This is a genomic window from Pseudoduganella umbonata (assembly GCF_014192225.1).
GTDB lineage: Bacteria > Pseudomonadota > Gammaproteobacteria > Burkholderiales > Burkholderiaceae_D > Rugamonas > Rugamonas umbonata.
Window position 1 is genome coordinate 288,357 of record NZ_JACHXS010000003.1, and the last position, 230,686, is coordinate 519,042.

Annotated in this window: 184 protein-coding genes, 2 tRNA genes, 4 pseudogenes and 3 riboswitches (2 of these 193 only partly in view); of the genes and pseudogenes, 62 read left to right on the forward strand and 128 right to left on the reverse strand. The window is 65.8% G+C overall.

The window, feature by feature from the left end:
* The 5 genes from FHS02_RS09980 to FHS02_RS10000 all read left to right on the forward strand — a co-directional run.
* Positions 1–601 carry the 3' portion of an RNA polymerase sigma factor gene (locus tag FHS02_RS09980; protein ID WP_175424758.1) on the forward strand. The gene continues 113 nt to the left of window position 1, outside the view, so only the last 601 of its 714 coding nucleotides appear in the window; the start codon falls outside the window, past its left edge; its stop codon occupies positions 599–601.
* Between the two features lie 21 nt (positions 602–622).
* Entirely contained in the window at positions 623–1,018 is a 396-nt protein-coding gene (locus FHS02_RS09985) for a DoxX family protein (RefSeq protein ID WP_137313291.1), read from the forward strand.
* A gap of 143 nt (positions 1,019–1,161) precedes the next feature.
* Positions 1,162–2,004 carry a FecR family protein gene (locus tag FHS02_RS09990; RefSeq protein WP_137313292.1) on the forward strand — a complete coding sequence of 281 codons (843 nt, stop codon included), beginning with the start codon at positions 1,162–1,164 and terminating at the stop codon, positions 2,002–2,004.
* 1 nt (position 2,005) lies between these two features.
* A complete protein-coding gene (locus FHS02_RS09995; protein WP_229422568.1) occupies positions 2,006–2,887 on the forward strand; it encodes a Tll0287-like domain-containing protein in 882 nt (293 codons plus the stop codon).
* Positions 2,880–4,310, forward strand: a complete 1,431-nt coding sequence (locus tag FHS02_RS10000; protein ID WP_137313293.1) for a serine/threonine-protein kinase — start codon at positions 2,880–2,882, stop codon at positions 4,308–4,310. The genes FHS02_RS09995 and FHS02_RS10000 overlap by 8 nt, the downstream gene beginning before the upstream one ends.
* A 2-nt stretch (positions 4,311–4,312) precedes the next feature.
* Here FHS02_RS10000 and tssM read toward each other — a convergent pair whose 3' ends face one another.
* From tssM to FHS02_RS10120, 24 genes are all read right to left on the reverse strand, one after another.
* Positions 4,313–7,744, reverse strand: a complete 3,432-nt coding sequence (gene tssM, locus FHS02_RS10005) for a type VI secretion system membrane subunit TssM (protein WP_137313294.1) — start codon at positions 7,742–7,744, stop codon at positions 4,313–4,315.
* Positions 7,745–7,768: 24 nt separating this feature from the next.
* On the reverse strand, positions 7,769–9,121 hold the full coding sequence (gene icmH, locus FHS02_RS10010; protein ID WP_137313295.1) for a type IVB secretion system protein IcmH/DotU: 1,353 nt from the start codon (positions 9,119–9,121) through the stop codon (positions 7,769–7,771).
* A 1-nt stretch (position 9,122) separates the two neighbouring features.
* Positions 9,123–10,463: a type VI secretion system baseplate subunit TssK gene (gene tssK, locus FHS02_RS10015; protein WP_137313296.1), complete on the reverse strand. Its 1,341-nt coding sequence runs from the start codon at positions 10,461–10,463 to the stop codon at positions 9,123–9,125.
* On the reverse strand, positions 10,450–11,889 hold the full coding sequence (gene tagH / locus FHS02_RS10020; RefSeq protein WP_217496917.1) for a type VI secretion system-associated FHA domain protein TagH: 1,440 nt from the start codon (positions 11,887–11,889) through the stop codon (positions 10,450–10,452). Before tagH ends, tssK begins: the two co-directional genes overlap by 14 nt.
* A 61-nt stretch (positions 11,890–11,950) precedes the next feature.
* Positions 11,951–13,915, reverse strand: coding sequence for a type VI secretion system Vgr family protein (locus tag FHS02_RS10025; protein WP_137313297.1), 1,965 nt, complete (start codon positions 13,913–13,915; stop codon positions 11,951–11,953).
* 50 nt (positions 13,916–13,965) lie between these two features.
* Positions 13,966–16,653, reverse strand: coding sequence for a type VI secretion system ATPase TssH (gene tssH / locus FHS02_RS10030; RefSeq protein WP_137313298.1), 2,688 nt, complete (start codon positions 16,651–16,653; stop codon positions 13,966–13,968).
* Positions 16,646–17,695, reverse strand: coding sequence for a type VI secretion system baseplate subunit TssG (gene tssG, locus FHS02_RS10035; RefSeq protein WP_217496918.1), 1,050 nt, complete (start codon positions 17,693–17,695; stop codon positions 16,646–16,648). The genes tssH and tssG overlap by 8 nt, the downstream gene beginning before the upstream one ends.
* A complete protein-coding gene (tssF, locus tag FHS02_RS10040; RefSeq protein ID WP_137313299.1) occupies positions 17,680–19,551 on the reverse strand; it encodes a type VI secretion system baseplate subunit TssF in 1,872 nt (623 codons plus the stop codon). The genes tssG and tssF overlap by 16 nt, the downstream gene beginning before the upstream one ends.
* Complete coding sequence (gene tssE / locus FHS02_RS10045) at positions 19,548–20,066, reverse strand: type VI secretion system baseplate subunit TssE (protein WP_137313300.1); 519 nt, start codon at positions 20,064–20,066, stop codon at positions 19,548–19,550. Before tssE ends, tssF begins: the two co-directional genes overlap by 4 nt.
* Before the next feature lie 51 nt (positions 20,067–20,117).
* A complete protein-coding gene (locus tag FHS02_RS10050; protein WP_137313301.1) occupies positions 20,118–20,597 on the reverse strand; it encodes an Hcp family type VI secretion system effector in 480 nt (159 codons plus the stop codon).
* A 46-nt stretch (positions 20,598–20,643) separates the two neighbouring features.
* Positions 20,644–22,134, reverse strand: a complete 1,491-nt coding sequence (tssC, locus tag FHS02_RS10055) for a type VI secretion system contractile sheath large subunit (protein ID WP_229422569.1) — start codon at positions 22,132–22,134, stop codon at positions 20,644–20,646.
* 3 nt (positions 22,135–22,137) lie between these two features.
* Complete coding sequence (tssB, locus tag FHS02_RS10060) at positions 22,138–22,674, reverse strand: type VI secretion system contractile sheath small subunit (protein WP_137313302.1); 537 nt, start codon at positions 22,672–22,674, stop codon at positions 22,138–22,140.
* 107 nt (positions 22,675–22,781) lie between these two features.
* The gene (gene tssA, locus FHS02_RS10065) at positions 22,782–23,825 is read right to left on the reverse strand and encodes a type VI secretion system protein TssA (RefSeq protein WP_137313303.1); all 1,044 of its coding nucleotides are present in this window, start codon (positions 23,823–23,825) and stop codon (positions 22,782–22,784) included.
* 68 nt (positions 23,826–23,893) lie between these two features.
* Complete coding sequence (locus tag FHS02_RS10070) at positions 23,894–24,853, reverse strand: PP2C family protein-serine/threonine phosphatase (RefSeq protein WP_217496919.1); 960 nt, start codon at positions 24,851–24,853, stop codon at positions 23,894–23,896.
* Between the two features lie 7 nt (positions 24,854–24,860).
* Complete coding sequence (locus FHS02_RS10075) at positions 24,861–25,571, reverse strand: C80 family cysteine peptidase (RefSeq protein WP_175424759.1); 711 nt, start codon at positions 25,569–25,571, stop codon at positions 24,861–24,863.
* 11 nt (positions 25,572–25,582) lie between these two features.
* Positions 25,583–25,870, reverse strand: a complete 288-nt coding sequence (locus tag FHS02_RS32060; protein WP_175424760.1) for a hypothetical protein — start codon at positions 25,868–25,870, stop codon at positions 25,583–25,585.
* A 280-nt stretch (positions 25,871–26,150) separates the two neighbouring features.
* Positions 26,151–27,200, reverse strand: coding sequence for a glycine betaine/L-proline ABC transporter substrate-binding protein ProX (gene proX / locus FHS02_RS10085; RefSeq protein WP_137313305.1), 1,050 nt, complete (start codon positions 27,198–27,200; stop codon positions 26,151–26,153).
* A 46-nt stretch (positions 27,201–27,246) separates the two neighbouring features.
* Positions 27,247–28,350 carry a glycine betaine/L-proline ABC transporter permease ProW gene (gene proW, locus FHS02_RS10090; RefSeq protein WP_137313306.1) on the reverse strand — a complete coding sequence of 368 codons (1,104 nt, stop codon included), beginning with the start codon at positions 28,348–28,350 and terminating at the stop codon, positions 27,247–27,249.
* 178 nt (positions 28,351–28,528) lie between these two features.
* A complete protein-coding gene (gene proV / locus FHS02_RS10095) occupies positions 28,529–29,758 on the reverse strand; it encodes a glycine betaine/L-proline ABC transporter ATP-binding protein ProV (RefSeq protein ID WP_137313307.1) in 1,230 nt (409 codons plus the stop codon).
* 480 nt (positions 29,759–30,238) lie between these two features.
* Positions 30,239–31,495, reverse strand: a complete 1,257-nt coding sequence (locus FHS02_RS10100) for a maltoporin (protein WP_175424761.1) — start codon at positions 31,493–31,495, stop codon at positions 30,239–30,241.
* Positions 31,496–31,701: 206 nt separating this feature from the next.
* Positions 31,702–32,613 carry a carbohydrate kinase family protein gene (locus FHS02_RS10105; RefSeq protein ID WP_137313309.1) on the reverse strand — a complete coding sequence of 304 codons (912 nt, stop codon included), beginning with the start codon at positions 32,611–32,613 and terminating at the stop codon, positions 31,702–31,704.
* Positions 32,614–32,653: 40 nt separating this feature from the next.
* Complete coding sequence (locus FHS02_RS10110; RefSeq protein WP_217496920.1) at positions 32,654–33,742, reverse strand: ABC transporter permease subunit; 1,089 nt, start codon at positions 33,740–33,742, stop codon at positions 32,654–32,656.
* Positions 33,743–33,751: 9 nt separating this feature from the next.
* Positions 33,752–35,260, reverse strand: a complete 1,509-nt coding sequence (locus tag FHS02_RS10115; RefSeq protein WP_137313310.1) for a sugar ABC transporter ATP-binding protein — start codon at positions 35,258–35,260, stop codon at positions 33,752–33,754.
* 67 nt (positions 35,261–35,327) lie between these two features.
* Positions 35,328–36,269: an ABC transporter substrate-binding protein gene (locus FHS02_RS10120; protein WP_137313311.1), complete on the reverse strand. Its 942-nt coding sequence runs from the start codon at positions 36,267–36,269 to the stop codon at positions 35,328–35,330.
* Between the two features lie 364 nt (positions 36,270–36,633).
* Here FHS02_RS10120 and FHS02_RS10125 point away from each other — a divergent pair, with 364 nt between their 5' ends.
* The gene (locus tag FHS02_RS10125) at positions 36,634–37,701 is read left to right on the forward strand and encodes a LacI family DNA-binding transcriptional regulator (RefSeq protein WP_137313312.1); all 1,068 of its coding nucleotides are present in this window, start codon (positions 36,634–36,636) and stop codon (positions 37,699–37,701) included.
* Between the two features lie 58 nt (positions 37,702–37,759).
* On the opposite strand, the gene FHS02_RS10130 is transcribed toward FHS02_RS10125, so the two are convergent.
* From FHS02_RS10130 to FHS02_RS10150, 5 genes are all read right to left on the reverse strand, one after another.
* On the reverse strand, positions 37,760–38,518 hold the full coding sequence (locus FHS02_RS10130) for a 3-hydroxyacyl-CoA dehydrogenase NAD-binding domain-containing protein (protein ID WP_137313313.1): 759 nt from the start codon (positions 38,516–38,518) through the stop codon (positions 37,760–37,762).
* A 286-nt stretch (positions 38,519–38,804) separates the two neighbouring features.
* Positions 38,805–39,236 carry a PACE efflux transporter gene (locus FHS02_RS10135; protein ID WP_137313314.1) on the reverse strand — a complete coding sequence of 144 codons (432 nt, stop codon included), beginning with the start codon at positions 39,234–39,236 and terminating at the stop codon, positions 38,805–38,807.
* Positions 39,237–39,356: 120 nt separating this feature from the next.
* Positions 39,357–40,382: a glucokinase gene (locus FHS02_RS10140; protein ID WP_229422570.1), complete on the reverse strand. Its 1,026-nt coding sequence runs from the start codon at positions 40,380–40,382 to the stop codon at positions 39,357–39,359.
* 14 nt (positions 40,383–40,396) lie between these two features.
* The gene (locus tag FHS02_RS10145) at positions 40,397–41,665 is read right to left on the reverse strand and encodes a glycoside hydrolase family 6 protein (protein WP_229430059.1); all 1,269 of its coding nucleotides are present in this window, start codon (positions 41,663–41,665) and stop codon (positions 40,397–40,399) included.
* Positions 41,666–41,757: 92 nt separating this feature from the next.
* Complete coding sequence (locus FHS02_RS10150) at positions 41,758–44,781, reverse strand: TonB-dependent receptor (RefSeq protein ID WP_137313315.1); 3,024 nt, start codon at positions 44,779–44,781, stop codon at positions 41,758–41,760.
* Positions 44,782–45,307: 526 nt separating this feature from the next.
* On the opposite strand from FHS02_RS10150, the gene FHS02_RS10155 reads away from it, so the two are divergent.
* Positions 45,308–47,482 (forward strand): beta-glucosidase, encoded by a 2,175-nt coding sequence (locus tag FHS02_RS10155; RefSeq protein ID WP_175424979.1) that lies wholly within the window; start codon positions 45,308–45,310, stop codon positions 47,480–47,482.
* 12 nt (positions 47,483–47,494) lie between these two features.
* Here FHS02_RS10155 and FHS02_RS10160 read toward each other — a convergent pair whose 3' ends face one another.
* Both FHS02_RS10160 and FHS02_RS10165 read right to left on the reverse strand, forming a co-directional pair.
* On the reverse strand, positions 47,495–49,657 hold the full coding sequence (locus FHS02_RS10160) for an alpha-galactosidase (protein ID WP_229422572.1): 2,163 nt from the start codon (positions 49,655–49,657) through the stop codon (positions 47,495–47,497).
* A 13-nt stretch (positions 49,658–49,670) separates the two neighbouring features.
* Entirely contained in the window at positions 49,671–52,250 is a 2,580-nt protein-coding gene (locus FHS02_RS10165; RefSeq protein WP_137313318.1) for a TonB-dependent receptor domain-containing protein, read from the reverse strand.
* Between the two features lie 385 nt (positions 52,251–52,635).
* Between FHS02_RS10165 and FHS02_RS10170 the strand changes: the two genes are divergently transcribed.
* The 3 genes from FHS02_RS10170 to FHS02_RS10180 all read left to right on the forward strand — a co-directional run bounded on the left by FHS02_RS10170 (position 52,636) and on the right by FHS02_RS10180 (position 57,857).
* Positions 52,636–54,093 (forward strand): glycoside hydrolase family 32 protein, encoded by a 1,458-nt coding sequence (locus FHS02_RS10170; protein WP_175424762.1) that lies wholly within the window; start codon positions 52,636–52,638, stop codon positions 54,091–54,093.
* Positions 54,090–55,445, forward strand: coding sequence for an MFS transporter (locus FHS02_RS10175; RefSeq protein WP_137313320.1), 1,356 nt, complete (start codon positions 54,090–54,092; stop codon positions 55,443–55,445). The genes FHS02_RS10170 and FHS02_RS10175 overlap by 4 nt, the downstream gene beginning before the upstream one ends.
* A gap of 63 nt (positions 55,446–55,508) precedes the next feature.
* Positions 55,509–57,857, forward strand: coding sequence for an alpha-galactosidase (locus FHS02_RS10180; RefSeq protein WP_137313321.1), 2,349 nt, complete (start codon positions 55,509–55,511; stop codon positions 57,855–57,857).
* A gap of 10 nt (positions 57,858–57,867) precedes the next feature.
* On the opposite strand, the gene FHS02_RS10185 is transcribed toward FHS02_RS10180, so the two are convergent.
* Entirely contained in the window at positions 57,868–58,860 is a 993-nt protein-coding gene (locus FHS02_RS10185; RefSeq protein WP_137313322.1) for a LacI family DNA-binding transcriptional regulator, read from the reverse strand.
* 220 nt (positions 58,861–59,080) lie between these two features.
* Here FHS02_RS10185 and gtfA point away from each other — a divergent pair, with 220 nt between their 5' ends.
* From gtfA to FHS02_RS10200, 3 genes are all read left to right on the forward strand, one after another.
* Positions 59,081–60,598 (forward strand): sucrose phosphorylase, encoded by a 1,518-nt coding sequence (gtfA, locus tag FHS02_RS10190; RefSeq protein ID WP_137313323.1) that lies wholly within the window; start codon positions 59,081–59,083, stop codon positions 60,596–60,598.
* A 66-nt stretch (positions 60,599–60,664) separates the two neighbouring features.
* Positions 60,665–60,970: a TetR family C-terminal domain-containing protein gene (locus tag FHS02_RS10195; RefSeq protein ID WP_371870565.1), complete on the forward strand. Its 306-nt coding sequence runs from the start codon at positions 60,665–60,667 to the stop codon at positions 60,968–60,970.
* Positions 60,971–61,056: 86 nt separating this feature from the next.
* The gene (locus FHS02_RS10200) at positions 61,057–62,421 is read left to right on the forward strand and encodes an HD-GYP domain-containing protein (protein ID WP_137313325.1); all 1,365 of its coding nucleotides are present in this window, start codon (positions 61,057–61,059) and stop codon (positions 62,419–62,421) included.
* Here the strand turns inward: FHS02_RS10200 and bioB are convergent.
* The 9 genes from bioB to FHS02_RS10245 are packed head-to-tail and all read right to left on the reverse strand — an operon-like array spanning position 62,418 to position 73,935.
* Positions 62,418–63,431, reverse strand: coding sequence for a biotin synthase BioB (bioB, locus tag FHS02_RS10205; protein WP_371861476.1), 1,014 nt, complete (start codon positions 63,429–63,431; stop codon positions 62,418–62,420). The two genes, FHS02_RS10200 and bioB, sit on opposite strands and share 4 nt — an antisense overlap.
* A 17-nt stretch (positions 63,432–63,448) precedes the next feature.
* On the reverse strand, positions 63,449–65,281 hold the full coding sequence (gene atzF / locus FHS02_RS10210; protein ID WP_217496921.1) for an allophanate hydrolase: 1,833 nt from the start codon (positions 65,279–65,281) through the stop codon (positions 63,449–63,451).
* Between the two features lie 12 nt (positions 65,282–65,293).
* On the reverse strand, positions 65,294–66,178 hold the full coding sequence (locus FHS02_RS10215) for a TorF family putative porin (protein WP_137313327.1): 885 nt from the start codon (positions 66,176–66,178) through the stop codon (positions 65,294–65,296).
* Positions 66,178–69,813: an urea carboxylase gene (gene uca, locus FHS02_RS10220; RefSeq protein WP_137313328.1), complete on the reverse strand. Its 3,636-nt coding sequence runs from the start codon at positions 69,811–69,813 to the stop codon at positions 66,178–66,180. The genes FHS02_RS10215 and uca overlap by 1 nt, the downstream gene beginning before the upstream one ends.
* Positions 69,814–69,816: 3 nt before the next feature.
* Positions 69,817–70,467, reverse strand: a complete 651-nt coding sequence (locus tag FHS02_RS10225; RefSeq protein ID WP_137313329.1) for an urea amidolyase associated protein UAAP2 — start codon at positions 70,465–70,467, stop codon at positions 69,817–69,819.
* A gap of 8 nt (positions 70,468–70,475) precedes the next feature.
* Positions 70,476–71,219 (reverse strand): urea amidolyase associated protein UAAP1, encoded by a 744-nt coding sequence (locus FHS02_RS10230; protein ID WP_137313330.1) that lies wholly within the window; start codon positions 71,217–71,219, stop codon positions 70,476–70,478.
* Between the two features lie 10 nt (positions 71,220–71,229).
* On the reverse strand, positions 71,230–72,054 hold the full coding sequence (locus FHS02_RS10235) for an ABC transporter ATP-binding protein (protein WP_137313331.1): 825 nt from the start codon (positions 72,052–72,054) through the stop codon (positions 71,230–71,232).
* Between the two features lie 2 nt (positions 72,055–72,056).
* Complete coding sequence (locus FHS02_RS10240) at positions 72,057–72,914, reverse strand: ABC transporter permease (RefSeq protein WP_229422573.1); 858 nt, start codon at positions 72,912–72,914, stop codon at positions 72,057–72,059.
* Between the two features lie 7 nt (positions 72,915–72,921).
* Positions 72,922–73,935 carry an ABC transporter substrate-binding protein gene (locus tag FHS02_RS10245; RefSeq protein ID WP_137313332.1) on the reverse strand — a complete coding sequence of 338 codons (1,014 nt, stop codon included), beginning with the start codon at positions 73,933–73,935 and terminating at the stop codon, positions 72,922–72,924.
* A 57-nt stretch (positions 73,936–73,992) separates the two neighbouring features.
* Positions 73,993–74,097, reverse strand: a riboswitch (guanidine-I (ykkC/yxkD leader).
* Between the two features lie 249 nt (positions 74,098–74,346).
* On the opposite strand from FHS02_RS10245, the gene FHS02_RS10250 reads away from it, so the two are divergent.
* Positions 74,347–74,493: a hypothetical protein gene (locus FHS02_RS10250; RefSeq protein ID WP_175424763.1), complete on the forward strand. Its 147-nt coding sequence runs from the start codon at positions 74,347–74,349 to the stop codon at positions 74,491–74,493.
* A gap of 78 nt (positions 74,494–74,571) precedes the next feature.
* On the opposite strand, the pseudogene FHS02_RS32065 reads toward FHS02_RS10250, so the two are convergent.
* Together FHS02_RS32065 and FHS02_RS10260 are read right to left on the reverse strand one after the other, a co-directional pair.
* A pseudogene (locus FHS02_RS32065) lies at positions 74,572–74,673 on the reverse strand (PEP-CTERM sorting domain-containing protein); the annotation flags it as partial.
* Positions 74,674–74,740: 67 nt separating this feature from the next.
* The gene (locus FHS02_RS10260; protein WP_137313333.1) at positions 74,741–75,103 is read right to left on the reverse strand and encodes a hypothetical protein; all 363 of its coding nucleotides are present in this window, start codon (positions 75,101–75,103) and stop codon (positions 74,741–74,743) included.
* Positions 75,104–75,336: 233 nt separating this feature from the next.
* On the opposite strand from FHS02_RS10260, the gene FHS02_RS10265 reads away from it, so the two are divergent.
* Positions 75,337–76,944 carry a mechanosensitive ion channel family protein gene (locus FHS02_RS10265; protein WP_229422574.1) on the forward strand — a complete coding sequence of 536 codons (1,608 nt, stop codon included), beginning with the start codon at positions 75,337–75,339 and terminating at the stop codon, positions 76,942–76,944.
* A 75-nt stretch (positions 76,945–77,019) separates the two neighbouring features.
* Here the strand turns inward: FHS02_RS10265 and FHS02_RS10270 are convergent, their stop codons facing one another.
* The gene (locus FHS02_RS10270; RefSeq protein WP_221403829.1) at positions 77,020–79,671 is read right to left on the reverse strand and encodes a bifunctional diguanylate cyclase/phosphodiesterase; all 2,652 of its coding nucleotides are present in this window, start codon (positions 79,669–79,671) and stop codon (positions 77,020–77,022) included.
* Between the two features lie 303 nt (positions 79,672–79,974).
* Positions 79,975–82,848 carry a sensor domain-containing diguanylate cyclase gene (locus tag FHS02_RS10275; protein ID WP_175424765.1) on the reverse strand — a complete coding sequence of 958 codons (2,874 nt, stop codon included), beginning with the start codon at positions 82,846–82,848 and terminating at the stop codon, positions 79,975–79,977.
* A gap of 388 nt (positions 82,849–83,236) precedes the next feature.
* Here FHS02_RS10275 and FHS02_RS10280 point away from each other — a divergent pair, with 388 nt between their 5' ends.
* Positions 83,237–83,554, forward strand: a complete 318-nt coding sequence (locus FHS02_RS10280) for a hypothetical protein (RefSeq protein WP_137313337.1) — start codon at positions 83,237–83,239, stop codon at positions 83,552–83,554.
* 23 nt (positions 83,555–83,577) lie between these two features.
* Here the strand turns inward: FHS02_RS10280 and FHS02_RS10285 are convergent, their stop codons facing one another.
* The 7 genes from FHS02_RS10285 to FHS02_RS10315 all read right to left on the reverse strand — a co-directional run bounded on the left by FHS02_RS10285 (position 83,578) and on the right by FHS02_RS10315 (position 96,237).
* Complete coding sequence (locus tag FHS02_RS10285; RefSeq protein WP_137313338.1) at positions 83,578–83,961, reverse strand: hypothetical protein; 384 nt, start codon at positions 83,959–83,961, stop codon at positions 83,578–83,580.
* A complete protein-coding gene (locus tag FHS02_RS10290) occupies positions 83,954–86,698 on the reverse strand; it encodes a hypothetical protein (protein WP_137313339.1) in 2,745 nt (914 codons plus the stop codon). Before FHS02_RS10290 ends, FHS02_RS10285 begins: the two co-directional genes overlap by 8 nt.
* Entirely contained in the window at positions 86,695–89,631 is a 2,937-nt protein-coding gene (locus FHS02_RS10295) for a hypothetical protein (protein ID WP_137313340.1), read from the reverse strand. The genes FHS02_RS10290 and FHS02_RS10295 overlap by 4 nt, the downstream gene beginning before the upstream one ends.
* A 229-nt stretch (positions 89,632–89,860) precedes the next feature.
* Positions 89,861–92,452, reverse strand: a complete 2,592-nt coding sequence (locus tag FHS02_RS10300; RefSeq protein ID WP_137313341.1) for a hypothetical protein — start codon at positions 92,450–92,452, stop codon at positions 89,861–89,863.
* 158 nt (positions 92,453–92,610) lie between these two features.
* A complete protein-coding gene (locus FHS02_RS10305) occupies positions 92,611–94,302 on the reverse strand; it encodes a hypothetical protein (RefSeq protein WP_137313342.1) in 1,692 nt (563 codons plus the stop codon).
* A gap of 4 nt (positions 94,303–94,306) precedes the next feature.
* Positions 94,307–95,512 (reverse strand): hypothetical protein, encoded by a 1,206-nt coding sequence (locus FHS02_RS10310; RefSeq protein WP_137313343.1) that lies wholly within the window; start codon positions 95,510–95,512, stop codon positions 94,307–94,309.
* Between the two features lie 305 nt (positions 95,513–95,817).
* Entirely contained in the window at positions 95,818–96,237 is a 420-nt protein-coding gene (locus FHS02_RS10315) for a hypothetical protein (RefSeq protein WP_137313344.1), read from the reverse strand.
* Between the two features lie 285 nt (positions 96,238–96,522).
* Here FHS02_RS10315 and FHS02_RS10320 point away from each other — a divergent pair, with 285 nt between their 5' ends.
* The 4 genes from FHS02_RS10320 (at position 96,523) to FHS02_RS10335 (ending at position 101,195) form a co-directional block, all read left to right on the forward strand.
* The gene (locus FHS02_RS10320; RefSeq protein ID WP_175424766.1) at positions 96,523–97,392 is read left to right on the forward strand and encodes a sialate O-acetylesterase; all 870 of its coding nucleotides are present in this window, start codon (positions 96,523–96,525) and stop codon (positions 97,390–97,392) included.
* A gap of 116 nt (positions 97,393–97,508) precedes the next feature.
* Entirely contained in the window at positions 97,509–99,116 is a 1,608-nt protein-coding gene (locus tag FHS02_RS10325; protein ID WP_137313346.1) for an EAL domain-containing protein, read from the forward strand.
* 120 nt (positions 99,117–99,236) lie between these two features.
* Positions 99,237–100,241: an EthD domain-containing protein gene (locus tag FHS02_RS10330; RefSeq protein ID WP_137313347.1), complete on the forward strand. Its 1,005-nt coding sequence runs from the start codon at positions 99,237–99,239 to the stop codon at positions 100,239–100,241.
* A 543-nt stretch (positions 100,242–100,784) separates the two neighbouring features.
* Positions 100,785–101,195, forward strand: coding sequence for a hypothetical protein (locus tag FHS02_RS10335; RefSeq protein ID WP_137313348.1), 411 nt, complete (start codon positions 100,785–100,787; stop codon positions 101,193–101,195).
* A 33-nt stretch (positions 101,196–101,228) separates the two neighbouring features.
* Here the strand turns inward: FHS02_RS10335 and FHS02_RS10340 are convergent, their stop codons facing one another.
* Complete coding sequence (locus tag FHS02_RS10340) at positions 101,229–102,239, reverse strand: SLAC1 anion channel family protein (protein ID WP_137313349.1); 1,011 nt, start codon at positions 102,237–102,239, stop codon at positions 101,229–101,231.
* Positions 102,240–102,452: 213 nt separating this feature from the next.
* On the opposite strand from FHS02_RS10340, the gene FHS02_RS10345 reads away from it, so the two are divergent.
* From FHS02_RS10345 to FHS02_RS10370, 6 genes are all read left to right on the forward strand, one after another.
* On the forward strand, positions 102,453–103,217 hold the full coding sequence (locus FHS02_RS10345) for an SDR family oxidoreductase (RefSeq protein WP_137313350.1): 765 nt from the start codon (positions 102,453–102,455) through the stop codon (positions 103,215–103,217).
* Positions 103,218–103,315: 98 nt separating this feature from the next.
* Entirely contained in the window at positions 103,316–104,251 is a 936-nt protein-coding gene (locus FHS02_RS10350) for a GlxA family transcriptional regulator (protein ID WP_175424767.1), read from the forward strand.
* 188 nt (positions 104,252–104,439) lie between these two features.
* Positions 104,440–106,596 (forward strand): xanthine dehydrogenase family protein molybdopterin-binding subunit, encoded by a 2,157-nt coding sequence (locus FHS02_RS10355; protein ID WP_137313351.1) that lies wholly within the window; start codon positions 104,440–104,442, stop codon positions 106,594–106,596.
* 9 nt (positions 106,597–106,605) lie between these two features.
* Positions 106,606–107,058 (forward strand): (2Fe-2S)-binding protein, encoded by a 453-nt coding sequence (locus tag FHS02_RS10360; protein ID WP_137313352.1) that lies wholly within the window; start codon positions 106,606–106,608, stop codon positions 107,056–107,058.
* A complete protein-coding gene (locus FHS02_RS10365; protein ID WP_175424768.1) occupies positions 107,051–107,605 on the forward strand; it encodes a hypothetical protein in 555 nt (184 codons plus the stop codon). Before FHS02_RS10360 ends, FHS02_RS10365 begins: the two co-directional genes overlap by 8 nt.
* Positions 107,606–107,630: 25 nt before the next feature.
* Complete coding sequence (locus tag FHS02_RS10370; protein WP_137313353.1) at positions 107,631–108,350, forward strand: hypothetical protein; 720 nt, start codon at positions 107,631–107,633, stop codon at positions 108,348–108,350.
* A 27-nt stretch (positions 108,351–108,377) separates the two neighbouring features.
* Here FHS02_RS10370 and FHS02_RS10375 read toward each other — a convergent pair whose 3' ends face one another.
* The 4 genes from FHS02_RS10375 to FHS02_RS10390 all read right to left on the reverse strand — a co-directional run bounded on the left by FHS02_RS10375 (position 108,378) and on the right by FHS02_RS10390 (position 112,170).
* Positions 108,378–109,283 (reverse strand): TauD/TfdA family dioxygenase, encoded by a 906-nt coding sequence (locus tag FHS02_RS10375; RefSeq protein ID WP_217496922.1) that lies wholly within the window; start codon positions 109,281–109,283, stop codon positions 108,378–108,380.
* Positions 109,284–109,297: 14 nt separating this feature from the next.
* A complete protein-coding gene (locus tag FHS02_RS10380) occupies positions 109,298–110,923 on the reverse strand; it encodes an AMP-binding protein (RefSeq protein ID WP_137313355.1) in 1,626 nt (541 codons plus the stop codon).
* A complete protein-coding gene (locus tag FHS02_RS10385; protein WP_137313356.1) occupies positions 110,920–111,699 on the reverse strand; it encodes a thermostable hemolysin in 780 nt (259 codons plus the stop codon). Before FHS02_RS10385 ends, FHS02_RS10380 begins: the two co-directional genes overlap by 4 nt.
* A 237-nt stretch (positions 111,700–111,936) precedes the next feature.
* Positions 111,937–112,170 (reverse strand): hypothetical protein, encoded by a 234-nt coding sequence (locus FHS02_RS10390; protein ID WP_137313357.1) that lies wholly within the window; start codon positions 112,168–112,170, stop codon positions 111,937–111,939.
* A gap of 92 nt (positions 112,171–112,262) precedes the next feature.
* Here FHS02_RS10390 and FHS02_RS10395 point away from each other — a divergent pair, with 92 nt between their 5' ends.
* Both FHS02_RS10395 and FHS02_RS32170 read left to right on the forward strand, forming a co-directional pair.
* Positions 112,263–113,051, forward strand: a complete 789-nt coding sequence (locus FHS02_RS10395) for a PEP-CTERM sorting domain-containing protein (RefSeq protein WP_175424769.1) — start codon at positions 112,263–112,265, stop codon at positions 113,049–113,051.
* Between the two features lie 346 nt (positions 113,052–113,397).
* Positions 113,398–113,628: pseudogene (locus tag FHS02_RS32170) on the forward strand (GFA family protein); the annotation flags it as partial.
* 38 nt (positions 113,629–113,666) lie between these two features.
* Here the strand turns inward: FHS02_RS32170 and FHS02_RS10400 are convergent.
* Positions 113,667–113,750, reverse strand: a pseudogene (locus FHS02_RS10400) (CapA family protein); the annotation flags it as partial.
* Between FHS02_RS10400 and FHS02_RS10405 the strand changes: the two are divergent.
* The gene (locus tag FHS02_RS10405; RefSeq protein WP_175424635.1) at positions 113,750–113,950 is read left to right on the forward strand and encodes a hypothetical protein; all 201 of its coding nucleotides are present in this window, start codon (positions 113,750–113,752) and stop codon (positions 113,948–113,950) included. The pseudogene FHS02_RS10400 and the gene FHS02_RS10405 overlap by 1 nt on opposite strands.
* A 185-nt stretch (positions 113,951–114,135) precedes the next feature.
* Here FHS02_RS10405 and FHS02_RS10410 read toward each other — a convergent pair whose 3' ends face one another.
* Positions 114,136–114,717, reverse strand: coding sequence for a hypothetical protein (locus FHS02_RS10410; RefSeq protein ID WP_137313359.1), 582 nt, complete (start codon positions 114,715–114,717; stop codon positions 114,136–114,138).
* A 983-nt stretch (positions 114,718–115,700) separates the two neighbouring features.
* On the opposite strand from FHS02_RS10410, the gene FHS02_RS10415 reads away from it, so the two are divergent.
* Positions 115,701–115,967, forward strand: a complete 267-nt coding sequence (locus tag FHS02_RS10415; RefSeq protein ID WP_137313360.1) for a helix-turn-helix transcriptional regulator — start codon at positions 115,701–115,703, stop codon at positions 115,965–115,967.
* A 9-nt stretch (positions 115,968–115,976) separates the two neighbouring features.
* Here the strand turns inward: FHS02_RS10415 and FHS02_RS10420 are convergent.
* The 3 genes and pseudogenes from FHS02_RS10420 to guaB form a co-directional block, all read right to left on the reverse strand.
* Positions 115,977–116,893 (reverse strand): annotated as a pseudogene (locus tag FHS02_RS10420) (tyrosine-type recombinase/integrase).
* A gap of 402 nt (positions 116,894–117,295) precedes the next feature.
* A complete protein-coding gene (gene guaA / locus FHS02_RS10425) occupies positions 117,296–118,906 on the reverse strand; it encodes a glutamine-hydrolyzing GMP synthase (protein WP_137313362.1) in 1,611 nt (536 codons plus the stop codon).
* Between the two features lie 97 nt (positions 118,907–119,003).
* Entirely contained in the window at positions 119,004–120,464 is a 1,461-nt protein-coding gene (guaB, locus tag FHS02_RS10430) for an IMP dehydrogenase (RefSeq protein ID WP_137313363.1), read from the reverse strand.
* Between the two features lie 145 nt (positions 120,465–120,609).
* Here guaB and FHS02_RS10435 point away from each other — a divergent pair, with 145 nt between their 5' ends.
* The 3 genes from FHS02_RS10435 (at position 120,610) to FHS02_RS10445 (ending at position 122,561) form a co-directional block, all read left to right on the forward strand.
* Positions 120,610–121,134, forward strand: coding sequence for a DUF4124 domain-containing protein (locus FHS02_RS10435; RefSeq protein WP_137313364.1), 525 nt, complete (start codon positions 120,610–120,612; stop codon positions 121,132–121,134).
* 103 nt (positions 121,135–121,237) lie between these two features.
* The gene (locus tag FHS02_RS10440) at positions 121,238–121,570 is read left to right on the forward strand and encodes a helix-turn-helix domain-containing protein (protein WP_137313365.1); all 333 of its coding nucleotides are present in this window, start codon (positions 121,238–121,240) and stop codon (positions 121,568–121,570) included.
* Positions 121,571–121,667: 97 nt separating this feature from the next.
* Positions 121,668–122,561: a hypothetical protein gene (locus FHS02_RS10445; protein WP_183444253.1), complete on the forward strand. Its 894-nt coding sequence runs from the start codon at positions 121,668–121,670 to the stop codon at positions 122,559–122,561.
* On the opposite strand, the gene FHS02_RS10450 is transcribed toward FHS02_RS10445, so the two are convergent.
* Both FHS02_RS10450 and FHS02_RS10455 read right to left on the reverse strand, forming a co-directional pair.
* Entirely contained in the window at positions 122,492–122,806 is a 315-nt protein-coding gene (locus tag FHS02_RS10450; RefSeq protein WP_175424980.1) for an RnfH family protein, read from the reverse strand. The two genes, FHS02_RS10445 and FHS02_RS10450, sit on opposite strands and share 70 nt — an antisense overlap.
* A gap of 4 nt (positions 122,807–122,810) precedes the next feature.
* Positions 122,811–123,242, reverse strand: coding sequence for a type II toxin-antitoxin system RatA family toxin (locus tag FHS02_RS10455; RefSeq protein WP_137313368.1), 432 nt, complete (start codon positions 123,240–123,242; stop codon positions 122,811–122,813).
* Positions 123,243–123,354: 112 nt separating this feature from the next.
* Between FHS02_RS10455 and smpB the strand changes: the two genes are divergently transcribed.
* The 4 genes from smpB (at position 123,355) to FHS02_RS10475 (ending at position 125,853) form a co-directional block, all read left to right on the forward strand.
* Complete coding sequence (gene smpB, locus FHS02_RS10460; RefSeq protein WP_130188867.1) at positions 123,355–123,804, forward strand: SsrA-binding protein SmpB; 450 nt, start codon at positions 123,355–123,357, stop codon at positions 123,802–123,804.
* 207 nt (positions 123,805–124,011) lie between these two features.
* Positions 124,012–124,689, forward strand: a complete 678-nt coding sequence (locus FHS02_RS10465) for a hypothetical protein (RefSeq protein ID WP_137313369.1) — start codon at positions 124,012–124,014, stop codon at positions 124,687–124,689.
* Positions 124,689–125,231, forward strand: coding sequence for a FlgO family outer membrane protein (locus tag FHS02_RS10470; RefSeq protein ID WP_137313370.1), 543 nt, complete (start codon positions 124,689–124,691; stop codon positions 125,229–125,231). The genes FHS02_RS10465 and FHS02_RS10470 overlap by 1 nt, the downstream gene beginning before the upstream one ends.
* Before the next feature lie 46 nt (positions 125,232–125,277).
* Positions 125,278–125,853, forward strand: a complete 576-nt coding sequence (locus FHS02_RS10475; RefSeq protein ID WP_137313371.1) for a DUF1349 domain-containing protein — start codon at positions 125,278–125,280, stop codon at positions 125,851–125,853.
* Here FHS02_RS10475 and FHS02_RS10480 read toward each other — a convergent pair.
* From FHS02_RS10480 to ppsA, 6 genes are all read right to left on the reverse strand, one after another.
* Positions 125,846–126,676, reverse strand: coding sequence for an NAD-dependent protein deacetylase (locus FHS02_RS10480; RefSeq protein WP_137313372.1), 831 nt, complete (start codon positions 126,674–126,676; stop codon positions 125,846–125,848). The genes FHS02_RS10475 and FHS02_RS10480 overlap by 8 nt on opposite strands.
* A 223-nt stretch (positions 126,677–126,899) precedes the next feature.
* On the reverse strand, positions 126,900–128,030 hold the full coding sequence (locus FHS02_RS10485) for a hypothetical protein (protein WP_137313373.1): 1,131 nt from the start codon (positions 128,028–128,030) through the stop codon (positions 126,900–126,902).
* A gap of 8 nt (positions 128,031–128,038) precedes the next feature.
* Positions 128,039–128,461, reverse strand: a complete 423-nt coding sequence (locus FHS02_RS10490) for a DUF4259 domain-containing protein (protein ID WP_137313374.1) — start codon at positions 128,459–128,461, stop codon at positions 128,039–128,041.
* Positions 128,462–128,490: 29 nt separating this feature from the next.
* Positions 128,491–129,438, reverse strand: a complete 948-nt coding sequence (locus FHS02_RS10495; protein WP_137313375.1) for an SPFH domain-containing protein — start codon at positions 129,436–129,438, stop codon at positions 128,491–128,493.
* Positions 129,439–129,468: 30 nt separating this feature from the next.
* Positions 129,469–129,888, reverse strand: coding sequence for an NfeD family protein (locus FHS02_RS10500; RefSeq protein WP_137313376.1), 420 nt, complete (start codon positions 129,886–129,888; stop codon positions 129,469–129,471).
* Between the two features lie 265 nt (positions 129,889–130,153).
* Entirely contained in the window at positions 130,154–132,610 is a 2,457-nt protein-coding gene (gene ppsA, locus FHS02_RS10505; protein ID WP_371861477.1) for a phosphoenolpyruvate synthase, read from the reverse strand.
* 176 nt (positions 132,611–132,786) lie between these two features.
* On the opposite strand from ppsA, the gene ppsR reads away from it, so the two are divergent.
* A complete protein-coding gene (gene ppsR / locus FHS02_RS10510) occupies positions 132,787–133,626 on the forward strand; it encodes a posphoenolpyruvate synthetase regulatory kinase/phosphorylase PpsR (RefSeq protein ID WP_175424770.1) in 840 nt (279 codons plus the stop codon).
* A 24-nt stretch (positions 133,627–133,650) separates the two neighbouring features.
* Here the strand turns inward: ppsR and FHS02_RS10515 are convergent, their stop codons facing one another.
* Together FHS02_RS10515 and FHS02_RS10520 are read right to left on the reverse strand one after the other, a co-directional pair.
* Positions 133,651–134,238, reverse strand: a complete 588-nt coding sequence (locus FHS02_RS10515) for a PEP-CTERM sorting domain-containing protein (RefSeq protein WP_137313377.1) — start codon at positions 134,236–134,238, stop codon at positions 133,651–133,653.
* Positions 134,239–134,361: 123 nt separating this feature from the next.
* Positions 134,362–135,273: an SDR family oxidoreductase gene (locus FHS02_RS10520; RefSeq protein WP_229422781.1), complete on the reverse strand. Its 912-nt coding sequence runs from the start codon at positions 135,271–135,273 to the stop codon at positions 134,362–134,364.
* A 304-nt stretch (positions 135,274–135,577) separates the two neighbouring features.
* On the opposite strand from FHS02_RS10520, the gene sigJ reads away from it, so the two are divergent.
* From sigJ to ggpS, 3 genes are all read left to right on the forward strand, one after another.
* On the forward strand, positions 135,578–136,453 hold the full coding sequence (gene sigJ, locus FHS02_RS10525; protein ID WP_137313378.1) for an RNA polymerase sigma factor SigJ: 876 nt from the start codon (positions 135,578–135,580) through the stop codon (positions 136,451–136,453).
* A gap of 183 nt (positions 136,454–136,636) precedes the next feature.
* The gene (locus tag FHS02_RS10530) at positions 136,637–137,767 is read left to right on the forward strand and encodes a mechanosensitive ion channel family protein (protein WP_137313379.1); all 1,131 of its coding nucleotides are present in this window, start codon (positions 136,637–136,639) and stop codon (positions 137,765–137,767) included.
* Between the two features lie 291 nt (positions 137,768–138,058).
* Positions 138,059–140,383, forward strand: coding sequence for a glucosylglycerol-phosphate synthase (gene ggpS, locus FHS02_RS10535; RefSeq protein WP_137313380.1), 2,325 nt, complete (start codon positions 138,059–138,061; stop codon positions 140,381–140,383).
* Positions 140,384–140,548: 165 nt separating this feature from the next.
* Here the strand turns inward: ggpS and FHS02_RS10540 are convergent, their stop codons facing one another.
* From FHS02_RS10540 to rpsB, 17 genes are all read right to left on the reverse strand, one after another.
* Positions 140,549–141,754 carry an EAL domain-containing response regulator gene (locus tag FHS02_RS10540; RefSeq protein WP_137313381.1) on the reverse strand — a complete coding sequence of 402 codons (1,206 nt, stop codon included), beginning with the start codon at positions 141,752–141,754 and terminating at the stop codon, positions 140,549–140,551.
* Between the two features lie 13 nt (positions 141,755–141,767).
* On the reverse strand, positions 141,768–142,562 hold the full coding sequence (locus tag FHS02_RS10545; RefSeq protein ID WP_137313382.1) for a TrmH family RNA methyltransferase: 795 nt from the start codon (positions 142,560–142,562) through the stop codon (positions 141,768–141,770).
* Positions 142,559–143,170: a ribonuclease HII gene (gene rnhB / locus FHS02_RS10550; RefSeq protein WP_229422783.1), complete on the reverse strand. Its 612-nt coding sequence runs from the start codon at positions 143,168–143,170 to the stop codon at positions 142,559–142,561. The genes FHS02_RS10545 and rnhB overlap by 4 nt, the downstream gene beginning before the upstream one ends.
* A gap of 29 nt (positions 143,171–143,199) precedes the next feature.
* Positions 143,200–144,354, reverse strand: a complete 1,155-nt coding sequence (gene lpxB, locus FHS02_RS31485) for a lipid-A-disaccharide synthase (RefSeq protein ID WP_229422785.1) — start codon at positions 144,352–144,354, stop codon at positions 143,200–143,202.
* Between the two features lies 1 nt (position 144,355).
* The gene (gene lpxA / locus FHS02_RS10555; RefSeq protein ID WP_137313384.1) at positions 144,356–145,144 is read right to left on the reverse strand and encodes an acyl-ACP--UDP-N-acetylglucosamine O-acyltransferase; all 789 of its coding nucleotides are present in this window, start codon (positions 145,142–145,144) and stop codon (positions 144,356–144,358) included.
* 27 nt (positions 145,145–145,171) lie between these two features.
* Positions 145,172–145,642, reverse strand: coding sequence for a 3-hydroxyacyl-ACP dehydratase FabZ (fabZ, locus tag FHS02_RS10560; RefSeq protein ID WP_137313385.1), 471 nt, complete (start codon positions 145,640–145,642; stop codon positions 145,172–145,174).
* Positions 145,639–146,709, reverse strand: coding sequence for a UDP-3-O-(3-hydroxymyristoyl)glucosamine N-acyltransferase (gene lpxD / locus FHS02_RS10565; protein WP_137313386.1), 1,071 nt, complete (start codon positions 146,707–146,709; stop codon positions 145,639–145,641). The genes fabZ and lpxD overlap by 4 nt, the downstream gene beginning before the upstream one ends.
* Positions 146,710–146,781: 72 nt before the next feature.
* Entirely contained in the window at positions 146,782–147,315 is a 534-nt protein-coding gene (locus tag FHS02_RS10570; protein ID WP_229422787.1) for an OmpH/Skp family outer membrane protein, read from the reverse strand.
* Positions 147,316–147,415: 100 nt separating this feature from the next.
* Positions 147,416–149,749 (reverse strand): outer membrane protein assembly factor BamA, encoded by a 2,334-nt coding sequence (gene bamA / locus FHS02_RS10575; protein ID WP_137313388.1) that lies wholly within the window; start codon positions 149,747–149,749, stop codon positions 147,416–147,418.
* Positions 149,750–149,867: 118 nt separating this feature from the next.
* Positions 149,868–151,226 carry an RIP metalloprotease RseP gene (rseP, locus tag FHS02_RS10580; RefSeq protein WP_137313389.1) on the reverse strand — a complete coding sequence of 453 codons (1,359 nt, stop codon included), beginning with the start codon at positions 151,224–151,226 and terminating at the stop codon, positions 149,868–149,870.
* 94 nt (positions 151,227–151,320) lie between these two features.
* A complete protein-coding gene (gene ispC / locus FHS02_RS10585; protein WP_137313390.1) occupies positions 151,321–152,523 on the reverse strand; it encodes a 1-deoxy-D-xylulose-5-phosphate reductoisomerase in 1,203 nt (400 codons plus the stop codon).
* A 54-nt stretch (positions 152,524–152,577) separates the two neighbouring features.
* On the reverse strand, positions 152,578–153,411 hold the full coding sequence (locus FHS02_RS10590) for a phosphatidate cytidylyltransferase (RefSeq protein ID WP_137313391.1): 834 nt from the start codon (positions 153,409–153,411) through the stop codon (positions 152,578–152,580).
* 7 nt (positions 153,412–153,418) lie between these two features.
* The gene (gene uppS, locus FHS02_RS10595; protein ID WP_137313392.1) at positions 153,419–154,162 is read right to left on the reverse strand and encodes a polyprenyl diphosphate synthase; all 744 of its coding nucleotides are present in this window, start codon (positions 154,160–154,162) and stop codon (positions 153,419–153,421) included.
* A gap of 275 nt (positions 154,163–154,437) precedes the next feature.
* The gene (frr, locus tag FHS02_RS10600) at positions 154,438–154,998 is read right to left on the reverse strand and encodes a ribosome recycling factor (protein ID WP_137313393.1); all 561 of its coding nucleotides are present in this window, start codon (positions 154,996–154,998) and stop codon (positions 154,438–154,440) included.
* A 35-nt stretch (positions 154,999–155,033) separates the two neighbouring features.
* Positions 155,034–155,750: a UMP kinase gene (gene pyrH / locus FHS02_RS10605; protein WP_137313394.1), complete on the reverse strand. Its 717-nt coding sequence runs from the start codon at positions 155,748–155,750 to the stop codon at positions 155,034–155,036.
* A 179-nt stretch (positions 155,751–155,929) separates the two neighbouring features.
* A complete protein-coding gene (gene tsf / locus FHS02_RS10610; RefSeq protein ID WP_137313395.1) occupies positions 155,930–156,844 on the reverse strand; it encodes a translation elongation factor Ts in 915 nt (304 codons plus the stop codon).
* 179 nt (positions 156,845–157,023) lie between these two features.
* Positions 157,024–157,776: a 30S ribosomal protein S2 gene (gene rpsB, locus FHS02_RS10615; RefSeq protein WP_137313396.1), complete on the reverse strand. Its 753-nt coding sequence runs from the start codon at positions 157,774–157,776 to the stop codon at positions 157,024–157,026.
* A gap of 395 nt (positions 157,777–158,171) precedes the next feature.
* On the opposite strand from rpsB, the gene FHS02_RS10620 reads away from it, so the two are divergent.
* The 7 genes from FHS02_RS10620 to FHS02_RS10650 all read left to right on the forward strand — a co-directional run bounded on the left by FHS02_RS10620 (position 158,172) and on the right by FHS02_RS10650 (position 166,114).
* Positions 158,172–158,495, forward strand: coding sequence for a hypothetical protein (locus FHS02_RS10620; RefSeq protein ID WP_137313397.1), 324 nt, complete (start codon positions 158,172–158,174; stop codon positions 158,493–158,495).
* Between the two features lie 368 nt (positions 158,496–158,863).
* On the forward strand, positions 158,864–159,271 hold the full coding sequence (locus FHS02_RS10625) for a ribbon-helix-helix domain-containing protein (RefSeq protein ID WP_137313398.1): 408 nt from the start codon (positions 158,864–158,866) through the stop codon (positions 159,269–159,271).
* Positions 159,272–159,339: 68 nt separating this feature from the next.
* Positions 159,340–160,707, forward strand: a complete 1,368-nt coding sequence (locus tag FHS02_RS10630) for an extracellular catalytic domain type 1 short-chain-length polyhydroxyalkanoate depolymerase (RefSeq protein WP_307722193.1) — start codon at positions 159,340–159,342, stop codon at positions 160,705–160,707.
* 233 nt (positions 160,708–160,940) lie between these two features.
* Positions 160,941–161,762: a type I methionyl aminopeptidase gene (map, locus tag FHS02_RS10635; protein WP_137313399.1), complete on the forward strand. Its 822-nt coding sequence runs from the start codon at positions 160,941–160,943 to the stop codon at positions 161,760–161,762.
* Positions 161,763–161,765: 3 nt separating this feature from the next.
* Positions 161,766–164,360, forward strand: a complete 2,595-nt coding sequence (locus tag FHS02_RS10640) for a [protein-PII] uridylyltransferase (RefSeq protein WP_137313400.1) — start codon at positions 161,766–161,768, stop codon at positions 164,358–164,360.
* Positions 164,361–164,366: 6 nt separating this feature from the next.
* On the forward strand, positions 164,367–165,116 hold the full coding sequence (locus tag FHS02_RS10645; RefSeq protein ID WP_175424771.1) for a pseudouridine synthase: 750 nt from the start codon (positions 164,367–164,369) through the stop codon (positions 165,114–165,116).
* Positions 165,117–165,202: 86 nt separating this feature from the next.
* A complete protein-coding gene (locus FHS02_RS10650; RefSeq protein ID WP_137313402.1) occupies positions 165,203–166,114 on the forward strand; it encodes a PilZ domain-containing protein in 912 nt (303 codons plus the stop codon).
* Positions 166,115–166,364: 250 nt separating this feature from the next.
* Here FHS02_RS10650 and FHS02_RS10655 read toward each other — a convergent pair whose 3' ends face one another.
* The 10 genes from FHS02_RS10655 to FHS02_RS10700 form a co-directional block, all read right to left on the reverse strand.
* A complete protein-coding gene (locus FHS02_RS10655) occupies positions 166,365–167,195 on the reverse strand; it encodes an aldo/keto reductase (protein WP_137313403.1) in 831 nt (276 codons plus the stop codon).
* Complete coding sequence (locus FHS02_RS10660) at positions 167,192–167,899, reverse strand: hypothetical protein (RefSeq protein WP_137313404.1); 708 nt, start codon at positions 167,897–167,899, stop codon at positions 167,192–167,194. The genes FHS02_RS10655 and FHS02_RS10660 overlap by 4 nt, the downstream gene beginning before the upstream one ends.
* Before the next feature lie 7 nt (positions 167,900–167,906).
* A complete protein-coding gene (locus tag FHS02_RS10665) occupies positions 167,907–169,898 on the reverse strand; it encodes an OPT family oligopeptide transporter (RefSeq protein WP_137313405.1) in 1,992 nt (663 codons plus the stop codon).
* Positions 169,899–170,209: 311 nt separating this feature from the next.
* Entirely contained in the window at positions 170,210–170,746 is a 537-nt protein-coding gene (gene def / locus FHS02_RS10670; protein ID WP_137313406.1) for a peptide deformylase, read from the reverse strand.
* Complete coding sequence (gene galU, locus FHS02_RS10675; RefSeq protein WP_137313407.1) at positions 170,743–171,627, reverse strand: UTP--glucose-1-phosphate uridylyltransferase GalU; 885 nt, start codon at positions 171,625–171,627, stop codon at positions 170,743–170,745. The genes def and galU overlap by 4 nt, the downstream gene beginning before the upstream one ends.
* A 167-nt stretch (positions 171,628–171,794) precedes the next feature.
* Positions 171,795–174,137, reverse strand: coding sequence for an NAD-dependent DNA ligase LigA (ligA, locus tag FHS02_RS10680; protein WP_137313408.1), 2,343 nt, complete (start codon positions 174,135–174,137; stop codon positions 171,795–171,797).
* 17 nt (positions 174,138–174,154) lie between these two features.
* Complete coding sequence (locus tag FHS02_RS10685; RefSeq protein ID WP_137313409.1) at positions 174,155–175,546, reverse strand: cell division protein ZipA C-terminal FtsZ-binding domain-containing protein; 1,392 nt, start codon at positions 175,544–175,546, stop codon at positions 174,155–174,157.
* On the reverse strand, positions 175,543–179,067 hold the full coding sequence (smc, locus tag FHS02_RS10690) for a chromosome segregation protein SMC (protein WP_137313410.1): 3,525 nt from the start codon (positions 179,065–179,067) through the stop codon (positions 175,543–175,545). Before smc ends, FHS02_RS10685 begins: the two co-directional genes overlap by 4 nt.
* A 124-nt stretch (positions 179,068–179,191) precedes the next feature.
* Positions 179,192–179,854, reverse strand: coding sequence for a phosphatase PAP2 family protein (locus FHS02_RS10695; RefSeq protein WP_229422576.1), 663 nt, complete (start codon positions 179,852–179,854; stop codon positions 179,192–179,194).
* 230 nt (positions 179,855–180,084) lie between these two features.
* Positions 180,085–182,211 (reverse strand): DUF1631 family protein, encoded by a 2,127-nt coding sequence (locus FHS02_RS10700; protein ID WP_229422577.1) that lies wholly within the window; start codon positions 182,209–182,211, stop codon positions 180,085–180,087.
* A 336-nt stretch (positions 182,212–182,547) separates the two neighbouring features.
* On the opposite strand from FHS02_RS10700, the gene FHS02_RS10705 reads away from it, so the two are divergent.
* Positions 182,548–182,730, forward strand: a complete 183-nt coding sequence (locus tag FHS02_RS10705) for a hypothetical protein (protein WP_137313411.1) — start codon at positions 182,548–182,550, stop codon at positions 182,728–182,730.
* Between the two features lie 179 nt (positions 182,731–182,909).
* Here the strand turns inward: FHS02_RS10705 and FHS02_RS10710 are convergent, their stop codons facing one another.
* Positions 182,910–183,470, reverse strand: coding sequence for an ATP-dependent Clp protease proteolytic subunit (locus FHS02_RS10710; RefSeq protein ID WP_137313412.1), 561 nt, complete (start codon positions 183,468–183,470; stop codon positions 182,910–182,912).
* 190 nt (positions 183,471–183,660) lie between these two features.
* Positions 183,661–183,747: riboswitch (glycine riboswitch) on the forward strand.
* Between the two features lie 23 nt (positions 183,748–183,770).
* Positions 183,771–183,891: riboswitch (glycine riboswitch) on the forward strand.
* 95 nt (positions 183,892–183,986) lie between these two features.
* Here FHS02_RS10710 and gcvT point away from each other — a divergent pair.
* The 3 genes from gcvT (at position 183,987) to gcvP (ending at position 188,548) form a co-directional block, all read left to right on the forward strand.
* A complete protein-coding gene (gene gcvT, locus FHS02_RS10715; protein WP_137313413.1) occupies positions 183,987–185,108 on the forward strand; it encodes a glycine cleavage system aminomethyltransferase GcvT in 1,122 nt (373 codons plus the stop codon).
* 44 nt (positions 185,109–185,152) lie between these two features.
* Positions 185,153–185,536, forward strand: a complete 384-nt coding sequence (gene gcvH / locus FHS02_RS10720; RefSeq protein WP_137313414.1) for a glycine cleavage system protein GcvH — start codon at positions 185,153–185,155, stop codon at positions 185,534–185,536.
* A gap of 117 nt (positions 185,537–185,653) precedes the next feature.
* Positions 185,654–188,548 (forward strand): aminomethyl-transferring glycine dehydrogenase, encoded by a 2,895-nt coding sequence (gcvP, locus tag FHS02_RS10725; RefSeq protein ID WP_137313415.1) that lies wholly within the window; start codon positions 185,654–185,656, stop codon positions 188,546–188,548.
* Positions 188,549–188,604: 56 nt separating this feature from the next.
* On the opposite strand, the gene FHS02_RS10730 is transcribed toward gcvP, so the two are convergent.
* Together FHS02_RS10730 and FHS02_RS10735 are read right to left on the reverse strand one after the other, a co-directional pair.
* On the reverse strand, positions 188,605–189,648 hold the full coding sequence (locus tag FHS02_RS10730; RefSeq protein ID WP_137313416.1) for a hypothetical protein: 1,044 nt from the start codon (positions 189,646–189,648) through the stop codon (positions 188,605–188,607).
* Positions 189,649–189,653: 5 nt separating this feature from the next.
* On the reverse strand, positions 189,654–190,331 hold the full coding sequence (locus FHS02_RS10735; RefSeq protein ID WP_137313417.1) for a hypothetical protein: 678 nt from the start codon (positions 190,329–190,331) through the stop codon (positions 189,654–189,656).
* A gap of 209 nt (positions 190,332–190,540) precedes the next feature.
* Here FHS02_RS10735 and FHS02_RS10740 point away from each other — a divergent pair, with 209 nt between their 5' ends.
* The 4 genes from FHS02_RS10740 (at position 190,541) to FHS02_RS10755 (ending at position 194,835) form a co-directional block, all read left to right on the forward strand.
* On the forward strand, positions 190,541–193,783 hold the full coding sequence (locus FHS02_RS10740) for an nSTAND1 domain-containing NTPase (RefSeq protein WP_137313418.1): 3,243 nt from the start codon (positions 190,541–190,543) through the stop codon (positions 193,781–193,783).
* Between the two features lie 5 nt (positions 193,784–193,788).
* A complete protein-coding gene (locus FHS02_RS10745; RefSeq protein ID WP_175424772.1) occupies positions 193,789–193,944 on the forward strand; it encodes a hypothetical protein in 156 nt (51 codons plus the stop codon).
* 121 nt (positions 193,945–194,065) lie between these two features.
* Complete coding sequence (locus FHS02_RS10750; RefSeq protein WP_137313419.1) at positions 194,066–194,293, forward strand: hypothetical protein; 228 nt, start codon at positions 194,066–194,068, stop codon at positions 194,291–194,293.
* A gap of 137 nt (positions 194,294–194,430) precedes the next feature.
* The gene (locus FHS02_RS10755; protein WP_137313420.1) at positions 194,431–194,835 is read left to right on the forward strand and encodes a cupin domain-containing protein; all 405 of its coding nucleotides are present in this window, start codon (positions 194,431–194,433) and stop codon (positions 194,833–194,835) included.
* Here the strand turns inward: FHS02_RS10755 and FHS02_RS10760 are convergent.
* The 3 genes from FHS02_RS10760 to FHS02_RS10770 are packed head-to-tail and all read right to left on the reverse strand — an operon-like array spanning position 194,828 to position 197,480.
* Positions 194,828–196,216, reverse strand: a complete 1,389-nt coding sequence (locus FHS02_RS10760) for a hypothetical protein (RefSeq protein ID WP_137313421.1) — start codon at positions 196,214–196,216, stop codon at positions 194,828–194,830. The genes FHS02_RS10755 and FHS02_RS10760 overlap by 8 nt on opposite strands.
* Positions 196,213–197,088 carry an ABC transporter ATP-binding protein gene (locus FHS02_RS10765; protein ID WP_137313422.1) on the reverse strand — a complete coding sequence of 292 codons (876 nt, stop codon included), beginning with the start codon at positions 197,086–197,088 and terminating at the stop codon, positions 196,213–196,215. Before FHS02_RS10765 ends, FHS02_RS10760 begins: the two co-directional genes overlap by 4 nt.
* Positions 197,085–197,480, reverse strand: coding sequence for a GntR family transcriptional regulator (locus FHS02_RS10770; protein WP_137313423.1), 396 nt, complete (start codon positions 197,478–197,480; stop codon positions 197,085–197,087). The genes FHS02_RS10765 and FHS02_RS10770 overlap by 4 nt, the downstream gene beginning before the upstream one ends.
* 137 nt (positions 197,481–197,617) lie before the next feature.
* Here FHS02_RS10770 and FHS02_RS10775 point away from each other — a divergent pair, with 137 nt between their 5' ends.
* The gene (locus FHS02_RS10775; protein WP_137313424.1) at positions 197,618–198,952 is read left to right on the forward strand and encodes a glycosyltransferase; all 1,335 of its coding nucleotides are present in this window, start codon (positions 197,618–197,620) and stop codon (positions 198,950–198,952) included.
* Between the two features lie 7 nt (positions 198,953–198,959).
* Here the strand turns inward: FHS02_RS10775 and FHS02_RS10780 are convergent, their stop codons facing one another.
* From FHS02_RS10780 to FHS02_RS10810, 7 genes are all read right to left on the reverse strand, one after another.
* Positions 198,960–200,633 (reverse strand): peptide chain release factor 3, encoded by a 1,674-nt coding sequence (locus tag FHS02_RS10780; protein WP_175424773.1) that lies wholly within the window; start codon positions 200,631–200,633, stop codon positions 198,960–198,962.
* A 484-nt stretch (positions 200,634–201,117) separates the two neighbouring features.
* The gene (locus tag FHS02_RS10785; protein WP_229422578.1) at positions 201,118–205,737 is read right to left on the reverse strand and encodes a pilus assembly protein; all 4,620 of its coding nucleotides are present in this window, start codon (positions 205,735–205,737) and stop codon (positions 201,118–201,120) included.
* A 15-nt stretch (positions 205,738–205,752) separates the two neighbouring features.
* Positions 205,753–206,343, reverse strand: a complete 591-nt coding sequence (locus FHS02_RS10790) for a pilus assembly PilX family protein (RefSeq protein WP_229422579.1) — start codon at positions 206,341–206,343, stop codon at positions 205,753–205,755.
* 5 nt (positions 206,344–206,348) lie between these two features.
* On the reverse strand, positions 206,349–207,530 hold the full coding sequence (locus FHS02_RS10795) for a PilW family protein (protein WP_229430061.1): 1,182 nt from the start codon (positions 207,528–207,530) through the stop codon (positions 206,349–206,351).
* On the reverse strand, positions 207,527–207,937 hold the full coding sequence (locus tag FHS02_RS10800; protein WP_229422580.1) for a type IV pilus modification PilV family protein: 411 nt from the start codon (positions 207,935–207,937) through the stop codon (positions 207,527–207,529). Before FHS02_RS10800 ends, FHS02_RS10795 begins: the two co-directional genes overlap by 4 nt.
* 8 nt (positions 207,938–207,945) lie before the next feature.
* Complete coding sequence (locus FHS02_RS10805; RefSeq protein WP_137313428.1) at positions 207,946–208,578, reverse strand: prepilin-type N-terminal cleavage/methylation domain-containing protein; 633 nt, start codon at positions 208,576–208,578, stop codon at positions 207,946–207,948.
* Positions 208,566–208,988 (reverse strand): type IV pilin protein, encoded by a 423-nt coding sequence (locus FHS02_RS10810; RefSeq protein ID WP_137313429.1) that lies wholly within the window; start codon positions 208,986–208,988, stop codon positions 208,566–208,568. Before FHS02_RS10810 ends, FHS02_RS10805 begins: the two co-directional genes overlap by 13 nt.
* A gap of 629 nt (positions 208,989–209,617) precedes the next feature.
* Between FHS02_RS10810 and FHS02_RS10815 the strand changes: the two genes are divergently transcribed.
* On the forward strand, positions 209,618–210,409 hold the full coding sequence (locus tag FHS02_RS10815; protein WP_137313430.1) for a Crp/Fnr family transcriptional regulator: 792 nt from the start codon (positions 209,618–209,620) through the stop codon (positions 210,407–210,409).
* Here the strand turns inward: FHS02_RS10815 and FHS02_RS10820 are convergent.
* From FHS02_RS10820 to FHS02_RS10880, 13 genes are all read right to left on the reverse strand, one after another.
* A complete protein-coding gene (locus tag FHS02_RS10820) occupies positions 210,306–211,853 on the reverse strand; it encodes a CHASE3 domain-containing protein (RefSeq protein ID WP_137313431.1) in 1,548 nt (515 codons plus the stop codon). The two genes, FHS02_RS10815 and FHS02_RS10820, sit on opposite strands and share 104 nt — an antisense overlap.
* A 211-nt stretch (positions 211,854–212,064) precedes the next feature.
* Positions 212,065–212,697 carry a response regulator gene (locus FHS02_RS10825; RefSeq protein WP_131145232.1) on the reverse strand — a complete coding sequence of 211 codons (633 nt, stop codon included), beginning with the start codon at positions 212,695–212,697 and terminating at the stop codon, positions 212,065–212,067.
* A gap of 165 nt (positions 212,698–212,862) precedes the next feature.
* Complete coding sequence (locus FHS02_RS32070; protein WP_137313432.1) at positions 212,863–213,069, reverse strand: hypothetical protein; 207 nt, start codon at positions 213,067–213,069, stop codon at positions 212,863–212,865.
* A gap of 3 nt (positions 213,070–213,072) precedes the next feature.
* On the reverse strand, positions 213,073–213,459 hold the full coding sequence (locus FHS02_RS10835; protein ID WP_137313433.1) for a MerR family transcriptional regulator: 387 nt from the start codon (positions 213,457–213,459) through the stop codon (positions 213,073–213,075).
* A 12-nt stretch (positions 213,460–213,471) separates the two neighbouring features.
* The gene (locus tag FHS02_RS10840) at positions 213,472–213,819 is read right to left on the reverse strand and encodes an integration host factor subunit alpha (RefSeq protein ID WP_131149008.1); all 348 of its coding nucleotides are present in this window, start codon (positions 213,817–213,819) and stop codon (positions 213,472–213,474) included.
* Positions 213,820–214,169: 350 nt separating this feature from the next.
* Entirely contained in the window at positions 214,170–216,596 is a 2,427-nt protein-coding gene (gene pheT / locus FHS02_RS10845) for a phenylalanine--tRNA ligase subunit beta (protein WP_137313434.1), read from the reverse strand.
* 13 nt (positions 216,597–216,609) lie between these two features.
* Entirely contained in the window at positions 216,610–217,626 is a 1,017-nt protein-coding gene (gene pheS / locus FHS02_RS10850; protein ID WP_137313435.1) for a phenylalanine--tRNA ligase subunit alpha, read from the reverse strand.
* A 112-nt stretch (positions 217,627–217,738) separates the two neighbouring features.
* Positions 217,739–218,101, reverse strand: a complete 363-nt coding sequence (rplT, locus tag FHS02_RS10855; RefSeq protein ID WP_130188793.1) for a 50S ribosomal protein L20 — start codon at positions 218,099–218,101, stop codon at positions 217,739–217,741.
* 24 nt (positions 218,102–218,125) lie between these two features.
* A complete protein-coding gene (gene rpmI, locus FHS02_RS10860) occupies positions 218,126–218,323 on the reverse strand; it encodes a 50S ribosomal protein L35 (RefSeq protein WP_057262756.1) in 198 nt (65 codons plus the stop codon).
* Positions 218,324–218,759: 436 nt separating this feature from the next.
* The gene (gene infC / locus FHS02_RS10865) at positions 218,760–219,293 is read right to left on the reverse strand and encodes a translation initiation factor IF-3 (RefSeq protein ID WP_137313436.1); all 534 of its coding nucleotides are present in this window, start codon (positions 219,291–219,293) and stop codon (positions 218,760–218,762) included.
* A 76-nt stretch (positions 219,294–219,369) separates the two neighbouring features.
* Entirely contained in the window at positions 219,370–221,277 is a 1,908-nt protein-coding gene (thrS, locus tag FHS02_RS10870) for a threonine--tRNA ligase (RefSeq protein ID WP_137317346.1), read from the reverse strand.
* Positions 221,278–221,518: 241 nt separating this feature from the next.
* Positions 221,519–221,595 (reverse strand) — tRNA-Val (locus FHS02_RS10875).
* Positions 221,596–221,709: 114 nt separating this feature from the next.
* Positions 221,710–221,786: transfer RNA gene (locus tag FHS02_RS10880), tRNA-Val, on the reverse strand.
* 159 nt (positions 221,787–221,945) lie between these two features.
* On the opposite strand from FHS02_RS10880, the gene FHS02_RS10885 reads away from it, so the two are divergent.
* Entirely contained in the window at positions 221,946–222,863 is a 918-nt protein-coding gene (locus FHS02_RS10885; protein WP_137313437.1) for a cation diffusion facilitator family transporter, read from the forward strand.
* Between the two features lie 104 nt (positions 222,864–222,967).
* Here the strand turns inward: FHS02_RS10885 and FHS02_RS10890 are convergent, their stop codons facing one another.
* The 3 genes from FHS02_RS10890 to FHS02_RS10900 form a co-directional block, all read right to left on the reverse strand.
* Positions 222,968–225,211 carry a RelA/SpoT family protein gene (locus tag FHS02_RS10890; RefSeq protein WP_137313438.1) on the reverse strand — a complete coding sequence of 748 codons (2,244 nt, stop codon included), beginning with the start codon at positions 225,209–225,211 and terminating at the stop codon, positions 222,968–222,970.
* Between the two features lie 136 nt (positions 225,212–225,347).
* The gene (locus FHS02_RS10895) at positions 225,348–225,701 is read right to left on the reverse strand and encodes a RidA family protein (protein WP_137313439.1); all 354 of its coding nucleotides are present in this window, start codon (positions 225,699–225,701) and stop codon (positions 225,348–225,350) included.
* 46 nt (positions 225,702–225,747) lie between these two features.
* Positions 225,748–226,662, reverse strand: a complete 915-nt coding sequence (locus FHS02_RS10900; protein ID WP_137313440.1) for an alpha/beta fold hydrolase — start codon at positions 226,660–226,662, stop codon at positions 225,748–225,750.
* Positions 226,663–226,839: 177 nt separating this feature from the next.
* On the opposite strand from FHS02_RS10900, the gene FHS02_RS10905 reads away from it, so the two are divergent.
* The 3 genes from FHS02_RS10905 to FHS02_RS10915 form a co-directional block, all read left to right on the forward strand.
* A complete protein-coding gene (locus FHS02_RS10905; protein WP_137317347.1) occupies positions 226,840–227,622 on the forward strand; it encodes a 3-hydroxybutyrate dehydrogenase in 783 nt (260 codons plus the stop codon).
* 298 nt (positions 227,623–227,920) lie between these two features.
* The gene (locus FHS02_RS10910; RefSeq protein WP_137313441.1) at positions 227,921–228,682 is read left to right on the forward strand and encodes an NF038120 family PEP-CTERM protein; all 762 of its coding nucleotides are present in this window, start codon (positions 227,921–227,923) and stop codon (positions 228,680–228,682) included.
* On the forward strand, positions 228,679–230,686 hold the 5' portion of the coding sequence (locus tag FHS02_RS10915; RefSeq protein WP_137313442.1) for a S8 family peptidase. Its footprint extends 1,244 nt past the window's final position; 2,008 of the gene's 3,252 nt are visible here — the first part of the coding sequence; its start codon is at positions 228,679–228,681; its stop codon lies off the right edge, out of view. The genes FHS02_RS10910 and FHS02_RS10915 overlap by 4 nt, the downstream gene beginning before the upstream one ends.

Here is a 230,686-nt window from a genome sequence, read left to right on the forward strand (position 1 = left end):
CCACGTCGCACTGCGGCTGCTGGGGGCACCGTCCTGCGCCGAAGAGGTGCTGCAGGACGCGTATGTCAACATCTGGACCCATGCCCGGCGCTTCCGGCCCGGCGAAGGCAGCCCGATGACGTGGCTGATCGCCATCGTGCGCAACGGCGCGCTGTCCCGGCTGCGCAGCCGGCGGCTCGAGCAGCAGCGCACGGAAGCGGCGGCGGAAGCCGCGTGGCTCGCGGAACTCGCCATCGACGACAGCGACGCGAGCGACCCCATCCGGCAGGCGTTCTACGACACGCTGCGCCGGCGCCTGCCCGAGGCGCTCGCCCGGCTGGAGCCGGCACAGCGGCAGAGCATCGCCCTCACCTTCGGCCAGGGCATGCCCCACGCCGAACTGTCGGCGCACATGGACGCGCCGCTCGGCACCGTCAAGAGCTGGCTGCGGCGCGGCATGGCACGCCTGCGCGAGAACCTGGTGCAGGAGCCCGCGGCGGGGACGGTCCAGCCGCCCCGTCCCGGGAGGACCGGACAGAGCGGGCCGGCCCCCGACGCCGCGAACGATCTGCTGCGCCACCACGCGAGGCTGGGTGCAAGCCCGGTGCCCATCGCCCGCTGACACCAACACAGGAAACTACCCATGAATCACGCGATTCCCGCCATCGGCCGGCTGCTGCTGGCCATCATTTTCATCATCAGCGGCCTGATGAAGCTCGCCGCGCCGGACGACACGGCGGCCGCGATCGCATCGGTCGGCCTGCCGTTCGCCCGCGCAGGGCTGGTGCTGGCCATCGCGGTCACGCTGGGAGGCGGCCTGATGCTCGCGGCCGGCTATCGGACGCGCACGGCTGCCGCCGGCCTCGCGGTCTTTACCCTGGTCGCGGGCCTGCTGTTCCACGGCCAGATCGGCGAGCGCGAACAGATGATCCACCTGCTGAAGAACCTGGCGCTTGCCGGCGGGCTGCTGCAGGTGATGGCCTTCGGCGCCGGCGCGTGGAGCATCGACGGACGCATGGCGCGCGCTGGCGGGCGCTGAGCGGACCGGCCGGCAAGGCCCGGCGGTCCGGCGCATCCGGAAACGCGCGCGATGCGTATGTGACAGAGTCCGTCAACCACCCGCCAAGCCACATGACCCTGTTTTTCCCTTCCCGCGGCATCCCGCGACGGCGGCCACGGGCCATGCCCGCCGCCTTGCTGGCGGCAGCACTGCTGCTGGCGTCAGGCCCCGTGGCCGCGCAGCAAGCCGTCATCTCGCATGCCGAGCAGCCGTCCCGGCTGATCCGCAAGACGACCGTCCACCAGGCCTTCGCCGGCGTACGGCTGCAGGCCGGCGACATCGTCGAATCGGGCACACACACGGTCCAGATCGAATGGCCGAACGGCGCCCGCGTCGCGCTGGGCCCGGCCAGCAGCATCCTGGTGCACAACGCGGCCGGCCTGCCTTCCGCCACGGTGCTGCGTGGGTGGAGCAAGTTCGCGGCCACGGCACCGGCCGGTGGCCGGCTGGCGCTCGAGGCCGGCGTGCTGGCCCTGCAAGCCACGGCGGCGAGCGGCATCGTGTACCTGGCACCGGACAGCACCGAACTGTTCGTCGAGAGCGGTACCGTGCCCGCGACCGACATGGCGCGCGCCGCCGTTCCGGCGGTTCCCGTCGGCAGCGGGCAGTATGCGGTGCGGCACGCCAGCCGGCCGCTCGATGTCGCGCCGCGCGCACCGCGACTGTTCATCGGCCGGATGCCGCGCGCCTTCCTCGACCCGCTCGTCGCCGTCGCCGCGCTGGTCCCCGCTGCCGCCGCCCTGCCCCAGCGCGACGTCGATGCCGCCGACATCGCGGCGTGGCGCGACGCCGGCGCCACGGCGCGCAGGCGCCTGGCGAGCCAGTTCGCGCCGCGGCTGGCCGATCCTGCGTTCCGCAGGGACGCCGAGAGCGTACTGGCCGGCCAGCCTGAATGGCGCGACGCGCTGCGCCGCCACAACGCCGTGAAAAACCGTACGTCCGCACCGCTCAACCAACTGTTCTGACATGATGATCCGCTCGCTTGCCGCCAGGTTCAACCTGGTCTTCCTCGCCGTGTCCGCCCTCGGCTTCTGTGCCGCCGGTGCCGTCACGCACGCCATGCTCGAACGGAATGCCCGCGAGGAATCGCTGCAGCACGCGCGCCTGCTGCTGCACGCCTCCGACGCGGCAGGCAAGTACGCCAGCGCGCACGTCACGCCGCTGCTGGAAAACCGCCTGAAGTTCGAATTCCTGCCGCAGGCCGTGCCTACTTTCGCCGCGATCGAGCACCTGAACCAGCTGCTGAAGTCCTATCCGGATTACAGCTACAAGCAGGCCACCCTGAACCCCACCAATCCGCGCAACCGCGCCGCGGGCTGGGAACTGCCGCTGGTCGAGCGGCTGCGCGCCGAGCCGCGCACGGCGGAACTGGTGGGCGAACGCGTCGGCCCGTCCGGCCCGGCCCTGTACGTGGCACGGCCCATCCGCATCGCCGACCGCGCCTGCCTGGCCTGCCATGGCAACCCGGCCGATGCGCCCGACACGATGCTCGACATCTATGGCCGGGCCAACGGCTTCGGCTGGAAGCTGGGCGAAACCGTGGGCGCGCAGGTGGTATCGGTGCCGATGCAGGTGCCGTTGCAGCGCGCCCGCACGCTGCTGCAGACCTACCTGTGGTCGCTGCTGGCGATCTTCCTCTTCCTGTTCCTGGCCCTGAACGCGATGGTGCACCTGTTCGTGACGCGGCGCATCCGCAAGCTGTCGCGCGTGGCCGACGATATCAGCCTGGGCCGTGCAAACGCGGCCGCCATCGACACGCGGGGCGGCGACGAGCTGGCCGGGCTGGCGCGCGCCTTCGAGCGCATGCGCACCAGCCTGGCCAGCGCGATGAAAATGCTCGATGAGTGACCTGGCCGGCCTGCCGCGCCAGGTCGGCAAGTACCGCCTCGATGCGGTCCTGGGGCGGGGCGCGATGGGCGTGGTCTACCGCGCCTACGATCCCCTGATCGAGCGCACGCTGGCCCTGAAGACCGTGCACCGCGGACTGGCCGATCCGGAGCAGACGCACGAGATGCTGCAGCGCTTCCGCAAGGAGGCCCAGGCCGCGGGACGGCTGACACACCCGAATATCGTCGCGGTCTACGAATACGGCGAGAGCGCCGACATGGCCTGGATCGCGATGGAGTTCGTTGACGGGCAGCCCCTGTCGGAACTGGTCACCGGCACGCCGCTGGCGCCGCCGCGGGCCGCGGCCTGGATGGGCGACCTGCTGGCGGCCCTGGCCTATGCGCATGCGCGCGGCGTCGTGCACCGCGACATCAAGCCGGCCAACCTGCTACTGACGCGCGAAGGCCGCCTCAAGGTCGGCGACTTCGGCATCGCGCGGATCGAATCCTCGACCCTCACGCAGACCGGCGCGATGCTCGGCACGCCCAGCTACATGTCGCCCGAACAGTTTCGCGGCGAAACCGTCGATGGCCGCAGCGACCTGTTCTCGGCGGCTGTCGTGCTGTACCAGATGCTGACGGGCCAGCGGCCGTTCTCCGGCTCCGCCGCCACCGTGATGCAGCAGGTGCTGACCGTGACGCCGCCGCCGCCTTCGCACGTGCATGCGGCGCTGGGCGCCGGCCTCGACGCCGTCGTGATGCGCGGACTGGCCAGGGCGCCGGAGGCGCGCTTCGCCGATGCCGCCGAGTTCGCGCGCGCGCTGGACCATGCGATGCAGGATGCGGAGGCGCCGGCAGGCGCCAGCGCCGGGGGCGACGACGCCACCGTGCTGATGGCCGCGCCCGCCGCCGCGGCGGCACGCCGCACCGTTGCGCCCGCCACCGAAGCCACGGCCGCCATGACCGCATGGAAAATGGCCGCGCTGCCGCCGCTGGAAGCCCTGCTGACGGCGCAGATCGGTCCGCTGGCGCGGCTGCTGCTGCGCCGGATGGCGGCGAGCGCGCACGACTTCGACTCCCTGTGCGCACGGTTGCTGCCGCACATACCGTCGCCCGCGGCGCGCAAGGACTTCGCGGCGGAGCTCGCCGCGCTCGGCAGAGAACTCGTCGCGCGGCAGGACCCGCACGGCGGGCAGCACGCCGGCGCCGTGGCAATCGGCGAAAGCACCCACGCGCCCGATGCCGCGTTCGGCGCGGCCGCGACCGCATTGCTCGCCGAGGAGATCGGTCCCATCGCGGCCATCGTCGTCAAGCGCGCGCTGCCGCAGGCGGCTGGCCGCCTTGCGCTGCTCGAACTCGCCGCCGCGCGGATCGACGACCCGGCGGCCCGGGCGCGCTTCCTCGACCGGGCCCGGGCCCTCATCGGCGGTCCCGCAGCCGGCTAGCGCTACAGGCCGGGCGGGCAAGCGAACTGCGTTGCCTCGCGCCGGTACGGATTGATCACGCTGCCGGCCGTCAGCTCGTAGCTGCCCCTGCGCCCATCGATGGAGAACCCCAGACGGAACCGCTCCGCCTGCAACGGCTCGGCCGTGCCGCGGTCGACCATGCGCAGCCAGGCCCACGGCCCCTCGGTGCGCAATTCGGCGGCGGTCGCCGGCACCCCGGTGAACCGTACCAGGCCATTGCCCTTCCCGCCGGACACGGCCAGTGCCACCGCCTGGCCCGCCTGGCCCGCCTGGCCGCGGCTCGCCGGCACCGCCTGGCCATCGATCTCCAGGGTCAGCGCGGCCAGGCCGGGATCCGCCGCCAGCGGCCGCAGCGTGAAGCGCAGCGACGGCACCGTGGCGCCGCCGGCGAAGAACATGTCGCGCAGCCGGGCGCCGCGCTGGAAAGCGTCCAGCGCCGCCGGCGACACGCGGGCAGGTCCGGCCGCCGCGCGCCAGCGCCAGCGCGCGCCGCCGCGGTCCACGAACGGGGCGAGTTCCCTGGCAAAGAACTCGTCCAGCATGCCGCCGGGTGCGAAGAACCTGGCAAAGTCGTCGGGCGTGGCGTCGCGCCCGCTGGCGCGGTCCATCGGGTAGCGGCCGGCGATGGCATCGCGGCAGAAACGTGCCGGACCGCCCTGCCAGAGTGCGTCCAGGCGCTCCCGTTCGCCGCCCTGGGCCAGGCCGCTGCCCGCGTCGTGGATGCCCTGCAGCAGCATCGGCAGCGGCGCGGCCTGTCCTTCTCCGGCCCGCTTCAGCTGCAGCAGGGCACCGGGCGACGGCGCCGGCGCGCCGCTGCGGCGCGCGCTGGCTGCCGCGTCGAAATACAGTGCCGCATCCTTTACCAGCATCAGCACCTGGTCCAGCGGCGTGGGCGCCGGCCCGGCCACCAGGCGGTGCAGCGGCGCGAAGTGGCTGTCCACCGGATGCTGGCCCGCAGCCGGCGCCCCCGGGACACCGGCCGCGGCAAGCGCGGTTTCCCGCGCGGCACCGGCGAGCACCGCGCGCAGTGGCGACGCGGCGCCGCCCAGTGCATTGCTGACCCGCGCCGCGCTGTCGAAATCGGCCAGCCGCACCGGCCGCAGGTCGGCAAGGAAGCCGTCCCATGCGCGTACATACTCGTCGTAATAGCGCTGCAGCACGGCGGCCTGCGCCGCCCTGGCGTCGGGATTGCCGCCGCCGTTCTCCTGCCCGCCCAGCACCCAGTCGTCGCGCGCGATCGCGGCGACGGCCCGCGCGCTCGACGGCAGGAAGCGGCGGTATCCGGCGATGCTGTACAGCCCGCTGACGCCGCGTGCCAGCGATGCGCCGCTGGCGCGCGCCAGGACGCCCGAGCCGTCGCGGCCCAGCAGCGTGTTGACGCTGACCTCCGGCAGCGGCTCGCGCGCCAGCTGCCGCTTCACGCGGCTGTACAGGCGTTCGTTCAGCGGCATGGCCGACAGCGCCAGCCGCGCCTGGGCCACCAGCGCCGCATCGAGCGGTATCGGGTCGGGCATGCCGTCCTCCAGCAGCGCGGCCAGGTGATCCTGCAGCGGGTGCCGCGCGCCGCCCGGTTGCGGCAGGCGCTGCCGCCAGTCGGCTTCGACCCACGCCTGCACCGCGGCGGCGTCGAAGTAGCGCCGCTGGCCCAGCATCAGGTAGACGCGCAGTGTCTCGTAGAGCAGGTCCTGGTCGCCCGCAGCGCCGCCGCGCAGCACGTCTTCCAGGCGCGCGGCGATGCGTGGCTGCAGCGTGCTGCGCAGCAGGCGGCGGTAGGCGGCGACCGCGCCGTCGCCCAGCTTTTCGCCCTGATACAGGCTCATGCGCTCGAGCAGCGGTACGGGCCGGCCGCGCGCCGCGTAGCCGGCGGGCAGCGCCCGTGCCGCGTCCAGCAGAGGCAGGATGGCCAGCTCGTCGCCGCCGGCGGGTGCCTGCGCGATGCGGCGCGCCAGCGCGCCGGTCGCCGCGTCCGCGCGTTGCACCAGCGCCTGATTGCGCAGGTAGCTGGTGCCCAGTGCCGCCGCCAGCAGCAGCGCCAGCGCCGCGCCGCCGGCCAGCAGCCCCAGCGTGGCCAGCCGGCGCCGGCGCGCCGCCCGGGTGCCCAGGCCGGCCAGGCCCGCCTCGGGGAAGATCACCTCGCCCATCAGCCGCGCCAGGAAATAGCTGCGCCCGCTGCCAGGTCCCGCCGGCAATGTGCGGCGGTCCAGCCCGAAGGAGGCCGCCAGCGACGCCATGATCCGGTCGATCGGGTTGCCCTGCTGGGTGCCGCTGGTGAAATACACACCGCGCAGCAGTGCCGGCTGCTCGAACCGGTTGCCGGCGAACACCGTCCGCAGGAAGTCGTCCAGCACCCCGCCGAGCGCCGCGAACTGTTGCGGGAAGCCGAACAGCAACGCGCGGCGCGCCAGGTCACGCTCCTGCTGGAGACGCTCCAGCAAGCGCGCCTGCAACTGCGCCTCGAGCGCCAGGAACTCGGCCGGGAACGCCTTCAGCGCGTGCGCCGGCATGCCGTCGCCGGGCAAGGGGAAGGTCACGCCCCACACTTGCCGGCGTTCCTCGCGGCCGAGCGAGTCGAAGAATTCCGTGAAACCGGCCAGCAGGTCGCTCTTGGTCACCATGACGTAAACGGGGAACGCCATGCCGAGGCGCTCCTGGAGCTCCTGGATGCGGGTGCGGATCGCGCGTGCCTGGGCTTCGCGGGCGGCCTGGCCCTGCTGCAGCAGGTCGGCCACGCTGACCGCCACGATCACGCCGTTGATCGGCCGCCGTGGCCGGTATTTCTTCAGCAGGGCCAGGAAACCGCTCCACGCCGCATGGTCCATCTCGGCCTGGCTGTCCTGGGTCGTGTAGCGTCCCGCGGTGTCGAGCAGCACCGCGTCGTCCGTGAACCACCAGTCGCAGTGGCGGGTGCCGCCGATGCCGCCGATCGCCTGCGGCCCCAGCGCATCGGCCAGCGGGAACGGCAGCCCGGAACGGGACAGCGCCGTGGTCTTGCCGCTGCCCGGCGCGCCCACGAACATGTACCAGGGCAGTTCGTACAGGTACTGGCGGCGCATGCGCCAGCCCGGATTCGCCGTGCGCAGCACGGCCAGCGCGTCGCGCATGCGTCCGGCCAGCGTGGCCACTTCGTCCGCCACCAGCGCGCCGCCGGCACGGGGCTGCGCGGCGGGCGCCACGCCGGCGGCAAGCGCGTCGTCGCGGCGCCGCGCCAGCCACAGGCGTAGTACCCACCACAGCGCGGGCAAGGCCAGCAGCGCGCCGATGAGCAGCCAGCGCGGCCCGGCGGCCGCGAACGGCGCGCGGCCATCCACCTGCAGCAGCGGGGCTTCGATCCACACCAGGCAGGTCAGCAGCGCCAGGCAGGCGGCCAGCGGCATCCATGCCTTGCCGGGTCCGGAAGAAAAGTATCGGTTCATGTGCTTGTGTTCGGGTACGCCGGTTCAGCGGGGTTGGACGGGTGCCACGACGACGATGTCGACACGGCGGTTGCGTGCCCGGTTCGCCGGGCTGTCGTTGGGCGCCACCGGTTCGGTCTCGCCGCGCCCTTCGCTGGCGAAGCGTTCCGCGGCGCCGGCCTGCCTGGCCAGCAGCGCCGCGACGTTGCGTGCGCGTGCCTTCGACAGGTCGAAGTTGGACGGCAGCCGCGCCGACAGCGCGGGCCGGGTATCGTCCGTGTGGCCGATCACGACGACATTGCCTGGCACGGTGGCAAGGGCCTCGCCGACGCGGCGCAGCGCGGGCAGCAGGCGTGGCGCGATTTCGTCGCTGCCCGGCGCGAAGCCGCCATCGCCGCGCAGGGTGATGACCGAACGGTCGGCGCTTTCCGTGACGCTGACCGCGCCGCTTGCCAGCTCGGGCGCCAGCAGTCTCGCCAGGCGCGCCGGAGCGGGCGCGGGCGGCAGCGCCGCGTGCCGGGACGCCAGCCGTACCGGCGGCTCGGCACGCAGCGCGGCGAGACGCGCATAGACCGCGTCCGATTCACGGCCGAGCAGCCAGCCGCCGGCAAGCTGCGCCAGCAGCAGCAGTCCGGCGGCGCCGGCGGCCATCAGCCAGGGTCCGCGTCCGGACACCCGCGACTGCGCCGTCGCCTGCCCGCGCCAGCGCGGCGACAGGTCCTGCTCGGTTGCGCCGCGCTGCCGCGCGACGATCGCCAGCAGGCGTTCGCGCAGTGCCGCCAGCTGCTCGTGGCCGCGCTCCATCACCCGGTAGCGCCCTTCGAGCCCCAGGGCCAGGCACAGGTACATGAGCTCCAGCACATGCAGGTGCCGGCCCGGATCGGCGCTCAGCCGCTGCAGCACGAGAAAGAACTTCTCGCCGCCCCAGGCTTCGTTGTGGAATGCGACCAGCAGGCTGCGCCGGTTCCACACCGCGGCACCCCACGGCGTCCCCGAGACCGTTTCATCGATCAGCGTGCACAGCGCATAGCGGGCGGCGGCGATCGTATCCGGTTCGATTCCCGCATCGCGGGCCTGGGCCTCGAAGCGGCGCACCGCGTCGCTGAGGCGTTCGCGCAGCACTTCCAGGTCGGGCGCCGCCGCCACGCCGCGCAGCGGAACGACCAGCCCGAGCAGCGCAGTGGCCGCGCGGACCAGGGGGTTCAGTCCGCAGCCGGGCAACGCCGGAATCCCGGCGGCGATGGGCGCCTGCGCCGCCGGTGCGAACGGTTCGCCCGGCAGGTCAGGCGCCAGGGACGGCTGCCCCGTCGCGCCGCGCGGACGGCGTGCGCCGGGGGGCGGCACCAGCATGGTGCGGTCCGGGTCCTGCCCGGGATCGTGGAGGTTGTCTGGCTGCATGTCAGGAAGCATGGTTGCGGATCGCCCAGAACTGCATCCGCAGCCCCGGGAAGTGGCCGGCGACGTGCATCGCGAAGCCGGCGGAGCTGTTCAGCTGCTGCCAGTAGTCGCTGGCGCGGTCCAGTTCGAAATAGGTATGCCCGGCCAGGTACGGCAGCTGGCGCGGCGCCACGGAAAGCGGTCGCAGCGGGATGCCCGGCAGTTGCAGGTTGACCAGGTCGCGGATGGTTTCCACCGAGCCGATCTTGACCTGCGGCGGGAAGCCGCTGCGCACCGCGTCGGGCGGCAGCTGCGCGTGCACGGCCAGCACGAACGTGGCCGATTGCAGCAGCGCGCGGTCCGGCAGCACGGCCACGCGGATGCCGAACTGGCGTTCCTCGAGCGCCAGCGCCACCGCGGCCGGATCCATCACGGCCGACAGCGACCGGCGCAGGTCGAGCATCAGCGGTGCGAAGCTGACGGCCAGCGCGTCGTGGCGATACGGCGGATATGCCGGTGTCCGCTTGTCGGCGCGGGTGAAGGTCGCCAGCTCGCCGGCCAGCCCGCACAGCTCGCGGTACAGGTCGTGCGGGTGCAGCGCCGGCGTCCGCGCCAGGTGGGCGACGCGCGGTTGGCTGCGGTTGAGCAGCTGCAGCAGCAGGAAATCGGCGATCTCGCCGGCGCCGCTGGCCTGCGGCTGCGCGAGCCGGGCGGCCAGCGCTTCGGCGCGCTGGTGCAGCAGGCCCTGCAGCTCGTCGACGAAACCGGCCAGCGGCGGCGCCGCGCGCAGGGCCAGCACCGGCGCGCAATAGGCTGTGTCGAGCACCACCTGGTTGTCGGCACGGCGTTCGAGCACCCGCACGATGCCCAGCGCCATGCAGCCGTCGGGCAGGCCTTCCTGCAACGCCAGCCGCAGGCGCAGTTTGCCGATCTCGACGCGGGTACTGAAGTCGAGGCCGTTGCTGTCCCACACGTCGGCCTCGGCGCGGCGGTGCCGCGCCGCGTTGTCCACGCCGTTCCCGTCGTCGACCTCGGGCACGCCATGCCGGCGCAGCGGCAGGGCCAGCACCACCAGCACGTCGCGGGCATCGGGCGGAATGTCCAGCGGCGCGGGAATGTCCTCGTCGCCGGCCAGGCCGAACGGGGTGCCGTCGGGCAGCACGCCACTGCAGGCCCGCAGCGCGACCTTGCCGAGACCGAGCTGCGCCGTATCGAGTTCGAGGTGCGCGACGCCCCAGGGGTATGGCCGCAGCGCGCCCGCGCGGCCTTCCAGGCGCGCATCCAGGTAGCGGTCGTGCTGCTGCATGTGCTGCGGCTGCAGCAGCATGCCTTCCGACCAGATGACTTTGCTATTCCACGACATGGCGACTCGCTGCGGTTTCGAACGGTTGAGGTTGGGAAGCGGGCCGGACGCGCATGCGCTCGACCTGCTCCTGGTAAGCCACGGAGAATTTCTCCGCGAACAGGCGCTGCAGGTCTTCGTCGGCGTCGCGCACCAGTTCGCCATAGGACGCCACCATGCTGTCCCACAGGCGGGCCTTGCGCCGCGCCGGCAGCAGGCGCCCGAGGCGGCCGCTGGCGGCCACGCGCTGCTCGGCCCGCGCCGGATCGAAACGCCCGACCACCACGGCCAGTGCGGCACGCATGCCGGCGATGACCGCCAGCTCGTGCGCCTTCAGGTCGTCGAACGCGGCGCCGATCGCCGCCTGCGCCGGCAGGTAGCCCGGCGCATCGGCACCCAGCATCTGCGCCAGCGCGCTGTCGGCGTCGGGCAGGAATTTCAGCGGGTTGTTGGCACGGGCGGCGATCATCGTCATGTCGATGCGGCTCTCGCGCTTGGTCAGCGCGCGTGCCGCCAGCACTTCCATGGTGCCGCGCGTGATGGCGCGCAGCATCGTGCCGGCCAGCCGCGCCAGGTCCTCGGGCGCGCGGCTGGAGCGCAGCTGCGGCAGTCCCAGCCCTTCCAGCAGGGCGCCCAATACCTCGTCGCCGCGGGCGGGCGGCCCGGACGCGCCGGCCGCCACCGGCAAGAACGCCGGTGCGGACACAGGTTCCTGAATCACTGCGGCCGGCGGGGCAGCCGGCACCGTGGCCCTTCCGGCAACGAGCAGGCTCGCCATCGGATCGTAGTCGGGCGGGATGGCCGCCACATAGGCCTGGCGCTCCGGCGGCAAGTGATCGTGGAGCGCTGCCGGGGCGAACGGCCCGCGCGACGGCACGGCCGCAAGCGCCAGTCCGTCCGGCAGCAGCGCCAGCGGGTCGGCGGGCGGCGTGCCGCCATCGGCGTTCAGGATGCTGGCCATCGCCAGCGCATCGCGGTGCGCGGCCGGCGCAGCGGAGAAAAGCCGGGGCGACGACACGGGCAGCGCCGGTGACGGCGGCGGCGCCGGAACGGCCGCCGGCGCCCCGATCATGGTGGCCATCGGATCGGCTTCCACCGGTGCCGCCACGACGGCGACATCGAGCAGGTAGTCGCCGATCGCCACGACGTCGCCCTCCGCCAGCGCCGTCGTGGCACCGGGCGCCAGCGGCCGGCCATTGACGAGGCTCGGGTTGGCGCCCTGGTCGCTCAGGTGGAAACACCCATCGGCCAGCATGACCGCCGCATGCACGCGGGAGATGTACTTGCGCGTATCCTCGAGCACCATCAGGTTGCCGGCAGCACGCCCGATGGTGCCGCCGGCGGCGTCGAAATGCACTTCCAGGTCCGCGGGCGGCGGCGCGCCCCGGTGGCTGCGCACCCGCAGCACCAGGCCGGCGGCGCCGCCGCCGCTTGTCGTCGTTCTCAAAGTTCTACCCTTCCCTCTCCTGCGCAGGCGCGCGAATGCGTTGTGATGTTGATCCGGCCGCTCATTGCTTGCCGTCGTCGGCTTCCCGTGGCGGCACCGGCCGCGGTGACGGCGGCAGGATCGTGGCCGCGAGTACCGCGGCCGTGACCGCGGTGGACGCCGACGGCATCGGCACAGGCATGGCAGACGCCAGGATCATGGCCGGCCCGATGGTCAGGAAACTGGCGCCCGCCTTCAGCGTGATACTGGCCCCCGCCTCGATGACCACGTTGGTGCCGCCCTTGATATGCACCGACATGCCTGCCTGCAGCCCGGTACGGGTATCGCCCGACAGCACCATGTCGGCGCCGGACAGGGCCACGCGCCCGTCGGCCCGCTCGGTACGGGCGCCGCCGACCGCCAGGTGGCGGTCGCCGCCGGTCTCCTCGAAACTGTCGCCAACCGTCAGCGTGTGCCGGTCGCGCCCGATCCAGGCAAGGAAGTCGCGGCCGACCCGGTGCTCCAGGTCGCGCTGGGCATGCACGTAGAACTGCTCGGCGCCCTTCCTGTCCTCGAAGCGCAGTTCGTTGCGGCCGCCGCCGCCGGGTGAAGACTCGCTCCTGATCGTCGAACGGGTGGCCGACGCGGGCAGCGGATATGGCGGCATGTTGTCGGCGTTGTACACGCTGCCCGTAACCAGCGGGCGGTCCGGGTCGCCCTCGAGGAAGCTGACGATCACTTCCTGGCCGACACGCGGCACGAACATGGCGCCCCAGCGCCGCCCTGCCCACCCTTGCGCCACCCGCACCCAGCACGAGCTGGCCTCGTTGTCGCGCCCCGCGCGGTCCCAGTGGAACTGCACCTTGACGCGGCCGTACCGGTCGGTCCAGATCTCCTCGCCGGCCTTGCCGACCACGATGGCCGTCTGCGGGCCGTGCACCAGGGGCTTGCGGGTCGCGAGCGGGGCCCGGAAATCGCGCTGTTTGGGAATCACGTCGAAGGTGCACGTCAGCAGCGGCTCGGGCTCGGCCGGCCGGGTCGGCTGGTACGGGTCCGACGCCAGCACGTACCCGGCGGCGGCGACCAGGAACTCGCCGTTCTGGTCGGCGCGCGGATGCTCGGCCAGCCGGAACAGCGCGCCGGGGAACAGGCCGCGCGCGCGCGTTGCGCCGCGCACCCGCCGCCAGCTCGTGTGCAGCACGTCGAGCCGGACGCGGGCGGCGGCATCGCCGTCGGCGCGTGCGCTGAAGCTGCCCGGATAGTCGAACAGCTCATGGTCCGCCTGAGCATGCCCGCGCACGGCGGCCGCCTTGACCAGCAGGCTGGCGGCGGGCCGCTCGAAATCGAAGTCCTTCAACACCTGCGCGCCCGGCTCCACCTCGGCGGCCATGTGCCACTCGTAGACGACTTCGCTTTCGCGCATGGCATGGTCGGCGGCCGGCATGTACAGCAGGCTGGCATAGCCGGGCGCCGGCGCATGGGCGGCGTAGGAGTCGGCCAGCACCAGGGTATGGCGCCTGGCGTCGCAGCGGAAGTAGTAATAGATGCCGGCCGCCTCGAGCAGCCTGCTGACGAAGGCGAAGTCCGTTTCGCGATACTGCACGCAGTACGGCAGCGGCCGGTAGGTGGCGCCCAGCGCGGCGCTGTCGACGTCGGCGATCGCGTACCCGGCGAATACCGCCTTGACGATCTCCGGCACTGTCCGCTCCTGGAAGATGCGGCAGTCGGACGAGCGGGTCAGGAACCACAGCCACGGCCGGACCGTGGCCTGGTACGTGCTGAAGCGCCCCTGCCGCCCGGTCAGCGCAAAGCGCGTGACAAGGCCGTGGAAGTGGCGCGTGCCGCCGCGCGGCAAGGCGATGCCGATGGCCAGCGGTGTGGCCAGCAGCGCCTCCGGCTGCAGGTCGGCACGCTCGCTGTACAGTTCGAGGTCGTACTCGCTCAGTTGGGACAGCGCCTCGCTGCCGCGCATGCGGCGCAGCAGCAGCACGTCGGCGCCGAGCACGCAGGCCACGCCGACGTCGCGCCGGTTCTGGGTGGTTGCCATGGCCTACGCCGCCTTCCTGCGGCGCGGCCGCGCGAGGTGGATGGCCCCGCTCATGCGCAGGCCTCGTACTCGTACGCCAGCTCGCCGTCGCGCACGCCGACGGCGACGCCGGCGATGCCGGCACTGCCGGCATCGCCGGCGCCGTCGAGCATGCGGCGCAGGAATTCGGCGCTGATCGCCGGCAGCAGCGTATTGGTCAGGATCGCATCGATCATGCGCCCGCCGCTTTCCTGCTCCGTGCAGCGGCCGGCGACCAGCCGCACCACGGCGTCGCTGTACGAGAACGCCACGCCGTGGCGCTCGCCGATGCGGCGGCCGATGCGGTCCAGCTGGAGGCGGATGATGGCGCCCAGCATGTCGTCGCCGAGCGGGTAATACGGCACCGTCACCACCCTGCCCAGCAGTGCCGGCGGGAACACTTCCAGCAGCGGCGCGCGCAGTTCGCGGGCGATCGCGTCCGGCGCCGGTGCCGCGCCGGGCGAGCCGCACAGGCGCGTGATCAGCGCCGTGCCGGCGTTCGTCGTCAGCAGGATCAGCGTGTTGCGGAAATCGATGACGCGGCCTTCCCCGTCTTCCATCCAGCCCTTGTCGAATACCTGGAAAAACAGTTCGTGCACATCGGGATGGGCCTTTTCGACTTCGTCGAGCAGCACCACGCTGTACGGGCGGCGCCGCACCGCCTCCGTCAGCACGCCGCCCTCGCCGTAGCCGACATAGCCCGGCGGCGCCCCTTTCAGCGACGACACCGAATGGGCCTCCTGGTACTCGCTCATGTTGATGGTGATGAGGTTCTGCTCGCCGCCATACAGGGTTTCCGCCAGCGCCAGCGCCGTCTCGGTCTTGCCCACCCCCGACGTGCCGGCCAGCAGGAACACGCCCACCGGCCTGGCCGGATTGTCGAGCCCGGCGCGCGCGGTCTGCACCCGCCGCGCGATCATGTCCAGCGCATGGCGCTGGCCGATGATGCGCCGCTCGAGCGCATCGGCCAGGGCCAGCACGCCGGCCACCTCGTCGCGCATCATGCGGCCGACCGGGATGCCGGTCCAGTCCTGCACGACCGCCGCCACGGCCTGGCGGTCGACCGTCGCCAGCACCAGCGGGGTTTCGCCCTGCCGCCCGGCCAGTTCGTCCTGCAGGGCGCGCAGCGCGCGCAGCTGCTCCGCGCGCCCTGCCTCGAAGCCATCCGCCGTGCCGCCGGCCTCGCGCTGCAATGCCGCGCGCAGCGCCAGGATGCGGCCGACCAGTTCCTTCTCGGCGGCCCAGCGCGCGGCCAGTCCTTCCTCGCGCCCGCGTTCCCGCGCCAGCGCTTCTTCGACCTGTGCAAGCCGCCCTGCCTGTTCGATGCCGATCGCCGCCTCGCGCCGCACGATGTCCCGCTCCGTTTCCAGTGCCGCGATGCGGCGCCGGCAATCGTCGACGCCGGCCGGCGTCGCATGCAGGCCGATCGCCACGCGCGCACAGGCAGTGTCCAGCACGCTGACCGCCTTGTCGGGCAGCTGGCGCGCCGGGATGTAGCGGTGCGACAGCCGCACCGCGGCGTCCAGCGCCTGGTCCAGCACCTGCACGCCGTGGTGCGCTTCCAGCGCCGCGGCGACGCCGCGCATCATCAGCAGCGCGCGCGCCTCGTCCGGCTGGCCCACCTCGACCGCCTGGAAGCGCCGCGACAGTGCCGGGTCCTTTTCGATGTGCTTGCGGTACTCGGCGAACGTGGTGGCGCCGACGGTGCGCAGCGTGCCCCGTGCCAGCATCGGCTTGAGCAGGTTGGCCGCATCCCCCGTGCCGGCCGCGCCGCCGGCGCCGACCAGCGTGTGGGTCTCGTCGACGAACAGGATCACCGGCCGGTCGCTGGCCTGCACCGCATCGATCACGGCGCGCAGGCGCTGCTCGAATTCGCCCTTCATGCTGGCGCCGGCCTGCAGCAGGCCCAGGTCGAGCGCCAGCAGGCGCACGGGTGCCAGCGCCGGCGGAACGTCGCCCCGGACGATGCGCTGGGCCAGGCCCTCGACCACCGCGGTCTTGCCGACGCCGGCCTCGCCGACCAGGATCGGGTTGTTCTGGCGCCGCCGCATCAGGATGTCGATCACGCGGCGGATCTCGTCGTCGCGGCCGACCACCGGGTCCATGCCGCCGGCGCGGGCCTGTGCCGTCAGGTCGGTGGTGAAGCGCTCCAGCGCCTCGCCACGGTCCGGCGCCGTGGCCGCGATCGCATCGGCCGCCGTGCCGGGCTCGCGCACGCCAGACTCGCCGGCGCCCATGTCCGCTTCGGGCGAGGCCGCGAGCAGCGTCGCATGGCGCGCGGCCAGGTCGTCGACCGGGATCCGGCCGAACTGCGCGGACAGGCCGAGCAGCGCGTTGCGCAGGCCGCTGGTTTTCAGCACCCCCACCAGCAGGTGGCCCGAGCGCACGCGCGCCGCGCCGAACATCAGCGCGCCATACACCCAGGCACGCTCGACGGCTTCCTCCAGCTGGTGCGACAGATCGGTGATCGAGGCGGCGCCGCGCGGCAGCCGGTCGAGCGCGGCCGTCAGGTCGCGCTGCACCTGGCCGGGATCGATGTCGTATTCGCGCAGCACGCGCAGCAGGTCCGAATCGGGCGCCTGCAGCAGCTGGTGCAGCCAGTGGGCCAGTTCGACATACGGGTTGCCGCGCAGCTTGCAGAACGCGACGCTGCTCTCGACGGTGCCGTAGCACAGGGCGTTCAGTTTCCCGAACAGGGCGGTGCGGCTGATGTCAGCCATGGATATCTCCTTGTGATGGTGATGCGTTGGGCGGTGCGGCGCGCAGGCGCAGCTGGCGGTCGTCGCGCGCCGGCGGACGCGAGCTGAGCCAGCTGGTCCAGCCGAGCCGGGTGTCGCGCCCGAGCCGCAGGCGCGGCAGCGTTTCCCTGGCGATGACGGGCACCAGTTCCCATTCCAGCGCAGGGCCGGCATACAGGCGCACCCAGTCGGCCAGCTGGCCCATGCCCGGCGAGCCCGGCAGCAGCCCGGCGGCACGCTCGAAGCCGATCGGGCCGACCAGTATCCGGAAACGGTGCTGCGCGTTCCACACGCGGGTGCCCAGCACCGTGTCATGGCCGAGCCGCGCCGCGCCGGCCCCGCCGCGCAGCCGCGCCAGGCCCTCGCGGGGCAGGCGCAGCCAGCCGCCGGCGAATTCCTCTATCGCGACCGGCGCGCCGAGGCAGTCGCCGAGAATCGCCGCCAGGCCCCCGGCGCTGCGCTGATGGGGTCCCAGCCGGCCCGCGTAGTGCAGCTTGGCGTGATCGGCGACGCCATCGCGCCCGCGCAGCGAGGGCATGCCGATCCCCACCAGCGCGCCGACGTGGCGGGCGTACGGATCGTCGCCGGGACGGTCGAAGCCGAGCGCCGGCTGGGCGCTGGCCCAGGCCCGGTACAGCAGCGTCATCATCCGGTGCTGCAGCATGTCCAGGAAGCGGGCCGGCGTCGGGTCGTCGTGGTGGCGCTGGCGCTCGCGCACGTATTCCGTCAGGTGCACGGGCAGCGGGCCGTTCGCGCCCAGCAGCCCGAAGAAATTGAGCAGCAGGCGCGGCACTTTCGCCTCCTCGCCAGCGCCGCCATCGCGCTCCAGCGCGGCCAGCATGTGCGGCTTGAACGCCAGCGAAGGATGCTGGCCCAGCCGCAGCGCCTCGTCCTGCGGGCGCGGCGCGGTACCGATCCGCGGCAGTTCGGGGTGCGCGCATTCGACCAGCCGCAGCGCGGCGTGGAACTCGAACGACGCCGGGTCGGCCGCCAGCTGGCCAAGCAGCGCTACAGCGTCGCGCATCGCCCCACCCTTGCCGGCCAGGCCATGACCAGTCCCCGACCGGCCGTGCGGACGTGGGTCTCGGTAAAACTGTTCAGGCTCACGTACTTCGCGAAGAACTGCTCGAGCAGCATGCCGAGCAGGAAGACACTGCCGCCCGTGAAGGCCGCGTCGTCGAACTCGATGCCGACCTGCAGTCCGCGCCCGAAGCTGGCCGGTCCGGGCAGCGGCAGGCGGCGCACCACCGCTTCGGCGCGCACCGAACGCAATCCGTCGATCTGGCGCTGCGCCGCCAGGTCGTCGCGGGCGCAATACAGGCGCAGCATGTCGCGCAGCGCGGCGGCGCCCGTATCGCCCGGTCCGTCCAGCAGTGACAGGTAGTTCAGCGACAGGTGGCTGGCAAGCCGCCACGCCGTCTCGCCCTGCGCATGGGACGGCGCCGGCAGGCTCGGTCCCGCCACGCAGCGCACCGAGCGCACCGGTGCGCCGGCGCCGAGCGTGAAGTCGGTCCGACCGGCACCGAGCGGCATGCCCAGCACCAGGTCGCGGTTGGTGCACAGGGTCTCGACGCCCAGCTGCCGGAGCTCGGCGTTCCATGGCGCCGCGCCGGCGTCGACGAGCGCCAGGAACACCTCGCTGCCGACATAGCCGGAGCGCGCACCTTCGCGCTGCTGGCGCGCGGACAGCACGCGCGCATCGCGGCGTACCTGGTAGTACGCGCCGGCATCCGCGCCCTGCAGGTCGTTGGCGCGGTAGAACGATTGAAAGGCCTGCACGGCCGCGCTGCCGCTGCCATATCCCTTCACGCCCAGCACCTGGTAAACCTCGAAGTCCATCGGCCGGGTGCGGTCCGGCACGACGTGGAACTCGGCCTGGCGCTCGGACAGGTGGATGCGGTCCGCCTGCCGGGGAAACAGGTTGATCGCCGGAGTGCAGTACAGGCCGAAGGTGGCCGCATCGACGGCGTGTTCGAGGACCGGGTCGAAGGTACGGAGCAGGATGGCGATCTCCACCTCGTTGCCGGGACAGCCGCGCAGCGCGGCGCCCAGGCCGCCCAGCTCGACGAACATGAAGCGCTGGGGCAAGGCGAAATATTCCTGCAACAGCCGGTAGCCCTCGAAGGTCCGCGGCCCGTTCGGCAGCAGCGCCTCGTGTTCCGCGCAGCCCAGCGGGCGCAGGGCTGCCGGCGGGACGAAGGCGTGCGGCGCCGCGCCCTGGCCCGGCATCACGACGATGCCCGCCGCATGCGCCAGCAGCTGTTCGAGCAAACGCCCGGGAATGGCTTCGCTGCCGCGCAGGAACAGCGGCAGCGCGTCCAGCGCCAGGTCGGCAAACGCCAGCCCGGCACCGGCGCGCAGCCGTAGCCGCAGCGCCGCTTTCACCGCACCGGCCGGCGCGAGATCGATGCCGTCGAGCTGCTGGCCGCAAGGCGCGTAGCGTGCCTGCACCAGTTCCACGGGCCACAGCGTGACGTCATGCGCGCTGCGGAATTCGCAGACCGTCTGGTCACCCTTGCCCAGCATGCCGTGCAGCGCGCTGCCGCGCGTCACGGTGTAGCCCTGTGCCAGGCTGCCTTCCGTCATGTCCGGCTGCAGCTGCACCACGGCCATCGACGGCGTCGGCGCCAGGTAGTGCGGGTAGACCAGCTCCAGCAGGTGGTTCGTGAAGCGCGGGTACTCGGCGTCGATCTTCAGGTGCACCCGGGCCGCCAGGAAGCTCACGCCTTCCAGCAGCCGTTCGACATACGGGTCGGCGCAGGCCTCGGTCTCGAGGCCGAGGCGCCCGGCGATCTTCGGGAAGTCGCGCGCGAACTCGCCGCCCATCCCGCGCAGGTGCTGCAGTTCGGCCTCGTAGGCACGCAACAGGTCGGGGTTCATCGCGGCCGCGCTCCGTCCAGGTCGAACAGCCGCACGGCACCGGTTTCCAGGTCGAGCTCCGTGCGGACATACAGCCGTTCGGGCAACGGCAAGGCCCACAGCTCGCCCTGGATCTCGAACGCCAGCTGGTTCGGCGCCGCCGATGGGTGGCCCGCGACGGCGACGACGCGCAGGCCGTCGCGCAGGATGCGCGGTTCGAAGTCCCAGATCGCCTGGCGGATCGCCCGCGCGACCGTCCCCGCATCGACGCTCGATGCCGTCCTGCCGGCCAGGCCGGGCAGGCCGAAGTTCAGGACGGACTGCGCCGCCAGCGGGGTGTCGTCGAGCGGCCCCACCGCGGCCGCCAGGCTGGTCGCGTTGAGCAGCCAGCCCAGGTCGCGCAGTACCGCCTCGCGCAGCCCGCGCAGCGACAACACGCGCTGCTCGCGCGACTCCAGCGGCGTGCCGCTGGCATCGTCGCTCAGCCGGTCCAGCAGCGCCGGCTGCAGGCGGTCGCGGCTCAGGAGTTCAGCCACGGAGCGCTCCGTCGCACGGCGGCGCCGGCCTTGTCGTCGGAATCGTGCGCATCAGAAGGTCGCGTTGGTTTCCAGGTCCCACTTCTTCGGCGTGCCGGTGACGACCTTGTCGCCGGTAAACGAATCGTACTGGTAGCTGATCTTCGTGAAATTGATCGAGAAGTTCTCGCTCGGGCGCTCGCCGCCGCTGCTGACCGAGTACGAGCTGACGATCGCCTCTTCCAGTTCGATCTTCAGGAACACCTGTTCCTTCTTGTCGGCGCCGCCGGTATGGATGAAATGCAGCTCGGCCTTGCCGAGGCTCATGCCGCAGACGGCCTGCATGAACAGGTCGGCGGAGGCGATGTCGGTGGCCTTGCTCAGCGAGATTTCCGAGAACGACGGATTGCTGGTGTCGCGGTCGGCGCCGCCGCCGCTGCTCGAGATGGCACGGCCGACGCCCATCTCGATGGAGTCGATGGTGATCCACTCGGCGTGGCCGGCAACCGTGGACGTGCCCTTGATGGGCTTGGCGAATTTCAGCAGGATCATGAGGTTTCTCTCGTAAATGTTGTGGTGGATGAAGCGCGTGCGCCGGTCAGGTCTTCGCCGAAGGCAGCTTCGAAACCAGGCGCAGCGACACGGTCAGCCCTTCGAGCTGGTAGTGCGGGCGCAGGAAGAACTTGGCGCCGTAGTAGCCGGGGTTGCCCTCGACTTCCTCGACCAGCACTTCGGCGCCAGCCAGCGGCTTGCGCGCCTTGTCCGCATCGGTGGCGGTGGCCGGGTTGTGTTCGACATAGCGGCCGATCCAGTTGTTGAGCCAGACCTCCATGTCGCGGCGCTCCTTGAACGAGCCGATCTTGTCGCGCACGATGCACTTCAGGTAATGGGCGAAGCGGCACGTGGCAAACAGGTACGGCAGGCGTGCGCCAAGGTTCGCATTGGCGGTGGCGTCCGGATCGTCGTACTCGGCCGGCTTGTGCAGCGACTGGGCGCCGATGAACGCGGCGATGTCGCTGTTTTTCTTGTGGACCAGAGGCATGAAGCCGTTCTTCGCCAGTTCCGCCTCGCGCCGGTCGCTGATCGCGATCTCGGTCGGGCATGTCATGTCGACGCCGCCGTCGTCGGTCGGGAAGGTGTGCACCGGCAGGTCCTCGACGACGCCGCCCGATTCGATGCCGCGGATCTGCGAGCACCAGCCGTAGCGCTTGAACGAGCGGTTGATGTTCACGGCCATCGCATAGGCCGCGTTGGCCCACGCATAATCGGCGGCGCGCGGCGCGCCGGTGGTTTCCTCGAAGTCGAACGCCTCGACCGGGTTGGTACGGGCGCCATACGGTGCGCGCGCCAGGAAGCGCGGCATCGCCAGGCCGACGTAGCGGGCATCTTCGGATTCGCGGAACGAGCGCCAGGCGGCGTGTTCGGGGGTCTGGAAGATCTTGGTCAGGTCGCGCGGGTTGGCCAGCTCCTGCCACGAATCCATCAGCATCACGCCGGGGTCGGCGCCGCTGATCAGTGGCGCGTGCGCGGCGGCCGATACCTGCGCCATCTGGGCCAGCAGCTCCACGTCGGGGGCACTGTTGCCGAAGTAGTAGTCGGCCACGAAAGCGCCATACGGTTCGCCGCCGAACTGGCCGTACTCTTCCTCGTACAGCTTCTTGAAGACAGGGCTCTGGTCCCAGGCCACGCCCTTGAACTTGCGCAGCGTGCGGTGCAGCTCCTGCTTCGAGATGTTCAGCACGCGGATCTTCAGCGTCTCGTCGGTCTCGGTATTGGTGACCAGGTAGTGCAGGCCGCGCCATGCGCTTTCCACCGACTGGAAGCCGGGGTCGTGCAGGATGTGGTTGACCTGGGCGGTGAGTTTCCGGTCGATCTCGCCGATCAGGCCTTCGATCGTCGCGATCACATCGCCGCCGATGACGGCGGCGCCCTGCAGCGCCTGCTCCGCCAGCGTGCGCACGGCGGTCTCCACGGCATCGCGCGCCTTGTCGGTGCGCGGCCGGAATTCCTGGCGCAGCAGGCCGGCGAAATCACCCGAGTCGACTGTGGCAGGCGCCTCGGGCGCCACTTGTTCGTGCATGATGTTCATCGGTCATTCCTGTGGTTGTGATTCGGCTTCCTGCCGGTCGCCGGCCGCGGCGGCCGGTGCCGCCGCCAGTGCGTGCATCAGCGCCGGATCGCGCAGCAGCCGCGCGACCAGTTCCTCGGCACCGGTCTTGCCGTCCATGTAGGTCAGCAGGTTGGCGAGCTGGCTACGCGCTTCCAGCAGCCTGCGCAGCGGCTCGACCTTCCTGGCGATCGCGCCGGGCGTGAAGTCGTCCATGCTCTCGAACGTCAGGTCGAGCGCAAGATTGCCCTCGCCGGTCAGCGTGTTCGGGACGCTGGCGACGACCCGCGGCTGCATGCCCTTCAGGCGTTCGTCGAAGTTGTCGACGTCGATCTCGAGGAACTTGCGCTCGGCTACCGGCGGCAGCGGCGTGGCCGGCTTGCCCGACAGGTCGGAGAAGACACCCATGACAAACGGCAGCTGCACCGTTTTTTCAGCGCCATAGGCTTCCACGTCGTACTCGATCTGTACGCGCGGCGCGCGGTTCCGCGCAATGAATTTCTGACTGCTTTCCTTGGCCACGATTCGCTCCATTCAAGTGTGGTCATCCACCGGGCGCCTGCGTGACTGCAGGCCCGGATGCTGTTGCTGCTACTTCGGGATCAATGCAAGGGGTAGCCGGCCGCCCGCTAGGACGGCGCGCGCATGCCGCTGACCTGGGCAAGCTGCGACAGGCCTTCCGGCGCGAGCTCCTGCAGCAGCTCGGTGAAATTCTTGTCGACCAGGCCCATGGCCCGCTGCAGCAGCAGCGGCACGGGGCTGGCCGGCTCGTGACGCGCATACCAGCCGCACATGCGTTCGAGGAGCTGCACGACATCGGCGCGGCTGGCGATCGCGCCGTCGCGGGGCATGCCGGAGTGCGCGGCTGCCGGGTCTTCCTGCACGGGCGCAATGGCGGGCTGTGCAACGAACCTGTCGCGGTAAGGGCCGATCGCCCGCAGCGCGCGGCGCAGCAGCACGGCAAGCGGCGCCATGTCCAGGCCGGTGCCGGCGGGCAGGCGCATACCCAGCGCCGCATCGATGGCCTGCACGCTGCCGGCTGCCGACTCCAGCGCCGCCGCCGTCGCGGCCAGCGCCTCGCTGCCAGCCGCGGCGAAGGCGGCCTCGATCGCGGCGGGCGCAACCGCGGACCCGACCTCGCCGCTGTCCTGCCCGTCGCCGCTGTGCCGGGCTGCCGCCTCGATATCCTGCAGCGCGAAAGATCCGACGCCGCGTGCCTCGACCAGTGGCGCAGCCAGCAGTTCGCGCAGCAGGCCGCCCGCCTGCACCAGCATGGCCAGCGTATTGATGCGCAGCGTGGGGTCGCAGTCGTCGTCGGGGTCGAGTTGCGGATGCAGGCCGTCCCAATGATCCGACAGCAGCGCGGACACCAGCGACAGCCCGGCAGCCAGGCCCGGCACCCCGTCGAGTCCCAGCAGTGCGCGGACCAGCAGGACCACCACGCGCAGGTCGCGGGTGCATGCCATCAGGTCGAGCGCCTGCGCGCGGATCGCCTTCCAGTCCGGCGCTGCCGCTGGCGTGATCGTGCTGCCGTATTGCACCTCGGGCTTGCCGCGCACGGCGTCTTCCAGTGCCAGGAAGCGCGGGTCGTATTCGAGGTTGTCCCCGCAGGGACGGGCCTCGTCGAGTGGCGCGGCCAGCGCCGCGATGGCGTTCAGTGTGGTGTCGTTCATATCGCTGCTCGTATGGGGTGCGGTGCAGTGGCTGTCTTGATGCCACCGCATCCGTTTGTCATGACGACTTACGCAATCCCGGCGCGGTTGGACGCGGAAGAACGCATCTTTTTTTGCACGGGGGACCGCGCGCCGTCGAATCGCACCAGTACCGCCGTGACGTTGTCGCGGCTGGCATACTGGCGGCCCAGTTCGAGCAATGCCGCGCATGCCGTATGCAGCGAACCGCGCCGGCACAGCAGCGCTTCGATCTGCCGGTGCGGAACCCAGCCATGCAGGCCGTCGCTGCACAGCAGCAGCAGATCGCCTTCGCGCGCTTCGTGCAGCGCCAGCTCGGGGTCCACGGCAGCCGCCGGCCCGACCGCCTGCAGCAGCAGGTTCGCCGGCGGCAGCGTGCCGGTGGCGCCGGACTCCAGCGCGCGCTGGTAGGCCGTCTGGTCGCGCGTCAGTTGCACGAGTACGCCGTCGCGGCAGCGGTACAGCCTGCTGTCGCCGACGTGGAAGGAGACAAAGGCACCCAGTTCGGGCCGGAACTGCAGCCCGGTCAGCGTGCTGCCCATGCCCTGGCCCTCGGCGTGCCCGCGCGCGCGGTTCTCCCGGTAGAGTGCCGCATTCGCGCCCGCCACGGCGTGCCGGAGGCGGACCATGCGATGCCAGCGCGGATCGATATCGGTGGCCTCCGTGTCGGCGACCGGCACCGCATACGGTACCTGCGCTGCTGCTTCGCCAGTCGTTTGCTCTTCGGCTTCGGCCAGGCCGCGCGCCAGCGCAGCCAGTGCGCCCGCGCTGGCGGCCTCCCCTTCCGCATGGCCGCCCATGCCGTCGGCTACCGCCGCCAGGCCCAGCGCGGCATCGATCAGGAAGCGGTCCTCGTTGTGGCGGCGCACCGGGCCGGCATCGGTGGCGCCGCTGGCCCGCATGACCAGCCGGCCGTCCGGTGCCTGGGGCACGCTCGGGCCAGTGCGGCTCTCCGGCACATGGCCGCGGGTTTCTTGCTCGCTCGACAGCGGGCGACAGGTATCCGGCATCGCGCAGTCAGGGTCCGGGGTCGCTGGAGTACCGGCTGGACGCGAACCCGTTGACATCGCACGAAAAGACGATCTTGCTGCAGGCCTGCTTGCCGACGTGATCGCCTTTCGTGCTCGAACCATGCCGCCGCGTGGTCTTGCGGCCTGCCTGCGTGATGATTACGTTCTGGACCCTTGCATGCACCTGGTTTCGAAGGCCATGCTGGCAAAGACGATGGATCAGGTCGCGGGCAAAGGAATCCTCGCTGAGGACCGTCGCACTGATCTTCCTCGCGTCGGCGTCGACATGTGCCATGCCCCTGGCTGCCTGGCAGGACGTGATGTTGATCTTGCAGTTGGCACGCAATCCCATGCCATGCAGGAAGTTCGCCATCGCCATTCCGCCGATGCCGCAGACCGTTGCCATGCTGCTGCTGCCATGGCCGCGCAAGATCAGTTCCGAGTTATTGGTCAGCTGGGAAAGGTGCGTTGTAAACGCCTGCAGCGCGGATGCGCTCATCAGGGTGCTGGGCTTGACCATTTCCGAACTGATCCCAACCGGCTCGTAGTCGTGATAACTGGTTCCCCGCGCACACAGGTACGTCAGCGTATCGACCACCCATCCCTTGCCCTGCAAGTGCTTGCGCAACGAAGCAGTGCCACTGTCGATCGACTGATCGCCATCGGACGTACTTTTGTCCATGAACTGGATGATCAGTATCCTGTCTACGTTTCTCATCTTCGGCTCTCTCATGAAAATACCGCGTGGCGTACCGCCTCCTCCGCTCCAGCCTGGATAGCATGGGATGGATTCCTGGAATCCGCCGTGAAGCGGGCGAGGCGCTGAACTGTCAGAGGAGATACGCGCGATAGCGCGGCATGGATGCGGCCGGCGATGGAAAGCGCTCCGCGGCCGCGGCCGGTGACGAAGTCGCAGGTTTGCCGATTGCGGTCGCGGGCGACAAGGATGCAGTCGCACTGCATGCCGATGCCGCGCCGGCTGGCTTTGCCGCCGGGCTTGCGGGGCGGGCGGTCCATGTGGCGCGAGCCCTTTTGCGATTTGCGATTCGAGATGTTAAGGCGTACTAGGGGTTTCGGCGAGCACCGCTCGCCGCCTACGCAGCGGTGCTCGCATGCAAGCGAGCACTCCCCCTTCGTCATATCGACTACGCCGGATAACTGCGGCCGCGGTTCACGCCGCACGCCGGCAATGAAGCGGTGGCGCCACCGGAAGGTTCCGGGGAGAAGTATTCTCAGTTAAAGGGAACAGCGCCATGTTTTTTGTCACATGCCGCCGCGGCAGCCCCTTATCGCATGACTAGGACTTTGCCGCGGCAAGCGCCTGCGCGATCCAACTGTCGAACAGCTGCTGGTGGTACTTGATCCAGCCTTCGGTATGCCGGGCGATGTCGGCCTGCGTGTTTTCGCCACTGCGCATGCGCTCGTTCTGCGCGCTGATGTCGGCGATCGGCAGCCGCATCACTTCGAACAGCTTGACGGCCGCCGGATTGCGCTCGGCCCAGGCGCGGTTCACGACGATGCGCGTGGTGTTGATGGAAAAGCCGTAGTCGCTGCCATCGGCGAGCCGGGTATCGGCCTTTTCCGGATTGGACGAGAACGGCACCTGCAGCCACACGACATCCTTGCCCGGCACCAGCACCCCGCTCACCCAGTACGGCGTCCACGTGTAGTACAGCACGGGTTCGCCGCGCTGGTGGCGGCCGATGGTATCGGCGATCAGTGCCGGATAGCTGCCCTGCACATGGCTGACCGTCGTACGCAGCTTGTAGGCGTCCAGGTGGTTCTCGATCATCGCCTCGCATCCCCAGCCCGGATCGCAGCCGGTGAGATCGGCCTTGCCGTCGCCGTCATGGTCGAACAGCTTGGCCAGTTCCGGGTCGCGCAGCTGGTCGATATTGGTGATGCGGTATTTGTCGGCGGTGGCCTTGTCGATCAGATAGCCCTGCGCCGCCGGGCCGGCATACTGGCCGACGCGCATCAGTTTGGCGTCGCCGCCGGCATTGTCGTAATAGTCCTTTTGAAGATGGTCCCAGTGCACCGCAAGGTACGTCGCGTCGCCATTGGCGACGGCGACGTGCGCGGTCGGATAGCCGACTTCCCGGATCGGCTGCGGCTCGTAGCCCAGCCTTTCCAGCGCGCGGTCGACCAGCATGGTCTGGAAGGTCTCTTCGGCGATCGGGCTTTGCAGTGCCTGCACCTTGGCGCCCTTGCCGGGCAGGCCGGCATCGGGCGTTTGCGCCATGGCCAGGCTGGTGGTCAGGGCCAGCGCGGCAAGCGCCAGGGCCGAAAACCATTTGAACCTGCGCTGCGTTTGGTGGGTGACGTCGAAGTGTTTCAGGTGTTGCATGCGTATTCCTCTTCCGATGAGCGCTTGATGTGCGCTTGATGTGTCCTTAATGCGCCGTAACGGGCGCGGCCGGTGCCGCCGTTTCGCCGCGGCCGCCGCGCACCAGCCGCAGGATGAAACCGGCCGGCCCGGTCTGGTACCAGTGGCGCACGCCGCGGCGCGGCTGGCCCATTGCCTGCGTCAGGCGGTCCAGCGCGATGGCCAGCAGCACGATGCCCAGGCCACCGACAGTGGCCAGGCCCATGTCCAGGCGGCCGATGCCGCGCAAGACCATCTGGCCCAGGCCGCCGACCGCGATCATCGAGGCGATCACCACCATCGACAGCGACAGCATCAGCGACTGGTTGATGCCGGCCATGATGGACGGCATCGCCAGCGGCAGCTGCACGCGGGTCAGCAGCTGCCACGGCGAAGCGCCATAGGCGCGTGCCGCTTCGATCAGGTCGGGACGCACCTGGCGGATGCCCAGGTTGGTCAGGCGCACCAGCGGCGGCAGCGCGAAGATGATGGTGACGATCACGCCGGGCGCATTGCCGATACCGAACAGCATGACCACCGGTACCAGGTACACGAAGGCCGGCGTGGTCTGCATGGCGTCGAGCAGCGGGCGCAGGATGTTCTGCGCGCGGTCGCTGCTGGCCAGGAATATCCCCAGCGGCAAGCCGATCGCCAGGCAGAACGCCAGCGATGTCAGCACCAGCGACAGCGTGATCATCGCCTCTGGCCAGACGCCCAGCATGGTCACGGCCAGCAGCGCCAGCACGGTGCCGGCGGCCAGCGCGCCGCTGGTGAACTGCCAGGCCAGCAGGCCGACGATGGCGATCACCACGGACGACGGCGCGGCCAGCAGCAGGTCGCCCATGCCGGCCAGTGTGGCGTCGATCGGTGCGCGCACGGCCTGGAAGAACGGCCGGAAATGCTCGACGATCCAGCCCAGCCCCGTATTGATCCAGGCTTCCAGCGGCAGCGAGCCATCGAAGAGCTGTGCCAGGTGCACGCCACCGGCTTGCCCGGTCGTAGCCGCCGATGAAGCGGCCGGCGCCGCGGCATCGAGCCACGAGGTGTCGCCCGGCGGGGCGGGCAGCCAGGGGTTGACCGGCGCGGCTGGCGAGACGCCCGGTTCGAGTGAGGCAACGGTACTGGAATTCATGCTGGTCCTTTCTGTATTTCTGAAGCGATAAGCGGCAATTCATGACGCGGTTAATTCAGCATGCGGCAATGCATGACGCGGTTAATTCAGCATGCGGCAATTCATGACGCGGTTTATTCAGCATGCGGCAATTCATCATGCGGTCAATCCATCATGCGCTGATTCATGCAGCCGGAATTCATGCCGCGGCAGCGCGCGGCTCGGCAATGGCGGGCGTATCGCGGTCGAGGAACTTCAGCAGCGTGGTCTTGCTGATGGCGCCGCGGAAGCTGCCGTCGTTGGCCACTACGGGCACGGCATACGGCAGCTGCGCCACCTGGCCGAACAGGCCGGCGACGGGTTCGTCCGCATCGATGCATTGCACGTCCGGCAGGTACGCATGCGACAGCCCCAGCGGGCCGGTGTGGCCGTCGAGCGCGCTGCGCAGCGAATCGGCCGACACCACGCCGAGGAATTCGCGCCGGGGATTGACGACATACGCATATGCCCTGTCCTGCTCTTCCAGCATCGACAGCGCCGCACGGGCGCCGCGGGTCGGCGATTCCGACACCACGACCTGGCTCTTGCGGGCGATATCGCCCGCCTTGAATACGGCCGCCGCATCGACACCGCGCACGAAGTTGCGCACCCAGTCGTTGGCGGGCCTGCGCAGGATTTCCTCCGGCGTGCCGACCTGCACCACGTGACCGTCCTTCATGATGGCGACCCGGTCGCCGATGCGCATCGCTTCGTCGAGGTCATGCGAAATGAAGACGATGGTGCGGCGCTTGATCTGCTGCAGCCGCAGCAGCTCCGACTGCATTTCCGTGCGCATGATCGGGTCGAGCGCGGAAAACGCCTCGTCCATCAGCAGGATCGACGGATCGCAGGCCAGCGCGCGGGCCAGTCCCACGCGCTGCTGCATGCCGCCGGACAGTTCGTCGGGATAGCTTGCGGCATAGCCGGCCAGGCCGACCTGCTCCAAAGCCTGCCGGGCCTGCGCATGGCGCTGGGCTTTCGGCACGCCGGCCAGTTCCATGCCGAAGGCTGTGTTGTCGAGCACGCTGAGCTGGGGCAGCAGCGCGAACGACTGGAACACCATGCTGATGTCCTTGCGGCGCAGCGCGCGCAGCTGCGCGTCCGGCAAGGTATTGATGTCGTTGCCATCGACCAGGATGCGGCCGTCGGTCGGTTCGATCAGGCGATTGAGCATGCGCACCAGCGTCGACTTGCCCGAACCGGACAGGCCCATGATGACGAAGATCTCGCCCGCTTCGATGGTGAAGGTGGCATCGAACACGCCGATCGTGCAGCCGGTGCCGGCCAGGATGTCCCCCTTGCTGGCCCCCTGGCGCACCAGCGCCAGCGCCGCTTCGGGCTGGTCGCCGAAGACTTTGAAGACATGGTCGATGATGATTTGTTTTGCCACGTTGTGGTTCTCCTTCGGTTTCGCGAATGAATGAAACCCTGCGGCCATGGGCCTTCGACGGGAATCGGCGAGCCCCGGGCCGACGGCGATACGGCGGCGCAACAGCGCACACGGGCGACGGAACAGGGCGGGACACGCGTGACCGGCGGAACGATGCCTGGACTCCGGGTGTCGGGTGCGTGCTAAAAGAGGCTGGGGTTCAGGACTTTTAACCACGCTGGCGCCATGAAAAAGCATGGCGCCAGGGTATTTGACGACAATGCGTCAAACGAGCAACGGATATGGGCGCATGGCCCGTTGGGTGCCCCCGCGCGTTATGCGGGAAGCAAGATACTGCGACAGTACAGCAGGGTGCAGCGCCGGTGCTGCAGAGACGTCATGGACGTTCTGTTGTAAATATGCATCAAGTATAACGCAACAATACGTAAAAGTCCAGTGACATCCCCGGCCCGACTGTGCTAGCAATGTTCGGCAACGCACTTACCACGCGTTTTCAAACGCGATGCCGACGGTGTATCCGCTCAGCGCCTTGCCGAAGATCCCGTTCGCGGCCAGCGGGTCGCCGCTGCCCGCCGCGGCGCGGGCCGCATCGTTCCAGCGCGCATGCGTGAAGAACAGCCGCAGTTCGGGGCGCTCGAAGTAGCCGGGCCCGGAAGACAGTGCGACGGCGCCGGTGAACTTCGTCAGGCGCCGCACCGGGCCGTTTCTTGGCGCCACCCGGTCATGGCCGAGGTCGGCCAGCAGTTTTATATGATCGGTGACGCCGTACGACAAGCGCCCGCCCGCGCTGGCCCAGGTTTTCGCCTTGGCCGGATCGCGCGCGGTATCGCGCTGCCAGACGGCGACCAGTTCCGCGCCCAGTCGCCGGTTGACCTGCGCATGCCAGCCTTCGATGATGCGCAGGCGGTGCACGTCGCTGCCGTTGCTGGTATCCCCCGTCGCACCGTTGTCGGCGCCAGCTCCCCTGCCCCATTGGACCACGAGGCGGTTGTCGCCCACGCCAGCCAGGTTTTTCTGGCGGTGCTGGACGGTGAGCATCGCGCCGCCGTGCCCTTCGCTTTCACCTTCACCCTTGCCCTCGCCATTGCCGTCGCCATTGCCGTGGATGAGCGTCAGCCCGAATTCCAGCGCACCGCCCGGGTTGACGTTCCAGCCGCGCAGCTGGAAGTCGTGCCGGCTGGCCGTGTCGCCGGCCTGCATGGTCGGCATGGTCTGCCGGTCGTCGTGCAGGAAGGCATAGCTGAATTGCAGCCCGCCGACCGGCACGTTCTCGATGCCGCCCCCGAGGCCGGATGGATTCCAGTACATGAAATCGGTAATGTGCGTCGATTCGCGCTTGTAGTAGCGCCGCCCGGCCCACAGTGTCGCACCGCCGAGCGCGGGCAGGTTTTCCAGCGCCAGATACGCCTGCGGCAGGCCGATGGACCAGCCGCCCTGCGGCCGCCGCGCATTGCTGGACGCGGCATTGTTGGCCAGGTTGAGCATGGCATACCCCTTCAGCACGGAGCCGTCGGTACCGCGCTGCAGCTGCTGGCCGAGCATCAGCTCGCCATACACGCCGCATTCGTTGCCCAGCCGGTACTTCGCCTCCGCGCCGGCCAGGCCGAAGCAGGTTTGTCCGCCGTGCGCGGAATTGACGCCGGCGTGGGCGCGCAAATACGGGTCGATCTCCACGGCGGCCGCGGGAAAAGCCGGCGCGAGCGCGAGCAGCGCCCACGCGATGTACCTCATGCGCATGATGTCTCCTGGTGTGTTCTGTCTGGTCCGCACGCCGTAACGGCGCGCGAACATGCGGTCAAAGCGCGTCCCGCCCCGCCGCGGCAGCGGGGGCTGCGGCAGCTTGCATGGTTCGGGACTGGATCGGTGAGCCGCCCCCGGCGACATGCCGGGCGGCTCAGGCAGCCGGCAACGGAAAGCCGGCGGCCAGGATGGCGAGCGGGGAACTAGCCGAGCAAGGCGTCGGCTTCCTGCGCGGTCGGGGCGTAGGGTCCCGCATGCATCGCCGCCACGGCGGCCACCGCGGCGATGCGCGCGAGCTGGCGCGGCGCCGGCATGTCCGGATGCAGCAGCATGCCGCTGATCCAGCCGGCCATCGACGCATCGCCGCAGCCGACGGTGTCGGCCACCTGCACGCGGCGGGCCGGGGCTTCCAGCACACCCTCGCCGCTGATCAGGCACAGGCCGTCCGCACCGCGCGTGAGCAGGATCTCGGCGCCCGGCGCCAGCGCGCGCAGTCCGGCCAGCGCGGCGTCCGGCGAGCATCCCGGGAACAGGCCCGCCAGGTCCTCGTCGGACACCTTGATGTAGCGCGCGATCGACGCGACCAGCTGGAACGCCGGCCGGTACGCGGGATCGCGCATCGCGTCGCGGAAGTTCGGATCGAACGCGATGCGCCGGCCGGCACGGTGCGCCAGCACGGCCTGCTCCACCAGCCGCTGCGCCAGCGGCTGGCGCGCCAGCGACAGGCTGCCCAGGTGGATCACGTCGGCCGCGTCGAGCCAGCCGTCCGGCATCCGGCCGGGCTGGAAGTGCAGGTCCGCGCTGTTCTCGCCAAGGAATACGTAGCGCGGCGGATGGCGCGACGTCACCATGGCGATGAATGGCGGCGCATCGACGCGCTGCAGGAAGCGTTCGTCCAGGCCCGCTTGCGCACCGGCTGCGGCGATCTCGTCGCCGAAGACGTCGTTGCTGACCGCGCCGGCATAGCCGGTATGCAGCCCCAGCCGCGCGCCGACGCGCGCCACGTTCCAGCAGGAGCCGCCGGGGTGCGCATGCCAGGTGCCGTCGTCCTGGCGGATCATGTCGGTCAGTGCTTCGCCAAACACCACGTAACGGGGAAATCGCTTGTCTGTCATGTCGTTCGCCTGTCTCGGTTAGCTTGTGGTTATTCTGGTTTCAGTTCGCTTGCTGCTGGTGACGCCATTTGTCCAGCATGACGGCCAGCACGATCACCGTGCCCTTGGCCACGTACTGCCAGAAGGACGACAGGCCGAGGATCGTCAGGCCGTTGTTCAGGAGCGCGATGATCAGCGCGCCGATGACCGTGCCCCAGATGGTGCCCACGCCGCCCATCAGGCTGGTACCGCCAAGCACCACGGCGGCGATCGCGTCGAGCTCGTAGCCCGAGCCCCAGTTGCCGTTCGCGCCATACAGCCGGCTGGCCGACATGGCGCCCGCGGTGCCTGCGCACAGCCCGGAAAACGCATACACGAACACCGTGACCAGGCCGACCTTGATGCCGGTCAGCCGCGCCGCCTGCGCATTGCCGCCGACCGCATACACATGCATGCCGAGCACCGTGCGCCGCAGGATGAACCACGCCACCACCACCAGCCCGGCGGCAACCCATACCAGCCAGGGCAAGCCGGCGAAGGAGTCGTTGCCGATCCACTCGAAGCTGGGGATTTCGCGGTTCAGGATCGTGGTGCCGTCGGCCAGCAGGTAGGCCGCGCCGCGCAGCGCCGTCATCGTGCCCAGCGTGACGACAAAAGGATTGATGCGGAATACGGCCACCAGCAGGCCGTTCAGCAGGCCCAGGCCGAGGCCGGCCAGCAGGAAGACCGGCAGCGACAGTGCCGGCGCATTGCCCGGCAGCGAGGCGATCATGCCGAGCACCGCCGACACCGCCAGCACCGAGCCCACCGACAGGTCGATGCCGCCGGTAAGGATCACGAACGTCATGCCGGTGGCGAGCACCAGGTTGATGGAAGTCTGGCGCAGCACGTTCATCGTATTGGCCGAGGTGGCGAAATTGGAGATGCCGTCCTCGGCGAAATAGCCGGTCAGGAAATAAAACACGATGTACAGCACGACCAGCACCGGCAGCATGCCGAGCGTGGCGAACATGCGCGAGACTGCCTGGCCGATGCCGCCCGGCCCGGCCGCGCGGGGCGCGGGACTGGAGCGCCCTTCGTCGCGGGCGCTGGGGGGCGAAACGGCGGACAGCGGTGAATCGTCGAGGGTCTTGCCTGGATTGATGAGCATGATGTCTCCTTATGCGGCCTGGGCCAGGGTGGCCAGCGCCATGATGTTTTCCTGGGTGATGCGTTCGCCTTGCAGTTCGCCGGCCAGCCAGCCTTCGCGCATGACGAGCACCCGGTCGCACACGCCGATGATCTCGGCAAGCTCGCTGGAGATGCACAGCACGGCGACGCCCGTATCGGCCAGCTCGTGGATGATCCGGTAGATCTCGTGCTTGGCGCCGATATCGACGCCGCGGGTGGGCTCGTCGAGGATCAGCACGCGCGGCCCGATGGCCAGCCAGCGCGCCAGCAGCAGCTTTTGCTGGTTGCCGCCGGACAGGCCGCCGATGATGCCTTCGGGCCCGGCGCCGCGCGCGGACAGCCGGCTGATCGCCGCGCGCGTCACGCTCAGCAGTTCGCCGCGCCGCAGCACCCCGCAGCGGGCATGCACGCCCAGCACGTTCATCGTCACGTTCGCCAGCAGCGACTGCTGCAGGAACAGCCCCTGCCCCTTGCGGTCTTCCGGCACATAGGCAATGCCCAGCCGGATGGCATCGGCCGGCTCGCGGATCGTGACCGGCCGGCCGTCGACCTCGATGGTGCCGCCGGCCAGCCGGTCGGCGCCGAACACCAGGCGCGCCAGCTCGGTGCGGCCGGCGCCGACCAGGCCGGCAAGCCCGACGATTTCTCCGGCGCGCACCTGCAGCGAGGCCGGGTGCACCCTGCCGCCATGCACGCCGTCCAGCTCGAGCCGCACGGCGCCGGGTGCCCGTTGCCGGGCATGTTCGTAGAAGCCGCCAAGCTCGCGGCCGACCATCATGCGCACCACCGTCTCCGGCGTGGCTTCTTCGCGGTCCAGCTCACCGATCCAGGTGCCGTCGCGCAGCACGGTCACGCGGTCGGCCAGCATGCGCACCTCGGCCATGCGGTGGCTGATATAGATGATCGCGATGCCGCGCGCACGCAGGCCGCGCATCACGTCGAACAGGCGCTCGGTCTCGCGCTCGGAGAGCGCCGCCGTCGGCTCGTCCATGATCAGCACGCGGCTCTCGTGCACCAGTGCGCGGGCGATCTCCACCTGCTGCTGGTCGGCAATGGACAGCCCGCTGGCAATACGGGTCGGCGCGAAGCCGGCGCCGAGGCTGCGCAGGACCTCCGCGGCACGCCGGTTCATCTGCGCGCTGTCGACGATGCCGAAGCGCCCGCGCGGCTCGGCACCCATGAAGATGTTCTGCGCCACGCTGAGATTGGGCGCCACCGACAGCTCCTGGTAGATCAGGTTGATGCCGCAGGCGCGCGCGTCGGCCGGGGAGGAAATCCGCACCGGCTCGCCGGCCACGCGGATCTCGCCGGCGTCGGGCTGGTACACGCCCGCCAGGATCTTCATCAGCGTGCTCTTGCCGGCGCCGTTCTCGCCCATCAGCGCATGGATCTCGCCGGGGCGGATGGTGAGCTGGACGCCGTCGAGCACCGTGACGGCGCCGAAGCGCTTGCGGATGCCGGATACTTCGAGCACCGGCCGTGGAATTGCAGTTGCCATGTCTCCTCCAGTGAGGTTCTTGTGGTGTGCCTGGGGGTCCGGCCGCGTGGGCCGGCCGGTGCCGCCTCTAGCGGCTGGCCCAGCCTTTGTAGGCGGCCACGTTGTCCCGGGTGATCGCCGGCGTGGGAATCAGCACGACCGGGTTGGCCGGCCGCTTGCCCTGCATGATGTCGTAGCCGATCTCGACGGCCATGGCGGCCATCCGGTAGGGATCCTGCGCGGCGGTGACGGCAAAAATGCTGTTCTTCGATTTCAGTGCCGCTTCCGCGTCGGGCGCGCCATCCACTGAAGCCACCATGCGCACGTCGCCGCGCCCTGCCTGCTTCACGGCCAGTTCGGCACCGATCGCCGATGGATCGTTGATCGCGAACACCGCGTCGATCCGGCGATGCGCGATCAGCAGGTTGGTCATCACTTCCATGCCGCCATCGAGGCTGCCTTTCGCATCCTGGTTGTCGGACACGACCCGGATGGCGGTACCGGCGAAGGCCTGCCGGCAGCCGGCCACCCGCGCGATCACGGCGGTGACGGGCGGACCGTTGACGATCACCACGTTGCCCTTGCCGTTCAGGCGCTCGACGATGCGCTTGCACGATTCCCGGCCGGCCATCGTGTTGTCGGACATGATCGTGGCATCGGCATTGTCGGCGCCGACGTCGACCGCCATCACGACGATGCCGGCATTGCGGGCCTTCTGCAGCACCGGTGCGATGCCCTTCGGATCGGTGGCGTTGACGACCAGGATGTCGACCTTGTTGGCGATGAAGTTCTCGATCTGCCCGACCTGCGTATGGAGGTCGTATTTGCTGGACACCGTGGTGACCCTGGCCTTGCCGCCGGCGATCTTCCTGGCCGCGTCGCCGGCGCCCTTGCCGATCGCCACGAAGTAGGGATTGGCAAGGTCGCTGACGGCGACGCCGACCGATTTCAGCGGCCGCGCCGCGCCGGCCTGGCCGGCCAGGGCCAGCGCGGCCGCCGCGATGCAGCCGATCATGGCTTGTCTTTTCATTGCAGTGTCTCCGGTTGTATCGACTGGCGCCGCACTTGCCGGTGCTCCGGCCCCTGCTGCGGCGCCTGTCGTGATTCAGCTTCGTGATTCTGCTGTCTGGAACGAACTTTACACGTGTCGACTTTTTGACGTCAACTAGTTTTTTTACAACACTCCAGGGGGATCCGGGCAGGGAATTGCTTGCGGAAAACCGGTAGGTGGCACGACGCACCGCAGCACTCTCCGGCACCGATTCCTTCCAGTACCAGCCACGGATGGTGCTCTACTTGCACGGAAGTATTTTTGCTATGATGGTGGCGCCGCCGCTCAGCGAATCAATGCGGGAAACAGCCCGAGCGCCAACTTGACACGAGTCGAATCGACAATGAAGACTGCGAAGAATGCCCCTGCCGCTTCCGCTGCGCGCAGCCAGGAGCCCCGTGGACCGGTAACGATGCACGACGTGGCCGCACTGGCCGGCGTGTCGCGCGCCACGGTATCGAAATACTTCAACGACGGCGAAGGCCTGAAGCCGGACACCCGGGCGCGCATCCTGCAGGCATGCCGCGAACTCGAATACGTGCCCGACCCGCATGCGGTCAGCCTGGTGCGGGGGCGATCGCGCATCGTCGGCGTGGTGCTCCCGGTGATCAACGAACCCTTCTTCGCCGAAGCCCTGCGGGCGATCGAGCAGAAGGCCAAGGCGCTGGGGATGGATGTGATCATCCAGTGCTCGTACAACGATCCGGCCGAGGAAGCCGCGGCGCTGATGACGATGCGCTCGATGAAGGTGGCGGGCGTGGTGCTGACCGCGGTCGCATCGCGGCACAACGTGGACCTGCTGCGGCGCCTGGAGCAGGAAATGCGCATCGTCTACCTGGACAGCTATGTCCACGAAGAGTGCGACTACGTGATGAACGACAACCGGCAGAGCATGGCGATGCTGACGCGCTACCTGCTCGGCCGCGGCCACCGGCCGGCCTACCTGGGCGCCCCGCCCGTCGCGCATCCTTCGCCGGCGGAACGGCTGGCCGGCTACCTGGAAGCGATGGAGGAAGCCGGCGTGCCGCCGCTCGTGCTGCCGGGCAGCACGCAGGCAACCTGGGATTTCGAGGCGTACGCGTTTCGCCATGTGCTCGACTGGCTGAGCAGCGGCGCCTGGAAACGTGCCGGCGCCACCGCGCTCGCCTGCGGCACCGACCGGCTCGCGATCGGCGCCATGTCGGCGTGCCGGCGCTTCGGCCTGGAACCGGGCAAGGACCTGGCCATCGCCGGGCACGACGACCTGCCCATTTCCGCCTATCTCCATCCGCCGCTGACCACGTTCCGGCAGGACGTCGCCGCCATCGGCGTGGCGGCAATGGAATGCCTGCAGGCCCGGCTCGACGGCACCGATGCGGCGCCTTACCGCAAGCGGTTTTCCGGAGGGATCGTGCCGCGCGAGTCGGCGTAGCGTTTACGCCATGCGCGGCGCGGCGCGGCGTGCACCGTCCGGCCGCACGGTCATCGGATCACGTCGTCATCCGCGTAGCCGGCGCCTCCAGCGACTTGTGCAAGGCCTGGACCAGCGCGGCCGCGGTTGCCACGGTGCGTTCCGAGGTGGCCTTGCCGGCCACGAATTCCCATACCAGGGTCGCGTCGGCACCTTCGGCCAGGTGGAAGCCCAGCACGTTTTCCGGATGCCTCGCCAGGCTGGCGACATGGTCGATATCGCACGCCGCGATGCGGGTGACGAGGATCACGTCCTGCCGGGCGACTTCGTTCAGCCGGCGAACCAGGCCGCCCGTGGCTTCCTTGCCGGCACCCATGACATCCACGATGACGTCGCAGTCCTTCAGGTGATGCAGGTTGACGGTGCCCGCCAGCAGTGCCACCCGCCTGTCGCGCTGGGCGGCCGTGAGCTCGCCGGCCGTGCAGGCATGCTCGTAACCCGACCGCAGCGATGCCGTCGCCCCGTCGAGCACTGCGCGCGCGGGGTCGAACAGGGCGACGGGAATATCGGCATCCAGCAACGCCATGGCAAGGCCGATGCCGATGCTGCCGGCGCCGATGACGCCGACACGCCCGACTTGCCGCGGCATGTCGTTCGCTGCCGGCAGGACCGCATCGTGGCTGCCCGGTCGATGCGAAGCGAAAACCGTACGGACCTTGCGGTGCCGGTCCAGCCTCGCCTCGCGGCGGTGCGCATGCGGACGGGATTCATCGACCACTACCGCATGCATGTTCGCTTGCGTGGCGTGGGACGGGATATCGGTCTGGTACTGGGACATGTGAAGCTCCTGAGATGAACTGAAACCTGCGCGTGTGGCGGATCGGCGGAGTTCGCGGATTGCACACTGTAGCGTTCATCATAAGCTTTGCGTGCCTCGAATTCTTATGTCTTATAAACGAGTTTCGGCATAATTTTTCCTTCTAAATCAGCCGGTTGCACAGATATTTTTACATCATGAAATGAAATCCTGTGCATCGGGACGCAAGCATGACGATAGCCGGCACGCATTTTTCATGATGCGAAACGGGTTTCGACGTCATGAAAATCGGGACGTGGCTCCGGTCTCAGGCCGCATGCGCAGCCGGTGCGGCCACGGGGAATATCCGGTCGTAGGCAAGGTTGAACAGGAAACCGTACCCCAGGTAGAAGACCACGATGGCCATGTCCATCAGCAGCGCCTGCCACAGGCCGATCCGCAGGTACCAGGCGATCAGGGGAATCAGCAGGATGACCAGGCCAGCCTCGAACAGCAGCGTGTGCACGACCCGGATCGCCAGGGACTTGTGCACGCTGCCGCGCAGGTAGCGCATGGCGCGATCGAAACCAAGGTTGAACGCGAAGTTCCACAGCGTGGCGATGGTGGCCGACGCGATGCCGATCACCCCCATCGCCTTCACGGGCTGCCCGAATACCACTGCCGAACCGGGAATGAAGATGGCCAGGGCCACGGCCTCGAACAGCAGTGCGTGCCGCACGCGGTCGCCGAATGTACGCATCGATTTCCTTTTAGTTGTCGTATCGAAAGGATGATCGCACACTTCATAAATGAAGAACATAGGCGCAGTGCGCTGCCCGGCGTCCCGGTGCAGTGAATGCGCTGCAGCGGCACGCTGCTGTCAACGGTCGCCGAGCCGCTCCGCCAGGATCGCCGACACGCCGGCGAAAGCGGGATAACCGGCCGTGATGACATAGGTGGGAATGGCGCTGAGGTAGGCGTTGAAACGGCCCTTCCCTTCGAACCGTGCGCGGAACAGCGAGCGGTCGAAGCGCTCGCCCAGTTTAGGCACGATCCCGCCACCGATATACACACCGCCGCGCGCGCCCAGCGTGACCGCCAGGTTGCCGGCCACGGTGCCGAGCATGCCGCAGAACGACTCGATCGTCTCGTCGCACAGCAGGCAGTTGCCGCGCAGCGCGCGCAGCGTGACATCGGCGGCGGACAGCGGTTCGGCCGGCACGCCGTGCAGGTCGGCCAGCGCGCGATACACCAGTTCGATGCCGGAGCCGGAAATCAGCCGCTCGGCCGACACATGGCCGAATTCGCGCCGGGCAAAGCGCAGGATCTCGACCTCCGTTTCATTGATGGGCGAAAAACTCGCGTGGCCGCCTTCGGACTGCAGCGCCGTCCAGCCCGCCGCCGTGGGAATCAGGGCGGACACGCCCAGGCCGGTACCGGGGCCGATCACCGCCAGCGGGGTGCCCGGCTCGGCGCCGCGGCCCCCAACCTGGCGCTTCTCCTCGCCCAAGTCCAAATAGGGCAGCGCACGGGCCAGTGCCGTGAAATCGTTGACCACGGCAAGCACCTCGAAACCGCATTCCTCGCGCAGCTGCGCGATGGAGAATTGCCAGTGATGGTTCGTCATCCGCACGACATCGCCGGCGACGGGATTGGCGATCGCGATCGCGCCATGCCGCACCACCGGCGCGACCGCGGCGACATCGGGAAGGCCAAGGTAGGCGCGCAACGCCGCCGCCAGCGTGGCGTAAGCCGCGCAAGGCAGCACGTGTACGTAGCCAATATTGCCCGGCGCCAGTTCCAGTGCGAAGCGGGCATTGGTACCGCCCACGTCCGCCAGCAGGCGCGGGCCGCCCGGAAAGCCGGCGGGATGTTCATTCGTGACGGATGTCGGCATCGTTTGCATGGGAGAGGATTCGTTCAGTACCCGTGGATCATCTTGTAGGCCATCTCGGGCAGGAAGGTACCGGCCGCGGCCGCGCAGCCGTCCGCCTCGCCGGGCGCCTTCACCCAAAGCGTCATGGCCGGCTGGCTGCCGACGGCGTTGACGCGTGGCGGCACGCCGATCCTGCGGCCTGGCGGATCGCACCATTCCCTGCCGTCCGGACCGGCGCCGTTGCGGCTGGTATCGACGACGAACGGCTTGCCCGAGCCCGTCCGCTGCCGCAGCGCCTCGCTCACCGCGATCCCGTACGGATTGCTTTCGCCATCGGTGCGGTAGTTCGACACGTTCAGCGCGAAACCTTCGGCGCTGGCGATGCCGGCATCGGCCAGGCGCGCCGCCGCTTCGGCCGGCTCCAGCCAGTCGCTGTTGCCGATGTCGATGTACAGCGCCGTACGCGGTGCGCGCTCGTTGAACTGCGCCACCGCATGGCGGAACAGTTGCAGGCGCGTGGCCTTGCCCGGCGCGTCCAGGCAATCGAGCTGCGGCAGCGCATCCGGTTCCAGCACCACCACCGTTTCGCGCGTGCCGATCGCATTGGCGAAGGCGTGGATCCAGTCCCGGTAGGCGGCTGCCGAGCCGGCGCCGCCGGCACTGTGCTGGCCGCAATCGCGTGCCGGAATGTTGTAGGCGACCAGCACCGGCACGCGCCCCGCCGCTGCCGCCGCGGCGACATGGTTGCCGACGGCGCTGCCGATGTCGCCGCTCCAGCCGCCGAACCACTTCGCGGCCGGCTGGCTGGCGATGCGCGGGCCGATCCCGGCGGCGCGGCCGTCGCCGGGATTGTCGCGCACCCACTGCGCCGCGGCCGACTGCGGGTCGCTGTACAGGTTCGGATTGGGTGCCTGCACCACGCAGTTGACACCCTGCACGGTGATCCTGCCCGGCACCGGCCGCGCGCCGGTATATGACAGCGGCATGCCGAAGCTCGCGCTGGCCCCCGGCGCGATCGCCGGACTGCTGCCGTCGTCGGTGGCGGTGACCCGGCTGCCGGTGACAGCGACCCTGGCGCCCCAGGGCGCGTTGACCAGCGCGACCGGGTTGCCATAGTCCCAGGCGACCTGCCAGCCGCTGACAGTGCTGCTGCCGGTATTGGTGACAACAATGTCGACGACGAAGCCGCCGTTCCAGTCGTCGCGCGTCGCATACGTCGCCGCGCAGGTGGGGGCCGCACTGGCGGCGCCGCTGGCGACCAGCACCAGCGTTGCCATGGCCGGCCGCAGCAGGCTGTGCCTGAGAGTGTGCATCGGGATATTCATTATGGTGTCCTCTTCTAGTATGTACCGCGTCCCCATTCAGGCCGGGCCGCGAACGGCCCGGCCCGTGCCGCACCGGCAGTTCAGAAGTCGTAACGCAGCTGCGCCGTGTAGCGCGGCCCCGTCTTGAACCAGGTGTGGTTCATGTTGCCGATATGCTGGTCCATCGTCTGGCGGAACTTCACATCGGTCAGGTTCTGCGCCTCCAGGCCGATCGACAGCTTCCCGGTCAGCTTGTAGAAGATCGACGCATCGACCTGCCCATATGCCTCGGCCCACAGCGGCAGGCCCCAGGCCAGGTTCTCGGCGCCATAGGTCGGGCTGGCCGGATTGGTATCCTTGCCGTCGGTGCCGCGCGCGCCCCAGGCATTGACCGACTGCAGGTTGCGCGAGCGCCAGTTGTAGGCCACGCGCGCCGAGACGGGGCCGCGGTCGTACATCAGCGACAGGTTGGCGCTCTGGCGCGACAGGCCCTGCAGCGGCAGGTTGCCGAATACGCGGCCGTCCGTGTCGCAGCCGTTGATGTTCAGGTTCAGGTTGGCGGCGCCGTCCGCGCTGCCGCTGCAGTACTCCGAATACACCGGGTTGTACAGGTCGCGCGCGCTGTCGACGAACGTGAAGCTGGCCTGCACGCCGATGCCTTTCAGCCAGTCCGGCACGTTGTCGTAATACTGCTGGTAGGCCAGCTCGAAGCCGCGGGCATGGCCTTTCGCGCCGTTCACCGGCGACGTGGTGGCGAAGCTGTGCAGCGCGCCGGCCGCATCGGGCAGTTGCACGCTGACCATCTGGTCGACCACGATGTCCTTCAGGCGCTTGTTGAACAGCGCCAGCGTCAGCGAGCCGCCCGGCGCGAAGTACCACTCGGCGGTCAGGTCCAGCTGGGTCGACATGGTCGGCTTCAGCATCGGGTTGCCGGATGCTTCGCCGCTCAGGCTGACACTGTCGATATTGACCGCGCCGGTCGCCGGGTTGACGCTGCTGTTGACCTGCTGCGACAGCCGGTTATAGGCCTGCAGCCGGCCGAAGTCGGGCCGCGACATGGCTTTCGCCAGCGCCAGGCGGAACTGCCAGCCGCCGGTGCCCTTCAGGCGCAGGTTCAGGCTCGGCAGCACGTTGCTGTACGAATGTTCGAAGTCCGCCTGCTGCGCGAACGCCTTGATGGCGGGGATCGGCACGCCGGTCACGGCGGCGCCCGGCGGGATCTCCACCACGTTCGGCGTGAACACGGTGTATCCGGCCGCGCGCATGTCGGTCTTCACGTAGCGCACGCCGATATTGCCGTCGACCGGGTATCGAAAGTCGTCGAAGCCGAAGCGCAGCTGGGTATAGAAGGCCTTGGTCTTCTCGGCCACGTCGTTGATCTCGGCCGGATCGGTGCCGAAGGTGGCGCGCTTCCACGGATCGCACGTGCCCCAGCCCTGCGCTGCCTTCTGCTGCTCGCACAGGATGGTGTGGTAGCTGTGCAGCGTGGCATAGCTGTCCGGATAGCCGCGCGCCAGGCTGTCGCTCGGGAACACCGCCGCCGGCACCGAGGCATCGCCGTTGAAGAAGTTGTTGAACGGGTGCACGCGCACCTCGTTGTTGAAGCGCGGATCGCCCAGGTAGGCCAGCGTCGGGATGTTCCAGCCCAGCATGTAGGGCTGCGTGATGGCCTGCCAGTTGTAGCTGGGGTTGGAATTCTGCGTCGTCGACTTGCGGTCGGTGAAGCGCACGCCGAAGCGCACGTCGCGCAGCACCTTGTGATCGAAGTTGTACTGCACGTCCGTCTTCCACACGTCGTTGCTGGCCGTCGAGCGGTCCAGGTGCTCCATCGTGTAGGCCCAGTAATAATTGTCCGGATTGGCGATGGCGGCGCGGTCGGCGTCGTCGAATACCAGCGTCGGCAGCTTGGTCGTCAGGTCGACGCCCTGCTTCTGCAGCAGCATGCCGGTGGCCACGTCCGAGTCGAGCGAACCGGTTTTGGCGCGGATGCGCTGCAGGTCGTTGCGGATGGTCCAGTCGGCATTGACGCGCCACTGCACGTTCCAGGCGATATCGGTGGTGGACGAATTGCGGCTGGACACGCGGCGGTCCGGATTCAGGTTGATGCCGCCGTGTTCCGGGTCCGACAGCGTGCCGGACAGCAGCGCGCCGTTCGCATCGTAGACGCCGTTGGCCACCTGGATCGCGTACGGCGTGGTGTGCTTCATCAGCATCGCCTGCTCGCTCCAGCTGTTCTCGTAGCTGGACTTGAAGTACGTCAGCGACGTGGAGAGGTCGCGGTTCGGCCGCCACTGGGCGGCCGCGTACCGGCCCTCGCGTTCGCGCTCGAATTCCATCGTGCGCCAAGTGACGCCGGTCGGCACCCACACGGTGCGGCCGGGGACCAGGTCGTCGCGCCGGTAGTACGGCTCGATCTGGAAGTTGTCGGTGCGGGTATCGCTCTGCGACCTGGCGAAATCGACCAGCAGGCCGAACTCGCCGAAGCGGGTCTTCCAGCGGTCCGACAGCAGCAGCGACGTGGACGGCGTGGGCTTGCCTTCGCGCAGCGTCGAATACGACATCTGCCCGGAGACCGATCCCTTGAAGCCCTTGAAGTCGAACGGCATCGCCGTGCGCAGGTTGACCAGGCCGCTGATCGCCCCTTCGATCTGCTCGGCGGACGGATTCTTGTACACGTCGACGCCGGCCATCAGTTCGGGCGGCACGTCTTCGAAGCTGAGCGAGCGGGCCCCGTTGGCGGAGAACGAATCGCGGCCGTTCAGTTCGGAACGCACGTAGTTCAGGCCGCGGATCGCCACGCCCGAACCTTCCACCGCGTAGTGCTGCGGGTCGCCGGCCATGCTGCGGTCGATGGTCACGCCGACCACGCGCTGCAGCACCTCCGTCACCGAGCGGTCCGGCAGCTTGCCGATGTCTTCGGCGTTGATCGAGTCGACGACTTCGTCGGCATCCTGCTTGATCTTCTGGGCCGACTGCAGCGCGGCACGCTGGCCCGAAACCACCACGACGCTGGCGTTCGCGGCGGACGGCGCGGCATCGCCAGCTTGCGCCAGCGCGGAGCCGGCCGAAAGGAGTGCGATGTGGGACACGGCGATCGCGATCGCCGTCTTCTTGCAGTGATTCATTCTGTCTCCGATGCGGATCTAACTTCGATGGGTCGATGCCTGCTCTTGTCGGCGTCGCGGGTCGGCGCGCGCCGCAGGTCGTTGAAATCGTTTTCACACTCCGCCAAAGAAAACCCGAAGACAAGTTCGGGTGATGGATATGGCCGTGCCTCGCGTTGAGTTTTTCACCAACGCGATTATGAAAACGAATTCAGGAGGCGAAACTTACCGGCAACTGTGAAGTTTCGTCAACAGCTTTGTTTAGTGGAAAATCACTAAACGTAGTAAAAATACGAATTCTCCGGAAATATCAGGCTGCCTGCTACGTCATCCTTGACTTTCAGCCCGACGGTCACGAAACTGCGTTGAAATCGATTTCAGGTGAGCTTTTCGCGGCCATTTGCGTGTTTTCGAGCAGCCGTGTACACGCCGCGGCGCATGCCGCTGGTTCGACCCGGACCGGTCATACCCGACACGATTTTCAATAATTAATGGAGAGTAATGGATGAGACACCTTGGTAACACCCTGAAGCACGGTGCCCTGGCCATGACGCTGATCGCGTCGGCCGTTCACGCAATGGCCGCCGATGGCGCCGCCGGCGCCGCCAAGGGCGACCCGGACGCGCGCGCCCGCGCAACGGTTGCAGCGATGACGCTGGATGAAAAGATCCAGACCGTGTTCGGCTACTTCTCGACCGATTTCAAGGGCACCGCGAAGCCGAAAGAAGGGGTGCCGTTCACCGCCGGCTTCATTCCCGGCGTGGAGCGGCTGGGCATTCCGCACCAGCAGTTGACCGATGCCGGCACCGGCGTCGCCTCGCAACCGAATCCGTCGCCGCGCCAGCGCACCGCACTGCCGGCCGGCATCGCCACGGCCGCCAGCTGGAATCCGGCGCTCAGCTACGCGGGCGGCGCCATGATCGGCAAGGAAGCGCGCCTGTCCGGCCACAACGTGATGCTGGCCGGCGGCATCAACCTGCTGCGCGAGCCGCGCAACGGCCGCAATTTCGAGTACGCGGGCGAGGATCCGCTGCTGAGCGGCGTCATCGGCGGCGAGCAGATCCGCGGCATCCAGTCCAACCACGTGGTGGCCACCGTCAAGCACTTCGCCTACAACGACCAGGAAACGGGCCGCTTCAAGGTGAACGTCAAGATCGGCGATGCGGCCGGCCGCATGTCCGACCTGCTGGCGTTCCAGATCGCCATCGAGCGCGGCAATCCGGGCTCCGTCATGTGCGCCTATAACCTGGTCAACGGCGCCTACGCCTGCGAGAACGACTACCTGCTGAACAAGGTGCTGAAGCGCGACTGGGGCTACAAGGGCTATGTGATGTCCGACTGGGGCGCCGTGCACTCGACGATTCCGGCCGCGCTGTCCGGCCTGGACCAGCAGTCCGGCTGGCCGTTCGACCAGTCGCCCTACTTCAACGGCGCGCTGAAGGAAGCCGTGGAGAACGGCCACGTGCCGCAGGCCCGGCTCGACGACATGGTGCAGCGCATCCTGCGCGCCCTGTACGCCAACGGCGCGATGGAGCACCCGGTACGGGTCGAACCGGAAAAGATCGACTTCGCCGCCAGCGCGCTGGTTTCCCAGCAGGTCGCCGAGGAAGGCATCGTGCTGCTGAAGAACCGCGACGGCCTGCTGCCGCTGAGCGACACCCACCGCACCATCGCCATCATCGGCGGCCACGCCGACGTGGGCGTGCTGTCGGGCGGCGGTTCGTCGCAGGTGTACCCGATCGGCGGCTCGCCGGTGCCGAACGAAGGGCCGAAAGTCTTCCCGGGCCCGATCGTCTACCTGCCCTCCTCGCCGATGCAGGCGCTGGCCAAGCGCCTGAAAGCAAAGATCGTCTATCACGATGGCAAGGATGCCGCCGCTGCCGCCCGACTGGCGGCTTCCAGCGACCTGGCCCTCGTCTTCGCCACGCAGTGGACCGCCGAGAGCATCGACCAGCCCGACCTGTCGCTGCCGAACGGCCAGGATGCCGTGATCGCGGCCGTGGCGGCCGCCAACAAGCGTACCGTCGTGGTGCTGGAAACCGGCTCGCCGGTCACCATGCCGTGGCTGGACGATGTCGGCGCCGTGGTGCAGGCCTGGTACCCGGGCAGCCGCGGCGGCGAAGCGATCGCCCGCGTGCTGGCCGGCGAAGTGGATGCTTCCGGCCGCCTGCCGGCAACCTTCCCGCGGTCGGTCGACCAGCTGCCGCGCCCCGCGCTGGATGGCGCCGGCCTGCCGGAAGGCACCCGTTTCGCGACCGACTACGACATCGAAGGCGCGGCGGTCGGCTACAAGTGGTTCGACAAGAAGGGCCACAAGCCGCTGTTCGCATTCGGCCACGGCCTGTCGTACACGTCGTTCAAGTACACCGGCCTGGCGGCGGCGGCAAAGGACGGCGCGATCGATGTGTCGTTCAGCGTGACGAATACCGGCAAGCGCGCCGGCAAGGCGGTACCGCAGGTCTACGTCAGCAAGACCGGCGCCGGCTGGGAAGCGCCGAAGCGCCTGGGCGGCTGGGACAAGCTGGCGCTGCAGGCCGGCGAAAGCCGCACCAGCCGCGTCGCCATCGACCCGCGCACGCTGGCCGTGTTCGACAGCGCCAGCGGCAAGTGGAAGATCGCCGCCGGCGAATACACCGTGATCCTGGCCGAAGCGGCCGATGCGCCGGTGACGACCGTGAAGGTACGGCTGCCGGCGCGCGAGTTCGCGGCAGGCGGCCGCTGACGCGGTCCGCCGCTATGCCAGCCGGTGCCTGTCCAGCCGATAGATACCGGCGGTTTGCGCTTTACCGCGTGGCACCGGCAGCCCGGCGTGGACCAGCCATGCCCCGCTGAAGGACATGCCTTCGGCACTGCCGATGGCGTCCAGTAACGGCGCCTGGTGGCCGGTCGCCGGTACGGCACTCTCCGGCCGCAGTTCGGTGACGCGGTAGTGCGCACCGGCGTCCAGCATCGGCAGGCGCAGCGGCGGCGTGTAGCGGTGCGTGCTCGGCTCCCGGCGGTAGACGAACAGCAGGATTGCGTCGCCACCGCTGTCGCCGTGGGCTTGCCACAGCAATCCGTCCCCGCCCTGCCCCGTCCAGACCCGCCCCGCGTGCAGCTGCGGGCGCAGCTCCTTGTACAGCGCGATCCAGCCGGCCAGCTCCGCCTTGTCCTGCGGGTCCAGCGTGCGTACGTCGAGCTCGACTCCCAGGTGGCCCGGGAGGGCGACGGCCGCGCGGAATGCCATCGACTGGCTGCGTCCCGTGGTGTGGGCGGGCGCCGTGCCGACGTGCGCGCCCATGATCTCCGGCGGGAAGAACTGCAGGAAGCCGCGCTGGATGTCGATGCGCGACAGGGCATCGATGCAGTCGCTGGTCCAGACCCGGTGCGTGTGGCGCAGCACGGCGAAATCGATGCGCCCGCCGCCACCCGAACAGCTTTCGATCTCGACGTCCGGATAGGCCGCGCGCAGCCGTTCCATCAGTGCATACACCGCCAGCACCTGCGCCCGATACCCCGGCCGGCCGTCGGCCAGCCCGGCCGTGGTCAGGTCGCGGTTGTGGTCCCATTTGATGTAGCGGATCGGATGCGCCGACAGCAAGGCCGAGATCTTGCCGAACAGGTACTCCGCCACCTCGGGCCGCGCGATGTCCAGTACCAGCTGGTTGCGGGCGGTCAGCAGCGGCCGCCCCGCCAGCTGCAGCGCCCACTCCGGATGGACGCGATACAGCTCGCTGTCCGGATTGATCATTTCCGGCTCGAACCACAGGCCGAACTCCATGCCCAGGCCCGTCACGTGGGCGATCAGTTCGCCCAGGCCATCGGGGAACTTGCCTTCGTCGGGCCACCAGTCGCCCAGCGCCGCGCGGTCGTGGTGGCGGCCATGGAACCAGCCGTCGTCGAGCACGAAACGCTCGATGCCGACACTGGCCGCCGCGCTGGCCAGTTCGCTGACGGGGCCTGGATGAATGTCGAAATAAAAGCCCTCCCAGGTATTCAGGTGCACCGGGCGCGGGCGCATGCGGCCTTGCGGCCACTGCAGGCGCGCCCGCAACTCGGCGTGGAAGTTGGCGGCCAGTCCGTTCCAGCCCGCTGCGGAAAAGGATGCTACAAGCTCCGGCGTCTGCAGCCTGCCGCCCGGTGCCAGCAGGCCCTCGCCCGGCGCCAGCCATTCGCCCAGCTGCCATTGATACTGGCCGTCATGCAGCCACTCGATGGTCTGCTGGTGATTGCCCGACCAGGCCAGGTGGGCACCATAGACCGCGCCGCTGTCCTCTCCGGCGCCCGGTGTGCAGGCCACCGCGCCGGGAAAGCAGTCGTGCGACGTCCGGCCGCGCCGGTTTTCGCGCCGCCACAGGCTGCGCGACAGGGGATCGGTCTGCAGCATGAATTCGTGCAGGTGCTGCCCGGCATAGGACCGCACCTGGTCGCATTCACCAGGCAGCGGCAGCGTGAACGCCGCCAGCCATTGCACGTCCAGTGGCGTGTCGCCCAGGTTGGCCAGCACGGTGCTGGCTACCAGTACGTCGCTGTCCGCATCCAGGCGCAGGCGGATCTCCGCGCCGACCTGCGCCACCGCATCGGCAAGGCGCAGCACCGCTTCGCGGCCGGGCTCAAGCCACTCGAGCACGCAGCTGGTCCAGGCCTGCGCGAACGCGTGGCCGGCACGGTGTGCCAGCACGGCGCTTTGCCCGAACCAGCCGACCCCGAAGGTGGGCATCACGGTCAGCGGCTGGTCGGCATCGAGCATGAAGCTGGGCAAGGGGCGCCCGTCGCGAAGCGGCGCGGCAGGTACTGCGCCGTCGGGCAGGCGCGGCCCCCAGTAGCGCCACACCGGCGCTTCGCCGGCAGGCATTTCCAGCACCAGCGAGCTGTGCCGGCCGTGCATGACGAGGTAGTTGGCGGAGGTGTCGGGCACTTGGTCGTCCATATCAGAAACTGTAGCGTACCGCGAGGCTGACCGTGCGGCCCGCTTCCGGCCGCGACGATACCACGCCTTGCGCGCCGATCGCCGCGCCCAGCGCGCGGACCTGGGCCAGCGAACCCTGGTCGACGCCGGCCGAGAAGGCGATATCGTCGAGCAGGTTGTTGACGTTCAGGCTGAGCGTGATGTCCGGCGTCACGTGGTAGTTGACGAAGCTGTTCACCAGGTAGCGGCCTTTCACCTGCAGGGTGTTGGCGTCGTCCGACCACACCCTGCTCTGGCCGATGATGCTCAGCCCCGCCGATCCGGCGCCGAAATCGTAGCGCGGCGACACGGCGTACAGCCAACGCGGGCTGCCGTGCGGCGTGTTGCCGACGGTACTGGTGCCGGCGGCCTGGCCGACCAGGTCGGAAGTGATCTTCAGGTCCGTGTACGTGGCGTTGGCGTTCAGCGCGAAACCGCCGATGCGCAGCACCGATTCCAGCTCCAGGCCGTTGGAGCGATAGCCGGTCTGGTTCAGCCTGGGACCGACGGTACGGGTCTGGTCGTAATCGAATTCGCTGACCGTGCTGTGATACAGGGTCGAGAACAGGCCGAACGACCCCCAGTCGCGGCGGGCGCGGTATTTCAGGCCGAGTTCCAGCTGCCTGACGCGGGCCACGGCGGCGGCGTCGGCGCCGGCGGACAGTCCGCCGGTGACGGCATCGATGTTGCTCGAGAAGAGCAGCCGGTCGGCGATGGCGCGGCCGCCGCGGCTGGCGCGGGCAAATGCGCTGACGTCCTTGCCGAACTGGTAGTTGGCCCCCAGCGAGTAGGAGTTGTAGCCGACCTTGTAGTTGATCGGACGCGGATGCGCGCTGTCGATCACGTACACATTGCGTTCCGCACCGGTGACGGCGCCATCGCCGTCGACGTCCGCGCCGCCCGCCAGCCGGGTCGGGCCGGCATAGCTGCCGCTGGCCTGGACGCTGTCGCGGCGCACGCTGGCATCGATGTCCAGCGGCCCGCGAGCATAGGTCAATCCCAGGTACGGCGCGTCGGTGGTGTAGTGGGCGTCGTAGTTGCGGGCGCAGCAGGCGCCCCACTGGTCGTTGTAGCCGGTCAGGCCCATGCTGGTCAGGGCGGCGCCGCCGGCGCCGAGGATGTCGATCAGCGCGCCGTCGCGCCCCACTTCCATCAGGCGGCCGCTGATCGACCACTGCTCGACGATGTCCTGGTTCGAATGGTAGTAGCCGGCCTTGGCGCCCAGCGTCGCGCCGTCGAGCTTGAAGCTGCGCCCCACGCTCAGGTCGTTGGCATAGTGGCCGATGTCCGGCGTGCGCACGTCGATCGCGGCGCCGTTTGAAATGAAGCCGGTCGCCAGGTTGGCCTGCGTGACCTGCTGGCCGGCCTTCGGCCCGTTGACATAGACGGCACTGCTGCCGGCGCCGAAACCGGCCAACGTGCCGGCCAGTGTCTCGAGGCCCCAGAACTGCGTCTGGAACGCACCGCTTTGCGAGGTGTAGCGGAACTTGTCGTCGACCGTGAAGCCGTTGAACTGGTTGTGGAACTCGAAGCCCACCGATTTCGCGTTGACCGAAATGCCCTGCGTGAGGTCGGCCACGCGGGTCGCGGTGCCGACCGGGCCGACCGCCAGCGCGCTGGTGTTGTAGATCGAGTTCTGAGAATCGCGCAGGATGTCGAAGCCGGGAATGCTGGAAAAGCCCGACAGCGTGTTGCCGTGGATGTCGGCCCTTGCCGGCATGCTTGTGTAGGTGGGCGCGCGGTCGTCCAGCACCTTGAAGTAGGCGCGGAAGTAACCCTGGCCGCCATTGAAGGTACGCGTGATGTTGCCCTTGACCTGGTAGCCGCGCTCGGTGTTGTAGGAACTGTTCCGCGGCCCCTCCCCATCGCGGTAGAAGCCACCGATATGGAAGCGCAGGTCCGGCGACAGGTGGCCGCCGTATTCCAGGTCGGTGCGGTTTTCCTTGTAGTTCAGGCCGTGCGAGAACGCCACGCTGCCGCCGTCTTCCTCACCGGTCTTGCTGAGGAAGTTGATGATGGCACCCGGCGCGTGCGAAGCGAAGGTCGAGGCCGAGCCGCCGCGCACGGTTTCGATGCGCGCGATGTTGGCGTCGTAGCGCAGCCAGTAGTCGTTGTTGGCGAAGTTCATGTCACCGAATTCCACCACCGGCAAGCCGTCTTCCTGCAACTGCACGTACTTCGAGCCGCCCGAGGCAATCGGCAGGCCGCGCACTGTGATGTTCGAGTTGCCGCCAGGACCAGCCGAGCTTTCGGCGCGGATGCCGGGGATCAGGTGCAGCACCTCGGCTTCCGAACGCGGGCCGAAATCGGCGATCTGCTGCGGGTCGATGTCGGTCACCGAGATCGAACTGCGCATCTTGCTCTTGCCGCCGGAGACACCGGTGACCACCACCGTGTTCAGGCCCAGGGCGTCGGCCTGTGTGGCCGCGGAAGAAGCCTCCGCCGGCGCGGCGGGCGCTGCGCCTTCCTGGGCCTGTGCCGGCACCGCCACGAGTGCGGTCGCCGCGGCGGCAAAGATCGAATGGATCGCGGCGCAAAGCGCGCGCTGCCTGCAATGTTTCATGGTGTCTCCTCGTTCTTGTATGGGTATCCAATGGCGCCGGCAGCGCCGGCGTCAAATAATGCTAACTCGGCGCCGACGCGATTGCAATCGATTCCATTAAATTTGCACTCCGTGTCGCGCTGGCTGGCATCGGCCGCAAAGGCAAGCTACTCTCCGCCTTCTCTGCTCTCCACAACGCGAAGGCTTTCCGGGGAGCTCACCGCAAACCAGCGCGAATGAGACAAAATTACAACACCGTGGATGCGGACTGACCTCTGCGATACAAGGTGAATGGAATCGATTGCAATCGCAGCGTTTTGGCGATATTCTGGGAACATAAAGGCGCACGGGCCATGACCCGATGCGCGGAGCAGGCCCTTTGCCTCATCCAACCAGGAGACATTCGATGCACGACACATCGCCAGCGGCCGCGCAGCCCTCGTTCCGCCCCGGCTACCATTTCACTCCCTCGCGCAACTGGATCAACGATCCCAACGGCCTGGTCTGCTTCGACGGCGAGTACCACCTGTTCTACCAGTACAACCCCGATGGCGACGTATGGGGCAACATCGGCTGGGGCCACGCGGTCAGCACCGACCTGCTGCATTGGGAAGAGCTGCCGGTCGCCCTGCACGCCGATGAGGACACGCTGGTGTTTTCCGGCAGTGTCGTGGTCGACGCGGCCAACACCGGCGGCTTCGCGGCGCCCGGCGAGACCGCCCTCGTCGCGCTCTTTACCGCCGCACGGCGTAGCGGCGGACTGCAGAACCAGCATCTTGCCTACAGCGTCGACCGGGGCCGGACCTGGACCAGGTACCGCGCCAATCCCGTACTCGATCTCGGCCTAGCCGAATTCCGCGATCCCAAGGTGCAGTGGTATGCGCCGGGCGGCTATTGGCTGATGGCGGTGGCGCTGCCCGAGCGGCACCAGGTGTCCTTCCATGCCTCGGACGACCTGAAGGCGTGGCGCCACCTGAGCGACTTCGGCCCGGCGGGCGCTGTCGACGGCATCTGGGAATGCCCGGACCTGATCCCGATGCCATGGCGTGGCGGCACTGCCTGGGTACTGAAGGTCGATGTATTCGCAGGCCACGTGAGCGGCAGTACGGGAGGCCAGTACTTCGTCGGCGACTTCGACGGGGTTCGCTTCATGCCCTACCCGGGGCAGGCACCGCGCTGGAGCGACTACGGCGCCGACTTCTATGCGGCGCTGTCGTGGAACGGCTTGCCGGAGACGGCCAGCCCGGTCTGGATCGGCTGGATGAACAACCACCGCTACGCGGCCCAGACACCGAGCCATCCATGGCGCGGCGCCATGTCGCTGCCGCGCCGGCTCGCGCTGCGCGAGGATGCCCACGGCTTGCGGCTGGTGCAGCAGGTTCCGCCTCAGCTGGCCGGCCGACGTACAGGGCATCGGCACGACAGCGGCCTGGTCGCCGATGGCCAGTCGCGCCGGTGGGGACTGGGCGGCACGGCCATGCAGTGGGAAATCCATGCCCGCTTCGCCCTGCGCGGCGCCCGCGAAACCGGCCTGCGGCTTGGCTACGGCAGCGACGGCACCCTCGGCGAGACGCTGGTCGGCATCGACGCGCAGGCCGGCACCGCGTTCATCGACCGCTCCCGCTCGGGACTGATGACGGACCATCCCGACTTCCGTGGCCGGCGCAGCGCGCCCGTCGCGCCCGGGCCGGAAGTGGCACTGCGCATCCTGGTCGACAGCTGCTCGGTGGAAGTCTTCGTCAACGACGGCGAAGCCGTCATGACCGAGCTGGTATTCCCCGCCGCCCCCGCCGGCACGCTGACGCTGTACGCGGCCGGCGGCGCCGTCGACCTCCTTTCCCTCGATCTCTGGCAAATCGCATGACCACTACCACTACCAAACCGCGCCTCAGCCTGCGCCAGATCTGCGAGATGAATGTCGGCTTCTTCGGCCTGCAATACAGCTTCGGCCTGCAACAGAGCAATGTCAGCGCCATCTACAGCTACCTGGGTGCGGACGAAGCTAGCATGCCGCTGCTGTGGCTGGCGGGCCCGGTCACGGGGCTGCTGGTGCAGCCACTGGTGGGCGCCATGAGCGACCGCACCAATTCACGCTGGGGCCGGCGCACACCCTACTTCCTGATCGGCGCCGTGATCTGCAGCCTGGGCCTGCTGGCAATGCCCTACAGTTCGGCGCTGTGGATCGCGGCGTCGCTGTTGTGGATGCTCGATGCCGGTAACAACATCACGATGGAACCCTACCGCGCCTATGTCAGCGATCGGCTCGACAGCCGCCAGCACTCGCTCGGCTTCCTGACGCAGAGCGCGTTTACAGGGCTGGCGCAGATGCTGTCCTACCTGACGCCGTCGCTGATGGTACTGATGGGGATGAGCCAGTACGCGGTCGACGGCAACCATATCCCCGTCATCACCAAGATCACGTTCCTGATCGGCGCCGTGCTGTCGCTGTCCACCATCACGTGGTCGATCCTGCGGGTGCCGGAACTGCCGCTGACGCCGCAGCAGAGCATGGAATTGCGCGACCGGCCGCTGTCGGTCGGGGCGACCTTGCGCGAGATCGGCTCGGCAATCGTCGAGATGCCGCGCGCGATGCGCCAGCTGGCCCTGATGAAGCTGCTGCAATGGTATGGCATGACGTGCTACTGGCAGTTCATGACGCTGATGATCGGGCGCACCCTGTTCAACACCGCCAATCCGAACTCCGACGGCTTTCGCGACGCGGTACTGGTCAATGGCCAGGTGGGCGGTTTTTCCAACGCCGTCGCCTTCGCCGGCGCCTTCGCGATGATTCCGCTGACCCGCCGCTTCGGGCCGAAGATCATGCACTGCGCCTGCCTGTGCGCCGCCGGCATCAGCATGATCGCCCTGCCGTCGATCACCAGCAAGGCCATGCTGTTCGTGCCGATGATCGGTATCGGGCTGGGCTGGGCCAGCATCATGGGCAACCCGTACGTGATGCTGGCCGGCGCGATCCCGCCGCAACGCACCGGCGTCTACATGGGCATCTTCAACATGTTCATCGTGATCCCGATGCTGCTCCAGAGCCTGACGCTGCCCTTCTTCTACCGCACCTGGCTAAACGGCGAACCGGGTCACGTCATCCTGCTGGCCGGCGTACTGCTGCTGGGCGCGGCACTGGCAACGCTGTTCGTCGGCCTGCCGGCCCGGCCGCCGGCGCTGCCGGCCTCGCCGCTGACCAACGACCGCCTGTCGTGAACCACGCACCCTGACCGCACGACAGGCCGCTCCCTCCGCTTTTCATCACGACAGGATCGAACCATGCTTCCGCAAACCATACGTGACGACCACGCCACGCCGGCGCTGCCGAAACGGCGCACCGTCCTACAAACCCTGCTGCTCGGACTGGGAGCCATCGGCGCCCGGGAAGCGCTGGCCGGCTCCGGCGACGATGCCGCCGCGGCCACGCCCGGCAAGCCGGATGGCGCCATCGCCTACGATGCCGGGCGAAAGGTATTCCACCTGCAAACGCCGGCGACCAGCTACATCCTGCAGGTCGCCGGCAACGGCACCCTCGCGCACGTTTACTGGGGCCGCCGCCTGCGCTCGAGCGCCTGGCCCGGCATGCGCAATGCAAAGGACGGTGTCCCGGCGCCGGCCCGGCCCGACCTGGGCGACCGCAATCATTCGCCCAACACGCAACTGCAGGAATTTCCCGGTTACGGCACCGGCGACTTCCGCCACCCCGCCTACCAGGTCAAGCTGGCGAACGGCACCACGGTCACCGACCTGCGTTATGCCGGGCACCGGATCACGGCCGGCAAGCCCCGGCTGGACGGCCTGCCCGCCACCTACGCCGAAAACGCCGGCGAAGCCAGCACACTGGAGATCGAACTGCGCGACCGGGCCAGCGGCCTGGCCGTCTTCCTCAGCTACACGGTGTTCACGCAGCACGATGCCATCGCGCGATCGGTGCGCTTCGTAAACCAGGGGCGTGCGCCGATGCGCCTGGCGCGTGCCTACAGTGCCTCGGTCGACTTCCCCCATGCACGGTTCGAGCTGCTGCACCTTTCCGGCGACTGGGCGCGCGAGCGCGAGCTGTTCCGGCGCCGCCTGGCACCGGGACTGCAGTCGATCGACAGCCGGCGCGGCGCCAGCGGCCTGGAACACAATCCCTTCATCGCCCTGCTGTCTCCGGGCGCCGACGAGGAACATGGCGACGTCTACGGCTTCAGCCTGGTCTACAGCGGCAGCTTCGCGGCCCAGGTCGAGGTGGGCCAGTACCGCACGACCCGCGTGTCGATGGGCATCAACGACTTCGACTTCGAATGGCTGCTGGAACCGAACCAGTCGTTCCAGGCGCCGGAACTGGTGATGGTCTACAGCGCCGACGGACTGGGTGCCATGTCGCGCAGCTATCACCGGCTGTATCGCCAGCGCCTGTGCCGGGGCGCGTTCCGCGATCAGCCGCGCCCGGTCCTGATCAACAATTGGGAGGCCACGTATTTCGATTTCGATGCCGCCAAGCTGGAAACCATCGCCAGCGCGGGCAGCGAACTCGGTATCGAACTGTTCGTGCTGGACGACGGCTGGTTCGGCAAACGCGACGCCGACAACAGCTCGCTGGGCGACTGGGTAGTGGACCGCCGCAAGCTTCCCAACGGCCTCGCCGACCTGGCCGGCCGCGTGAATCGCCTGGGCATGCAATTCGGCCTGTGGTTCGAGCCGGAGATGATTTCAGCGGACAGCGACCTCTACCGCGCCCATCCGGACTGGTGCTTGCACGTGCCCGCGCACGAGCGCTCCGAATCGCGGCACCAGCTGGTGCTCGACTTGAGCCGCAAGGACGTCTGTGCCCATGTGCTGGAAGCCGTCAGCGCCGTGCTGCGCTCGGCGCCGGTCCGCTACGTGAAATGGGACATGAACCGCAATATGACGGAGATCGGCTCGGCCCTGCTGCCCGCGGCACGCCAGCGCGAGACGGCGCACCGCTACATGCTGGGCCTGTACGGCATCCTCGAGACGCTGACCAGCCGGTTCCCGCAGGTGCTGTTCGAAAGCTGCGCCTCCGGCGGCGGCCGCTTCGATCCAGGCATGCTGTACTACATGCCGCAGACCTGGACCAGCGACAATTCGGATGCGGTGAGCCGCCTGAAGATCCAATATGCGACCAGCCTGGTGTACCCGGCCAGCAGCATGGGCAGCCACGTGTCCGCCGTGCCGAACCACCAGGTGGGCCGCGTGACGCCGTTGCGCACGCGCGGCGACGTGGCCATGTCGGGCAATTTCGGCTACGAGCTCGACCTGTCGCGGCTGGGGCCGGACGAAAAAACCGAGGTCAGGCGCCAGGTCGCGCAGTACAAGGCGCTGCGCCCGCTGATCCAGTTCGGCGACTTTTATCGCCTGCGCAACCCGTTCGACGGCAACGATACGGCATGGATGTTCGTCGCGCCGGACCGTTCGGAAGCGTTCGTCGTGTATGTCCAGGTCCTGGCCGAGGCCAATGCTCCACTGGGCTGGCTGCAGTTGCGCGGACTCGACCCGGCGGCACGCTACCGCTGCGCCGAGGACGGCAAGACCTATGGCGGCGACCAGCTGATGTATGCCGGCTTGCTGCTACCCACCATCAATGCCGATTTCCACAGCATCGCGTGGCACCTGCATGCGTAGGCGGCCTCGCTCAGCGCCGCGTCGAGTCGCGCACGACCAGCTCGGTCGGCAGCACGACCGACGCCGCCGGCTCGCCCTTGATCTGCCTGAGCAGGACGGCCACCAGGCTTTGCCCTGCTTCGTGCATGGGCTGGCGGATCGTGCTGAGCGAAGGATGGGTGTACGCCGCCGGCCCGATGTCATCGTAGCCGGCGACCAGCACGTCGTCCGGTACCCGCACGCCGGCCCTGAGCAGGGCCGAGATGGCGGTCATCGCCGCGACATCGCTGGCGGCGAACACGCCGTCGAATTGCGCCTTGCTGGCAAGCATGGCCTCGACTTCCTGCCGGACCAGCGCGGGCACGAAGGCGATGGCACGGGTCAGCGACGGGTCGACCAGCAGCCCGCGTTTCGCGTGCGCGTTCAGGTAGCCCTGGTGGCGCTGGCGATATTCCGGCAGCTCGATATCGCCCAGGAAGACGATGCGCCGGGCGCCCTGGTCGAGCAGGTGCCCGGTCGCCAGTTCGCCGCCGAGCGTGTTGTCGGTGCCGACCGTCGCGTATTTCTGGTAAGGCAGCCTGGCGCCCCAGATGACCAGCGGGATGCCGCGCGCGGCGATCTGGTTGAGCTGGTCGTGATGGTGCCACTGCCCGATCAGGATGACGCCGTCGGTCCGCCCGGTCGCACTCAGCTGGCTGGCCGCCTCCAGTTCATCGACATGGATGCGCGAGACCAGCATGTCGTAGCCATGTTCGGTCAACGCATCGGCAATGCCGCCAAGCAGGGACAGGAAGAACGGATCCGACACATGCCCCTGCGAGGCCGGGTCGATCGGGATGACGACCCCGATGGTGCGGCTTTGCCCGGAGCGCAGGCTCTGGCCGGCCGCATTGACCGTGTACTTCAGGGCCGCCGCGATTTCCATGATGCGGGTACGGGTTTCCTCGTTGGTCAGCGCGCTGCCGCTCAGCGCACGGGACACGGTGGACACGTTGACCCCGGCCATGCGTGCGATGTCCGCCATTTTCGGGCGGCCGGTAGCGGGCGGAAGAACCACGGGCGGGTGTTCGGTGCGAGGGCGGCGCGGCATGCGGTGGCTGGCTGGATGAGTGGGAATTTATTATATCGCAAAGTTCCAGCTCCAATGCAATCGATTGCATTTCATTCCCATAGAATGTAAAATCAATGGGTTATTTTTGGCAACTTGACTAATAACAATCGTTTGCAAAATCTAGGGGACATGAATGTTTAATAAAGTGCAGTTGATCACGTACGTCGACCGTTTTGGTGGCCGCACGCTGGCTGAACTGGAGGCACTGCTGGACGGGCCGCTTGCCGGCGTCTTCGGCGGCGTCCACCTGCTCCCCTTCTTCGACAGGATCGACGGCGCCGATGCCGGCTTCGATCCTGTCGATCACACCGTGGTCGATCCGCGGCTGGGCAACTGGGAAGGCATCAAGGCCCTCGCCGCGCAGGTTCCGGTAATGGCCGATGTCATCGTCAACCATATGTCGGCCGAATCGCCACAGTTCCTCGACTATCTGGCCAACGGCGACGCCTCGCCATACGCCGGCATGTTCCTGACGATGGCGGGCGTGTTCCCGAAGGGCGCCACGGAAGACGAACTGCTGTCGATCTATCGCCCCCGACCCGGCCTGCCGTTCACCGTGGCGACAATGAAGAATGGCGGGACACGCCTGCTGTGGACGACGTTCACCGCCAGGCAGATCGATATCGACGTGAGCCACCCGGCAGGAGCGGCCTACCTGCAAGGCATCCTCGAGCAGCTGGCGCGGGCGGGCGTCACGATGGTGCGCCTGGATGCCGTCGGCTACGCCGTCAAGAAGGCGGGATCGAGCTGCTTCATGCTGCCGGAAACCTTTGCGTTCATCGATCGGTTCGCGGCGCAGGCGCGTTCGCTGGGCCTGGAAGTGCTGGTGGAAGTCCACGCCTACTACCGCCGGCAGATCGAGATCGCCCGGCGGGTCGACTGGGTCTACGATTTCGCGCTGCCGCCGCTGGTCCTGCACGCCCTGTACTTCGGCACGCCCGGGCCGCTGCACCGCTGGATCGGGCAGCGCCCGGACAATGCCATCACCGTGCTCGACACGCATGACGGGATCGGCATCATCGATATCGGGGCGGACCGCACGCCCGGCGACAACCCCGGCCTGGTGCCGCCTGCGGAACTCGATTGCCTGGTCGAGACGATCCACCGCAACAGCGATGGCGCCAGCCGTGCCGCGACCGGCGCCGCGGCGTCGAACCTGGACCTGTACCAGGTCAATTGCACGTTCTTCGATGCGCTCGGCCGGGATGACGGCGCCTACCTGATCGCGCGTGCCATCCAGTTCTTCATGCCCGGGGTCCCGCAGGTCTACTACGTCGGCGTCCTGGCCGGCACCAATGACCTGCGGCTGCTGGAAAGAACCGGCGTGGGCAGGGACATCAACCGCCACTACTACGACCGCGCGGAACTCGAAGCGGCCCTCCGGCAGCCTGTCGTCGAGCAATTGATCGACCTGATCCGCCTGCGCAACAGCCACCCGGCGTTCAACGGCACGTTCGAGTCCCGGCTCGTCGGCGAGCACGCCCTGTCGCTGGCCTGGATCCACCAGGATGACCGGGTCGAACTGGCCGTCGATTTCAGGCTGTGCGAAGCCCGGCTGAGCGCCGACGGCCATACCATATGCTACCGGAGCAATGGCTTGCTGAAGCGCGCCGATGGCGGGCCGAATCACGATCTCGCTTTGCAAGCGTAAGAGCGGGACGGTGGCCCGCCGACCTGGTCCGGCAAGCCGGCCACGGCCACCTCCATAGCCCAGGCGCTGCGCGCCGTCGAACCACCGCCAGCGCAATGGCCTGGGCAGAAGTCATGCATTCGCAGCACCCAGCGCAGCCTGGAGCTGCTGATGGAAGAAGGCGTGATCCGCAACGTGGACGCGCCGGCCACCTCGCGCCTGATCAATGGCGCCCTGCTGAGCGCCGCGCGGTGGATTGCCCATGCCGAGGATCCCGAAGCGACATCGAGGATTGCGGTGGAGAGCTTCGTGGTACTGGTCTTGGGACTGCTGCGCACGTCATCCACAATGCCGCCTGAGGCGGATCCGCACCTGCGCGGCACGGTGTTGTAACGCCCTGCTAAAACTGCATTGCCAGCAACCCGGGAGGTCCGGCCAGCGTACAATAAAGTTTCCCACAATCTATACGAGTGTTTCCAATGAAACTATCTCATCCAGGCGAGGCCGAGGCGTCGTCGCTGCAGTTGTCCGAGCTGATCGGATCTCTCAGCTACGCGCTCGACATCACCGAAGGCCAGCCCGCGGGACACTGCGTGCGTGCGTGCTGGATCGCCATGGCGATCGGCCGCCGCATGGACCTGAGCGAGCAGGCATTGTGGGAGCTGTATTACGCGGTATTGCTGAAGGATCTCGGATGCAGCAGCAACGCAGCCCGCATTTGCGAGCTGTACATGACGGACGACCTGTCGTTCAAGCGCGATTTCAAGACGGTCGGCACCGGCCTGCCCCAGGTGCTCGCCTTCGTGCTGTCGCACACGGGCCTGAAGGCCGGGCTGGCCGAGCGCTTCCGCGGCATCCTGACGATCCTGCGCGACGGCAAGCGCATCACCGACGAACTGATCGCCACGCGTTGCCAGCGCGGTGCCGACATTGCGCGGCTGCTGCGCTTTTCCGATGGCGTGGCCGAGGGTATCTACAGCCTGGACGAACATTTCGATGGCGGCGGCCGGCCCGACGGCCTGGCCGGTGCCGCGATTCCGATGTACGCGCGCATCGCCCTGCTGGCGCAGGTGGTCGATGTGTTCCACACGGCCGATGGACGGGAGGCGGCATTGCGCGAGGCGCGCGCCCGCTCCGGCCAGTGGTTCGACCCCGAGCTGGTCGCCGCGTTCGAGGACGTCGCACTCGATGACGCTTTCTGGACCGTACTGGCCTCACCCGGGGTAGACGCCGCCGTCAGGATGCTGGAGCCGGCGGGCAAGGTCGTCCCGCTGGACGACGATTACCTGGACGACATCGCGACTGCGTTCGGGCAGGTGGTGGATTCGAAAAGCCCCTACACGAGCGGGCACAGCGCCCGCGTGGCCCTGTACACGGACCTGATCGCCGAGCAGATGGGCATTTCTCCCGAACGCCGGCGCTGGCTCTACCGCGGCGCCCTGCTGCACGACGTCGGCAAGCTCGGTGTCAGCAACAGCGTGCTCGACAAGGCAGGCTCGCTGGACCGCGCCGAATGGGACGCGGTGCGCCAGCACGCCGAGTACACGGAAACCATCCTCGGCCGCATCGGTGCCTTCCGCGAGCTGGCGCGCATCGCCGGCGCGCACCATGAAAAGCTCGACGGCACCGGCTATCCGCGCGGCCTCACCGGCGCGGACATCGGTCTCGAAACACGCATCATCACCACCGCCGACATCTTCGACGCGATCACCGCCGAACGGCCCTACCGGGGCGCGATTCCCGTGCCGCAGGCGCTCGAGATGATGGGCAAGACGGTCGGCACGGCGCTCGATCCCGCGTGTTACGAAGCGCTGTGCCAGGCGGTGGCGCGGCTGCCCGCCTAGCCGGTCCGTGCCACGGGCGTGTGCACCGCGTGGGCCGGCTGCACACGGATGCCCAGTTTGCCGAGCAGCTCCGCGTCGGCGTCGGCATCGGGGTTGCCCGTGGTGAGCAGTTTGTCGCCATGGAAGATCGAATTGGCGCCGGCGATGAAGCATAGCGCCTGCACGGGCTCGCCCAGTTCGCGGCGCCCGGCCGACAGCCGCACCCGCGCGCGCGGCATCGTGATCCGGGCCACCGCAATGGTGCGCACGAACTCCAGCGGATCGAGCGCCGCCGTGCCATGCAGCGGCGTGCCTTCCACCTGCACCAGGTGATTGATCGGCACCGATTCCGGATGGGGCGACATATTGGCCAGTTGCGCGATCAGCCCGGCCCGCTGCAGCCGCGTTTCGCCCATGCCGACGATGCCGCCGCTGCACACCTTGATGCCCTCGCCGCGCACATGCCGCAGCGTGTCGAGGCGATCCTGGTAGTCGCGCGTGCCGATCACGTTGCCGTAGAAGTCCGGCGCCGTATCGATATTATGGTTGTAGTAATCCAGGCCGGACGATTTCAGGCGCCCTGCCTGCGCCGGCGTCAGCATGCCCAGCGTCGCACAGGTCTCCAGGCCCAGCGCCCTCACTTCGCGCACCATGTCCTCGACCTGCTCCAGGTCGCGATCCTTCGGCGACCGCCAGGCCGCACCCATGCAGAAACGGGTCGCGCCGCGCTCGCGCGCCTGCCGGGCCGCGGCGAGCACCGTCTCCAGCGGCAGGATCTTCTGTGCCGCCACGCCGGTATCGTAGCGCGCCGCCTGCGGGCAGTAACCGCAGTCTTCCGGGCAGCCGCCCGTCTTGATCGACAGCAGCGTGGCCAGCTCGACCTGGTTCGGGTCGAAGTGCCGGCGATGCGCCTGCTGCGCAAGGAACAGCAGCTCGGCGAACGGCAGCTCGAACAGGGCCGCGACCCGCTCCACCGGCCATGCATCGCCGCCGGCCGGCACGCTAGGGGTGGCCACGGGCTGGAAGATCATCGGATGGGTGCCCATGATCATGCTCCTTCCGGCGAGATGCCACGCGCCAGGAAGGCACGCCAGCCGCCGAAGGCGCTGATGTCGCGCGCGCCGTCGATCGCCTGCGGCTCGCACACGAAACCCTTGGTCCAGCTGCCGTCCGCCAGTTCGACCGAACCGATCGCCAGCGGGGCCGGAACTTCCGCAACGAACTCCCCGAAGCGGCGCACCGGCAGTTCCCACACCTCGATGTCGATGGCGACGCCGTCGGCGCCGCGCACCAGGCCGGGTTTCGGCGGCACCGTGCCTGCCAGCGCATACAGCCGGTAGCGCGGCGCCGTCGTCGTCGCCAGGCGCTTGCGGGCTCCCCGCTCCAGCAGTTGCCAGTTCAGCGGCTGCCCTTCCAGGTGCGCGCCGACCACGGCCAGAAGGACCGTCGGCTCCTGGAACGGCAGCGGTTCGGATGCGACGCGGTCCGTGGCTTGCGCCTCCTGCCTGAATGCCGGCTGCAGGGCTTCGGCCGCCGCGGCCAGCAGGTGATCGGCGCCGGCCCGGCCGATCAGCGTCACGCCCGCCGGCAGGCCATCGTGGCGCGGCGCCGCCGGCACGGCCAGTGCGGCCATGTCGAAGAAGTTGACGAAGTTCGTGTAGTGGCCCAGCTGCGAATTGCGCTTGACCGGCTCGCGCAGCATCGCTTCGATGGTCGGCATCGTCGGCGTGGTCGGCACCAGCAGGAAATCATGGCCGGCCAGCAGCGTTTCCGCTTCGCGCCGCAGTGCTGCCAGCCGGTACTGGCCGTTGAACGCATCGACGGCCGAGTACCGGGCCCCGCCGCCGATGATCTCGTCCACGACGGGATGGAGCGCCGCCGGGTGTTCGGCGCGGAATGCTTCGACGGCGGCCAGGCGCTCGGCCACCCATGGCCCCTTGTACAGCAGATCGGCCGCTTCGGCGAACGGCGTGAAGTCGATCTCGTCGACCGTGCACCCCGGCGCCGCGCGCAGTGCGTCGACCGTCGTGGCGAACGCCTGTTGCGCCGCGGCGTCACCGAAGAACTCGCGCTGGCGGGGAATGGCAATGCGGAAGCCGCGGCGTTTCACGCCCAGCATGGGAACCGCACGCGAAAAGGCATCGTCCGCATCGAAGCCGCTCGCGGCGACGGTGACGGTCCAGGCATCGGCGACGGACCGGGCAAATACGGAAATGCAGTCGAGCGTGCGGCAGGCCGGCACCAGGCCGCGGTTGCTGAAGAGCCCCCGCGTGGGTTTCAGCCCGACGATGCCGTTCAGGCCTGCCGGCACCCGGCCCGAACCGGCGGTGTCGGTGCCCAGCGAGAAGGCGACGAGGCCCAGCGCCACCGCCACCGCCGAACCGGAGCTGGAGCCGCCGGAGACATAGGCCGGATCGATCGCGTTGCGCACGGCGCCGTACGGCGAACGGGTTCCGTTCAGGCCCGTGGCGAACTGGTCGAGATTGGTCTTGCCGACCAGGATCGCGCCCGCCGCCTCGAGCCGTTCCACGACGGTGGCGGAGCGTTCCGGTACGTAGGCGAAGGCCGGGCACGCCGCGGTGGTCGGCATGCCGGCCACGTCGATATTGTCCTTTACCGCGAACGGCACGCCGAACAGCGGCAGCCGGTCGAGCACCGCCGGGCCTTCCGCGTGCAGAAGCGCATCCAGCCGGGCGGCCCGTTCACGCAGTGCGGCCGGATCGGCCAGCGTGATCCACACTTCCGGCCGGTCCACCCGGGCGATGCGGTCGAGGACGAAGGCGATGCAGTCGCCGGGCCGCCAGGTGCCGCTGGCATAGCGTTCGCGCAGTTCCGCGAGCGGCGGGACCTGCATGGCAGCGAGCTTGTCGATGGTATTCATGGTATCTCCTGATCAAAATCCGTAGCTGACGGAAGCCGTCACGCGGTGCTTCTGGCGCACGCCGAAGCGGTTTTCGCCACCGGCGATGCCCTGCACGCCCCAGGTGAATCCGGAATCGCCGATGGGCCGGGTCACGCCCACCACGAGGTGGCGGAACGCCCCCGATACCGGTCCGGCGCCCGGCATGCAGGTGACGTTGAAGCTGCTGCCCGGCGCGCACGGGGTGCCGTTGAAGGTATCGAACGTGCCCAGGTACTTGCCTTCCTTCGCATACGTGTACCAGCCCAGCGAGGCGCTCACCGTGAAGTCGCCCGGCAGGCCTTTCGCGTAGTTCAGCGTCCAGTAGGTATCGCCCCGGTTGCCCCACAGGACGTCGTCGAGCAGGGTCTGCGCCGCGGCGCTGAAGCCGCCGTAGCTGAGGCCGAATTTCGTTTCCAGCGCATTCGCATGCGGGCCGTTCAGGTACACGTAGCCGGTCAGCCCCAGCGTGTAGCCGACGTCGCCGAGCTTGCCGCTGTAACCGCCGTAGAAATCGTTCTCGACCGATTTTTTCGCGCGAAAATCGGTCACGGCCGGATCGCTGTACAGGTCGCCGAGCCGCCTGTACGAGTAATTGATCTGGGCGCCGAAGTAACCCAGGTACCAGCCGGCAGGATGGCTCCAGTCGGCGCCCCATTGGAGCGCCGCGCGGTTCGACTCGGGCGCATCGGCCCCGGCGTTGCCGGCACCGGGGGCACCCGGTCCATAGGTCGTGGTCACGCCGCGCAGCACGTAGGCGCTGACCAGGTCCACGTGGCCCGTCACGGTTGCCTCCTGCGCGCGTGCCCCCGGCAGTGCGCAGGCGATGGCCAGCCCGGCAGCGAACAGGCGTGGAACCGCATGATGACGATATCGCATCAGTTTTCTCCGTTGAAAATCGCAATGTTCTGGCCCGCCGCCACCGGCTTGCCTTCGCTGACCAGCCATTCGCGCAGCACGCCCGGCGCGGTGGCCTTGAGCGGAATCTCCATCTTCATGGACTCGAAGATCGCCAGCGTGTCGCCCGCCGCCACGGTGCTGCCGGGCGCGGCGAGGATCTTCCACACGCTGCCCGGCACCACGGCCGCCAGGTACTGGCAACCGTCCGGCAGCGCATCGCCCTGCCCCGCGCCGGGATCGGCTTCCTCGCCGGCCCATTCGGCCTGGCCGCTGCTGCGCCAGCGGTCGCGCTCGGCCTCGAAGGCGGCCTGCTGTGTCGCCTTGAAACGGGCAATCGACTCGCCCTGCTCCTGCAGGAACGCGTTGTAGTCGGCCAGCGAGAACGTGGTTTCCTCGATGCGCACGTCGAACCGGCCCAGCGGGAAATCGCGCCGGTGCGCCAGCAGTTCGTCTTCGCTGACCTCGTAGAAACGGATCTGGTCGAAGAAGCGCAGCAGCCACGGCTTGCCGTCCCGGAAGCTGGCGGTCTGGCGGTAGCGGTTCCACATCTGCACGGTACGGCCGACGAACTGGTAGCCGCCCGGTCCTTCCATGCCGTACACGCACAGGTAGGCGCCGCCGATGCCCACCGCGTTTTCCGGCGTCCACGTGCGGGCCGGGTTGTACTTCGTGGTGACGAGCCGGTGGCGCGGATCGACCGGCGTGGCCACCGGCGCACCCAGGTAGACGTCGCCCAGGCCCAGCACCATGTAGCGGGCGTTGAAGACGATGTCGTACACGTCCTGCACCGCGTCAAGTCCGTTGATGCGCTGGATGAATTCGATATTGCTGGGGCACCAGGGCGCATCGGGCCGCACGGTGGTCTGGTACTTCTCGATTGCCAGGCGGGTCTGGCTGTCGTTCCAGGCCAGCGGCAGGTGCACGATCCGCGATGGCACCACGATATCGTCCACCGCCGGCAGCCGCGCCGCCAGCTCGGCGATCAGGCCGCCCAGCCGATCGACGCCCAGCTTGCGGTGCTCGAAGTGCACCTGCAGCGAGCGGATGCCCGGCGTCAGGTCGACGATCCCCGCCAGGCCGGCCTCCGCGATCGCCTGCATCAGCGCATGCGCGCGGAAGCGCAGGCCGATATCGAGGACCGGCGCGCCGAATTCCACCAGCAGGTAATCGTCGCCGGCGCGGCGGAACACCAGCTCCGTGCCATCCGGCAGGTGCGCCGTGCGCATGATGGCCGGCTGGGTGTCGCCCGCCGCGCTGGCCACCGGCTCGAATACCGGCATACATGGCAGAGAGCGCGCCGCCACCCCGGCCGGCGCCGGCGCGAAGACCGCCTCCTGCGCCGCCGCCATCGCCGCCGCATCCTGCGCCGTCACGCGAACGAAGCGCACTGTGTCGCCCGGCTTCAGCTGCCCCATCTTCCACAGGTCGGCGGATACGATCACGGCCGGGCAGACGAAGCCGCCCAGGCTGGGACCGTCGGGACCCAGGATCACCGGCATGTCGCCGGTGAAATCGACTGAACCGATCGCATAGGCGTTGTCGTGTATGTTCGACGGGTGCAGGCCGGCCTCGCCGCCATCCTCGCGCGCCCAGCGCGGCTTCGGACCGACCAGCCGCACGCCGGTGCGGCTGGAATTGAAGTGCACCGCCCAGTCGGTGCCGAAGAACATGGCGATGTCGTCCTCCGTGAAAAAATCCGGCGCCCCATGCGGGCCGTAGTGGACCGCGATGTTCCAGTGATGTCCGTAGGCGGGGATGACGGTGGCCGGCAGCTCGCGCGGCGTGGTAGCCGATGCGTTCAGCTTCAGCACGTCGCCGCTGCGCAGGGCCCGGCCGCCATGCCCGCCGAACTGGCCCAGCGTGAACGTGGCGCGGCTGCCGAGGTAGGCCGGCACATCGATGCCGCCGGCGAAGGCGATATAGGCGCGCACGCCGGCGCCCTGCACCGCGCCGCAGCGCAGCGTCTCGCCGCGCCGCAGGGTGTGGACGCGCCAGTTCGCCAGCGCCCGCCTGCCTTCCGGGCCGTGCACCACCGCGCCAAGGTCGGCGCCGGCCAGCGCGATGGTGCAATCGCAGTTGAATGCCAGCGCCGCGCCCTGCAGCGTCATCTCCAGCACCGCCGCGTCGCCGCCGTTGCCGGCCAGGTGGTTGGCGATGCGGTGGGCATAGGCATCCATCGGTCCCGACGGCGGAATGCCCACGGCCCACAGGCCGCGCCGGCCCGGATGGTCCTGCACGGTGGTCTGGATGCCGCCTTCGAGCACGTCGACGGTACGGGGCGAATACGGCATTGCCGCCAGCATCTGCGTGATCTGCGTGCCAGCGGCGAACGCCGGGTAGCGCAGGATCGTCGCCAGGTAGGCCAGGTTGGTTTCGATGCCGTCGATGCGCGTCGCCGCCAGCGCATCGCACAACCGTTCGATCGAGGTGGCGCGGTCGCCGCTCGTCACGATCAGTTTCGCCACCAGCGGGTCGTAATACGGACTGACGGTGACGCCGCGCTCGATCCACGTATCGACACGCAGGCCGGCGGCGAAGCCGACCTCGCTCAGCACGCCGGACGACGGCTGGAAGTTCTTCGCCGGGTCTTCCGCATACACGCGCAGCTGCATGGCATGCCCGCGCGGCACCAGGCGCTCCTGCGCAGGCAGCTGGAAGTCGCCGGTGGCGGCGCGGATCATCCATTCCACCAGGTCGACGCCGAACACTTCTTCGGTGACCCCATGTTCCACCTGCAGGCGCGTATTCACTTCCAGGAAGTAGAAGGCGCCCGTATCGGCATCGAGCACGTACTCGACCGTGCCGGCCGACAGGTAGGCGATCGACCGCCCCAACCGCACGGCCGTTTCGGCCAGCGCATCGCGGGTAGCTTCCGGGATGCCGGGCGCCGGGGTCTCCTCGATCACTTTCTGGTTGCGGCGCTGCACCGAGCAGTCGCGCTCGCCCAGCGACACCACGTTGCCGCGGCCGTCGCCGAAGATCTGCACCTCGACGTGGCGGGCCCGCTCGACGAATTTTTCCAGGTAGATGCCGCTGTTCTTGAAATTGTTCTCGGACAGGTGCTTGACGGACGCGTAGGCATTGTCCAGCTCCGCCGCGTCGCGGCACAGGCGCATGCCGATGCCGCCGCCGCCGGCGGTGCTCTTCAGCATGACCGGGTAGCCGATCCGCTCCGCCGCGGCCAGCGCCCCGGCGGCGTCGGCCAGCAGGCCGGTGCCGGGCAGCAGCGGCACCTGTGCCGCCTGCGCCAGTTCGCGCGCCGTGTGCTTCAGGCCGAAGTCGCGCATCTGCGCCGGCGTGGGCCCGATGAAGACGATGCCGGCCGCGGCGCACGCCTCGGCAAAGGCGGCGTTCTCGCTCATGAAGCCATAGCCGGGATGGATGGCGTCGGCGCCCGCCTGCCTGGCCGCGGCCAGCACCTTGTCCGCCGACAGGTAACTCTCTGCGGCCGGCGCCGGCCCGATGCAGATGGCTTCGTCCGCCAGCCGCACGTGCAGCGATTCAACGTCCGCCTCGGAATAGATGGCCACGCTGCGGATGCCCATGCGGCGCGCGGTGCGGATGACGCGGCAGGCGATCTCGCCGCGGTTGGCGATGAGGATGGTATTGAACATGTTTTATCCTTCCGGGTTCCAGATGACGAACCGGACCGGGGTCGGGTTGTAGGCATTGCAGGGGTTGTTCAGCTGTGGGCAGTTCGATACGAGCACCAGCACGTCCATCTCGGCGCGCAGTTCCACATACTTGCCGGGACCGGACAGGCCGTCCTCGAACGACAGGCCGCCTTCTTCCGTCACGGGCACGTTCATGAAGAAATTCACGTTCGGCACCAGGTCGCGCTTGCCCATGCCGATGTCGGCGTGCGCCAGCGCCAGCAGGTAGTTGTCGCGGCAGCTGTGCATGAATTTCTTCTGTGGCGCGTAGCGCACGATATTGCTTTCCGCCGCGCAGGCGCCGCCCAGCGTGTCGTGGCGGCCGCAGGTATCGGCTACGATCGTCAGCATGGGGCGGCCGCGGTTCGAGCGCAGCACCGAACCGGTGGACAGGTAGATGCCGCCCTGGCCCTGCAGCGTATCGGTCACGCTGTAGCTTTCGGCCGTGTCGTCGGCGTTATAGAAGATCGTGTCGACGGCCTGGTTGCCTTCCAGGTCGACGATGCGCAGCACCTGGCCCCTGGTGACCTTGTGCAGCCAGGGTTCCCCGGCCGGCTGGTGGAAATCGGCGGCCGCGGTGGCCGGATCCAGTTGGCTTTCTTGTAGCGTTTGCATGGCGGTCCTCAGCGATAGGCCAGTTCGGTATTGGTATAGCCGCGGCGGTTTTCCGGGCATGACAGGCGGCAGACGTCGTCCTCGGCGGCAGGGCCGGAGGCACGCGCCGTCACGCTTGTCTTCTTTGGCGCGTACTCGGGGTTCGGGTCGAGCGGATGGGGCGCGGTCGCCAGCAGCACCAGCGTGTCCATCTCGAAGCGCAGGTCCACCTCGTCGCCGGCGCGCGAATGGTCCGGCACGAAGCGGAACTGGCCAGCCCCGTCCACCGTGACCTTGGAAAACAGGTTCACGTTGGGCACCAGGTCGCGCAGGCCAAGGCCCCACTTGCCCAGTTCGACCAGCAGGCTGTCCTTGCCGTTGCGGTGCATGGCGTTGCGGTGTTCCTGGAAGCGCCGCTCGCCGTAGCGGCGCTGCACCAGTTCCGCATCGGAGACGCCGCACAGCGCGTCGTGCCAGCCCACGGTGTCGTGCGGGATCGACGCCAGGATACGGCCCATGTCCGAATAGATCACATTGCCCTTCGCCAGGTGGGCGGTATGCTGGGCCTTCAGCGTATCCGGCACGCAGATGCGTTCCAGGCGGTCGTCGAGCCGGTACAGCAGCACCGACACGTTGGCGCCGCCTTCCAGGTCGGTGAAGCGCAGCGTGGTGCCGCGGCGCACGCGGAACGACCAGTGGCCGCCGCCGGGAAACTGCTCGGCCCACAGGATCGCCGACGGATCGGCAGCGTCCGGAGTCAGGATGGAATTCATGTTGGTTCCTTCAGGTTTGAATACTGCGGGTAAGCTTGGCAAGTTGCTCCAGGTCCGTCCTGACGCCGGAGGTCTCGCGGATGCGGTCGAGGATCTGCCGCTTCACAGCGGCGAATGCCGGCGCCAGCTTCAGGTCCTGGTCGCGCTCCAGGCCGAACGGCACGTCGACGATGGAATCGATGCGGCCCGGCCGCGGCGCCATCACGACCACGCGGTCGCCGAGATAGATCGCCTCCTCGACGTCGTGCGTGACGAACACCACGGTCATCCGTTCCAGACGGTAGACGTGGCGGATCAGGTCGTGCATGACCTCGCGGGTCTGCGCATCGAGTGCGCCGAACGGTTCGTCCATCAGCAGCACGTCGGGCCGCACCATCAGGGCGCGGGCGATGGCCACGCGCTGCTGCATGCCGCCCGACAGCTCGGCCGGATAGGCGCGCGCCACGTGCTGCAGGCCCATCAGCGAGACCAGTGCATCGGCCCGGCCGGAGGCAATCTCGACGTCCGTGGACGTGAGGTCCTGGCGGCCGTTCTTCAGCCTGCGGCAAAAGCGGATGTTGTCCATCACGGTCAGCCACGGATACAGGCTGTAGCTCTGGAACACCATGGAACGGTCCGGCCCGGGCCCATCGACGATGCGGCCGTTGCAGGTGATGGTGCCCTGGCCGTATTCCTCCAGGCCGCCGAGCGTGCGCAGCAAGGTCGACTTGCCGCAGCCGGACGCCCCGACCAGCGTGACGAATTCGCCGGCGCCGACCGCGAGATCGATGCCGCTCAGCGCCTGGGTGGTGCCGTAGTACTTGGTCAGGCCGGCGATGGAAATCTTGTGCGTCATAATCAGCCTCGCAGGTGGTACCAGGGGAAGCAGCGCCGGTGCAGCCAGCGGAACGCCTGGTCCGTCAGCAGGCCGATCAGGCCGATCAGCAGGATCCCGGCGAAGATCTTGTCGGTCTGCAGGAAGCGCTGCGCCTTCAGGATCGAGAAGCCCAGGCCGGAATTGGCGGCAACCAGTTCCGCGACCACCAGGTAGGTCCATGCCACGCCCATGCTGGTGCGCAGGGTATCGAGCATGGCGGGACGGGCGGCCGGGATCAGCACGTGCTGCACGATCTCGCCGTTCGTCGCGCCCATCGTGCGCGCCGCCTCGACCGGGGCGTTCGGCACCCGCGCCACGTCGTCCGCCACCATCAGCACCATCTGGAAGAAGGTGCCGATCCAGATCACCGCAACCTTGGCGCTCTCGTCGATGCCGACCCACAACATGATCAGGGGAATGAACGCCACGGCCGGCAGGTAGCGGCTGAAGTCCGTCAACGGCCCCAGCACCGCCCGGGCCGGCGCGTAGGTGCCAATCAGCACCCCTACCGGCAGCGCGACCACCGCCGAGGCGACAAAGCCGCCGAACACGCGCCCGATGCTGACGGCGACGTCGCCCGCCAGGCCATCCTCGGCGAACCAGTCGGCGCAGCGCTGCACCACCTGCAGCGGCGTCGGCAGGAACACCGGGTCCACCCAGCCCGCCATCGACACGACCGCCCAGGCCAGGAACGGCAGCAGGAAGCCCGCGACAGCCAGGGCAACGGCCGCCGGCCGGCTCATGGCGCCGCGCACGTCCCAGGGGGAACGCCGGTTGCGTGGCGCGGCCATCGCGCCCTCCGGGCGCAAGGCGCCGCCGTTGCTTACGAAGTTCGGCATCGCAACCTCACTTGCGCAGCGCATCGGCCAGCAGCGACGGATCCAGCGCGCCCGCATAGTTCACCGGCGCGGTGACCAGCTTGTTCTGGCTGAGGAACTGGTGAACGGCGGGGCCGACCGCGACCAGCGATTGCGGATGCTTCGGGTCGAACGCGGCGAGGTTGTCGACGCCGTTGAAGAAACGGGTGCCCGGCAGGAAGACGCGGTACTCGTCCGGCTTCATGCCGACCACCTTCGACATGATCTGCAGCGCCTCGGCCTGGTTGGTGCGGATGAACGCTTCCGTTTCCATCCATGCCTTGATCATGCCGACCAGATCGGCGCGCTTGGTCTTGTCGCCGAGCGCCTTGCCATGGGCGACCAGCAGGTCCGCGACCATGCCAGGCATGTCCTTCGATGTAAACAGCGCCTTGCCCTTGCCGCTGGCCTGTATCCTGGCGATCCACGGATTCCACACCACGGCGGCATCGACGCGGCCTGTCATGAAGGCGGCCGCCGCGTCGGCGGCGCCCAGGTTGACGAGCTTGACGTCGGAAGCCTTCATGCCATGGCGCGCCAGCGCGTTGACCAGCACGAAATGGGAGACGCTGAAATGTTCCAGCGCGACCGTCTTGCCCTTCAGGTCCGCGAACGAGCGGATCTTCGGGTTCACCATGAGCGCATCGTTGCCGGCCGAATTATCGTTGACCAGCACGACCTTGACATTCAGGTTGCGCGACAGGGGCGTCATCGTGTCGGACCAGGTCTGCGCATTCGCGTCCAGCTGGCCGGACGACAGCGCGGCGACCGAATCGGAGTAGTTGGGGAACCAGACCAGCCTGACGTTGGCGCCGTGCTTCTTGAAGAAGCCCTTCTGTTCGGCGACATACCATGCGACCCAGCCGGGCCAGTCGGACAGGCCGACCTTGACCTCGGCATGTGCGGGCAGCGTGGCGCCGAGCGCGCAGGCTGCCAACAAGACGGATCCGGTGAACTTGCGGGCGAAACGGGAGGTAAAGCGCGAGAATGGGTTCGGTCGCATCGTGGAGCTCCAGAGTGGATAAAGGCGAGGAGGCGAGCGATCACACATCGTGTGATGGCCTCCCGGGCTTTTATCCCTCCGTGTAGCTCCGCACCGTAGTGGGAACCGGACGCTCTCGGACCAGACACCGCTTTCGCGGCCGGAACCCTAGCGCCCATGCTCAAGAAGTGACACGCATGATCTGTCTCACCTCTCGCTGCAGTCAGTTATGCAAACCGCGTGCCATGGCGATCCATGCATGGCGAGGCGATTTTTCCTGCTGCCCGGCACCAAGTCAGCGCACTGCCGCAGTACCGCGGTTGAAAAATGTGCACTGCCGCGTCAAATTGGTGCAACAGAGGCGGTGATGGCCAGCGGCTGGCTGGCATCCAACTTGCTGCGACCAGTGCACCGATACCGATGGAGCACATCATGCAGCATCTTCAGGCCATGGTTCACCGACTCCCCAAAGCCGCCCGCTTCCTGATCGAGATGCTGGCCTGCCGGGCAATGGTGCACCTGCCCGGCAGCGAAGTGCACCGCTTGCGAAGGCAGCTGGCGGAACGCAAGGCCTTGTGAATGTTATTGGCCAGATCGCGCAAATCTGCGTCGTACCCTTTTCACGCACGGATCTGAAGCACGGATCAACGCGGGGATCTATTTCCTGGTCCGCCGCGCGAGAAAACCCAATATTCCAAGTCCGCCTATCAGCATGCCATATGTGGCTGGCTCGGGCACCGGCGCCGCAACCGATAAATGAAGGTCATTGACCGTCAGCCAGGTATTATCCTGAACCGGTCCGTTGACGAACACGGTGGCCAGCGCATTATCGGTAACAAATCCGATAAAGGAAGTCTGTGTCGGCAGTTTCAAATCCCGCAAATGGTGCAAGATCGTCCAGGGTATCTACTTCGGTTTGCCCTGCTGCGGCAAGATAAGAAGTCAGATCGGTAAAGACGCGTACGCCAGCATTTGCAAGGCCCGATGCGGACGATAAAGCGGCAGCCAGCATCAGAAAAACCAGAATGGCTCGGTTATTCATCGCGATCACCATGAAAGTAAATCTGTTGCTGAGGTTTTGACTGTAGTCCGCATTCACTGATAGCGCAGTCATTTCAGCGTACGTGCAGGCTTTTTGCCTCATTGCTGCCAAAAATGTATTCCGGCAATAAATAATACGCTCGCGCATATAACATTTATTTCATTCGGCGTTGGACGTTAGCGTCATTCAACGCCGCGCGGTAGTCCGGTATCGCGGAGAACCGCTATTGAACCGAAGGTGGCTTGGCGGGACGGGCGAGCCCATGTAAAGATGGGCGGTAATCAGCCGCCGACCATCAACTCCCCTGCCGCCCACTCATGCCAACCTTGCCATCCCTTCAGCACCTGCGCCTGGCCTTGCTGGCCTGCATGCTCATGCTCATGTTCATGCTTTCCTCGTTCGTCCTGGCGGCACCCGCGCAGGAGACGGCGGCCCCGAACGCGGAGCTGGCTGTGGCCAACCGCACCATCTTCGTATTCCGCTCGCCGCTGGCCGGCTACTCGCCGGCCGACCGGGCCGAGGCCGCGCAGCGCCGCCTCGACCGGGCGCTCGCCGCAAAGGGGCCGGGCACCACCAGCATCCGCTCGATCCCGGAAGGCACCCAGGTGCTGCTCGATGGATCGCTGCTGTTCCTGGTCACGCCGGACGACATCAACCTGCTCGCCGGCGACACGTCCGACACCGTCGCGGCGGACAGCGCGGCCCGGCTGTCGGTGGCGCTGGGCGAAAGAACGAAACAGGCCAGTCCGCGCTATCTCGCCATCGCCGCCGCACTGGCCTTCGCGGCGACGCTGGCCTGCCTGCTGGCCCTGCGCGGCATCAGATCGGCCCAGGGCTGGGCGGACCGGCGCCTGCAGGTGCTGCTGGCCAGGCGGCTCGAACGGCTCAGTTTCCGCAATGTGCGCCTGCTGGACGCCGAGCATTACGTCGGCCTGGTGCGCCGGCTGGCGATCGGCGCAGCCTGGGCCCTCAGGCTGCTGGCGGGCTATCTCTGGCTCACTTTCGTGCTGCGCCAGTTCCCCTATTCGCGCGCCTGGGGCGAATGGCTGCAGGGGCACCTGGTTGAAACCGGCGCGCATATCGCGCGCGAAGTGGCCGCCGCGGTGCCGGGCCTGCTGATCGTGCTGCTCATCGCGGCCGTCGCACGCGTCGCGACGCTGACGGTCACGTCGGTCTCCCGGCGGATCGAAAGCGGACAACTCCAGCTCGGCGGACTCGACAAGGATACGGCCGCGCCCAGCCGCCGCCTGGCCAACCTGGTGATCTGGCTGTTCGCGCTGGCCATGGCCTATCCCTACCTTCCGGGTTCGCACACGGCCGCCTTCCAGGGCGTGACGGTGCTGGCCGGCCTGATGGTGTCGATCGGCGCCTCCAGCATCGTCGCCCAGGGCGCGGCAGGCCTGATCCTGATGTACACCCGGCCGCTGCGCAAGGGCGAATACGTGAAGATCGGCGAGGCCGAAGGCACCGTCGTCGACCTGGGCATGTTCAGCACGCGCCTGCGCAACGGCCTGGGCGAAGAGGTGTCGATGCCGAACGCCTACGTGCTCGCCAACACGACGAAGAACCTGTCGCGGGCCTATCCGGGCACCGGTTTCGTGGTCGACACCACGGTCACCATCGGCTACGACACGCCCTGGCGCCAGGTGCATGCCATGCTGGAAACCGCGGCGCGCAACACGGAGAGCATCCTGGCGACGCCCCCTCCTTTCGTCGCGCAGACGGCGCTGTCCGACTTCTACATCGAGTACCGCCTGGTCGCCTACGCCGACGTGAGCGCACCGCGCGCCCGCGCCGAAGTCCTGAGCCACCTGCTCCAGAACGTCGTCGACGAGTTCAACCGCCAGGGCGTGCAGATCATGTCGCCGCACTTCACGCAGGAACCGAAGACGGCCCAGCTGGTGCGGCCGCCCGACTGGCATGGTCCCGCGGCGCAGGCAGCGCCGGCGGAGACTGCCGGCACGGCTTCCCGCGAAGCCTCGGCATGAGCGGGGGCTTGCGCGGTACGCCGCGGCTGTTCCAGTCGTTGTGAGTACGGCAGGCCGAACGAAGGCGGGCGATGGCTACCACACGCACCGTGCCAGCACCGGCTGCGTCGCCGTGGCCGGCAGCGGCATCGAGATGAAGTAGCCCTGCAACTCGTCGCAATCGAGCTGCTTCAGCCGCCGGGCCTGGCCGGCCGTCTCGACGCCCTCCGCCACCACCCGCATGCCCAGCGCGTGGGCCATGGTGATGATGGCCGTGAAGAACACGCTGCCCTCCCTGGTCTTTTCCAGTTCGGCGGTGAACGCCTTGTCCACCTTGAGCACATCGAAATCGAGGCGCTGCAGCTGCGACAGCGACGAATAGCCGGTGCCGAAATCGTCGACGGCCAGGGCGATCCCCAGCTGCTGCATGGTTTCCAGGGCCCGCGACACGTGGGCACTGTCGGCCGTCATCGACGACTCGGTCAGTTCGATCTCGACGAGCCGCGGGGCCACGCCATGGCGCAGCAGCGCCTTGCGCAGGACGTCGGTCACGTCGGATTCGTTGAACTGCCGGGGCGATACGTTGATGGAAACCGGAACCACGTGCCTGCCCTGCTCCGACCACTGGGCGATCTGCGCGCAGACCTTGTCGATGACGACTTCGCCGAGCTGCACGATCAAGCCGGTTTCCTCCGCAAGCGGAATGAAATCGATCGGTTCGAGGATCCCCCTGGCCGGATGGGCCCACCGGACCAGGGCCTCCAGGCTACAGGTCTCGCCGGTGGCCACCTCGACGCGGGGCTGGTAATACAGGATCAGCTGGTCGGCGTCGAGCGCGTGCCGCAGTTCCGCGTTGCGGTCGATCTTCGCGCGGATGGACTCGTAGTAGTCCCGATCGAAGAAACGATAGTTCATCTTGCCGCTCGTCTTGACGGCATACATGGCAGCGTCGGCATGGGTGAGGAGCTCCTGCATGTCGGCACCGTCTTCCGGGAACAGGCTGATGCCGATCGACGCGCCGACGGGGTAGCTGCACTCGGCGATGCGGAACCGTTCCTGGAACGCCTGCAATACCCGCTCCGCGACCTGGGCCACCGCGGCGCGGTCCTGCACCTGCTCGACGACCACGACGAACTCGTCTCCGCCGACCCGCACGACGTGGTCCGTCGGCCGGACCGCCAGTCGCAGGCGTTTCGCGACATTGCGCAGCAGCTCGTCGCCGCGCAGATGGCCGGCGGTATCGTTGACGTTCTTGAAGCCGTCGAGATCGACGAACAGCAGTGCCACCGTGCCGTTCCTGTCGCCGGCGCGCTGCAGGGCGGCCGGCAGGTAGGCGGTCATCCAGTGGCGGTTGGGCAGCCCGGTCAGCAGGTCTTCGTTGCCGCGGCGCTCCAGTTCGAACATGTGCTGCTTGCTCTCGGTGATGTCCCAGGCGGTCACCGACAGCAGGCCTTTCGAGTGCGCCATCTTCAGGCGGTACCACTTTTCCCGCCCGTCCTGCAACGGCACTTCGATCTCGTCCTCGAAGACGCCGCGTTCCAGGGCAATGATGAAACGGTGCCGCAGCCGGGCATGCCAGTCGCTGTCGTCCGCCTGGTGGAGCTTCGACAGCCGGGCACCGATCAGGGCCTGGCGCGGCCTGCCGTACAGCTCGGCCCCGGTCTGGTTGCAATCGACGACTTCGAAGTCGGCGATGCCGCCATTCCGGTCCCGGATGGCACGGCAGATGTAGAACCCTTCGGTGCCCTCTTCCGTCGCCAGCCGGTAGGCTTCGCGGGCCAGTTCCACCTGGTACTGGCGCCAGCCGAGGCGCACGGAAAGCGCCATGGCGATCAGCGTGAAGATGGCCAGGACGGCACTGCTGATGATCGTCCGCGTCAGCGTGTTCGCCCTGAACTTCGCGAAGGCGGCAAAGGCTTCCTGCTCGTCGAGGCCGGCAATGGCAACGACCGGGAACCCGGGCACCTGCTGCCAGCCCAGGTAACGGTTGCGCCGGTCGCCGAACCACCTGGCGCCATCGACGAGCATGCTGCCCCCAGGCCTGGCCAGCAGCGCATCGCGCAACGCCGCGGCACCCGGGGCCCCGGCGAATGGACTCGTATAGGACGCATAGGTGGTTTCGCCAACCCGGCTGGCACGGATCGCGCCGTCGCTGCCGAGGATCGACAGCAGTCCGTTGCCGCCAAGGGTGACCCGGTCGTAATTGGCCGTCAGGTAGGCCGGCGCGACCGCCGCACGCACTACCCCCGCGAAGGCGCCATCGCCGCCGGCCAGGCGGCGGGAAAAATGCACGACGCTGCGGCCGGTCGAGCGGCCTTTCGCCGCCTCGCCCACGTACAGGGTGTCCGCCACCTGCGTTGCGTGGAACCGGTAATACATCCGGTCCGACACATCCTCGGCGCGGACAGGCAGCGTATTGGTGATCAGTTTTCCATCCGGGCCCACGATGCCGACGTTGAAGATCGGCGTGGACGGGAACAGCCCGGGCGCGCTGTGGCCTTCCAGCCGCAGGCGCTGGTCGCTGAGCGCCCACTCGAAGCGCACGTGCTGCAGGATCTGGTCGATCATGTGGAAAGTGCGGGCCAGGTGCCCGGCATAACCCCGCGCGATGGTGGCGGCATCGCGCAGCGCATCCTCTTCCAGCGCGCGACGCTCCCGTTCGAGCGAGTCGAGGATGGATGACCAGCCCAGTCCGGCAATGCATAGCGAAAGAAGCGGCCACAGCAGGATGAGCCTGGAGCGCCGCATGACAAACGATATTCCCGGTCTGATATCCATGTGCGTGAGACGCCCCGTCAGGAATGCAACAGCTGCCTGCGCATGGACAGGCATCCAGTCGCGATGGCTCGGCAACAGCGCCGCGGTGTCGCTGTCGGCGCGCCAGATCTGCGTGCCGGTACCAGGGGGCACACGCCCGGTGATGACATGATGATCTTGTTCGAAGAGCAAGCAGTGTAACCGATATGCCTGCATGCCGGTGACATGGCCGGGGCCCGTTCCAGTACTTGGCCCGACAGGACGTGGCCTTTCAGGCAGTCCTGCTCCCCGCCATCAGGCTGCCTTCTCCGCCCGCATGTCCGCCACCGTGAAACACCCGCGCCCCCGCGACTTGGCGGCATACAGGGCCCGGTCGGCGGTCTCGTTCAGTTCGGCAAGCACGACGGGGAACTCCTTCGTGTATGCGACTCCGACACTCGTCGACACCTTGCGCGCACCCGTGGCCAGGTCGAACGGCGCCTGGAATGCGGCAATGATCTTTTCCGCCACCAGGGCCGCCTCGTCCCGCCCGTTCAGCCCTTCCAGTATCACGGTGAATTCATCCCCGGCCAGCCGGCAGACGGTATCGGTCACACGCACGGCGCCTTTCACGCGGCGGGCGAACTCCTGCAGCACGATATCGCCCGCGGCATGGCCCAGGGTGTCGTTGACCTGCTTGAAATGGTCGACGTCGAGGAACATCAGCGCCAGTCCGTGGCCGCTGCGCCGGGCGCGCTGCGCGGCCGCTTCCAGGCCTTCCTGGTAGGAACGGCGGTTGGGCAGGCCGGTCAGCATGTCGACCCGTGCCAGCCGGCGCAATTCCTCTTCGTGGCGCTTGGCTGCGGAGATGTCGGCACCCAGCACGTAGACACCGTTGCAGACGCCGTCGTGCACGTCGGGAATGCGCGTCACTTCGACGGTACGGGCCAGCGTGCCCTGCCCGATGGTCATCTCGAACGTGACATCGTCGTCGGTACCGCGCAGTTTGTCGCGGTGCGCCAGGTACAGCTCCTCGCCCATCACCTCGCGGACGGTCTTGCCGGGAATGCTGCCGGCCTGTACGCCGAACCAGGTTTCGTAGGTGGCGTTGGCGAAGGTGTAGCGCTCCGTGTGGTCGACATAGCCGATCAGGACGGGCAGGTTGTTCGTGATGGTGCGCAGGCTCCGTTCGCTCGCTTCCAGCCGCCGTGCCGACTCTTTCAGCACCGTCACGTCCTTCAGGGCGATGACGGCGCCGATGCCGGTACCGTCCTGCGCATGCAGCGCGCGGCCGCTGGCGAACAGGAAGCGCGGCGTGCCGTGGAGAGGCCTGACGACGACTTCCGCGTTTTCCACCAGTTCGCCGCGCAAGGCGCGGAACAGGGGCGCCCCCTCCGCGACCAGCGGCGTCTGGCCGTCGCCCAGGAAAAGACGGTAGTGGTCGGCCCATTCGTCGGACCGCAGTGGCGTGGATGGCAGGCCGTGGATCTCGCGCGCGGCGCGATTGAACATCGTCACCTCGCCGTCGCGCGAGCAGACCACGACGCCCACGTCGATCGAATCGAGCACGACGTCGAGCAGTTCGCGCTCCCTGGCCAGCGTGTCTTCGATTTCCTTGCGCTGCGAAATATCCTGGATGAAGGTACCGAAGAAGTGCGTGTCGCCCGCGTCGATCAGGCCGATCGTCATCTCGACGGGAAACTCGGCGCCGCTGCCGCGCAGGGCAAACAGCTGCAGCCGCTTGCCGACCACGCCGGAGCTGCTGCCGACGCCGAAGCGGCGCATGCCATCCTCGTGGGCCTGGCGGAAACGGGGCGGGATGATGGTTTCCGTTACAGTCTTGCCCAGTACCTCGGCGCGGGTGCGGCCGAAAATCTCCTCGGCGCGGGGATTCCAGTCCGTGATGCGGCCTTGCGCGTCGACGCCGACGAAGGCGTCGAGCGCCGTGTCGATGATGGCGCGCACCCGGTGTTCGCTCTTGCGCGTGTCCTCGACGGCCGCGTGCAGGGCGGCCGTGCGCTCGACGACACGTTTTTCCAGCGTGGCGTTCAGGTCGCGCAGGCCCGCTTCCTTGACGCGCACCTTGGCCAGCAGTTCATTGAGCGCAGCCTGCAGGATCTGCACTTCCGCCAGCCGGCTGTGCACGGGCGGAATCCGGTCCAGCTGGCCCGCCGTCAGCTCGCCGGCATGGCGGGTAATGCGCTCCAGCGGCCTGGCGATACCGCGCGAAAGCAGCCATACCAGCAGCGACACCAGGGCCGCCGCGCCGATACCGCCCCACAGGATCTTGGCGCGCAGCGCGTCGACGGGCCGGAACGCCTCGTCGAGCGGCTGGCGCACCAGCACGGTCCACTCCAGGCCCGGATACGAGTCGTGGCCGCGGCTCTTGCTGTAGCCCACCAGGTAACGCCTGCCGTCCGGCCAGGCTTCGATGACGGCGCCGTTCATGCCGCGCCGGGCCAGCTGGAAGCTTTGCGGGTCCAGGACCTTGTCCGCATACTCCGCCGGGCCAAGCAGCACGGCACCGCCCTTGCTGAGAATCAGGGTATCGACGCCCTTGCGCTCGGCCAGCGGGCGCAGCACGGAGCGCTGGACATCGGCCGCCCACTGCCAGCTCAGGTGCGTGCCGAGGATGCCCAGCACCTGCCCGTCCGCGTCCCGATAGGGAAAGGCGACGTCGAAAAAGCGCTTCGGCTCGCCGGTGGGATTGGGCAGCAGCTTGGCCAGCAGCACGGCTTCGTGCACGTCCAGCAGGTGCACGCCCCTGTTGGCCGCCTGGAACCACGGGCGGGCCGCGACGTTCTTCCCTTCGAGCAGGGCGCCAGTGGCGATCTTGACCTGGCCGCTGTTGTCGGTAATGCCGATCCACGCGTAATAAGGGTGGGTTTCCTGCATGCGCTCGAGCACGGCGCGCTTGGCAGGCACCGGCACGCTCGCGCTGGTGATTTCGTAGCGCTCGGCGATCAGCTGGACCTCGCGATAGCGCTCGTACATGCCACGGTCGAGCTTGTCCGTTGTCTGGAACGACAGTTCGGCAAGGTTCTGGCCGATTTCCTGCTCGACCTGCCTGGCCATGCTCTGGCCGACCACCTGCAGCGTGACGAAGGTCAGCAGCAGCATGACGGCTGCGGAGACCGCCGCCAGGGATGGTGCCAGGGCGATGCGCTTGAAACGGGGCAGGAAAACCATGGCGTAAATCACGGGAAAAAATGCAGTGGCCCATGGTAGCATGTAATGCCAATAGGAAATATTACTCCCGCGCTCAACACCGGCGGTAATGGCTCGCCGTGTCGTCAAATTGTCACGTGGGATATCTTGGATGCACGTTTTCCAGCGCGGCCGACGCTCAAATGCGCAATGACGATCCCGATGGAGAGCGTAGCAAACGTTGGGCAGGATTGCAGAATACCGGAACGCCATGCTTCCCGCCGCGCGCGCTCACGCACTTGCTGTTTTCGGCGCGATAACGTATGAACGCATACTTCCGAAGACTCCGGTCCCGCCGTCCGAACTCTCGGTACCAGGCGCCAGCGTTGTGATCACTCCGACGACCTCTTGCAATCCGCCTGATTCGGCCATGAGCGCCGACGCGCGGGGAATCGGTCGCTGGCCACGCGTCGGTGATGCCGATGACGCGCGTCGTATCGGGCAGCTTGATATCCAGGACAGCCAGCATCCCGGCGCGGATCTCGTAATCTGCCTGGTGCGCCGAGGCCAGCGTGACGTGATCGCTGTTCAGCAACGCCCCAGCAATATGGCTAGGTCGTTGGTTTCGATCGCCGGCACCGGCGGCACCAGACCTTCCAGCCTGAACAACAGATCGAGCAGCTCGCGGTTCACCATGCTGCTATTCGGCAATATCCAGTCGCGTCGGCAGGCTGAGGCGAACGTATGATCCAAGTATTGACTGCAAAGGCGTTATGACGAGTCTTCCTCCGCTTGTTTTCGCGGGCACGCATCCTTTCTCAGGACAATTGTGATCTCGTCATTGCGGTATATTCGTTCTTGCTTCAACTTTCCGAAGTCCACCTGCCAACCTCTCGTACAGGCATAGCTCCACTCCACCATGGACTGTGAGAGCTGGAATTCCTCCTTCAGATCCTGCCAATAAATTTGACGTTGCACACGGATCTTGCGCCAATAAAGCCCTTCGGAAAAGCTGGCGTTCTGTGACTTGGCCAGTTCGAAGTTTGGCACTTGCCGCAATCCATATTCCGTCAAATTTGATTTGACCGCACCGACAGCAATCGTTCCCATGGCAAAAGCAACCATGCAACCGACTTTTATGAGTGACTTATTCATCGCATGCCTTCAACGCACGAGACCAAACGTGCCGGGCAATGCTGCCATCAAGCTGCAGGGAATCCCCGATCATTTTCCACCATACTTTCTCGGATCGGAAAGAGTGCGAATACGCCAGCGAAACAGCGTGGCAAAACTTGCCACTGCGGCGCACCTCGATGACGAGTGCCAGGTTACGCCCGGCGGCCGGGCCGAGTGTTCGTTCTTCTGCGTCCTTGCAAACAACCTCCTCTCCTGTTATTGCGCACTTTTCTTGCTGGTCATCGATAGAGGAAGCATTGAAATCCGCGAAAAACTGAAGCGTCCTCGTAGTGAGAGCAGCGTGACCAGCTGTAGTGGCTGCGCGCGAGCCTTGTGCAGCCACTAGGTTGCCATCAATCACCTTGTCCATATAGTAGAAATCATTGCCTTCTGCAGGGTCGTCGCGAGGCCGCACACGAATGATTTTCGCCTTGATGAGTCCACTGATCCGCTCAGTCCATTGGGAATTGGGTAGCGCGGCAACGGCAGGGGTCCCTGTCTTCGCATACATTTCGATAGTGAGATTTGATTCGCTGGCTTTGTTATTCCATGCCCGCTTCACATCGGACAGCTTTTTGATGCCAGATTTTGATACCCCCGTTCCGATAACGACCGTATCGCGCAAGCCTGCCAGCAATTCCCCGTGCGCTTGGGCCATGGCCGGGTCATTGTTATCGAATAGTTTTCCTTCCGGTTTTCCAGGCTTGACAAAAGTTGCTTTCACTAGCGAACCATAGACCAGTCGGGCATATGTTTCCGCTACCTTCACGGAGGACCAGCGAGAGTCGCCGCCGCCCAGGATCAGATTGAGGTAGTCAGACCGGAAATTATTGGCCAAATTCAGCCTGAAGTTCTCCTGCTCAGGCGCGATCAGGTAGAGCGGCTCGGCGCTCCTGGGCGGTTTAAGTAATGCTTGACGCCACATGTACTCATGGTGAGCAGGCGGATCAGCATCCTCAAAGTGCACGCCAAGGTCGAACATGCGTACTGCCTGTTGCGCCCATGGCAAGGTTTCTAGGTCGCCGCCGAAGACGTTGCTCGAAAATAGATATCCAGGGGGTGGCGACAGTACGGCTTGGCCGGCGATTTTCACCTCTGGGTCCTGGCCACCCGTTAGGGGTGTGTCTTTCTTGACGGCCCCCAACGCCAGCAAATTCACCGCATACTTATTGATCGAAAAAGCAATAAAGCAACGAAAAACCACTTCGGGCGCACAGTTGTTTGGGCGAAGTGTCTCGATGGGAGGTGTTAAGGCGTAGCCAAGCACGGTGTCGATACTATTTTTTTGATAGTTACTTAAGGTCATGTTTCGCAGTTCCGGACGGCCCGCAATCACCGCAAAGGCCAGCGGAACTTTCGCTACCGAACCAATCACTCGCCTTTTCAATCCCTCCTCTCGAACTGGCACGGCACGATAATCACCGTTTGTATAGGCGCGTGGCGCGGGCGACTCCGGATAGCCAGCCAAGGCTATTACCTCCCCATTCCAGGCGTCTATCATGGTGATTGATCCATACAATGGGCGAGAGCTCCCCATTGCCCTCTTTCCAGACTTGTCCGATGTGAGTTCCTTTCTCAACTGCTTTATCGAGTCATCCAGAAGGCCAAAAAGTTCCTTCGAAATACCCGGATCGAGCGATAAGGTCACGCGAGCAGCAACGTTACTCCCCACAGTACGTAAGGCCTCGACAATCTGCACTTCGAAATTGGTCGGGCTCTGGCCCCAGCGTATGTGGCCTTTCGCTGTTTGCTGGAACAGCGGTTTTTGCTCGCCTCCTACCCGCGAGATGGATACAGCATCCTTTAGCAATGTTGCCGGAGAACGCTTGCCTGTATTGGCCAGAGTCGGCTTCCTGATCGTCAGCGTTGCTCCGACAGGAAAGAAAATCTTGGAACCAGCGCGCAAGGTGATCAGATCTTCGGTAGCGTGCGGGTGATGCAGACGCACTGAGCCATTTTTCAGGTCAGGCATGTTTTGCAAGATAGACAAATTGAGCCGCCTGTCCCATTCAGCTATCTTTTTGTTCTGATAGGTAATCAGTATGCGCCCACTGGCCAAGGGCGATGACTCCGACGGTGGTTTCGTGAGTTCGAGATGATGTGTTCGGTTTTCGTATTCGGGAGTAACCGGTTGCAACTGGACGCGTCGACGCGGCTTATTGTCGTAAAGATCGACGAGCAACTCTTCACCGCCGGCCTCTGCTTCAGTGGCGTACTGCACCAATAAGTTTGTAGTCGCAACGCTGATCGGAGGCTTGAAACCGCGGCTTGTACCCAGATAACGGCGGATCATGCAAGTCTCTTCATTCAGTTCGAAGACATCGCGATCCGCGGGAGTTCTTGGGTGATTAAAGCGGTAAACCTCGCCCGGTAGCGGGCTACGCAAGATTTCGCGATGAAGCGCAGCATACTGCTGGAATTTCGGTGCCAACGCGGTAGCAATACGCACTATGCAAGTATGTTCGGCTCCAGGCTCGCTTTCGTCTACGGATGCCGACTGACTCAGGCAGCGGCCTGCCGCCACGGCATGCCCTTCTTTGGTCCTGACTTGCCTTTCCCCGCAAAGCATGTCCATCTTGATCGCGTGAACATTGACCATCTCGACAAATGCAGACGACGCTCTGTCTGGAGCTGCTTCGGTGCCTACCGCCAGACTGGGCCAGAAGGATAGTAGAGGGCACATCACACGCAGCAGAAAAGCAGTCCTCATAATCATGATGTCACCTCTGCAGCATGCACTGGGAAACTCGACAGGCCGATGATCAATACAAAAGCGCCCTCCATCAGATCAGACCACGACAGAGCGCTGGTCAGATACACGTTCTTCCCTGTAAACAATACCCATTGAAGATTTACGGCAAGCATATAAAGCGACGCGCTGCAGAACACGACTGTGGCCACGGCAGCTGTCGTGACGCCTAAACTCAACGGCATGCGTCTCTGCTGACGAAATGCATACACAAGCAGAGTGCCGAATACCAACATCAACAAATAGGTGGTCCAGGTGCCAAACGGTGCGATCAGATGAAGCGCAGCAGCGTTGTCATACCGATTGAGCCCAATCCGGGGGTAGAGCGTCATGAGACCCCTTCCGGATGTGCCTGCCCATTGACCGGACAGGAAATCCAGCTCATCGAATACCTCTTCCATACCGATACCCTCGCGTGACACGCTGCCCTGTATCCGTTCGGGCATCAGCAGTCGAGCCACACGCAAGGCGTTTGGCCCCATGCTGCGTTGTTCATAGCAGGCGGCCAATGTGGCCAGATTGCCCTGGCAGGGCTGCTGTTCCCTCGGCCCGGTGCCTGCAAAGCCTGCCAGCAGTATCGTCAGGGCGACAATCCCTGGCCATAAAGTGACTTGTTGCCGCGTGGTTCGCACCTGTGCCAGCATCCAGCAAAAAACAGCCAGGGCAAAGAGACCGGCTACCCATCCGTAACCCTCAGTCACAACAGCGACATTAGCTGCCCAAAGCCCAGTGGGCGGCAATCGAACCGATAGCAACAAGGCCGATAGCGCCAGCACCGGCAATATCACCGTGACGAGAAGGGTCAAGTAAAAGATGGGGCCGGAGCGTCGCGCGCCCTGCTTTAGCTCGACACGGCCGGTATGCATGGCGTCGGCCGCAAACAGCAGGGCAGGACCAGTAAGGAATACAAAGACTGCTCCTGTGTCATTTGCAAGGAAGAATGCCCCGCATGCGAGTGCCATGCAAGCAGCCCATGACAGCGACAACGCCCACGTATGGCGGCCCCCATTCTCGGGTACGGATTTAGCTTGGAAATACAACCAGGCAAAACTCAGCACATATAGCGGGACCAGCAGAATCGTAATGCTCAGCCCACCTACGCCCTTTTCCCGTATGCCTGCGAGCACCAACATAAGGTGTATCAACGGTGGTACAAAGCCGACGGCAAAGAATACCCAGCGCGGTGCCGCGCGCCGTCGATGCCAAGTGGATCCCAAGGGGGCTAAGATCGTTCCCAAGCGGCCATTGCGCCATGCGTGCAAAACACGTGCAGCAACGAGTAATTCAAATATCAATGGCAATACGACAAACCAGAACAAGGTATATTCCACTCGTCGCTCGCTGGCGGCGCCATAGGCGGCTTCCTGAAGCACTGACAATACGCGCAGCAATATCAGGCTTTCGGCCAAGGTAAGGAGAGCCAAACCCCAGAAGGGATAAGGAAGTGATGCCTGGCGAATAGTCCAGTACCGAATCACCGCGCGCAGGCTACAGGCGCCGCTGGCGAGCAGCAGCAGCGGCCAGACTGGCAGGCCTATCTCTGAAATTGTCAATAGTATATGACCGGCATTGGCGGAATCGCCAAGCGCCAAGGGTTCTCCACTGGAGACTTTGTCGATCACGCCGTTCGGGCTGGCGACATTGAACACCGCACGACCGAACCCCGAGCAACCCGCTTCGAACAGCTCGGTTCCAGTCCTGGCACGCTCGGCACTTACGACGGCACCCTTTCCGTTGACGGTTGCCATCGATGACAAAACATTAATCTTGAATTCTCCCGCCATGCTCAGATTCGCTGGCACATCGTGATAGCCGCTGATAGCGAAGTCCCCCCGGCTGCCACAGGTGTCCAGCACTGACACGGTCGACCGCATAGGGCTTTCCAGCATGACTTGCAGCACTCCGTCAGGACCACCTGCACTACGCAGGCTGAAGGCCCCCATCGACAGGAGTCGGCTTACGCCAACTTCAACACTGTACCCACCGAGGCCGATGTAGTGAAGAAACACATTAACCTTGGGCACGGTTTCAGGCGCGGTGACGTCCACTTGCAGTACTGTCAGGGTGAGTGGCACCTTCTCGCCGACAGGCAGGCGAGACGAAGGGGATGGAAGTATCGGCACACCGTTTGCCAGCACGACTAATTGCGTGATCGTGTTCTGGTTCGCTATCGACGCGATGAATCGTTCCGTGCCGCTACCCTGCAGAAACACGAAGGGGTGTACTCCATTGCGGAAATCGACTGCTTCGAGTGATCCACCAGTACAATTTGGACGACCAAAATTTTCCAAAGGAAAAATACGGTTACCTCCCCTGCTACGGGGAAGCTCGCAGGCTGGAGAGTGGGTGCCTCCTTGTGTAACTGTAAGCCTGCCACGATTATCGATTTTCCAGGTGAACGGCGAATTTGCGCAGGTTTGCGCCCCTTTCTCAGCAAGACAAAATTCTGCGCTATCGGGCAAGGCATGACGTACATAGCCATAAGCTTTCGATATCCCGTCACTTGCCTGGGCAGTAAACAAGCGACCATCGTGGAAAACACTGCTCAGTACAAGCATGCCCTGCTCGACGCTGGCAGTCCCGGGCGGCACGCCGGATACCCTGACCAGCGCGGACTCGGGCCGTATCGACACCGTGCCGTGCTCGTCGCCAAAATGCACTCCGCGTGCGCGGGGGAACGCCAGCCCATAGACAATGGCGCGGAAAGCACCTAGCACGCGAAATTCAGCATTTTCAATCTCTCCGACGTGATCGCGCACATGACTCCCCGCCAGCGTTCCAAAAGCACCAATCAATAAGATCGCGCTGGTGAAGCAGCAGGCGACTGGCATCCAGCGATAACGGGTGCCCAGCCACACCATTGTCAGGCAGCACAGGCACGAAAAGAAAAACGGGTTCATTCGTACTCCCGGTGGGCCCGCTGACCGCTCCAGAGTTTGATCGAGTGGGTCAACCGGCAACTGATCGTGAGTGAAAGCGAGCTTTCCGCGCCATATGTCTTTGCAATAACCCGAGACAGCCACCTATCCTGGGAAATTTTCGGCTGGCCTGACACGAAAAATCCACTGCTTTGGCTACCGTGGCGTTGCCGGCTGCCGCACTAGTCCGCGGGACCAGCAACAGTCGTCATTAATCTTTCCAGTAAGGGCTGATCCGCAAGACCAAAGCTGCACGCAATGTCAGGTAGCACCAAGTTAAATAAGCGAATGCGCCGGAAGCTAACCCCATAGCAACCATGATTGCTATGTGCAAAGGTTTAAACTTTGCACTTCCTGGATCGTTAATGGAGCCAAGGGAGGACAAAGCATTACGCTCACTGCTGCTGAGACTTGAATCTGCTGCCGCGTCCGCAATTGCATGCTTGATGGCATCGAGATAGGGACTAAAGGAAATGTCTGTTCGCTTGGCAGGATCGGCCCAGGTATCTGCATCGACCAAACGTGACCGCACCCACATCTGTTTCCCGAATGTCGAGTTGGCGGGACCTGCATCCCGCACCGTGCAGCGGCGATAATCGACGGACGATTCGCTTTCGGAAGTTCGCTGACCAGATGGATCAAACATTCCCAGCGTAACAAGGCAGGCAACTGCTTTGTCGGAAAAACTCTTGGTGGAAGACGAAACCTTCAGCAGGGCATCATGCCCGGCCTCCAATCCTAGCAGGCTCAGGCGCCTTTTTAGCTCCAATATCATTGCATTGTCGTCAGCCTTGCTGACCAAAGTCGCTGCGAGCATATGACGAGCCAGCTGATTGCGATCGACACCAATCTTGGCAAGCGCGTCCTCATTCAACGGTCGCGCCTTGCCACCCACATTAAATGCCTCCTCGAGTGCATTACCATAGCGTGCCATAGCGTCCTGCTCGTTAAAATCGACACGAAAGCCGGCGTGGGCCATTATCAACTGACGAGCCACTGTAGGGAGAACAAACTCATTCAACGACTGACTGTTCTTGAAGGTGTTGATCCGGGCGGCTTCGAACTCATTCAGCGCCGCCTGGATCCGGCTCACATAGTCGCCATCTTGCGGGGCGCGGTAATACTGCTCCAGGGCGGAAGCGTAGTGAAAAGCGCGTCGAGTAACAGTATCCGCCGAAGTAAACTCGGGCGGGCGGCCCTGCCCGCACCGCGGATTACTCCTGCATTTCGTAATTTCCCCGAATATCCTGGTAACTTCCCTGCCATTTTTCGAATTCGGATCTGGCATCAGCGCAACCAGGCCGTTCGGTTGTTGCGGCGGAGCAGCTACCAGAAAGTCCTCCTCTACTTGGAAAGTGTCCTTGTCTTTCCTCAACTGCCTTCTCACGACATCCCTCCAATCCGACGGGCGCTTCCAGAGTTCGCCGGCATCGAGGGCAAAACCTGCTGGCAACCCGGCTTGCCCGCGTATCTGTTCATCGATATTCAAGCGCTCGCTTTTCGCTACCTCTTCAGCGGACCGATAAGTAAACAGGCCGGCAACGGCGATAATTAGCAAAATAGGCCCAGCCGCCAATATCACACGACAAGCCCGCGAATACCTGTGCGAAAAGTCGAATTCGGCTTGCTTACTGATTTTAACTAAACTCATCAGCCACTGATCTATTCTACGCAGCAGTCCCTGCCCCTCGAGCGGATTCATTACCGCATTATCGAGCATCCTGAACATCGCAGGATCCTCTTGAGCAAGCACTGCCTTGCGCATTTTCCAGATAATATGGAACATGCGCGTAACGCCGAAGGAGTCGTTCGATGCCTCTGTCGTTCCTATTTGCCCCTCATGACTGCAGACATGGCCGGCTGCATAGAACATGGGCTTTGCCCCGAGTACGGCCCTGAAGAGGGATTGGGACATTCCAGCGAGCGCTTGAAGTGAACTGCGTTCGCGAGGAATAGCGATGTCGCGCAGATTTACCCAGCATGGCAGCCGATCGGCCTTTGACACTGCAAAATAGACTGGCTTAAATCCCGTTGCCTGCTGGACCAGCGCGACAACCGGATCTTCTATGCCAAACTCGTGATCGCCTCCCGGCGGGCTCGAACCGGCTATTGCTGATCCATCCACGGCCTGGCGGACCGCTTCCTGATCGGTATGCGCCGGTTCATCGATTTTGAGTTGCGTGCGGATATAACTGAAAAATCTGATATAAATACTTTCCGGGCTGATGCCGCCGCGGCGCCCCGCGCCTACGACATATTGCGTGTGCCAAGGATCCTCGCCGGTCGTCCGGGCGCCGCCTTTAGGCGCCGGCAGTGCACCAGCCGACATATAAATGATAATCGCATCCATTGCCTCAAGGGCAGCGGGATAGACTTCGGAGAGCGGCTCGCCCGCCATGTGCGCATTAAAATCTTCTCCAGGCAGATCGATGACCATAAAATGTGCGGTCTTGTCGAACGCGAACTGCGTTTCGGTCGATGTATAACTACCGCGTCGTGTGCCTTCGGTAGCCCCACCTTGTAGACCCGTTTGCTCAGGCGAATTTCCCCGTACCAGTCTTTTATTCAGAAAAGTCTTGCCATGGGCGGGAAGCCCAAATACCACCACGACAGTGCCACCTGAATAATTTTCCCGGAATTCCTTGATTCTCCTTGCCAGCTCTTGCGCAGCACGCTGGGTCGCGCTGAGCTCTCCATCTGCTTCAGGCGCGCTATGCAGGTATGGCGGCGCAGCATCGTGCGCCATCTGTTTCATGGCGTTCTGCTGTTCATCAGCATCGCGGATAGACGCGTCCTCGTCCACTGGCTCACCTCCCTCGGTTGGCCTTTGCGATGGCGGCGCCGCGTAATACTGAGGATTGCGCGTTTCGCAATTGGGGCAAAACTCGTAAGACACAGGATATTTGCATCCACAATCGCCGCAAGTAACCGAGTCACCCTGGCTCGGCACTGCAATATCGATTACCATTTTGTCCCCCGCTTTGGCAAACCTGGCACCGATTGATTGGAGCGGCGTTGGCCCACGAAATCAAACAGTGCGAGCAAGGTGCGTTGTGCGGGCGTGATATCGACCGTCTTCGACAGTCGTGCCTTGCGCAACGCCGTCTGTAGCACGCCCCAGAGGCCTAGATGGCGCAATTCATCGAATACCGTTACCACGAATATCGCCGCCGCACGCCGGTCGCCGCTGTACTGCCGTAAAAGCGCCGGTCCGAACCAGGACAGAAAAAGCATGGGATTCGACGCCGTGTCCAATACCATTCGCGAAAACAACCGGGGGGACTGGACGATGCGCCGATGTCCGATCAGAATGACGTCCGAGATCTCTGCCGGCAAGCGCTCCGGATCCTGCATGCCCCTGGTTAAAATCCGGCATACGGCATGGCTCGCGCCGTCGGCAACCAATTCGCCACGCTCGAATTCGTCCAGTGCGCTTTGCAGCAAATCCTGCAGCGCGATGGCATGCCGTGCCTCTACCCACGTACTGAACAGCGTTGGGTGATGTGGATGCAGATATTGGTCGAGTAATATATTGCGCAACGCCGGGCTGATTTCGCTGGCGAGGTTGCCAACTGAACCAGGTAGTTCGGTTAGAAGACGTGCCAGGTGCCGGATCAGTAGTTCGGGATTCGTCAGGTGCAATGCTTGCAGGATGTCGGCATGCGCGAGCAGCTTCCAAGGGAGCAGCGATGGCACTCCCGCCTCGGTCAATTCGACCTGATCCTGTAATAAGCGCACGACCCATTCCAGGCGCGGTGTCAGCTGCAGATTTGTAACGCAAGCGATCATTGCCTCCTGCAGCGCATTGCGGCTCTGGGGATCGTAGCTGAGCACCTGGAAAATCCTGGCCAGCCGCATACTCACCGGAGGACGAATGGCAACAACTCGTCCAAGCAAGCTGCGCAGTGCATTTGCGTCATCGCGCGGATCGATATCGGCAATTATGGCGGAATCGAGCAGCGTCCCCATCGCCACCCACTGCTCGGCTTTCCTATAGGACGGCAGTTCTCTGGTCGATGCCGGTCCAAGCCGGAATACCGAAAAATACGTCTCTTCAGGTGCTGACCGGGACGCAAAGCGAGGCATGGCCGGGCTACTGAAAACTGCCGGGCAAACGGCAAACAGCAGCAGGGCTGTGCCTATTTCGTCGCGAGGCGATGCTTGTACATCGTTGGATGTGATCTGTCCCCTGCGCTCGTCCATCAATTGAGCGAGTAGCGATGTCAATGGCGAACCGATCCGCGCAAAGAAGCTTGCGATGTCATCAATATCGGGGCAGGTAACATTATTGTGGTGGCCCCAAGCGGCGGCGGCACCGATCTGTGCCGGTGCCTCGGGTATCAGATTCAGCAACGGGCGCATATCGCATCCCCACGTCATCTCGGCCCGCCTCACCACCAGTGCCTGGGCAGTTGCAGCGGCACCGCGCTCCCCGCCAGCTTGCGGTGTCACGCGGATCAGTGCGCAGTACAGTTGATCGATCCCAACCCAATACCAGTGTTCGGTAAAATGCTCCCGAGAACGGTCACACCAGTTCACTAGCCCTAGGCCAACCGAGGTAGGAAGCTGGCCATCCCGGCACGCGATCAGACCAAAATCTCCGCCAGCGTTACGCCATCCTAAATCGACACGTTGTGCTGAGACGTGGCCCATGGTTTTACTGACCAGTGGAAGCCGAAGCGGAATCGCCCACGCACTGGGTTAGCAAAAGCTCGATGTAGTCTTGCCATAGGGCTTGATCGGATTTTTCCGGCATCGAAATCTGATCCGCTCCTCTCAAGCATCCAGCTTCGTGCGTCCTCAGTATTTTAACGGCAGGTTCAGCAGACTTTCCGTCAACTGCAATAGCAGGCGAGGAACCTGAGGTCTCATTCGCCAGCAATTGCAACAGCCCGCTAACAATTTCACGCCGTGGCGCATCGTTTTTAATCCGCACCAGTGCTTTAGACAGTTCCGCCGACGTTCTGATGGGGGACTTCACGCCCTTTGGTGAATGAATATTTGACAGGCAATTTGCGAAGGAAATGGCTTTGCTGGAGGAACTGCAGGCGCTCAATTTCACACCTGCGTCCATTATTTTTGTTAGCGAAATTTTGTTGATCGGCTTCAGGGAATCAACGGATTTTTTATCTATTGTGGGAGCAGGCTTATCTCTTGACGGTACTTCAGGTAATGGCGTCGCAAGCTGATCAGCTTGTTTTTCTTTCACGGGAGGAGCCATTTCTGCTTGCGCTGGCGGCCTGCCAGGTACCGCCGCTTGATCTGTTATGTTCGCCCTTATCCATATGTACATGGGTAATACGAAAAGAACCCCGGTAAGAAGAGCACACAACAATGCCGTCGTACACTGGTCCAGGAACGTGTCGAGAGAGCCCTTTGCTTTCACGTTCTCCGTCGCTGGCCTGGGATGTGGGATGCTCTTGTTCTCGAGCGAAGGAGCAGCTACCCCGCGGAATCTCGCTGCCTCGCCAATCTGGTCGATCTTCCCTGACTGTCTGTTGAGGATATTGATCAGAATGTCGGTTCTTTCCAACAGCATATCGACATCTCGATCGAGGCTTTCCGATACCGATGGGCCTTGCAGGAGCTTTTTCAACTCCAGAATTGCAGCCGCCTGCTCGGCGACGCTACTAGCAAGACCCTTCGCCAGCCGCGCATGGCTTTCGCTTGCCATCGCGATTTTGGCAATGTCGGCCTTCAGATCCTGGAGATTTGCTGCGGATGCGGCCCCAATGCGGTCCGCTATTTTTTCTGGAAGGGAAGCACCTGCCCCCCTGCTCGCATGCTCTACAACAAGATCAGCGAATTCCTGGATGAGCCAATCATCGGCGCCACCCCTCACTGTTTGCGCTTTGGAATCCATACATATCTCTCCTGGGAAAAAACACGCGGAAAGCCAAAGCGTCACTGGGTGTAGTGACCGGTACGATATTCGGTATCGATTCATATTAAACGTCGGCGACGTACCCTGCAAGGCTGCAAATCTCGCGGTACATAATCTGCAACACCGCCATGGGAAAATGCAGGGCTACCAGTTTAAGCAAAGTTCTCCTTAAGACATATTTTAGTGAGTCAATAAGTTATTCATTGCAACCACAATTATTTCCCTCACACGCCAGCATTGAAGCAGTATTTCCTTACTGATGCATTGAGCTGCCCGATCGCCCTCTAGTTGCCGTGAGATGGACTGTATGCAACATCGGAGGCTAACTTTTTTTGCTCATCGAAGTAAACTTTAACGGCGTACTTCTCAGATGGCAGAGCAACCACAATCATCGTGGCACGGCCGGCCTCTAACAGCTGCCAGCGGCACCGGTTAGATAAGCTTAAGCCAGGCTGGTCCGCCATAGTGGAGCATAATAATGATGTCGAACCAGCTCCTCTGGAAAGCATGGGATCGGCAAGATTACGCGTGTAGCCGTTGAGCAGGATTGTCGAACATGGCATGAGCAAGGCGTCAAACCCAGAATACTGGACCTGCGCATTGTCTGTAGCTTCAGGAACGTTCGCGTTCAGGTCAGCCGCTTTGCGGGCATCACCGCCCTCGAGCAATTCACTCACTGTCAACAGCGCATGGGGACGCATCATATGCACAGACTTACTCCGCGAAGGTGCCCAGTGCACAACGAACGCTGGACCTGGCGGTCAACCGACCGGCAATACCGCAAACTGCCTCGACAGGTCTCACCCGAGCTACGCTGGTTTCGACAGACAAATCGCGGCGCGGCCGGTGACATTTCCTTGTTTTGCCGCCCTGCGGACGATGCCACTTCGTGCATTGAAGCGCCGGTGTACCGGTTTTCAATCGCTGCGCTGTATCAGTGCTGTGGTCTGAGTTACCTCGTTTTGCACGCCTTCCTCCTGGCCATGGCCATGCTTGCAACCGGCTGCACCGAATCGCCTCCACGGTACGCCGGCACAGGGTACGACGTGGTGCTGCTCGCCGGGCAGTCGAACATGTCGGGCCGCGGCCTGGGTGCGGACCCGATGGCGGATACGCCGGCCGATGCGCGCCTGCTTGCATGGGATGCGCGGGCCAATACATTGCGCCTCGCGCGCGACCCGCTGCCGCACCAGGACCTTGGCGAACGCCCGGTCCGGATCGGGCCCGGTATCTCGTTCGGCCACGCCTACCTGGCGCGCGGCGGCGCCGGCCGGCAACTGGTGCTGGTACCCGCCGCGTATGGCGGCACGGGTTTCACCGACAAGGCCGGCAGCTGGCGCGTCACCGGTGCGGCTGTTTCGCCGCTGGTGACCGAGGCGGTGGCGCGCGCCAATGCGGCGATGCGTGCGGCGCACGCCCGCGGTGCGCCTGCGCGTTTCGTTGCCATTCTCTGGCACCAGGGGGAAACGGACGGCGGTACCCGCATGGCCCCGGAGGCCTACGCCGCCGAACTGGTGGCGCTTGCCGGCTACCTGCGCAGCCACATCGACGGCGCCGGACCGTCGACGCCATTCATCGTCGGCCAGTATGTGCCGGCCTTTCTGGCGGGAAGTCCTTCGCTGCAGCGGATTGCCGGCATCAATCGCAATCTCCCCGCCACGCTGGCGCGCAGTGCCTGCGTCGGCAGCGCGGGCCTGTCCGGCAATGGCCCGTCCGACACCATCCACTTCGACGCCGCTTCGCAGCGCGTCCTCGGCGGCCGCTACGCCGCTGCACTCGACGCACTGGAGCGCCACGACACGTCCGCGCCGTGCGATTGGCGCCTGGAGGAGCCGCGCACCGGACATCAGGTGCCTTGAATCGAACGATCGTGTGTCCTGTTCCAGGCCGACAACGGTTCCACGGAAGGGTTTGCCATGGCCAGGCGGGTATACTTCGCTGCCATTCATAAAATGCCGACAGCCGGCCCTGCCCGATGCCACAAGGATCCACGCGTAAAAAGGCCCTGTATGCGCTGATCCTGCTGGCTGCGCTGGGACAGGCCGTGCTATTGCCCTGGCTCGCATGGAAGGAAGCACAGCGCCAGGCATTCGATGCGGAAGCCGAGCTGGCGCTGGCTTTCGCGCGCGACGTACGGTACCGCGCAGACCAGATCGTGCGCCAGGTCGACAATGGCATTGCATTGCTGGTCCGGTCGGGCTACCCGCCCTGCTCCGACCAGGCCCGTGCGCTGATGCGCGAAGTCGACCTGACATCCACGCATCTCCAGGCCATCGGCTATAGCCGCGATGGCGTCATGGTCTGTTCTTCGCTTGGCGACGCGGCCATCGAACTGGGTAGCAATTCCTTCGTGACCGGGAAGGGTACGAGACTGTTCCTGAACGTCCCGGTGGGCAGCCGTACCGGCAGCGCGCTGATGGCGGTCGAGCGGCAAGGATTCACGGCCCTGGTTCACCGCAGCTTGCCGCTCGATACCTGGACCGCCGTCAGCGGTGTTTCCGTTGCGGTGATGCAGCTGGACCGGCCCAGGGATGGCCGGCCGATCGTCTCGCGCGGCCATGTCGATCCTGCCTGGGTTGCTCGTCTCGGCCACCGCCGCGAGACCGCGTTCGCGGATGACCGCTACGTGGTCGCCATCGTGCGCTCGCCGCTCGTGCCGTCCGTGGCCGTCGCCGCCCTGCCGCTGTCGCGCATCGCGGCACGCGCCGAGTCCATCGCCATCCGCCTGGTGCCTGCCGGGCTGGCCGCCGGCATAGCCGTCGCGGTGGCAATCATGGCGTTTGCACGGCGGCAGATGTCCGTCGCGGCGGCGCTGCGCCATGGTCTGGCGCATCATGCATTTATCCTTGCCTACCAGCCCATTGTCGATCTCCGCACGGGCAGGTGCATCGGCGCGGAAGCATTGTTGCGAATGCGCAGGGATAGCGGAGAACTCATCGGCCCGGACCTGTTCATTCCCATTGCCGAGCAGACCGGCCTGATCACCCGCATGACGGAGCGGGTATTCGAACTAGTCGAGCAAGATGCCGGGCATTTCCTGGCGCGGCATCCGGACTTCCATATCGCATTGAATATCTCGGCCGCGGACCTGCGCTCGGCGTCGCTGCTGCCGTCGATCGACCGCCTGCTTCAACGCACCGGTGCCAGGCCGGCGAATCTCATTGTCGAGATCACGGAAAGGGGATTCGTCGATCCCGCCACCGCGCGGCGCGCGCTGGCCGCGCTGCGCGAACGGGGCATCGCCATCGCCATCGACGATTTCGGCACGGGTTACTCGAGCCTGTCGTACCTCGAATCGCTGGACGTGGACCTGCTCAAGATCGACCGCTCCTTCATCGAGACGATCGGCACGGGCGCGCCGACCAGCCAGGTCGTCGGCCACATCATCGCCATGGCGCGCACCATAGGCTTGCGGATGATCGCCGAGGGGATCGAAACGCGCGAGCAGGCTGAATTCGTCCGCCGGCAAGGCGTCGAATATGCCCAGGGCTGGTTGTTCGGAAAGCCGGTGGAGTTCAGGACAATCGAACAGCTCTGCGCCATCGAGGCTGCACGGCCCCCGGGCGAGATGTCCGATGAATGAGCGCGAAGAAGCCGATGAGGACCGCGCCGCCATCTGGCAGGCGGCATATTGTGCAGCACCGCACCGAGCCAGTGCGGGGACGTACGTATCGTCGTGTATCCTTCAAACGAAAGATACGCCATGGCGACCGACTTCGACCGTACCGACCATCAACACCGTCCTCCGTTGGGGACGACCCGTGCTTCCACCAGCAAACCCCTGATCGTGACGCCGACGTTCGTCAGCCGCGTCGACGATACGGCGCGTGGCGAACGGCCGCAGGATGCGGGTGCCTCCAGAAGCCGCCACGGCAACGAAGTGCACTTCCCCAACTGGCGTCCCCATGCGTTGGCGCTGGAGGGCAACCCCAACCTGGCATTCGAGCACTGGGACGAATACTGGCGCAAGGTCCACGGACCCAAGTTCGCGTGGGACGAACCGGGCAGTTCGTCGGCGGCCGTGCTGCGCTACGACCAGGTGCACCGCGTGGCGTCCGGTCCCTCCTCCTTCTTCCCGCCGCCATACCGTGCCATGCTCGCCGAAGACGGGCGGCTGCCGTCCGATCCGGAGAAGCGCGTTCCCGCCTACGCACGCCCGCGCTGGGACGGCTTCGCCTATATCGCTTACGCCGACGAGGCGGACCTCGAGCAGACGCTGGGCCAGGAGAAGTTCGGCAAACGCGTCATCGCGGACGAGCAGGTGGCTTTTCGCATGGTCACGCGCGAGATCACGCGCGAATACATCCTGATTCCCAGCGCGCGCCACCGCGATCCGGTCAGCCTCGTCATGATCCACCTGCGCGCACCCGGCATGTCGCGCGAGGCGTTCCAGCAGCGTTTGCTGGGCGAGCATGCCCGGCTTGTCATGGCGCAGCCGTCCACCCGCGAACTGGTGCTGCGTTATGCCCAGTTGCACAACATCGGCTCGACCCAGCAGGATCCCGAGGGCAGCCGGATCGATGCGGTCTCGGTACTGTCGTTCGCCTCGCTCAACGATGTCGAGGATTTCCTGGTCGGTGCGGACTACCCGGCCATCGCTGCTTCGCTCGACGCGCTGCAGGGCGAAGGCTCGGAATGGTGGACCGGCATTAACTACGGTGTCATCAACCGGCTGGGGCCGGAAGTGGCCAGCGAACTGCCGTTGTAGTCCGCCTCGACGCGTGGCAGGTCTGATGGAGCGCAATGGGCGCCGCGTGCGGCGCCCATTGCGCCTGCCTGCTCTCTGTCTGTGCTGTTGTTGCAACTTCACAAAAAAATTCCCTTGTGACACAGTAAATATCAAGAAGCAATGTAATAATATCGGCTAACACACGCTTTCTGTATTTTTTGCATAGCTTCTTGGGATTAATGCAATGTTCGACGTTCTTGATAAACCGCCAGCCACCAGGGCAAGCGCTGACATGCTTCAGGTCGCACATGTGCGAGCCCGTTTGCTGTCCGCAGGCATCGCGAGCGCGTCGCCTTCGCTGGCATGATCGACCCAGCGATGATTCAAACCGAAGCCGGTGTTCCCCCTAACGCCAACGTCGTCCGTACCGCTGTCCCGGTTAGCGACAGAAGGAGCGGGATCTTCCTCGCGAACCCGCCCGTCGACGTACCGGGCTCGACGCGGGCAGGAGAAAGCCCTGCTCCGGAGAGTACGACCAGCGCCCAATCCACGGCTTGCAGGCGGCAGTCAGAAAAGAAAACCATGCACGAGCTTCGCCAGGATGCGTTGATGGCGCAGAGGGTGGAGACGGGATTGATCTTCATGGAGATGCTCGGCATCGACGACGCCCTCGCCTACTGGCGGACATCGGAAGTGCCCGAGGCGATCATCGACCGCCTGATCAATGGCAACCGGAACGGCAAGGCGCCCGTCCAGCAGCGCTCCGCACCGTGTTCCGAAGAACTGCACACGGATGCGCGGATCACCCTGTTCTACAGCAATACCGGCCGCCGCCGGGACGTGATCGGCGCGGCCGTCGTGCAGGCTGCGCTTGCCGTGTTCCAGGAACTCGGTCGCGAGCGTGCCGAACAGATGCTGCGCCGCGAAGGCCTTGGCGAGGCGGTCATCAGCCGGGTACTGGCGCCGCACGGCGAAGGACGGCGCAGCGCGTGAGCTAGCCGCGACTGCGGGCGCGGGACAAGACTCTTACCCGATCAGCGTACGCAATTCGCCGCGCGCGATTTCCGCCAGCGTGCGCAGCAGCAGGCCGGCGATGACGACGGTGGCAATACCGAGCATCAGCATGGCGATACCGTTGGTGTACACATCCTGCGCGTGGCCGGCGTAGCGCAGCGTTGCGGTTGCCGAGGCGGCCAGCGGGAAGCTGACGGCCCACCAGGACACTCGAAAAGGCGAGCAGCGCGGCAGGTTGCGCAAGCGGCCCAGCAGCACCGCCAGCATGAACAGCATCAGCATGTAGAGTGCCGTGGCGAATTCGTCGACGCGCCCGGTGGTGCTCGCATAGGAAGAGAATCCCACCGCGAACGGAGCCACCATGATCATCAGCGATGGGCGCAGCGGCTCCGGCATCGGCTCCTGGAACATCAGGCGCGACAGGATCAGCGTCAGCAGCGGCAACGCGAAGAACAGTCCTACCCCCAGCGCGAACATGGCCACGCCGTGGAGACCTGGCCAATGCAATGCCGGCAAGGCCAGCGGGACATCGAGCATGCCGACCACGGGAACGATCCACGCCGGCGTCGCGTGAACAGGCTCCTGCGCGCCGCGCATCCAGCGGCTGACGATGAACCAGGCGAATACGGTCATGCCGACCGCGCCTGCCGCCCAGAGTGCCCGGGCCAGCGGCAGGCTGGCGTCGGCCAGCAGCATCGGCAACAGCAGGACACTGATCAGGGGCGTGCCGAACATATTGCCCGCAACGGGATGATTGAATTCGGCCTGCACGGCACCGAACGCCGTCAGCGCCTTGATGCCATAAGCGGCGGTCACGGCGACAAACGCCAGCATGGCAAGCCAACCGAGGCCGATGCCGATCCAGGCCGGCGCGCCAAGCTGCGCATGCGCGGAGCGCCAGGCCAGCGCAAGTCCGGCCAGCCCCATGACCGCGCCGAACAGGGCAACCGGCAAGGCCGTGACGCTGCTGCCCCCAGCCGCAGCGGTGGAAGGCGCAAGCTGCGCGCCGGTGCTCGTCGTCATGGTGATCTCTCCTGTGCGTAAGCCGGACCAGCCGGTATCGCCCGCAGCGTAGTCCTTGCGGCATTCGATCGCCTCCTCCGAACGGGAGGGAGGTATCGGCATTCCGAGGCCGAGGCCGCAGGATGTCCTGAATTGCGTTAACCACGTCCCACGCGCACGTTTCCGGCGGCCCAGAATGGCAGTCATTCACTCAACTGAACCGAAAGGAACATCATGAAAACCAGCGGCAATACGATCTTCATCACGGGCGGCACCTCGGGCATCGGCCGCGGCATCGCGGAAGCCTTCCACCGCCAGGGCAACCAGGTCATCATCAGCGGGCGCCGCAAGGGGCTGCTCGATGAAGTGACCAGGGCGAATCCCGGCATGCATGGCGTGGAACTGGATATCCAGGATCCGCAGCAGATCAAGGCCGCGGCCGCGCAGCTGGTACGCGATTTTCCGGACCTGAATGTGTTGTTCAACAACGCCGGCATCATGCCGTTCGACGACGCCGCCGGCACCATCGACGACGAGACCGCTGTCGCCACCGTGGCGACGAATCTGCTGGGTCCCGTGCGCATGACCTCCGCCCTGCTGCCGCACCTGAAGACCCGGGACGACGCGGCGGTGATCCACAATTCCTCGGTACTGGCCTTTGTTCCGCTGGCCAGCACCGCCGTGTATTCGGCCACCAAGGCCGCCATGCACTCCTATGCGCTGTCCCAGCGCTTCATGCTGGCGGGCAGCGGCGTGCGCGTGATCGAGATTTCGCCGCCGTGGGTCGATACGGACCTGGTCTACAAGAGCGGCGATGCCCGCGCCATGCCACTACCCGACTTCGTCGCCGCCACCATGGCTGGCCTGGCGGACGGCAGGGATGAAGTCTATGTGGACGGCATCCAGGCGTTGCGCGACAACCCCGGCTCGGGCGAGCACGCGTTCGTGAACGCCTTCAACCAGTCGCTGAAGGACAATCCGATCCCTGTCGGGCACTGAGCAATGCGTGCCGTGCCGCCCATGCGGCACGGCACCGCGCTCACAGGGCCTCGCCCGCTTCGTACAGGCTACCGAATACCCAGGATACGGACTACCCCATGATTCGTACCATCGGCATCTTCGTGTTTCCCGGCTTTTCGACGATCGACCTGGCCGTGATGACGGTCTTCGAAATCGCCAACCGCCAGCCTGGCGGGCCATACTACCGGCTGGAACTGCTGTCCGACCGCGACGGCATCGTCGCCAGCGGCGCCGGCGCCATGGTGCATGCGCGTGCCTGGCGCGAGAGCGACCGCACCTTCGATACCATCCTCCTGCTCAGCACCCACCAGCCGATGCCGGGCGATGCCGATATCGTTGCATCGCTCCGGCATGCCGGTGCTGCCGCGCGGCGCACCGGCACTGTGTGCAGCGGCATGCGCCTGATGGCCGCCACCGGCCTGCTGGACGGCCGGCGCGTCACCACGCACTGGTCGCGCACCGGCGACCTGCAGGCCAAGTTTCCCAAGCTGAAGGTGCAGCCCGACCAGATCCATGTCCGCGACGGGAACCACTGGAGCTGTTCCGGCATGACCGCCTCTGTCGACATGGCACTCGCCATGGTGGAGGAGGACCTCGGCCCCGGGATCGCGCTGACAGTGGCGCGCGTCATGGTCGTGTACCACTGGCGCAGCGGGGCCCACACCCAGGCCTCGACCTTGCTCGACATGGCGCCGAAGACAAGCCGCATCCAAGCCGCACTCACCTACGCGCGCCAGAACCTGCGCCGGCCGCTGACGGTCGACACGCTGGCCGAGCATGCGGGCCTGAGCCGGCGCCACTTCACGCGCCTGTTCCGCGCTGAAACGGGCCAGTCGCCGGCCCGGGCGATCGAGGAGCTGCGCGCCGAGGCCGCCCGCGCGCTGCTCGAAGGCGGGACGCTGTCGCTCGAGGCGATCGCCCGCGAGACGGGCTTCAACGGTGCGGAACAGATGCGCCAGGCGCTGTTCCGCGTCTTTGGGCAAACGCCACAGGCACTGCGCCGCCGCGCCTGAACGCTTTTTCCGCCCCTCGCCAAAGGGAGAGGGACGATGGCCCGAATCAGGGCTTTTCCGGCCCATGGCAAGAGCGGCCCGTTCCTATAATCGGCTTCATCTCGTCAACCGGAGTCCGACATGACCCATGAAGCCACGCCTGCGCCGCGTATCGCGCAGTCCAGCCACATCCGCGGAGGGCGCTGACCATGGCGCCCCCGAACTCCTCCCGTCGCCTGTTCCTGAAGGCCGGCGCCGCCGCCACGGGCGGTCTGCTGCTGCAGGTCGCCATCCCGGGCGCCCTGGCGCGCGCACTGCCAGCCGGCACCGCGTTCAGCCCCAACGCCTTCATCCGCATCGGCGCCGACGGCAAGGTCATGCTGACCATGCCCTATGTCGAAATGGGCCAGGGTACCTATACATCGATCCCGATGCTGATCGCCGAGGAACTCGAAATCGACCTTGCGCAGATCGTGCTTGAACACGCGCCCGCCGACGCCGCGAAGTACGCCAACCCCGCGCTGGGCGGCCAGATGACGGGTGGCTCGACGACGATGCGCGCCGCCTGGATGCCGATGCGCCAGGCCGGCGCTGCGGCGCGCATCCTGCTGGTGCGCGCAGCGGCGAACCAGTGGCGGGTCGATCCCGCCAGCTGCAGCGCCGAGCGCGGTGCCGTGATCCATGCGGCGAGCGGCCGCAGGCTGCGCTACGGCCAGCTGGCCGAAGCCGCGGGCCGCCTGCCGGCGCCGGCCGGGAAGGACATCGTGCTGAAGGAGCCTGGCCGGTTCCGCCTGATCGGCACCGCGGCAAAGCGCCTGGACACCGCCGCCAAGCTCGATGGTTCGGCGCGCTATGGCATCGACGTGGTCGTGCCCGGCATGAAGGTCGCGGCGCTGGCGATCTCGCCGGTCGCCGGCGGTCGCGTGGCCAGCCTCGACCAGGCCGCAGCACTGAAGATCCGCGGCGTGCGCCAGGTCGTGCGCCTGGACGATTGCGCCGCCGTGGTGGCCGACAACATGGGCGCCGCCAACAAGGGCATCGCCGCGCTGGCGCTGCAATGGGAAGACGGCCCCAGTGCCGCTCTCACCACGGCGGCGATCGTGGCGGACATGGCCCAGGCGTCGCAGGGCGCCGGCGCGCAGGTGCGGTCGGAGAACGATCCCGAAGGGGCGCTACGCGGCGCCGCGCGCGTGCTGGAGGCAATCTATGAACTGCCCTTCCTCGCCCATGCGCCGATGGAGCCGGTGAACTGCACCGTGCACGTGCGCGCCGACGGCTGCGACGTGTGGACGGGCACGCAGATCATGGGCGCGGCCCACGCCGTGGCGGCCCACGCCGCCGGGCTGCCGCTGGAGCGCGTAACGGTGCACAACTTCCTGCTGGGCGGCGCCTTCGGCCGGCGCCTGGAGGTGGACATGATCGAACGCGCCGTGCGCATCGGCAAGGAGGTGCCGCACCCGGTCAAGGTGATATGGAGCCGCGAGCAGGATATCCAGCACGACATGTTCCGCCCTTACTTCTACGACCGGCTGCGTGCCGGCCTCGATGCGGCGGGCAAGCCCCTTGCCTGGACCCACCACATCACCGGTTCCTCGGTGCTGGGCCGCTTCATGCCGGCCGCCTTCAACAACGGCTTCGACTCGGAAACGGTCGATGGCGCGGACGCGCCTCCGTACGCCTTCCCGGCGATCGGCGTGTCCTACGTGCGCCACGAGCCGCAGGGCGTGGCCACCGCATTCTGGCGCGGCGTCGGCCCGGCCCACAACGTGTTCGTGGTGGAGAGCTTCATCGACGAGCTGGCCGACGCGGCCGGCACCGACCCGCTGCGTTACCGGCTCGACCTGCTCGGGCACAATCCGCGCGCCCGCAAGGTGCTGGAACTGGCAGCCGAAAAAGCCGGTTGGGAAGGCCCGAGCGCAGGCAAGGCGGGCCGCGGCCTGGCCGTCCAGTTCGCGTTCGGCACCTACATGGCGATGGTGGCCGACGTCGTGGCCGGCCCGGAGGGCGAGCTGCGCGTGGTGCGCGTCGTCTGCGCGCTCGACTGCGGTGTGGTGATCAACCCCGACACCGTGCGCGCCCAGGTCGAAAGCGCGGTCGTGTTCGGCGTCAGCGCCGCGCTGTACGGCGATGTGACGATCAAGGATGGCCGTGTCGAACAAAGCAACTTCCACGACTACCGCGTGCTGCGCATGCACGAGGCGCCCGTCGTGGAAACCCATATCGTGCCAAGCGGCGAGACGCCTGGAGGCATGGGCGAGCCGGGCACGGCCTGCGTGATGCCTGCCGTCGCCAACGCCGTGCATGCGCTGGCCGGCAAGAGAATCCGCAAGATGCCCATCGGCGCCACCCTCCCCGCCCGAACCTGAAGGAACCCCATGAAACTGAACATCAACGGCAAGCTGCACGACATCGGCGCCGACGGCGATACCCCGCTGCTGTGGGTGCTGCGCGACGAGCTGCACATGAACGGCACCAAGTTCGGCTGCGGCATGTCGCTTTGCGGCGCCTGCACGGTGCACATCGATGGCCAGCCCACGCGCGCCTGCGTGATGCCGGCCGCGGCCGCCATCGGCAAGAAGATCACCACCATCGAGGCGATCGGCAAGCAGCCGGTGGGCCTGCGCGTGCGAAAGGCCTGGGCCGCCCTCGACGTGCCGCAATGCGGCTACTGCCAGTCCGGCCAGATCATGGCTGCCGCCGCCCTGCTGCGCGAGACACCGCACCCGAGCGACAAGGAGATCGACGAGGCGATGGCCGGCAATATCTGCCGCTGCGGCACCTACCAGCGCATCCGCCTGGCCATCCACAAGGCGGCCCGCGATGCGTAAGCCATGCTTCCATCCGCTGGCGGCGCTGGCCGGCCTGCTGGCGCTGGGCTGGTCTTGCGCGGCCGGCGCCGCCGACGCCAAGGCGGCTCTTTTCGACCCGGTTGCCAGCGTGGTGATGGGGCCGCGCTGCCTGAACTGCCACCAGGTCGGGGCGCCGCGCCAGAAGGACATGGGCGTGCTGCATGCCCAGCAGGTCGTGCGCGGCAAGGACGGCCATGGCTCCGCCGCGCTGCGTTGCCAGGCCTGCCACCAGGCCGCGAACACGGCCGACGGCAAGGTGCCCGGCGTGCCGGACTGGCACCTGGCCCCGCTCTCGATGAACTGGCAGGGCCTGGACAAGCAGGGCATCTGCCGGCAGCTGCGCGACCCGGCCCGCAATGGCAACCGCAAGACGCCGCGCGAAGTGGTCGAGCACATGGAAACCGACCCGCTGGTGCTGTGGGCCTGGAATCCCGGCGCCAACCGCAGCAAGCCGGCGCTGTCGCACGAGCAATTCGTGCGCGCCCTGAAGACCTGGGCCGATGCCGGCCTGCCCTGCCCCGACTGACCCACCTTAGCCTGAAGAGGACACCATGAACGAGATCGTACAACTGATGCTGGAAGCGCACGGCGGCCAGCCGCGCTGGAACGGGTTTTCGACCCTGCAAGCCCACCTGACCCAGGGCGGCATCCTGTGGCCGCTGAAAGGCAAGGGCGGCATGCTCGACGAAGTGGACGTCACCATCGACCTGCACCGCCAGTGGACGTCGCATGCGCCGTTCGGCGCGGCCGGGCGGCGCACGTCCGTGACGCCGCAGCGCGCCGCGATCGAGGCGGCCGATGGCAGCGTCATTGAAGAACTCCTGGCGCCACGCGCTTCCTTCGGCGGATTTGGCCTGGAAACCCCGTGGAGCGACCTGCAGCTGGCTTACTTCGTCGGCTACGCGATGTGGAATTACCTGACCCTGCCGTTCGCCTTCGTGCAGCCGGGCTTCGAATTCGAACAGCTCGACGACTGGCGCGAGAATGGCGAAACGTGGCACCGCCTGCGCGTGCTCTACCCGGCCGCCGTGGCCACGCACAACGCCACGCAGACGTTCTACGTGTCGCCTGCCGGCCAGCTGCGCCGCCACGACTACGACGTGGACATCAACGGCGGCACCCCGGCCGTGCACTACTTCCACGATTACACGACCGTGCAGGGTATCGCGCTGCCGACGCGCCACCTGATCTACGTGCGCGACGCGGACCTGGGCCACCAGCCGGAACCGCTGGTGGTGTCCATCGTCGTGAGCAAAGCGCGCTTCAGCTGATGCTCGCTTGTGCCGTCCAGCACTGTTTCAGCAATAGCTCAGCGCATTGTAGATGGTGCGGCGGGTATCCTCGATGCGGCGGCGGCCATGCATGACGCGGGCATTGTCGATGACGACGATGTCGTCATCGCGCCAGCCCACGTCGACCGTGTGGCGCTGGCAGACCTCGTCCAGCGCCGCACGCATCGCTTGCGGCAGCGGCGTGCCGTCCGCGAACGTGATACGCGGATGCTCGTAGTTGAACGAGGGCCCGAAGATGCTGTTGGCGAACGCCGGCTGGCCGGGACTGAATCGCGAACGGACCAGGATCGACGGCGTACGGAAGCTGTACGTGACAGAGTGGTCCGCGTTCAGTTCGACCTGCGTATGCATGCTTCCGTCGACGAGTGCCAGCAGGCGCGCGAAACAGGTCCGCGTGTCCGCAGGTTCCGGTCCGGCATCGGACGCATGCCGCACATAATTCTTCCACAGCGCTTCGCCAACGCTGCGCGTGTAGACGATATCCTGTGCCAGCAGCGCTGTGCGCATCCCCGGCGACAGGTCGCGGTAGACCGCGGCGCCGTCGCAGACGGTGGTTTGCGATCCCGTGGCCGGAGCCTGCGTGCAGAAGAACCAGCACAGGTCGGGCCAGAACGGGCTGTTGCCGTTTTCGCAGTGCAGGCCGATCGCATCGCTGCCTGCATCGACTTTCTGTGCCAGCACATTGCCGTTCTGGCCGTGGAACTGGCGGGCCGGATCGAGGCTGATGCGGCTGCTGTGCGCACGCACCAGGTCGGAAAAGCCCTGCACATCGCACGGGAAGCCGCGCAGCACGACATAGCCGTGACCGCCCAGCCAGCCGGCCAGTTGCGCCTTGCCGATCGAAGCGAGGGTCTCTCCCGCCTCGCCCAGTACCACCAGTCCCGCCTGGCGGGTGTGTTTTGCAGTTTGCACGTGCTTCTCCAAGATCAATGTTGATGAGACGGGGTGGTGGCTGCCGGGAGGCCGCCTTGAAGTTTGCCGGCCTGGCGCTCGAGGATGTGGCGCTGGCGGACGTGGCGCTCGACGTCCTGCCGGCGCGGCCGGCCCGTGACGGTGAACAGGCCGGCCCGCAACGCCGGCGCATCGGCTTCCAGCACGAAGGTGCCGGCGCGCTCGACGCCGGAGAGCCAGCGTTCGCCATGCCGTTCCAGTTCGCGGCGCAATGCGTGCTGGTCGACGCCGGCGGCCACCAGCACATAGGCCGACAGCGTCTCCTGCCCTTCGCCCAGCAGCACGATATCCGCCACGCCCGGCACGCTGCGGTACGACGCCTCGGCCGGTTCCGGCGAGACGTTGCGGCCGTGCGCCGTGATGATCAGGTTTTTCTTGCGGCCGATGATCGTGATGAAGCCGTCGGCATCGATCGCCGCCAGGTCGCCCGTCCACAGCCAGCCGTCGGCATCGGTATGGCAGGCGCTGGGATCGCTGCCGCTGTAGCCGGCAAACAGCGAAGCGCTGCGGATGCCCAGCTCGCCGTCCGGCCCCAGCTTGCACGCCACGTGCGCCAGCGGCTTGCCGACGCTGCCGATATGGTTTTCGGCGCGCGTGTTCCAGGACACCACGGAGCTGTTCTCGCTCAGGCCATACCCCTGCAGCACGGTGATGCCGCGCTCCGCCAGGCGCCCGATCGTGGCAGCCGCGACGGGTGCACCGCCCGCTGCGATCAGGGGCGCCGTGGGCCGGCCGAACAGCGCCGCGCACAGCGCTGCGGTATCGAGGTCCGGCAAACGGTCCGCCGCCCTGGCCAGCGCTTCCACCAGCGACGGGGGCAAGGTGACCGCGCTGGGGCGGGCGCGCCGCAGCAGCGCCAGCTTGTCGGCCGCCACGGCGCCCGGATCGCCCAGCGGTGCTTCGCCGACGGGCGGCAGCACGACGGTGCCGCCTGCCGCGAACGGCATGTACAGCGCCGTCACCTGTTCGATCAGCAGGCTGAACGGCACCAGGTTCAGGTAGCGCACATAGTCTTCCCGCGTGGCGTGCCGCCACAGCGAGGCGAGCAGCGCATCCAGGCCGTTCGCGCGGATCCGCACACCCTTGGGTGCGCTGGTGGTGCCGGACGTATGAATCACCTTGCAGATCCGGTCGGCCAGCGTGCCGGCGGAAAGCGCCTGGGCCGTCACGGCGGCGGCGCCGTCGACCAGCGCGCCGATGGAGAGGCATGGCATCGACTGGAACTCGTGCGGCGCATCGGCGCGCCATGCTTCGAAGCGGCGCTGGCCTTCGCCGTCGGTCAGCACGACGCTGCAGGAAGCCAGCAGATGGGCGGCCTGTTCCGCACTGAACGCCAGCGGCACGGGTACCTCGACATGGCCCCCCATCAGCAATGCCAGGTCGGCCTCGATCCACGCCACGGAATTGGCAGCCACCAGGCCGACGGTGGTGCCCGGCGCGCAGCAGGCGGCCAGCGCCGCCGCAAGCGCATTGCACTCCCGCTCCAGCGTGCCGTACGTGACGAGCCGTCCCGGGGACTCGGTGCCACCCAGCTGCACGATCGCCGGTGCATCGGCGCGTTCGCGCATCGCGGTGCGGATGCGGTCGATGAAGTGCATCATGCCGCCTCCTCCCACATCGGTGCGGCCGTCATCATGTTTTCGCAACCTTCGACGATTTCGCCGTCCAGCAGATGCCGGTTGTAGCGGCAGCTGACCGTGTCGAAAAATTCGCCCAGCGTGTCGACGCGCATCACGCCTGTCATGGGCCGGGTATCGTAGTACGTCCCCCAGTTCACGTCCCGCATCACGGGCAGCCGGGCGGGATCGGCCGCCGCGATCGGATGGAATGGCAGTTTCATGGCGTCGAAGCAGCGCCGCAGCTTCGACGTGGCAGTGCACACCACGCCGCGCAGCCCCAGGTACCAGCAGATCAGCGGCAGCACGCGCATCAGCTCCGTGCCGATCCTGGGCTCGATCGTGGCCAGCGCCGTTATCTCGGCGACATCACGGCGTGGCACGGGACGCTGGAAGACGCCGGCCAGCACCTGTTCCAGTGGCGCGTCCAGGTACTGTTCGGAAAACAGCGGCGCCCTGCCCGCGAAGGACAGCCCGGCGCAGGCGATGGCGGCGCCGGTCGCCAGGTCGATGCAGACGATGAAGCGGTGCGGCCGTGGTGCGATGGTGGCGCAGTAGGCGCGCAGGTAGACGGCGCAGGCCAGCTCGACGGCGGCGCCATAATGCCGGTCGCCCGGCCCGACCAGTTTGAAGACCAGGGAGCGATTGTCGAGTTCAAGCTGGAACGCGAGGCCCCCTGCTGCCGGCGCTCCGGCGGCGGGATCCGCAGTGCTTGCGGAATGGATGTTTACTACATTGTCGATGGCTGCTGGTGTATGCATGTCGTTCCCTCGGGGTGCAAGATGAGGCTGGAAAGGGTTGGACGAATACGCCTTCGTCCTGGCGTGGTCGTGGACAAGACACAACCTACGACGTGCATGCTATAGACCGGATGTTTGACAAACTGAGGGGATGTTGAGGAGATTTGTATCGCTTCGTCCGGACGCCGCGACGATATTTTCGGCAACTGTTGGCACGCTGCGGCCACGGTTCCCTGCGCACGCTCAGCTTTCCGCCCTTTATGGCGAAAGCGGCCGATAAAGAAAAAGCGCCAACATGGCGCCCTCCATAAGAATGTTCTCGCCCTCTGCTACTGCCGGCCGATCGCCGGCAACGAATAGCGGCGCCCGCAGCAGTTGGAAGGGATTGCCGGACACCGCCGGCAATCGTGGGGTTGCACCGCCATTTGCTATCGCTTCCGACCGCCAGTCTTTTGCTATCAGGTAGAAATAATTGATGCGCAATACCAGCAAGGCGCGGCGAAAATCAATTAGCTTTTTCTTAATTTTGTGCTATTTCTACAGTGCTGGAACCCGCTACGCACCGGATGTTTCGAGAGGAAATCATGGGATATACAAAACTCATATTGATGGCAGCTACTGCGCTATCGGTAGCATTCAGTTCTCCGAGCCATGCGCAAGGCAGAAGTAGCGCGTCTAATACGGAGCTCCAGTTCACACTCCGCGACCTCGATACCACGGACAGCTATCTACCCGTTGCGCCTGAGTTCAGTAACACTCAAGGCCAGTTCTACAGTATCGTGTCAAGCCAAATCGGCGGCGAATACCGCGAAAAAGATGGACCGATCCCGGTTGGCACCGCAATGGGCGGCGATGACGAGTTGGATCGGGTTTCTTATTCGTGGACAACCGACGGCAATTTTGGCGCGAGCACGGAGGCTCGGCGAAGCGGCGGGACAGGTTATGCAATTACCAGGGTTCAATTCAGCGTGCTGGTCCTTGTCATGCCCTACACGTCGATCGAATTTTCGACGCATGCTTTGGTCAGTTCGGAGTTCCTGGAAACGTCGTTCTTCATCGCGAACAGCTCCGCGGTGTTCCTGAGCTTGGGTAACGATGACTTTGGAGACCTGGATTCTGCCAGCATCACCACTCCCGGGACTGTTGAGAAGGATCTTTTCGTGAGCCACGTGAACAACAGCAACCAGGCAGAGCAGATGAGACTCAATCTCTGGACATTTTCCGTGGCCAGCTCTCTCGTGCCGGAGCCCAGCACGTGGCTTGCTTTCATTGCCGGCCTCGTGGTGCTGACTTTCAGAATGCGCGGGAAGTGTCTCGCTGCCTGGCGCAATGCTATCTGTGCTGATGGCCCGCCGATATTGCGTACTTCCTGACGATGCGCCGCGAGGGCAGACAGCGGCTTTTGCGCCACGCTCTCCAGCTAGCGCCCCGCCAAGATGCGTCAAACCGTTTTTTTCTCGATGCGCCGCCGGCGGCGGCCAGCGTTTCGCGGTCCTCATACACGAACCGTCCAGAATGATGACAATAGTGCCTGGCTTGGACCAGCGTTCCGAGAAATGTACCGCGTACTCAGGAGTAATAGCTTCTGCATTAGTTTCTACGGTTGGACCCACACCGATCTGTTTTTCGATGCGTGGAAATCTGCAGGTTACCGGGTGGTTGGACACATTACTTTCCCAAAACGCTACACGTCCACGGTTCGTTTGCTCAGGTATCAGCATGAGTCTGCATACCTGCTTGCAAAGGGTATCCACCCGCGCCCGAGCACGTGATAGGGGATGTTATAGACTGGGTCGACTATACCGGCAACAAATTGCATCCAGCGCAAAAGCCGCTTTCAATCCTGACACCTGCGGTCAGCTGCAAATCGAAGTGGCGGCAGAGCCAAACGGCGTCGGCATCTGCCCTTGTCTAACGTGCCAACGACGCACTGGCAGCGTGTTTGCCCCGGTAGCCGGGTTTCCCCTTCCCTACACGGTGAGCGGTCGGTCTACTTCCTGCGTGACGTGCGGATGGCCGCCGATCACCGCATCGGCGCCGGCATCGATCATCAGCCGGGCCAGCGCGCGACGTGGACAAGACGTTGACGATGACCGTTGCACATGACAACACGACACTCGAAGGCGTGTTCGGCACGGTCATATTCAATACCTGGGCCCACGCTAATTCTCCCCTGCTTGTGCCCGGGCCCGGTGTGCTATCCATGGCGCTGGCGGGCTTGCTGGTCCTTGGCGGCGCGCGGCTGCGCGCGCGGTCACGGCTTCGCGCCTGACGCGCCACTGCTCGGCATGCGGACAGGCCGCCGCCGTGTCGATCCTGGTTCCTTTGAACAGGTGGGTATCGTCCTTGCCGAAATAGCGGGCCGACTAATTTCGTAAGGGAATAATCCACATTATCGAGCGACCGCTATGCTCACGTATCCGGTCGATGAATTTTCCGCAGCTTGCAGACCTCGCCTCAAGAAGCGCTGCCAAAGTCCTGCTTCGCAGCCAGCACGCGCGCCAATGCCGCCTCAGGGTCGAGTCCCGCCATCATCTGGTTGATGATCTCCTGCTTGTCTTCCGCGGTGAGCTTCTCGCAGGCCGCCCGGTGCGAACAGAAATAGGCATACCAGGCCACGTCTGCCGGCCGTTCCTTGCGCGGCTTGAAGCGTGGCGGCACCTTGGCGCGCATCGCCGCCACGTAGGCCGCCAGCTGCGCATCGGCTGCACGCCAGTCGAAAGCGGCAACGGCGCGGTTGTCGGCTTCCCAGTCGCCCTGGTACCCGGGCGCTGGCCGCGAGGTCTCCCTGTTCACTGCGAGGCATGCCAGGTTGGGATAGCCGTGCACAGCGCAAAAGCTTTCCACAAACTGGAGCTTGGGACCGATGCCCACCTGTACCGCACGGCCGAGTACCTCGTCCTTTGGGTACAGGGAACGCGCCAGCGTGAGCAGGTCGCCATAGGTGATCGGCATGCCGCGCAGGGACGCGGCCTGGCGCGCCAGGGCCACGACCAGGCGCGCGCCTACCTCAATGTCGTTGAAAGTGAATGGAATCATTGCCGGATACCGCGTGCCTGTCAGGGCATGCTTGTCGATGTGCCAAATGAGCATGTTAGCAAATCGCGCAGCGTCGAGGGATTTGCGCAGTCTTTGCCCGACGGCGTAGTCGATCAGCGCCCCTCTTCAGTGCCCGGCGGGATCCGAACCTTCCTGGATGCCCTGATGACATATCGTCGGCTTGTTCGCATTTGTTAGCGTCGAGAGAGCCTTATGTGTAGATTCTCTCCTTCGGTTAGTTGCATTTCCCAGCGCGCACAGTGTCAGCACTATTCGGGAACGAGTAATGGTGAGTGCGTCGAGCAACCCTGATCACCTGATATCGAAGTCGACGAACATAACGAGGTATCGACACCGGAATAAATCCCAGGAAAATTTTCATCACCGAAGCCGTGGGCATTCGGCGACGCATCATGCCACCGATCCCATTGATGCCAATCGTTCCCGAAGCAGCCTTCGCCAGGTCCCTGCGTCCAGGAAGCGCAATGCATGGGATCATCATGCAAGCTCGCAGACCGTGTTGACGGCGACGCGGACGCCAGATGCATGGCGTCTCCGCTCAACGTGGCCCTCGCATGAAACATGGCCTCTCCCGGCCTCAAGACTGACGGACCGTACCACTGAGGCCAATACCATCGTGGCGTCCCAGCGCCTGATTTCAGCGATCGTGGCAAGCCTCTCGGCCACCACTTCCGCGGCCTCCACTGATATCCGTCTACGCTCAACCATGTCACCTCCCGGGCTATCCGTGCGAGTTGACCATGCGACGGCATGTGAGTTCCGCTGGATGAGCGCCACCTATGGCAATGAACGGTGCCGCACACTGCTGGACGTCACCGAACCAAGCTGGATTCAATCCAGATCAGAATCCATCGTGAAGTTTCCTGGCTGTGCTTGATTTACATCTGGACCTATGCCGATAGCGTTCGCCGCATCAGGCACGTGCTCTACGATCGAAGGACAGTCACCGGAGCTAGCACACCATGAAAACCCGCCCCCTCACCGAGCAGGATCTAAAGGTTCCTGGCCACGTCATCATCAATCGCAAGCAGCTGCTGCGCAAAGTCCCGATGAGCGACCGCACCATTTTCGAAATGGAAAAGCGCGGCGCATTCCCGCAGCGCTTTTCCATCACAGCGCGCATGGTCGGTTGGGACTTGCAGGAAGTCGACGACTGGATCGCCCGCCAGCGCCAGGCAGCCCTGCCCCAGCCCGCGCCGGGACAACGATCGCGGGAACCAGCGCTCTGAACGAGCAACTTACTCTGTCGCAGCAACCCACTGGTCGATCATGTCGGCCCACTGCTGCATCATGTTCCGGCGCTGCTCCGCATACTCGGCCTTGTTATAGACCGCCCGCACACCCTGCTGCTCGTGCGCCAGGCACTTCTCGATCCAGTCGCTGTTGAAGCCCGCTTCGTGCAGCAGTGTCGACCCGGTGCGACGCAAATCGTGCGGCGAAAAATCGGTCATCGTCACCCCATCCGCTTTCGCTGCCTCGACGACAGAGCGCAGCACAAGATTCAAGGTCGCGCCGGCCATCGGCTTGTCCGGGTCATAACGGGATGGCAGCAAGTAACGCGACCCGGCCGCACACGTCTTCAACGCAATCAGCATGTCGAGCACCTGGTTCGACAAGTAGACATTATGTGGATTGCGCCGCTTCATCCGCACCCCGGGGATGGTCCAGACCCGATTGGCGAAATCGATCTCGGACCATGTCGCATCGGTCAGCTCCGACTTGCGCACCATCGTCAGCAGGAGCATGCGCGCAGCAATGCGGATCGTTGGCGCGCACTGCGTCCGGTCCAGGTAGCGATAGAACTGCTTGATCTCGTGCGTCGTCAGCGTACGGTCGCGCGGCTCGAACTTGGCGATCGAGGCCGGTGGCACCCCATCGGCCGGATTCGGGTGCTTCTCGCCTCGCTGGGCCGCATAGCGGAACACCAGCATGACGATCTCACGCGCATGCACCGCGACAGCCGGCGCGCCACGGGCAACGATGCCAGGGCCGTACATCCCCAGTACCAATGTCTCCTGGCGATTGTTGAGGCTGTAATTATAGCGAAACGAGATTCCGCCAGTAGACGTCACCATGACGTACAAACCGTCCCGGTCAGCGACCTTGTAAGGCCCTGGTTCAGGCTTCAAACTCCGAAGTTTGCGTCAGTCAGCATTTCAGTCACTTCGCGATACCGTGAAATCATGAATATACCTTAGAAATCAAGCACTTACATAATCTTACCAAACACCGTAAAGGCGCGACACGCTGATTTGACCTCCGAAATACCATGAAGGTTCAATACCATGAAACTACGGAAGAAATGACTTTAGAAACAACGACTTACTCAAAATCCGATACCATGATCGCGAGTTTTAAGATATTTTCGGCAACATGGTACTTTGCCGATGAGCTAGCACCGCCAGTTTCAGTACCGTGATGAATGCCATAAAACTGTCGTGCTTCGAGTTGCTCGATGTTGCGCGCTTTTGCGATCTCGGCATAAAAAAAGCCCCTGGAATCAGGGGCTTAGTTTTAATGAATTGCCTGTGAATGCCTGAGCATTCAGGCTAGCTCATCATTCCCACTCGATGGTCGCCGGCGGCTTCCCGGAAATGTCATACACCACCCGGTTCAACCCGCGCACCTCGTTGATGATCCGGTTCGACACCCGCCCCAGCAGCTCATGCGGCAGGTGCGCCCAGTGCGCCGTCATGAAGTCCTGCGTCTGCACGGCGCGCAGCGCCACCACGTAGTCGTACGTGCGGCCATCGCCCATCACGCCCACCGATTTCACCGGCAGGAACACGGCAAACGCCTGCGACGTGGCTTCGTACCAGTTGCGCGGCGCGCCATCCTGGTCGAAGCCCGGCACCACGACCGCTTCGTACGGCGTGTTGCGCAGCTCTTCGATGAAGATCGCGTCGGCGCGGCGCAGCAGGTCGGCGTATTCCTTCTTCACTTCGCCGAGGATGCGCACGCCCAGGCCAGGGCCCGGGAACGGGTGACGATAAACCATCTCGTACGGCAGGCCGAGCGCCACGCCCAGCTTGCGCACTTCGTCCTTGAACAGCTCGCGCAGCGGTTCGAGCAGCTGCAGCTTCATGTGCTCCGGCAGGCCGCCCACGTTGTGGTGGCTCTTGATCGTCTGGCCTTTTTTACCTTTACCGGCGGACTCGATCACGTCCGGGTAGATGGTGCCCTGCGCCAGCCATTTCGCGTTGGTCAGCTTGGCCGATTCGGCGTTGAACACTTCGACGAATTCGCGGCCGATGATCTTGCGCTTCTGTTCCGGGTCGGTCACGCCGGCCAGGTGGCCCATGAACTGGTCGACCGCGTCGATGCGGATGACTTTCACGCCCAGATTCTTGGCGAACATGTCCATCACCATTTCGCCTTCGTTCAGGCGCAGCAGGCCGTGGTCGACGAACACGCAGGTCAGCTGGTCCCCGATGGCGCGGTGGATCAGCGCGGCGGCCACCGACGAATCGACGCCGCCGGACAGGCCGAGGATGACTTCATCGGTGCCCACCTGGGCGCGGATCTTCTCGACGGCTTCCGTGATGTAGTCCGGCATGTTCCAGTCGGACTTGCAGCCGCAGATCTCGTGCACGAAGCGGCCCAGCATGGCCTTGCCCTGCACGGTGTGCGTCACTTCCGGGTGCCATTGCACGGCAAAGAACTTGCGCTCTTCGTCGGCCATGCCGGCGATCGGGCAGCTCTCGGTCGAGGCCATCAGCTTGAAGCCCGGCGGCATGTCGAGCACCTTGTCGCCGTGGCTCATCCACACCTTCAGCATGCCGTGGCCTTCGTGCGTGACGAAGTCGTTGATGCCGTTCAGCAGCGACGTGTGGTTGCGGGCGCGCACCTCGGCGTAGCCGAATTCGCGCACCAGGCCGTTTTCCACTTTGCCGCCCAGCTGCGCGGCCATCGTCTGCATGCCGTAGCAGATGCCCAGCACCGGCACGCCCAGTTCGAACACGGCCTGCGGCGCGCGCGGCGAATCGCCTTCCAGCGTGGAGTTGTGGCTGCCGGAGAGGATCACGCCGGAAGCGCCGTAGTTGCGGACGAATTCTTCCGATACGTCGTACGGATAGACCTCGGAGAACACGCCGGCGTCGCGCACGCGGCGTGCGATCAGCTGGGTCACCTGGGAACCGAAGTCGATGATGAGGATCTTGGAGTGCATGTTTTGGCTTTACTGAACTTGGGGGAACCGGGACTGAAAGAAGAAACGCTGAAGAAAAACGCCGGCGCTGTCGAGCGCCGGCGTTTCAGGGAGACGCTTATTCCGAACGGTAGTTCGGTGCTTCCTTGGTGATCTGCACGTCGTGCACGTGCGATTCGCGCATGCCGGCGGAAGTGATCTCGACGAATTCCGCTTTCTCGCGCAGTTCGTCGATCGTGGCGCAGCCGCAGTAGCCCATCGACTGGCGCACGCCGCCCACGAGCTGGAAGATGATCGCCAGTACCGAGCCTTTGTAGGCCACGCGGCCTTCGATGCCTTCGGGGACGAACTTGTCGGCCTTGGCCGAGGCTTCCTGGAAGTAGCGGTCGGCCGAGCCTTCGGCCATCGCACCCAGCGAACCCATGCCGCGGTAGGACTTGTACGAGCGGCCCTGGAACAGGATCACTTCGCCCGGCGCTTCCTCGGTGCCGGCGAACATGGAACCCATCATCACGGTCGACGCGCCGGCGGCCAGCGCCTTGCTGATGTCGCCGGAGAAGCGGATGCCGCCGTCGGCGATGCAGGGCACGCCGGTGCCTTCCAGCGCCTGCGCCACGTTCGAGATCGCGGTGATCTGCGGCACGCCCACGCCGGCCACGATACGGGTGGTGCAGATCGAGCCGGGGCCGATGCCGACCTTCACCGCATCCGCGCCGTATTCGACCAGCGCCTTGGCGGCGGCCGCGGTGGCGATGTTGCCGCCGATGACGTCCACGTGCGGATACTTGGTCTTGATGTACTTCACGCGGTCGAGGATGCCCTGGGAGTGGCCATGCGCCGTATCCACCACCAGCACGTCGACGCCGGCTGCCACCAGCAGGTCGATGCGTTCCTCGTCCTTCGCGCCGACGCCCACCGCCGCGCCGACCAGCAGCTTGCCATGCTGGTCCTTCGAGGCGTTCGGGTGTTCGGTGGATTTCTGGATGTCTTTTACCGTGATCAGGCCGCGCAGCTCGAAGGCTTCGTTGACGACGATCACGCGCTCCAGGCGGTGCTTGTTCATCAGGCGCTTGGCTTCGGCCGTGTCGGCCGTTTCGCTGACGGTCACCAGCTTTTCGCGCGGCGTCATCTTGGCGCGCACTTCGGCGTCCAGCTCTTCCTCGAAACGCAGGTCGCGGTTGGTGATGATGCCCACCACCTGCTTGCCCTCGACGACCGGGAAGCCGCTGATGCCGTGCTGTTCGGTCAGCTTGATCACGTCGCGGATCTTCATGTCCGGCGGGATCGTGATCGGGTCGCGCAGCACGCCCGCTTCGAAACGCTTGACCTTCGACACCTCGCGGGCCTGGTCGGCCGGGCGCAGGTTTTTATGGATGATGCCGATGCCGCCTTCCTGCGCCATCGCGATCGCCAGGCGGCCTTCGGTGACGGTATCCATCGCGGCCGACAACAGCGGAATATTCAGCGAAATGTTGCGGGTCAGCTTGGTGCGAAGGGACGTATTGGCAGGCAGAACGTTCGAGTACGCGGGAACGAGGAGCACGTCATCGAACGTGAGTGCTTTTTGAAGAAGACGCATGGTAGTTTTCCTATCGGCGCAAAAGTGAATTATACAGAAGTTGGCGCAATAAGTCCTTGCATTATGGAAAAGTTAGTGCTTCCGCGATTGACACGTGCGCCTGATCGGGGTCCAATCGTCATAATTCTGTACGGAAATAAAGATCATGAAACACAGGCAATGGATACTGGGCGCCCTGCTCGCGGCCGGCTGCGCGGCCGCGCAGGCGCAGTGGGTATGGAAGGATGCCAACAACGTGCGGCACCTGTCGGACCAGCCTCCGCCGCCGTCGGTGCCGGCGTCGCGCATCCTGAAAGCGCCGCGCGGGCAGATGCCGGACCTGCGCAAGGAGCTGGCTGAACAGCCCACTTCGGCAAACGCATCCGTTGCCATCCCTGCACCGGCAGCGCCGGCGAGAACCCCGCTGTCCACCGCGGAGCGCAATGCCGAGTTCAATAAGCGCCGCGCGGAGGGGGCCCAGCAGGCCGAGCAGGCTGCCGCGCAGGCGCGGAACAAGGCGGCCACCGCAGCCGCCTGCGACGGCGCGCGGTCGAATTTGCGCGTGCTGGAATCGGGCATCCGCATCGCTGCCGCCGACCGGAACGGTGAACGGGTGTTCCTGGACGACGCGCAGAAGGCCGAGCAGGTGCGCCGCAACCGCGACGCGCTGGCAGCGCATTGCCCACAATAAAGTTTGACCACGCACAAGAGTGGCCACCAAAGCCGCGGCCGGCTCAACGATATAAGCCAGACTAAGCAAAGCCTTATCCGTTGAACCGACCAGCGAGCAAACCATGAATGCTTTCACGAACGTGCAGATCATCAACGGGCCCAACGGGGAGCCCGTGTATGTCGTCATTCCCTACTCCACCTACATGCAGACGCAATCGCGTCACAAGGACACCGACGTGCCCCACCAGGTGGTGGGCATGATCGCCGAAAACGCCTGGACTCCGGCGCGCGCATGGCGCGAATACCTGGGGCTGACGCAACTGGAGGTCGCCAGCCGCATCGGCATCAGCCAGCCGGCCTACGCGCAGCAGGAAGCGGGGCTGCGGCCGCGCCGCTGCACCCGCGAACGCATCGCCATGGCAATGGGCATCGCGCCGCGCATGCTGGATTTATAAGGTTGGTGCATTTGTACAACGGGCGCGGAACAAGTCCTTTTGCACCGCGGCGCAAGTGCTAAGCTGATTGGATTCACCAGCCAGCAGCGAGGCCGACATGATGCGCCCGTCATTGCTTAGTTCCACGCTTTCTGCAGCGTTTTCAGCCGCGGCGCTCCTTTCCGCCGTTCCCGCCACGGCGCTTGCCGCGGAAGCCGGCGCGTCGCTCGGTCCCCTCACCTTCATTCTTGTCGATCTCGACCTGGCCGATGGCATTGACCCGTCGATGACGTTCACCGGCACGTCGGGCAGCGCTGCCGCTCCCATGGCGACGATGTACCTGGCGCTCGGCGACGCCGTCACCGAAACGGCAGTCCCGACGTGGACGCATCCCGCGCCGATCCAGTATGTCATCGCGCGGAGCGAGGGGGCGCTGGCTGCCATGGCGCAGTTCGACCTCACCGGCCGCGTATCGTCCACCGGTGCCATGCTGGCGGCGGCAGTGGATACATACGTGGTGGTGGCCGAACCCGGCCTCAATGTCGCCAGCCGCGTGAATGGCGACACGGGTGAAACGGCGTTTACGCTGTCGGCCAACACCGCTGTGCTGTTCAGCGTGCCGTACGACGTCAGCCTGTCGACGGAACCGCCGCCGGGCGCCGCCGAACGGCTGGAAGCGGGAGCGGTGGAGGTGTGGCTGCGCGTGGCCGGTTTGGGCGACGGCCATGACGCAGTGCGCTGGCTGAATCACGCGCCGGACGGCACTGGCTTCCTGGAGGTGGCGGTGGAGAACCGCAGCGGCTTCGACCAGGGAGCCACATTCGGCTATGGCACCGATATCCGGGTCGAATCCATCACGCCGGTGCCGGAGCCCGGCATCGTGCCGATGCTCGGCGCCGGGCTGGCCGTGCTCGCGGCAGTGGCCGGCCGGTGCCCGGGTGCTCAGGAAGCGCTGTCGCGCTTGGCGCGCCGGCGCCGCGCATCCTTGGGGTCGGCGATCAGCGGCCGGTAGATCTCGATACGGTCGCGCGGCTGCAGCACGGTATCGAGGGTTTTCTTCTTGCCGTAGATGCCCACCGGCATCGTGACGAGATTGATCTCCGGCGCTTCCTGCAGGATGCCGGAGAGTTCGATGGCCTGCCCGATCGTCGTGCCCGCTTCGACGTCCAGCGCGCGCAGGATCGGCATCGCCACCGACGTTGCATCCGGACCCGGCGCCGGCGCGTAGCTCAGCGAGACCTTGATGCGCTCGGCCATGGCGTCAGCCATACACCGTTTCGGCGCGCTTGCAGAAGGAATCGACCATGCTGTTGGCGATCATGCCGAACACGGGGCCGATCACCTGCTCGAGCAGGCGGCTCGAGAATTCATATTGCAGGTCCAGTTCCACCTTGCAGGCATCGTCGCGCAAAGGCTTGAAGGTCCAGGTGCCGTGCAGCGTCTTGAACGGGCCGTCGACCAGGTTCATCTTGATCGCGGTGGGCGGCGTGTTCACGTTCGACGTGGTGAAGCTTTGCTTGACACCATGGAAATTGATGCCCACCGACGCCACCACGGAGTTCTCGCCGCGTTCCCGCACTTCCACGCCGCCACACCAGGGCAGGAATTTGGGATAATCCTCCACCCGGTCCACCAGGTCGAACATTTGCCGTGCGCTGTAGCCAAGGAATACCGATTTGTGCACTACCGCCATTTTTTAACCGTTTTTAATCGTTTGATATCGTTTGATATCATGTTGGACAAATCGCGCTCCGGCGCGAATGAAGTCCGTAGTTTAACCGACCCGCGCAACCCACACATTTCACATGACCATTGCAGATAACCGCAAAGCCTTTCACGACTACTTCATCGAAGACCGCTACGAGGCGGGCATCGCGCTCGAAGGCTGGGAAGTGAAGGCGATCCGCGATGCGCGCGTCCAGATCAAGGAAGCTTACGTTACGATCCGCGATAACGAACTGTACCTGTTTGGCGCGCATATCAGCGCACTGCCCACGGCTTCCACCCACATCCACCCGCAAGCGGTGCGTACGCGCAAGCTGTTGCTGCACCGCCAGGAAATCGACAAGCTGATCGGCAAGGTCGAGCGTTCGGGCTATACGCTGGTACCGCTGAACCTGCATTTCAAGGGCGGGCGCATCAAGTGCGAGATCGGCCTTGCCAAGGGTAAAAAGCAGCACGACAAGCGCGCCTCCGAGAAGGACCACGACGCCAAGCGCGAAGTGCAGGCGGCGATGAAGCAGAACCGGCGCTGACGAAACCGACTGGCGCGCTCTGGCTTGCATCCGTGTCAGGCGCCAGTTTTCGCGAAATGTTTCAAAATAACTGGTGCCTGTCACCGGTTTTGTCTGCACTGTTCACGCGTTCGAGGCGTCGTAATGCTGCCACGGTATGGTGCACGCAATTTCCGTGCGGCAATGGCGCGTGATACACTTTCCCGGCTAATCACTCCGGGTCGTTCCATGCTTGCCAAAGTCGTCACCGCCACTGCCCTTGCCGCCGCACTGGCCGGCTGCGCCGTTCCCTACACCCCTGCCCCGCTGGCGACGAATTTCCCGACCGCGCGCCAGGAAAAGCTGCAGGCCGCTTCGCACTGGAACGCGGTGGCCGATCACATCGAGCAGCGCGTCGTCACGGAAATGAAGAAGCATCCGCAACGGCCGTTCCACATTGCCGAGGACAAGGACGCGTCGCCGTTCAAGCGTGCCGTCACGCGCCAGATCATCACGTCGCTGGTCAACGATGGCTTCATCGTCGCGCGCTCGCCGGCCGGTGCCTGGAAGGTGGAGCTGGACATCCAGGCCGTCACGTTCACGCCGAACCGCCCGCAATACCGGTACTCGGGTGCGCACACGGCGATCGCTAACGGCGCCTGGGTGCTGTCCGACATCGATCCCACCATCGGACTCATCTCCCTGGCCGGCGCCGGCGATGCCTATCACTGGTTCCACAGCCAGTTCGCCAAGGGGGCCACGCCGAAGACGGAGATCATCGTCACGCTGTCGGTCGGCGACCAGTTCCGCTACCATGCCCGTTCCACGTCCGCGTACTACGTGGCCGATACCGACCGCGCGCTGTACGGCATCAAGGAAGAGGACACGCAATTGACCAAGGTATTCCAGGTGCAGGGGGGCCGCTGATGCGCACGCTTGCCCTCGCACTCGCCGCCACTGCCCTGCTGGCCGGCTGCGCCGGCGCGCCGCCGAAGGAAGAGGCGAATTACGCCACGCTGTCGTCGAACCAGTTCGTCAACGCCAACTACAAGGCGGCCGATGCGCTGCTGACCCAGCTGAACGGCAGGCTGGCGGCGGAGAAGCCGCTGATCATGGCCACCATCGTCAACATCGATGCGCTGGACCAGACGTCCACGCTGGGCAGGCTGATCTCCGAGCAGGTGTCCACCCGGATGTCGCAGGGCGGCCTGAAGATGCTGGAAATGAAGCTGCGCAACTCGGTCTACCTGAAACGCAACCAGGGCGAGCTGATGCTGACGCGCGAGATCGGCGAAGTGGCGCAGAGCCACAATGCGCAGGCGGTCGTCGTCGGCTCGTATGCGGAAACCAGCGACATGGTGTTCATCAACGTGAAGGTGGTCCAGCCGCAGACCAACTTCGTGCTGGCCGCGCACGACTATGTACTGGCCAAGGAAGGCATCGTGCGCTCGATGCTGCTGCAGCGCTGACAGGCATTGGCGGCTATAGTGGCGCTTTCGATGACGAGGGTTGCCCATGTTCGACGCTTGCACCTGGCTGAACGAGCCGCCGGCTCACCGCATCGACGGCGGCACGCTGCATGCCGTCACCGGTGACCGCACCGATTTCTGGCGCATCACCAGCTACGGCTTCATTCGCGACACCGGCCACTTCTTCGGCCGTCCCGTCGCCGCCCCCTTCACTGCCCAGGTACGCGTACGTGCCGATTTCACCGCGCTGTATGACCAGGCGGGACTGATGGTGCGCATCGACGCACACCGCTGGCTGAAGGCGGGGGTGGAATTCTCCGACGGGCAGCCGATGCTGAGTACCGTGCTGACCAACGAACTGTCCGACTGGGCGACGATGCCCGCGCCGGCGCTGCCGGACGGCTTCTGGCTGCGCATCACCGTCGACCAGGGCGCCATCCGCGTGCAGTACTCGGCCGATGGCCTGGCGTGGCCGCTGCTGCGCCTGGCCCCGTTCCCGGCCGCGGAACACTATCTCGTCGGACCGATGTGCTGCACACCCGAGCGCGCCGGGCTGGCGGTGCGTTTCAGCGACTTCACGGTTGGCCCGGCGCTGGGCAAGGACCTGCACGACCTCACGTAGCGGCCAGCAGCCCCGCGACCGCCGGCAGCACTTCCTGCGCCGGCAGCGCCAGCTTCAGCCCGATCAGTTCGTCGGCGCGCGTCTTGCCGGCGTTGACCGCGGCGATCGGCTTGCCTGCCGCGGCGGCCAGCTTGCAGAAGCGGTATCCGGAAAATACCATCAGCGAAGAGCCGACGACCAGCAGCGCGTCCGCTTCGTCCATCCATTGCAGCGCGTGACGGGTGCGCTCGGCCGGGATGTTATCGCCGAAGAAGACGACGTCCGGCTGCAGCGTGCCGCCGCAATCCTCGCAGTGCGGCACGACAAAGGTCTCGAGCGATTCCGGTTCGAGCTGCGCATCGCCATCCGGCAGCGGCTGCGCCAGCACGCTGCCCAGCGCGGGATTCTCGCGCAGCAGGCGTTGCTGCAGGTCGGCGCGATGCTGGCGCCGCTCGCACGCCAGGCAGCGCACGGTGTGGATATTGCCGTGCAGCTCGATCAGTCGTTCCGTGCCGGCGCGCTGGTGCAGGCCGTCCACGTTCTGCGTGATGACCTGGCCGACCCGGCCCGCCGCTTCCAGCCGTGCCAGCGCCCGATGTCCTGCGTTCGGCTCGGCGCGCGCCAGTGTCGGCCAGCCCACCATGCTGCGCGCCCAGTAGCGGCGGCGCAGCGCATCGCTGCCGCGAAACTCTGGACCCTGCACGGGCGGCTTGCCGCGGCGCACGCCCTCCTCGTCGCGATAGCCGGGAATGCCGGACGCGGTGGACAGCCCGGCGCCCGTCAGCACGAGCACGTTGCGGTGGCGGTCGAGGAATTCGGCCAGCTGGTCGATCTGTTCGTTCATGGCTTCACGGATCCCGAAAGCACTTATGTGAGGTCAGTCGGCGCAACTCCAAGTCAGGCTGCATGACGGCCGAGCTGGTCGCTAAACAACACCGGGTCACACCAGGGACAGTCCCCGATTTTTTTACAACGCTTTTGCTGCTGCCGAGCTGGTTGCTAAACAACACCGGGGACAGTCCCTCCGGGAGGGACTGTCCCCGGGTTTTTTACAACAGGGTTGCGTGTCAGTTGTCGCGGAAGCGCAGCGTGTTGATCAGCGTATTGGTGGTGTCGATGTCGGCCAAGGCTTCGCCGGAGATGCGCAGCAGGCTGCGCTCGCGCAGGCGCAATAGCTCGTCGATCAGCTGCGGCGCCGGCATCGCGGCAAGCGCCAGTTCGATCGGCTGGATGCCCTCGTAGCTGCCGTACGAGGCGAACAGCGACGACAGCAGCTGCCGGGCGGCAGCGTCGTCGAGCCGCCGTGGCGCGGGGGCCTTTTCGGACGGTGGGGAATCGGATAACTGCTGCACCAGCGTGTCGAACCGCATGCCGGCCAGCTGCGGCCGCGTCTGCATGTAGAACTGCCTGGCCTTGCCCTGCAGCTTGCGCGGGTCGAACGCCAGCAGCGCATCCCTGCCCTGCGGCCCGCCGGCGCGCAGCATGAACGTGGCGGCGCGCGCGAACGTGTCCGCATCGGCGCTGTCCAGCAGCGGCGCCACGGCCGGCACGCTGTCCGGCGAACCCACCCACATCAGCACCTCCAGCACGCGGTTGACGACCGCCCGGTCGTTCAGCAGGCCGCGCAGGTGCTGCTCGGCGCGAGCGCCGAATTGCCCGTACAGGTAGATGCAGACGGACGTCGCATCGACCGTATAGCCGTGCTGCGGCACCAGCACGGTCACGTCGCCGCGCAGGAATACCTTGTCGATCAGCGGGAACAGCCGGGGATCGCGGTCGGCCGCGCTGGCGTGGACAAAGCGGAACAGTTGCTGGCCCTGCGTTTGCGGCACGATGCCGGCCGGGTCGATCGCCAGCAGCGCCTGCATCGACAGCGCACGGTCCGGGGGCTCGCCGAGCGCGCGCAGGAAATAGCCGACATCGAGCAGCACCAGCTGGCTGGGCCGCGGCTTTTTCAGCTCCGCCGCCAGTTCGCGCCGCAGCACCGGCAGCGCGGCGGTGCGGTTGTTGCCGAACCAGCGCCACGCGGCATCCAGGTCGCGCCGCTGCTGCTGCGCTTCCTGGCCGGCACTGGCCGCCGGCATCGCACGCATGCGCGCCAGGCGGTCCAGCGCTTCCTGTTCCGGCGTCGCCGCCACCGATGACACCGCCGCCACGGCCAGCATCGCTGCCGCCACGGCCCTCTTCAATACCGCCATGAAGCTCCCTATTTGCCCTGCAGCCGCGTTTTCTGGTCTTCCACCGCGGCGCGCCATGCGTCGAAATGCTCGCTATCCTGCCACAACTCGCGCAACTCGGAGCGCTCCGAAAGAATCAGGTCGAGCGCGCGGCCGGCCTTCTCGAGCAGATCCGCGCGCGACTTGTATTTGCCCTTGACCACGCCGACCCATTCGTCGATCGCCGCCGAATCGTCGTCCTGCACGCCGCCGCGGCCCTCCAGCCGCAGCAGCGTCTCCACGGCGGCCAGCCCTTCCTCGCCATAGGGCGCTTCCAGCTGGTCGCCATTTTCCGGCGACAGCACGTTGTCCAGCGTATCGCCGATGAAATACAGGTCGTTCGATTCGTGCAGGTCTTCCGCCCAGTCCTGCGCGGCGTCGTTGCCGAATGGTCCAATCGCCCATGTGCCCATGATTTCTTCTCCTTGTTACGGCAAAATCCCTACGATGGCGTGCGCACCACGCGCGCCGCCGTCTGCGTTTTCACGACCTGCATCGCGGTGGCGATCAGGCTGCTCATGTCGCCCAGGTTGGCGGGCACGATGAGCGTATTGTTGGTCTTCGCCAGCTCGCGGAACGCGTCCACGTACTGCTCGGCCACCTTCAGGTTGACCGCCTCTTCGCTGCCCGGCTGCTCGATCGCCGAGCCGACCTGCCGCAGCGCCGACGCGGTGGCTTCCGCGATCGCGATGATCGCATTGGCCTCGCCTTGCGCGCGATTGATCGCCGCCTGGCGTTCGCCTTCGGAACGGGCGATGGATGCCTCGCGCTCGCCGGTGGCGATGTTGATCTGTTCCTGCTTGCGCCCTTCCGAGGCGGCGATCAGCGCCCGCTTGTTGCGCTCGGCCGTGATCTGCGCCTGCATCGCATGCAGGATATCGGCCGGCGGCGTCAGGTCCTTGATTTCGTAGCGCAGTACTTTCACGCCCCAGTTGGCGGCCGATTCGTCGATCGCGTTGACGACCGTGGTGTTGATGTGGTCGCGCTCCTCGAACGTCTTGTCGAGCTCCATGCGGCCGATCACGGAACGCAGCGTGGTCTGGGCCAGCTGCGTGATCGCGGCAATATAGTTCGACGAGCCGTACGAGGCGCGCATCGGGTCGGTGACCTGGAAGTACAGGATGCCGTCCACCTGCAGCTGCGTGTTGTCCTTCGTGATGCACACCTGCGAGGGCACGTCGAGCGGGATCTCCTTCAGGATGTGCTTGTAGGCGATGCGGTCGACGAACGGCACCACGATGTTCAGGCCGGGCGCCAGCGTCGCATGGTACTTGCCGAGTCGCTCGACCACCCACGCGTGCTGCTGGGGCACCACGTTGATAGTCTTGAAGACGAAGACCAGCGCCACGGCCAGGATGACCAGGGCCACGCCGCCGAAAGTGATTTCCATGTGTTTTCCTTTTTAGTTTTAATGTGCCTGTCAGGCGCCGACGATGAGCCGGCTGCCGCGCACTTCGACAATGCGGAACGTGCCCGCCTCGGCCACCGCGCCGGACGCCAGTTCCACGTCCCACAGGGCGCCGCGGTACATCACGCGCGCGCTGTTGCCGTGCCATTGCGGTACCTGCACCGGCTGGCCGATGTCCTGGTTCACGTTCGGGTCGCGCGACGCGTCGAGCTTGGCCGGTTCGTTGCGCCGGCGGCGCCGCAGCAGTACCGTGGCGATCACGGCCACCAGCGCGGCGGCCAGCATCTGGCCCGGCAGGTCGATGCGCAGCGCCGCCACCAGCGATCCGGCCAGCGCGCCCAGCGCGATCATCAGCAGGTAGAAGGTGCCGCTGAACAGTTCCAGCGCCACCAGCACGCCGGCGGCGATGAGCCACATGATCCAGTCAGCCATCTGTCGTCTCCTATGAAAGTAAAACCCCCGCGGCCCTGGGAAGGACGGCGAGGGTTGGCGTAACGATAGAGCAATTCGGGGCTGTTGGGTAGGGTTCATGCCCGGAACGTCGAACAGCTGGTGTCAGACACCTTCAGGTGTCTGACACCGGTTTCTGCGCAATGACCGGAATCTTCTGGCGAGAACCGGTGTCCGACACCGGGAAACCGGTGTCCGACACCAGGCAGCCGCCGCGGACTTCGGGAAGTCCGCGGCGCCTTGCTGCTTACTTGCGCAGCTCAGCCAGCTTCTGCCACGTATCGACCACCGAGTCCGGGTTCAGCGACATCGATTCGATGCCCTGCTCCATCAGCCATTCGGCCAGGTCGGGGTGATCCGAAGGACCCTGGCCGCAGATGCCGATGTACTTGCCTTGTTTCCGGCAAGCCGAGATGGCCAGCGACAGCAGTGCCTTCACGGCCGGGTCGCGTTCGTCGAAGTCGGCGGCCAGCAGTTCCATGCCGGAGTCGCGGTCCAGGCCCAGGGTCAGCTGGGTCAGGTCATTCGACCCGATGGAGAAACCGTCGAAGTACTCGAGGAACTGGTCGGCCAGCACGGCGTTCGACGGCACCTCGCACATCATGATCAGGCGCAGGCCGTTCTCGCCGCGCTTCAGGCCGTTCTTCGCCAGCAGCTCGACGACCTTCTGCGCCTGGCCCAGCGTGCGCACGAACGGCACCATCAGTTCCACGTTGGTCAGGCCCATGTCTTCGCGCACGCGCTTCATGGCCAGGCATTCCATCGTGAACGACTCGGCGAAATCCTCGGAGATGTAGCGCGATGCGCCGCGGAAGCCCAGCATCGGGTTTTCCTCGTCCGGCTCGTAGCGCGAACCGCCGATCAGCTTCTTGTACTCGTTCGACTTGAAGTCGGACAGGCGCACGATCACCGGCTTCGGCCAGAACGCGGCGGCGATCGTCGCCACGCCTTCGGCCAGCTTGTCGACATAGAACGCCTTCGGCGAAGCGTGACCGCGCGCCACCGATTCCACGGCCTTCTTCAGGTCCGGATCGATGTTCGGGTATTCCAGGATCGCCTTCGGGTGCACGCCGATGTTGTTGTTGATGATGAACTCCAACCTAGCCAGGCCCACGCCGGCATTCGGCACCTGCTGGAAGTCGAAGGCCAGCTGCGGGTTACCCACGTTCAGCATGATCTTCACCGGCAGCTGCGGCAGTTCGCCGCGCGAGACTTCGGAGATTTCCGTTTCCAGCAGGCCGTCGTAGATCTTGCCCTCGTCGCCTTCCGCGCACGACACGGTAACGAACGTGCCATCCTTCAGCAGCTCGGTCGCATCGCCGCAGCCCACCACGGCCGGCACGCCGAGTTCGCGGGCAATGATCGCCGCGTGGCAGGTACGGCCGCCGCGGTTGGTCACGATCGCCGCGGCGCGCTTCATCACCGGTTCCCAGTTCGGGTCGGTCATGTCGGCCACCAGCACGTCGCCTGGCTGCACGCGCTCCATCTCCGACGGGTCGCTGATGACGCGCACCGGACCGGCGCCGATCTTCTGGCCGATCGCGCGGCCCGAGGTCAGCACGGTGCCGGTCGACTTCAGCTTGAAGCGCTGCTGCGCGTCGGTGGTCTTCTGCTGCGACTTCACCGTTTCCGGGCGCGCCTGCAGGATGTACAGCTTGCCGTCGCGGCCGTCCTTGCCCCACTCGATGTCCATCGGGCGGCCGTAGTGGCGCTCGATGATCACCGCGTACTTGGCCAGCTCCACCACTTCGGCGTCGGTCAGCGAATAGCGGTTGCGCAGCTCGATCGGCACGTCCACGGTCTTCACGGAACGGCCCGCGCGGGCTTCGTTCGTGAACTCCATTTTGATCAGCTTGGAGCCGATATTGCGGCGGATGACGGGCGACTTGCCCAGTTCCAGCATCGGCTTGTGCACATAGAATTCATCCGGATTCACGGCGCCCTGCACCACCGTCTCGCCCAGGCCGTAGCTGGAGGTGATGAAGACCACGTCCTTGAAGCCCGATTCGGTATCGATCGTGAACATCACGCCGGCCGCGCCGGTATCCGAGCGCACCATGCGCTGCACGCCCGCTGACAGCGCTACCTCGGCATGCGTGAAGCCCTTGTGCACGCGGTAGGAAATGGCGCGGTCGTTATACAGCGATGCGAACACGTGCTTCATCGCGTCGAGCACGTTGTCGATGCCGACCACGTTCAGGAACGACTCCTGCTGGCCCGCGAACGATGCATCAGGCAGGTCTTCCGCGGTGGCGGAGGAACGCACGGCGAACGACACTTCGGTTTCCGAGCCGGCCACCAGGTTGTCGTAGAACGTGCGGATTTCCTGCTCCAGGCGCGGCTGGAACGGCGTGTCGACGATCCACTGGCGGATCTCGGCGCCGGCCTGCGCCAGCGAACGCACGTCGTCCACGTTCAGGTCGGACAGGCGGTTGGCGATGCGCTCGGCCAGCGGCGCGCCGCCGTCGATGCTGTGCGACAGGAAGTCGCGAAATGCCTGGGCCGTGGTGGCGAAGCCGCCCGGCACGCGCACGCCGGCGCCGGCAAGCTGGCTGATCATTTCGCCGAGCGAAGCATTCTTGCCGCCGACGGATTCCACGTCGGTCATGCGCAGGTTCTCGAACGAAGCCACGTAGGTCGAAGCCGCGGCGGTGGTTTGGTTACCTTGCTCCTGGTCGGGAATAACAAGTGCTGCGTTGGACAAGTTGGTCATGATGACACCTTACTGATGATGGGAATCTGTTGGTCTCTCTGCAGGCTTGCCGCGCGGCTGACGACATCTGGTTGTTATTCTTGGCGTCGTACAGCACAATCTGACCGTTGCCGGCCATTTTACAGCCTGTGGCGAAAATTGACAGTTCACAATCAAAAGCTATTTCCATGACATCCGCACAACGCCCGACCTCCGCCCGCACCGTGTTTTTCGTGTCCGACGGCACCGGTATTACCGCAGAAACCTTCGGCCACTCCGTGCTGACGCAGTTCGAGATGCGTTTCCGCCAGATCCGCCTGCCCTTCATCGACACGGTCGACAAAGCCCACGCCGCGGCCCGCAAGATCAACGAGGCGGCCATCGCGGACGGGCAGCGCCCGATCATTTTCAGCACGCTCGTGCAGGCCGAGCTGTCGTCGGTGATCCGGCAATGCAGCGGCCTGCACATGGACCTGTTCCAGAATTTCGTGGCGCCGCTGGAAGAAGAGCTGGGCGTGAAGTCCACGCACACGATCGGCCGCTCGCACAACATCGTCGACAGCGAGGAGTACCGCAACCGCATCGAGGCGATCAATTTCTCGCTGGCGCACGACGACGGCCAGTCGCACAAGAACCTGGCCGATGCGGACGTGATCCTGGTCGGCGTTTCCCGTTCCGGCAAGACGCCCACTTCGCTGTACCTGGCGATGCAGTACGGGATCAAGGCGGCCAACTATCCGCTGATCCCCGACGATTTCGAGCGCGGCAAGCTGCCTTCGGCGCTGTATGCGTACAAGCCGAAGATCTTCGGGCTGACGATCACGCCGGAGCGGCTGACCGAAATCCGCAACGAGCGGCGTGCCGGCAGCAAGTACGCGGCGCTCGAGAACTGCCGCTACGAAGTCAACGAAGCGGAAAAGATGATGAAGCGCGAAGGCATCCGCTGGCTGTCCTCGACCACCAAGTCGATCGAGGAAATCTCCACCACCATCCTGCAGGAGATCAAGCCGAACCGCCGCGAGTATTGAACCGGCGGCGCTCGGGGCAAACGATCAGCGGCGGCGGCGCAGCGCCGAACCGACCAGCAGCAGGCCGCCGGCCAGCATCGCCAGTTGCGAAGGCTCGGGCACCGGCGAGACGGCCAACGCCAGGTTGTCCAGGTTCAGGATACGGCCCTCGGCGTCCGGCAGGACCGTGAAGCGGAAGATCGGCGCGGTGCTGGCGACCGACAGCGTGGCGCGCTGCCAGCCGCCGTCGATGCTGTCCGATACCAGCAGGTTGCCCGCGGCATCGTAGGCGCTCAACGTGGCGTTCCAGTACGAATAGCTGTCGATACTGATGCCGTACACCGGCATGTCGAACCAGCCGGACACTGGCTGCGACGTCAGGAAAGTGTTGCCGGGGTTGCCGTCGAAGAAGGCCCCCTTCGCCACGCTGGCGGTGTTGAAATGGACGCCGACCGCGGCGTATTCCTCTTCGATGCGGCTGGGATAACCATCGGAGAAGATCGGCTCGTCATCGGCCGTGCCGAGCCGGCCATCGGCGCCGGGAACGGTATTGAAATCGATCGCCAGCGTTTCCGCGTGGACGGGGGCCGCGATGAAGCAAGCGGCGGCAAGGAAGGCAAGCAGTTTGGACATAACGTTTTCATTATTTTATTGTGGAATGCAATTATGTCATCACGAAACTTCGATTGCATAGCCGTCCAGTAAAGTCTGTGACCTCGACGCAACGCGCCCCACTGCCTGCCCGCCGGCCTGTCCTCATGGCTGCCCGCTGCCGCCTGCAACACCGTACACGTGGCCCGTCGTGTAGCTGGAATCGTCCGCCGCCAGCGTGACGTAGGCCAGCGCCAGTTCGCCGGGCTGGCCGGGGCGTTTCATCGGCGTGTCGCCGCCGAAGTTGACCAGCGCATCCTGTTCCTGGCCGCCGCACACCTGCAGCGGCGTCCAGACTGGACCCGGCGCCACGGCGTTGACGCGGATGTTCTTTTCGGCCAGCTGCTTGGCCAGCGATTTCACGAACGCCACCTGGGCCGCCTTGGTCTGCGCATAGTCGAGCAGGTTCGGCGACGGATCGTAGGCCTGCACGGAGGCCGTGACGATGATCGCGCCGCCAGCCCTCATGTGCGGCACGGCGGCCTTGCAGATCCAGAAGTTGGCGTACAGGTTGGTCTTGATGGTCCAGTCGAACTGCTCGGTGGTCAGCTCCAGGATCGAATCGACCGACTGCTGCCGGGCCGCGTTGCTGACCAGGATATCGAGCCCGCCCAGCTGCTCGGCGGCCTTGTCGACCAGCGTCTTGCAGAACGCCTCGTCGCGGATGTCGCCGGGCAGCAGCACGGCCTTGCGGCCCGCCTTTTCGATCAGCGCCTTGACTTCCTGCGCGTCCGGCTCCTCGAACGGCAGGTAGTTGATCGCCACGTCGGCGCCTTCGCGCGCATACGCGATCGCGGCGGCGCGGCCCATGCCGGAGTCGCCGCCCGTGATCAGCGCCTTGCGGCCGGCCAGCCGGCCGCTGCCCCGGTAGGTCGTCTCGCCATGGTCGGGCCGCGGCGTCATCTTGCCCGCCAGTGCCGGCCACTCCTGCTGCTGGCGCGGGAATGGCGGCCGTGGAAACTTGCGGTTGCGCAGCGCGCCGCTGCCCTGCCCGCGCTCCACCGGCTGCTGGGCCATGGCGCCGCTCGCCGCAGCGGTGCCGGCCGCCGCAAGCGTGGTGGCCACCGCGCCGACGAAGCGGCGCCGCGATGGCTTGACGTCCTGTCCGGCGCTGTCCTGCGCCGTTTTGCCTTGTTCCATGTGCTGGTCGTTCGGATCCATCGAAAGACTCCTGGTCGTGTGGGTTGGGTAAGCTGCCGGGGTGACAATGTAGACAACAAAAGCGTTCGCTGCCACACCTTTGCCCGCGGAAAGCTGTCACAGCGCTGGCGCCTTGCCCGTCTTGGGTAGATCGACACTCTCGCCATGAAGCCATGAAGCCATGAACGACAACACCGCCCTCCAGTTCGACGCCCTGCGCCCCCGCCTGTTCGCGATCGCCTACCGCATGCTCGGCATCCGCGCCGATGCCGAGGACGTGGTGCAGGATGCGTGGCTGCGCTGGGCCGCCAGCGACCAGGGGGCGGTGCAGTCGGCGGAAGCCTGGCTGGTGACGGTGGCCACCAGGCTGTCGATCGACCGGCTGCGCAGCCGCAAGGCCGAGCGCGAAGCCTATGTGGGCTGGTGGCTGCCCGAACCGCTGGTGGAGCTGGACGAGCGCACGCCCGAAACGGCGGCCGAGCTGGCGAGCGAGGTGTCGGTGGCGATGCTGTGGGTACTGGAACGCCTGGCGCCCGAGGAACGCGCCGCCTTCCTGATGCGGCAGGTATTCGACCAGGATTACGGCGACATCGCCGCCACGCTGGGCAAGAGCGAAGCGGCGTGCCGGCAGCTGGTGTCGCGCGCGCAGGCCCGCGTGCAGCAGGAAAAGCCGCGCTTCACCGTGCCCGGCGACGTGCACCGCGATCTGCTGGCGCGCTTCATGCAGGCCGCCACGGGGGCCGACCGGGAAGCGATGAAGACGTTCCTCGCGGGCGATGTACGACTGGTCTCCGATGGCGGCGGCAAGGTGCCGTCGTTCGGCAGGATACTGGTGGGCGCGGCGCGCATCGCCGGCGTCTACTGGTCCGTCGAGCATGCGCATCCGGGCAAGGTCATATACCGGATGGCGCGCGTCAACGGCGAGCCGGGCATCGTCCGCTATGTCGGTGGCGTCGTCGAGTCGGCACAGGCATTCATCGTCGACGGCGGCAAGATCGTGGCAATCTACGTGGTCCGCAATCCGGACAAGCTGGCGGGCATCGCCCCATTGCATTGACCTCAATGTGCGCAGGCTAACGGACCAGTCCAGCGAGTAACGGTAGCATCCACTCATCAAAAGGGCGGGCGCCCGCATGCCATCGCGCGCCCCTCTTCTCCTCGCACCGGCCGCTCCGCGCGGCGCGGTGCTTCCCAGCGCAGGCCCCGCCCCGCTACCGATCCCGTCCGACAAGGAGAAGACATGGACTATGTTGTGCTAGGTAATGACCTGAACACCTGGATGATCGCCATCGGCATCGCCGCCGCCGTCAGCATGGCACTGTACGGCGCCAACCGCTTCCTCGTGCGCCGCATCGGCGCGTTCGCCGACCATACCGCCACGCACGTGGACGACATGGCCGTGCGCGTGCTGAAGACCACCAGCACCGCGTTCATCGTGGCGATGGGCATCTATGCCGGCACCCAGTGGCTGCTGCTGTCGCCCAAGGCCGAAACGCTGCTGCGCAACCTGGCCGTGGCGATCCTGCTGCTGCAGATCGCGCGCTGGCTGGATGTGGGCGTGCGCGGCTGGATCGATTTCTACCGCAAGAAGCGCGGCGCGACCGACGTGGCCGCGACGACATCGACCGCGGCGCTGACCTTCGTGGCGCGCGCCGCGCTGTGGGCCGTCATCCTGCTGATGATCCTCGATAACTTCGGCGTCAACATCACCACGCTGGTCGCCAGCCTGGGTATCGGCGGCATCGCCGTCGCACTGGCCGTGCAGAACATCCTTGGCGACCTGTTCTCGTCGCTGTCGATCCTGCTCGACAAGCCTTTCGTGGTGGGCGATTTCATCACGGTCGACGACCTGGCCGGCACGGTGCAGTACGTGGGCCTGAAGACCACGCGCATCCGCAGCCTGAACGGCGAGGAAATCGTATTCTCGAACAGCGACCTGCTGAAGAGCCGCATCCACAACGTGCGCCGCATGGAGACGCGGCGCGTGGTGTTCTCGGTGGGCGTGACCTACGACATCACCGAAGAGCAGCTGGAGAGCATTCCCGGCACGCTGAAGGAAATCGTGTCCGCCCAGCCGCAGGCGAAGTTCGACCGCGCGCACTTCAAGGGCTTCGGCGCCTCGTCGCTGGACTTCGAGGTGGTGTATGTGATGCAGACGCCGGACTACGGCCTGTTCATGGACACCCAGCAGGCCATCAACTTCGCCCTGTTCAAGCGCTTCAACCGGGCCGGCATCGAGTTCGCCTACCCGACGCAGACGGTGAAGCTGTCGAATCCGGAAGTGCTGCGCGGCGAAGCAGCCAACGAGACCTACGAGGGCAACGAGGAGCGGCGCCGCCCGGCGCCCGAGCCGCAGCCGAAGTCGCAGTGATCCAGGAGATCACGTCGATCGACGAAGCGCTTTGAACCCGGCGCGCAATACATTTTCACAAATGTATTGTCAATAAATTTAGTATAATGGCGCCGCATTCTTCGGGATGCGGCGCCATCGTCATTGCAGCACCATCCCTGCCGCTTCCCTTCTTCTCGCAATGGCCGGCATCCAGCCGCTGTTGCATCCGTACACGTGAGCGGTCCACCGGGACCGCGGCTTGCACACGTTAACTCCAGTTTGGCGCACCTGCTAAGCGCCCGACGCATCGCTATTCAAGGATGATTCGCCATGGCAATTCTGCATTCCTGTACCACCCCGCTCACTACTTCGTCTGTCGCTTCGCCGATCACCCCCGGACATTTCCTGCTCGCCACCGACCTGGACGGCACACTGCTGGCCGGCACGGCCGACGCGCGCCGCCGCGTGCGCGAGCTGTTCGCCACCGCCCCGCGCCAGGCAAAACTGGCGTTCGTGACCGGCCGCGGCCTCGAATCGATCCTGCCGCTGCTGTCGGACCCGACGATTCCCATGCCCGACTACATCATCGCCGACGTGGGCGCCACCATCGTGCATGGTGCCGACCTGCAGCCGGTGGGCAACCTGCAGCAGGACATCGCCGCGCGCTGGCCCGGTTCGCAGGCGGTGCTGAAGGCGCTGGCCGGCTTCCCGCGCCTGCGCCGCCAGAGTGTGCCGCAGGAACGCCGCTGCTCGTTCGTGGCCAGCGAGGCCGACGTGACGCCAGCCCTGCGCGCCGCCGTCGAGGCGCTCGGCTGCGACCTGCTGATGTCCGCCGGCGCCTACCTGGACGTGCTGCCGCGCGGCGTGGGCAAGGGCCCCGCGCTGCTGGCGCTGGCCGAGGCGGCCGGCATCGCACCGTCGTCGATCGTGGTGGCCGGCGATACGCTGAACGACCTGTCGATGTTCGAGACGGGGCTGGCCGGCATCGTGGTCGGCGCCGCCGAGCCGGCGCTGGTGCAGAAGCTGCGCCGCCGCTCCAGTGTCTACATCGCCAGCGGCGAAGGCTGCGACGGCATCTTGGAAGGCCTGGCCCACCATGGCGCCCTGCCCCGCACGGCCCAGCCGGCACCGGCGACCGGCGCGCATGGCGACGCCGACCTGGTGATGGTGTACCACCGCCTGCCGTTCGACGAGGTCATGGAAAATGGCGTGCCCGTGCGGCGCCGTCCGAAAAGCCCGAACGGCATCATCCCCACCTTGCTGCGCTTCTTCGCCGGCAGCCGCAAGGGTTCCTGGGTGGCGTGGTCGCAGCAGGAAAGCCGCGCGCCCGCCGGCTTCGAGACCCATGTGGCGGTCGACGAAAATGCCTACCCGCGCCTGCGCGCCGCGCGCATCGCGCTGACGGCGGAGGACGTCGACCTGTTCTACAAGAAGTTCTCGAAAGAGGCGTTCTGGCCGATCATCTTCTCGTTCCCCGACAAGGCCGAGTTCAACGCCGCCCACTGGGAGCGCTTCCTGGAAGTGAACCGCCTGTTCGCCGAGCAGACCGCACGCGAGGCGGCCGAGGGCGCGGTGGTCTGGGTGCACGACTACAACCTGTGGATGGTGCCTGCCCTGCTTCGCCCGCTGCGGCCGGACCTGCGCATCGCGTTCTTCCACCATACGGCCTTCCCGTCCAGCGACGTGTTCAACATCCTGCCGTGGCGCCGCGACATCATCGGCAGCCTGCTGCAATGCGACTACGTGGGCTTCCACATTCCCCGCTATGTCGAGAATTTCGTCGACGCGGTGCGCTCGTTCGCGCCGGTGGAAATGGGCCCGGCCGTGCCGTGCGCGCCGCGCTTCCTCACCTATGGCTGCGCGCTGGGCGTGGACACCATGACGACGTCGATCGAAGCAGGCGGGCGCACCGTGACGCTGGGCGCCCACCCGGTGGGAACGGACGTGGCGCTGATCGAAGGCCTGGTCGCGCGGCCGGAAGTGACCTCGATGACCGCCGCCATCGAAGCTTACCTCGGTGGCACGACGGGCATCGTGTCGATCGAACGGCTCGACTACGTGAAAGGTTCGCTGGAAAAGCTGCAGGCTTTCGAGCGCCTGCTGGAGCATCATCCGGAGCACATCGGCAAGGTGACGCTGCTGAACATCATCACGCCGGCGGCGCCGGGCATGGAAATCTACGACAGCCTGCGCGTGGAAGTCGATCGCGTGGTCGGCCGCATCAACGGCCGCTTCTCCACGCTGGACTGGGTACCGGTGCGCTACTTCTACCGCTCCCTGCCGTTCGATGAAGTGATCGCCCATTACGCCGCCTGCGGCGTGGCGTGGATCACGCCGCTGCGGGACGGCCTGAACCTGGTGGCCAAGGAATACGTGGCGGCGCGGCGGGCGGCCGGCAAGTCCGGCGTGCTGATTCTCTCCGAGTTCGCCGGCGCCGCCGTCGAACTGCACGGGGCGCTGCTGACCAATCCGTACGATGCCAACGCGATGACGGCCACGCTGCACCAGGCGCTGACGATGGGCGAGGAGGAACGCGCCTACCGCACCGCACGCATGGCGATGATCGCCACCGAGCACGATGTGACGCGCTGGGGCAACGATTTCCTCGGCGCGGTGATGGACAGCGGCCCGGCCGACGAACGGGCGGCGGCGTGAAGGAGGCCGGGGCGTGACATCCTGGTGTCGGACACTATTTCCCCAGGAAATGGTGTCGGACACCGGTTTTCCGGGCATTCGCGCTACATCGGGAAAACACCGGTGTCTGACACCATTTTCAGGAAAATGGTGTCAGACACCTGGCGGCGCAACGGTCCCGTGCTTCTAGAAGAACTGCCGCCATTCGACGAGCCACTTGGGGAACTCGTCGACCGGCATCGGACTGGCGATGTAGTAGCCCTGCGCGTAGGTGCAGCCGAGGCCCTGCAGGAAATCCCAGTCCTGCTTGGTTTCGACGCCGACGGCGCAGGACATCCGGTCCAGGCTGCGCGCCAAACCCAGGTACGATTTCAGCACGGTACCGATGGCGCGCTTGCGCGAGGCGCCGTCGACGAAGCTGCGGTCGATCTTCAGCTCCGAGAACGGGATCGAAGCCAGCAGTTGCAGGTTGGAGCGCCCGGTGCCGTAGTCGTCGATGGCGAGGCCGAAACCCATCATGCGCAGCCGCAGCAGCCGTTCCAGCAGGTGCGGGTCAGTCTGCAGCACCGCCGATTCGGTGATCTCGAACGTGATGTAGCCCGGCAGGATGCGGTGCCGGTCCAGGCAGGCGCCGATCTGTGCGATGAACTGCGGGTGCGACAGCGTGCCCGGGTCGACGTTGATCGAAAACGAGATCGGCATGCCCTGGTCGTGCAGCGTGCGGCAGGCGGCCACCGATTTCTCGATCATGCTCCAGTCGAGGAAATCGATGCGGCCCGCTTCTTCCAGCGCGGGCATGAAGGCCGCGGGGCCCAGCATGCCGTGTTGCGGATGCCGCCAGCGGGCGAACATTTCGAGGCCCTTGACCTGCCCCGTTTCAAGCTCGATCTTGGGCTGGAAGAAAGGATCGAATTCGCGCGCCTGCAGGCCCTTGCCCACTTCGGCGAACGTGAAGGCGGTGGCGGCCGGCGGCGCGGCGGCGTCGGCGGGCCGCGTGTAGTTGGCGGCCAGCGCTTCCAGCCGCGGCGCGGAGACCGGCTTGGCGACGGCGCCCAGCAGGTCGACGCCATAGGCCAGCGCCATCGTCTCGACGGAAAACAGGATGTCGCCGCTCTGCGCGCCGACGACGATCAGGCCGGCGCGGCACCTTGCCTCGGCCAGGCGACGGATCAGTTCCAGCCCGTCCATGCCGGCCAGTGCCAGGTCGATGACGACGATGTCGATGGCGGCGCCGCTGTCGGCAAGCGGCGCCTGCAGCATGCGCAGCGCCGCATGCCCGTCGGGCGCGAAATGGATGTGTTGTGCACCGGCGCTGCGTAGCACCCCGGCCAGCAGCTCGCGCTGTACCGGTTCGCTTTCCGCCACCAGGAACTGCAATCCGGCGATCTCCATGCTCCCTCCGTTATCAGCCGGCGCGCGCCTGGCTTTGCCTGACCTGCTCGAAGAAACACACGGCCGCGCAGGCGGCCACGTTCAGCGATTCCACCTGCCCCAGGTGCGGGATCACGACCTGGTGCCGGGCCAGGCCCAGCAGCTCGTCGGACACGCCCTGCCCTTCATGGCCGAACACCCAGGCAACCGGCCGCTTCAGGTCCACATCGTACAGCTTCTGTTTCGCATAGCCGCTGGTGGCCAGCGTGGCGATCTTCGCGCCCTCCAGCAGCGGCGCCAGCGCCACGTTCTCGTGGATCTCCAGCACGAAGTGTGCGCCCATCGCGGCGCGCAGCACCTTCGGCGACCAGCAGAACGCCGTGCCGGGGCTGCAATACACTTCGCCGATGCCGGCCGCCGCGGCGCTGCGCAGGATCGAGCCGACGTTGCCGGGGTCCTGCACATTGTCCAGCAGGACGGCATTGGCGGCCAGCGCGGCGGGCACCGCCGGCCGCGGCATCTCGACCAGGAACAGGATGCCCACGCCATGCTCGACCTGCGACAGCGGTTCGTACAGCGCATCGGGCAACTGCAGCACGCGGCCGTGATGCGCTTCCAGCTTCGCCACCAGTGCGACGACCTCGGGGTGGCGCAGGCCGCTGTCGCTGACGATGCACTGTTCCGGCTGGCCGCGCAGCTGCAGCCAGGTTTCGCACAGGTGCACGCCGTCGAGCAGCGTGCGGCCGGCCTTGCGCAGCGCGTGCGCACTGGTGGCCAGGTGCTTGAGCTCCTTGTACTGGGCGTTGTCGCGCGAAGTAATCGTTTTCAAAACGCCAGCTCCAGCAGTTCGCGCACCGGGGCGAACGAGCGCCGGTGCACCGGCGTCACGCCGTGCAGTTTCAGCGCTTCCAGGTGCTGCGCGGTGCCGTAGCCCTTGTGCTGGTCGAAGCCGTATTGCGGATATTTCCGGTGCAGCTTGCGCAGCGCGTCGTCGCGCGCCGTCTTCGCCAGGATCGACGCGGCGGAGATCGATTCGATCTTGTCGTCGCCATCGACGATGGCGATGGTCTGGATCTTCATCACCGGGCACTTGTTGCCGTCGATCAGGGCCAGCGTGGGAATCGTCTCGAGCGCATGCACGGCCCGCTTCATCGCCAGCAGCGACGCCTGCAGGATGTTCAGCCGGTCGATTTCCGCTTCGGACGCCTTGGCGATCGCCCAGGCGATGCAGTCGCGCTTGATCAGCGGCGCCAGCTCTTCGCGCTTCGCTTCGGTCAGCTTCTTCGAATCGCGCAGGCCGGCGATGGGCCGCTCGCGGTGCAGGATCACGGCGGCCGCGTACACGGGCCCGGCCAGCGGCCCGCGGCCGGCTTCGTCCACGCCGCAGATGATCTCGTCGAGGGAATATGGCAGGTCGTCGAACAGGCCGCTCTGCATCGCATGGTCCTTCTCATTGTCCTTCTTTGTCACTTGGTTCTTCCTATGACCTGCAGTACCGCCGCGGCACTCTCCTCGGCGGAGTTGCGCAGCAGGCTGTGGTGCATGTCCGTGAAACGCCGGATCAGGTTCGCACGGTGCGCCTCGTCCGTCAATTGCTTCCACAGGTTGTCGGCCAGCGCGGCGGCGCTGGCGTGGTGCTGCAACAGTTCGGGCACCAGGAACTCGCGCGCCAGGATGTTCGGCAAGCCGATCCATGGCTGGTAGCCCATGTGGCGCATGATTTCCCACGATGCCCGCATCATCCGGTAGGCGATGACCATCGGCTTCTTGTACAGCGCCACTTCCAGCGATGCGGTACCGGATGCGACCAGCACGGCATCGGCCGCGCAGATCGCCGCGTGGCTTTCGCCATCGAGCAGTTGCAGGGGAATGTCCTGCAGGCCGGCCTGCGCCACCAGCTCGGTGAAATAGGCCTTTTGCTTGTCGCCGGCCATCGGCACCACGAAATGCAGCCCCGGCTCGCGTTGTCGCAGCAGCTTCGCGGCGCCGATGAAGGCCGCCGTGTTGTACTTCAGTTCCCCCATCCGGCTGCCCGGCATGATGGTGACGACTTTCGCGTCGTCGGCCAGGCCCAGGTGGCGGCGCGCCGCCGTCACGTCCGGCACCAGGGGAATCAGTTCGGCCAGCGGATGGCCAACGTACGTGACGGGGACGCCAGCCTTGCGGTAGATCTCTTCCTCGAACGGGAAGATCACCAGCATGTGCGAGACGTTCTTGATGATCTTCTTGATGCGCCCGCCGCGCCAGGCCCAGATCTGCGGGCCGATGTAGTGCATGGTCGGGATGCCGGCCGCCTTCAGCTCGCCTTCCAGGCCCAGGTTGAAACCAGGGTAGTCGGCGCCGATGAACACGGCCGGGCGCTCGGCCAGCAGCTGGTCGCGCAGGCGCGACTGGACGCGCTTCAGCTCGCGATAGCGCGGGATGATCTCGAACAGGCCGCGCACCGTCATGGTTTCCAGCGGCACCTGCGATTCAAACCCCTGGGCGATCATGGCCGGCCCGCCGATGCCGTGGAAGCGGGCCTCGGGCAGGTACGGCCGCAGGCCGACCAGCAGGCGCGCGGCCAGCATGTCGCCGGAGGGCTCCCCGGCAACGATGGCGACCGACAGGCCGTCGCCCATGCTAGCGGACGATGCCACGGTTGGCGGTATCGAGGAAGGTGCGGAATGCGCGGATATGCTCCGCCGCATCCGGCGTGCTTTGCTCTTGCGCCAGCAGCGCCGCCTTGGCCTCTTCCAGCGTATGGCCGGAGCGGTACAGGATCTTGTACGAGGTGCGCAGCGCGTTGATCTGCTCGCGCGTAAAACCGCGGCGCTTCAGGCCTTCGATGTTGATGCCGTGCGCCTGCGCCGGGTTCCCGTTCAGCAGTACGAACGGCGGCACGTCCTGCGTCAGGCTGGTGCTCATGCCGACGAAGGCATGCGCGCCGATCTTGCAGAACTGGTGCACGTTCGCGTAGCCGCTCATGATGACCCAGTCGCCGATCTCCACGTGCCCCGCCATCTGCGCGTTGTTCGAGAAGATCGTGTTGTTGCCGACCACGCAGTCGTGCGCCAGGTGCACGTAGGCCGAGATCCAGTTGTCGTTGCCCAGCTTCGTCACGCCCTTGTCCTGCACGGTACCCAGGTTGAACGTGCAGAATTCGCGGATCGTGTTGCGGTCGCCCACTTCCAGGCGGGTCGGCTCGCCGTTCCATTTCTTGTCCTGCGGCGGTGCGCCGATCGACGAGAACTGGAAGAACTTGTTGTCGCTGCCGATCGTCGTATGGCCTTCGATGACCACGTGCGGGCCGACCCAGGTGCGGTCGCCGATGACGACATCGGGGCCGACGATCGAATAGGCGCCGATCTCGACACCCTCGCCCAGCTGAGCCTTCGGATCGACGAGCGCGGTAGGATGAATGGTCGTCATGCTGCCTCCTTCTGTTTCCCCACCGTGTTACGCTGCGTCGGCGGTGTTACGGATGGTGCACATCAGGTCCGCCTCGACAGCGGTCTGGCCGTCGACGCTGCCCACCGCCTTGTATTTCCAGATGCCGCGCGACACGCGCACGATCTCGACATCCATCTTCAGCTGGTCGCCGGGGCCCACCGGGCGCTTGAAGCGCGCGTTGTCGATGCCCACGAAGTAGACCACCGAGTTCTCGTCGGGCTTGATGCCCATCGTCAGGAACGACAGGATGGCCGCGGTCTGCGCCATCGCCTCGATCATCAGCACGCCGGGCATCACCGGCTTGTGCGGGAAGTGGCCGTTGAAGAATTCCTCGTTGACGGTCACGTTCTTGATGGCGGTGATCGTCTTGTTCGCTTCCCAGGTCAGCACCCGGTCCACCAGCAGCAGCGGGTAGCGGTGCGGCAGCAGTTCCTTGATCTGGTTGATGCACAGGGTCTTGTTTTCAGCAGTGGTCATGATTCGTCTTCTTGCTCAGTGGCTTGATTATTGATTTTTTTGATCGATTTCTCGAGTGCGCGGATCTTCTCGCGCATGGCACCCAGGTTCCGCACGATGGCGGCGGATTTTTCCCATTCGCTGTTCTTCGCCAGCGGGTAGAAGCCGGTGTACTGCCCCGGCTCCAGGATCGAGCGCGACACCATGCTGGCCGACGACACATGCACGTGATCGACGATCGTCAGGTGGCCCAGCACCATGGCCGCGCCGCCGAACGTGCAGTACTTGCCGATCTTCGCGCTGCCGGCCACGCCCACGCAGCCGGCCATGGCCGTGTGCGCGCCGATATGGCAGTTGTGGCCGATCTGGATCTGGTTGTCGAGCTTGACACCGTCCTCGATGATCGTGTCGGCCAGCGCGCCGCGGTCGACCGTGGTGTTGGCGCCGATGTCGACGTCGTCGCCGATCACCACGCGGCCCACCTGCGGGATCTTGATGTAGACCCCGCCTTCATTGGCGAAGCCGAAGCCGTCGGTGCCGATCACGGCGCCCGAATGCAGGATGCCACGGGCGCCGATCACGCAGCGCGCGTGAAACGTGACGTTGGCAAAGAAATGCGTGCCTTCGCCGACCACCGCTTCGCGGCCGATGAAGCAGCCGGCATCGATCACCGCGCCGGCCTTGATGACGGCGCCCGCCTCGACAGTGACCTGCGGGCCGACATGCGCGGTGGCGTCGACCCGGGCGGTCGGGTCCACGTACGCGGTCGGGTGGATGCCCGGTGCCGGCACATGCGCCGTCAGGGCGTCGAAGTACTGCGCGGCACGGGCGAAGTACGCGTACGGATTCTTCGTGACGATGCGCGCGCCTTGATACTGCTGGGCAACGAGCGGGTCATCGTTCGGCGACAAGATCAGCGCGGCGGCACGGCTCTGCCCGGCTTGCGCGCGGAACTTGCTGTTGGAGAGAAAGCTGATGTGTGAAACGCCGGCGTCGGTCAACGGCGCGATCCCCACCACCTGCAGGTTGGGGTCGCCGATCAACTCTCCGCCGAAGCGCTCGACCAGGTCTCCCAGTCGAATGCCCATGACTATCCTATCAAAAGTGGAAAAGCCGGCCAGGCCACCGCGACGCGGAAGCGTGGCCGGCGATTCGGGGGTTTACTTGTCCAGCGCTGCCAGCACCTTGTCGGTGATGTCGATGCGCGGGTTGGCCCAGACGGCATCCTGCAGCACGATGTCGAAGCCTTCGGTCAGGGCCAGCTGCCGGATGATGCGCGTGGCCTTCTCGGCGATGGCCGCGCGCTCCTCGTTGGTGCGCTGGGACAGGTCTTCCTTGAACTCGCGCTGGCGGCGCTGGAAGTCCTTGTCCAGCTCCACCACTTCGCGCTGGCGCTTGACACGGTCCTGCTCGCCCAGCGTGGGCTCATCCTTCGTGTAGCGCTCGGTCGCCGTCTTCAGCCGTGCGCCCAGCTCGTTCAGTGCCTTCTCGCGCGGCGAGAATTCTTCCTTCAGCTTGTCGCCCGCCAGCCTGGCGAGCTTGGACTCGTTATAGATGCGTTCAGGGCTGAGCCAGGCGATGCGCGAGGACTGTGCCACCTGCGCGTGCGCGGTCCCCAGCGCCGTTCCCAGCACCAGCGAGCCCAGCGCCATGATGGCAAACAGCTTGCCGAACGTGGCAGATGCAGTCTTCAACATGTTTCTCCTCAACTCTTTGCCCACTCGGTTCCCACTACGTTCCAATTGCGTTCCAACGATGTTTTAACCAGGTTCCCACTTGCCGCCATTGCCGGCATCAGAAACCGGTACCCATCTGGAACTGGAAGCGTTCCAGGCGGTCGCCGTATATCGGATTAATAGGCTTAGCATAACTCAACTTCAGCGGCCCCACCGGGGAAATCCAGCTCACGCCCAGGCCCGTCGAGAAGCGCAGCTCGGACAGGCGCATCTTCGCCCCTTCCTGGTAGACCTGGCCGCCGTCGAAGAAGGCGAACCAGCGCAGGCTGCGGTCCTTGCCCTGGCCGGGGAACGGGAACTGCAGCTCGGCATTGCCGATCAGGCGCGAAGCGCCGCCCAGCGCGTCGCCGTTGGTGTCGAGGTAACCCAGCGAGGAGCTGTAGTAGCCGCGCACCGAGCCGATGCCGCCGGCATAGAAGTTCTTGAACACCGGATACGGCCGGTCGCCGATGCCGTGGCCATAGTCGAACTCGCCCTTCAGCGCCAGCGTGGCCCACGACGTGATCGGGCGGTACCACTGCTGCTCGTACACCGCGCGCACGTACTTCGAATCGCCGATCAGGTCGATCTCCAGGTTGGCGCGCTGGTAGCGGCCGACGGTCGGCGTCACCGCGCTGTCGCGGCTGTCGCGGCCCCAGGCGATCGTCAGCGGCACCGAGTTCGACGAGACTTCACCCTCGCCGCTGGCCGGGCCGCCCAGGTCGCGCACGTACTGCTTGAAGTAGTTCGGGCTGGTCACGTCGGTCTTGATGGTGGCGCGCTCCAGGCCGATACCGAAGAACACGGTGTCGACTTCGGAGAACGGCACGCCCCAGCTGACGCGGCCGCCGGTCTGCTTGATCGAGTACATGCCGGTGTTCACCGCCGGCGGATCGAAGGTCCGCAGGTACAGCTCGTAGCTCTGCGATACGCCGTCGTCCGTGTAGTACGGGTTGGTCTGCGAGAACGCGATCGTGCGGCTGTATTTACTGGTGTTCAGTTCCAGGCCCACGGTATTGCCGGAGCCGGCGAAGTTGGCCTGCTGGATCGAGGCCGACAGGCTGAACTTCTCGGCCTGCGAGAACGCGCCGCCGATCTGGAAGTTACCGGTCGGCTTTTCCACCACCGTCAGGTTCACGTCGACCTGGTCGGACGTGCCCGGCGCTTCCGGCGTATCCACCGTCACGTCCTTGAAGTAGCCCAGGCGGTCGACGCGGTCGCGCGACAGCTTGACCTTGTTGGCGTCATACCAGCTCGACTCGAACTGGCGGAACTCGCGGCGGATCACCTCGTCGCGCGTGGTGGTGTTGCCCTGGATGTTCATGTGGCGCACATAGGCGCGCTTGCCCGGGTCGATGAAGAACGTGAAGGCGACTTCGCGCTTCTCGCGGTCGACTTCCGGATTGGCGTTCACGTTGGCGAAGGCAAAGCCGAAGTTGCCCAGGCGGTCGGTGATCAGCTTGTTGGTGGCGGTCAGGCGCGCGCCCGAATAGGTCTCGCCCTTCTTCAGCAGCACCAGCGAGCGCAGCTCTTCCTCGCGGCCGTACATCTCGCCTTCGAACTTGATGTCGGAAACCGAGTACTTCTCGCCTTCGGTGATGTTGATGGTGAGGTAGATGTCCTTCTTGTCCGGCGTGATGGAGACCTGGGTGGAGTCGACGTTCATTTCCACGTAGCCGCGGTCCAGGTAGAACGACTTCAGTGCTTCCAGGTCGCCGGTCAGCTTGGTCTTCGAGTACTGGTCGGCCTTGGTGTACCAGCTGAACCAGCCGGACGTGTTCAGCTCGAGCTCCTTGCGCAGCTCCTTGTCGGAGAAGACCTTGTTGCCGACGATGTTGATCTGCTTGATACGCGCGATCTCGCCTTCGTCGACATTGAACATGATCGACACGCGGTTGCGCTCCATCGGCGTGACGGTGGTGGTGACCTTGACGCCGTACAGGCCGCGCGACAGGTACTGGCGCTTCAGTTCCTGCTCGGCGCGATCGGTGGTGGCCTTGTCGAAGGTCTTGGCTTCGCCCACGCCGATATCCTTCAGGGCGGTGACCAGCATGTCCTTCTCGAATTCCTGGGTACCGGTGAAATCGACCTTGGCGATCGCCGGGCGTTCCTCGACGATCACTACCAGCACGTCGCCATCTTTTTCCAGCCGCACGTCCTTGAAGATGCCGGTCGCGTACAGCGCCTTGATCGTGGTGACGGATTTGTCGTCGCTGAACGTTTCGCCCACGCGCACCGGCAGGTAGCTGAACACGGTGCCCGCTTCGGTACGCTGGATACCTTCGACGCGGATATCCTTGACCACGAAGGGTTGAACGGCAAAGGCGCTGCCGGAGCAGAAAGCCAGTACGGCGGCGCCGATCAGGGTGCGGCGAAACGAAGGCGAGGCAAAGCGGTCAGAAATGAATTTCATTGGCATTATCAGAGACTCGAAAGCCGCTTCGCGATAATCCGGACAGCACCTTTCGACACCTCGCCCGCAATCATTCCGAACCAGCTTTCCAAATACGAGACTGCACGCGGCAGGCGGATCATAACAACCGCGCGACATCGTTGAATACAGCGAGCGCCATCAAGGTCACCAACAACCCGACACCCAGACGCTGTGCAATCTCCCCAAAACGCTCCGGCACCGGGCGCCCAGTCAAAACTTCCAGCGAATAATACAGCAAATGGCCGCCATCCAGAACCGGTATCGGGAGCAAATTCATCACCCCAAGGCTGATGCTGACGACCGCCACGAACGACAGATAGCTGGCCAGGCCGATACGCGAACTCTGGCCCGCGTAGTCGGCAATCGTGATGGGACCGGTCACGTTCTTCCACGAGACTTCGCCGATGATCATGCGGCCGATCATCCGGATCGTCAGCACGCTGGTGTCCCACACCTTGCGCGCCGCCTTCGCCAGCGCGGCGAACGGGCCGTCGGCCACGACGATCATATCCGGCCGCCCCAGCAGCTCGACCTTGATCTTACCGACTGTTACACCGTCTTTACCGGACACCGCTTCCGGCACCACCGGCACCCGCACCAGTTCGCCATTACGCCGCACATCGAGCTGCACGGTACGTGCCGCGGCCTGGCGGATCGCCGCGCTGAACGCGCCGATATCGGCGACCGGCTGGCCGTCCATCGCCACCACCTGGTCGCCAGTGCGCAGGCCGGCGCGGCCCCCGGCACCGGCCGGATCGACCTTGCCCAGCACGGGCGCGGGCAGCCGGATATTGAAGCCCAGCGCACCGGCCACGTCGCCATCGAGATCGACAGCGCGCAGCGTGGCGGCCGGCACCGTAAACGTGTAGCGGCCGCGGCCCGGCCGCTCCGCCTCGATGCGGGCGCCCTCGCCGTCCTTGGATTCGACAACCGCTTCGATCAGCTGCCAGCGCAACTCGGACCAGCCCTGCACCGCATTGCCGTTGACGGCGCGGATCACGTCATCGCGGTCCAGCCCGGCCTGGGCGGCGGCCGACTGCGCGGCCGGCGCGGCAATGCGCGTGGCCGGCTCTTCGATACCGTGCATGTACAGGCCCGCGAACAGCACGATCGCCAGCAGGAAGTTGGCGATCGGCCCGGCGGCCACGATGGCGATGCGCTTCCAGACATTCTGGCGCGTGAACTCGCGCGGCAGGTCTTCGGGCGCGATGTCCTTCACATCCTGGTCGCGCGCGTCGAGCATCTTCACGTAGCCGCCCAGCGGCAGCGCGGAAACGGCCCATTCGGTCTGGTCCGGCCCGACCCGGCGCGACCATACCACGCGGCCCATGCCGACCGAGAAACGCAGCACCTTCACGCCGCACCAGCGCGCCACCAGGTAGTGGCCCAGTTCGTGGATGACCACGAGCGTGCCCAGCGCAACGATGAAGGCAACGACCGTTTGCAGCAGGTTCATGGCTTACTTTCGGATGGCGCCCGGTGCGACGCCGGGCTCGATAGTTGTTCGCACCCTGCCCCGGCGTGCGCCGAAGCGCGGTTCAGGAAAGCCGTCAGGCGTTGGCCGCCTTCAGCGGATGGCCCAGCGCGGCGATCGCACGTTCGGCCGCGGCACGCGCCGCCGCATCCTGCGCCATCACGGCCTCGATGGACGACGCCGGGCCGTGCGGCAGCGCATCCATCACGCCGGCGATCACGCGGTCGATCTGGCGGAAGCCGATGCGCTCGTCGAGGAAAGCCTGCACGGCCACTTCGTTGGCGGCGTTCAGCAGGGCCGGCGCGGTACCGCCGGCTTGCAGCGCGTCGTAGGCCAGTGCCAGGCACGGGAAACGCTTGAAGTCGGGCTTTTCGAACTGCAGCGTGCCGACCTGCGTGAGGTCGAGCTGGGCCACGCCCGATGCGATCCGTTCCGGGTAGGCCAGCGCATTGGCGATCGGCGTGCGCATGTCCGGGTTGCCCAGTTCGGCAATCACGGAACCGTCCGCGTACGACACCATCGAGTGGATCACCGACTGCGGATGGATGACGACTTCGATCTGCGCCGCCGGCGCGCCGAACAGCCAGTGCGCCTCGATCACTTCCAGGCCCTTGTTCATCATCGTGGCGGAATCGACCGAAATCTTGGGGCCCATGACCCACTTCGGGTGCTTGCACGCCTCGGCCGGCGTGACGGTATCGAGCGTTTCCACGGCACGCTTCAGGAACGGTCCGCCGGATGCGGTCAGCAGGATCTTCGTGACGCCGGCCGCCGCCGGCACGCGGCGGTAATCGGCCGGCAGGCACTGGAAGATCGCATTGTGTTCGGAGTCGATCGGCAGCAGCGTCGCGCCGGATGCCGCGACGGCATCCATGAACAGCTGGCCGGACATCACCAGCGCCTCCTTGTTGGCCAGCATGACCTTCTTGCCGGCACGCGCGGCGGCCAGCGTGGGCGCCAGGCCCGCGGCGCCGACGATCGCGGCCATCACGCCGTCCACTTCACCGGCCGAGGCGATGTCGCACAGTGCCTGCTCGCCCCACGCCACCTGGGTGTCCAGATTCATGGCGCGCAGCAGCGCGGCCAGCTGGTCGGCCGCATCGGCGCTGCCGACGACCGCCACTTTCGGCTGGAACTGCCGGCACTGCGCCGCCAGTTCGTCGACCCGGCTGTGCGCGGACAGGGCGTAGACCGTGTAACGGTCGGGGTGGCGCGCGATGACGTCGAGCGTGGAGACGCCGATGGAACCGGTGGCGCCGAGGATGGTGATGCTTTGCATAGTCATTTCCTTTGAAACCTGCCGCCTTGTGGGCCTGGCAGGTTTCGTTACCTTTTACAGCCAGCCGCCGATCAGCGCGGCGATCGGCAGGACCGGCACCAGCGCATCGATACGGTCGAGCACGCCGCCATGGCCGGGCAGCAGGTTGCTGCTGTCCTTGAAGCCGGCGCGCCGCTTCAGCTGGGATTCGAACAGGTCGCCGACGATCGACGCGCCGACGATGACGGACAGTGCGACCAGGGCAATGCCCCAGCCCAGTTTCGCCTGGACGCGCACGGCGAACGTGTCCTGCAGCCATGGCTGGTATGGCGCGGCCAGGATCGTGATCATGCACAGCACGAGCACGGCGATCCAGCCGCCGACGGCGCCTTCGACCGATTTGCCGGGCGAAATCGACGGCGCCAGCTTGCGCCTGCCGAACTTCTTGCCGGAGAAATAGGCGCCGATGTCGGCGATGAACACCAGCGCCATCACCGAGAACAGGTACAGCGGCGAGCGCTGGAACAGCACCAGGATCGCCACGAAGCACGATACCAGCGTGGCGCCATACACCATCGCCAGCAGCGTATTGCCGAAGCCTTCCATCGGCGGCAGGCCGACTTTCAGCGACGGGAAGAAGCGCAGCAGCCAGATGGCCGCGCCCAGCGCCAGCCAGAAGCGGGCCTGCTCGAGGCCGGCGTTATAGAAGAACGTGTAGAGAAACGCCACCGCCCAGCAGAAGGCAACCAGGATCGGCGCGCGCAGCTTGAACAGCCGGAAGGCTTCCCATGCGGTGGCGAAAAACACGACGGTTACGAGCGCCTGCACGGCCGGCAGCGAGCCGGAAAACAGCACGGCCACCAGCACCACGAACAGGATGACGGCGGTAATGATCCGGGTCTTCAGCATGTGTTTGTTATTTTTTCAGTTGTTCGCCCGTGCGGCCGAAGCGGCGCTCGCGGTGCTGGTAGGACGCAATCGCTTCGTCCAGCTTCTCGGCGGTGAAGTCGGGCCAGTATATGTCCGTGAAATACAGCTCGGTGTAAGCCAGCTGCCACAGCAGGAAGTTCGAGATGCGCTCTTCGCCGCCGGTGCGGATGAACAGGTCCGGCTCGGGCGCATAGGCCATCGCCAGATGCGGCGCGAGCTGCGCTTCGGAGAAATCCGTGGCGCCAGGATGCGCCGCGACCATCTTGCCGATTGCCTGCATGATATCCCAGCGGCCGCCGTAGTTGGCGCACACGGTGACGGTGAGGCGGGTGTTGTTCGCCGTCTTGCGCTCGGCGGCGGAGATCATGTCGCGCAGCTTGCCGTCGAAACGGGACAGGTCGCCGACGACTTTCAGGCGAATGTTATTGGCGTGCATCTTCGCCACTTCGCGCTCGAGCGCGGTGACGAACAGGCGCATCAGCAGCGACACTTCCTCTTCCGGACGGCGCCAGTTCTCCGAACTGAAGGCGAACACGGTCAGGTACTCGACGCCACGGCTGACGCAGGCCTCGACGACGGTACGCACCGCTTCCACGCCCTTGACGTGGCCCGCCACGCGCGGCAGGAAGCGCTTGGTGGCCCAACGGCCGTTGCCGTCCATGATAATCGCCACATGGCGCGGCACATTCGGCACTTCAGGCACCGCGGTCGTCGAACTCGTATATCTCATTAGTAACGCTTTAATGCCAAAAGATGAACTGTACAAAAAAAACCGGGGACAGGCACCTATTTTTCAAGAAATATTTTCTTGGCAATAGGGGCTGTCCCAGGTCTTGGGCGGAACTCGTGGCGGGAGCGAGCCTGGTGTCGGACACCGGCTTTCTGGTGTCGGACACCGGTTTTCGGTGGAAAACAGGCTACCGGCCAGATAAAGCCGGTGTCTGACACCTTTTCGCAAAATCCCGAAAAAGTGTCAGACACCAAGTGTTCACGCGGCTTCCGGCATCAAACCGTCAGCACTTCCTTCTCTTTCTCGGCAACGATCTTGTCGATGTCGGCAATCGCCTTGTCGGTCAGCTTCTGCACGTCGTCGGAGGCGCGGCGCTCTTCGTCTTCCGAGATGGCCTTGTCCTTCGTGAGCTTTTTCAGCTGCTCGTTGGCGTCGCGGCGGATGTTACGGACGGCGATCTTCGCGTCCTCGGCTTCGCCCTTGCACAGCTTGACCATTTCCTTGCGGCGCTCTTCGGTCAGCGCCGGGGTCGGCACGCGGATCGTGTCGCCCTGCGCGGACGGGTTCAAGCCCAGGTCGGCATCGCGGATCGCCTTTTCGATCGCCGCACCCATCTTCTTTTCGAACGGCGTCACGCCGATCGTGCGGGCATCGATCAGCGTCAGGTTGGCCACCTGGTTGATCGCCGTGGGATTGCCGTAGTAATCGACCGTTACGTGGTCGAGGATGCCCACGTGGGCACGGCCGGTACGCACCTTGGCCAGATCGCTTTTCAGCGTATCCAGCGATTTCGCCATCTTGTCCTGGGCGTTTTTCTTGATGTCAGCGGTAGACATGCTGCTCTCCTGTTATTTCTCTTGAATGTCGTATTTTAAACGTGAACCAGGGTGCCCTCTTGCTCACCCATGATCACGCGCATCATCGCGCCTGGCTTGGTGATCGAGAAGACCTTGATCGGCAGTTTCTGGTCGCGGCACAGTGCGAACGCGGTCGCGTCCATCACCTGCAGCTGCTTGGAGATCGCCTCGTCGAAGCTGATGGTGTCGTACAGCGTGGCTTCCGGGTCCTTCTTCGGATCGGCACTGTACACGCCGTCGACCTTGGTGGCCTTCAGCACGATTTCGGCCGACATCTCCGAACCGCGCAGCGCGGCGGCCGTATCGGTGGTGAAGAACGGGTTGCCGGTGCCGGCCGCGAAGATGACGACCTTGCCCTCTTCCAGGTATTGCAGCGCTTTCGGGCGCACATACGGCTCGACGACCTGTTCGATGCCGATCGCCGACATCACGCGGGCAACGACGCCCACGTGGCGCATCGCGTCGGCCAGGGCCAGCGCGTTCATGACGGTGGCCAGCATGCCCATGTAGTCGGCAGTGGCACGGTCCATGCCCTGGGCGCCGGGCGCCACGCCACGGAAGATGTTGCCGCCGCCGATCACGACTGCCAGTTCCACGCCCAGTTTCGCGACCTCGGCCACGTCGGCGACCATGCGCTCGATCGTGGCGCGATTGATGCCATACGGGTCATCGCCCATCAGGGCTTCACCGGACAATTTGAGGAGGACGCGCTTGTAGGCTGGTTTTGACATGAGCTGAGGCTCCTAAGTAATGTATTCGGTGACATCCGGCCGCAATGATAGCTGTAAAGCTCCTTGCGCCGGGTTGGTACGCCAACCGTACGACCCACGCGGGGACGGTTGGGGAGAATTCCTGGTACTGCATCAGAGCCAAGGCTCTAAAAAAACGGGCCTCGCGGCCCGTTTTTGAATTACGCTCCCTTGGAAGCAGCCATCTGGGCTGCCACTTCAGCGGCGAAATCGTCCACTTTCTTTTCAATGCCTTCGCCCACCACGTACATGGTGAAGCCCTTGACGGTCGCGTTGGCGGCCTTCAGCATCTGCTCGACGGACTGCTTGTCGTTCTTCACGAACGCCTGGTTCAGCAGCGACACTTCCTTCAGGTACTTCTGCACGGAACCTTCGAGGCGCTTGGCGACGATTTCCGGCGACTGGGCCGGCTTGCCTTCGGCGGCAGCCTTGGCTGCATCTTCGTCGGCCTTGGCCTGGGCAACCGAGCGCTCTTTCTCGATCAGCTCTGCAGGCACCTGGTCGGACGACAGCGACACCGGCTTCATTGCCGCGATGTGCATTGCCACGTCCTTGCCCACCTGGTCGTCCGCGCCTTCGAAGTCGACGATCACGCCGATCTTCGTGCCGTGCAGGTACGAAGCCAGCTTGCCGGTCGTTTCAAAGCGCTGGAAGCGGCGGATCGACATGTTTTCGCCGATCTTGCCAACCAGGGCGGAGCGTACTTCTTCCAGCGTCTGGCCGGATTCGGTCGGCAGCGCCAGCAGGGCAGCCACGTCGGCCGGGTTCTTTTCGGCAGCCAGGCGTGCGGCGGTGTTCGCCAGTGCCAGGAAGTCGTCGTTCTTGGCGACGAAGTCGGTTTCGGAGTTCACTTCGACCAGGGCGCCCACGTTGCCCGAGATGAATGCTGCGACAACGCCTTCGGCGGTCACGCGTGCCGAAGCCTTGGCTGCCTTGCCGCCCAGCTTGACGCGCAGGATCTCTTCCGCTTTGTCCATGTCGCCGGCCGCTTCGGTCAGGGCCTTCTTGCATTCCATCATCGGTGCGTCGGTCTTCGCGCGCAGTTCGCCGACCATTGCTGCGGTAATCGCTGCCATATGTTTTCTCCTGTATTCGGTGGGGTTGCCGGGGCGGCGCCTTGCGGCAGCCTGCTCATCCGGCGTCTCGTTAAAAAAAAGGGGAGCCGGAAGCCACCCCTTTTTTCAAGGCCTAAAATAACAGCCTAATGTGTAGTGCCGATGTCCGCCCGAGGGACGGACACCGGGACCAGCGCTACTTACGCCTGCTCGTTGACTTCCACGAACTCGTCGCCGGCTGCCGTCTTGATCGACTCCAGCACTTCGGTCGACGCGTTGGCACGGCCTTCCAGGATCGCATCTGCCACGCCGCGGGCGTACAGGCTGATTGCCTTGGACGAGTCGTCGTTACCCGGGATCACGTGGGTCACGCCGGCCGGCGAGTGGTTGGTATCGACGATGCCGATGACCGGGATACCCAGTTTCTGGGCTTCGGTGATCGCGCCTTTGTGGTAGCCGACGTCGATCACGAAGATCGCGTCAGGCACGCCGCCCATATCCTTGATGCCGCCGATGGACTTCTGCAGCTTTTCCATTTCACGGCTGAACAGCAGTGCATCTTTCTTGGTCAGCTTTTCCACGGAACCGTCGGCGATTTGCGCTTCCATGTCCTTCAGGCGCTTGATCGAGGTCTTGATGGTCTTGAAGTTGGTCAGCATGCCGCCCAGCCAGCGCTGGTCGACGTAAGGAACACCAGCACGCTGTGCCTCGGCGGCGACGATGTCGCGAGCCTGGCGCTTGGTGCCCACCATCAGGATCGTGCCACGGTTGGCGGACAGTTGGCGAACAGTCTTCATCGCCTCCTGGTACAGCTCCATGGTCTTTTCCAGGTTGATGATGTGAATCTTGTTGCGGTGGCCGAAGATGAACGGAGCCATCTTTGGGTTCCAGAATCGGGTTTGGTGACCGAAGTGGACGCCGGCTTCCAGCATTTCACGCATCGTTACAGACATGTTTTACTCCAGGGTTGGGTCTGGAACCTGCTCAGTCACCCTTGCGGGCACCCTTGCAGAGCGGGTTCGAGTTTATTAAAAAGTGGGGATTTTGCAACATTGCAAGGAACGAGTCCGAGCAACCCGGCATTTTAGCGGAAGACGGGGAAACAATCAAACGTTGTTCTTGTTCATGGCCAAGACAGGTTGTCCAGGTCTGCCTCGAACTGCTTCTTCGGCACCACCACGGCTGGCGACTTGACGCATGCCAGCGCCAGTGCATTCCGCCGGGGCAGGCGCATGGCATGGCAACCAGCATCCGCGCAGCGTTAACGCACCTCCCCGTAATCGCGCGGCGTCCCGCGCCTTGGCGACGTATCCTGACGAAAACTCAACACTTGCGAGAGGAGAACACCATGGAATCGAGCCGGCTGGAGCAACTGGAACAGGGCCTGCGGCACGCACTGCAACTGGTCGAACGCGACGAGACCGGCGCACAGGGGGAAATCGAGCCCACCCACCCGGCCGCCTGGGCGGCGCAGGAATGCGAGCTGATGCTGCCGGAACCGCTGACGCTGGCGTCGCTGGCCGAAGCCATCCGCCACAAGATCGAGACCGTGCACGTGCTGCTGGACCGCGCACGTGCACACGAGCAACTGCCGCCGGATGCGCAACTGGCGGCGGACGAGGGCTATATGACAGGTGCCGATGACCTGACACAGAACACGAAGGACTCCTGACGGCCGGGATTCCGGCAAAGACGGCCGGCGCCACGCGTCCCAGACCCTCTACCCTAGCCACCCAAGCGCTGCGTCTCGGCGCGCCCTTGGTGCGGGCACCACACCATGCCTCTCGCGCTGCGCGGATTACCGCAGCCCGCGCAGCCTGCCTCAACCGCAGGCAATGCCTCACCGGCGACCTTTTCCACGCGTCGCATCGCCACGCTCCCTTTCAGCCGATACCGCCTGCAGGTGTCGAGACGCCAAGCGCATCGCAACGCCAAACCACAGTACGCCGATCTGCTTCAACATTTTCTTGAACGAGCCATTGAAATCCCGCACAATACTTCCATATACCATCCACTTGGATGGCAAATGGAAGATAAACGATGCCCGACCTCAAACTTCGACCCGCCGATTCGGAAAAAATCACGATCAATCTTTTTCCGGTCGACCTGGGCCAGATCGACCTGCTGGTACAGCAGGGTTTTTATGCCAACCGCTCGGACCTGATCCGCACGGCGATCCGCAACCAGCTGAACCAGCATGCGGAGGTAGTGCGGCAAACGGTCGAGCGCAACCAGTTCGTGCTGGGCTTGCAGCAGTTTTCCAGCGCCGACCTGGAAGCGGCCCGCACCGCCGGCGAGATGCTCAATATCCGCGTGCTCGGCCTGGCCACCATTGCGCCGGACGTGACCGCGGAACTGGCGGCGGCCACCATCCAGTCGATCACCGTGCTTGGCGCGCTGCACGCCAGCCCGGCCGTGAAAGCGGCCCTGGCCGGCCGCATCAGCTGAACCGCAGCAACCGACAATATTCCGACAGCACCGCTGTCCCACACGCCTCATCCTATGGAAGGCACGATATGAAATTCGATTCCGCACTGATGGCTCGCCTGCAGGCAGCCACGCAAGATCTGATGAAAGACGGCCCGATGGCCGCCACCGCCGCGATCCAGCGCGCACTGGCCGGCGACACCGCCCCCGATGCCGCCGCCACCGCCGCCACCGCTGATACCGCGCCACGCGCCGGCGCCACGATGAAAGACCTGAACGCGCCACCGGAAAAGGCACAGGCCCGCCCCACTCCCCGCGCCCGGAAGGCCGCGCCGGGTCGCCAGCAGGCGTCCCAGGCGAAGACGGACGAGCAACCACAGGCTGGCAGCGCAAAGTCCGGCCTGGCCGACATCCTGGCGAAAGCGGGCATCGCGCTGCCGGAAGGCTTTGCCGACGGGCTGAAAGAGAAGTTCAAGGGCGGCATGCAGGGTGGGTTCCAGGGCCTGCCGGAAAACCTGCTGGACGGCTTGCCAGAATCGCTGCGCGAGCAGCTCAAGAACGGCAAGCTGCCCGGCGCCCGCAAGCGCCCGCCCCCTGCCCCGCTGCCGGACGGCGCCCGCTTCGACAGCGCCAGCTTTACGTGCCATGCCGGCACACGCGGCTACAAGCTGTATGTGCCGAGCACGTATAAGCAAGGCCAGCCGGTACCGCTCGTCGTCATGCTGCACGGCTGCACGCAGGACCCGGACGACTTCGCCGCCGGCACCCGCATGAACCAGGTTGCCGAGGAAACCGGCTGCCTGGTGGCGTATCCGTGCCAGTCGCAGGGTGCCAACAGCTCCAAATGCTGGAACTGGTTCAGCGCCGCCGACCAGCAGCGCGAGCGCGGCGAACCGGCGATCATCGCCGGCATCGCCCGGCAGGTGATGGCCGATCACTCCGTCGATCCGGCCCGTGTCAGCATCGCCGGGCTGTCGGCCGGCGGCGCGATGGCGGTCGTGGTGGGTGCGCTGTATCCGGAACTGTTCCATGCCGTCGGCGTGCATTCCGGGCTGCCGTTCGGCAGTGCGACGGACTTGCCGTCCGCCCTGCAGGCCATGCAACAGGGCGCCAAGGGAGGCGGACGGCCTGTCGCCAGCCCGCCACTGATCGTGTTCCACGGCGACAAGGACCATACCGTGAACCGGAAGAACGGCGACGACGTGCTGCAGCATGGCCTGGTGGCACATGAGGCGGGAACGCCGGAGGTGGAACAGGCCAAGGCCAGTGGCGGACGCAAATATACGCGTACCATCCACCGCAGCAAGGATGGCCGCGTGCTGGCCGAGCACTGGGAATTGCATGGCGCCGGCCATGCGTGGGCCGGAGGCAGCGCCAGCGGCAGCTATACGGATCCGACGGGGCCGGATGCGAGCCGGGAGATGGTGCGGTTTTTCGGGGCGGTGGCGCGCGGCTGATCGACTGAAAACCGGTGGCGAAGCAGGGGTTTCCTGGAGCATGCTCCAGGCCTGCGTAGCGGAGACGGCCTGCAAGCCGTCTCTCCTTCCAGGCACCATTTTCCGGGAGATTCATCCGGAAAATGGTGCCTGTCACCTGGCGCATCGCCGCCGACGCTGTTCCGCGGCAAGCGCAACTCTCCGGGTCCGGGTCGTCTATAATCGTGGTTTGTCGCACGAATCAATCAAGAAACATGTCCATCACGATCAAGACCCCCGAAGACATCGAAGGCATGCGCATTGCCGGCCGCCTCGGCGCCGAAGTCCTCGACTACATCACCCCGTTCGTCAAGCCCGGTGTCACCACCGGCGAGCTGGACCGCCTGTGCCACGAATACATGACGAATGTGCAAGGCACGGTGCCGGCGCCGCTGAACTACCAGCCGCCCGGCTATCCGCCGTATCCGAAGGCGATCTGCACGTCCGTCAACGACGTGATCTGCCACGGCATCCCCGGCGACAAGGTACTGAAGGCGGGCGACGTGGTGAACCTGGATATCACGATCATCACCAAGGATGGCTACCACGGCGACAACAGCCGCATGTTCTACATCGGCGCGCCGTCGATCCTGGCCAAGCGCCTGACCGACATCACGTATGAATGCATGTGGCTGGGCATCGCCCAGGTGCGCCCGGGTGGCCACTTCGGCGACATCGGCCACGCGATCCAGGTGCATGCCGAGAAGGCCGGCTACAGCGTGGTGCGCGAATTCTGCGGCCACGGCATCGGCAAGGTCTTCCACGAAGAGCCGCAGGTGCTCCACTACGGCAAGCCGGGCACCGGCGAGGAACTGAAACCCGGCATGATCTTCACGATCGAGCCGATGATCAATGCCGGCCGCCGCGAGATCCGCGAAATGGGCGACGGCTGGACCATCAAGACCAAGGACCGCAGCCTGTCGGCCCAGTGGGAGCACATGGTGCTCGTGACGGAAACCGGCTACGAGGTGCTGACGCTGTCTGCCGGTGCGCCGCCGCCGCCGGCCTTCATCACCGAAGCAGAAGCCGCGGCCTGACCCATGTCCTCCATCGCGATGAACAGCGATCCCCGCGAACAGCTGCGCAGTTCCCTGAAGCTGCGGCTGAAGTCCGACCGCCAGCTCGTGATCGCCACGTTCCGCGACGACGGCAAGCCGGAAAAGCTGCTGCGCAACCTGCGCCAGAGCGTCGACAACGTGCTGACGCATGCGTGGCAGGCCGCCAGCCTGCCGGCGCAGACTGCGCTGGTGGCGGTGGGCGGCTATGGCCGCGGCGAGCTGTTCCCCTATTCCGACGTGGACGTGCTGATCCTGCTGGGCCAGAGCCCGGACGAGGACACCCGCCACCGCCTGGAAGAACTGGTGCAGCTGCTGTGGGATCTGGGCCTGGAAATCGGCTCGTCGATCCGCACGGTGGAGGAATGCCTGGCCGAATCCGAAGCCGACATCACGGTGCAGACCAGCCTGCTGGAAGCGCGCCTGGTGACCGGCGACGCCGAACTGTTCGCACGGCTGGAACGGGAGTATGACGCGGCGATGGATCCGCAGGCCTTTTTCCACGCCAAGACCAGCGAGATGCGCCAGCGGCACGCCAAGTACGAAGACACGGCGTTCTCGCTCGAACCCAATTGCAAGGAAAGCCCCGGCGGGCTGCGCGACCTGCAGGTGATCCTGTGGATGGCCAAGGCCGCGGGCCTGGCCAGTTCGTGGCGCACGCTGGCCACGCGCGGCCTGATCACGCAGACCGAGGCGCGCCAGCTGATGGAGAAGGAACGCGCCTTCAAGGATATCCGCGTGCGGCTGCACCTGCACGCCGGCCGCCGCGAGGACCGTCTGGTGTTCGACGTGCAGACGGCGATCGCCGAAAGCCTCGGCCTGCAGACCACCGGTACCGGCGTGCACATGCGCCGCGCCAGCGAATACCTGATGCAGCGCTACTACTGGGCCGCCAAGACGGTGGTCCAGCTGAACACGATCCTGCTGCAGAACATCGAGGCGATGCTGTTCCCGCAGGGCTGCGAGACGCATCCGATCAACGAGCGCTTCAATGAAGTCAACGGCTTCATCGACATCAGCAGCGACGATGTGTTCTCCCGCACCCCGTCGGCCATCCTCGAGATCTTCGTGCTGATGACCGAGCGCCCGGCCCTGAAGGGCATCACGGCCCGCGCCACGCGCGCGCTGTGGCACGAGCGCTTCGAGATCGACGCGGCGTTCCGCGCCGACCCCGTCAACCGCGCCTATTTCCTGCGCATCCTGCAGGCGCCTTCGGGCATCATCCACGCCTTGCGCCGGATGAACGAGCTGTCGATCCTGGGCCGCTACCTGCCGAACTTCCGCAAGATCGTCGGCCAGATGCAGCATGACCTGTTCCACGTGTACACGGTGGACCAGCACATCCTGATGGTGGTGCGCAACATGCGCCGCTTCACGATGACGGAACATGCGCACGAATACCCGTATTGCAGCCAGCTGATGGCGAACTACCCGCAGCACTGGCTGCTGTACGTGGCGGCGCTGTTCCACGACATCGCCAAGGGCCGCGGCGGCGACCATTCGAAGCTGGGCGTGGCCGACGCGGTACAGTTCTGCCAGGACCACGGCATGAGCACCGATGAAACGGAGCTGGTGGCCTTCCTCGTCGAGCAGCATCTGCTGATGTCCACCGTGGCGCAGAAGCAGGACCTGTCCGATCCCGACGTGATCGCGGCGTTCGCGAAAGCCGTGCGCGACGAACGCCACCTGACCGGCCTGTACCTGCTGACGGTGTGCGACATCCGCGGCACCAGCCCCAAGGTGTGGAATGCCTGGAAGGCCAAGCTGCTGGAAGACCTGTACAAGATGACCCTCCGGGTGCTGGGCGGCGAACCGCATTCGGCCGACCGGGAACTGAAGAACCGCCAGCAGGAAGCGCTGGCCACGCTGCGGCTGTACGGCCTGCCGCCGTCGGCGCACGAGGCGCTGTGGAAGCAGCTGGACATGGCGTACTTCCTGCGCCACGACGCCTCCGACATCGCCTGGCAGACGCGCGCGCTGTACGACCGCCTCGACAGCGTGAAACCGGTGGTGAAGTGCCGGCTCGCGCCGATCGGCGAAGGCCTGCAGATCGCCGTCTACGTCCAGGACCAGCCGGACCTGTTCGCGCGCATCTGCGGCTATTTCGACCGCAAGAATTTCTCGATCCTGGATGCCAAGATCCACACCACCAAGCACGGCTACGCGCTCGACACGTTCCTGGTGACGGAGCAGAGCTTCGCCAAGAGCTACCGCGACATCATCAACCTGATCGAGCATGAGCTGTGCGACCTGCTGCTGGCGCAGGCGCCGATCCAGCCGCCGGTGCGCGGCCGCCTGTCGCGCCTGTCGCGCACCTTCCCGATCCAGCCGACCGTGGACCTGCGCCCGGACGAGCGCGGCCAGTACTACCTGCTGTCGGTGACGGCGAACGACCGTACCGGCCTGCTGTACTCGATCGCCAACGTGCTGACGAAGTACCGCGTGAACCTGCACACCGCCAAGGTGATGACGCTGGGCGAGCGGGTGGAGGACGTGTTCATCGTCGACGGCCAGTCGCTGTCGAGCGCACGCACGCAGATCCAGCTGGAAACCGATTTACTGGAAGCATTGAAAGTCTGAATTCTCATGTCTGAAGAGTTGTTGCGTTTATCGAAACGCATGTCCGAACTGGGCCTGTCGTCGCGCCGCGAAGCCGACGAATGGATCGCCAAGGGCTGGGTGCGCGTGGACGGCAAGGTCGTGTCCGAGCTGGGCACGAAGGTCTACCCGAGCCAGAAGATCACCGTCGAGCGGCAGGCTGCCGCCGAGCAGAGCAAGCGCGTGACCATCCTGATCAACAAGCCGATGGGCTATGTCAGCGGCCAGGCCGAGGATGGCTATACGCCAGCGGTGGCGCTGATCAAGCCGGAAAACCGCTGGCCCGACGATCCGGCGCCCGAGCAGTTCCACCCCACGCAGTTGCGCAGCCTGGTGCCGGCCGGCCGGCTCGACATCGATTCCGTCGGCCTGCTCGTTCTCACGCAGGATGGCCGCGTGGCCAAGCACCTGATCGGCCACGATACCGACATCGACAAGGAGTACCTGGTGCGCGTGGAATACACGAAGCCGGGCAAGCTGCCCGATGCCGACCTGAAAAAACTGAACCACGGTTTATGGATGGACGGCAAACCGCTGCTGCCGGCCAAGGTGCGCTGGCAGAATGACGACCAGCTGTCGTTCACCCTCCGGGAAGGCAAGAAACGGCAGATCCGCCGCATGTGCGAGATGGTCGGCCTGAAGGTCGTGGGCCTGAAGCGCGTGCGCATCGGCAAGGTGAAACTGGGCGAGCTGCCGGTCGGGCAATGGCGCTATCTCGCGCCGGATGAGCGGTTTTAGCGACAGCCTCTAGCCGTAGGGCAATATTGTTGTCTGCGATCAAAGGATTTGCTGGTATGCTTGCTGACTACTAGCCGAGCACGCCCATGACTTTCACTCTCAAGAACCTTCGCGACCACCTGCCCTGGTTGCAATCGCCGACCGTGCGCCGCTTCAGCGCGCAATTGCGCCCCAAGGGGAACGCGTTGCCAGGTATCGGCGGCAACGTGACAGAGTATGTGCGTACCGAAGCGGCGGGCGACCTGATCACGGCCGGGCTGCTGCCCCGCCGCAGGAGAATGAGCGCGGCGGACATCGCCGAACGCATTCCGCTCGCCTCGATGCCGCACGAGATCACCGACATGGCGGCGATCCGCGATGCGCTGCAAACGCTGTATGACCGCGGCGAACCGGTGACGCTCTACGCGGACGGCAACGGCACGCCGCTGCTGGCGCGCATCCATGCGCTGCATGCCACCGATCCATCGTTTACGCTGCGGCTGGAAGACGGCTGCGTACTCCCGGCAGGCTCCTGCACGTTCGTCAGCCGCCTCGATTCGGCGCGCTTCCAGTTCGAGCTCACGTCCGACTGGACGCCGCTGCCCGGCCAGCCCACGCTCGTGCCGGCCCGGTTTCCGGCGCTCTGCTTGGTCTTGAACCGCCGCGGTTCCCGGCGCCTGGAAACGCCGGTTGCCGGCAACTACACCGCGTCGTTCGTCATGTTCGGTACGCCGTTCGAGATGCTGCTGTACGACGTCGCCGCCGGTGGCGTCGGCATGCGCTGCGCCCCGCGCGATGCACCCGGCCTGCACATCGGCCGCAAGCTGCAACGCGTGCGGCTGGAGCTGAACGACACCGTCGTCATCTGCGACCTGGAAGTGCGCCTGTCGCGCCGCTTCCGCTCGTTCCTGCTGGGCGAACAGGTGCAGATCGGCTGCCGCTTCGTCGACCTGACGGCGCAGATGCAGACGCTGGTGGACCGCGCGATCGCCAAGATGGCCCAGGGCCGGCGCCCGTAACAGTCCCAAAACTGTTGCCTGAACATTGCCTGGTGTCGGACACCGGCTTCTTGGTGGCTTCACAGGGGTTTCGTAGAGCATGCTCTGCGCCTGTGAAGCGGTGATGACATGCATGTCATCACTCCTTCCGGACACCGGTTTTATGCACGATATCGGCAAAATACTGGCGAACACCGGTGTCCGACACCAAGGTGTCCGACACCAGTAACGCACGCGTCAGCTACGTTCGCCCAGTGACACGGCGTCGAATTCAGAGAACATCCAGCGGCACGGCCCGCGATGGCGGCGGAAACGCGGCGTCCAGCACCGCAAGGTCTTCCGCCGTCAGCACGATGTCCAGCGCAGCGCGGTTGGCGCGCACGTGCTCCGGCTGCACCGCCTTCGGAATGGCGGTCACACCTTCCTGCGCGAACAGCCAGGCCAGCGCGACCTGCGCCGGCGTGGCGCCGTGCCGGCCGGCGACCTGCCGCAGTGCCGGGTCGGCGAACAGCCGCTGCTGATCGCGCCGGCTTGATTCGAGCGGCGAATACGCCATCACGGGAATGCCGTGCCGGCGGCACCAGGGCAGCAGGTCGAATTCGATACCGCGCCGCCGCAGGTTGTACATCACCTGGTTGGCGGCAAGCGCCGCGCCGCCGGGCACGCGGACGGCTTCCTCCATGTCCGCAGTGTCGAAGTTGCTGACGCCGTACGCCAGGATCTTGCCGGCCGCGCGCAGCGTCTCGAAGCCTTCCAGCGTCTCGGCCAGCGGCACGCCGCCGCGCCAGTGCAGCAAATACAGGTCGATGCGGTCGGTGCCCAGCCGCGCCAGGCTGCGTTCGCAGGCGCGCTGCACTTCGGTGCGCCCGGCATTGTGCGGATACACCTTGCTGACGATGACGACCTCGTCGCGCCGGCCGGCGATCGCTGCGCCGACCACGCGCTCGGCGCCCCCTTCGCCGTACATCTCGGCGGTGTCGATCAGCGTGATGCCGAGGTCCACGCCCAGTTGCAGCGCGCGCACCTCGTCGTTCCTGCGCGCCGGGTCGTCGCCCATGTACCACGTACCCTGCCCCAGCCGGTGGCCTGCGATGGGATTCATATGCCGAACGCTCCCGCGGAAAGTGTATAGGTGAATGCAAACAGGAACAGCACGAAGAACAGCAGCAGCACCAGGACGACGATGCCGGCCGCCCTGGCAGGCAGCAGTTTCGGCAGCCACGTGGCAAACGCGTCGAACGCCACCGACAACAGCAATACCGCCAGCGGCGCCTGCCAGTACAGCAGCGCGGCCACCAGGCCCTGCTCCAGCGCATTCCAGCCGATGTAGCCTTTCAGCACGATGCCCGGCGCGACGAAGGTGAACACCGCGGCCGCCACGTGCATGACCGCCTTGAACAGCAGGAAGGCGCGGGGCGACGGCGGCTTGTCGCGCAGGATGTTGCCGAAGAAGTAACGGACGCCGGTACCCTGCCCGGTGGCAGCCAGCACGGCCAGCCCCAGCGCGAACGGCACCAGGGCGCACAGCCACAGCACCAGCATCGATGCCGGCGGCAGGTAGGAAGCATCGAGCAGGATGGCCAGCGGCGGCGGCTCGCCCAGCGCAGCCACGCGGAACATGGCCAGCAGCTGGACCGCCAGCAGGGATGCCACGCACAGCTTCAGCACGAAGCCGGCGCGGGGAATGAACATCAGGCCTTCGGCCACCACGAGGAAGATCACGGTGGCCAGCAGCAGGCGCCAGGGAAAGGCGCCGATCAGCGCAATGGCGGCCGCGGCGGCCTGCAGGATATCCGCCAGCGCCATCCGGTGCTTACCCCTCGATGCGGCGGGCCGAGTTGGCAGCCCAGCGGTACAGGCTGACGAGGATCGCGGCCGCGACGACCAGCGCGATCAGCATGCCGGTCGATTCCTCGACGCCGGCACCGAACGCCAGCGGGTCGGCCGTTCCGGACAGCACGATCAGCGCGGCCAGCGCCACATTGAACAGGCTCTCGCCGACGATGAAGCCGGACATCACCAGCACACCCACGCGCGACGCGGCTTCGCCGTACGTCTTGCCGCGCAGTGACTTCTCGAAATAGTAGCCAGCCACCGCGCCAACCACCACCGGTGCCGTGACGGCCGACGGCAGGTAGACGGCCAGGCCCACGCCCAGCGGCGGCAGGCTGTACTTGCCATGGCTGGACTTCTTCAGCACGAAGTCGATCGCCACCAGCGCGAGGCCGATCAGGGCGCCCCAGCCGATCAGGTGCCACGGCAGGTCGCCGCCGATCACGCCGCGCGCCAGCGTGGAGATCAGCGTTGCCTGCGGCGCGGCCAGCGGCTGGTCGGAAATGGCGTTCTGGTTCGGCGCACCGGCAAAGCCGTAGGCGTGATTGAGCAGGTCCAGCACGGGCGGCACCACGCAGGAGCCGGCGAACACGCCGATGATCAGCGCTACCTGCTGCTTCCACGGCGTGGCGCCGACCAGCTGGCCGGTCTTCAGGTCCTGCAGGTTGTCGTTGCCGATCACGGCGACCGCCAGCACCACGGTGGTGACGAACAGCGCGAACGCGATCAGCGCCTGGGCGGTATCCGGGCCCAGTACTTCGCGGCCGACGAAGCCGATCGACGTGGCGGCACCGAGGATCGTGAGGATCGCGATGCCGGACACCGGCGAGTTCGACGAACCGATCAGGCCCGCCATGTAGCCGCACACGGCGGCGGCCAGCAGGCCGGCCACCAGGATGTAGCCGATGCCGACGATGACCAGCGGCGTGGCGATCGACGCCAGCACACCGCCCTCCAGGAAGGCTGCCAGCAGCCAGCCGGCCGGCACCATCGCGATCAGCGTGACGAGGCCGACGATGAAGATCGGCATGTCGCGTTCCACGCGCGGCACCTCGGCGCCGCCGTGCTTCGCCGCGCGCGACGCTTCCAGCGCCGACTTCAGGCCGCCGAACACGGGCTTGGCCAGCGTGGCCAGCGTGACGATGGCCGCGGCGCCGATCGTGCCCGCGCCCATCATGCGCACCTGGGTGCTCCACACGCCCAGCGCGTGGTCGGCGACCGAGGCGCCGGCGGCCATCGGCGTGGCGGCCGTCAGGATCGGCACCAGGATGCCCCAGGCGATGACGAGACCGGTCAGCATCGCGATGCCGACCGTGATGCCCATCAGGTGGCCGGCGCCGATCAGCGCCAGCGAAGTCGATGCGCCCAGCCCGGTGGCGGCGCTGCCGCTGCCGAACCGGAAGTAGTAGGCCACTTCGTGCGACACCAGCTTGGCGCCGGCCAGCGCGGCGAAGCCCGCCGATGCCAGCGTGCCCAGTACCACCGCCTTCAGGCCGGCCTTGCCTTCCTGCGCGCCGGCGCGCGACTGGGTGCCGACCTTCAGCACCTCGGCGGCGGCCACGCCTTCCGGATAGGGCAGCTTCGACTGCGACACCAGCGCGCGGCGCAGTGGGATCGTGTACATCACGCCCAGTACGCCGCCGATCGCGCAGGCGCCGAACGTGGGCCAGAACGGGATCTCGGCCCACCAGCCGATCATCAGGAGGCCGGGCAGCACGAAAATCACCGACGCCAGCGTGCCGGCGGCGGAAGCGATCGTCTGAACGATATTGTTTTCCTGGATCGTCGCATCCTTGAAGGCGGACAGCAGCGCCATCGAGATGACGGCGGCGGGGATCGAGGTGGCGAAGGTCAGGCCGACTTTCAGGCCGAGGTAGACCTGCGCGGCCGTGAAGACCAGCGTGATCAGGATGCCGAGGACGATCCCCCGGATGGAAAATTCGAGTGGATTGGACGAAGAGGGTTGGCTCATCCTGGTTTCTCCCGGTGGCCCGGATTTTTGATCCAGGATTTGTTATTGGGTGCTTGGTCTGGGGACCAAATGCTGGGCGGGATATTACGACAGATTTACCTTTGCGCCAATGATCGTTGGCGCATATTGAAATGCAGTGCTTACCTTGGCTTGCGTTCACGAAAACCGGTGTCCGACACCTTTTCCGGAAGAAGCGCCCGAAAAAAGTGTCCGACACCAGGCGCTCAGCCGACGAGGGATGCATCTGGTGTCAGACACTGTCATCCGGGCGCCTCATCGGGATGATGGTGTCTGACACCGGTTTTCCCCGCTCAGTCGTCGTCGTTCGGATCGAGGTCCGGGAACATCACGCTGGTAAAACCGAACTTGGTGAAATCCACGATCCGGGCCGGATACAGGATGCCGTGCAGGTGGTCCACCTCGTGCTGCACCACGCGGGCGTGGAAGCCGTCGGCATCGCGCGAGATCGGATTGCCGTGCTGGTCGAAGCCCTCGTAATGCAGCCGGATGTAGCGCGGCACGCTGCCGCGCAGGCCGGGCACCGACAGGCAGCCTTCGAAGCCCTCTTCCCTGTCTTCGCCCAGCGGCGTCAGCACCGGGTTGATCAGCACCGTTTCCGGCACCTGCGGCGCATTCGGGTAGCGCACGTTCGACTTGAAGCCGAAGATCACCACCTGCAGGTTGACGCCGATCTGCGGCGCGGCCAGGCCGGCGCCGTTCGCCGCGTGCATCGTGTCGAACATGTCGGCGATCAGCGCGTGCAGTGCCGGGGTATTGAAGTCGCGCACCGGGTCGGCCTGCCGCAGCAGGCGCGGGTCGCCCATCTTGAGGATGTCGCGGACCGTCACAGCGTCTCGCGCGTCTGCGCCACGAACTCGGCGAACTCGTCGCGCGTTTCCGGATGCTTCAGCCCCATCGCCACGGTGGCCTTCAGGTAGCCGAGCTTCGAACCGCAATCGTAGCGCTGGCCCTCGTAGCGATAGGCCAGCACGCGCTCGTGCCTTAGCAGCGCGGCGATGCCGTCCGTCAGCTGGATCTCGCCGCCGGCGCCCTTGCCCACCTGTTCGAGGAAGTCGAAGATGCGTGCCGACAGCACGTAACGGCCGACCACGGCCAGCGTCGACGGGGCCTTGTCCGGGGTTGGTTTTTCAACGATGCCGGACACCAGCTCCAGCCGGTCGCGATACGGCGATGCGCTGACGATGCCGTACTGGCGCGTGTTCTCGCGCGGCACCTCCTGCACCGCCAGCAGGCTGGCACGCTCGAATTCGTAGCGCTCGGTCATCTGCGCCAGCACCGGGCGAATGCCGTCCGGCGTGTCCATGAAGTCATCGGCCAGCAGCACGGCAAACGGATCGTTGCCGACCACCGGACGGGCGCACAGCACCGCATGGCCCAGGCCCAGCGGCGCCGACTGGCGGATGTAGATGCAGTTGACGTTCTTCGGGATCACGTTCTGCACCAGTTGCAGCAGATGCTGCTTCTGCGCCGCTTCCAGTTCCGCTTCCAGTTCGTAGGCGGTGTCGAAATGATCCTCGATCGCCCGCTTGTTGCGGCCGGTGATGAACACAAGATCCGTGATGCCGGCGGCCACGGCCTCCTCGACCGCGTACTGGATCAGCGGCTTGTCGACGATCGGCAGCATTTCCTTGGGCTGCGCCTTGGTCGCGGGCAGGAAGCGGCTGCCGAGGCCGGCAACGGGGAAGACGGCTTTACGGATTTGGTTCATCCAGTTTTCTCTCAAAAAATGTTTCCAAAAACCGGGGTCTGACCCCGGTTTTTGGTAATTATTTGCCCGGCAGTGCCCGCAGCGCTCCTTCGTCCAGGATCCTGACGGCCAGTTCCGCGGCTTTTACGTGTTGCCTAAAACCGGGGTCTGACCCCGGTTTTAGGCAATTACTTCCCCAGCAGTGCCAGCAGGGCGGCTTCGTCCAGGATCGTGACGCCCAGTTCCTCGGCTTTCGCGAGCTTGCTGCCCGCGTCGGCGCCGGCAACCACGTACGTGGTGCGCTTCGACACGGAGCCGGAAACCTTGCCACCAGCCGCCTCGATCATCGCGCCGGCGGCGTCGCGGGACAAGGTGGGCAGCGTGCCGGTGAGGACGAACGTCTTGCCCGACATCGGCCCCTCTTCCGCCTCCGCCGCTTCCGGCAGTTGCGCCAGCAGTTCCGTGCGCAGCGCGGCCAGGGCCATCAGCTTGTCCCGGTTGGCCTGCGCCGCCATCCACTCCTCGAGCGACGCGGCAACGGTGGCCGGCAGGCCGAACACGTTGAACACCTTCAGGAAGGCCAGCGATTCGAGCGTCATGCCGTCGGCCAGCAGTTGCCGGGCACGCGGCTCGGTCAGTTTCGGGATGCCCAGCGCAGCCAGCAGCGAGACTTCGTCCAGCTTCTCGCGCAACTGGGCTTTCGGCGCATGCTCGCCCTGCGGCGCCACGCCCGCGGCCAGAAGCGCATCGATCGCCGCCTGGTTTTTCTCTTCGGCGAAGAAGTCGGCGATCGATTCGGCCACTGTGCCGCCGATGTCCGGCAGCACGCGCAGCAGCGCGGCCGGGGCCCTGCGCACCAGCGCGAACCTGCCGAGCCAGTCGGCCAGCGTCTTGCCGGTCGACTCGCCCACGTGCCGGATGCCCAGCGCGAACAGCAGCCGTTCCAGCGGCGGCTTCTTGCTCGCTTCGATCGCAGCCAGCAGGTTGTCGGCCCACTTGGTGGCGACCTTGCCCTGCTTGACGGTATCCGGCGTGGTGCCGTCGCGTTCGTCCGCGGCCCGTTTCATCTGCAGCAGGTCGTCCAGCGTCAGCCGGTACAGGTCGGCCACGCCGTGCACCAGGTTGCATTCGACGAGGCTGTCGATGTAGCGGTCGCCCAGCCCTTCGATATCCATCATGCGGCGGCCGGCGAAGTGGCGGATCGCTTCCTTGCGCTGCGCCGCGCACGTGAGCCCGCCGGAACAGCGCGCGATCGCCTCGCCTTCCTCGCGCACCACGTGCGAACCGCATACCGGGCAGGTGTTGGGCAGCACGTAGGCCGCCGGTTCCGGCGTGGGGCGCTTTTCGAGCACCACGGCCAGCACCTCGGGGATCACGTCGCCGGCGCGCCGCACGATGACGGTATCGCCCACCCGCACGTCCTTGCGGCGCACTTCGTCCTCGTTATGCAGCGTGGCGTTGGTGACGGTGACGCCGCCGACGAACACGGGCACCAGCCGCGCCACCGGCGTGATGGCGCCGGTGCGGCCCACCTGCACTTCGATCGCCTGCACCGTGGTCAGCGCTTCCTCGGCGGCGAACTTGTGGGCCAGCGCGAAGCGCGGGGCGCGCGACCGGAAGCCCAGCGTACGCTGGTCTTCGACCCGGTTGACCTTGTAGACGACGCCGTCGATCTCGTACGCCATCGCCGGGCGCGCCTTGCCGATCCGCTCATAAAACGCCAGGAGGCCGTCGTAGCCCCGCACGACCGCGCGTTCCTGGTTCACCGGCAGGCCCAGGGCGGCGTACCAGTCGAGCAGGCCGGAATGGGTTTCCGGCATGTCCGCGCCGACCAGTTCACCGATGCCGTAGGCGAAGAAGCGCAGCCTGCGCTGCGCCGTGATGCGCGAGTCGAGCTGGCGCAGCGCGCCGGCGGCGGCATTGCGCGGATTGACGAATTCCTTCTGGCCCGCGGCGCGCTGGCGCTCGTTCATGGCCGCGAAATCGGCCTTGAACATCAGCACCTCGCCGCGCACTTCCAGCACCTCGGGCAGGTCGTCGCCCCGCAGGCGCAGCGGGATCGACTTGATGGTGCGGATGTTGGCCGACACGTCCTCGCCGGTATAGCCGTCGCCGCGCGTGGCGGCCTGCACGAACACGCCGTTCTCGTAGCGCAGGTTGATCGCCAGGCCATCGAACTTCAGCTCGGCCGCATAGTCGACCTGGAGCACGTCCAGTCCCTCGCGCACGCGGCGGTCGAAGTTCTCGATGTCCTCGTCCGTGAAGCCATTGTTCAGCGACAGCATCGGCACCGCGTGCGTGACGGCGGCGAACTGGCCCAGCGGCGGCGCGCCGACACGCTGGGTGGGCGAGTCCGGCTGCGCCAGTTCCGGGTGTTCCTCCTCGAGCCGCTGCAGCTCGGCGAACAGCTTGTCGTATTCGGCGTCCGGAATGGTGGGGGCGTCGAGCACGTGGTAGGCGTGCAGGTGCCGGTTCAGTTCCGCCGTCAGCCATGCGGCCCGCCCGGCGGGGCTTTGCAATTCTTCGTTCATCGGCTTGAAACGTGCAATCAGTTGAACAGCCGCAGCGCGCGCGTGGAGCCGGCAGGAATGTCGGAAGCTTCCATGTCGGCATAGAATTCCTTCACCTGCCCGGCGATCTCGGCGATCGACGCATCGGACAGCGGCTGGTTGTAATCGTCGACGATGATCGCATCGAGGCGCTGCACCAGCGATTTGGCGCAGGCGATCATGGCGCCGAAGCCGTCGCGGGCCGGGGCCACGCACGGCACGTCCAGCAGCAGCGTCAGGCGGCCGGTGGTTTCCTCGGCCGGCGACACGTTGGTCGACAGCGTGAACAGCTGGCCGCCCTCGCCGTCCGACATCACGAAGCGGCCGTCCGGACGCAGGTCGAAGCCCTGTTTTTCCAGCGCGCCGACCAGCGTGGTCACGTCCCACGGCGCGCCGTTGGCGGCCAGGTTCACGCCCAGCTGGGCATCGTGCGCGGCGACGAAGCGGTGCAGGTTGCGCGCCTCGGCCATCACTTCCATCATGTCGGGGATCTGCGGCTCGGCGCCGATTTCATCGGAAATGGTGCGCAGGCGCGTTACCAGTTCGGAGTATTCCAGTTCGTTCAGTGCCGTGGTACGGCTGGCCAGCTGCACGCCGCCCTGCAGCTTCGTGTACACCGTGCCGTACTGGACCGGTTCCCAGTCGCCGGAGACCGCCAGGCCCACGTAATGCACCGGTTTATTGCCGACCAGGCGCAGCTTCTGCAGCACCGGCAGCAGTTTCTCGCCGCGCAGCGGCGCCGCCATGTCGAGCGGCAGCAGGCAGTCGATCAGCGGATCGACCAGCGCCGTGGCCAGTTCGGACGGTGGCACGGCCGCGTCGGCGCTGCGCTGGGGGACCGGCGGCTGGGCAGCCGGCGCTGGCGCAGGCGCGGGGGCGGAAACCGGCGCAGGAGAGGGAGCAGGAGAAGAAACAGATACGGGCGCTGCCGCTGCGGGAGCGGCTGCCACGGCCGGGGAAACCGGCGGCGTGGCGTCGCCCGGCAGGTCGACCGAAGGCTCGGCACGCTGCACGTCGTCCGCCACCACGCTCGGCGCCACGACTTCCTCGTGCGGCGGCTTGCCGTAGGCGCCGGAGCCGGCATCGACCATCGGCACGTCGCCCAGCGTGAAGCTCGGTTCCGCGCGCGCGCTGGCCGGCGCATGCACCGGCGCATCGGCATGCGTGTGCACGGGCGCATGTGCAGGCGCAGGTGCGTGCAGAGGATCGAGCACGGGCTCGGTGGCGTCGAACGCCGGCTCCTCGGTGCGCATCAGCACGTCGTCGTGCTCGGACGCAAAGGCCCGCTCGACGCTTTTCTTGGCCTTGTGCTCCTGCCACTTGTTGTAGATGAATACGCCGGCAACGAATACGCCGGCAGCCGCGATCAAACTGGTCTGAAAATCTGTCATGCTGCTTGTGCCTCGGTAGCGAAATTGGCGGCGGCTTCCATATCCACCGCCACGATGCGCGATACGCCCTGCTCCTGCATCGTCACACCGATCAGTTGAGTGGCCATCTCCATCGCGATCTTGTTGTGCGAGATGAAGAGGAATTGGGTCTGGTCGGACATGCGTTTCACCATCCTGCAGAAACGTTCCGTGTTGGCGTCGTCCAGCGGTGCATCGACTTCGTCGAGCAGGCAGAACGGCGCCGGGTTCAGCCGGAACATCGAAAACACGAGCGCCGTTGCCGTCAGCGCCTTTTCGCCGCCGGACAGCAGGTGGATCGTCGCGTTCTTCTTGCCCGGCGGTTGCGCCATCACCTGCACGCCGGAGTCGAGGATCTCGTCGCCCGTCATGATCAGTTTAGCCTGTCCGCCGCCGAACAGGATGGGGAACAGTTCGGAAAAGTGTCCGTTGACGCGGTCGAACGTTTCCTGCAACAGGTCGCGCGTTTCCTTGTCGATCTTGTGGATCGCATCTTCCAGCGTGCCGATCGCATCCAGCAGGTCGCGATTCTGCGCGTCCAGGAAGTTCTTGCGTTCCGAGGCCTGGGCCAGTTCGTCGAGGGCGGCCAGGTTGACGGCGCCCAGCGCGGCGATCGCGTTGGTCAGCCGCGTCACTTCCGCCTGCAGGTACTGGGCCTTCATGTCCGGCTGCAGTCTGGCGGCCAGCGCGGCTTCGTCGGCGTGCACTTCGGCCAGCTGCTGGGCAAACTGCTCCTGGTTCAGGCGCGCGGCCTGCTCCTTCAGCTGCATCTCCGTGATGCGGTCACGCTGCGGCTGCAGGCTGCGCTCGCCGGACATGCGCGACTCCTCGGCATGGCGCAACTGCTGGCTGATCTGATCCAGTTCGTGGCGCGCATCGGCCAGCGCGCGTTCCTGCTGCGTGCGGCGGTCCAGCAGTTCCTGCAAGCCTTCGTTCGCACTGCCGGATTCCAGGCCGGCCAGCTCCTGTTCGCCGGCGCCCAGGCTTTCGGCCACCTGGGCCGCCTGCGTGGCGGCGGTGGCGATGTTGCGGCGCAGCTCGTCGATGCGGTTGCGCGCGGATTTCTCGGCGAATTCCGCTTCCTGCGCACGGCGTTCCAGTTCGCGCAGCGCCTCGCGGGCGTCGGCCAGCCGGCTTTCGGTGCGCAGGAAGCCCTCCTGCCCTTCTTCATGCGCGCCCTGCAGTTCCGCCAGCTCCATGTCGAGCTGCTCGAACTTTTCTTCCGACTCCAGCCTCGCCTGCACCTGCTCCGCCTCCTGGGCGGCGATTTCAGCCAGGTCGCCTTCGATCTGCGTGCTGCGCTGGGCAAAGCGCGCCTCGATCTCGGACAGCTTGACGACGTCCAGCTGCAAGGCGTGCACGGACGACGTCAGCGAGGCGTTCTTCTGCCGCAGCTCGGCCAGCACGCGGGCGTGGTTCGTCACCGCCGCGTCGGCACGCACCGCCCTGGTGCGCGCTTCCTCGGCCAGCATGGCCTGGGCGCGCAGCTGCTTGCCGATATTGTCGATTTCCTGCTGGCGGCCCAGCATGCCTTCCTGCTCCGAGTCGGCGGCGTGGAAGCGCACGCTCGACTGCGTGATGACGTGGCCCTGGCGCGTGACGAAGCAGGCGCCCGCCGGCAGGTGCGCACGGCCGGAAAACGCCTGCGCCGTGTCTTCGGCCACGAACACGTTGTGCAGCCAGTCCTGCAGCACGCCGCGCAGGCCCGGGTCGTTCAGCTTCAGCAGGTCGAGCAGCGGCTTGAAGCCCACCGGCGCTGCGGGGGCCGGCGCGGTGGTGACAGGGGTAAACAACGCCAGCTTGGCCGGCGGTACATCGCCCATGAAGTGCTTTGCCCAGTCCAGGTTCGACACCTGCAGCGCACCCGTGCGCTCGCGCAGCACCGATTCAACGGCCGCTTCCCAGCCCGGCTCGATAGCCAGCTGCTGCCACAGGCGCGGCAACTCGTCCAGGCCGTGCTTCTTCAGCCAGGGCATCACCTTGCCCTGCGTCTGCACCCGCTCCTGCAACTGGCGCAGCGCGTTCAGCCGCGCTTCCAGCTGCGCGCTGGTGGCCGTTTCGGCCTGCACGGCGGCCTGCGCGGCGCGGCGCTCTTCCTCCAGGCGCGGCTGCTGCTCCAGCGCCTCTTCGAGCTGCATGCCCACTTCTTCCAGCGCCTGCTGCTTTTCCTCGAGCTGCCAGCGGAGGTTTTCCAGGTGCGCCGCATCCGGCATCGCCAGCCCGTTCTTTTCCTGCTGCAGGCGTTCGCGCCGCGTCGCCAGGCCGGACAGGATATTCGACGCGTTGCGCTGGTGCGCCGACTCCAGTTCCAGCTGCTGCTGTACCTGCATGATGCGGGCGCGCGATTCAGCCGCCTTTTCCTGCCCTGCGCGCCACTCCGCTTCCAGCAGCGGCAGCAGTTCGGCCTTCTGCTCGGCCAGCATGCGCGATTCCTCGACCCGGGCAGCCAGTTCCTCGAGGTTGAATTCGGCTTCCTCGACCTGGCCGCGGTACTCTTCGGCCTGCCTTTGCCACTGGTCGCGCTGCGCCGTCAGCGTGGCCAGCTGCTGCTGCAGCCGCGTGCGCGACTCGACCACGTACTTGATCTGCGCCTCGAGGCTGCCGATGTCGGCATTGGTCTGGTACAGCGCGCCCTGCGCCGTGTGCAGGCGGTCGCCGACGGCGAAGTGGGCCTGCCGCATGTGTTCCAGCGTCAGCTCCACGCTGCGCAGCTGCGCCGTATCGCGTTCCAGGTCGGTCTGCGCCTGCAGCATCTCGGCGAACCAGCGCGCCTGCTCGGCCTGCGCCTCGTTGCGCCGCAGCAGCCACAGCAGCTTCTGCTTTTCATCCTGCTCGGACTGCAGCTGGTGGAACCGCATGGCGATGGCCGCCTGGCCTTCGAGCTTTTCCAGGTTGCCGGTCAGTTCGCGCAGGATGTCCTCCACGCGCAGCAGGTTGTCGCGCGTGTCGTGCAGGCGGTTTTCCGTTTCGCGGCGGCGCTCCTTGTACTTCGAGACGCCGGCGGCTTCCTCGAGGAACACGCGCAGTTCTTCCGGGCGCGATTCGATGATGCGGGCGATCATGCCCTGGCCGATGATGGCGTAGGCGCGCGGACCGAGGCCGGTACCGAGGAAGATGTCCTGGATGTCGCGCCGGCGCACCGGCTGGCTGTTGATGTAGTAGGTGGACGTGCCGTCGCGGGTGAGCGTGCGCTTGACGGCGATCTCGGCATACTGGCCCCACTGGCCGGATGCCTTGCCGTCGTGGTTGTCGAACACCAGTTCGACCGAGGCGCGGCCGGCCGGCTTGCGGTGCGTGGAGCCGTTGAAGATCACGTCCTGCATCGACTCGCCGCGCAGTTCGGAGGCTTTCGATTCGCCCAGCACCCAGCGCACAGCGTCGATGATGTTCGACTTGCCGCAGCCGTTCGGTCCCACCACGCCTACCAGCTGCCCCGGCACCTGGAAATTGGTGGGATCGACGAACGACTTAAATCCCGACAATTTAATGGATGATAGACGCACGTAGGAAAATGTACTTTGCCCGAAAGGCTGGTTGCAAAGGCGCCTATCATACCATCGCGCGCAACGGGTCTGGACAAAATCGCACTATTGCGCCCGCCGCCGGGCCCGGGAACCCGAGAGGGGGCTAGATCGCCTGCTGCACCTGCCGCACCTGCTGCAACTGGCGCACCTTCTTGCGGTCCGGCCCGTGCTTCCACTTGCGCGGCGTCGGATCGTTACCGGACAGCTGCACTGCCACCTGGCGCACCCATTGCTCGGCCGGCACCTGTTTCGTGAACGGCATCACCAGCACCAGCGGCACGCACAGCGCGACCAGGATGCGGCCGACGACGGCCGGCTGTTCGCTGCGCGCGGTCACGACGAATGCTGCGGCCACCGCCAGGCCCACCGCGCCACCCAGCACGACTTCGGACAGCGAATGGGCTCCGACGGGCAGGCGTGAAAAACTGATCAGCACGGCCAGCAGCACGCCGGCGGCCAGCGCGGCATGCCGGGAGACCGGGCGCGCCTTCAGGAACATCAGGTAGAAAACCACTGGATAGACGGCGCAGGAACGCATCGCATGGCCCGACAGGCCGGCGAAATTCCAGTCCGGGATGCCAATGCCCCAGCCATACCAGGCCACCTTGGTGACCACGACGAGCAGCATGCCGATGCCGAACAGCAGGCACCACGACAGCGACAGCCGCCAAGTGCGCCCGGCCAGCAGCCATACGGCCACGGCAATGCCCAGCGGTCCCGTCACACTCATACCGCCCAGCGCCGACAGCGCATTCCACCACATCATCGCTTCGTTTCCTCTTGTTTTATCCGCACTACGGGTTATACCACGATTCATTTCCGCAAGGCAATTACAACATTACCTTCGCGGCAACAAACGTAGCCCGCAGCGTAGTGACTCTTCATTAAGTTGCTCTTAAACTCGGCGGTTGCTCCCAACCCGGCGGTTGGATGGCACAGGAATGGCGGCACGCTGGCGGCAGTGGCGGGACAGGAATACTGATCCGAAGCGTTCTGTCAGGCGGCGGCTGAATCCAGCTCGGCGGCGGGATCGTTCACCGCCAATGCCCGCGCCAGCGCGCGCGCGACGACACCTTCGGCTTGCAGCACCGTCGCCGTACCCGCGTGCAGCCGCTGCGCCAGCGCCTGGGCCGGAAGCGAAAACGCTTCTTCGCGTGCGCCGTTGGAAAAGATGTACAGCGAGCGCAAGGGACTGATCCACGCCAGCTTCACCCTGCGCGCGCCGCCGTCCTCCGCGAACTCGAACCACGTGCCGCGCGCCAGGCCGGCCAGTTCTTCTTCGGGCGCCAGTGCCGGCGCTGCTGCCGATTGTGCCGACTGCGCCGATTGTGCCGACTCTGCCGACTCTGCCGACCGTGCGTCGGCTGCCCGCGCCAGCCGGCGCTCGGCGGCCAGCGTCGCGGCCTGCATGGACAGTTCGATGCGCCGCTCGGCTGTCATGTCCAGTGGGGCGCGCACGATCGACGCGTGGCAGTCGGCCAGTTCGGCGAAGAAGCGCAGCCGGTCGGCATCGTGCCACTTGACGACGTCGAGCCACCGGTTCAGCGTGGCCAGCAGGCCGGGCAGCCTGGCGATCAGCTGCCTGCGTTCGTCCGCATCCAGTTTCGGCCGCACGCTCCACAGCAGGTCGTCCATCGCCTGCGTGGCATGGCGCACGGCGCCGGGCTTGTCGTCGTCGATGCTGTAGGCCACCGTCAGCACGTCGGTCCACCTGTTTTCCAGGAAGGCCTCGACCACGGCCACCACCTCGCCGGTGCCGACGCGCAGCGCCACCGCATCGCGTGCGGCGCGCCGCGCCGTGGCCGTCTTTTCCTGCTTCAGCGCGGCCGCCACAGGTACCGCGAGCACGGCGGCGGCGTCGGCCTCTTCCTCCTTCAGTGCCGCTTCCAGTTCGCGCACCGCCTGGGCGAATGCGGCGGATGCCGCATCGTCCTCGCGGGCGGCGACGTCGACGCTGCGGCGCATGGCCTGGAACTGGCGGTCGTCGCGCCGGCCCGTGCCGGCCAGCGTGCGCTCCCAGCCCATCCGGGACAGCAGTTCGAGCAGCTTGCGGGCCGGGTGCCCGGCGTGAAAGAAGAATTGCTTGTCCGCCAGCGCCGCCTTCAGCAGCGGCAGTTGCAGCAACTGGAGCAGCTCGCGGCTCTCCGATGAAATCGCCTCGTCGGCCGACACGGTGTCGAACACGGCGCCCAGCAGGTCGATCGTGCCCTCGTCGGCGCGCGACAGCATGCCGCGCGGCGCGTCGCGCTTGAGCGAGGACAGCGCGATCGCGTTCGCTCCAACGGCGTCGGGCAGGCTCGCCAGCCAGCGCAGCAGGCGGGGCGCGAGCGTGCCTGCCTCGCCTGCTGCCGTGGTATCTGCCGTCGCGCGGTCTCCTGCCACCCCGGACTGCCCGAAGAATGCATGCAGCCGGCTGGCCAGCAGGGCTTCGCGCCGGGCGTCATGCCCCTGCTGCCGGACAGGCTGCTGCGCCAGCGGCCGGCGCAGTGGCCCGGGCAGCAAGCCATGCCGTTCCAGCACCCCATTGACGGCGGCATAAACGGCGGCCAGGTCGTGGAAGCAGCCAGCCTGCACCAGCGCCAGCATCGCGGCCGCACTGCCCTCCTCGCCATCGAACGCTGTCCATGCCTCGTGCAGCGCGGCGATGAATACTTCCGGCCGAAACGGATTGACGCGCAACGACTGGCGTTCGAACAGGTGCGCCAGCCCGGCATTCAATGTGGCGAGCGCATCGGCATGCGCGGCATCGAACGGCCTGGCGATGGCGGCCCGGGCCACGCGCTGGTCCATCTCGTCATATGGCACCAGCGCCAGCGGCTGCCCTGCCACGCGCGGCTCCGGCGCCAGCTGCGCCAGCTCTTCGCGTAGCGCCCGTCCCAGCGCATCGGTCACGCGCGGCAGCAGCGCTTCGTGGCGTTCGTGCAGCAGGCTGGCAGCGCGGAGGCGGTCGCGCGAATCCGCCGGTGGCTGGCTGGACTCGGTGAGACGCGCAGCAAGCTGCGTGCGGAACGCCGCAAAACCGGTGCCTACCTGCTGTAGCGCGGCGCCGATCGCTTCTTCCAGCACCGCGTGCCGCGGACTGACGGCCCGCGGTGGCATCGTGGTCTGGGCAGAAGTAAGCATGGATGCAGCAAGCATGGACGCGGCCGGATAGTGGAAGCCCTCATTCTGCCACATACTTTCCACAAGGCAATAGCTAGGGTGAAAGTATCGCCCGATTTGTGCCCCGCGGCATACAGATGAGCTCGCAAGTGCTTGTATTGTCGAGCTTTATTCTTGTGCTGCAAGGTCTTGTCCTACAGGGGCAGACGGTTAATTCTGATATCCGCCGGCTGATCAAAAACGCATTATTTCGCTACCGGAAACGCATCGGCAAAATCGCAACGCATGCAATAGCAAACGGTTTCACCAATGCGCCTTCGGCCCCGTGTTCCCCTCTCCAATCGAAAGGAAAGCAAAATGGCTTCGAATCAGAAAAGCGGTGGCAACAAGCAGGGTTCTTCTTCCGGCAGCTCGAAACAGTCGGGCAACAAGGGCTCCCAATCCGGCGGCACCCAGGGCGGCACGCCGGAGCAGCATGCCGAGGCCGGCCGTCAAAGCCACAAGAACGACGCCAAGAAGTCGAGCTCGCGCGGCAAATAAGCCGGCACATCAGCCGGCATATCAGCCAGCAAGCAGGGCCGCAAATGCGCAGACGGCGCGCGGCCGGCATCCGCAACGGGATGCCTCACCATGAGAAGGGCTTGGAAAGGTAGCGCCATTCCAAGCCTTTTTTGTCGTCCAGACCGGGACGACGCCCCGATCGCCTGTCCAGGCACGTTTCAGACGTTCGTGACGCGCTTGCCTTTCGGCGGCCGGAAGTTGCGCACCTCGTTGACCATGCCAACCTTCGCCGCATCGCTGGCGGTCAGGTGCAGGTCCGCATGGGCATGCACGAGCCAGTGCTCTTCCGACAGGCGCACGTGCTGGCGCAGGATCGACTCGGTACGCGCATCGTCGGCCTGCAGGCCTTCGACAATGATGCGCAGCGCATCCGGCCGGGCGCCGGACGGCGCACTGGCATGGGACTTGTGCACCATGAATCGCGCGGTCTCGCTGGCATAGCGCTCCTGGCCCGCCAGGAACAGGATCACCGCGATCGACGCCACCGCGCCGCCGTTATACATCACGATCCTGATCGGCAGGTTCGACAGGTAGTTGTACAGGCACAGGCCATCGCTGACATAGCCGCCGTTCGATTGCAGCAGGATGTGGGCAGTCTCCACGCCATCTTCCGTCATGTCCGCTACCGCCTCGAACACGCGGTGCACCATATCGCTGTTGACGTCGCCCGACAACGTAAACCACGCCGCGCCATCCAGCTTTTGCTTATCCTCGCTCATGTTTTTTTACCCTCAAAGAACGGTGTTCGCCATTCTAGCGCACGGTCTTTTTTCGGGCCGCACGACCGGGTGCGGGCGGGGTTGTCGACAATTACCTTGAATCATTTCGAGCTACCCAGGCGCAAGGCCGGGCATCGCCCGGTAGCGCTCCCGCCAGATTGACACCCCCTTATACTTACCTTATAGTCCCGATCCTCGACCGGGAGAGCGCAGCGCCAGCTGCCGCCGAAGGGGCAACACCCAAAAACTCTCAGGCATCAAGGACCGGTCAGGGGTCGCCAGCGCCAGCAATGTGCGCGCGGCCGAAACTCTGGAGAGCGGCACGCTTGCACGGTAACCGGTAAGCTTGCCCACCGAAGGGGCGTGCGGAATCGATACGTCGAACCGCTATCTCTCAGGTACCGAGGACAGAGGGGTAACGAACAACTGTGGAAAAGCGCTGCCCGCTTCTTCCGTGCCAATGCGTGTCATTGCGTGGCCGTTGTGCTGATAACCCCAACCGAAGTCCGAGGCCCCATGACGCTCAAAGCCACTCCCCTCAACGCAGCCCACCGCGCCCTCGGCGCCCGCATGGTCGATTTCGGCGGCTGGGACATGCCCGTCAACTACGGTTCGCAGATCGAGGAACACCATGCCGTGCGCAGCGACGCCGGCATGTTCGACGTGGCCCACATGTGCGTGGTCGACATCGAAGGCACCGACGTGCGGGGCTTCCTGCGCCGCCTGCTGGCGAACAATGTCGACAAGCTGCAGGTCTCCGGCAAGGCGCTGTACTCGTGCATGCTGAACCCTGAAGGCGGCGTCATCGACGACCTGATCGTCTATTTCTTCACCGAAAACTGGTTCCGCCTGGTCGTGAACGCCGGCACCGCCGAGAAGGACGTGGCGTGGATGCAGGCCAAGAGCGACGAGTGGCAGGCCGGCCTGACCATCACGCAACGCCGCGACGACCCCGCGAATGCCATGGCCCTGATCGCCGTGCAGGGCCCGAATGCCCGCGCCAGGGTCTGGGAACTGATCCCGCAGGCGAAGGAAGCCACCGCCGAGATGAAGCCGTTCAACGTGGCCATCGTGCAGGACACCGCGTTCGGCGAAGCGATGGTGGCGCGCACCGGCTATACCGGCGAGGACGGCTTTGAGATCGGCGTTGCCGCCACGCAGGCCGAGGCGCTGTGGAACGCGCTGGCCGCCGCCGGCGTGAAGCCGGCCGGCCTCGGTGCGCGCGATACCCTGCGCCTGGAAGCCGGCATGAACCTGTACGGCCAGGACATGGACGATACCGTGAACCCGCTCGATGCCGGCCTGGCTTGGACCATCGACCTGGTGTCCGAGCGCGACTTCGTCGGCAAGGCCGCGCTGCAGGCCAAGGGGCAGAACGCCCAGTTCGTCGGCCTGATCCTGCGCGAAAAAGGCGGCGTGCTGCGCGCGCACCAGAGAGTCATCGCCGCGGACGGCGCCACGGGCGAGATCACTTCCGGCACCTTCAGCCCGACGATGCAGCAGGCGATCGCGCTGGCCCGCGTGCCGATGGGCGTCCAGTTGGGCGACACCGTGCACGTGGAAATCCGCGACAAGAAACTGGCCGCCACAGTCGTGAAGCTGCCCTTCGTACGGAACGGTAAAATCCTCGTCGCCTGAACAGGCCCGACCTCCCCAATAACACCACCAATCTGGAGCAACACATGAGCAACATTCCCGCAGAGCTGAAGTACACCGAGTCCCACGAGTGGATCCGCAAGGAAGACGACGGCACGATCACCGTCGGCATCACCGAATTCGCGCAGGACGCGCTGGGCGACATCGTGTTCGTCGAACTGCCGAAGATCGGCAACAGCTACACGGCGGGCGACGATGCCGCCGTGGTGGAATCCGTGAAAGCCGCCTCCGACATCTATGCTCCAGTGTCGGGCGAAGTCATCGCCGTCAACGACGCGGTGGCCGGCTCGCCGGAATCGATCAACGCCAACGCCTATGACGCGTGGCTGTTCAAGATGAAGCCGGCCGATGCCGCCGCGATCGACGGCCTGCTGGACGCCGACGCCTACGGCAAGAACACCGCTTCCTGATTCCGCTGTACCGGGGCCGGCCCTTGCCGGCCCCGCATTGGGCCCCATATCCGGCCCTGCATTGCCCCCGTATCCGGCCCCTTCATTGGCCTCCTTCACTGGCCCAAGAGATCCTTCATGACCCGTACCAGCCTGACCACCCTAGAAGCGCGCGATGCCTTCATCGCCCGCCACATCGGCCCGGACGCCGCCGAACAGCAGCAGATGCTCGACACGCTCGGCTATGCCACGCGCGCCGCGCTGATCGACGCGATCGTTCCGGAAAACATCCGCAACCGCGCCGCCCTGCCCCTGGGCCAGTTCGCCGAGCCGCTGCCGGAACAGGCCGCGCTGGCCAAGCTGAAGGCCATCGCCGGCCAGAACAAGGTCGTGAAGTCGCTGATCGGCCAGGGTTACTACGGCACCTTCACGCCGGGCGTGGTGCTGCGTAACATCTTTGAAAACCCGGCCTGGTACACGGCTTACACGCCGTACCAGCCGGAAATCTCGCAGGGCCGCCTGGAAGCGATCCTGAACTTCCAGCAGGCGATTACCGACCTGACCGGCATGGGCATCGCCAACGCGTCGATGCTCGACGAAGGCACGTCCGCCGCCGAGGCGATGACGCTGCTGCTGCGCGTCGGCAAGTCGAAATCGAAGCTGTTCTACGTGGCCAACGACGTGCTGCCGCAGACGCTGGAAGTGATCCGCACCCGCGCCGAGCCGCTGGGCATCGAGGTGCGCACGTTCGACCCGGCCGAACTGGCCGGCGTGACCGATGCCTTCGGCGTGCTGCTGCAGTACCCGGGCGTGGACGGTGCCGTGCGCGACTACCGCGCCGACGTCGAGAAAGTCAAGGCCACCGGCGCGATGATCGTCGTGGCGGCGGACCTGCTGGCCCTGACCCTGCTCACGCCGCCGGGCGAATGGGGCGCGGACGTCGTGGTCGGCAACAGCCAGCGCTTCGGCGTACCGCTGGGCTTCGGCGGCCCGCACGCCGGCTACATGGCCACGCGCGACGAATACAAGCGCTCGATGCCGGGCCGCCTGGTCGGCGTCACCGTCGACCAGCAGGGCAACATGGCCTACCGCCTGGCCCTGCAAACGCGCGAACAGCACATCCGCCGCGAAAAGGCCACGTCGAACATCTGCACTGCGCAGGTGCTGCTGGCCGTGATCGCGTCGATGTACGCCGTCTACCACGGCCCGAAAGGCCTGGCCGCCATCGCCAGCCGCGTGCACCGCTACACCGGCATCCTGGCCGGCAACCTGCGTACGCTGGGCTACAAGGTGGCGAACGAGACTTACTTCGACACGCTGACGGTCGCCACCGACCGCGCCGAGGCACTGCACGCCGCCGCCGTCGCCAACGGCATCAACCTGCGCCGCATCGACGCGAACCACGTCGGCGTGTCGCTGGATGAAACGGCCGACCGCGACACGCTGGCCGCGCTGTGGTCCGTGTTCTCGGCGGGCGTGGCCGATGCGCCGGCCGCGCCGGACTTCGCCGCCATCGAGGAACCGCTTGACGATGCGTTCCCGGCCGGGCTGGCACGTGCTTCCGAATACCTGACGCACCCGGTCTTCAACCGCTACCACAGCGAGACCGAGATGCTGCGCTACCTGCGCTCGCTGGCCGACAAGGACCTGGCGCTGGACCGCACGATGATCCCGCTGGGTTCGTGCACGATGAAGCTGAACGCCACCAGCGAAATGATCCCGGTCACCTGGCCCGAGTTCTCGAACATCCACCCGTTCGCGCCGGAAGACCAGACCGTGGGCTACCGTGAAATGATCGGCCAGCTGGAAGAGATGCTGTGCGCCGTGACCGGCTACGCGGCCGTGTCGCTGCAGCCGAACGCCGGCTCGCAGGGCGAATACGCCGGCCTGCTGGTGATCCAGAAGTACCACCAGTCGCGCGGCGAAGGCCATCGCAACATTTGCCTGATCCCGTCGTCGGCCCACGGCACCAACCCGGCATCGGCCAGCATGGTCAACATGCAGGTCGTCGTCACCGCCTGCGACGAGAACGGCAACGTCGACCTGGCCGACCTGAAGGCCAAGGCTGAGCAGCACAGCAAGAACCTGGCCTGCGTGATGGTGACGTACCCGTCCACGCACGGCGTGTTCGAGGAAGGCATCAAGGAGCTGTGCGAGATCGTCCATTCGCACGGCGGCCAGGTCTACATCGACGGCGCCAACATGAATGCGCTGGTCGGTGTGGCCGCGCCGGGCGCGTTCGGCGGCGACGTGTCGCACCTGAACCTGCACAAGACCTTCTGCATTCCGCACGGCGGCGGCGGACCGGGCGTGGGCCCGATCGGCGTCGGCGCGCACCTCGCCGAGTTCCTGCCGAACCAGCGTTCCACCGGCTACCAGCGCAACGAGAACGGCATCGGTGCCGTGTCGGCGGCGGCCTACGGTTCCGCGTCGATCCTGCCGATTTCGTGGATGTACATCGCGATGATGGGCGCCGAAGGCCTGACCGCGGCGACGGAAACGGCGATCCTGAACGCCAACTACATCGCCCGCCGCCTGGCGCCGCACTACCCGGTGCTGTACTCGGGCCACGACGGCCTGGTGGCGCACGAGTGCATCCTCGACCTGCGCCCGCTGACCGATGCCACCGGCATCAGCAACGAGGACGTGGCCAAGCGCCTGATGGACTACGGATTCCACGCGCCGACGATGAGCTTCCCGGTGCCGGGCACGCTGATGATCGAGCCGACCGAATCGGAAGCCAAGGCCGAGCTGGACCGCTTCATCGATGCGATGATCGCCATCCGCGGCGAGATCGCCAAGGTGGAAAGCGGCGAATTCGACAAGGCGAACAACCCGCTGAAATTCGCGCCGCACACCGCCGCGGTGCTCACCGCCGACGAGTGGGACCGCCAGTACAGCCGCTCGCAGGCCGCCTACCCGCTGCCGTCGCTGCGCAAGCAGAAGTACTGGCCGCCGGTCGGCCGCGCCGACAACGTGTACGGCGACCGCAACCTGATGTGCGGCTGCGCGCCGATCAGCGCCTACGAGTAAGCGTTCGCGCCTGCTTCAGGTGAAAACGCCGTCCGCCGCAAGGTGGGCGGCGTTTTTTATTGGGCCCACCAGCCGGTGGCCACGATCTCGCTGCCGTACAGTTGCCCGTCCATCGTGAAACGCTGCACTTCCAGGTTGCCGTCCTCGATCGCGGCGGCGTGGATGAACTGCCCGGCCACGGCCAGCACGGCGCGCCGCCGGGTCAGCCGGAATGGCGGACTCCAGGCGCCGCGCCGCGGCCGCGCGAGCATCCACAGGGCGCCGTCGCCATCGGCATAGGCCAGGTAGTCGGCGCCGTCGTGGGCATGGCCCCAGAGCAGCCGTGCGCCGGCCACGTGGGCCACCGGCTGGGGCGGCGTGTTTCCGCCCCGGTACACGACGATGCGCTCGCCCGCCGCGTACAGGTCCGGCACGTTCGGCAGCGCGCCGGAGGCGAGCAGCACGCTGTCCACCTGCGGCGGCAGGTTCGGGTAATCCAGCGTCACGTTCCAGCCGAACGGATCGCACAATGGCGTAAACCGCAGCGTGCTGCCCTTGCCGTGAGGTTGCAGCACCCAGATCCCCGGCTGCCGGTAGTTGCCGATCGCGCAGGCCCGCGCGGGTGGCAGGTCGAGCATGCGCAGCGTGGTGGCCGGGGCAGCCGCATTGCAATACCAGGTGGCCGGCCCCGCGTGGATCAGCAGCAACGGCGGCGCGCCCGCCTGCAGCGGGCCGAATGCCAGATGGGTGATCCGGGTCCCTCTCGGCAGGCCCGGGGCAACCGGCAGGTGCCGCATCGTCTCCAGCCAGCCGGCTTCGTCCTGCCGCGCGGGCAGCCCCGTGGCGATGCGCAGTGTGCACTTGCCGCCGCCATCGCGGACCGCCAGCGCGATGCCGAGCGTGCCGTCGGGCGCCTGCCGCACGTCTGCGCACCTTACTGTCGCGGGCTCGGCAAATGCGGCCGTGAGATCGGTGTCGGACCATGCGCCTGCCCCCGTTTGCTGCAACAGCCGCAGGCGGCCGGCGCCGTCCACGCCGAAAATCACCGGCAGGTCGCCGTCGCGCACGATGAACAAGGGGCGGCGCTCGGCTGCGCCCGAATGCAGGATCAGGTTGACCATAACGTTCAGCCGAAGGCGTAGTGCGCGGCATGCCGTGCCAGCGGCGGCTCGATCGCCGCAGCCAGGCGGCTCACCAGCTGGTCGCGCACCGCGCCCAGGCTGGCCCCGCCACGTTCCCACTCGCGCGTCAGCCGCCGCACGTCCAGCAACCGGGCCAGCGTGTCGGCACTGATATAAGGTCCGGTGCGGCCCGTATCCGTCCGCGGCGCCATCTGGTTCACGCGAGTGACGACGTTGGCGCGGCCCGCCGCTGTAACCACCAGTTGCAATCGCAGCGACCAGCGCAGCGTGAGCCTGGCCCAGCCCGAGCCCAGGTCGCAGTCGCCATCCTGGACGGCGTCGCGCTCGTACCAGGACTGCAGCGCATGCAGGTCGACGGTCAGGCGCGGCACGCCGGCCATGTCCGGCTGCTCGGACACGATCACGTCATAGCGGTGTTCCAGTTCCGACAGGTGCCGGTGCGCCACCGGCCCATCCGTATGCCATGCCAGCGATGCATGGTCGCGCCACGTCCAGCCACGGCTCGTGCGAACGAAGCGGGGCTCGTCCGCCGGCTGGCAGGACATGCCGGCCGGCGTGCCGGAGCGTTCCCGTTCGCTGGCCAGCGTATCCACGACGGCTTCGCGCGGCAGTACCAGGCCGACGGGCCACGCTTCGAGGCGTCGTTCGAGCGCATCGATCAACAGCGGTTTTAGATACCGCTGGGGAAATTCTGTAAGCTCGACGTAAGAGTTAGATTTTGACATCTATTTGATTTGGAGAAATGTTAAGATTGATGTGGATCAGTTAGCCAGACTGTAGTGACAGAGCCTCGCGGGCGCCTTCCGGAAACCTTCCGGCCAAGTCAAGTGACTGATTCATAAAGAAAAATAATTTCAGGGGTGACAATCGGATGCAGCACTGCGGGTTTCGCTTCGGCGACTGGCAAGTAGAGGTGGCAGGCAATTCGCTGCGTATGGGCGACACGCGCGTGTCGCTCGAGCCACGCGCGATGGACGTGCTGCGCTACCTTTGCCGCCATCCGCACGCGGTGATCCCGCCCGAGGAACTGCTGGAAAAATGCTGGGGCACGCCAGAACTGGGCGACAACCCGGTGCACAAGGCGATCGCCCAGTTGCGCAAGGCACTGGGCGATTCCAGCACCGATCCGCGCTATATCGAAACAGTACGCAAGCGCGGCTACCGGGCCATCGCCGAGGTGGTGGAGGAAGATGAGGCCGCTGGCGGCTGGGACCAGGGCTCGCCGTTCCGGGGCCTGGCGGCATTCGAGGAAAGCCATGCGGCGATTTTCTTCGGCCGGGTGCAGGCCGCCACGCGGCTGCGCCAGACGGTGCTCGACCAGGTCAGCGGCGGCTGCGCAATGGCGCTGGTGCTGGGGGCATCCGGTTCCGGCAAGACATCACTGGTGCGCGCCGGCCTGCTGCCGCAACTAATGGTTACAAACGGCGGCCTCATCGCCCTCGACTGCACGCTGCACATGGACTGCGCGGACCTGGGCGGCAGCGGCCTGCTCGGCGCACTGGCCGCCGTGCTGCTCGACGCCGAATCCGACGGCGCCCTGCTGTTCGACGGCCTCGATGCCGCATCGCTCGGCCAGCGGCTGCGCGACGAGCCGGCCGCCGTCGCCGCGCACCTGGCCCCGAACGGGCCGGCGCGGCTGGCAGTATTCGTCGACCGGCTGGAAGCCGTGTTCCGCGCGGCGGACAGCGCCGCCGACCGCGCGGCGTTCTTCCACGTGCTGGAGCGGCTGGCACGCGCCAATGTGCTGGTCGTACTGGCCTGCCGCAACGATTTCTATCCCGACCTGATGGCCGTGCCGGAAATGATGGCGCTGAAGACCCGTGGCGGCCATTTCGACGTGGAGCCGCCCGACGGCGCGGCCATCGCGCAGATGGTCCGCGAACCGGCGCGCGCGGCTCGATTGACGTTCGAACGGGATGCCGACAGCGGCGCCAGCCTGGACGACGTGCTGTGCGACGCCGCCCGCGCCAGCCCGGACGCACTGCCGCTGCTGCAATACTGCCTCGACGAACTGTACCGCCAGCGCGGCGACGACGGCCTGCTGCGTTTCGACGTCTTCCGCCAGCTGGGCGGCATCGAAGGCGCGCTGGGCGTGCGCGCCGAGCAGGTCGTGGCGGCGCTGCCGGCCGATCAGCAGGCCGCGCTGCCGCGCATATTGTCGCTGCTGGTGTGCATCGGCGAGGAGCAGCATGCCATCACGGCGCGGCGTGCCCCCTGGTCGGCATTGCGCGATGACGCCGAGCGCGATCTGGTACGGGCGCTGGTGGATGCGCGCCTGTTCGTCAGTGAACTGGCGGGCGACGTTCCCGGGTTCGGCGTGGCCCACGAAGCGCTGCTGCGCCGCTGGCCCCGCATCGCCAACTGGATCGAGGTACACCGGCAAACGCTGCAGATCCGCACGCGGATCACTGCGCAGGCAGCGCGCTGGGCCGCGGACGGACGGCCGCGCGACCTGCTGCTGCCGCCCGGCATCCAGGCCAACCAGGCGCGGGCCGTGCAGGCGTCGGCCGACATTTCGCTGTCGGCGCAGGAATCCGAATTCGTGGCCGCATCGCTGCGAAGGGTGAAATTGGGCGAGCGCGTCCGCGTGGCGATCGTGGCGGTGATCGCCCTGCTCGCACTGCTGGCGGGAGTGCTCGGCCTGACAGCGCGCGCCGCGCAACAGGATGCGGAGCGGCGGCGGGCCGATGCCGAAGGACTGCTGGGCTTCATGCTTGGGGATTTTGCCGACAAGTTGCGGCCCCTTGGGCGGCTGGAGTTGCTGGACGATGTCAGCAAGCGGGCGCTGGCCTACCTTGCCGGGGGCAAGGATGATGGCGATCCGCGGACGGCGGTGCAGCGTGCCAAGGCGCTCCAGGTTATTGCCGAGGTCGATATTGCGCGTGCCAAGCCCGATTCGGCTCAGACCGCACTGCTGGCGGCGCGCGGCATTCTCGCGAAACAGCTGGAACGGGTGCCCGACGACCGGGCGGCGCTGAAGGCGCAGGGAGCCGTGGCGTTCTGGCTGAGCCAGGTTCATCGCAACCGCGACGACTGGCCCGGCGCCCTTAATCATCTGGTGCAATACCGCGACCTGAGCCGCAAGCTTGTGGCGCTGGCACCAGACGACGCTGATAGCATGCTGGAGCTGTCATATGCGCTCAATGGAATTGGCACTATCCGGATTGGCATGCGGGACTTCATTGCAGCCAGCGCGGCTTTCGAAGAATCCATCCGCCTGAAACGGGCCGTCATCAAGCGAAAGCAGAACGATGCAGCTTTAATGATGAGTCTCGCCAATAGCTATTCTTGGTTAGCAAAAGCGAATGCCGCGCGCGGCGCGCTAGCATCAGCAAAAGCCTTGTATGAGACAGAGCGGCAGTTGATTCATCCAGTTCTCGAAGGCAATCGAAGCAATGCCGAATGGGGCATTCGCCTCGCGTCTGCAGTGGCCCATATTGCCGAGATGGAGCAGGCGCTTGGCGATCCTACGAGCCAAGAACGGTGGTGGGAAGCACTCAGAATCATGGCCGTATTTATCAAAACTGATCCTAGCAATCTCGCTTGGCAGCGCGAATTGCATGTCATCGGAACCAAATCAGCTTACTTGGCTTCGTATGCTGCTCCGGCCAAGGCGCTTGCGGAACTTGAATCCCTGCGGGACGGGATTGCCCGCCTCAACGCGGCTGATCCGTCACTTGCCGAACTGAGTCGCCTGAGCGTGCAACTGGACATTTACATCGCCAGCACCTTGGTGCGTATGAAGGAGATCTCCCGCGCTGCGGTAGCGCTCAATCCAGCCCTCAGCAAGCTGCGTTCCGTAGCCGCAACCGGCGGCAAAGATATGTCGTTGCGTCTGCAGCTTGCAGACGCGTTGCTGATTCATGCCCTTATCTTGAAGGGTCAACAGCAGGACGATAAAGCAGCCTCTGCCTGTCAGGAAGCTGCATCGATGCTTGTGCCAATGCGGCAGCGAGAAGTCGAATACTACATCCTTGCAACGCTCGTGCAAGCACATGACTGCATGGGAGAAGGCGCAGCGGTCCGTGTCGAACGGCAGAGGCTATTAGATATGAAGTTCCGCGATCCGGCTTACCTCCACCATATTTCACTTCACCCACCACAACAGGAGTAACTGCAATGACTGACAACAACAAAACAGCACCAGAAAAAACGGAATCCGGCAGCGAGACCGATCCACTCGCGCAGCAGGCCGAGGTGACGCCGACCGCACCAATAGCACCGTCCGCAATGGCGGAACCCGAAGAACCTAATCGTCCCACGGTCAAGGGCTGATTGCGTGAAGGCCACTCTTGAATGTGCACCAGTGGCCTCTGACTATCAGATGATCCAGGCAAATTTCACACCGTAATACCACCGCAGCAGTAAATTTCATCACTAACCCACAAAAATACCTATGGCAAAACCAATCGTTTCCCTGATTCTGGGCATTGCAGCAGCAGGAGCCTTTTCCACCGCCGCTGCTGCGGATATTGCTGCTGGCACAGGTTCACAAGCTCCGGCCGAAGCAAAGCAGGCAGCCCCTGCCCCCAACGGATCGGCCCAACCGGGTGAAGAGCCGGTATTCGAACCAAGCACAATGACCGAGCCGGAAGAACCTAACGGGACAACGGTCAAGGGCTAATAGTTTCAAGCAAGCCTGGCCTCAACCCGGCTTGCAACTGTCTATCAAGCTCATCGCTAAACGATTGAGCGGCCGCGCCATCGCGCGTACCATCGCCATGCACGCCCCGTGCAGCCACCACCACAACGGAGGAGACGATGAGACGCCATGCCGCGGCCATAACGGCCGCTGTTTCACTAGTACTGCTCGCCCTGCCCTGCGCCAGTTCCCTGGCCCAGCCCACCGGCATCAAGCGCACCGTCATCACCCGCGGCGACATCTCGGTGCCCAACCGCGAAGCGGTCGTCGCCCACGTCGAACTGGCACCCGGCGCCACGGCGGGCCGCCACACGCATCCGGGCGATGAAATCACCTACTTCCTCGATGGCGAAGGCGAGCTGCTGATCGATGGCGCCCCGCCCCGGCGTGTCAAAGCGGGCGAGGCGATCATCATTCCCGCCGGCGTCGTGCATGACGCGCGCAATCCGGGCAGCACGACGACGAAGCTGGTCGGCGTCTACGTCGTCGAGAAGGGCCAGCCGCTGGCCACTCCCGTCAAGTAACCGAAACCGCCAGCCGCCCGGCCGGGAAGGCCGGTGCGGCAGCCAGCGCGCGGGGCCAGCGCCAGGCCAGCGCAATGGCGGTACCCGCCAGCAGCACGACGACGCCGGCGATGATGGCCGCCAGCGGAATCCCGCCGTACTCAACCAGGCCGCTGAGCGGCGCCATCACCAGCATCACGCCGCCTGCCGCCCATTGCGCCGTCTTCCACCCTGGATAACGCGCATGGTCGCGCAACAGCAGCGGCGTGAAGGCCAGCGCCACGACCGAGCAGCACAGCCATGCGCGCCACGGTCCGGTGGTCGCCAGCACGACCGCGATGCTGCACGCAAGGTAGACGCCCCAGACGATGCCGAAGCGGCCCAGCAGCGCCAGCGCCAGTTGCCGGTTCAGGTCGCGCACAGGCGGCGCGATCGGGGCCAGCCGCAGGATGCCCTGCTCGACCCGTGAATTCTTGATGGCGGAAAGCAGGCCATCGATATGCACGACGACCGTCAGCAGCATCGACGTCAGCACCAGCGGAACGAATGGCCGCATCGCATCCGCGCCCGTGACGGCACGCCAGCCCAGCGTGGCGACGGTCAGGAGCGCGAGGATCACGACCGAACTGCTCCAGTGAGCGCGGCCGCCCAGCGCATCGAGCAGGCGCATGGCCGGCCGGCCCGGCGCCGTCAGCCGGGCACGATAAAAGCTGTCCAGCCCACGGAACAGCCCAATGGCCGATACCGTCGTCATTCCCGCCTTGCCTTTGCGCGCATTGGCCTGCATGCATGCACCGATCCAGTAATGCGTGTCGCCGCCGCGCAGGAACAGTACGCGCAGTGCCAGGGCACCCGGCGCGGTGAGCACCAGCAGGCCAACAAGCGTGACGGCGGTTTCATTGAAACCCGCGAGCACGGCATCGATCCCGGCTGGCGAGAAGCCGGGCGCCCCGCAGGCGAACCACACAACCGTCGGCACGAATCCCAGCCACCAGTAGCGGCAGCACAGCGCGAAATACAGCAGCGCAGCCGCGCAGACCAGCAATGCGTAGCCGTAGTGACCGGTGGCCGCGCCGAGCAGCGCGGCAAGCGGCAGGCTGGCCGCAAGCCACAGCACGGCGGTCAGCGACAGCAGATGTCGGCGCATGCCCGGCACCAGGCATGCCGCAGCGGGGGTATTGAGGCGCATCGCCGTCTGCAGGTACATGCCCCACCAGATGACAATGGCGATCAACAGCGAGGCTGCAGCGGCGCCCATCCCGACATGCCGCGGCACCAGGCCGGACTGCATCGCGGCCAGCGGCACGAGCGTCACCGCCAGCAGCAGCCACGTAAGCCACATGCTTCCCTGCGCGCGGTGGCGCAGCACGACCTGCAGCAGCAGCTGGCGCCAGGCGTTCATCGCGTCACCTCTTCGAACAGGTCTTCCAGCGAGACCGGATCGAGCCGCACGCCGGGCGAGGCCAGCAGGCGGATCGACTCCTGGGCGGACAGCCGCGCCACGATGCTGAAGGCGCCGTTATCGTGGCGCACGCGGCCCAGCTCCTGGTCCAGCCGCAGCGTGGCCAGCGCCTTCGGGTCGCCGCTGACGCGGCGGGTGCCTTCCAGCAGGTCGTCGAGCGGCGCCTGCAGTGCGATGCGGCCATCCTTCAGGAACGCCACGTCGATGGCGATGCGTTGCAGGTCGGACAGGATGTGCGTCGAGAACAGCACCGTGGTGCCGCGGTCGATGACGTCGTCGACCAGTTCGTGCAGGAAGTCGCGGCGGCCCACCGGGTCGAGGCTGGCGACGGGTTCGTCCAGCACCAGCAGGTCCGGGTCTGGCGCCAGTGCGCGGATGATCGACAGCCGCTGCTGCTGCCCGCCGGACAGGCTGGAGATGCGCTGGCGCCGCGTGGCCGGATCGAAGCCCCAGCGCGCCAGCAGGTTTTCCACCTTGTAGTCGTTCCAGCGCGGATACAGCGTGCGGAAATAGGCCAGCAGCTGGTCGGGCGTGAGCCAGTCGAACAGGTCGGACTTCTGCGGCACATAGCCGATGCGGGCGCGGGTGGCCGCCGACAGGTCGCCGGCCGGCTCGCCGAACAGCGTGATCCGGCCGCCGTCCACCTCGCGCAGGCCCAGCATGCATTCGATCAGCGTCGACTTGCCGGCGCCGTTGCGGCCCAGCAGGCCGATCACCGCGCCGCTGCCAATCTGCCAATCGATGCCGGCCAGCACGCCGCGGCCGCCGAACGAGCGCGCCACGCCTTCCATTGCCACCACGGATGAGATCATTTCGCTTCCTTCAGGACTTGTTTGAACAGTTCGAGAATCGTGTGATCGTCCAGCTCCAGCTGGCGTGCTTCGCGGGCCGCGCGCTCCAGCGCGGGCCGCAGCAATGCCTCGCGCTCGGTGCGGCCGCCGTTGCCGTTGCGTTGCGCCACCTGCATGCCCTGCCCGCGGATGCGCTCCAGCGCGCCTTCCATCTCCAGCAGGTTCCAGGCCTTCGACACCGTCATCGGGTTGACGGCCAGCGCGCCGGCCACTTCGCGTACCGACGGCAGCGTGTCGCCCGGCGCCAGCACCCCGGCCGCGGCAAGGCGCTTGACCTGCTCGATGAGCTGGCGGTAGATCGGCTCGGGCGAGCCGGTCGTGATGGAAAACAGCTGGGCGGTATGTTCGGTCATGGCAGTGTCGCGTCGCCGTATATGTGTATTAAGTGAGTAATACAGTATACGCCGACTTTGCCGGTGTCAAGCGCCGCCTGCAGCCTGATACGAACTCGGCGATAATCGGTTTCCGTGCATTTTCAACAAGGAAAATCATGAAGATCGGCTTGCAGACCTGGGGCAGCCACGGCGATATCCGCCCGTTTCTGGCACTGGCGGAGGGGCTCAACAGCGCCGGGCATGACGTCATCCTCGTCGTCACCTGCGTGGACAGCGACGCCTACGCCCGGCATGTCTCGCCTTCCGGCGTGGAAATCCGCGTGGTGGCGTCGCCGGTGCTGGGGCCGGAGGATGCGGGAAAGATCGGCGCCACCGTGTTCGACACGCGCGACCCGATGCGGCAGATGGCGAAGATCCTGCGCCTTGCCTTCACACCGGTGGAGGACCGCATGTTCGCGGCGGCGCAGCAGCTATGCGACGAATGCGACATCGTGATCGGCCATTTCTTCATGCACCCGCTGCGCGCCGCGGCGGAGCGGGCCGGCCGGCCCTATGCCAGCGTGATGCTGTCGCATGGCGGCATTCCCAGCGCCTGCGACCATCCGATGCGGGTGCGCGGCTCGGCGAAACTGGCCAACCGGCTGCTCTGGTGGATAACGCGGCTGGCAATCAACCGCGCGCTGATGGCCGACACGAACCGGCTGCGTGCCCGGGCGGGCCTGCCGCCGGTGCGCGACATGATCGACGACGTGTGGCTGTCGCCGTCACTGACGCTGGTGGCGGTCAGCCCGACCATCGCGGTCCGGCAGCCCGACTGGCCGGCCGCCGTGCAGTTGAGCGGTTTCCTCGACATGCCGAATATCGATGTCGAGGGCACGGTGGCGCCGGAGCTGGGCGATTTCCTCGCCGCGGGCGAAGCACCGGTCTACATGACACTGGGCAGCTGGATGCCGGCCGACATCGACTGGCAACGGCAGACGCTGCAACTGCTGACCGACGCGGCGCGGCAGGCCGGCTGCCGGGCGATCATCCAGAGTGCCGACGCGGCCGCATGCCGTTTCACGTCATCGGACCGATTCCTCTACGTGCCGGCAGCGCCGCACCAGGGCATCTTCCCGCACTGCTGCGCGGTGCTGCACCATGGCGGCGCCGGCACCACGCAGTCGGCCACGCTGGCCGGCAAGCCATCGGTGGTCGTACCGCACATCAGCGAACAGGAACACTGGGGCCGCGAGCTGCAGCGGCTCGGCGTCGCCGGCAAGCCGGTACACCGGCGCAAGGCCACCGCCGAGGCGCTGGCGCGACTGATCCGGCAAGTGCGCGACACGCCGGCAATGACGCGAGCCGCCGTGGCGGCTGGCGCGGCCATGCGCCGCGAGAACGGCGTGGCCACCGCGGTCGAGCTGGTCGACCGGGTATTCACAGGGATGGAAACGCGGGAGGAAGCGCGGGTGGAACCGCAGGAGGAAGCGCGCACTGCGGCGCGCTGAAGCTTCCTCAGGAAAGCTTGGTGGCGTGCTCGCGCGTGGAGTGGAACGTCAGCTTCGGCCAGCGTTCCTGCGTGAGGCGCAGGTTGACGCCGGAGGTGGCCAGATAGGCCAGGTTGCCGGCGGCGTCGTACGCCACGTTGTGGCCGAGCGCCGCTTCGAAGTCGGCCAGCGCCTTCTTGTCGTCCGACGAGACCCAGCGCGCGCTGCTGATGCTGGTGCCTTCGAACACGGCATCGACGCCGTATTCGTTCATCAGCCGGGAAGCCACCACCTCGAACTGCAGCACGCCGACGGCGCCCAGTACCAGCTCGCCGCCCTGCACCGGCTTGAACACCTGCACGGCGCCCTCCTCGCCCAGCTGCTGCAGGCCTTTGTGCAGCTGCTTGATCTTCAGCGGGTTGCGGATGCGCACCTGGCGGAAGAAGTCCGGCGCGAAGTACGGGATGCCGGTGAACTGCAGCATCTCGCCTTCCGAGAAGCTGTCGCCGATCTGCATGTTGCCGTGGTTCGGCAGGCCGATGATGTCGCCGGCGTACGCTTCTTCGACCTGTTCGCGCGACGATGCCATGAACGTCACCACCGACGACACTTTCACTTCACGGCCGAGGCGCAGGTGCTTGACCTTCATGCCGCGCTCGAAGCGGCCGGAACACACGCGCAGGAAGGCGATGCGGTCGCGGTGCGCCGGGTCCATATTGGCCTGGATCTTGAACACGAAGCCGGAGAACGGCTGCTCGTTCGGCTCGACGGAACGCACGGTTGCATCGCGCTCGCGCGGCGGCGGCGCCCAGTCGACCAGCGCCGACAGGATCTCGCGCACGCCGAAGTTGTTGATCGCGGAACCGAAGAACACCGGGGTCTGGATACCGGCCAGGAACTGCTCCAGGTCGAACGGATGCGAGGCGCCGTGTACCAGCTCCACCTCCATCCGCAGCTGGTCCATCTCCAGCGGGAACATCTCCTGCAGCTTCGGATTGTCGATGCCCTTGATGACTTCCACGGTCTGGTTGGCGCTTTCCGAACCGGCGCGGAACAGCAGCACTTCGTCGCGCAGCAGGTGGTACACGCCGCGGAAGTTCTTGCCCATGCCGATCGGCCAGGTGACCGGTGCGCACTGGATCTTCAGCACCGATTCCAGTTCGTCCAGCAGTTCCAGCGGATCGCGCGTTTCGCGGTCCATCTTGTTCATGAACGTGACGATCGGCGTGTTGCGCATGCGGCAGACGTCGAGCAGCTTGATGGTCTGCGCCTCGACACCCTTGGCCGCGTCGATCACCATCAGCGCCGAGTCGACGGCGGTCAGCACGCGGTACGTGTCTTCCGAGAAGTCCTGGTGGCCCGGCGTGTCGAGCAGGTTGATGATGTGGTCGCGGAACTCGAACTGCATCACCGACGAGGCAACGGAAATGCCGCGCTGCTTCTCGATCTCCATCCAGTCGGACGTGGCGTGGCGCGCGCTCTTGCGGGCCTTGACGGTACCGGCCATCTGGATCGCGCCCGAGAACAGCAGCAGCTTCTCGGTCAGCGTCGTCTTGCCGGCGTCGGGGTGGGAAATGATGCCGAACGTGCGGCGGCGCTGTACTTCGCGCGCGATCAGCGCGGCAGGCTTGGCGCTGCCGGCGGCTTCCTGCTCGGTGGCGGCCTCGATGGCTGGGGTGTTGACTTGGGATTCTTCGGACATGATGGCGACCAACGGTTCGGCTCGACGGAAAACCGTGGATTTTACCGTTTTTTGACCGGCTCCGGGCGATTTATGCAGCCAGCCACGCCCGCCACCAGCGCCAGGCCCGCGCCTGCTGAGTCCGTGTCTCCGTGCCTGGCACCAGGACACGAGCTCGGCAATGGGTCGATGCCTGCTGAGTCCGTGTCACCGTGCCTGGCACGAGGACACGAGCTCGGCAATGGGTCGGTGCCTGCTGAGCCCGTGTCACCGTGCCTGGCACCAGGACACGAGCTCGGCAATGGGTTGATGCCTGCTGAGTCCGTGTCACCGTGCCTGGCACGAGGACACGAGCTCGGCAATGGGTTGATGCCTGCCGAGTCCGTGTCACCGTGCCTGGCACGAGGACACGGGCTCGGCAATGGGTTGATGCCTGCTGAGCCCGTGTCACCGTGCCTGGCACCAGGACACGGGCTCGGCAGGCGCGGGAAGGCGGCCTCGGGGCTTATTCCCCCTTCACGCGCCGCCAGCCGACCGGGTGGGCGCCTTCGGAATCGAGTTCGACGATCGGCCGCGTCAGCGTTTCGCCCTTCGCGGTGGTGGCGATCATTTTCAGCTGGCCGCTGGGCAGCCTTACGATGATGAAGCCGACTGCGGCCGACGTGTTCGACAGCGTGCCGCCCACCACCAGCCCGTTGACGCCGACGCCGCGGCACACGTCGACCGCGTAGGCGTTGCTGGTGCCGCCCACCGAGCATGACGACGACGAGGTCGGCAGGTTCGTCACCACGTTGGCCACGCCACTGACGATCTTCGGGTCGATGTTCATCCGCTCGCCCGGGTTCAGGCGCCAGTCGAAGAACCAGCCGCTCTTCAGGTTCAGGTCGGCCGCGTCTTCCGTGATCTGGTAGGAACTGGTGTTGGTGCCAGTGCCGGCCGTGCCCAGCGTCTGCTGCTCCATCGCCGCGCCGCGCACGTTGACGTAGGCGCCCGTGTCCTTCAGCGCGTACAGGCTTTGCACGTCGGCGCTGGTGGTGTCCGGCACGTCGAGCAGGCGGCCGGTGCCGAACAGCGCCACGCGCTGCGGCACGCTGCTGCCATCCACGGCGCACAGTGTCACGTCGGGCCGCGTCGTGATCGGCTGGCCCGCGCCGGCGTCGCCCATCTTCAGCACGCCCACGCTGCCGTCGGTGGCGGTCAGGTCGAAGCGCCACATCCGGCCGTCGTTGTCGCCGCCGTAGATATATGTGACGAGCGGGTCGCCGTTCGGATCGGCGGTGATCGCGGTGATCTTCGCCAGGCCCGATGGCGTGGTGGTGTCGCCGCTGTTCGTGCTCACCGTCTTCAGCACGGCGCCGGTGGCGACGTCGACGATGAACAGGTAGCCCTTGCCGTCGCCGGTGTCGACGCCGTCCACGCCGGGCACGTTGTTGTAGCCGGAGGTCAGGAACACCACCCACCGATCGGCGCCCGAGCCATCCTTCCACGTGCCGAACTGCGGGTTGCCGAAGGACAGGCCCAGGTTCGGCACGGCGTTGGCGCAAACTGCGGCGTCGGCGCACAGTTCCCACAGCTGCCGGGGCTGGCGCGGGTTGGTGATGTCCAGCGCGTAATAGCCGCGGCCGCCCGCGTTCAGGCCGGCCACCAGCACGGTGCGCCAGGCGCCGTTGATGTACACGTCGGCCACCTCGGGCGAACCGTCGGTGGTGAACTGGTGGTTGGTCGCATAGGTGGTGCTCGACAGCGCCGGCAGCTTCTTCATCGTGATGCGCGGCACGTACGCCCACACTTCCTCGCCGTCCGCGGCGGAGAACGCGTGCAGCATGCCGTCGTTCGCGGCCGTGAACACGGTCGCCACCGGACGCGCCGCCGTTTGCGCGTCGCGGAAGGCGGGGTAGCCGTTGTCCGTATAGGCCTTGCGCGGGTCGCGCACGTAGGCCGGCTTCGACGAGGCGATATCGCCCAGCACGATCGGGATCGACGGCGTGTCATTGCTCATCGAGTAGGCCCGGAAGATACGGTCGTTGGCGTGCTGCTGCTGGCCGCGCAGCCAGTTCACCATGTTGTCGCCGCTGTTGACGAGCGCCCGGTCGGCCAGCGACAGCAGCGTGCACTGCGGCAGGTTCGGGCACTGGCCGTTGAACCACGCCTTTTCCTGCGCGGTCATGCCCTCGTAGCGGAACTCCTTCAGCCCCCCGCTGCCCAGCATGTAGATGGCGCGTGTGTCGCTGGCCGCGGCGACCTTCTCGCCGACGGTATCGGTTGTCGTCCATACCGTGGTGGCGCTGACGATGCCGGTGGTCGGATCGATCTTGCGGTCCGACAGCTCGCCGTACCATTTCACGGTGGTGAAGGTGTCCGAGAAGATGTCGTTGTCCTGCAGCGAGATGTTCGGCGTGGAGGTGGCGGCGGCCGACGCGGCGCCCAGCGTCACCTGCATGTTGGCCAGCGCGGACGACAGGCCCTCGACCACCTCGCGCGGCTCGTTGGCGCTGAAGTATTTGCCGTGGCCGTTGATGGCCGCGTGCCACAGGTCGTCGACCCGCTCCTGCACGGTATTGCCGGTGTTGGTCACGTCGGGGTTCGGCCACACGTACGGGCCGTTGTCGTTCCACGGGCAGCCGGTCTGCACGCGCGTGATCAGGTTGTAGAAGTCGCCGCCGGCCTTCGGCGCGGTATCGTAGTTCGGCTCGTAGGTCATCACGCCGTCCATGCCCAGGCCCAGCGTGTAGGTGTTCATGTGCAGGTGGGTGTTCTCGCCCTCGGCCGCCGGCACCTGGCCGGGCTTCGTCATGTCCGGCTCCAGGTCGGGGCGCAGCGACACCGTGCCGGTGGAAGAACCGCCGTTGTACCAGTGCAGCGCCACGTCCGAGATCGACGGCTGCGACTGGGCGCGCGCATCGACGCAGCCGCGTCCCCAGGTGCAGAAGCGCGATGGGCTTTCCGCGTTATCGTTGTTCACCACGTTGTTCGTCGAACTGCCGTTCCAGTAGCCGTCCGTCGTCAGGATGAGGAAGTTCTGCTGGCACGGGAACTGCACCACCTGCTGCCCGGAGGCGTAGTCATAGGGCGCCAGGTTGGCGAACATGCGGCCCACGTTGTCCATCGCGGTACGGATCGGCGTCGAGCCGCTGCTGGTGGTGTTGTACAGCGTGGAATACCAGGTGCTGCGCGCCGTGCCGGTGAAATCGGCCGGCTTCATGTCGATCTCGCCGCCGGCGCCTGCCTGCGACAGCCGCACGAAGCCGACCCGGTAATTCGCATTGATGGCGGCGAAGGCGATGCCGACCGACGTCTTCATCATCTGCAGCCGGTTCTTGTAATACGCGTACCAGTTGGCGAAGTTCGTCATTTCCTCGTCGTACGTGCAGGCCGAGGTCTGCGCGACGCAGTCGCTGCGCGCGGTCGCTTTCGGATAGCTGCGGCCGGGAACGATATTGACGCGCGAGAACGCGCTCGGCAGCGACGACAGCGCCGTGGTGGTGACCGGAATGCCCTCGACGATGCTGGTGGCGTCCACCTTGTCGAACGTGACGTTGTTCTCGCCCGATACGGTGCCGGTCAGCGCGGCGCCATTCGACGTGGCGTTCACGTTGACGATGCAGACCGTGGTGGCGGGTTCGTTGGCGCACACGCCGGTGGTGGCGTCGCCGCCCAGGTAGGCACGGTGCGTGTTGCGCGTGCTGGACGCATTGATGGCCTGCACGATCGCCACGGCCGCCTGCGCCGGCGACATGTTCCTCAGCGCGACCGTGCCGGTGATTGTCGTGCTGCCGAGCCTGATGTTGGCGATGCTGCCGGTACTGCGCATGGTGCCGCGCCCGCCGATGCGCAGCAATGCCGTGGGCGGCTGGCCGGTGGTGGCCGGCGTGGTCTGCACCGGGGGCGCATTCACTTCCAGGCCCCAGCCCTGCCGGTTGTACAGGGTGGAATCCTCGCGGAACGTGCTGCAGTTCGTCAGCGACTTGGTGTTGGCCATGCAAAGAATCGGGATTACGGCCACCACGTTGTCCGACGTCAGCGGGATGCCAAGCGACGAGCAGGCCGGCACCGTCGACGAGCCGGTGGGCGTGCGCACGCAGGCCCAGTAGGAATTCGCGCCCAGGCCGGTGCGCGCGATGATGCCGGCAGCGACCTGGCTGGCCAGTGCCTGCTGCCGCGCGGCGGTATTGGTGCCGGTCGCCGCGTTGACGGCGCCGTTGCTGATCGTGATCGGCGCCGTTGGCGCGGCGGGGTCGATGACGGCGACCGAGGCGATCTGCATCGCCGACGTGGACACCGTGGCGCCCAGCGTGATCGTGCCGTGCGCGATCGTGGTGGTCGGCGGCGTCGAGTATTTCGGGTAGACGTAGCTGCCCACCCGCTTGGCCTGGCAGGCGGTCAGCGCGCGGTTGCTGCACCAGCGCACGGTGGCCGGCACCGGGTAGCCGGCCGGCGCGGCGCCGCCGGCGGCCACCGACGTGCAGGTGGTCAGGCGCTCGTCGCGGCAGTACTCGGACACGGCGATGTTGAAGTAATACGGACCACCGCTGATGGCGACCGGGTTGTAGTACGCGTTGTCCGGATACGTGTAGGTGGCCGAATTGACGCGGCAATCGCTTTCGTCGCTGGCGTTGCACCACTTCAGGTCGGGGAACTGGGTCAGCAGGTTGATCGCGCTGTCCGACGAACCGTACAGGTTGGTGTTGCTGCGGCCGAAGCCGTCGCTGGGCACGTTGCTCCAGTTGCTTGTCTGGGCCGCCGTCATGTCCGGGTAATACGTGCCGTCCCACTGGATCGGCGCTTGGTAGCGGATGCGCGGGTTGTAGTACTGGCGGTTGAAGTCCGGGCTCATGAACGGCGGGTGACCGACGTTGCACGCCGTGATGCCGGCCGACAGCGTCAGGCGCGAGCGGCACAGGTTGTCGTTCACGTAGTCCGGCGTATAGGTCTGGTCCATCGAGCCGGAGTTATCGAACAGCAGCATCAGGTTCGGCTTGACGGTGCCGGTGCCGGCGATGTTCAGCAGCGGTACCTGGGCGATGTTGGTGGTGGCGGCCAGCGCCGGGCCGGCCGCGCAGGCCAGCAGGTGCAACAAGAGCAGCAGCCACCGCGGCAGGACGGCGATCCGGGGAAAGTTCATCATTGCATTTTTCATCGTCTACGGGCCCATCATCACGACGGCCTGGTTCATCACGTTGCCGCCGCGCGGGCCGGCGATCCGCGCGGTGATCAGGTAGTGCAGCTGCGGCTTGCCCTGATAGGCAGGCGCGTCGGACGACAGGCTGTCGCCGGCGTGGGTCTTGGCCTGCAGGTTCTGCCGCGCAGCCGTCAGCGTGCAGCGGTTTTTCGGGACGCTGGCATTGTGGGCGCCGGCGAACTGGCACATGCGGTGAATCACGTATTCCACCTGGTGGCGGCGGCTGGCATCCCATACCGTGACCGAGCCCTGCCAGAACGCCGGGTTCGACACGCCCTGCCCCGCGCCCGGATTGATCGTGGCGACGTAGCCGGCGGCGGGCACGTCGTTGTACAGCACGTTCTTGTTCGGCACGCTGCTCAGCCAGTCGAACGCCGCGTGGATGCCCAGGTCGGCTGCTTTCGACAGCGCGTCTTCCTGGGCCAGGTTCGATGTGGTCAGCGCTGTCGAGTTGGTGGAGCGCAGCAGGTAGATGCTGCTGACCATCATGACGACCAGCATGATCAGCATGACCGGCAGCGCCACGCCGCGCTGGCGTCGGATACGGCTCATCGACGTCATGGCCGCCACCCGGCATTACGGATCGGCACGATCGTCTCGAACACGCGGTAACGGTAGCAGGTCCAGCTGACGGCATCGTTCGGTATGCCGAGCGCCACCTGTGCGGGCGACGCGGCGACGCCGGCCGGCACGGCGGTACCGAACACGGTCAGCGGCGCGGTGGTGGCGGTGCAGGTGGTTTGCCGCGCGGCCGGCCGCTCGGGCACCGCGCCGCGGGCGACGATGGCGATGCGCAGCGCTGCGATGCGCTGCCAGTCGCCCGGCGCGCCGGTGCTGCCGTCGCCATCCGCATCGATCATCGCGCTGCTCCAGCGCCCGACTTGCATGCCGTCCTTCGGTACGAAGGCGGTGCCCGCGCGGGTATCGAAGCCGTACTGGGCCTTCAGCGCGACCACGTTGCCGACCACGGCCTGCGGCTGCGCGCCGGTGCCGGCCAGGTCGGTGGCGCGCAAGCGCAGCACGCCGTTCGCGACCGACCAGGTGTGGAACGACAATTTGCCGGCCGGACCCAGGTTGAACACGCGGGCCTGGCCGGCGTTGTACAGCAGGCCCAGGTTGCCGGTGTTGAAGCGCCAGCCGCTGCCGGCGGCAATCTGCAGGATGCTGTCATCGGGCGTCGCCGACAGTTGCGCCAGCGCGCAGTCGGCGCCCGACGGTTCGGCAGCCACCACGATCACGTCGCCCTGGTTGAAGCCGAACGGCGCGGCAGTATCGACCTTGATCGTCGCGCCGCCGAGATAGCTGTCCGAGACGCGCGTGGAGCCGACGCCGGCCAGGCCGCTGCCCGAATACAGCGTCAGCGTATCGGAACCGGTGCCGCCGTCGGCGATCACGGCCGGGGCCAGCGGCGTGATCGCGGCGCCGTCGCGCACGGCCGGAGCCAACGCAAAACCTTCGGTATCGGTCATGCGGGTATTGCAGCCGCTGACCAGGTCGTCGTTCAGGCCCCAGCCGGCCTGGGACGCATCGGTATTGATCGAGAACAGCGCCAGCATGCCGTTCTGCATGGCATCCGACCCGCCGACGGAGGCTGCCTTGCTTTGTTCGCCATTGATCATCAGCCGGGTGGCGAACGTGACGGCCAGCAGGCCGACGACGACAGCCACCATCAGTTCGACGATCGAGAAGCCCTGCTGTTTCGACGGATGCGTTGGATGCATCGGAGTCATCGGATTCATCGGATGTATGCCGTCACGAGGTGGCTGCTGTCGTCGTCGCCCTGCTTGCGGCGCCAGCGGATTTCGATATCCACGCGGGTGCGCTGCGTTTCCGCCACGACGGCGACACGGCAGCGCGCGCCGGGAATCGCGGCGGCAGTCTCGGCGGCCCATGGCGCCAGCGCCGCCGGCGCCGTGGCGCCCAATGCAACCTGGTAGGCGGGGAGATTGCCGACGTCGTTGTTCATGATGCCGACCAGGCGGTCGGCGGCCAGCGTGGCTTCGGCCCGCATCGCCGAATCGGCCAGCGCCGAATACGAGCGCGCCTGCAGGCCGATCGTGCCGAGCAGGCCGAGCGCCAGGATCACGACGGCGATCAGCGCTTCGAGCAGTGCGATGCCATGCTGCCTGCGCGCGCGCCGTGGCATGCGCGGCATCATGGCGGACAGGCCCGGGAATCGGGTGCGGCAGCGGCCGGGTCGCACTTCGACGCCATGCCGGCCAGCGTGATGGCCACCGCGGCGCTGCGTACCTCGTCCGCCAGCGCGGCCGACGGGTCGAGACGCAGCAGCGTTAGCCGGCCGGGAATCGTCGTGTCCACCCAGCCCAGTTCGGTGAAATAGACGGTGCCTGCCCCGTCCGGCGACACGGCGGGAGCGAGGATGTCGGATGGCGGCAACGACGCGGCCGGGCGGAACACGGAGCGGAACCCAGCCGCGCCTTCCGGGTCGCCTGTTGCCGCCGCCGCAGTCGTCGACCAGTTGCCGGTGTTGTCGGTGCACGGCGTACCCGGCGCGGGGAAGCACAAGTCGACCTGCCAGTCGAACTGGCCGTTCGCGCCGGCCGACAGCACGAAGCGGCTGCGCGCGTTGTGCACGACCGCCTGGCGGCGCGCCATCGACAGCCCTTCCAGGTAAAACTCGGATGCCGCCCTGGCCTTGTTGGCCACGATCCACTGCGTCATGTTCGGAATGCCGACGGCCAGCAGGATACCGAGGATGGCGAGGCCCACCATCACTTCGATCAGCGTGTAGCCAGGCGACCGTGCCGGCGACCTCAGCTGGAACACTGGCCACCCTTCCGGTCTACCCAGCAGGCCGTGTTCGTGCCCCAGGACGGCGTGGCGGTCGTGGCGCGGGTACCGTTCTGGTCGATGGTGTACGTAAAACCGGCCATTTTCGCGCGGCCGGTCGCCGTGATCGTGTAGGTCGATGCCGTGGCATTGCTCAAGGCATAGGTGAAATTGGCCGTTGCGGCCGGGAATGCGCTGGACCGGTGATAGTCGGCGTAGCTGCGCGTATTGCTCCAGAACTGCTCCGCATTCGCCTGCGCGGCTCCCAGCGCGGTAAACGCTTCCGCGGTCCGCGAGCGAATCACATGGTCGGTATAGGCAGGAATGGCCGCGGCCGACAGGATGCCGACGATCACGATCGTGACCAGCACTTCGATCAGCGTGAAACCTGGTTGGGCATTTCTCATCGGAGCCTCGCAGTAACGGTCGATATTGATGTACGGCAATTTTACGCCAGAAACTATCAATTCCTCAGGAAATACGCCGCGCAACGGCCACCGGCACTTCCATGTTGTGGAAACGCAGCAGAGCTGTTTTCGGAACGTCAACGCAGTGGCAGCACGCCCGTGGTCAGGAACACCGGCGCTGGCTGTAATGCACGGTGATGTCTTCAAGGTCTTGTAGGAACAGGCCGTATCAGTGGAGGTCGGCGAGCGCGGACTTCTACGTAGCCGGTCTGCAGCGATGCTGGCAAGTGTTGCTCCAGGCAATGTTCGCTGCCGTACGGATAGCATCGAAAAACGTGGAAACGAGGCTGGGCCTTGCTTTGCGAGGCGGTCGGCCCATCCGCGCATCAATCGTGCGCTGCCTGCAAAACGAGTATGGTATGGAAATTCGATGTTTCCGTAGGACTAGACTGACAAGGGGCCATCTTACCAACCTACACCCAAGCGGAAACCCGTCTTATGTTCGGTACGTACATAGGAACTTAAAGTACTACCAACGCGATCGGCGCCGTGCGGTATCTAACCAAGAGCCGCAATCCATACCTTGAAGCGGCCGACGCGATTCCTGTACTTAAGCTCGTGAGGACAATATGAACAACACTCAACTTGGCATTTCCGACAAAACCACGATGCCGCTCGCCGGTGCGCGGGAAGCCACCAGGCCAGTGATCAGCTACAGTGGTACCCAGCAGAATGAACTGCTGGCTGCACTGCCGCGTGATGTGCTGGAGTCGTTGTTCGAGCACCTGGAGCTGGTGCAAATGCCCTTCGGCAAAGAACTCTTCGAATATGGCAGCAAGCTGGAGAATGTGTACTTCCCCACTACCGCCATCGTTTCCCTGCTGTACGTGATGGAAGACGGTGCCACGACGGAAATCGCCGTGGTCGGCCACGAAGGCGTGGTCGGCGTATCGATGTTCCCCGGGGAACGCGCCATGTGCACCGCGGTCGTGCAAAGCGCCGGTTATGGCTACCGCCTGAAAGCGCAGGCACTGCGCGACGCGTTCAACCAGGGCGGCGCCCTGCCCCAGCTGCTGATGCGCTACAACACGGCGCTGTTCGCCCAGATGGCCCAGAACGCCGTGGGCGGACGTCACAGCTCGATCGAGCAGAAGCTGTGCCGCTGGCTGCTGGATCGCCTGGACCGTTCGCCGACCAACGAACTGAAGGTCACGCAGGAAATGATCTCGATCATGCTGGGCGTGCGCCGCGAAAGCATCACGGCCGCCGCCGGCAAGCTGCAGGACGATGGCCTGATCACCTACCGCCGCGGCAATATCACTGTACTGGATCGTGCGGGACTGGAACGCTATGCGGGCGAATGCTACAAGGTGGCAAAGACGGAATATGATCGTCTGCTCGTTGACGTAGCGGGCTGCTGACCACCGGCTTTACCACTTCGCCGTCCCTTGCAATACGCTGCGCGCCGGTTTCGACCGCGCCGCGCAGCGGAATGCGCACTTCGATGCAGGTTCCCTTCTCGCCGCGCCCGCGGCGAATCGTCAGCGAGCCACCCAGCAGCAGCGCACGCTCGCGCATGCCCAGGATGCCATGCGACATCGGCTTGGCCAGCGTGTTCGATGCGATGCCGATGCCGTCGTCGATGATCCTCAGCACCAACCCCTCTTCGCCCAGCTGCAGCGTGACGGATACGCGGCTCGCCTTGGCATACTTGCGGATGTTGGTCAGCGATTCCTGCACGATGCGGAACAGCGCGATCGACAGGCCGGTGTCGCCGTCACGTACGATGCCGTCGATTTCCGGGCCGATTTCCGTATCGCACGGCACCTTCGTCATGCGCGAGAAGTCGTCCGTATAGCTGTCGATGGCGGCGCACAGGCCCAGGTTGTCCAGCAGGCTGGGCCGCAAGTTCTCGATGATGCGCCGCTTCAGCTCAACCGTTTCCACCAGCGTGCCGCGGGCCCGCTTCAGCTGGGCCGCCAGTTCCGGATGCGTCTTCTGCAATTGCAGCGTGACGGCGCCGATATCCATGCTGATCGAGGTCAGGCTGGCACCCATCTCGTCGTGCAGCTCGCGCGACAGCCGCGATTTCTCATCCTCGCTGACACTGATCAGGTGCCGCGACAGGACGGATAACTGTTCGGTACGCTGCGCCACCATTGCCTCGAGATTCTCGTTCGACTGCTGCAGCGCGTATTCGACCGCCGCCTGGCGCAGGTAGCTGCGGCTGACCAGGCGATAGAACATCACCAGCACGACGATCGCCACGGCGTTGATGAGAACACCAAGCACGAGCGCGTTGTGATATTCCTTGTAGAACCCGGCACTGCGTGCTTCCAGCGTTTCGTTCTGCTCCTGGATCATGATCACGGTTTGCAGGCGAATCTCGTCCAGGCCGCCCTTCTCGTCACCGTAGCGGGAAATATTGACGATTTCATCCAGCCCACCATGATGATAGACATCGATGGCCTGGTTCAGTATCGTCAGCTTGCGCCGGATGAGCGTGTTCAGCTGGGACAGATTCTTCAGCTGTGCCGGATTGTCGGCCAGCAGCGTCTGCAGATGGCGCACTTCCGCCTCGGTCTTGTCCAGCACGCTGCGTGTGGGACCAAGATAGACTTCATTGCCGGAAATGAAATAGCCGCGCATGCTGCTTTCGGCATCCTGCACCAGCACGTCCAGGTACTGGAGGCGCTCGGCAACGCGCGAGCTTTGCAGCACTTGCGCGTTGGCGCTCTTCAGTGCCTGCAGGTTATGAAAGAGGAACAAGCCGTTGACGATGAGAATCAGCGCGCACGTGACGCACAAAACGGTCTTGTAGAGTGGCAGCCTGTGATGCGGCTCTGCCTTCGCTGTGAAATACATCCTGGGGCATCCTTCGCTGAGGCGGACGGCGGGCAAGTCATTATAGCCCGGCTGCCGATTTAATGCCTTGCGGAAATGCTTCAGCGTGAGAATATTACTGCCAGGAACAACACCGTCATCGAAAGACATCGCAGCAAAACAAAACCGCCAGGACCGATCCCGAAGGATCCGGCGCTGGCGGTTTCACCTGGTACCCGAACGCGGCAAGCGCTCAATCCAGCAGGTTGTTCTTCATTGCATAGTAGGTCAGGTCACTATTGGACTGCAAGCCCATCTTCTCCATGATGCGGGTACGGTAGGTACTGACGGTCTTGATGCTGAGCGACAGTGCAGTACCGATGTCGGAGACGGTGGCGCCGCGCGCGAGGCGCAGGAAAACCTGGAACTCGCGGTCCGACAATTCCGTATGCAACGCCGTGTTCGGATCGCGGTCGAAGCTCTGCGCCAGCAATTCGCCCACCTGCGAGCTGACATAGCGTCGGCCCTGGAAGACGGTGCGCACGGCGGTAATCAGTTCATCGGCTTCGCATTCCTTGTTCAGGTAGCCATTGGCGCCCATCTTGAACAGGTTGAGTGCATATTGCTGGGCCGGGTAGCCGGACAGGATCAGTACCGGAAGATCCGGCTGGCCCTGGCGGATGGTGCGCAAGGTGTCGATACCGCTCTGGTCCGGCATGGCGATATCGAGCAGCAGGACGTCGCAAATTTCGCGGCGCGCAATGTCCAGTGCCTCGCGCCCCGTGCTGCCCTCCGCAACCACGGAGAATTCTTCGGATTGCGAAAAGATCTGTTTGAAGCCTGCTCGTACTATCTGGTGATCGTCACAAATGGCAACGCGTATCATTGTTTCCCTCGTATATCCCTGGCTTGGGAAATTGGCCGTGGATCGCTCGCCGAGCGTTTGTATTTTTCACTAACGGATCTATAACGTTGATATTGTAACACCAATCATTTAACGTTTCGGCCCGTTGTCGCGCCTACCGGAAGTCGCGCTACTTTGTCATCGCGCCTACCTGCAGTCGTGCCTGCTTACACAGGCAATCGTGACAAAAGAGATGACAGGAGGCACCCGGCCACGCGCGCCCTGTTTCAATGACTCTTGGTTCAATGATCCCTGGTTCAATGATCCCTGGTTCAATGATCCCTGGTTCAATGATCCTTGGTTCAATGATCCTTGTTTCAATGACCCTTGTTTCAATGAACCCTGGTTCAACAATCCCTATTTCAACAGTCCGAGGATTGCCAGCAATTCATTGCGAATCATTTCCCGGTCGAGCGGAGGTGGCGGTGGGGGCGTATCGTTATCATACGCTTCCTGGGCGGCGACGCCACGGCTGTCCAGTTTATTGCGCGCGCCACTGATCGTGAAGCCTTGCTCATAGAGCAATTCACGGATCCGGCGGATCAGCAGCACTTCATGGTGTTGATAATAGCGGCGGTTGCCGCGGCGCTTCACTGGCTTGAGCTGGGTAAATTCCTGTTCCCAGTAACGCAGCACATGCGGCTTTACACCGCACAGTTCGCTAACCTCGCCGATCGTGAAGTAACGCTTGGCCGGAATCGGCGGCAAGCTGACCAGTTCGGTCTTGCTGAGGCGATCGTTCATGCCGATCCTTTATCAGGCTGCTCGTGCCAGCGCGGCACTTTCTTCCACCATGCCCTTGAGCTTCTGGCTGGCGTGGAAGGTCACGACGCGACGCGCCGTGATCGGGATTTCTTCACCCGTTTTCGGGTTGCGTCCCGGCCGCTGCGGCTTGTCGCGCAGCTGGAAATTGCCGAAACCGGACAATTTGACGGCTTCGCCGCGCTCGAGTGCATTGCGAATCTCGTCGAAGAAGGTTTCGACCATATCCTTCGCTTCGCGCTTGTTCAGGCCTACTTGTTCGAACAGTAGTTCGGCCAGCTCGGCTTTCGTGAGCGTCGGCAAGCTCTTTTCAGCTTCCTTGCGTACTTTTGCGACCTGCATGGCGCTGTGCAACTCGGCATCCAGCGCAGATTGCATGACCGCGGTGTCGTTGTTGTTAATTTTGCTGCCCTGCCTTTACAAAGTACGTGGGTCCGGCATAACCGGACCCGCTATATGAACCGAATGTTGACTATTCTGAATGAATGCCGCAATGCGCGAAAGTGCCGCGCGGTACTTACTGTCGAGCTTAAGCCCGGTCTAAGTTAGCTGCAAAGCGGATGAACAACTTATCACAATAAAATTATTACAACAAATCCTCATCGGCGTCGCGCTATGTCGCTGCAGGGACTGGTCATGTGCTGGCCGGCACTGGGATGCACCGGCCTGCATGCCACACAATGACGCTACGATTACTTGCGTGCTCGCGCGCCGAGTTTTTGCGTGGCTGCATCAGCCAGCGTACCCATCAAACTATCGACGATTTCGTCCTGCAGGGTTGTTTGAGTATCTTGCAAGCTAAAGCGGAAAGCAAGTGATTTCTCGTCCGACGCAAGCCCGGCGCCGCGGTATTCATCAAACAAAACAATGGCTTGCACGATGCGCGCATGCTCGCTCCCGGCGACCGCGGCGGCGAAGACGTCCAGCAATTCCTGGGCTCCCACCGTTTGCGGAACCACCAGGGCAAGGTCGCGGCTGGTGCCTGGGAACTTCGAGATTTCCGTGTAGGCCGGTACCGAACGTTGTTGCAATGCAACAGCATCCACTTCGAACACGACGGGCGCCTTCGGCAGATCGTACTTTTGCAGCCAGCGCGGGTGCAGCTCGCCAATGAAGCCGATCACGTTGCCGTCCAGCGATACGGACGCGGCGCGCCCCGGATGCAGCGCCGGATGCTCCAGCTTGGCGAAGCGCAACTGGGCGGGCGCGAACAGCGCTTCCAGGTCGGCCTTGACGTCGAAGAAGTCGGCATCCTTGGTTGGCAGTCCCCACTGCTCGTCCGCCTGCGGGCCGTAGGCGATGGCGCCGACGCGCTGCGGCTGGTCGTAGCCGGCCACCGTCAGCGGACCGTCCTGCACGCGGGCGTCGCGGCGGTAGACCGCCCCCACCTCGAATGCACGCACGCGCGGCGCCTTGCGGTTGACGTTGTAGCGCACGTTCGCGACCAGGCTGCCGATCAGCGACGAGCGCATCACGGACAACTGGCTGGCGATCGGATTTTGCAGCTTGATCGGATCGGTATTGCCGTTGAAATCCAGTTCCCACTGCGCTTCCACGAAGCTCATGTTGACCACTTCCTGGTAGCCCAGGTCGGCCAGCTGGTGGCGCACGGCGAAGATCGAGCGCTCGTTCTCCGCGGCGATGCGCATCGTGTTCTCGGCCACCGGCGGCTTGGCCGGGATGTTCTCGAAGCCGTACACGCGCGCTACTTCCTCGATCAGGTCTTCCTCGATCTCGATGTCGAAGCGGTAGCTCGGCGCCGTGACGCTGAAGACGCCGTTCTCGACGGTAAACGGCAGCGCCAGGCGCGTGAAGATGTCGGCGATGACGGCATCGGTCAGCGGCACGCCGATCACTTTCTGGGCGCGCGCGGTGCGCAGCTGTACCGGCTTGCGTTCGGGCAGGTTGACGACCTGGTCGTCGATCGGCCCGACCCTGGTCTCGGACGTCCCGCAGATCTCCAGGATCAGCGCGGTGATGCGTTCGATATGCTCCGGGATCGTCGCGTAGTCGACGCCGCGCTCGAAGCGGTGCGCCGCATCGGTCGAGAAGTTGTACTTGCGGGCACGGCCCTGGATGGCATTCGGCCACCAGAATGCCGCTTCCACATAGACATTGGTCGTGTCGAGCGACACGGCGGTGGCGTCGCCGCCCATGATGCCGGCCAGCGATTCGACCTGTTCACCATCGGCAACCACGCCGACCCATTCGTCGACAGAAACGGTATTACCGTTCAGCAGCTTGAGCGATTCGCCCGCCTTGCCCCAGCGAACCTCGAGGCCGCCATGGATCTTGTCCAGGTCGAAGACGTGTGAAGGACGGCCCAGTTCCAGCATCACGTAGTTCGAGATGTCGACCAGTGCCGACAGCGAACGCTGGCCGCTGCGCTCGAGGCGCTGCTTCATCCAGTCCGGCGTCGCGGCCTTCGCGTTCAGGTTGCGGATCACGCGGCCGGCAAAGCGGCCGCACAGGTCCGGCGCGCCGATCGTGACCGGCAGCTTTTCATCCAGCGTAACGGCGGCAGCGGGACTGGCGGGCGCATTCAGAGGCGAACCGGTCAGCGCCGATACTTCGCGTGCCACACCCAGCACGGACAGGCAGTCGGCCTTGTTCGGCGTCAGCTTGATCGTGAATTTCAGGTCGTTCAGCGCGTAGTAATCGCGGAAATCGGTGCCCACCGGCGCATCGTCCGGCAGTTCCAGCAGGCCGCCATGGTCTTCGGACAGCTTCAGTTCGCGCGCCGAGCACAGCATGCCCTGCGATTCGACTCCGCGCAGTTTGCCCACCTTGATTTCAAACGGCTTGCCGTCCGCGCCCGGCGGCAGCACGGCACCGGCCGTGGCGCAAGCGACGCGCAGGCCCTCGCGCACGTTCGGCGCACCGCACACGATGTTGAGCAGCGTGCCGGTACCCACGTCGACCTGGCACACGTTCAGGCGGTCGGCATTCGGGTGCTTCTGCACTTCGCGCACGTGGCCGACGACGACGTTGGTGAACGGCGGTGCGACGGGTTCCACTTCTTCCACTTCGAGGCCGGACATCGTCAGCAGGTGGGACAGCTCATCCGAACTCATCTTCGGATCGACCATCGTGCGGAGCCAGTTTTCAGAGAATTGCATGATCAGCTTCTTCTTAGTTGAATTGTTTCAGGAAGCGCAGGTCGCCTTCGTAGAACAGGCGCAGGTCGTTGACACCGTAGCGCAGCATGGTCAGGCGCTCGAGGCCGGAGCCGAACGCGAAGCCGATGTATTTTTCCGGGTCCAGCCCGAAATTGCGCACGACGGTCGGGTGCACCTGGCCCGAACCCGACACTTCCAGCCAGCGCCCCTTCAGCGGGCCGGAACCGAAGGCGATGTCGATCTCGGCCGACGGTTCGGTAAACGGGAAGTACGACGGCCGGAACCTGACTTGCAGGTCGTCCGTTTCAAAGAAGGCTTTCACGAAGTTCAGGTACACGCCCTTCAGGTCGGCAAAGCTGATGTTTTCGGCGATCCACAGGCCTTCGACCTGGTGGAACATCGGCGAATGGGTGGCGTCGCTGTCGACCCGGTAGGTGCGGCCCGGGGCGATCACCTTGATCGGCGGCTGGTGGCTGCGCGCGTAGCGCACCTGCATCGGGCTGGTGTGCGTGCGCAGCAGCAGCGGCTTGCCGGTCGAATCGTTGCCTTCGACGTAGAAGGTATCCTGCATCGAGCGGGCCGGGTGGTTTTCCGGGCTGTTCAACGCCGTGAAGTTGGTCCAGTCGGTTTCGATCTCGGGGCCGCCGGCCACCTCGAAGCCGATCGAGCGGAAGATCGCCTCGACCCGTTCCCACGTGCGCATCACCGGGTGGAGTCCACCGGGAGCGCGGCCGCGGCCGGGCAAGGTCACATCGATCGCTTCGGCATTCAGGCGCTGCTGCAGCTGGGCTTCGGCCAGCGCATCGCGGCGCGCCGTCAGCGCGGCTTCGATCTGCTGCTTGGCAGCGTTGATCAGCGCGCCTTGCGCCTTCTTTTCCTCGGGTGCGAGCTTGCCGAGGCCCTTCATCAGTTCGGTAATCTGGCCAGTCTTGCCAAGGTACTTGGCTTTGGCGTTTTCAAGTGCGGCGGCGTCCGCGGCGGCGAGGAAGTCAGCCTGCGCGACGGAAACGATTTGTTCGAGGGAGTTCATCCGACTGATTTTCCTATGCTGGAAATGTAAAACGGGGCACCGGTCGTTATCCCGTGCCCCGCTCTTCGCGCCACCCAGCGGGCGGCACGCAACATCGATTGCCAATGCTTAATTAGGCAGCAGCGATCTTTGCTTTCACGGCGTTGACAATCGCGGCAAACGCCGGCTTGTCCATCACAGCCATATCGGCCAGGACTTTACGGTCCAGTTCGATAGCAGCTTTCTTCAGGCCATTCATGAAGACGCTGTAGGTCAGGCCGTGTTCGCGCGAAGCCGCGTTGATACGGGTGATCCACAGGGCGCGGAAGACGCGCTTCTTGTTACGACGGTCGCGGTAGGCGTACTGGCCAGCGCGCATGACTGCTTGCTTGGCAATACGGTAAACCTTGCTGCGACGACCGCGGTAACCCTTGGCCTGGTTTAGTACTTTTTTATGACGGGCACGCGCGGTAACCCCACGTTTTACTCGAGGCATAGTAGCTCCTTAATGAGTGTGAGATTAAGCGGACGGCATCATGCGCAGGACGCTGGTGACGTCGGACGCATTGATGTTACGGGTGCCACGCAGCTGACGCTTGTTTTTGGTGGTCTTCTTGGTCAGGATGTGACGCTTGAACGCCATACCCGACTTGACGGTACCACCCGGACGCACGCGAAAACGCTTCTTCGCGGAGCTTTTGGTCTTCATTTTTGGCATAACACATCTGTCCTCGCGGACAGCTCCAAATAACAGGATCGCAGGTGGCAACAACACGTTGCGCTTGGGTGCCTGCTTTCACTTGTTGATGCAGCGGCAGCTGGGCCACTACATGTTGCGGATTTGATCCCGCAAATTCTTTTGCCGGGCTCGAGAGCTCAAAGGCTCAAACCGGTGTCCGACACGATGTGTCCGACACCAAATCCCGGCAGCCGGCAATTATACCCGGTTTTTCCAATTGCGCACCAGCACTGCCGATGCGCAGTGGGAAAAAGGCTTCCGCCCTTCGCCTTGATACCCGAGGCATGGTTGGAATCCGCCTCGGGAACCGCAGGAGCGGGATGCAGTTCGGGCCTGTCGCGCGGAATCGTACTTCAGTACGATCGGTCCGCCGCAGCGGAGCACGTCAGGCCCGAAATGCGCCCGCTCATGCGGCTTACCGAGGCGGATTTTTTTTCTTGGGGGCTATAACCATAATCATCTGGCGGCCTTCCATCTTCGGGAACTGCTCAACCTGGCCATGCTCCTCCAGGTCGGACTTCAACCGCTCCAGCATGCGCATGCCGATGTCCTGGTGGGCCATTTCGCGCCCGCGGAAACGAAGGGTGATCTTCGTCTTGTCGCCTTCTTCCAGGAACTTGATCAGGTTGCGCAGCTTGATGTTGTAGTCGCCATCGTCAGTACCGGGACGGAATTTGACTTCCTTCACGGAGATGACTTTCTGCTTCAATTTGGCTTCGTGCGCTTTTTTCTGCTCGGAGTACTTGAACTTACCGTAATCCATCAGACGGCAAACCGGTGGCTGCGCGGTCGGCGCAATTTCCACGAGGTCCACGTTCGCTTCTTCCGCCAGGCGGAAGGCTTCGGCCAGGCTCACGATGCCCAGCGGCTCATTATTGACACCGGAAAGACGCATTTCCGGTGCCGTGATTTCGCCATTGATGCGATGCTGCGACTTGTCAGTAGCTATTGCAGTTTCCTTTAAAAATTTTGTAAGTTGGCCGGTTACGAGGACTTAACGATCGCCACTTGGCGATCAATCCTCGTCAGGCTTTGTTGGCAACATCCTGCTGGAGTCGCTCAACCAGGGCATCGATGGACATTACACCCAGATCGACATTGCCCCGCGCACGCACGGCCACGGTATTGGCATCCCGCTCTTTATCCCCGATCACGAGGATGTAAGGCATTTTTTGGACGGAATGTTCGCGTATTTTATACGTGATCTTCTCGTTGCGCAAATCAGCCGTGACGCGGAAGCCCAGCTTGCGCAGCTTGGCAGCCAGTTCGGTGGCGTATGCCGCCTGCCCTTCCGAGATATTCAGGATCGATACCTGCACCGGCGCCAGCCACATCGGCAGCGCGCCCGCGTAGTTTTCAATCAGGATGCCGATGAAGCGCTCCATCGAACCGACGATCGCGCGGTGCAGCATGACCGGCGTCTTCTTCGTGTTGTCTTCCGCGACATATTGCGCACCGAGACGCTCCGGCATGAAGAAGTCGACCTGCATCGTGCCGACCTGCCAAGGGCGGCCCAGCGAATCCTTCAGGTGGTATTCGATCTTCGGGCCGTAGAACGCGCCCTCGCCCGGCAGTTCCGTCCACGACACGCCGCAGGCGCGCAGGCCCTGGCGCAGCGCTTCTTCCGCATCGTTCCAGACTTCATCGGTGCCGATGCGGTTATCCGGGCGCAGCGCAAGCTTCACCTCGATATTGGTGAAATCGAAGTCGTCGTAGACTTCCATCGCCTGCTGGTGGAACGCCACCACTTCCGGCTCGATCTGTTCGTGCGTGCAGAAGATGTGGCCGTCGTCCTGCGTGAAACCGCGCACGCGCATGATGCCGTGCAGCGCGCCCGACGGCTCGTTGCGGTGGCATTGGCCGAACTCACCATAGCGCAGCGGCAGGTCGCGGTAGGAGCGCAGGTCGCTGTTGAAGATCTGCACGTGGCCCGGGCAGTTCATCGGCTTCAGCGCGTACTGGCGGTTTTCCGATTCCGTGACGAACATGTTTTCACGGTAGTTGTCCCAGTGGCCCGTCTTGGCCCACAGGCTGGCATCGAGGATCTGCGGCGCCTTCACTTCCTGGTAGCCGTTGTCCTGGTATTTCTTGCGCATGTACTGCTCGACCTGCTGCCAGATCGTCCAGCCCTTCGGGTGCCAGAACACCAGGCCCGGCGCCTCGTCCTGGAAGTGGAAGAAGTCCAATTGCTTTCCGAGTTTCCTGTGGTCGCGCTTTTCCGCTTCTTCCAGCATGTGCAGGTACTGCTCCTGCTCTTCCTTCTTGGCCCAGGCGGTGCCGTACACGCGCTGCAGCATCTCGTTCTTCGAGTCGCCGCGCCAGTAGGCGCCGGCCAGCTTCATCAGCTTGAATACCTTCAGCTTGCCCGTGGACGGCACGTGCGGGCCGCGGCACAGGTCGGTGAACTTGCCTTCGCTGTACAGCGACACATCCTCGCCGGCCGGGATCGAGCTGATGATTTCGGCTTTGTACGCTTCGCCGATCGACTTGAAGTACGCCACCGCCTCGTCGCGCGGCAGCACCTTGCGCGTCACGGGCTCGTCTTTCTTGGCCAGTTCGGCCATCTTCTTTTCGATCGCCACCAGGTCGTCCGGCGTGAACGGGCGCTTGTACGAGAAGTCGTAGTAGAAGCCGTTTTCGATCGTCGGGCCGATCGTCACCTGCGCGTCCGGGAACAGCTCCTTGACGGCATAGGCCAGCAAGTGGGCCGTCGAGTGGCGGATCACGTCCAGGCCTTCGGGATCCTTGTCGGTGACGATCGCCACGTCGGCATCGCGCTCGATCAGGAACGAGGTATCGACGACCTTGCCGTCGACCTTGCCTGCCAGCGCGGCCTTGGCCAGGCTGTTGCTGATATTGGAGGCCACCTGGGCCACGGTCACCGGCGCGTCGAACTGGCGCACGGACCCATCGGGAAGTCGGACTGATACCATCATTGATCTCCAATCGGCACGGGGCCGCGTATTAAATGAGCTGAAACTCAACTGAAATGAAGGGAAAATGCGAAAAACCGGGACGAAAAAAAACGCGGACTAGCCGCGTTATCTTTCAATTTGAAAAAGCCAAAGAAAGCCGATCGACTAGCGTCACTCACCAAACCTTAGCGGTTGTAGTTCGCGGTGTCATAACCGGATTGCCTTTCTCGCTCTTACATTGACTGTTACTGAAGTATTCTGGTGGGCGGTGAGGAATTCGAATCCCCGACCCCTTGGATGTCGACCAAGTATTCTAACCAGCTGAACTAACCGCCCTCTTGTACTGCTTTGCTGCTCATTTACTGCTTAATCACTACTTTACTGCCCACTACTTTACTGCCTTGAAGTTGACGAGGTTGCATCACACCGTGAAACAACCCCTTCGCATTCTGGTGGGCGGTGAGGAATTCGAATCCCCGACCCCTTGGATGTCGACCAAGTATTCTAACCAGCTGAACTAACCGCCCAATGCCGAGCATTATAGAGAGCCGGCGCCGATAAGACAAGGGCCAGAATGAAATTGCCCTCAAGGCGGCCTCGGCGTTATCCCCCATCGCCGGCAGGGCCGCAATCATGCGCGGCCGATGTGCGTGCTATATTTTTGTCACATCCCCCACCGCGATACGATGAACGCCACCAGTCACCTGCACGCCCACCTGAAGGGCGACGCCAAATACAAGCACCAGCGCGCCGACCGCAGCCTGTCGATCCTGGCCTGGGCCGTGGGCCTCACACTGACCTTTGCCGGCGTCGAAGTCGTGGCCGGCTTCATGGCCAATTCCCTCGCGCTGATCGCCGACGCCGGCCACATGCTTACCGATGCCGCCTCGCTGGGCCTGGCACTGCTGGCGCAACTGATCGCCAAGCGCCCGCCCTCGTCGCGCTACTCGTTCGGCTTCGGCCGCGCCGAAGCGCTGGCCGCATTCGTCAACGGCCTCGTGATGCTGCTGGTGATCGGCTGGATCGTGTATGAAGCCGTGCACCGCTTCGCCCAGCCGCAAGCGGTACAGGGCGGTGCCGTCGCCGGCGTGGCCGCGATCGGCCTGGTGGTGAACGTGCTGGTCGCGCTGGTGTTGTCGCGCGACCGGGAAAGCATGAACACCCGCGCGGCGCTGGTGCACGTGATGGGCGACATGCTGGGCTCCGTGGCCGCGCTGGCCGCTGGCATCGTGATCTATTACACGGGCTGGATGCAGATCGATCCATTGCTGTCGCTGCTGGTGTCGCTGCTGCTGCTGAAATCCACCGTGAGCATCCTGCGCGAATCGGGCCACCACCTGATGGAGGGTGTCCCGGACGATATCGATTATGAAAAGGTGGGCAACGACCTGGAAGGCGTCGACGGCGTGAGCTCGGTACACGACCTGCATGTGTGGGACATGGCGCCGGGTCAGCCGGCCCTGATCGGCCACGTCGAGGTGCCCGACCTGCAGCACTGGCCCGCCACGCTGAAGGCGATCCGCGCGATGCTGCTGGAAAAGCACGGCATCGACCACGTCACGCTGCAGGCCGAACTGGCGGGCAGGCAGGGGCGGCCGCAATAGCGGTACCGTCGTTACCCGCCGTGCCGTTACCTGCCGTGCCGTTACTCGTCGTCCCGTTACCCGTCGTTATGAATCAGCCGCTGATTCGCCGCCGTCATTGACGGTCAGGCGCGGCGCGCCTCCAGCACGCCCGTGACTTCCGAGATCGCGGCCAATGCCTTGTGCACCTGCGCGGTCGAGCCGATTTCCGCGGTGAAGGTCATGCGCGCCTGCCCTTTCGCGCTTTGCGTGTTCACGCCGATCACATTGATCTTCTCGCGCGAAAACACTTCGGAGATATCGCGCAGCAGGCCTTGCCGGTCGCCCGCCAGCACGAACAGGTCGACCGGGTAGACGGTATCGCCGCGCCCGTCGCCCCATTCGGTGACGATCACGCGCTCGGGCGCCTTCATCCGCATCTCGGCGAAATTCTTGCACGACAGGCGGTGGATCGACACGCCCTTGCCGCGCGTGACGAAGCCCACGATCGGGTCCGGCGGCGCCGGCTTGCAGCAGCGGGCCAGCTGCGTCATCAGCCCCTCGGTACCGACCACCAGCACGCCGGACTTGGCGCCCTGCTCGGTCGACGAGGCGCGGCTCTTGTTCAGCACCACCGCGTCTTCGGGCGGCGCCGGCTCGGCGTTGTCGTGCAGCGCATGCTCGACATGGCGCAGCGAGAATTCGTCCTTGCCCACCGCGAGGAACAGGTCGTCCACCTTGCCGAAGCCCAGCTTCTGCGCCAGCGCTTCCAGGTTGACGGCCGTCTTGCCTTCGCGCTGCAGCGATTTCTCGACCAGCGAGCGGCCGTGCGACAGCGTTTCCTGCACATCGATCGCATGGAACCACGCGCGCACCTTGGCGCGGGTGCGGTTGCTGACGGCATAGCCCGGGCTCAGCCAGTCGCGCGACGGGCCGGCCGTGCCGGGCGCGCCCTTGGCGGTGATGATCTCGCAGGTCTGGCCGCTCTTCAATGGCGTATTGAGCGGCACCATCACGCCGTCCACGCGCGCGCCGCGGCAGCGGTGGCCCACGTCGCTGTGCAGGTGGTAGGCAAAATCGATCGGCGTGGCGCCGACCGGCAGTTCCAGCACGCGGGCCTGCGGGGTCAGCACGAAGATGCGGTCGTCCAGCGCCGCTTCCTTCAGCTTTTCCACCCATTCGCGCTGCAGTTCCTCCTGGCCGACCACGGCATCGGCCACGTCGGTCTTCCACGCCAGCAGCTGGCGCAGCCAGGCGATTTTCTCATCGTATTTCTGGCCCTGGAAGCTGGAGTTTCCCTCTTCCTTGTAGCGCCAGTGCGCGGCCACGCCATACTCGGCGAAGCTGTGCATTTCCTGCGTGCGGATCTGCACCTCGAGCGGCCGGCCGTCGTCCGCCATCACCACCGTGTGCAGCGACTGGTAGCCGTTCGGCTTCGGCCGCGAGATGTAGTCGTCGAATTCCTTCGGGATCGGCGTCCAGATGTTATGGACCAGGCCGAGCACCGCATAGCATGCTTTCACGTCCGCCACGATCACGCGGAACGCGCGCACGTCGTACAGCTCCGTGAAGTCGAGCTCCTTGCCGCGCATCTTGTTCCAGATGCTGTAGATATGCTTCGGCCGGCCGAACACCTCGGCCTGGATGCCGGCCGCAGCCAGTTCCGACTGCAGCCGGTCGATCGACTGCGTGACGAAGCTCTCGCGCATCATGCGCTTCTCTTCGAGCATCTTGGCGATGCGCTTGTAGTTCTCGGGTTCGATGAAGCGGAACGACAGGTCTTCCAGTTCCCACTTGATCTGCCAGATGCCCAGGCGGTTCGCCAGCGGCGCGTACAGGTCGAGCGTTTCGCGGCCGTAGGCGCGCGTCATGTCATTGAAGATCTTCTGGTCGGCGAACCAGCGCAGCGTGCTGCAGCACGACGCCAGCCTGACCAGCACCACGCGCATGTCGGTGGCCATCGCCAGCAGCATCTTGCGCAGCGTTTCCATCTGCGCCACGGCCTGCTGCGCGGCGTTCTTGCCGCGCGTGGCGGCGGGCGAGCCCTGCGTCAGCTCGCGCAACCGGATCAGCTGGTGCACGCCGATGACGAGATCGGCCACTTCCTTGCCGAACTTCGGCTCGATCGCGATGCCCTGCGCCGGATCGAGCAGGCACAGTTCGAACAGCAGCGCGGCGATGCGGGTGGCCGCGTCGGTATTGAGCAGCGCCAGCGTGCCGGCCGCGCCCACGGCGAAATCGAAGGCCGGCTGGCCGCTCGTGCACAGCTTGCCCACATAGGCTTCGCCGGCGAAATCGAGCGCGGCAAGCACGCGCGCGCCGTCTTCCTTGGACAAACCCTGTACCAGCTGCTCGGACGTTGCGCTGTTCAGCGCCGCGATGGATACCATGACAAAAACCTTTGCTGCTGGTCCGGCCGCCGTTTCAACGGCCGGACCAAGCCTGAATGAGCGGGAAGCCGACGGCCAGTGACCTGTTCCGGCTTCCCTCGTGCTGCGCGTGAATCCTGCCGGTCGAACCGGCGGATCAACGCTGGGCGGCGACCACCACGATTTCGATCAGCCAGGCCGGGTTGGCCAGGTTCGCCTGGACGGTGGCGCGCGGCGGCGTGTGGCCCTGCGCGACCCATTCTTCCCACACTTCGTTCATGGCCGCGAAATGCGCAAGGTCCTTGATGAAGATCTGCGTGGACAGGATGCAGCTCTTGTCACTGCCCGATTCGGCTAGCAGCTTGTCGATTGCCGCCAGCACTTCGCGGGTCTGGCCCGCGATGTCGGCATCCGGGTTGGTGGCGGCGACCTGGCCGGCCAGGTACACGGTGTTGTTGTGGATCGCCACTTCGGACATCCGCTTGCCTACGTACAGTCGTTTGATTTCCATTTCTTCTCTTTTCTACAGGTTCAACAAAAATAGGGTGAGGTAAACACTACGTTCCAGCAGCTTCCAGCAGGAACGCGCGCGCCACCGCGATCTGGTCGGCATGCACGAACGTGGGCGCATGGCCTACGCCGGCAAATTCCGCCAGCCGGGCACGCGGGCCGCGCTGGGTCATCATCTGCGCCGTCGCGTGCGACAGCAGATCCGACTCGGCGCCGCGCACCAGCAGCGTCGGGCAGCGGATCGCATCGTAGGCGGCCCACAGCAGGTGCTCGTCGGCCGCCACCGATTCCGGCGTCGCCGCGCGGAAAGGCTGCGCCAGCGCCAGGTCGTAATGCCGCACCCAGCTGCCGTCCGCATCCTGGCGCAGCACGTCGCGCGCCATCTTGTGCCATTGCGCATCGGTATGCGGGCCGAACGACGCCGACACGTCGCGCACGAATCGCGCGCCTTCCTCGAACGAGGCGAAGCGCACGTCCTGGCCGATGTAGTCGCCGATGCGGCGCAGCGCCCCCGGGTCCAGCACCGGGCCGATGTCGTTCAGGACCAGCCGCTCGATGGGACTGTCCGGCAGCGACGCGAGGCCCATGCCGATCAGGCCGCCCATCGACGTGCCGAACCACGCCACCTGCTGCTGCTGCGCCTGCGCAGCCGCGTTGGCACCACCAGGCGCCAGCACGCGGGCCAGCAGCGTGACCATGTCGCTCACGTATTGGGGTATCCGGTACAGGTCCGGGTTGCGCAGCCGGCCGGAGCGGCCGCGGCCCACCACGTCGGGGCACACCACGCGGTACTCGCCGGCCAGCGCGCGCGCCAGGTCGTCGAAGTCGTCCGAAACGCGCGTCACGCCATGCACGCAGACCAGTACCCTCGGGTTGGACGGATCCCCCCATTCCTGGTAGGCCATGCGGTGCAATCCCGCCGGCGAAAGGCACTGCACCGACTTCAACGCTGGTTCGATCATCCTGGCCTCCTGCCGGGTCTTGGTTTTTGGGCTACATTCTACCGTGCGTTGCCGCTAAAATCCCTGGCAAGTTTAGCGCAGCGTAGAGGACGACTGGTAACAGCAACCCGGAATCGGCGGCACCGGCCGCCACCAACTTTGGAGCAGACCATGAGCAGCACACCTTCGAACGGCACTATCCTGTCCGGCAAAACGGCCCTCGTCACGGGGTCCACCTCCGGCATCGGCCTGGGCATCGCGCGCGCACTGGCCGCGCAGGGCGCCAACATCGTGTTCAACGGCTTCGGCAATGCCGACGACATCGCCACCCTGCTCGCTTCCACGGCGCAGGAATTCGGCGTGCAGACCGTACACCACAACGCCGACATGAGCAAGCCGGCCGAAATCGAGGCGCTGTTCGCGTTCGCCGCCGAAAAGTTCGGCGGCGTCGACGTGCTCGTCAACAATGCCGGCATCCAGTACGTGGCCAATGTCGAGGACTTCCCGGTGGAAAAATGGGATGCGATCATCGCCATCAACCTGACTTCCGCCTTCCACACCAGCCGCCTGGCGCTGCCGCGGATGCGGCAGCAGAACTGGGGCCGCATCATCAACCTTGCCTCCGCGCACGGCCTGGTCGGCTCGGCCGGCAAGTCGGCCTACGTCGCCGCCAAGCACGGCCTGGTGGGACTGACCAAGGTGACCGCACTGGAAACGGCGCAAACCGGAGTGACGGTCAACGCGATCTGCCCGGGCTTCGTGCTGACCCCGCTGGTGCAGAAACAGGTGGACGACCGCGCCACGCGCGACGGCCTGACCAATGACGAAGCCAAGCGCGCACTGCTGGCGGACAAGCAGCCTTCCGGCGACTTCGTCACCCCTGAACAGCTCGGCGGACTGGCCGTATTCCTGTGCAGCGACCTGGCCAGCCAGGTACGCGGCGCCGCCTGGAACGTCGATGGCGGCTGGGTCGCGCAGTGACCGAATAAAATGCTTGCGGCCGCCTCGCGGCCGCATTTCCGTCCTATACCGATAGCGCTATCGTAGCTTTTTTGCAACGGCCTTCCAGGTACTGGCCGCCAGTATTCCTACGAGGGACGAGCCTACGTCGTTTTGTCCCGATATCACTCTACAAAATTTAATTCTGAAATATTCCAACGCGTCATTGCAACCCTTGAGTTAGCATAATTTTACCTGATAGCGCTATCACAGCACTCTCCAAAAGAGGCTGCTGCGCAATAAATCAGGGCTCCTCTTCAACCACCAGGGGTATGACGCAATGAAAACATCTTCACGCAACACCCTTCGTTCCGGCTGGCGCAACGTCGCGCCGGCTTTGCTGGCCTGTGCGGCGGCGCTATCCGCGCCAGCCGCGCTGGCGGACGTAATCGACTTCGAACAGATCGTGAATCACGGCACGCCGGCCGGCAACACGGTCTATGTGGGCGGCGATACCTTCTCCACTGGTGGCTTCCTGGCCGTCGTGGCGGACAGCGCCTATGCGCAGAGCTTCCCCGACTATGAACCCGGCCTGGCCGGTGCGGCAATTGCCGCGGGCGAGTACACCTGCACGCGGCTGGCATGCCCCCAGCCCCTCTCCCAGTTCTACGCAGGGATGAACGACGGTTCGCTCACGCTGTCCCGCGAAGACGCGGGCGCCTTCCAGATTTCCGCGCTGAGCTTCGGCGCCATCGCCCCCACCAGCGAAGACAGTGCACTGCCGTTCGGCCAGCTGCGCATCACCGGGACGCGCCTGGACGGCAGCACGCTGAGCGCGGCAGCCGATTTCCCCGAACTCTACGAGTGGAGCGAGTGGACGCTGGACGCCGCCTTCGCCGCGGCCACGTTCACCCGCATCACGGTCGATGCCTGTACCTACACGGCCGCGCGCGAATGCCTGAACGGGGAGCAAACGTCGAACCTTTCGCAGTTCGCGCTCGACACCATGCACGTAAGTGCCGTTCCCGAACCGTCGACGGTCGTGCTGCTGACTGCAGGCCTGCTGCTGGTGGCCGCGCGCCGCCTGGGAGGCCGGGCATGAAGCGCGCCTGTCTCCCCCTCCTCGTGCTGGCACTGGGCGCCCTGACCACTGCCGAAGCCCTGGCCCAGAAGGCCAAGCCTGTGCGCCGGGCCTACATCGTGCAACTGGCCGAGAAGCCTGCCGCCAGCTATGAAGGCAGCATCGCCGGCCTGCGCGCCACGCGTCCGGCCATCGGCGCCAAACTGGACCCGCGCTCGGCCAGCGTGGCGCGCTATGCGGGCTTCCTGAAGCAGCGCCAGGCAACCGTCCTGTCCGCGTTCCGGGGCGCCAGGGTGCTGCACAGCTACCAGCTCGTCTACAACGGCTTCTCCGCGCTGCTGACGGACGCCGAGGCGAAGTCACTGCGCAGGAAGAGCGGCGTGCTGGCCGTGATGCTGGAAACCCCGCGCAAGCTGGACACCCACTACACGCCTACCTACCTGAACCTCGACGGCCCCGGCGGCGTCTGGAACCAGCTGGGCGGCAGCGACAAGGCGGGCGAGGACGTCATCATCGGCGTTATCGACACCGGTATCTGGCCGGAGCATCCCGCGTTCGCCGACCGCGTCGATGCCGAAGGCCGCCCCAGCACCGATCCGGCAGCCACGCTGGCCTACGGTCCCGTTCCCGTGCGCTGGAAAGGCACGTGCGAAGCCGGCGAAGGCTTCACGGCAGCCAACTGCAACAACAAGCTGATCGGTGCGCGCTTCTACAACAAAGCGCTGCTGGCCCAGGGCTTCAACATCTACTGGAACGAGTTCCTGTCGCCGCGCGATGGCATCGCCATCGAACCGCGCTCCGCCTTCGGTCATGGCACGCATACGGCATCGACCGCGGCCGGCAACCACAATACCCTGCCCACGCTCGATGGCGTACCCGTCTCCGCAGCCTCGGGGATAGCGCCCCGCGCGCGCGTGGCTGCCTACAAGGTGTGCTGGAGCTTTTCGCAGGCCGGCTCGCCCGATGTCATGGAAGCTACGTGCATGCCGGGCGACTCGGTGGCGGCCGTCGAACAGGCGGTGGCCGACGGCGTGGACGTGCTGAACTTTTCCATCGGCGGCTACCTGACGGTAGACGACCCGGTCGACCAGGCGTTCCTGGGTGCCGCCAGCGCGGGAGTATTCGTGGCCGCCTCGGCGGGCAACAGTGCGCCGTATATGCCGGCCGCGCACCTGGTTCCCTGGGTGACGACGACGGCGGCGGCCAGTCACGACAAGAGCACCGGCGCCGAGCTGCAGGTCACGGGCGGCCCGCGCTTCGTGGGCGGTTCGCTCAACAAGGCGCCGCTGCCGCCCACGCCGTTCGTGCTGGCACGCCATGCGGGCAAGGTGCCCTTCGACGAACTGAACGGCACAGACCAGGGCGCCCGCGCCACCTGTGCGAGTCCGCAAGAGGCGGCCCAGCAGGGCGCCAGCGCCGCCGCGGCGATCGAACCGGCCCTCGTAGCCGGCAAGGTGCTCGTCTGCGAAGGCGGGCTGACGTCGCCGCTGGCCAAGAGCGTGGCCGCAAAAGGCTATGGCGCGGCGGCCATGGTACTGGCCCAGTACGACAAGGGGCCCAGCTACGTGCAGTACGCTGTGCCCACCGTCGACCTGGCGCTGGAAGATGGCATCGCCCTGGGCGAACACCTGATGGCGCATCCGGAAGCCACGCTGTCGATGTCGGCATTCGGCTTGCACGAGAACCCGGCGGCGTCGCCCATGGTCACCAGCTTCTCCTCGCGCGGCCCGAACATCGCCGCGCCCGGCGTGATGAAGCCCGACCTGGCGGCGTCCGGCCTGGAAATCCTGGCCGGCACCACGCCGGGCGGCGACCAGGCCACGTTCGACCGCATCGCCGCCAGCGGCGCCACGCAGGCCGACACGCGCTGGCGCTTCCACACCGGCACGTCGATGGCCAGCCCGCACGTGGCCGGCCTGGCCGCCCTGCTGCGCCAGCAACACCCGGACTGGTCGCCCGCGGCGATCAAGTCGGCCATGATGACGACCGCACAGCAGACGCAGGACGACGGCCAGGCGGGCACCG

Bases quoted from the DNA above. Each gene is read 5' to 3' on its own strand.
- FHS02_RS10530 (WP_137313379.1), top strand. From the start codon at position 136,637: ATGGACTATGTTGTGCTAGGTAATGACCTGAACACCTGGATGATCGCC.
- FHS02_RS10325 (WP_137313346.1), top strand. From the start codon at position 97,509: ATGCCACAAGGATCCACGCGTAAAAAGGCCCTGTATGCGCTGATCCTG.
- FHS02_RS10265 (WP_229422574.1), top strand. From the start codon at position 75,337: ATGTTCATGCTTTCCTCGTTCGTCCTGGCGGCACCCGCGCAGGAGACG.
- icmH (WP_137313295.1), bottom strand. From the start codon at position 9,121: ATGCAGCCAGACAACCTCCACGATCCCGGGCAGGACCCGGACCGCACC.
- FHS02_RS10235 (WP_137313331.1), bottom strand. From the start codon at position 72,054: ATGACGCACAAGATTTCCATCGCCGGCCTGACCAAGTACTACGGCACC.
- FHS02_RS10685 (WP_137313409.1), bottom strand. From the start codon at position 175,546: ATGACAGATTTTCAGACCAGTTTGATCGCGGCTGCCGGCGTATTCGTT.
- FHS02_RS10165 (WP_137313318.1), bottom strand. From the start codon at position 52,250: ATGAAACATTGCAGGCAGCGCGCGCTTTGCGCCGCGATCCATTCGATC.
- FHS02_RS10305 (WP_137313342.1), bottom strand. From the start codon at position 94,302: ATGGGCCACGTCTCAGCACAACGTGTCGATTTAGGATGGCGTAACGCT.
- FHS02_RS10295 (WP_137313340.1), bottom strand. From the start codon at position 89,631: ATGAACCCGTTTTTCTTTTCGTGCCTGTGCTGCCTGACAATGGTGTGG.
- FHS02_RS10260 (WP_137313333.1), bottom strand. From the start codon at position 75,103: ATGCGCGAGCGTATTATTTATTGCCGGAATACATTTTTGGCAGCAATG.
- proW (WP_137313306.1), bottom strand. From the start codon at position 28,350: ATGAATTCCAGTACCGTTGCCTCACTCGAACCGGGCGTCTCGCCAGCC.
- pheT (WP_137313434.1), bottom strand. From the start codon at position 216,596: ATGCAATTCTCTGAAAACTGGCTCCGCACGATGGTCGATCCGAAGATG.
- uppS (WP_137313392.1), bottom strand. From the start codon at position 154,162: ATGAGATATACGAGTTCGACGACCGCGGTGCCTGAAGTGCCGAATGTG.
- ligA (WP_137313408.1), bottom strand. From the start codon at position 174,137: ATGAACGAAGAATTGCAAAGCCCCGCCGGGCGGGCCGCATGGCTGACG.
- FHS02_RS10125 (WP_137313312.1), top strand. From the start codon at position 36,634: ATGAAGACTGCGAAGAATGCCCCTGCCGCTTCCGCTGCGCGCAGCCAG.
- thrS (WP_137317346.1), bottom strand. From the start codon at position 221,277: ATGGTATCAGTCCGACTTCCCGATGGGTCCGTGCGCCAGTTCGACGCG.
- FHS02_RS10650 (WP_137313402.1), top strand. From the start codon at position 165,203: ATGACTTTCACTCTCAAGAACCTTCGCGACCACCTGCCCTGGTTGCAA.
- FHS02_RS10790 (WP_229422579.1), bottom strand. From the start codon at position 206,343: ATGAGCCGTATCCGACGCCAGCGCGGCGTGGCGCTGCCGGTCATGCTG.
- FHS02_RS10750 (WP_137313419.1), top strand. From the start codon at position 194,066: ATGGCAAAACCAATCGTTTCCCTGATTCTGGGCATTGCAGCAGCAGGA.
- FHS02_RS10175 (WP_137313320.1), top strand. From the start codon at position 54,090: ATGACCACTACCACTACCAAACCGCGCCTCAGCCTGCGCCAGATCTGC.
- FHS02_RS10900 (WP_137313440.1), bottom strand. From the start codon at position 226,662: ATGATCGAACCAGCGTTGAAGTCGGTGCAGTGCCTTTCGCCGGCGGGA.
- FHS02_RS10695 (WP_229422576.1), bottom strand. From the start codon at position 179,854: ATGATGTGGTGGAATGCGCTGTCGGCGCTGGGCGGTATGAGTGTGACG.
- FHS02_RS10385 (WP_137313356.1), bottom strand. From the start codon at position 111,699: ATGCATACACCAGCAGCCATCGACAATGTAGTAAACATCCATTCCGCA.
- FHS02_RS10340 (WP_137313349.1), bottom strand. From the start codon at position 102,239: ATGACGACGAGCACCGGCGCGCAGCTTGCGCCTTCCACCGCTGCGGCT.
- guaA (WP_137313362.1), bottom strand. From the start codon at position 118,906: ATGCACTCCAAGATCCTCATCATCGACTTCGGTTCCCAGGTGACCCAG.
- FHS02_RS10655 (WP_137313403.1), bottom strand. From the start codon at position 167,195: ATGAATCCCATCGCAGGCCACCGGCTGGGGCAGGGTACGTGGTACATG.
- FHS02_RS10590 (WP_137313391.1), bottom strand. From the start codon at position 153,411: ATGCTGAAGACCCGGATCATTACCGCCGTCATCCTGTTCGTGGTGCTG.
- tssF (WP_137313299.1), bottom strand. From the start codon at position 19,551: ATGAACCCCGACCTGTTGCGTGCCTACGAGGCCGAACTGCAGCACCTG.
- map (WP_137313399.1), top strand. From the start codon at position 160,941: ATGTCCATCACGATCAAGACCCCCGAAGACATCGAAGGCATGCGCATT.
- FHS02_RS10120 (WP_137313311.1), bottom strand. From the start codon at position 36,269: ATGAAAAGACAAGCCATGATCGGCTGCATCGCGGCGGCCGCGCTGGCC.
- FHS02_RS10075 (WP_175424759.1), bottom strand. From the start codon at position 25,571: ATGAGAAACGTAGACAGGATACTGATCATCCAGTTCATGGACAAAAGT.
- FHS02_RS10330 (WP_137313347.1), top strand. From the start codon at position 99,237: ATGGCGACCGACTTCGACCGTACCGACCATCAACACCGTCCTCCGTTG.
- FHS02_RS10660 (WP_137313404.1), bottom strand. From the start codon at position 167,899: ATGGCGCTGGCGGATATCCTGCAGGCCGCCGCGGCCGCCATTGCGCTG.
- atzF (WP_217496921.1), bottom strand. From the start codon at position 65,281: ATGAATACCATCGACAAGCTCGCTGCCATGCAGGTCCCGCCGCTCGCG.
- FHS02_RS10135 (WP_137313314.1), bottom strand. From the start codon at position 39,236: ATGCGTACATTCGGCGACCGCGTGCGGCACGCACTGCTGTTCGAGGCC.
- FHS02_RS10355 (WP_137313351.1), top strand. From the start codon at position 104,440: ATGGCGCCCCCGAACTCCTCCCGTCGCCTGTTCCTGAAGGCCGGCGCC.
- lpxB (WP_229422785.1), bottom strand. From the start codon at position 144,354: ATGGGCGACGGCCTGTCGGTCGCCATCGTTGCCGGGGAGCCCTCCGGC.
- FHS02_RS10895 (WP_137313439.1), bottom strand. From the start codon at position 225,701: ATGGAAATCAAACGACTGTACGTAGGCAAGCGGATGTCCGAAGTGGCG.
- FHS02_RS10240 (WP_229422573.1), bottom strand. From the start codon at position 72,914: ATGCCGAACTTCGTAAGCAACGGCGGCGCCTTGCGCCCGGAGGGCGCG.
- FHS02_RS10710 (WP_137313412.1), bottom strand. From the start codon at position 183,470: ATGAGCGAGGATAAGCAAAAGCTGGATGGCGCGGCGTGGTTTACGTTG.
- FHS02_RS10000 (WP_137313293.1), top strand. From the start codon at position 2,880: ATGAGTGACCTGGCCGGCCTGCCGCGCCAGGTCGGCAAGTACCGCCTC.
- FHS02_RS10100 (WP_175424761.1), bottom strand. From the start codon at position 31,495: ATGCGCATGAGGTACATCGCGTGGGCGCTGCTCGCGCTCGCGCCGGCT.
- FHS02_RS10760 (WP_137313421.1), bottom strand. From the start codon at position 196,216: ATGAACGCCTGGCGCCAGCTGCTGCTGCAGGTCGTGCTGCGCCACCGC.
- FHS02_RS10215 (WP_137313327.1), bottom strand. From the start codon at position 66,178: ATGCGATATCGTCATCATGCGGTTCCACGCCTGTTCGCTGCCGGGCTG.
- FHS02_RS10795 (WP_229430061.1), bottom strand. From the start codon at position 207,530: ATGAATCCGATGACTCCGATGCATCCAACGCATCCGTCGAAACAGCAG.
- FHS02_RS10285 (WP_137313338.1), bottom strand. From the start codon at position 83,961: ATGAATAAGTCACTCATAAAAGTCGGTTGCATGGTTGCTTTTGCCATG.
- rseP (WP_137313389.1), bottom strand. From the start codon at position 151,226: ATGAACCTGCTGCAAACGGTCGTTGCCTTCATCGTTGCGCTGGGCACG.
- FHS02_RS10440 (WP_137313365.1), top strand. From the start codon at position 121,238: ATGAATGCTTTCACGAACGTGCAGATCATCAACGGGCCCAACGGGGAG.
- FHS02_RS10515 (WP_137313377.1), bottom strand. From the start codon at position 134,238: ATGTCCAAACTGCTTGCCTTCCTTGCCGCCGCTTGCTTCATCGCGGCC.
- FHS02_RS10350 (WP_175424767.1), top strand. From the start codon at position 103,316: ATGATTCGTACCATCGGCATCTTCGTGTTTCCCGGCTTTTCGACGATC.
- FHS02_RS10500 (WP_137313376.1), bottom strand. From the start codon at position 129,888: ATGGCTGACTGGATCATGTGGCTCATCGCCGCCGGCGTGCTGGTGGCG.
- FHS02_RS10250 (WP_175424763.1), top strand. From the start codon at position 74,347: ATGCAGCATCTTCAGGCCATGGTTCACCGACTCCCCAAAGCCGCCCGC.
- lpxD (WP_137313386.1), bottom strand. From the start codon at position 146,709: ATGGGCATTCGACTGGGAGACCTGGTCGAGCGCTTCGGCGGAGAGTTG.
- FHS02_RS10245 (WP_137313332.1), bottom strand. From the start codon at position 73,935: ATGCGACCGAACCCATTCTCGCGCTTTACCTCCCGTTTCGCCCGCAAG.
- FHS02_RS10770 (WP_137313423.1), bottom strand. From the start codon at position 197,480: ATGACCGAACATACCGCCCAGCTGTTTTCCATCACGACCGGCTCGCCC.
- proX (WP_137313305.1), bottom strand. From the start codon at position 27,200: ATGCAACACCTGAAACACTTCGACGTCACCCACCAAACGCAGCGCAGG.
- FHS02_RS10810 (WP_137313429.1), bottom strand. From the start codon at position 208,988: ATGAGAAATGCCCAACCAGGTTTCACGCTGATCGAAGTGCTGGTCACG.
- pyrH (WP_137313394.1), bottom strand. From the start codon at position 155,750: ATGTCAAAACCAGCCTACAAGCGCGTCCTCCTCAAATTGTCCGGTGAA.
- FHS02_RS10705 (WP_137313411.1), top strand. From the start codon at position 182,548: ATGGCTTCGAATCAGAAAAGCGGTGGCAACAAGCAGGGTTCTTCTTCC.
- bioB (WP_371861476.1), bottom strand. From the start codon at position 63,431: ATGATCTTCCAGCCCGTGGCCACCCCTAGCGTGCCGGCCGGCGGCGAT.
- FHS02_RS10230 (WP_137313330.1), bottom strand. From the start codon at position 71,219: ATGAATTCCATCCTGACTCCGGACGCTGCCGATCCGTCGGCGATCCTG.
- FHS02_RS10620 (WP_137313397.1), top strand. From the start codon at position 158,172: ATGGAATCGAGCCGGCTGGAGCAACTGGAACAGGGCCTGCGGCACGCA.
- FHS02_RS32060 (WP_175424760.1), bottom strand. From the start codon at position 25,870: ATGGACCGCCCGCCCCGCAAGCCCGGCGGCAAAGCCAGCCGGCGCGGC.
- FHS02_RS10480 (WP_137313372.1), bottom strand. From the start codon at position 126,676: ATGAACGAACAGATCGACCAGCTGGCCGAATTCCTCGACCGCCACCGC.
- rpsB (WP_137313396.1), bottom strand. From the start codon at position 157,776: ATGTCTGTAACGATGCGTGAAATGCTGGAAGCCGGCGTCCACTTCGGT.
- FHS02_RS09990 (WP_137313292.1), top strand. From the start codon at position 1,162: ATGCCCGCCGCCTTGCTGGCGGCAGCACTGCTGCTGGCGTCAGGCCCC.
- sigJ (WP_137313378.1), top strand. From the start codon at position 135,578: ATGAACGACAACACCGCCCTCCAGTTCGACGCCCTGCGCCCCCGCCTG.
- FHS02_RS10170 (WP_175424762.1), top strand. From the start codon at position 52,636: ATGCACGACACATCGCCAGCGGCCGCGCAGCCCTCGTTCCGCCCCGGC.
- ppsR (WP_175424770.1), top strand. From the start codon at position 132,787: ATGACATCCGCACAACGCCCGACCTCCGCCCGCACCGTGTTTTTCGTG.
- FHS02_RS10475 (WP_137313371.1), top strand. From the start codon at position 125,278: ATGTTCGACGCTTGCACCTGGCTGAACGAGCCGCCGGCTCACCGCATC.
- FHS02_RS10225 (WP_137313329.1), bottom strand. From the start codon at position 70,467: ATGCAAACGCTACAAGAAAGCCAACTGGATCCGGCCACCGCGGCCGCC.
- ispC (WP_137313390.1), bottom strand. From the start codon at position 152,523: ATGCAAAGCATCACCATCCTCGGCGCCACCGGTTCCATCGGCGTCTCC.
- FHS02_RS10130 (WP_137313313.1), bottom strand. From the start codon at position 38,518: ATGTCCCAGTACCAGACCGATATCCCGTCCCACGCCACGCAAGCGAAC.
- rplT (WP_130188793.1), bottom strand. From the start codon at position 218,101: ATGCCTCGAGTAAAACGTGGGGTTACCGCGCGTGCCCGTCATAAAAAA.
- gcvP (WP_137313415.1), top strand. From the start codon at position 185,654: ATGACCCGTACCAGCCTGACCACCCTAGAAGCGCGCGATGCCTTCATC.
- FHS02_RS10780 (WP_175424773.1), bottom strand. From the start codon at position 200,633: ATGTCCGAAGAATCCCAAGTCAACACCCCAGCCATCGAGGCCGCCACC.
- FHS02_RS10815 (WP_137313430.1), top strand. From the start codon at position 209,618: ATGAACAACACTCAACTTGGCATTTCCGACAAAACCACGATGCCGCTC.
- tssC (WP_229422569.1), bottom strand. From the start codon at position 22,134: ATGAACATCATGCACGAACAAGTGGCGCCCGAGGCGCCTGCCACAGTC.
- FHS02_RS10785 (WP_229422578.1), bottom strand. From the start codon at position 205,737: ATGATGAACTTTCCCCGGATCGCCGTCCTGCCGCGGTGGCTGCTGCTC.
- gcvT (WP_137313413.1), top strand. From the start codon at position 183,987: ATGACGCTCAAAGCCACTCCCCTCAACGCAGCCCACCGCGCCCTCGGC.
- FHS02_RS10490 (WP_137313374.1), bottom strand. From the start codon at position 128,461: ATGGGCACATGGGCGATTGGACCATTCGGCAACGACGCCGCGCAGGAC.
- FHS02_RS10630 (WP_307722193.1), top strand. From the start codon at position 159,340: ATGAAATTCGATTCCGCACTGATGGCTCGCCTGCAGGCAGCCACGCAA.
- FHS02_RS10625 (WP_137313398.1), top strand. From the start codon at position 158,864: ATGCCCGACCTCAAACTTCGACCCGCCGATTCGGAAAAAATCACGATC.
- FHS02_RS10115 (WP_137313310.1), bottom strand. From the start codon at position 35,260: ATGGCAACTGCAATTCCACGGCCGGTGCTCGAAGTATCCGGCATCCGC.
- frr (WP_137313393.1), bottom strand. From the start codon at position 154,998: ATGTCTACCGCTGACATCAAGAAAAACGCCCAGGACAAGATGGCGAAA.
- FHS02_RS09985 (WP_137313291.1), top strand. From the start codon at position 623: ATGAATCACGCGATTCCCGCCATCGGCCGGCTGCTGCTGGCCATCATT.
- FHS02_RS10310 (WP_137313343.1), bottom strand. From the start codon at position 95,512: ATGGATTCCAAAGCGCAAACAGTGAGGGGTGGCGCCGATGATTGGCTC.
- pheS (WP_137313435.1), bottom strand. From the start codon at position 217,626: ATGAACTCCCTCGAACAAATCGTTTCCGTCGCGCAGGCTGACTTCCTC.
- tsf (WP_137313395.1), bottom strand. From the start codon at position 156,844: ATGGCAGCGATTACCGCAGCAATGGTCGGCGAACTGCGCGCGAAGACC.
- galU (WP_137313407.1), bottom strand. From the start codon at position 171,627: ATGAACCAAATCCGTAAAGCCGTCTTCCCCGTTGCCGGCCTCGGCAGC.
- FHS02_RS10910 (WP_137313441.1), top strand. From the start codon at position 227,921: ATGAAAACATCTTCACGCAACACCCTTCGTTCCGGCTGGCGCAACGTC.
- FHS02_RS10755 (WP_137313420.1), top strand. From the start codon at position 194,431: ATGAGACGCCATGCCGCGGCCATAACGGCCGCTGTTTCACTAGTACTG.
- guaB (WP_137313363.1), bottom strand. From the start codon at position 120,464: ATGCGTCTTCTTCAAAAAGCACTCACGTTCGATGACGTGCTCCTCGTT.
- FHS02_RS10180 (WP_137313321.1), top strand. From the start codon at position 55,509: ATGCTTCCGCAAACCATACGTGACGACCACGCCACGCCGGCGCTGCCG.
- FHS02_RS10155 (WP_175424979.1), top strand. From the start codon at position 45,308: ATGACGCTGATCGCGTCGGCCGTTCACGCAATGGCCGCCGATGGCGCC.
- tssM (WP_137313294.1), bottom strand. From the start codon at position 7,744: ATGAACCGATACTTTTCTTCCGGACCCGGCAAGGCATGGATGCCGCTG.
- FHS02_RS10835 (WP_137313433.1), bottom strand. From the start codon at position 213,459: ATGAACGATCGCCTCAGCAAGACCGAACTGGTCAGCTTGCCGCCGATT.
- FHS02_RS10110 (WP_217496920.1), bottom strand. From the start codon at position 33,742: ATGCTCATCAATCCAGGCAAGACCCTCGACGATTCACCGCTGTCCGCC.
- lpxA (WP_137313384.1), bottom strand. From the start codon at position 145,144: ATGACGACCATTCATCCTACCGCGCTCGTCGATCCGAAGGCTCAGCTG.
- FHS02_RS10645 (WP_175424771.1), top strand. From the start codon at position 164,367: ATGTCTGAAGAGTTGTTGCGTTTATCGAAACGCATGTCCGAACTGGGC.
- gtfA (WP_137313323.1), top strand. From the start codon at position 59,081: ATGTTTAATAAAGTGCAGTTGATCACGTACGTCGACCGTTTTGGTGGC.
- FHS02_RS10360 (WP_137313352.1), top strand. From the start codon at position 106,606: ATGAAACTGAACATCAACGGCAAGCTGCACGACATCGGCGCCGACGGC.
- FHS02_RS10485 (WP_137313373.1), bottom strand. From the start codon at position 128,030: ATGGCGGTATTGAAGAGGGCCGTGGCGGCAGCGATGCTGGCCGTGGCG.
- FHS02_RS10140 (WP_229422570.1), bottom strand. From the start codon at position 40,382: ATGCAAACGATGCCGACATCCGTCACGAATGAACATCCCGCCGGCTTT.
- tssA (WP_137313303.1), bottom strand. From the start codon at position 23,825: ATGAACGACACCACACTGAACGCCATCGCGGCGCTGGCCGCGCCACTC.
- rnhB (WP_229422783.1), bottom strand. From the start codon at position 143,170: ATGCAGAGCGGCCTGTTCGACGACCTGCCATATTCCCTCGACGAGATC.
- FHS02_RS10840 (WP_131149008.1), bottom strand. From the start codon at position 213,819: ATGCAGGTCGCAAAAGTACGCAAGGAAGCTGAAAAGAGCTTGCCGACG.
- FHS02_RS10665 (WP_137313405.1), bottom strand. From the start codon at position 169,898: ATGAGCCAACCCTCTTCGTCCAATCCACTCGAATTTTCCATCCGGGGG.
- FHS02_RS10320 (WP_175424766.1), top strand. From the start codon at position 96,523: ATGCTTGCAACCGGCTGCACCGAATCGCCTCCACGGTACGCCGGCACA.
- ggpS (WP_137313380.1), top strand. From the start codon at position 138,059: ATGGCAATTCTGCATTCCTGTACCACCCCGCTCACTACTTCGTCTGTC.
- FHS02_RS10365 (WP_175424768.1), top strand. From the start codon at position 107,051: ATGCGTAAGCCATGCTTCCATCCGCTGGCGGCGCTGGCCGGCCTGCTG.
- FHS02_RS10700 (WP_229422577.1), bottom strand. From the start codon at position 182,211: ATGCTTACTTCTGCCCAGACCACGATGCCACCGCGGGCCGTCAGTCCG.
- FHS02_RS10765 (WP_137313422.1), bottom strand. From the start codon at position 197,088: ATGATCTCATCCGTGGTGGCAATGGAAGGCGTGGCGCGCTCGTTCGGC.
- FHS02_RS10335 (WP_137313348.1), top strand. From the start codon at position 100,785: ATGCACGAGCTTCGCCAGGATGCGTTGATGGCGCAGAGGGTGGAGACG.
- FHS02_RS10820 (WP_137313431.1), bottom strand. From the start codon at position 211,853: ATGTATTTCACAGCGAAGGCAGAGCCGCATCACAGGCTGCCACTCTAC.
- FHS02_RS10470 (WP_137313370.1), top strand. From the start codon at position 124,689: ATGCGCACGCTTGCCCTCGCACTCGCCGCCACTGCCCTGCTGGCCGGC.
- FHS02_RS10290 (WP_137313339.1), bottom strand. From the start codon at position 86,698: ATGATTATGAGGACTGCTTTTCTGCTGCGTGTGATGTGCCCTCTACTA.
- FHS02_RS10145 (WP_229430059.1), bottom strand. From the start codon at position 41,665: ATGCACACTCTCAGGCACAGCCTGCTGCGGCCGGCCATGGCAACGCTG.
- FHS02_RS10395 (WP_175424769.1), top strand. From the start codon at position 112,263: ATGGGATATACAAAACTCATATTGATGGCAGCTACTGCGCTATCGGTA.
- tssH (WP_137313298.1), bottom strand. From the start codon at position 16,653: ATGGCTGACATCAGCCGCACCGCCCTGTTCGGGAAACTGAACGCCCTG.
- FHS02_RS10825 (WP_131145232.1), bottom strand. From the start codon at position 212,697: ATGATACGCGTTGCCATTTGTGACGATCACCAGATAGTACGAGCAGGC.
- FHS02_RS10370 (WP_137313353.1), top strand. From the start codon at position 107,631: ATGAACGAGATCGTACAACTGATGCTGGAAGCGCACGGCGGCCAGCCG.
- uca (WP_137313328.1), bottom strand. From the start codon at position 69,813: ATGTTCAATACCATCCTCATCGCCAACCGCGGCGAGATCGCCTGCCGC.
- smpB (WP_130188867.1), top strand. From the start codon at position 123,355: ATGACCATTGCAGATAACCGCAAAGCCTTTCACGACTACTTCATCGAA.
- FHS02_RS10730 (WP_137313416.1), bottom strand. From the start codon at position 189,648: ATGGTCAACCTGATCCTGCATTCGGGCGCAGCCGAGCGCCGCCCCTTG.
- FHS02_RS10540 (WP_137313381.1), bottom strand. From the start codon at position 141,754: ATGGAGATCGCCGGATTGCAGTTCCTGGTGGCGGAAAGCGAACCGGTA.
- FHS02_RS10410 (WP_137313359.1), bottom strand. From the start codon at position 114,717: ATGATTCCATTCACTTTCAACGACATTGAGGTAGGCGCGCGCCTGGTC.
- FHS02_RS10640 (WP_137313400.1), top strand. From the start codon at position 161,766: ATGTCCTCCATCGCGATGAACAGCGATCCCCGCGAACAGCTGCGCAGT.
- FHS02_RS10150 (WP_137313315.1), bottom strand. From the start codon at position 44,781: ATGAATCACTGCAAGAAGACGGCGATCGCGATCGCCGTGTCCCACATC.
- FHS02_RS10270 (WP_221403829.1), bottom strand. From the start codon at position 79,671: ATGCGGCGCTCCAGGCTCATCCTGCTGTGGCCGCTTCTTTCGCTATGC.
- FHS02_RS10520 (WP_229422781.1), bottom strand. From the start codon at position 135,273: ATGGCCCAGCAGCCGGTGGAGCGCGGGCAGGGCAGCGGCGCGCTGCGC.
- FHS02_RS10200 (WP_137313325.1), top strand. From the start codon at position 61,057: ATGAAACTATCTCATCCAGGCGAGGCCGAGGCGTCGTCGCTGCAGTTG.
- bamA (WP_137313388.1), bottom strand. From the start codon at position 149,749: ATGAAATTCATTTCTGACCGCTTTGCCTCGCCTTCGTTTCGCCGCACC.
- FHS02_RS10740 (WP_137313418.1), top strand. From the start codon at position 190,541: ATGCAGCACTGCGGGTTTCGCTTCGGCGACTGGCAAGTAGAGGTGGCA.
- FHS02_RS10315 (WP_137313344.1), bottom strand. From the start codon at position 96,237: ATGATGCGTCCCCATGCGCTGTTGACAGTGAGTGAATTGCTCGAGGGC.
- FHS02_RS10275 (WP_175424765.1), bottom strand. From the start codon at position 82,848: ATGGTTTTCCTGCCCCGTTTCAAGCGCATCGCCCTGGCACCATCCCTG.
- fabZ (WP_137313385.1), bottom strand. From the start codon at position 145,642: ATGACCACTGCTGAAAACAAGACCCTGTGCATCAACCAGATCAAGGAA.
- FHS02_RS10885 (WP_137313437.1), top strand. From the start codon at position 221,946: ATGAACGCCACCAGTCACCTGCACGCCCACCTGAAGGGCGACGCCAAA.
- FHS02_RS10050 (WP_137313301.1), bottom strand. From the start codon at position 20,597: ATGATCCTGCTGAAATTCGCCAAGCCCATCAAGGGCACGTCCACGGTT.
- FHS02_RS10105 (WP_137313309.1), bottom strand. From the start codon at position 32,613: ATGACAGACAAGCGATTTCCCCGTTACGTGGTGTTTGGCGAAGCACTG.
- FHS02_RS10025 (WP_137313297.1), bottom strand. From the start codon at position 13,915: ATGGCAACCACCCAGAACCGGCGCGACGTCGGCGTGGCCTGCGTGCTC.
- tssG (WP_217496918.1), bottom strand. From the start codon at position 17,695: ATGCGCGACGCTGTAGCGCTGCTTGGCCAGCTGGCGGCCGACCCGGCG.
- FHS02_RS10450 (WP_175424980.1), bottom strand. From the start codon at position 122,806: ATGGCCGAGCGCATCAAGGTCTCGCTGAGCTACGCGCCGGCGCCGGGT.
- FHS02_RS10435 (WP_137313364.1), top strand. From the start codon at position 120,610: ATGAAACACAGGCAATGGATACTGGGCGCCCTGCTCGCGGCCGGCTGC.
- FHS02_RS10775 (WP_137313424.1), top strand. From the start codon at position 197,618: ATGAAGATCGGCTTGCAGACCTGGGGCAGCCACGGCGATATCCGCCCG.
- FHS02_RS10890 (WP_137313438.1), bottom strand. From the start codon at position 225,211: ATGGTATCCATCGCGGCGCTGAACAGCGCAACGTCCGAGCAGCTGGTA.
- FHS02_RS10280 (WP_137313337.1), top strand. From the start codon at position 83,237: ATGAGCGCCGACGCGCGGGGAATCGGTCGCTGGCCACGCGTCGGTGAT.
- FHS02_RS10380 (WP_137313355.1), bottom strand. From the start codon at position 110,923: ATGATGCACTTCATCGACCGCATCCGCACCGCGATGCGCGAACGCGCC.
- FHS02_RS10185 (WP_137313322.1), bottom strand. From the start codon at position 58,860: ATGGCGGACATCGCACGCATGGCCGGGGTCAACGTGTCCACCGTGTCC.
- FHS02_RS10465 (WP_137313369.1), top strand. From the start codon at position 124,012: ATGCTTGCCAAAGTCGTCACCGCCACTGCCCTTGCCGCCGCACTGGCC.
- FHS02_RS10745 (WP_175424772.1), top strand. From the start codon at position 193,789: ATGACTGACAACAACAAAACAGCACCAGAAAAAACGGAATCCGGCAGC.
- FHS02_RS10800 (WP_229422580.1), bottom strand. From the start codon at position 207,937: ATGCCACGGCGCGCGCGCAGGCAGCATGGCATCGCACTGCTCGAAGCG.
- FHS02_RS10445 (WP_183444253.1), top strand. From the start codon at position 121,668: ATGATGCGCCCGTCATTGCTTAGTTCCACGCTTTCTGCAGCGTTTTCA.
- FHS02_RS10455 (WP_137313368.1), bottom strand. From the start codon at position 123,242: ATGGCGGTAGTGCACAAATCGGTATTCCTTGGCTACAGCGCACGGCAA.
- FHS02_RS10415 (WP_137313360.1), top strand. From the start codon at position 115,701: ATGAAAACCCGCCCCCTCACCGAGCAGGATCTAAAGGTTCCTGGCCAC.
- rpmI (WP_057262756.1), bottom strand. From the start codon at position 218,323: ATGCCAAAAATGAAGACCAAAAGCTCCGCGAAGAAGCGTTTTCGCGTG.
- FHS02_RS09995 (WP_229422568.1), top strand. From the start codon at position 2,006: ATGATGATCCGCTCGCTTGCCGCCAGGTTCAACCTGGTCTTCCTCGCC.
- FHS02_RS10495 (WP_137313375.1), bottom strand. From the start codon at position 129,438: ATGGAAATCACTTTCGGCGGCGTGGCCCTGGTCATCCTGGCCGTGGCG.
- FHS02_RS10070 (WP_217496919.1), bottom strand. From the start codon at position 24,853: ATGCCGGATACCTGTCGCCCGCTGTCGAGCGAGCAAGAAACCCGCGGC.
- FHS02_RS10345 (WP_137313350.1), top strand. From the start codon at position 102,453: ATGAAAACCAGCGGCAATACGATCTTCATCACGGGCGGCACCTCGGGC.
- gcvH (WP_137313414.1), top strand. From the start codon at position 185,153: ATGAGCAACATTCCCGCAGAGCTGAAGTACACCGAGTCCCACGAGTGG.
- tssK (WP_137313296.1), bottom strand. From the start codon at position 10,463: ATGTCGTGGAATAGCAAAGTCATCTGGTCGGAAGGCATGCTGCTGCAG.